The sequence below is a fragment of the Pseudomonas fluorescens genome (assembly GCF_018614655.1).
GTDB classification, from domain to species: domain Bacteria; phylum Pseudomonadota; class Gammaproteobacteria; order Pseudomonadales; family Pseudomonadaceae; genus Aquipseudomonas; species Aquipseudomonas fluorescens_BX.
Map to the genome: position 1 here is coordinate 172,266 of NZ_JAGGOG010000004.1, position 186,783 is coordinate 359,048.

Consider the following 186,783-nt stretch of genomic DNA (forward strand, 5'->3'; position numbering starts at 1 on the left):
CAGCAAGCCGTCGGCTACCAGTTCCAGCAGCGCTGGCAGGGCGTGCTGCACCAGCGGCAAGCCTGATGGCGCCTCGCGGTACGGCCGCTGTTTTTGCGCCCAGGTGTGCGGCGCGTGATCGCTACCAATCACATCCAGACGATCACTCAACAAGGCCAGGCGCAGCGCATTGCGATCAGCGCGGGTCTTGATCGCCGGGTTGCATTTGATCTGGTGGCCGAGGCGCGTGTAGTCGCGGTCATCGAACAGCAAATGGTGCAAGCAGACTTCGGCGGTGATGCGTTTTTCCGCCAGGGGTTTGTCCTCGAACAGCGCCAACTCCCGAGCGCTGGTGATGTGCAATACGTGCAAGCGCGTGCCGTGTCGACGGGCCAGCTCCACGGCGAGGGACGAGGAGCGATAGCACGCTTCGGCATCGCGAATCAGTGGGTGTGCCACCGCAGGAATATTGTCGCCGAACCGATCCCTTAGACGTTGTTCATTGGCCAGGATGCTCGGCGTGTGTTCGCAGTGCGCCAAGAGAATGGTCGGCACCTCGGCGAACAGCCGCTCCAGAATCCGCGGATCATCCACCAGCATATTGCCGGTAGAGGCGCCCATGAACACTTTGACCCCGGCCACTTCGCGCGGATCGAGGGCGGCGACAGTGTCCAGGTTGTCCTTGCTCACACCAAAGTGAAAACCATAATTGGCCACCGAATGCAGGGCGGCGCGGTGTTTTTTATCGGCCAGGGCTTGCAGCGTCAAGGTCGCCGGTTGGGTGTTGGGCATGTCCATGAAACTGGTGATGCCGCCCGCCACGGCGGCACGGGATTCGCTGTAGAAACTGCCCTTGTCCGGCGCGCCGGGCTCACGGAAATGCACTTGGTCGTCGATCATCCCCGGCAGCAGCCATTGGCCTTGGGCGTCGATTTCCACGGGTGCGTTTTCGCCATCGATGCTGCTGGCGATCTTTTCGATGCGGCCGTTGGCGACGAGTAGGTCTGCGTCGAATTCCTGGCCTTCATTCACCAGGCGGGCGTTGCGGATCAGCAGGCGGCTCATGGTCAGAACTCGTTTTGCAGGGCTTTGTAACCGCGCACCAAGTCGACGTTGGTGCGTGCCACGTCCTCGGAAAACTCCGAGGCGCTGACGCTTACCGGTGGGAACTGCGACAGGTCGGTGTTGGGGCCGATGCGGGTGGTGGAGGGCACGTAGAAGGCCGGTGGCAAGTCGCGCCCGTCCACCACCGAGTTGTGGCGCACCACGCAGCCATCGCCAACTGCACAGTTGAACAGCACGCTGTTGAAACCGATAAACACCCGGTCACCGACGGTGCAGGGGCCGTGGACGATAGAGCGGTGGGCGATGGAGGTGAATTCACCAATGGTGACGGCGGCGCCGGACTTGGAATGGATCACCACGCCGTCCTGGATATTGGAATTGGCGCCGATGGTGATCGGGTCCATGTCGCCGGTTGCATCGACTTCGTCGGCGCGGATCACGGCGTAGGGACCGACGAAGACGTTTTCGCCGATGATGACCTTGCCGCAGATAATAGCGGTCTTATCGACGTAGGCTGATTCGGCAATGACGGGCAGGTCGCCGGAAGGGTTCTTGCGGATCATGCGGCAGGTTCCTTGAGGGGCGCGGTGATGATGTGCACTTCGCTACCAACGATGGCGTTGTAGAAACAGGAGGGGCGGCCGGTATGACAGGCCGGGCCTTGCTGGTTGACGATCAGCAGTACCGCATCGCCGTCGCAGTCCAGGCGTGCCTCCACCAGTTGCTGGCGGTGACCGGAGGTTTCGCCCTTGCGCCACAGTTGCTGGCGCGAGCGCGACCAGTAGCAGACTTGCCCGGTGGCCAGTGTCTCGTTGAGGGCCTGGCGGTTCATCCAGGCCAGCATCAATACTTCGCCGCTGCCGTGTTGCTGGGCGATGGCGGCAATCAGGCCATCGCTGTTCCACGGCAAGGCATCGAGCACCGGATCAAGTGGAAAGCGGCTGCCCAAGGCAGCCTCTTCCAGATCGCGCAGGCTCAGGGTCATGGCGTGCTCAGGGCGGCGTACAAGGTGTTGAGGTTGTATTCGAACAGCCCGGTAAAGGTGCTGGCCGGACCATCCGCCGCCAATGCATCGGAGTACAGCGTGCCGCCGATATGGGCACCGCTTTCGTCCGCGATCTGCTTGAGCAGGCGCGAATCCTTGATGTTTTCCATGAATACGGCTTTGACGTGGTCGTTGCGAATCTGAGTGATCAGCCCTGCGACTTCGGCAGCCGACGGCTCACGTTCGGTGGACAGGCCTTGGGGAGCCAGGAAGTCGATGCCATAGGCTTGGCCCAGGTAACCGAAGGCGTCATGAGAGGTCACGATGCGGCGGTTGCCTGGAGGTAGCGAACCCAACTTGGTCTTGGCTTCAGCCAGCAGACGGTAGATGTCTTTCAGGTACACCTGGCTGTTGTGCTGGTAGTCGGTCTTGTTGGCCGGGTCGGCCGCGATCAGCGCCTTGGTGATGTTGCTCACATAAATTTCGGCGTTGGCCAGATTGTGCCAGGCGTGAGGGTCGGGGATGGTGTCGCCGTCTTCCTCCATGGTGCGAGCGATCACGCCTTTGCTGGCGGCGACCACGGTGGCCTTGGTCTCGGTGCTGGTGATCAGACGATCCAGCCACGGTTCGAAACCGAGACCGTTTTTGATGATCACCCGGGCCTTGAGCAGGGCCTTGGCGTCATCGGGTGTTGGTTCATAGGTGTGGGCGTCTGCGTCGGGGCCGACCATATTGCTGATCTGGATATGATCGCCACCGATCTGGTGGGTCATGTCGTTGAGGATGCTGAAGCTGGTAACCACCTGAAGCTTGTCGGCCGCCTGGGCGGTCGCGAACGACAGCGGCAGCAAGACACTGAACAGCACGAGTAGAGCGCGCATCGGGAAACACCTCATTGGGATGTAAGCAAAGGCGGGCGGCGCAGCAAGCCATGCACCGGACCGAAGACCACGGACAGCAGGTACAAGCCGCCAGCCACCAGCACAATCGCCGGGCCGCTGGGCAGCGAGTAGTAGAACGACAGCAACAAACCAATCCACACCGACAGGCATCCCAGCACCGCCGATACCGCGATCAATACCGGCAGGCGCCGGCTCCAGAAGCGTGAAGCAATGGCTGGCAACATCATCAAACCGACCACCATCAAAGCGCCGATAGCCTGGAAACCGATCACCAGGTTCAGCACCACCAGGGTCAGGAACACGCCATGGGACAGTGGGCCGAGACGGCTGACGGTTTGCAGGAACAGTGGGTCGAGGGTGTCCAGCAACAGTGGTTTGTAGATCAGCGCCATGGCGATCAGGCTGAAGCCGGACACCCAGAGCATGCCAGTGAGGGTCGGGCCATCTACCGCCAGGGCCGAGCCGAACAGCAGGTGCAGCAGGTCGAGGCGTTTACCGGCGATGCCGAGGATCAGTACGCCGCTGGCCAGGGAGATTGGGTAGATGGCGGCGAGGCTGGCGTCTTCCTTCAGTCCTGTTCGACGGGTTATCCACGCCGCGAGGCCGGCCATGCTCAGGCCGGCACCCAGGCCACCGATGGTCAGCGCCGGCAGGCTCAGGCCGGCGAACCAGAAGCCCAGCGCCGCGCCGGGCAGGATGCCGTGTGCCACGGCGTCACCGATCAGGCTCATGCGGCGCAGGATCAGAAACACACCGAGCGGTGCCGTGCTGCAGGCCAGGACCAAGCCGCCAAGCAAGGCACGGCGCATGAACACAAAGTCGTGGAAGGGCAGCCACAGGTGGGCGGTGAAGTGCATCACGCCACCTGCGTTTGCGGTTGCTGGAGGATCAGTTCTTTACTGGGCGCCAGCGCGCAGCCGCTGCTTTTGATCAGCAGTGCCTGAGGGATATGTTGGCGCACGGCGGCCAGGTCATGGCACACCACGAGCAATGTGCGGCCCTCGGCATGCCAGGCGTGGATGTGTTTCCACAGCAGGATTTGACCTTGCTCGTCGAGGGCGGCGTGGGGTTCGTCGAGCAGCAGCACTGGCGCCTCGGCCAGACTCATGCGGGCGAGCAGGGCGCGTTGCAGTTCGCCGCCGGAAAGGGCCATCAACGGGCGGTGCTCCAGGCCGCTCAGGCACCAGTCTTCCAGCACGGCTTGCAGGCGTTGGCTGCGTTGTTGCGGTGTTTGTTTGCTGCCCCAGAAACCTGCGGCCACGAGTTCTTGCAGGCTGATGGGGAACTGGCGGTCCAGGTGTTGTTGCTGGGGCAGGAACGACAGGCTGCCGCGTCGTGGAACATCCAGGATGACTTTTCCTGCGAGAGGCTTTTGCAAGCCGGCGATGACTTTCAGCAGGCTGCTTTTGCCAGATCCGTTGGCGCCGATCACGCCAGTGAGGCTGCCTTGGGCCAGCGCGAAATCCACGGCAGGTGTCAGCGGTTGACCGGGAGCGCCCCAGCGCAGAGCTTTGCAGGTGATCATTTGGAGGGCCTTGTCCAGCGGCTTTCAGCCACGGCATCGTGCGCGTGCAGGCTTTCGGCGTGGATCACTTTCAGGTGGAAGGCTTTGACTGCATCCGAGCGTTTCAAGGCGAGGTTAAGGCGTCGGGCGGCGTCTTCGCAGAACATCAGGTTCTGGCCGTTGGCCAGAGCGAAGGCTTGTTCATCTGCACGTTTCACGGCGGTTTGCACCGCGGTGCCGAGGGCCGCTTCGGCGTTGTTGATCAGATCGGTCAGCGGCAGCGCCTGCTGGTTGTCTTGCAAATGGATCTGTAACTGCGCGCTGCTACGCTGGCTATGGGGCGTGGCGACGATACCCTTTGCGCTGCCGAGCCAGGTCAGGACGTGTTCATGCTGCAACGGCGTGTTGGCGAAATCCTCGATAAATTGCTGCTGAATCAACTGCCTGGCCAAGGCGGCGGAGCAGGGACAAGTTGAGGAGTAGGTAACGTCAATTTTTAGTTCCACGTGGAACATCTGGTTTTCCAGGCGTGCTTCGATACTCACCGGGTAGGTCTTCCAGCCGGCCAATGGGCTGACCAGGGCGGCCCGTTTGAGCAGCAAGTTCGCGTGAATTCGCAGGTAGGCGTTGTGGGATAAACCTTCATGGCTGTCGAGGAAGCGCTGTAGCACTTGGCGCAACAGGGCAGGTGTCAGGCTTTTTTGTTCAAGCATTTCCAGCGCCAGGTACAGCCGCGACATGTGAATACCGCGTGCTTCGCCGTCATCCAGGCTGACACCTGCATCGGCCTTGGCACTCAGGTGCTGGCCGTCAATCAGGATGGGAAGGGCAATGCCGCACATGCCCACCCATTCGAGCGGCAAGGCTTGGCGTGAAGCCTGCGCGGCGATATCCGGCAGAGTCAGCGCATTCATGGGCAGGTCCATCGTTTGAAATAAAAAGACATGTTATATTATAACGATTGAGTCGACGATTGTTTTTCTGCTCCAGTCTTTTATTCAGTCATGTCGAGTACGGACGCTCCTCCATTCGCGGTATATGTCATGCATAGACGTCAACTCCTCAACCTGCTGCTGGCCAGTGCAGTGTTCACCTTGCCCTTCGGCGTTTCGGCCACGCAGATTCGCAATGCCCGCCTTTGGCGATCGGATGACAAGTTGCGGTTGGTGTTCGATCTCAGCGGGCCGGTGCAGTACAAGACTTTTTCCCTGACCGCGCCGGAGCGGTTGATCATCGACCTCTCCGGCTCGAAGCTGAGTGGTGATTTCAGCCAGCTCGCCCTAGCCAACAGCGGTATTACCTCGATTCGCTCCGGGCATTTCGGCAAGGGTGATACACGGATCGTCCTGGATCTCGCCGCACCGATGCAACTCAACAGCTTTCTGTTGCCACCACAGGATGGTCAAGGTCATCGACTGGTGCTGGATTTGACCAACGTCACGAAGGCGCCCCTACAGATCGCCGCCGCTGTGGCGCCGTTGGCGGTGGTACCGGCGGACAAGGTTCACCCCAAGCGCGACATCATCGTGGTGGTCGATCCCGGCCACGGTGGCAAGGACCCAGGCGCTATTGGCTCCAAGGGCGAACGGGAAAAAGATGTGGTGTTGTCGATCGCCCAATTGCTGGCCAAACGCTTGAAGCGCGAGAAGGGCTTTGACGTGAAACTGGTGCGCAACGACGATTTCTTCGTGCCGCTGCGCAAGCGTGTGGACATTGCCCGCAAGCACAAGGCCGACATGTTCATCTCGGTACACGCCGATGCGGCGCCGCGGCTCACCGCCTCTGGTGCATCGGTTTACGCGTTGTCTGAAGGTGGCGCGACCTCCGCCACCGCACGTTTCATGGCACAACGGGAAAACGGTGCCGATCTGTTGGGGGCGACCAGCTTGCTCAATCTCAAAGACAAGGACCCGATGTTGGCCGGGGTGATTCTCGACATGTCGATGAACGCCACCATCGCCGCCAGCTTGCAATTGGGCAGTACGGTGCTCGGCAGTTTGGCGGGTATCACCACACTGCATCAGAAGCGCGTGGAACAAGCAGGGTTCGCGGTGCTCAAGTCACCGGACGTGCCGTCGATTCTTGTGGAAACCGGTTTTATTTCCAACGCCCGTGACAGTCAACGGTTGGTCACAGCGCGCCATCAACAAGCAGTGGCAGATGGTTTGTTTGAAGGTTTACAGCGTTACTTCCAGAAGAACCCGCCGGTGAACAGCTACATGGCCTGGGCTCAGGAACAGAAGAAAGGTCAGGTTTAACAGCCGGTAATACGACTGCAGGTAAATTTGGCGCTGGACCCTCCGGAACTGGAAAACCGGTTGATGGTGGTCCAGCCCACACGCCGCGTATAGCCGACCCATGCTTCGCCATCAGACGCCAACCCGGTAAAGAACGTCAGTTGCCCATAACGGCTATTGGTCTGCGCCCAATAGCGTTTGCCGATCACCTCGAAACCCCGCAAATACGTGGTGCTGCCGGCAGTGGCGACGCTATAGGCATTGCCTTGGGCATCCACGCACGACAGTAGGTTGGCGCTGCGAGTGCAGTTGGGCAGCAGGTTCGGCGCCTGGGCGCTTGCGTGGGTTGCAGCTACCAGCAACAGGCCGCACAGCAGGTATTTCATAAGCTTTCTCGGGGGGGTGATGAGCTCAAGCATTGCGCCCTTCGTCGCGGTGAGCAAGCGAGGATTGGCTTATTTGTATTGTTATACTATAACATCAAAGAAAGCCTGATCCGTGAACCCCGCCCATGACTGAACAAGACCTCCTCGCCCAATCGTCCAACGATTACATGAACGAAGCCCAGCAAGGTTTCTTCCGCGAGCTGTTGCTGGCCCAGCGCGATGATCTGCAAGCGCGCATCGATGCCGAATTCATGGTGCTGCGCGAGCAAGAACCCAACAGCGATCCTGCTGATGTCGGCAGCGCCGAAGAACAGCGTCAGTGGCAATTACGCCTGCTTGAGCGCGAGAAAAAGCTTCTGGACAAGATCGACGACGCCTTGGAATACCTGGCCCGCGGCGAGTATGGCTGGTGCCGTGAAACCGGCGAGCCCATTGGCCTGCAGCGCCTGTTGCTACGGCCTACGGCCACCCTGTGTATCGAAGCCAAAGAACGTGAAGAGCTGCGCGAACGCCATCGACGGGCGATTTGACCGGCCAACCCTGATGAGGATTACCTGATGCCCAATCGTCTCCCCGTTACTGTGCTGTCCGGCTTTCTCGGCGCCGGTAAAAGTACGCTGCTCAATTATGTCCTGCGCAACCGCGAAAACCTGCGGGTAGCGGTGATCGTCAATGATATGAGCGAAATCAACATTGATGGCAGCGAGGTTCAGCGCGACGTCACCCTCAACCGTTCCGAAGAAAAGCTGGTGGAGATGAGCAACGGCTGCATCTGCTGCACCTTGCGCGAAGACTTGCTCGAAGAAGTCGGAAAGCTCGCCAAGGAAGGTCGGTTCGATTACCTGCTGATCGAGTCCACCGGTATTTCCGAGCCACTGCCGGTGGCCGAAACCTTCACTTTTCGCGATGAAAACGACCAGAGCCTGGCGGACATCGCGCGCCTCGACACCATGGTCACCGTGGTTGATGGCATGAATTTCCTGCTCGACTATCAGGCTGCGGAAAGCCTGGCATCGCGCGGCGAAACCCTCGGTGAAGAGGACGAACGCTCCATCACCGACCTATTGATCGAGCAGATCGAATTCGCCGACGTGATCCTCATCAGCAAGATCGATCTGATCAGCAGCGCTGAGCGTCAGGAGTTGATGGCAATCCTCGAACGCCTCAATTCCCAGGCAGAAATCATCCCCATGGTCATGGGTGAAGTGCCGCTGGCCAAGATCATCAATACTGGCCGCTTCGACTTCGAACGCGCAGCCCAGGCACCGGGTTGGCTGCAGGAGTTGCGTGGCGAGCATGTGCCGGAAACCGAAGAATACGGTATCGCTTCTACCGCTTATCGCGCGCGCCGTCCGTTCCATCCCCAGCGCTTCTTCGACTTCATCGATCGGCCATGGGTCAACGGTAAATTGCTGCGCTCCAAAGGGTTTTTCTGGCTGGCCAGCAAGCACCAGGACGCTGGCAGTTGGTCACAGGCCGGCGGCTTGATGCGCCATGGCTTTGCCGGACGCTGGTGGCGTTTTGTGCCGAAGAGCCAGTGGCCGCAGGACGAAGAAAACGTCGCGGCGATCATGGGCAACTGGCAACCCAGCACCGGCGATTGCCGCCAGGAGCTGGTGTTTATCGGGCAGAACATCGACTTCGCCAGACTCACCGCCGAGCTCGATGATTGCCTGCTGACCGACGACGAAATGGCCGTGGGTGTCGAGGGTTGGCGCTTGTTGGCAGACCCCTTTGGCCCCTGGTTTGAGGAGGCAGCGGCCTGATGCTGGCACCGACTCTGAAACTGCGTCCGGTGATCCGCCAGACCCGCGGTGAAACTCCGGTGGTACTCGCCGATATCCTGAAAGACGGCGTGAACCTGGTTTTGTGGCAGCGCCAGCTGCCCCTGCACATTGCTGAGTTTGGTGAGCTGCTGATTTCGTTGAACGAGCCTTTGGCCGAGTCGCTGGTCATTGAGTTGAGCGGTGAGGATGCAGAGCCGAATTTACAGGGGCTGGCCTCCAGTTGCAGTGATCTTGAAGGCTACGAAGGGTTTATCGCTGATGTGTCGTGGCTGGTCAGTGCTTTCGCCTGCTTGCTCGGCGCCAAGCGCATTGGCGTGCGCCTGCGCCTGTTGGATAAGGCCATGTGCCCGCGTTTCCATGTGGATCATGTGCCGGTGCGGTTGATCACCACCTATGCGGGTATCGGTAGCCAATGGTTGCGCGAAGGTCTGATGGATCGTCGATACCTGAGCCAGGCCAACGCAGAACCCGAAGAGGGCGTCGAGCAAATCCATTGTGGTGAAGTGGCGCTGCTTAAGGGTGAAAAATGGCACGGCAATGAAGGCCTCGGCCTGATCCACCGGTCGCCGCAGCTGAACGCCAACGAGCGGCGGTTAATTCTGACGCTGGATTGGCTGGCATAACCGGGTAGGATCAAATCTCTCTACACGGCCTGAATGATTCCCTCCATGCTGCAGAACATACCCACCCATGTGATTGCTGGCCCCTTGGGCGCCGGCAAGACCAGCCTGATCAAACACCTGCTGGCCCAGCGCCCCGCCAACGAGCGGTGGGCGGTGTTGATCAACGAGTTCGGGCAGATTGGCCTGGACGCCGCACTGCTGGCGCGTGATGACGACGGCATCGCCTTGGGCGAAGTGGCGGGTGGCTGCCTGTGCTGTGTCAACGGTGCGCCGTTCCAGGTAGGACTGGGCCGTTTGTTGCGTAAGGCCAAGCCAGATCGGTTGTTTATCGAGCCCTCCGGACTGGGCCATCCGGCTCAGTTGCTCAAGCAATTGCGTGAAGCACCTTGGCAAGGGGTTCTGGCTGTTCAACCTTGTGTGCTGGTACTGGACGCCCAGGCGCTGGCGGCAGGTAAGCCACTGCCTGATGCGCAACGGGAAGCGCTGGCCAGTGCAGGGTTGCTGGTGTTGAACAAGGACGAGTCCCTGGATGACACGCAACGCCTGACGATTGAAGAGCAACTGCCGGCCTGTCCGACTTATTGGACGCGTCATGCACATCTCCCCTTGGGGCAGTTACCGGGGGTGGCCGCTCAGGCGGGCGGGGTTGCGGACAAGTTCGAGGTGCCCAAAGGCTTGGCGCAGATACCGGCGATCTGGAGTGACCCGACGTTGCCGATTTGTTTGAGTCAGGCGCAGGAGGGGGGCTGGAGTATTGGCTGGCGCTGGCACCCGAGTCAGCAATTCGATCCGCAACGCCTGCAACACTGGCTGCAATCCCTGAGCTGGCGGCGGGCCAAGCTGGTTATCCACAGCCCGCAAGGCTGGCGCTCGGCTAACGCTGTGGATAACACCACCTTCACTTGGCAACCCAGTGAGTGGCGTCGGGATTCACGCATTGAACTGATCTTCAGTGATGCTCAGGGCGTCGCCGAATTGCAGCGTGCCTTGGCTGATTGCCGTCAGTGACGACTTTTGCCGTGCTCCTGACGCCATTGGCTTAGCTCAATCACCTCGGCGCTGGGCTGCGGCGTCTTGATCTCGAACGGGTAGGGCGCCAGTTCGATTTGCGCGCTGTGGGCGCCAAACTGAGTGATAGTCCCTGGATGGCGCGCTTCGCCGGTCACGGTAAACTCGAAGTTATAAATCCGTGCCAACCGCTTGCGACCGCTGGCATCCTTCACAAAACCGATGCGTTTGAGTGCCACAGCACCGTCCAGCAGCTCGATGTCGAGCTTGGCGCAATGCTGCTTGACCCGTTCCAGCGCCCGCTCCCGCAAGCCATGGTTGTGCCACAGCCAAGCGGCGCCGGTCGCCAATAGCATCAGCACGAAGATATTTCCCAGGGTCAGCATTCGATGAACTCCAACAAAGTGCGACCAGCTTAACTGTGTCTTCGGTCTGTCGTACAGGCTGCGTTTAGTCGCATACTGCGCGGCCAGAATTTCAACGGCTTTACGGACATTTCCCGCATGAAACGTACTCCTCATCTGCTTGCGATCCAGTCCCATGTGGTCTTTGGCCACGCTGGAAACAGCGCCGCCGTGTTCCCCATGCAGCGGGTCGGGGTGAATGTCTGGCCGCTCAACACGGTGCAGTTCTCTAACCACACTCAGTATGGTCAGTGGGCGGGAGAAGTGTTGGCGCCGCAGCAAATTCCTGCGCTGGTGGAAGGCATCGCGGCCATTGGCGAGTTGGGCAACTGTGATGCGGTACTGTCGGGCTACCTGGGCAGCGCGGCTCAGGGCCGGGCAATCCTGAGCGGTGTGGCGCGAATCAAGGCGATCAACCCCAAGGCCTTGTACCTGTGCGACCCGGTGATGGGCCATGCGGAAAAAGGCTGCATTGTGCCCCAGGAAGTCAGTGATTTTCTGCTGGAAGAAGCGGCTGCCATGGCGGACTTCCTGTGCCCCAACCAGCTGGAGTTGGACAGCTTTGCCGGGCGCAAGCCGCAGTCACTGTTCGATTGCCTGGGCATGGCTCGCGCATTGCTGGCCCGTGGGCCGAAGGCGGTGCTGGTCAAACACTTGGATTACCCCGGCAAACTGCCGGACGGCTTCGAGATGCTGCTGGTAACCGCTGAAGGCAACTGGCACCTGCGCCGACCACTGCTGGCTTTCCCTCGCCAGCCAGTGGGCGTGGGTGACCTGACTTCAGGTCTGTTCCTGGCGCGGGTACTGTTGGGCGACAGCCTGTTGGCAGCATTCGAGTTCACCGCTGCGGCAGTGCATGAAGTGCTGCTGGAGACTCAGGCCTGTGCCAGCTACGAGTTGGAACTGGTGCGCGCTCAGGACCGGATCGCGCACCCGCGAGTCCGGTTCGAAGCAACGCCGATCGGCCTGTAGAAACGCAAGTCGAATGTGGGAGCGAGCAAGTCGAATCGTCGCACCGCCGCTCCCACATTTTAATTGGGTTCACAACTTGGAATCAGGGCGCGTCCGCTTTGATTTCCCGATACCGCGCCTCCAATTCCTGGCGAATTTGCCGGCGCTGCTGAGCCTGGACAAACCGGCGCTTGTCCTCACTGTTCTGCGGTTGCAACGGCGGGACGACAGCCGGTTTGCGCTGGTCGTCCACCGCCACCATGGTGAAGAAGCAGCTGTTGGTGTGGCGCACGGAGCGCTCGCGAATGTTCTCGGTGACCACCTTGATCCCCACTTCCATCGAGGTGTTGCCGGTGTAGTTGACCGAGGCCAGGAAGGTCACCAGCTCACCGACATGGATCGGCTCGCGAAAAATCACCTGGTCCACCGACAGGGTTACCACATAGCGCCCGGCGTAACGGCTGGCGCAGGCGTAGGCAACTTCGTCGAGGTACTTGAGCAGGGTGCCGCCGTGGACATTGCCTGAGAAGTTGGCCATGTCAGGGGTCATCAGTACCGTCATCGACAGCTGGGCGTTTCCGGGTTCCATAGCACACTCACGGTTGTAGGCATCGGTTGGGGTGGCACCTCTGCGGGTGCTGAAATCTTTGCAGAGCCATTCCTAACGGGACGCCGTCATGTGGCTTGCCGTCACGCCTGGAGCGATCTGTTTCCATATATTGCACCGGCTTTCTGCCGGAAGTCGTGGTGTTACCCTTCAAAAGCCTATTTCAAGGGTATTTCTTACGATCAAGGCAGACTTTTCCTTCAGCTTATTTCGATAAAGCGCCAGTACCCTCAAGGAGCCCCTCGCCATGCACGCCATCAGCTTTATCCAGGACCTGGCAGTGATCATGTTAGTGGCAGGGGTGGTCACCATTCTGTTTCACCGCCTCAAGCAGCCAGTGGTCCTGGGGTATATCGTCGCCGGCTTCATCATCGGCCCTCATACTCCGCCGTTCGGCCTGATCCACGACGAAGACACCATCAAGACCCTGGCCGAACTGGGGGTGATCTTCCTGATGTTCTGCCTGGGCCTGGAGTTCAGCCTGCGCAAATTGTTCAAGGTTGGCGCCACCGCTTTTATCGCCGCCTTTCTGGAAATCATCCTGATGATCTGGATCGGCTACGAAATCGGCCGCTGGTTCGACTGGAACACCATGGACTCACTGTTCCTGGGCGCGATCCTGGCGATCTCCTCGACCACCATCATCGTCAAGGCGCTCAATGACCTGAAGATGAAGAACCAGCGCTTTGCCCAGTTGATCTTCGGCGTGCTGATCGTCGAAGACATCCTCGGCATCGGCATCATCGCCTTGTTGTCGAGTATCGCCGTCAGCGGTACGGTCAGCTCCGGCGAGGTGTTCTCTACCGTCGGCAAGCTCTCGTTGTTCATGATCGTCGCGTTGGTCATCGGCATTTTGCTGGTGCCACGGCTGTTGGAATACGTCGCTAAGTTTGAAAGCAACGAGATGCTGTTGATTACGGTGTTGGGCCTGTGTTTCGGCTTCTGCCTGCTGGTGGTGAAGCTGGAATACAGCATGGTGCTGGGGGCGTTCCTGATCGGTGCGATCATGGCAGAGTCCCGGCAACTGCTGAAGATTGAACGCTTGATCGAGCCTGTTCGCGACATGTTCAGCGCGATCTTCTTCGTTGCCATCGGCTTGATGATCGACCCGCAGATCCTGCTGCAATACGCCTGGCCGATCGCGGTGATTACCGTGGCCGTGGTGCTGGGCAAGATGTTGTCCTGCGGCCTGGGGGCGTTTATCGCGGGTAACGATGGCCGTACGTCGTTGCGGGTGGGGATGGGGCTTTCACAGATTGGCGAATTTTCGTTCATCATCGCCGCGCTCGGGATGACGTTGCAGGTGACCAGCGACTTCCTGTATCCGGTGGCGGTGGCTGTATCGGCCATTACCACACTGCTCACGCCTTACCTGATTCGTGGCGCCGACCCGCTGTCGTTGAAGATTGCGGCGGTGATGCCCAAACGTATGAGCCGGGTATTCGGCATGTATGGCGAGTGGCTGCGCAGCATCCAGCCTCAAGGCGAGGGCGCGATGCTGGCGTCGATGATCCGCAAGATCATTCTGCAGGTCGGGGTGAATCTGGCGCTGGTGATCGCGATCTTCTTTGCCGGCAGCTTCTTCGCGGGGCGTATTGGCGGTTATCTGGAGGGTTGGATCAGCGATCCGAGCTGGCAAAAGGCATTGATCTGGGGCGGGGCGCTGTTGTTGTCGCTGCCGTTTTTGATTGCGGCGTACCGCAAGCTCAAGGCGCTGTCGATGTTGCTGGCAGAGATGAGCGTCAAGCCGGAAATGGCCGGGCGCCATACCCAGCGCGTGCGTCGGGTGATCGCCGAAGTGATCCCGCTGCTCTCGTTGCTGGTGATCTTCCTGCTATTGGCAGCCTTGTCGGCCAGCATTTTGCCAACCAACAAGTTGCTCGTGCTGATCGCCGTAGTGACGGCCGCGGTGGCCGCCGTGCTCTGGCGCTGGTTCATCCGCGTGCATACGCGGATGCAGGTGGCCTTGCTGGAAACCCTGGATAACCATAAAGACACCTTGTAGGAGCGAGCGTGCTCGCGAAAAACGTCAACGATGACGCTGCCCTCCTGAGAGAACGCAGCGCTCTCAGGTTTTTCGCGAGCACGCTCGCTCCTACAAGGTGGTGCGGGTCTCAGCTTTCCAGCCAGACGTCCCGCGCCCAGTGCCACACGGATTCCCAGGTTTCTTCGGTGACGAGTTCTTCTTCGCCGGACCACAGCACCACAGTGCCGTCTTCTTCGACGCAGTAGTAGTCGTCGCCGTTCTGGCAGATCGGGATCATGCTGCGGTCAACACCGGCATCCCAGGCGTTGGCGGCAACGTCTGGCAGGTAGGTGTGGGATTGTGGGTCGGTGACGGTCACCGGCTCCAGGCTGCCGTAGACCACGTCGCTGACCGTCAGCAGAAATTCCCGGAAGACGAATGGAATATCGATGAACAGTTGTTCTTCGATTTCCACAATCTGGTCTTCATCAGGCAGTTCCAGAGGAACCGGAACCGGTTCGTTGGCTTCACGCAATTGTTCGATGACTTCTTCCACGGCCGGGATCCTCTTGCTAGATGGCGCGGTTTATAGGGGCGCTTTATACAGTAGCTTGCTATAAGTGCAACCGTGAAATAGAAAACCCCGGACAAGTCCGGGGTTTTTGTTACTGGGTGCTCAAAGCGCGTAGGGCTTAGCCGTTCTGGCGGATACCGGCCACCAGCCAAGGCTGGTTCTCGCCCTGCGGACGTTCCATGTTCCAGCTTTCGCTGAACACTTCACCCTGGTCGAAACGCGAGGTTTTCGACACGCCGCTGAAAGTCAGGGTGGCGATGGTCTTGTCGGCGCGGTCATCCACACCTTCAAGTTGTACGCGCAGGTCGTCGATGTAGGTCGACTGGAAGCCTTCGCCCAGGTCGGCGCGTTCGCGCTTGAGGAACTCCAGCAGTTGCGGAGTCACGAACTCGGCGATCTTGTCCATTTCGTTGGCGTCCCAGTGTTGCTGCAGGGACTGGAAGTGGTTGCGTGCCGCTTCAACGAAACGCTCTTCGTTGAACCAAGCGGGCGCATTGATGACCGGACGAGCGGCGGCAGGTGCGGCCGAACCACCGAAGATCGAACCCATGGCAGGCTTTTGCTCGAACACTTCACGCTGCATTGGCGCGCCAGCCGGAGCCATGTGCTCCTGCTGCTTGCGGCGACGGGCGGCGATAAAGCGGAAGATCAAGAAGGCGATGACCGCCATGATCAGGATGTCGAAGATCTGCATGCCCTGGAAGCCGCCGCCCATGAACATGGAAGCGAGCAGGCCACCGGCAGCGATACCGGCCAGAGGACCTAACCAGCGCGAAGCACCGCCAGCCTTGGCAGCAGCGCCAGCGGCACCGGCAGCACCTGCGGTGGCAGCGGCACCGCCGACACCGGCGGAAGGCGCCATTTGGCTGGTCTGGTGGCTCGGCGCCGAACCCATGCTTTTGCCGCCACCGAAGCGCTTGGCGTTGGCGTCGAGGCTCATCGTCAGGCCGATGCACAACGCCATGGCGATGCTAAGAAAACGTTTCATAAAGGGAATTCCCATTTGTGGATTGCACGCGCGCCATGTTGCACAGGTGTCGTGACAGTGGCTAGCGACATAATGTTTCGGGCTTTTGCGTAAGACCGAATCAGAATGGTCTGTAGGACGTATTACAGATATTGGCCCGTCTCCCGTAAAAACAAGGGCGGGCCATATACCTTCATGTGCGGCGGGGCTTTAAATCGCTTCCAACTTGGCATAACCCATCATCAGCCACTTGCTGCCTTCGGCGAAGTTCACCTGCACCCGGGCCTGAGCGCCCGCGCCTTCGAAGTTGAGGATCACGCCTTCGCCGAAGATCGCATGCTTGACCTGTTGGCCAAGGCTGAACGGCGTCTCGGGAATTTCAGAGCCGGCAAACATGCTGCTGGAGTTCTGCTGCTGGCCACCGCCGAATGGCCGACTGACGCTGTTGGACAGCCGTACCTCCTGTATCAACCCTTTCGGTACTTCACGTACGAAGCGCGACACCTTGTTGTAGGTCTCGCTGCCGTACAGGCGTCGGGTTTCCGCGTAAGTCATCACCAGGTTGTGCATGGCCCGGGTGATGCCGACGTAGGCCAAGCGGCGTTCTTCTTCCAGGCGGCCCGGTTCTTCCAGGCTCATCTTGTGAGGGAACAGGCCTTCTTCCATGCCCACCAGGAACACGTAGGGGAACTCCAGGCCCTTGGCGCTGTGCAGGGTCATCAGTTGGACGCTGTCTTCGTGCTCGTCGGCCTGGGTATCACCGGCCTCCAGCGACGCGTGCCCCAGGAAGGCGGCCAGCGGCGATAGCTCAGCATCTTCTTCGCTGTTTTCAAACGCCCGGGCGGCGCTGACCAGTTCCTCAAGGTTTTCTACCCGAGCCTGACCTTTCTCACCCTTTTCCGCTTCGTGGTAAGCGATCAGGCCGGATTGTTCGATCACGGTCTGAGTCATCAAGTGCAGGGGCATTTCCATGCACTTGGCGGCCAGGTTCTCGATCAACTCGACAAACACCCCCAAGGCACCGGCAGCACGGCCGGTCAGGCCTTTGTTGGCGATCAGCAGGCGCATGGCTTCCCACATCGACACGTCGCTGTGGCGCGCGTGGTCGCGGATGGCCTCGACGGTTTTCTCGCCGATGCCACGGGCCGGGATATTGATCACCCGCTCCAGTGCCGCATCGTTGCCACGGCCTTCCAGCAAGCGCAGATAGGCCATGGCGTTCTTGATTTCCGCCCGCTCGAAGAAGCGCTGACCACCATAGATGCGGTAAGGAATGCGCTCGCGCAGCAAGGCCTCCTCCAGCACTCGGGACTGGGCGTTGGAGCGGTACAGAATGGCGATATCGCTGCGGGCCAGGCCGGTTTTCAGGGCGCTTTCGATGGTTTCCACCACGTAGCGCGCTTCGTCGTGCTCGTTGAAGGCCGCGTACAGATTGATCGCTTCACCTTCGCCGCCGTCAGTCCACAGCTCTTTACCCATGCGCCCGGTATTGTTGGCGATCAAGGCGTTGGCGGCCTTGAGAATCCCGGCGGTGGAGCGATAGTTCTGCTCCAGGCGAATGGTTTCGGCGTCCGGGAAGTCGTCGGAATACTGGTAGATGTTCTCGATTTTCGCGCCGCGCCAGCCATAGATTGACTGATCGTCGTCGCCCACCACCATCAGGCTGTCCCCACCCTTGGCCAGCAGGCGCAACCAGGCGTACTGCACGGCGTTGGTGTCCTGGAATTCGTCCACCAGGATATGGCGGAAGCGCTTCTGGTAGTGCGCCAGCAAGCCCGGGTTGTCGCGCCACAGGTCGAGGGCACGCAGCAGCAGTTCGGAGAAGTCGATGACGCCGGCACGCTGGCAGGCTGCTTCGTAGGCTTCATAGATACTGCGCATGGTGGCCAGGAACAGGTCGCCGCTGGCCTGGATGTGTTGTGGGCGCAGGCCTTCATCTTTCTGGCCGTTGATGAACCACTGGGCCTGACGGGCGGGCCAACGCTGTTCGTCCAGACCCAGCTCGCGGATCACCCGCTTGACCAGGCGTTGCTGGTCGTCGCTGTCGAGAATCTGGAACGTCTGGCTCAGCCCGGCTTCCTGCCAATGGGCCCGCAGCAGGCGGTGCGCCAGGCCGTGGAAGGTACCGACCCACATGCCGGCCGGGCTGATGCCCATCAACTGCTCGATGCGATGACGCATCTCGGCAGCGGCCTTGTTGGTGAAGGTCACCGACAGGATTGAATGCGGTGAGGCGTTTTCAACCTGGATCAACCAGGCGATACGGTGCACCAGCACTCGGGTTTTACCGGAGCCAGCACCGGCCAGGACCAACTGACGGCCGACGGAGGCTGCTACGGCCTGGCGTTGGGCATCGTTGAGGGAGTTCAGCAAAAGAGAGAGATCATCGCGCATCGGCGCATTCTAGGGTGCCGGGGGAAGGGGGGCAAATCCCAATGCCCGGTGGTCGAAGGAAAACCAACAATCTGCTCCCAATGATGACCGGCTGGTCATCCCCCACAACCCGCGCCCCGTCTCGCTCAGCCCCTCTGGCTCCAAGGTTTGCGCCCATTTGGCGACCCATTTTTATGATCCGCAGCTGTTTGGTCTGCACGTTTGCTTGTGTATGCTCCGTCCACGTTTCGGGCTCACCATTATAAGAACACTGCCTATGACCCTTAGCTCTGACCTGTCTGGGCCCGCTGTGGTGCCGGCACAGGTTATTCGCAAACATTACGCCATGGAGATGGCGGTCGAGCGCACGCGCCAGCTGTACCAAGGCTCGCTGTTGCCTACCTTATTGATGTTGCTCAACGGTCTGGTCTGCGCCTGGTTGCTCTGGAGCCCGCAGCGCTATCTGCTGGTCAGCGTTTGGCTGGTGTGGCTGCTGGCGCTGGTGGCCTTGCGGGTGATTCAGGTGGCTGCGTTCGACTCCGCGATGCCGAGTCGCCAGGCGCAGCCGATCTGGCGGCGCATGTTCATGTTGGGGTCGGCGGTGAGCGGCTTGACGCTGGCCAGTGCGGCCATTGTCCTGGTGCCCGTAGACAGTTTCGCTCAACAGGTCTGGGTGTTCGGCTTGATCGGCGTGGCGACGCTGTCCGCCAGTGTCGCCTATGCCGTGAGCCTCTTGGCGTTCCTGTCGTTTGCCTTGCCCTGTTTGGTGCCTGCCATTGTTTATCTGTTCTGGAGCGGTGACCCGCAGCTGCAAGGTTGGGGCTGCTTGTGCCTGATTCTGCTGGCGTCCCTGAGCGTGGTGGCGTGGCAGGTCAACCGTCTGATTCAGCGTGGACTGTTGCGGCGTTTCCAGAACCAGGCATTGATCGAGCACCTGCAGCAAGCCCGCCAGCGCAGCGAACAATTGAATCAGGAGCTGGTTCGCGAAGTGGAGCAGCGGCGTCTGGTCGAACAGGAGTTACGAGAGGCGCAGGTCGGCCTGCAACAGCGCGTCGAACAGCGCAGCCAGGAACTGGACGCTACCAGCCTGGCCCTACGCAAAAGCGAAGCCCGTCTGGCCATGGCGTTACAGGCCAGCGAACTGGGCCTGTGGGACTGGAACCTGCAAACCGATGAGGTCCACCACACCCAGCTCAAGGAGCTGTTCGGCCTGGAGCCGGAATACGTCACGGCGATGCTCAGCCACCTCAAGCCGCGCCTGCATCCGGATGATCTGCCTTTGCTCAAGCATGCCCTGGTGGAGCACCTGAAAGGCCGTAGCGAGGACTATCGGGTGGAATACCGGATACGCCATGGCGACGGGCATTGGGTCTGGATCCAGGACCGGGGCCGTGCCGTCGAGCATTCGGCCAACGGACGGGTCACGCGGATGCTGGGTACCCGGCGTGACATCAGCGCCGGCAAGGCCATAGAAGAGCAGCAACGGCTGGCATCCACGGTGTTCGAGGCCGCCAGCGAAGGGATCGTGATTCTTGATCCGGACTACGCGCTGATTGCCGTCAACCAGGCGTTCAGCCGTGTGACGGGTTTCGATATCGACGACATGCTGGGGCGCAACGTCGTGGAGCTGCCCAGCAGCCGCGACGCCCGGCGCCACTTCCCGGTGATCCGCCAAGCCCTGCAAACCCACGGCACCTGGCAAGGTGAGCTGGTGGAAGCGCGTAAAAACGGCGAGCTCTATCCGCAATGGCTGCAACTGAATGTGGTGCGTGATGTGCGGGGAAATGTCAGCCATATCGTGGGCTTTTTCGCCGATCTTTCAGCGCGGCGCGAATCGGAAGAACGCATGCGCTACCTCACCCATTACGACGAATTGACCGGCCTGGCCAACCGTTCGCTATTCCGCGAGCGGTTGCGCGAAGCCCATCAGCGCGTACGTCAGGGCGGCCGTAGCCTGGCCTTGCTGCACATCAACCTGGACCGCTTCAAGCTGCTCAATGACAGCCTCGGTCATGAAGTGGCCGACCAACTGTTGCAGAAAATGGCCCGGCGACTGATCAACGCCTTGCCGGAAGCCGACACCATTGCCCGTCTCTCGGGGGATGAGTTCGCCGTGCTGTTTGATGCCTATGGCAGTTTGTCGAGCCTGGCGAGGGTGGCGACCCGTCTGTTGGCCAAGTTGCGGGTGCCGGTGACGGTAGAAGGGCATGAGCTGGTGGTTAGCGCCTCAATCGGCGTCAGTTTGTTGCCGGACAATGCGCGGGAAATTTCTGCGCTGGTCAGTCAATCGAACATGGCCATGCAACACGCCAAGCACTTGGGCGGCAATAACTTCCAGTTCTATACCGACAGTCTGCAGGCCAGTACCCTGGAGCGTTTGCAGCTGGAGAACCAGTTACGCAAGGCCATTGAGGAGCGTCAGCTCAACGTCTATTACCAGCCCAAATTGTGCCTGGCCACGGGCAAGATGAACGCCGCCGAAGCGCTGGTGCGCTGGGATCACCCGCAATGGGGCAGGGTGCCGCCCGGTGATTTCATCGGCCTGGCGGAAGAAACCGGGTTGATCGTGCCGCTGGGTGAGTTTGTCCTGCGTCAGGCGTGTTGGCAGGCATGCGAGTGGCAGCGCCAGGGGCTGGCGCCGATTCGGGTGTCGGTAAACCTGTCGGTGCACCAGTTGCGCCAGGGCAAGCTGGTCAGCCTGGTGCGGCAAGTACTGGAAGAAACCGGCCTGGCGCCGCAATACCTGGAACTGGAACTGACGGAAAGCCAGTTGCTCGACAGCGTTGAACACATCATCTCCACCTTCCAGCAGTTGCGGGACCTGGGGGTGAAATTGGCCATCGATGACTTTGGCACCGGCTTCTCGTCCCTCAGTTACCTCAAACGCATCCCGGTGGATTACGTGAAGATCGACCAAACCTTCATCCGTGGCCTGGGTCAGGGCCGTGAAGACGCGGCGATTACCCGAGCGATCATCGCCATGGCTCATGGCTTGGCGCTCAAGGTGGTGGCCGAGGGTGTGGAGGATCAGCAGCAGCTGGATTTCCTGCGGGCCGAGCAATGTGATGAGGTGCAGGGTTATTTGATCAGTCGGCCGATGGAGGCCGACGACTTGGCGGATTTGTTACGAAAAAATAGTCAGTTCCTGTAGATACCGCCTTGCGCGTCACCAGGCAAGAGCCCTGTCAGGTCATACATTTGGCCCGTTGTAGCCGCTGCCGAGGCACGAGGCTGCGATAAGGGCCGAAGGGCCTTCAGCGGTTTCAAGATCCTGACGACTGCTGCGCGGCCGATCGCAGGCTGCGCCAGCGGCTACATACAGCGTGTCCGCCAAAATAGGGGGCAGCAGGGCGATTAAGTGATGCATCGAACGGGCAAACCGGCAATTCTTGTAGTATAACTACAAGCTTGCTACATCCCTGGCGTCAGCCAATAACAAGAGTCCAGCCCTTTGAACCTGTTGCAACATATCGCCCAGTCGCGCCACCTGTTACGCAAATCGGAACTCAAGGTTGCCGATCACGTGCTGCTTGATCCTGCGGCTGTGATGCACAGTTCCATGGCTGACCTGGCCCACAGCGTGGGTATCAGTGAGCCCACCATCGTGCGCTTCTGCCGTGCCATCGGTTGCTCCGGGTTCCAGGACTTGAAGCTCAAGCTGGCCCAGAGCCTGGCGGCCGGTGCGAGTTTTGGGCAGTTCGCCATTCACGAAGACGACTCCGTCGCTGACTACAGCCTGAAAATCTTCGACACCACCCTGCACACCCTCATGGAAGTGCGAGAAAAGCTCGACCCAGTGGAGTTGCAGAAAGCCGTGACGGCGATGTCCCAAGCCCAGCGCGTGGAGTTTTATGGCTTTGGTGCCTCGGGCGCGGTGGCGGCGGATGCCCAGCACAAGTTTTTCCGCTTGCTGCTGACGGCGGCAGCCTACAGCGACCCGCACATGCAGGCGATGTCGGCGGTGACCTTGAAACCCACCGACGTGGCGATCTGTATTTCCCAGTCCGGTCGTTCAAAAGACCTGCTGATTACCGCCAACCTGGTGCGTGAAAGCGGCGCGTCGTTGATTACCTTGTGCCCGAGCCAGACGCCATTGGCTGAGCTGTCGACCGTCAACCTGGCGATCGATGTGCATGAAGACACCGAAATCTACACTCCGCTGACCTCGCGTATCGCCCATCTGGTGGTGATCGATGTGTTGGCGATGGGCGTGGCGATGGCCCGTGGCCCGAGCCTGGTCAACCACCTCAAGAGCGTCAAGCGCAGCCTGCGTAGCCTTCGGTTGTCGCCCAAGTCCGTCAAAGCCCTGGACGACTAAGGGTCATGCGCGGTCAAAAAATGTGGGGGCGGGCTTGCTCGCGAAAGCGGAGTGTCAGGCACTGAGGTGTTTACTGATAGACCGCTTTCGCGAGCAAGCCCGCTCTCACATTTTGAATTGCGTCATATCCAGAAGATTCATCAGCTTGTCATCCCCGCGCCGCTAAACGGTAATCCCCTGTGCCTATCCTGACCTCCCCGTACTCGCATTGGGAGACTCGAAATGGCCCGGCAATACGAAGACAGCACCAGCACCGTCAAGACTCGTCGCCAACAGGAAGACCAGCGCCGCATGGCGTTCCGTCGCGCAATTGAAGACCGCTGTGAACAGCGTCAATTGCTCCAGAACATCACCGACTACCCGGAATTACAGCTCGTCACACACTGGCAGGCGCCAGTGGCCGCCCAGCGAAACGCTCAGCCAGGGCGCTGATCTGCACCCGTTCGCTGCGGATAAAGCCCAGGAACGCATGGGCCACCGGTGACAGGCGCTTGGCCTTGGCCTGCACCAGGCACCAACTGCGGTACAGCGGCAGTTCTTCCACCGGCAGCTCTTTGAGCCCGCCGGTGGCCAGTTCCAGGTTCAAGGCGTGGCGCGTCAACAGGGCCACGCCCAACCCGGCGACCACGCATTCACGCTGAGCCTCGGCGGAGGCCACTTCCACCGTCTGGGTGAAGTGCACGCGTTTCTCCTTGAAGTACTCCTCGCAGGCCATCCGGGTTCCGGAGCCTGGCTCGCGCAACAGCAGCGTGTAAGGTTCAAGGTCCTGCAGGCGCAACGGCCCTTGATGATTCAGTGGGTGGTCGGGCGGCGCTACGGCGACAATCGGATTGTTGAGAAACGGCAGGAACTCCAGGCCCATGTCCTGGGGCACCATGGACATGATCACCAGGTCGTCGCGGTTGTCGGAAAGCCGGCGAATCACTTGGGCACGGTTGACCACCGTCAGGTGCAGATTGACCTCCGGGTGCTGGCGCTTGAAGGCGGCAAACAGGTGAGGCACGAAATACTTGGCGCTGGACTCCACCGCCAGCTTCAGTTGCCCCTGCAACGAGCCTTGCATGTCCGAGAGCTGCATATCGAGGTTTTCCAGGCGCCCGAAAATGTCTCGGCTGGCTTTTTGCAGCGCTTCAGCCGCTTCCGTCATGTAGAGCTTTTTGCCGACGTAATCGAACAGCGGTTGGCCGATCAGCTCTTCCAGTTGGCGAATTTGTAGGCTGACGGCCGGTTGCGTGAGTGACATTTCCTCGGCCGCACGGCTGTAGGAACGTAAATCACAGACTTCATTGAAAATCTGCAATTGACGCAATGTCATACGCATCAATGATTTACGCATTATCCAATCACCCCTGACCACCGCCGTTGCGCCAACTATAAGTCTTTACTTATACACGACCCAATTATTATTGATTTTTGTTAATCCTCCGCGGGGCATAGTGTGTGTCACGCGACTGGCTTGAAACATTTTGTTGCCCGCGCCGACCCAGGTCTAGCGGGTCGAAGAACGCAGCAATCGGCTCAAGGGAATTTCCAAGTGATAAAAAAGATCCTGATCGCCAACCGTGGTGAGATTGCCGTACGAATCGTGCGTGCGTGCGCCGAGATGGGCATTCGTTCGGTCGCGGTCTATTCCGACGCCGACCGCCATGCCTTGCACGTCAAGCGTGCCGACGAGGCCCACAGCATCGGCGCCGAGCCGCTGGCCGGCTACCTGAACCCACGCAAGCTGGTGAACCTGGCGGTGGAAACCGGTTGCGACGCGTTGCACCCAGGCTACGGCTTCCTCTCGGAAAACGCCGAGCTGGCGGATATTTGCGTCGAACGCGGGATCAAGTTCATTGGCCCGTCGGCAGAAGTGATTCGCCGCATGGGCGACAAGACCGAAGCCCGCCGCAGCATGATCAAGGCTGGCGTACCGGTCACCCCCGGCACCGAAGGCAACGTCGCAGACATCGCCGAAGCCCTGACCGAAGGCGACCGCATTGGTTACCCGGTGATGCTCAAGGCAACCTCCGGTGGCGGCGGGCGTGGCATTCGTCGTTGCAACAGCCGTGAAGAACTTGAACAAGCCTTCCCTCGGGTGATTTCCGAAGCCACCAAGGCCTTCGGTTCGGCGGAAGTGTTCCTGGAAAAGTGCATCGTCAATCCCAAGCACATCGAGGCGCAGATTCTCGGTGACAGCTTTGGCAACGTGGTGCACTTGTTCGAACGCGACTGCTCGATCCAGCGCCGCAACCAGAAGCTCATCGAGATCGCTCCCAGCCCGCAACTGACGCCGGAACAGCGCGCCTACATCGGCGATCTGTCGGTGCGTGCCGCCAAGGCCGTGGGCTACGAGAACGCCGGCACCGTGGAGTTCCTGCTCGCCGAGGGCGAGGTGTACTTCATGGAGATGAACACCCGGGTGCAGGTGGAACACACCATCACCGAAGAAATCACCGGCATCGACATCGTCCGTGAACAGATCCGCATCGCATCGGGCCTGCCACTGTCGGTCAAGCAGGAAGACATCCAGCACCGTGGTTTCGCGTTGCAGTTCCGTATCAACGCCGAAGACCCGAAGAACAACTTCCTGCCGAGCTTCGGCAAGATCACCCGTTACTACGCGCCCGGCGGTCCCGGTGTGCGCACCGACACGGCGATCTACACCGGCTACACCATTCCGCCTTACTACGACTCCATGTGCCTGAAGCTGGTGGTGTGGGCGTTGACCTGGGAAGAGGCCATGGACCGTGGCCTGCGCGCGCTGGACGACATGCGCCTGCAAGGCGTGAAGACTACCGCCGCGTACTACCAGGAAATCCTGCGCAACCCGGAATTCCGTAGCGGCCAGTTCAACACCAGTTTCGTGGAAAGCCACCCTGAGCTGACCAACTACTCGATCAAGCGCAAACCCGAAGAGCTGGCCCTGGCCATCGCCGCCGCCATCGCCGCCCACGCAGGCCTGTGAGGAACATTCCAATGTCTAAGAAAATCTTCGTAACTGACACCATCCTGCGCGACGCTCACCAATCGTTGCTGGCGACCCGCATGCGCACCGACGACATGCTGCCGATCTGCGACAAGCTCGACAAAGTCGGCTACTGGTCCCTGGAAGTCTGGGGCGGCGCGACCTTCGACGCCTGCGTACGTTTCCTGAAAGAAGACCCGTGGGAGCGTCTGCGCAAACTGCGCGCCGCGTTGCCCAACACGCGCCTGCAAATGCTCCTGCGCGGCCAGAACCTGCTGGGCTATCGTCACTACAGCGACGACGTGGTCAAGGCCTTCGTCGCCAAGGCTGCGGTTAACGGTATCGATGTGTTCCGCATCTTCGATGCGATGAACGACGTACGTAACCTGCGCGTGGCCATCGAAGCGGTGAAAGCCGCCGGTAAACACGCCCAGGGCACCATCGCCTACACCACCAGCCCGGTGCACACCATCGAGGCGTTTGTGGCCCAGGCCAAGCAAATGGAAGCCATGGGTTGCGACTCGGTGGCGATCAAGGACATGGCCGGCCTGTTGACCCCGTACGCCACTGGCGAGCTGGTCAAGGCGCTGAAAGCCGAGCAGACCCTGCCGGTGTTCATCCATTCCCACGACACGGCTGGTTTGGCCGCGATGTGCCAACTCAAGGCCATTGAAAACGGCGCCGATCATATCGATACCGCCATCTCCAGCTTCGCCTGGGGCACCAGCCACCCAGGCACCGAGTCGATGGTCGCAGCCCTTAAAGGCAGTGAGTTCGACACCGGTTTGAACCTGGAACTGCTGCAGGAAATCGGCCTGTACTTCTACGCCGTGCGCAAGAAGTACCACCAGTTCGAAAGCGAATTCACCGCCGTCGATACCCGCGTGCAAGTCAACCAGGTACCGGGAGGGATGATTTCCAACCTGGCCAACCAGTTGAAAGAGCAGGGCGCGCTGAACCGTATGAGCGAAGTGCTGGCAGAGATTCCGCGTGTGCGTGAAGACCTCGGCTTTCCACCGCTGGTGACGCCGACTTCGCAGATCGTCGGCACCCAGGCGTTTTTCAACGTATTGGCTGGCGAGCGCTACAAGACCATCACCAACGAAGTGAAGCTGTACCTGCAAGGCGGCTATGGCAAGGCGCCGGGCGTGGTGAATGAAAAACTGCGGCGTCAGGCCATCGGCAGCGAAGAGGTGATCGACGTCCGCCCAGCCGATTTGCTCAAGCCGGAAATGACCAAGCTGCGTGGCGAAATCGGTGCGTTGGCCAAGTCTGAAGAAGACGTGCTGACCTACGCGATGTTCCCGGACATCGGGCGCAAGTTCCTCGAAGAGCGCGACGCCGGCACCCTGACGCCGGAAGTGCTGTTGCCGATCCCGGAAGCCGGCGGTGTGACGCGTGCCGGTGGGGAAGGTGTGCCGACCGAATTTGTTATCGACGTGCACGGCGAAAGCTACCGCGTCGATATTACCGGTGTGGGCGTCAAGGCCGAAGGCAAGCGTCATTTCTACCTGTCCATCGACGGCATGCCGGAAGAAGTGGTGTTCGAGCCGCTCAACGAGTTTGTCAGCAGCGGCGGCAGCAAGCGCAAGCACGCCAGTGAGCCGGGGCATGTCAGCACCGCAATGCCGGGCAATATCGTCGATGTGCTGGTCAAGGAAGGCGATGTGGTGAAAGCCGGCCAGGCCGTGTTGATCACTGAAGCCATGAAGATGGAGACCGAAGTCCAGGCAGCTATCGCCGGCAAGGTTACCGCTGTTCATGTGGCCAAGGGCGACCGGGTTAACCCTGGCGAAATCCTGATCGAAATCGAAGGCTGAAAAACAGCCTTCGAGACTACCGTTTAATCCTCGGGGGGGCATGTGCCCCCTTTTTTTCGCCCGGAATAAGAGGCCGTATTAGAAGGCCATTGCCCATTGCCCATTGCCCATTGCCCCATGATGCCCTGATTACGGCTGTTGCTGCCAAACTCACCGGTATAGGTCAGGCCTATGGTCTGGTGGGCGGAAAGGCCTATATCCAGGCCCGCCTGAAGCGCGAGGCTGTCGCGATCCAGGGCGGTACCGTTGATAGTGAAGTCGCTGTTGAAGTCTTTTTTATCCGCCAGAATGGACGACTGCCGAACCTGGCTGTCGACGTTACCGTAGAGGTGTTTCCAGCTCGTGCTCAGGTGTGGCTTGAGGGTCATCTGGTTATCCAGCGAGTGAAGGCTGGCCAGCCGAACGCCGAAGGTGCTGCTGAGGTTTTCCTGCTTCTGTTCGCCAACGTTCAGCGCCACAAGGCCGCCCTTTTCCTTGAAGCGGTCCCGGTGGTAACGCTGGTAGCCAATGCCAGCAAAGGGTTCGACGTTCAAATTGCCTTTGTCCAGCTGATAGCCCAACTCGGCGAAGGCGTTCTGACTTTGGGCGTCGTACTTGCCTGTGACCTGTTCCTTGTAATTAACAAAATCGAAGTCGACGCCGCGTTTATTCTGACCGTTGTGGTCGCTATAGATCGCACCCAGGCGTAAGGCCAAAGGACCGTCCTGGCGCACGGCGTAACCACCTAGATGCCAGCTGTCCAACTCGCCCTTGAAGCGTTTGGCGCTTAGGTCGCTGCCGGTTTTAGCGCCCATCACGCCGACTCGCCACGCGTGGTCTACCGCCCAGTCCGCGCCTAGCAGCAGGCCTTGGGTACGTTGCTGCAAACCCGCACTGCCATGCTGGCTGTCAAGCCGGCCTGTGTTGCCCAGGCCCTGGAACCAGAACCGGCCATTGCTGTTTTCGGCGCTGTTGTCGCTCAACTGGCGCAGGGTCGTGAGCAGGCTGGTGTTCAGTTGTTTCATACTGTTCTGGGTGGCGGTGCCCAGGTTGGCATTCTGAGTGGCGGCCAGTTGCTCAAGGACGGCACCCACCCGGCCCGGTTCCAGGCCGCCCAGGTACGCCCCGATATTCTCGAGTTCGTATCGATCCCACTCGGTCAACTCGTCCGACTCCAGCAGGGTATCTACGGCAGTGTCCATTACATGGGCCGCGCGCAGGCCGTTGCGGGAGGTCGCGTGGTCGGCGAAGTAGAAGTCGGTGGTGGGCTCGGGTAGCGCGGGGTAGTGGTACTCCTTTGTGCCGTCAACGGGGTTTTGGATGAGCCGTTCGCTGTCCGGCTCCATGTCTCCCCGTGCCTGGGCGTATTGAATGCCGGTAGCGCCCAGCGCGAGGGTAATAGCGAGTACGAGTCGCTGTGATGTGAAAGGCATGCTGTCCCAACCTCTGATGTATGAGGTCGGGGAATTTAGCGAGGCGCGGCGGCAATAACTGTCAGGGCTTTTACTCCTCGCTTGCGGGAGGCGTCTCTAGTCTGGCGCGATTAAAAACTCATCTGCCATTGCCCGATCAGGCCATGATTACGACTGTTACTGCCGATTTCACCGCTGTAGCCGACACCGAGGGTATGGCGTGCCGACAGGCCGACATCCAGCCCCGCTTCCAGCAGCAGGCTGTCGCGATCCAAGGCACTGCCTTCGACATTGAAGGCAGTGCCCCCCATCAGGAAAGCCTGGCGGGTGCTGCTGTCGACGTCGCCGTAGGTATGTTTCCAGCCGGCGCTGACTCGTGGCGTGAGGCTGATGCCGCTTTCCAGTTGGCTCAAATGCGCCAGGCGCAGGCCGAACGTACTGCTGAAATTATCCTGGGTTTGCCCCTCGACCCGCAGCGCCGCGGCGCCACCTTTTTCGCGATAGCTGTCACGGTGGTAGCGCTGATAACCCAGGTTGGCAAACGGCTCGGCGCTCAGGCGCCCGCTACCCATGGCGTAGCCCACTTCGGCGAAGGCTTGCTGGCTGTTGGCGTCGTAGTCACCCTTGGGCCGATCGTTGAAACCATTGAAGGCCACGGTGCGTTTGCTGTCTCCTTGATGCCCGCTGTAAGCCGCCCCCAGGCGCAAGGCCAGCGGCCCGCTCTGGCGCATGGCATAGGCCCCGGCGTGCCAGCTGTCGACGCTGCCGTCGACGCCGGTGGTGTCCAGGTCGGTCTTCGAATAGCCGCCCAGCACACCCACACGCCACTCAGGGGTGAGCGCCCAATCGGCACCGAGCACGCTGCCCTTGGTGCGCTGGGTCAGGCCGTTGCTGCCGTGGTCGCCGTCGAGCTTGCCGTAGCTGCCGATGCCTTGCAGCCACAGGCGGCCACGGGCATTCGGATCATTGAGGTTGCGCGCCTCGGCCGGTACGCCAGTGGCCGCGAGAACAGGTGCATCGCCCTGATCAACCCCGACCAGCAATCCCGCGCCGCCGCCCAGTTGATGCATGGCCGTCAGCATGCTGTTGCCGACCTGGGCACTGGCACCGAGGGTGGCGCTGGTCAGGTTGGCGGTGCTGCTGCCCGCCAATTGTTCGATGGCTGCGCCTGCGGTGCCGGTGGTGGTGTTGAGCAAGGCGTTATACAGCGCGTTGTTTTTGCCCAGGGTCGCCAGGCTGTTGGCGGCGTTGCTGCCGTTGCCGGTGCTGGCGAACTGATTGAACGCTACATCGTTACGGGCGTAGGTCAGGCCGACCTGAGTCGGGCTGTAATCCAGGGTCGGGGTCAGGAAGGCGTAGTCGCTGGTGACCGTGCCGAATGTGCCATTGATGCTGCCTGCTTGCAGCACCGTGTAGTGGCTCTGCCACGGGAAAGTGCCGCTGCCGGGATTCACGGCCAGGGTTGCACCGTTGAGGTAGGCGGTGCCGCCGACATTGACCGGTGCGCTGCTGCCATCGGCGTTGACGCCATAGGCTAGCGTCGAACCGCTGGTCATGGTCAGGTCGCGAGTGATGCTGGCGGTGCCCAGCGCCGTATTGGTTTGCAGTGTGCCTTTGATCAACAGGCTGCCCACATTGCCGCCACCGGCATAAATCCCGCCTTCGTCGACCGTCAGGTTGCCGGCGATCCCTCCCTGGTTGATCAACTTGGCACCGCTGTAGATCTCGCCGCCGTCGCTGAAGTCGCCGTTGCCGGTGAGGGTCCAGGTGCCTTGTTTGACGTTCAGCCATTCGAAATTGCGACTGTCACCAAAGCTGCCACCCGCGGCGTCGTCCATGGTCAGGCGGTCGTAACCGCTGCCGCCGTCGACCGCGCCGATAAAGCGGCTGCCATGACGCAGGATCAGGTTGTCATCGCCTGCGCCCAGATCCAGGGCCAGGCCGTTACTGCCGCTGATCAAGCCTGCGTTGATTACCGTGTCGGCAAACTCGCCGATGAACTTCACACCAAAGCCATTCTGGCCTTCGATAGTGCCGTGGTTTTCCAATGTAGTCGCGGCCAGTCCCGGGCCATCGCTGCCGTCGTCCACCAGGATCGCGTTGTTGGCACCACTCACCCGTGCACCAATGCCGTTGAATACATAGCCACCGCCCAGGGCTATGCCTTCGCTGCCGTTGGCAAAGCCGTTCTTGTCGACGCCACCGGCACCTGTGCCCTGGATGACACCGTAGTTTTCGATATGGGCGATCTTGTCGATGTCTACGCCATCACCGTCGCCATCCGGTTGCAGCCCGGAGTACGCGCCGGTGATGGTGCCGTGGTTGATTACCGTGCCGTCGCCATCAGAACCAAAGCCCGAGCCGTTGCGACCGATCACTGTGCCGTAGTTGGTCAGCGTCGCACCCAGGTCGGTGGTGATGCCGTGACGGCCACCGGAAATGGTCCCGTAGTTGGTCACGGTCACGCCGGTGGCCGAGTCGATATCCACGCCATCGAACTTGTCATCCCGGGAGAAGGTGTCCCCGGTGGAGATCTCGCCATAGTTCGTGATGGTGGCGTTGGCGCCGGTCTTCATGCCGTCGCTGGTATCGCCCCGGATCAACCCGTCTGCGCGGTTGATGAGGGTGGTGGTGACGTTGTTGCTGCGGATCGCATCCAGGTCCAGGCCTTGGCCGGTGGCAGAGCGAATGGTGCCGCTGTTGTCGATCAACAGGCTGCCGCTGGCGAAATTGCTGTCGATGCGCAGCGCGTCGTTGGCACCCTGGATTACCCCGCCTGCGCGGTTGTAAATGCTGTAGTTGCGCGTTTTGGAGAGGTCGCCACTGCTATCGATGGCCCGGCCGCCGGTGGAAGCGAGGTTGCCCGCGTTATCAATCACCACGCCTTTGCCGCTGGTGCCATCCTTGAGTGTGACGGCTACCTTGGCGGTGGTGATACTGCCGGGCGCCGAGGTCGTCAACGTGTCACTGCCGCCGAGGGTTTGTGCGGTGGTGGTTGGCGTGTCGATCTGCACCGTCTTGGCCTGCGCCAGTTCAACGAAACCGCCGCCGGTCAGCAGGGCGAGTGTGAGCGCAAGACGGTGAGGCGAGGAGGGCATGGCGGTCGACCTTGTTTTAGGAAACGAGGCGACCTGTATAGCGGAGGGTGTTTACAGGAATATGTCGGAAAGATGACGAAGGAGCAGGGCCGAGCAAAGGGTACGAAAACGATAACGATCTAATGTGGGCTGGCTTGTCGAATCGTTGCACCGCCGCGATTACACATTTCTTGAGTCCCCTGAAAGCCCTGTAGCCGCTGCCGAGGCACGAGGCTGCGATAAGGGCCGAAGGACCTTCGGTGGTTTCAAGATCCTGGCGACTGCTACGCAGCCGATCGCAGGCTGCGCCAGCGGTTACAGAGGGCGACGTTTATCTGAGTAGCCGAGGCAGAAAGCCAAGTCCTCGAAGTTGTGTAGATACCTATGCCCATCGCGACGGTGTGACGATGCAACAAGCCAGCCCAGCCCACATTTGATCGGTGGTGTTTGGAGTCTTTAGCTACGGCACTCCACCAGCGTCTTCACCTGCCCGTCAACCGTCTGGTTTTCATCCGAAAGCCAGTGCTCAAACCCCGCCCCAATCGCCGGCCATTCCGAATCCAGAATCGAAAACCATGCCGTATCGCGGTTCTGCCCCTTGACCACCATGTGCTGGCGGAACACCCCTTCAAAACTGAAGCCCAGGCGCTCGGCCGCATATTTGGAGCGGGCGTTACCGTTGTTGCACTTCCATTCCAGGCGACGGTAGCCTTGTTCGAATGAGTGCTTGGCCAGCAGGAACACCGCTTCGGTGCTCTTCGGCGAGCGCTGCATCGGTGCGCCAAAGGTGACGTGGCCGATTTCGATACGGCCCTGTGCCGGGACGATGGACATCAGGCTGAGGATGCCTTGCACCTCGCCGCTGGCGCGGTCGATGACGCTGAAGAAGTACGGGTCGCTATGGGCCGCGTGGTTGTCCAGCCAAGCATCGAACGCACTGCGCTCGAAGGGGCCGTAGGGTAAATAGTCCCATAGCTTGGGGTCGGCGCCCGGGCCCGCGAGGGCTTGCCACAGCCCATCGCCGTGGCGGGCCGGGTCAAGTTTTTCCAGGCGGATAAAGCGCCCTTCGATCAGTTGGACCGTCGGTGCGGGAACGCCTTTCCAGTCTGCCAGTGATGTCGACATGCGGTGCTCCTTAAAGGCCTTTGCGAAACTGGATAAAACCAGGGCGTTCGGCGATGCGTTCATAAAGTTGAATAGCGGTGGCGTTGGTCTCGTGGGTCAGCCAGTGGACCTTGCAGCAACCATCCGCCTTGGCGGTGGTGTAGACGAACTCGATCAGTTTGCGGCCCACACCGGTACCCCGTTGAGCCGGGTCTACCAGCAGATCCTGCAGGTAGCAGGAGTTCTCGATGCTCCAGTTGGAGCGGTGGTAGATGAAGTTGACCATGCCCACAGCCTTGCCGTCCTGCCAGGCAAGGGCCGAGTGAGTCGGCTCGCTGGGGTCGATCAGGCGTTGCCAGGTGCTGGTACTGACCGCGTCTGGCAGTTCGGTGTTGTAGAAGCGCAAGTACGCTTGCCACAGGGGTAACCAGGCGGCGTGGTCGGCGGCTTCTACGCGGCGGATTTCGATCTGGCTCATGTTGGCTCCTTGGGGATAAATCGGGCGAGGGTCTGGTCGCGCAGGTCAGCGTTTGCGGCCAGCCCTTCACGGACACCGGCGATGTCTGCCGCGCTGCGGTTCTGGCTGAGTTTGCGTTTGCCCTCCAGGCGCTGGACCGGCAGGGCGAAGCCGACGATGGCCTTGAGCATGCCGTCAATGTAGTCCGCCGGGGCATCGCTGACTTTCCAGGGCTGGACCCGAGCGGATTCGTGACGATCGGTCAGGGCGCTGACCAGCTTGAGTAGACGCTCGGCATCGGTGAACACCTCGGCCTGGCCGTAAGCATGGACTGCGAGGTAATTCCACGTGGGCACCACTTTGCCGTGTTCAGCCTTGGCCGGGTAAAACGATGGGCTGATGTACGCATCGGCACCGGCAAAAATCACCAGGGCCTCCGTGCCGTTTTGCAGATCTTGCCACTGTGGGTTGGCCTTGGCCATGTGCCCGTAGAGGGTGCCGTTGGGGCCTTCATCGGGGTTGAGCAGCAGCGGCAAGTGGCTGGCTTGCAGGCCTTGCTCGCCAAAGGTCACCACCTGCGCCAGGCGCGTGTGCTGGATCAGTTGCTGGAGTTCGGGCAAATCATCGAGGGCAAAGGCGCGGGGTGTGTACATGAATATTTTCCTTGGCGAATGGCTACATCCTAGGCAGGCTAATGGTTCGTTGTAAGAGCCATCTTTGGTCCATTTCATAGGTCCAATTTGCGGAGCGTTTGCCATGCCCTCATTAGAGCCACCGCTGTCGTTCAACCCTGCCGGAATCGAACTGGATCGACGGCAGGGGTTGACGCGTCAGCTGTACCAGGCCTTGCGCCAGCGAGTCCTGGATGGGCGACTGGTCGGTGGCACGCGGCTGCCAGCCAGCCGAGATCTGGCGGCGGCGTTGTCGATTTCCCGTAACAGCGTGGTGCGGGCCTACGATCAGCTTTACGCAGAAGGCTTTATCGAAGGGCGGGTTGGCGACGGGACTTATGTGGCACAACTGCCTGCAACTGGTGAGCCGGCAAAAAAACTATCCACAAAACTATCCACAGGGTTTTCAACAGGCTTATCCCCAACCTTATCCACAAAATCATCAAATTCCACTGGGATTTCGTCCAGTAAAGTTATCCACAGCCCCGCTTTGGCACGGCTGGAAAACAACCATTTACCTCAGCCTCCCACTGGCCCGCCGCGAGCTTTTCGCGTGGGCGTACCGGCCTTCGACCTGTTCCCGTTTGACGTCTGGGCCAAGCTGAATGCGGCTTTCTGGCGCAAACCCGACCTGCAGCAACTGTGTTATGGCGACCCGGCGGGAGATGAGCGACTGCGTGGGCTGATCGCAGCCTATTTGCGCAGTTCTCGAGGCATGCAGTGCACGGCTGAGCAAATAGTGATCACCAGCGGCGCGCAGCAGGGAATAAGCCTTTGTGCACAGCTGCTGGTGGAGCCTGGGGACATGGTGGCGATTGAAAATCCCGGCTATCGGGCAGCGGGGCATGCGTTCGCGATTGCCGGTGCGAAGCTCCACGGCGTGGCGGTGGACGCTGAAGGCATCGACTGCACAGCGCTGAACGTGCTCAAGGATTGCCGCCTGGCCTACGTCACCCCGTCCCACCAGTACCCGATGGGCGTGGTCATGAGCCTGGCTCGCCGCCTGGAGTTGCTGGCCTGGGCCGAGCGCAGCGGTGGCTGGATCATTGAGGACGACTACGACGGTGAGTATCGCTACAGCGGCGCGCCTTTGGCGCCGTTGGCAGCGTTGGATCGCAGCGGGCGAGTGCTCTACGTTGGCACCTTCGGCAAAGTTGCTTTTCCGGCATTGCGTCTGGGTTACCTCGTGTTGCCGCCAGGCCTGGTGGACGCCTTCTCCCAGCGCCGCGCCGTGGATGTGCGGCACTCGGAGATCAGCACCCAGGCGGTGATGGCCGAGTTTATGGCGGCGGGGCATTTCCAGCGGCATATTCGCCGCATGCGTCGCGCGGCCTTGAGTCGGCGCAATGCCTTGCTGGCCGGCTGGCCCGCCGACGTGCCAGGCATGGGCAACCTGCCCAGTGTTGCGGCAGGTCTGCACCTTACAGTGAGGGTGAACAGCCTGGCCCGAGAGGGTGAATTGCTGGGCCAGGCCCGCGAGGCAGATGTCGAGGTCAACGGTTTGAGCGGCTACTGGCTGCCGAACTCCGACACTCCAGCGGATCAGCGTGCCGGCTTGGTGCTCGGGTTTGCCGCCGTGCCCGAGGCCGCTATCACTGATGCGCTGGCGCGGTTGCGCAAGGTGTGGCAGCCCCGGTAAACGCACCGGCGGTTAAGGCTGAGGGCGTTCGAGCTTCAGAAACACCGCCTGCATCAACGGATCGCTGAGCTTGCGCACTTGGTTATCCAGGGGGGTACGGTGAGTCAACTCATCCTGCATAGCGGGGGTGAACTGCTGCAAATGCGTGTCGGAAATCTTGAGATGAGCCGCAGTAAATGCGTAGGCGGGGGTCTTGAGGCTCGGGTAATGAAAGTGGGCGAGCCACAGGGGCTGATCCTTGTTGGCCGTGTCGAGAATCACGTACTCTTGGAAGTAATCATGCTGCTGGGTCTTGATTCTGCCGGCGTCGTTGCGGGTGACCCGTACCTGATTGTTGTCGAGCAGCCACTCAAAATAGGCCTGGCGAGGTTTGCGGGTCTTGAGGATTTTTGCCCGGGTATTGATGCCTTCACGGCGTAGCCGGGCGGCCCCTGCACGCAGCTCCAAGTGCAGGCTGGCCACAGGCGCAAGTTTTCCGATGTTGGATGGATCGGCATTAAGCGTTTCGACAGCCGTGGCCGCCTGCTCTAGCTTGAGAGCGTGCTGGTCGAAAATATCCTGCATGTCCGCAGGTACCCGCTTGGGCCTGAGGGCGTCCTTTTGCGTGCGCTTGATGAAGTCATTGATGTCTATGTTCAGGTCCATCGCGTCGCTGATCGTTTGGGCATAGTCGCCGTGGCCGGTTGAAGGATGAGCGGCCCACGGCTGAATAAGCTTTAGGGGTTCTTGTTTGCGGGTATCGACTGGTTTTTTGGGTTGGTCCCGGGGGCGCGTTTTGGTGATTTTTATTTTGGGACGCAACCTGGAGGGACCGGCAGTTGCTGTGACTGTCGCGGAAGCAGTCTGTTGTGAAGTCAGGCTATCGAGTGTTCTCTGCGCCAAGTGCTGAAACTCCTCAACCAGTACGTTCAGGCGTGTCAGTTGAGTGGGTTCAACCAGGTCGGGGTAATCCCCCGGCAACTCATCAATGCGCTGGCTGACACTGCTGTAATCATCAATGATTCTGAGCAGGTGCTCGATTTGATCTGCTCCCGCAGGGCTGTCCTCTACGCCCCGCATCATGTGCACGAGCGCTTTGCTGGCCAACCCGGCACGGTGTACGACGTAGGCGACCATTGTTCGCGCTTCCTCCATGTCCTGGGCGGCTTGTTCACGGATGCACAGCTCGTAGGCGGTAGCGATCTCATTGGTTTTCAAGTCCCATTTGGTGAACTTGGGTGCCAATGCTTTCAACCGTATGACCTCCATGACGCCGGGTGCACCGAGGTCCGCAAGCTCATCCTGCACCTCGTTCAGGTGGGCGAGTTTGGCTTGCATTTCGTGACTCAGTTGAACGCCCAGGTTGATATCGTCCAGAAGCGGCTGTCGAGAAAGGCCAGGCTCAGACTTCAGGGCGCTCTCGATACGTGACATGACGCTGGAATAGCCAATTTGCTTGATTGATATCCACAGGCTGAGATGCTTGTGGTGTTCAATGCTCAGCCTGAGCAATTCCTGTGTGTACCCCTCAGTGCCTCCTGCCTCTCGCCACTTTTTGAACAGAGCCAGTGTTTCTTGATAATGCGTGGTGAGCTCCTCGGTCTTGACCAGGCTGCGCTGGAGCTTCAACTGATACTGCGTCGATTCTTCTTCCAGCATGAAGTCTCGATACAGTGTTCTCAGCTCTGTCTTCAATGGGGTTTCCTTTGCCCTGCGTTCTGCCAATTGTTGCTCCAGCGCCAGTCGCTGCTGCGCTTTAACCGCTCGCTTGGCTTTTAGTTGGCTTTTCAGGCTTGCGCCGCTGCCGAGCAAGCGCAAGCTGGTATCGATACGCCATGAGCCACTTGGCTCATGGGCGAGGCGAGGGCCCTCCCGGGAAGGATGCAGGGGGTCGAGCACCAGGATGTTTTCATCTTCATCAGTCACCACTTCGAACCAGCGTTGGCCAACCTGCGCGTAATGGCTGTCCTGTAACTGGTGCAATGGCGAAGCTGGCGCGGCAGGTGAGGCTGTGAGCGTTGTTGTCTTGCCCTGCAGGTTTGGCGCCGCCACCTTGAAACTGTCCAGGTAAGTATTCAATTGTTCAGGTGTCCGACGCTGCACCGAACCACCGATCGCGATGGTTGCGTATTGGCTGTGGGGCAATGAGCTGTGGGCGACCGCCGTGGGCCGGATTTGCATCGCTGTCGACGTTTCACTCCCTGTGAATGCCGGTCTGAAATGAGAGGGCCGTCTGAGGCCTGTTTGGCGGTGGTGATGAGCTTGATGGGCAACCATGATCGCCAGCGCCATCAATACATCGCCCAAGCTCGTCCATTGGATCAAGTCATTTCCTTGGTTGTGGGCGTCCACTGTTTGTTGGATATCGCTAATGGCTTGCCAGGCCCATACGGCTACTCCGGCGGACCCGTTCAGAAAGTTCGAGGCGGCGTTGAAAATGGCCCAGCCACTGTCTTCGAGCAGGGCCCATCGTCTCTGGGCGTTGGAGAGCGATTGGCGGTCTGCCAGTTCGATCATGGCCTTTGCATTGGCATCAAACAGGGCTCCGAAAATATCGCCCGTCAGTTCAGTGCTGGTGAAAATGACGGGCCCTGTCCACTCGTGCAGGCTCAAGGGCTCAGACAACGATTGAACCGTCAGCCAGGGCGAAGGCAGGCCAATGGGGAAGATGTATTGGGAGTAGTTGAAGCTCAGCGCTCGGTCAGGCAGCCAGGCCAGTATTGAATCTCGAAGTTCGCCCGGTTGATGCATGGCGTAGAACATGTTCTGGAATGACTGGAACTGCAGCAACGGGTTATCCATCAAGGGACGATAGAGCAGGCAGGGGCCATCTTCCGGGTTGCGTGGACCAATAATAAACATGTTGAGGATGTTATCGCTGGTGCTGCTAAGCCGCCCCTGTGGGCGAATCGACAGGGGCCTGATGACGATAGGCTGTCGGTTATCGGGCGTCGGCTGAACCAGTTCGACGATGTAGCGATAGCCTTGGGCATTCACATTGCCCTGTTGTTTGACTTTGCATTCCAGTGCCAGCAGCGGCAGTGTCGAACGCAGTTGGCGGCTCTGGAATCGCTTTTGTCGGGGCGCTTCGCGCGTGTCATCGACCAATTTGCTTTTGATCAACTCGGGGTAAATCTTGCCGATGTCGACGTGTTCTGCGATGCCAGTCAGATAACTGATGGTGAGCCAGTCAGGAACGGTTTGCCCATGTTTGAAGTTCACGCTGGCCAGGTAGGGTGGCGCGTTGGTGAGGCCATATTCGCCAAGGGTCTGGACATGCCGTTCAAACGGATTGGGCAGGGTAAATGCACCCGCCGTGAAGCTTTCCGTCCGGGTGATTTGCAGTTCATCGAGCGGCAGTTTACCGGCGCCCTCCTTGGCCTTGTCGGCAATGATGGCTTCACGCATCGTCTTCTGGGCGAAGGCTGTGATCGGGGGGATGCAGAACAGGTCATCCGGTGTCTGATTACGCAGCGTGCTCAGTTCAATCAGGTATTGGCTGTAGTCGCTCAGTTCATGTGTCGATGCGTCGAGTAGCCAGTCGGGTATCGACTCTTCAAGTTGCGTCAGCCGGGTGGTTTCCCGATCACTGAACTCAGTGGCTGGAGGCGTTGTAACGACATTTTCCTGAGCGGCGGGCGCCGGCGGGTCGATGATATTGAGTGATTCGATTTCCTTGAGTTGAGTGCTGATCAAGGCCCAGGCCATATGGTCGAAAAAGTTGCCTTCGGGCTCCACCAGCCGCCAGGAAAACGGCTCTGAAGCGCTCAGCGGTTCGAACAGTGGGCGTAATGCGGCACCTAGCGCGCTCAGAGAGCTGAATGTTTCATAGCCGAATTCGACGGTGTACATCAGCAGGATGTCGCGCTGTTTGTAGCGGCCTTGTAGAACTGCGATACCTGCCAGTGATAGATGTTTAAGGGTATTCCCGTTTGGGATGTCGATGTCGACCAGGCAGGCTTGGATGTCTGCCATCTCTGGTCGTTGGGTTATACGCTCCTGCTTGTCGGGGAATGCCGATACCGCTTGGGCAATGGCGCAGTGATCGGCATTCCACCCCCCGACTTCCTGCACATTCAGTGCTTTTCGAAGGCCGTCGGAAAGCTCTTGCCAGCGAGGCAGTTTGGTACCGGTGGCGTTCCAGAAGGCCAGTTGCTGCTCCTTGAACGCGAAGAAAAACACGGGAGCTAAATCATTGAGCAGTTGTGCGATCTTCTCGATGCTGACTTCCAGGTGTACCGGGTTGTCGGAGAAAGGTTGTCGCGTCAGAAAATGCTCTCCTTCCAGGAAGTTGGCGATTGTTTCGTCCAGGCTCTGGCCGACCAGGGCCCGGCTCAAGGAGGTGTACTGGATGTGACTGCAGATCAATTCGTTATCGATGAAGTCCCAGGCTGGGGTCGCGATCATCGTGTCGTCGGGATCGATGTCCAGATCGGGGTAGAAGGCTTTCAACTCTATGCGCAGCAGGTTCGAGGCAACTTCGTGGAGGGTTGGCCCTTCGTAGCTCAGACGGGTGAGGAGGGCTTTTTCCAGCAGTGGGTGTGTGAGTGGGGCGGTGTGCGAGGTTGGAGGGGTTGTGCTCATAGCTTTTTCCTTGTCCAAATCGGTACCGGTGAGCGGTACCGTTATGACGCGAAAGCTAGCGAGCTGTGGGGTATGGCAGGTGTTAGTTAGATAGCCCGGGCGGGTTGGCCTGCCCGGGCCAATGTGTGGCTCAAGTTCCGGACTTGATCTTGGTCCAGGCGCGAGTCCGGGCGCGTTCAGCTTTGCTGTCCAATGGTTTCAAGGTGTACAGCGTAGCCATCGCCGCTTCGGTCGGGTACAGGTTGGGGTTATTGCGGATTGCCGGGTCGACCAACTCGGTGGCGTCCTTGTTTGGGTTTGGATAGCCGACAAAATCGCTCACGGGTGCAATCACTTTGGGTTGCAGCAGGTAGTTGATGAAGGTGTAGGCGTCCTGCGGATTCTTCGCGCCCTTGGGAATGGCGAGCATGTCGAACCAGACCGGCGCGCCCTCTTTGGGCAGGCGCATGTCCACGGTCACGCCGTTCTTGGCTTCCTTGGCGCGGTTGGCGGCCTGGGAGAAACTGCCGGAGTAACCGACGGCGACGCAGATGTCACCGTTGGCGATATCGGCCATGTATTTGGAGGAGTGGAAGTAGGTGATGTAGGGGCGAATCTTCATCAGCAGCGCTTCGGCTTTTTCATAGTCCTTGGGGTTGCTGCTGTTGGGGTCCAGGCCTAGGTGCTGCAGTGCCAGCGGCAGGATTTCCGACGGCGAATCCAGTAGCGCCACCCCGCATTGCTTGAGCTTGCTGATGTTCGCTTCGTTGAAGATCAGGTCCCAGCTAGCCACGGGTGCATTGGCGCCCAGCGCCGCCTTGACCTTGTCTGGATTGAAGCCGATGAGGATGGTGCCGTACATGTAAGGCACGGCGAATTTGTTGCCCGGGTCGTTGGCCTCGATCAACTTCATCAGCTTGGGATCAAGGTGATTCCAGTTCGGCAACTGGCTGCGGTCCAGAGGCTGGAACACACCAGCCTCGATCTGCTTGGCCAGGAACACATTGGACGGCACCACCACGTCGTACCCGGAGTTGCCGGTTAGCAGCTTGGCTTCCAGGGCTTCGTTGGTATCGAAGATGTCGTAGACCAGTTTGATCGCGGGGTTCTGGGCTTTGAAGTCTTCCAGGGCCTTGGGGGTGATGTAGTCGAACCAGTTGTAGACCCGCAGGGTTTTTTCTTCGGCGTGGGCGACGCCGCCGATGAGCGCAGTGCACAGGACCAGAGACTTGAGCATGTTCATTGTGGCGACCCCTCGTGTTCAAAGCCTTCCAGTACGTTCACGGCGTTGATGCCGATTTCTTCCACGGCATAGCCGCCTTCCATCACGAACAGCGTCGGCTTGCCCAAGCGCGCGATACGTTGGCCCATGGCCAGGTAGTCCGGGCTGTCGAGCTTGAACTGTGAGATCGGATCGTCCTTGAAGGTGTCCACGCCCAGGGAGACAACGATGATGTCGGCGCCGTAGCGCTCGATTTCCGTGCAGGCTTCTTCCAGTGCAGCACTCCAGCTGTCCCAGCCGGAGCCGGCGGGAAGCGGGTAGTTAAAGTTGAAGCCTTCGCCTGCGCCGTCACCGAGCTCATCGGCATACCCCAGAAAAAACGGAAACTCTGCTTCCGGGTGCCCGTGGATCGAGGTGAAGAGCACGTCACTGCGCTCATAAAAAATCGACTGGGTGCCGTTACCGTGGTGGTAATCGACATCGAGGATCGCGACCTTTGTGTGGCCCTGATCGAGAAAGGCCTGGGCGGCGATGGCGGCGTTGTTGAGGTAGCAATAACCGCCCATCAAGTCGCTAGCGGCATGGTGTCCCGGCGGCCGGCACAAGGCGAAGGCACTTTGGGCGCCTTGCTGGATCGCGCGTTGAGCGGTCAGCGCTACCTGGGCCGCGCTGTAGGCCGCTTGCCAGGTGCCGGCGGTAATCGGCGCGCCGCCGTCGAAGCTGTAATAGCCCAACTGACCATGCAGGCTGGTGGGCAATACGCGACGCAAGGTCCGGGCGGGCCAGGTGTAGGGCAGCAGGTCGCCGTCCTGGCCAAACTCGGTCCAGCGTTGCCAGGCGCCTTTGAAAAAGTCCAGGTAGTCGCGGCTGTGGATGCGTTGCAGCGGCGCCAGGCCAAAGTCCTGCGGAGCTTGCACGGGGCCCAGCTCGCGATCCTTGACCCGTTGCAAGACATGGTCGGCGCGGGAGGGCATTTCGAAACAAGGCATCAACTGCCCGTCCATCAATTCGCAACGGCCGTGGTGCAGATGATGATCGTCCGAGTAGATCGTCAGCATATTGTTGTTCTCCGCTGGCTGATTGGGATGCCTTGCAGTGTTGCGGTGCGCGGGGTTTTGGAGAACGGCAGGAGCGGCCAAAAGGGGATAAATATGGCCAAAGTGTATGTCCGTTATTCGCCCCTCAATGAAGCAGCGGTGCCCAGTGATGGCGCATCACGGCCTGAACTGGCTCGGTGCCACACCACTCCAGCGCACGAAGGCATGCCTGAAGCTCGCGGTTTCGCTGAAGCCCAACTGCTCGGCTATGCGATAGATCGGCAGTTCATCCTCCCCCAGTAACTGCTTGGCCCGTTCGAAGCGTAGTTCGTCCAGCAGTTCCTGGTAGCTGCAACCCAGGTCATGCAGATGCCGGCGCAAGGTGCGCGGTGAACAGTTCATCTGCTCGGCCAATCCATCTATGCCCGGTGCGACGCTCAAATGAGCCTCCAGCAACAGGCGTACTCGGCCCAGCCAGGCCTGGCGCCCGGTGAATTCGGTGTTCTGTTTGCGGCAGCGCTCGGCCATGGCGCGGTGGGTGATGGCGTCAGCCAACGGCAAGGGTTGGTCAAGCCAGCGCCGGTCAAAGGCGAAGGCATTGGCGGTGGCCTCAAACTGCAACGAACAGTCGAAACGCTCGGCATAACGCACGCGGTAGTCGGGGGCCGAGTGCTCAAAACGGGCACCGAGTAATGGCAGGGAATGCCCCAGCAAATCGTCACAGATGACTTTCAGCGAGACCAGGCAGAACTCGACATTGAATTCGGTCAGCGCCGGGTTTTCCCGGTAATCGCTGGCGGTGAACCAGATTCGCTGGCTGTCTTCTTCCAGGCTCAGCTCAAAAAGTGTTCCCAACAGCGCCGGGTAGCGCAGGGCCAGGCGCAAAGCGTCACCGAAGGTGGCACTGGTCAGCAGCGCATAGCCGAGCATGCCGTAGGACGACACATGCATGCGTTGGCCCAGTTCCAGGCCGATGTCTCGGCGCAAGGCCACGGCATTGGTGCATACGCGCATTTCCTGATTGGTGGTGATGCGCGTGTCGGCACGGCTCAGGTCGGCGCCGCAGATGCCGCTGCCGGCCAGTAGCACCTCGCTGGCGACGCCTTCGGCCTTGAAGGTGTCGAGTATCAGGGAGACGGCGTTGAGGGTGGTGAGGTGCGAGTGAAGCATGGGGGCTTCCAGCCAAGGGTTGGCTGGAAGCGAGCAAGTTATATGCCGTCGATCAGCTAAGCTCGCCGCACAGGTCAAGCTCGACCAGTCGATGAATCTCTTGAGTCGCGAGCCCGGCACCGATCAGCGCATTAAGTTTGCCGAACACTGCTTCGCGGGTCATGCCGCCACCCGACAACACGCCAACATCCCGCAAGCGGCTGCCGGCTTCATACACGTCCAGCTCCACGCCGCCTTCATGGCATTGGGTAATTGCCACGACCACGATGCCCAGCTCTTGAGCCCGCTTGAGGCTGGCGAGAAACTCCGGGTTATCGCTCGGCCCGGTACCGCTGCCGAAGCATTCCAGCACCAGCGCCTGAATGCCGCTGTTGATCAGGCCGTCGAGTTGCGTAGCGACGATGCCCGGAACCAGCGGCAGTACGCCGACGCTGGCGAGCTCTTTGTCATGACGATAATTCAGCGCCGCAGGCACCGAGTCAGCCTTGGCCACGCCGCCATTGCGCTGCAACGCGGCAAACGGATGGCGGCCAAAGCTGCGAATCTTCGCGCAACGGGTCGGCGCCATCAGCTCGCCATGGAAATACAGTTGCACACCCGGCGCCAAGCCTTTGCCCAGTGCTGCCAGGGCACCGCTGACGTTTTCCCAGGCATCGCTGTCGGGCACGCCCGCAGGCAGCATGGAGCCGGTGAACAGCACCGGCGTCGGCAGGCCGAGCAGTTGGAAGCTCATGGCGGCTGCGCTGTAGGCCAGGGTGTCGGTACCGTGCAGGATCAGTACGGCGTCGCAGCCGGCATCCACCGCTTCGATCACGGCAATGCGCAAACGCTGCCAGTAGGCGGGGGTCATGTTGGCACTGTCGATCAACGGCGCCATCTCGCGAAAACGCCAGGCGGGTACGGTGAGCTGTGGCTGGCTGGCGAGGTGATCGCTCATCCGTGCTTCAAAACCTGAAGCGGGGGCCAGGCCGTTGGCGCTGGCCTGCATGCCGATGGTGCCACCGGTGTAGAGCACCATGACGTTGTTAGCTGGGGACATCGAGAATTCTCCTGAACGAAAAACACCGCGCGGCCCAGAGCATGCCCAAGGCCGGGCGGTGTGTCACGGGGTATCCGGTCTCAGCGATACAGTTCCGCTTTTGGCGAGACCGGATACGCTCTTAGCGTTGCGCTTGAGCGTTCAGTTCAGCCGTAGCTGTTGCAACAGGCGCAGGCTTCACCGGATTGGCGGGCCAGGCTTTGCGATCCAGGTCCAGGTCCGGGAACTGGCTGGAATCGAACACCGGGGTCTTGATACCCGCAGCACGCTGGTTGTCGTAGTCGTTGAGGATGCGCATGGCGATCTTGAACAGGAACGCCAGGGCGAACAGGTTGACGAACGCGAGCATGGTCATGGTGATGTCGGCGAAGGCAAACACGGTGCCGAGGTTCTCGATGGAACCCCAGAAGATCAGCACCAGCACCAGTGCGCGATAACCCATCAGCACCTTGCGATTGTTGCCCACCAGGAAGCGCAGATTGCTCTCGCCGAGGTAGTAGTTGTACATGATCGAGGTGAACACGAACAACGCCAGGGCCACCGAGATGAACATCCGGCCCCAGTCACCGACGACCGCCGCCAGGGAGTTCTGGGTCAGTGCGATACCGTCGCCTTCAAAGCCTGGAGTGTAGAAACCCGAGAGCAGGATCAGCAACGCGGTGCAGGTGCAGATGATGAACGTGTCGAGGAATACGCTGAACGCTTGCACCACGCCTTGGGCGATCGGGTGTTCCACCGAGGCCACGGCCGCCACGTTAGGCGCACTGCCAAGACCGGCTTCGTTGGCGAACACGCCACGTTTCACGCCCATGATGATGGCGCTGCCCACCAGGCCACCGAAGGCTTGGTCGAGGCCGAAGGCGCTCTTGACGATGGTCATCAGCATGGCCGGCACGTGGTCGAATTGCAGCACGATCACGTACAGGGTCACGGCGATGTAGACCAGGGTCTTGACCGGCACCAGCAGGTCGGCGATCGAGGCGATACGCTTGATCCCGCCGATAAACACCAGGCCCAGCAATACCGCCAGGGCCAGGCCGGTGTAGGTGGTGTCCAGGCCAAAGGCGTTGTTCAGCGAGTGGGTCACAGCGTGGGCTTGCAGACCGTTGAAGGCGAAGCCGAAGGTCACCAGCAGTAGGAACGCCATCACCATCCCCAGCCAGCGTTTGTGCAAGCCGTGCTGGATGTAATAGGCCGGGCCGCCACGGTACGTACCTTCAGCGTCGGTACGCTTGTAGAGTTGGCCGAGGGAGCATTCGATAAAGCTCGAAGACATGCCCACCAGAGCGGTCACCCACATCCAGAACACGGCGCCCGGGCCACCCAGGGTCACGGCAATGCCGACACCTGCGATGTTACCGGCACCGACGCGGCCGGCCAGGCTGAGCATCAGCGCCTGGAACGAGCTGAGTTGACCGGCGCTGCTTTTCAGGCTGTCGCGGAACACCGCGAACATGTGGAAAAAGTGGCGCAACTGAACGAAACGCGAGCGGATCGTGAAGTAACCACCGAGCCCGACAATGAGCACGATCAATACTTTCCCTGAGAGGAAGTCGTTGATGACTTCTAGCATGGAGTGTTCCTCGCTGATTTTTCTAATGGCAAACGCAGGACGGTCCGATACGCCGCAAAGCACCAGGCAGTGCGCGACGGTCGACACCCAATCCTTTTGCGGGTGTTGTTATTCATGCTGTTTCGCGCTTCCAGGGTCTCGTTATCGACGACCGCTGACGCGAAGAGGGGCGGCACTATACCTAGGAGTGTGTGATCCGTCTGCACGAGGCGATTAAAGGTTTCAGCCAAGGCGTTACGGACAAGGCGGATTTACTGGGCGATCTTGGAGTTTTTATTGGCGTCATTTCACAACCTTGAGGCAAAAAAAAGGGCCTGAAGAACGAGCCTTCAGGCCCTCAAAAGGTGAGAGGTGTCTAGTCCCTCAACCTGGTGAGCGGTGCAACAAACGCTTAGGCCTTCAAAGGCACCAAGCGTGGGGCAATCATGTTTTCCGGGCGCAGGATGTCGTCGAGCATGGCGTCGTCGAGCAAGCCTTCTTCGCGCACCAGTTCCAGCACGCCGCGGCCGCTTTCAAGGGCAATACGGGCGATACGGGTGGCGTTTTCATAGCCGATGTACGGGTTCAGCGCGGTAACCAGGCCGATGGAGTGTTCCACCAACTCGCGGCAGCGGGCTTCGTTGGCGGTAATGCCGACGATGCAGTGCTCGCGCAGCATGTCCATGGCCCGTTGCAGCAGGCGGATCGAGTCGAAGATCTTGAAAGCGATCAGCGGCTCCATCACGTTCAGTTGCAATTGACCGCCTTCGGCAGCAATGGTCAGTGCCAGGTCGTTACCGATGATCTGGAACGCGACTTGGTTAACGGCTTCCGGGATCACCGGGTTGACCTTGCCGGGCATGATTGAGCTGCCTGGCTGGCGAGCCGGCAAGTTGATCTCGTTGATGCCGGTACGTGGGCCGCTGGACAGCAGGCGCAGGTCGTTGCAGATCTTCGACAGCTTCACCGCAGTACGCTTGAGCATGCCGGAGAACAGCACGAAGGCGCCCATGTCGGAAGTGGCTTCGATCAGGTCGGCAGCCGGTACCAGCGGCTGGCCGCTGATGGTGGCCAGGCGCGAAACGGCCAGGGCCTGATAACGCGGGTCGGCGTTGATGCCGGTACCGATGGCGGTGCCGCCCAGGTTGACTTCGGTCAGCAGCTCCGGCGCCAGGGTTTTCAGGCGTGCCAGGTCTTCACCCAGGGTGGTGGCGAAGGCGCGGAATTCCTGGCCGAGGGTCATCGGCACGGCGTCTTGCAGCTGGGTACGGCCCATTTTCAGGACGTGGTTGAATTCTTCACCCTTGGCGGCGAACGACTGGATCAGGCTGTCGAGGCTGGCCAGCAACGCGTCGTGACCCAGCAGCAGACCCAGGCGGATCGCAGTCGGGTAGGCGTCGTTGGTCGACTGCGCCATGTTCACGTCGTTGTTGGGGTGCAGGTACTGGTATTCGCCTTTGTTGTGGCCCATGGCCTCCAACGCGATATTGGCGATGACTTCGTTGGCATTCATGTTGGTTGAAGTGCCCGCGCCGCCTTGAATCATGTCCACCACGAACTCTTCGTGGAAATCGCCGCGGATCAGACGGGCACAGGCTTCGCTGATGGCAGCGTGCTTGGCTTCGCTGAGCTGGCCCAACTCACGGTTGGCGTCAGCGGCGGCTTGTTTGACCATTGCCAGGCCGACCACCAATTTCGGGTAATGCGAAATCGGAACGCCCGAGAGGCGGAAGTTATTCACCGCTCGCAGGGTCTGGATGCCGTAATACGCTTGAGCGGGTACTTCAAGTACGCCAAGCAGGTCTTTTTCTGTGCGGAATGATGCAGCGGAGGACATGACGGAAATCATCTCGATATGGACCCGGAACTGGCCGGAACGCTGCGAATGCTAGGCTTGCAGAAGTTTTAGGGCCAATGCTGTTAAGCACTGGCCTATGCAGAAACGGCATAATGTTGGTGTGACCCGATTACCATGGCGGGCGTGTGTGCCAAAATGGTGCATACCCTGGGAGGACCTGATGAACCTTGAAAGCAAATGGCTGGAAGACTTTAGCGCCTTGGCTGCCACCCGCAGTTTCTCCCAGGCGGCGGAGCGGCGCTTCGTTACCCAGCCAGCGTTCAGCCGCAGAATCCGCAGCCTCGAAGCCGCGCTGGGGCTGACACTGGTCAACCGCTCGCGTACGCCTGTCGAACTGACGGCGGCGGGGCAGTTGTTCCTGGTGACGGCGCGCACCGTGGTCGAGCAACTCGGTGAAGTGCTGCGCCACTTGCACCATCTGGAAGGCGGGCAGGGGGAAGTCATGCAAGTGGCGGCTGCGCACTCCTTGGCATTGGGGTTTTTCCCGCGTTGGATCGCCCAGTTGCGAAACGAAGGTCTGAACATCGCCACGCGGCTGGTCGCCACCAATGTCGGTGACGCCGTGCATGCACTGCGTGAAGGCGGGTGTGACCTGATGTTGGCATTCTACGATCCGGATGCCGCGATGCAGATGGACCCGGAGATCTTCCCGTCGTTGCACCTGGGCAATACCGAAATGCTCCCGGTGTGCGCCGCTGATGCGGACGGCAAGCCGTTGTTCGACCTGGAAGGTGAGGGCAGCGTGCCGCTGTTGGCTTATAGCGCCGGGGCGTTTCTTGGGCGTTCGGTCAACCTGTTGCTGCGCCAGCGGGCCCTGCGTTTCACCACGGTTTATGAAACGGCGATGGCCGACAGCCTGAAAAGCATGGCCCTGGAAGGCTTGGGGATTGCCTGGGTGCCACAGTTGAGCGTGCGTGCCGAACTGGCCCGAGGTGAGTTGGTGGTGTGCGGTGGTCCGCAATGGCATGTGCCGCTGGAGATTCGACTGTACCGCTGCGCGTTGGTGCGCAAGGCGAATGTGCGGTTGTTGTGGCGCAAGTTGGAAGGCGGTGCGGCGCAAAATACCTGAACCAACACAGATCAAATGTGGGAGGGGGCTTGCTCCCGAAAGCGGTGTTTCAGGCACTTATCTGTCACTGACACACCACTTTCGGGAACAAGCCCCCTCCCACAGGGTTCAGTGATGTCTGGGACTGACCTGGAAGTCAATAAAACCGCTGGTTTACGCCGCTAGACAGATGGTCATCCCAGGGGCTGTTTATCTGGATTATTACGGTATACTGCGCGGCCTTCGGCCGGTCCAACCGGCCTTAATTCGTACAACAAGCCACGCCGGATTTCCCGCGTGGCTTGTTGTTTTTTGACGCGCCTGCGGGCGCCCAGAGAGAAGAGGCACGACGATGAGTGCATTGGTTGGCGTGATCATGGGCTCCAAGTCCGATTGGTCCACCCTTAGCCACACCGCCGATATGCTGGAAAAGCTCGGCATTCCGTATGAAGTGAAAGTGGTCTCTGCCCACCGCACGCCGGATTTGCTGTTCCAGTATGCCGATGAAGCAGAATCGCGTGGCATCGAGGTGATCATCGCCGGTGCCGGTGGCGCGGCGCACCTGCCGGGCATGTGTGCGGCCAAGACCCACCTGCCGGTACTCGGCGTGCCGGTGCAGTCGTCGATGCTCTCGGGTGTGGATTCGCTGTTGTCCATCGTGCAGATGCCCGCCGGTATTCCGGTGGCGACCCTGGCGATTGGCAAGGCCGGCGCGATCAACGCAGCCTTGCTGTCCGCCAGCATCCTGGGCGCCAAGCACCCGCAGTTCCACGCGGTGCTGAAAAAATTCCGTGCTGAACAGACAGACAGCGTCCTGGACAATCCAGACCCACGCATCGCCTGAGGTTGTTGATTGATGAAAATCGGTGTAATCGGTGGCGGCCAACTGGGTCGCATGCTGGCTCTGGCGGGCACCCCGCTGGGGATGAACTTCGCTTTCCTGGACCCGGCGCCGGACGCCTGTGCTGCGGCGTTGGGTGAACACCTGCGGGCTGACTACAGCGACCCGGATCACCTGCGCCAACTGGCCGATGAAGTCGACCTGGTGACGTTCGAGTTCGAAAGCGTTCCGGCCGAAACCGTGGCCTTCCTGTCGCAATTCGTCCCGGTGTACCCGAGCGCCGAAGCCCTGCGCATCGCGCGCGACCGCTGGTTCGAAAAGAGCATGTTCAAGGACCTGGGCATTCCAACGCCGGCGTTCGCGGACATCCAGTCCCAGGCGGACCTGGATGCTGCAGTCGCGGCCATCGGCCTGCCGGCCGTGTTGAAGACCCGCACGTTGGGTTATGACGGCAAGGGCCAGAAAGTCCTGCGCACCGCCGCCGATGTGGTCGGCACTTTCGCCGAGCTGGGTAGCGTTGCTTGCCTGCTGGAAGGCTTCGTGCCGTTCACCGGTGAAGTTTCGTTGATCGCCGTACGCGCTCGTGATGGCGAGACCCGTTTCTACCCGTTGGTGCACAACACTCACGACAGCGGCATCCTCAAGCTGTCCGTGGCCAGCACCGACCACCCGCTGCAAGCCCTGGCCGAAGATTATTCCAGCCGGGTGTTGAAGCAGCTGGATTACGTCGGCGTGATGGCGTTCGAGTTCTTTGAAGTCGACGGCGGCCTCAAGGCCAACGAAATCGCCCCACGTGTGCACAATTCGGGGCACTGGACCACCGAAGGCGCCGAGTGCAGCCAGTTCGAAAACCACCTGCGGGCGGTAGCGGGCTTGCCGTTGGGGTCGACGGCCAAGGTTGGCGAGAGCGCCATGCTCAACTTCATCGGGGTGGTCCCGCCGGTGGAAAAGGTCGTCGCTATCGATGACTGCCACCTGCACCACTACGGCAAGGCGTTCAAGGTCGGGCGCAAAGTCGGCCATGCCAACCTGCGCAGCAAGGATCGAGTGACCCTGGAGCAACAGATCCTCAAGGTCCAAGCGCTGATCGCCGAACAATAACCCAAACGCTGGCGGGAACCATTGGTAACCGTCATCCTCTGATTGCAGGATGCCAAAGTCTGACTAGGCTCTAGCTAAATTCATTCAGAGGGAAATGCCATGGGTATTATTGGAACCATCTTTATCGGCTTGATCGTCGGCCTGCTGGCACGTTTCCTGAAGCCGGGCGACGACAGCATGGGCTGGATCATGACCATCCTGCTGGGTATTGCCGGTTCTTTGGCCGCCACCTACGGCGGTCAGGCACTGGGTATCTACCAGGCAGGCCAGGGCGCAGGTTTTATCGGTGCGCTGGTGGGTGCCGTGGTTCTGTTGGTGATCTACAGTCTGCTGAAAAAGAAGTAATTCAGCGCTGAGCCCTCTGCGCTATGCAGGCGCAGAGGGCTAGAATGCTCGGCATTGTTTCCTTGCCGAGCTCTTTCATGCGCCGTTTCTTGTTGACTCTCCTCTTGCTGGGCACTGGCCTGGCCCATGCCGGCGAATTGCCGGAAACCGACTGGCTTGAATTGATGCCCAAGTCGGACCAGAAAGCCCTCGAGCAAATGCCGGAAATCGACCACAACTCTCCGGAAGCCCAAGGCACCTTTACTGCAAAGGGTGGTTTGAAGCAGAGCAAGGGTTTGCCTGCGGTGATGTATTCCACCAAGACCGTGGCGGCCATGAACGGCAAGCACATCCGCATTGGTGGCTATCCGGTGCCATTGGAGACCGACGCCAAGGGCCGCAGCACGCTGTTCTTCCTGGTGCCTTACCCAGGTGCCTGCATTCACGTGCCGCCACCGCCGCCTAACCAGTTGGTGCTGGTGCGTTATCCCAAAGGCTTGAAGCTGGATGACATCTACACACCGCTGTGGGTGACGGGGACGTTGAAGGTGGAGACGGTCAACAATGACCTGGCTGACGCGGCGTATGCGCTGGAGGCGGGGACAGTGCGGGCGGTGAAGGAGTTCGACCTGTAGCCGCTGCCGAGGTATGAGGCAGCGATGGGTTGCGATGCAGTCCCTGAGGGCTGTCCTGCGGCTCGCATCGTAGCCTCGTGCCTCGGCAGCGGTTACAGCGGGTTTACAGCGCGATGCCAGTGATGCTCACACCCAAGGTATGGCTTTCACCCGGCGCCAAGCTCACTACATCGCCCAGCACATTCGCCGTCTCGACGCACAGCATACCCTGCCAGCCATCGTCAGCCATGTCGCTGAAGGCCTTGGCCCGTTCGGTCCAGGGGTTCCAGATCACCGTCGAATGGGAGCCAGTGCTGGTGAGCTGGATGCGGCGCTGCCAGTCTTTATCGACAATGTTCAACTGCGTCGGCGTGTCGAGGTAGATGCGGTCGGTTTCGCCGGTAAAGTGCAGAGGGCCGGACTGTTTGGCGGTCTTCCAGTCGTCTGCGGTATTGATGTACTCCAGCCCATCCAGCCCTTCGACCTGCACATTGCGCACGTCACTGACGGCGAAATAGCTGTGCAACGCCTGGCTGATGGTCACGGTGTCGGTACTGCGGTTATGGCTGCTCAGGCGGATATGTAACTGATCATCCAGCAGCACGCTCATCTTCAGGTCGACCTGATGGGGCCACTGCGCAAAACCGCCCTGCGGCACCGTCAGTGCAAAATCCAACTGCAAGGCATTGGCACTCGTGGTGGTCTTTTCCAGCGTCCAGTCAGCGGTGCGCACGAAGCCGTGGGCCCCGGCCGGCGTGTCACTGTGACGCATGGCCTTGACGCTTTGCGGGTTACGGTCGAAAACCCCAAACCACGGCCAGCAGATCGGCACGCCCGTGCGGATGCCTTTGCCTGTCTTGAATACCACGTTGTCGTTGGGCCAGATCAGCGGCTTTTCGCCGGCACGCTGGTAGCTGACGAGGTGGGCGCCTTGTTGGGCGATCACCAATTCGGCTCCTTCGTGGCGGATGCGCCAGCAGGTCAGCTCATCCAGTTTCACGATTTCAACGTCAGGCGTAGACATAGGTGTTCTCTCAATGACAGACAATTCGGTGCAATGGACCGTCAAACCGCAGCGAGGTTTAACGCGCTCGCGACGGAACCGATCGGGTGCGGCCACTGCCATCAATGGCGACGAACACAAACACCGCCTCGGTGACCTTGCGCCATTCACTGGACAGGGGATCGTCGCTCCATACTTCGACCATCATCTGGATCGAGCTGCGGCCGATTTCCAGGGCTTGGGTATAGAAGGACAGCTGTGCGCCTACTGCCACCGGCACCAGGAACGCCATGCGATCGATCGCGACGGTCGCGACGCGGCCACCCGCAACTTTGCTGGCCATTGCCGTGCCCGCCAGGTCCATCTGGGCTACCAGCCAGCCGCCGAAGATATCGCCGAAACCATTGGTTTCACGCGGGAGCGCGGTGATTTGCAGGGCGAGATCGCCTTGCGGGATAGGATCTTCTTGTTCGAGTTCGATCATGCCGGGGGTGCCTCTGACCCGTGACTCTTGGAGTATGTAGCCGGTGAATAGCCGTCTTGGAAAAACGATTCAGCCCCGAACATACTACGTTCGTCACGTTTTTCGAAAGGCGCCTGAAGGGAAACTCTGCGAAAGCGGCTGAACAATGCCAACGACGTTTTCGCGCAGTAACCCCAGATATAAGCAGGTGCAGGGTTTGCAGTATATCGGTCGATAGACGCTGAGACGACCTTCCGGTTCTGTTTTTGATCGTCTATCTGAATGACTGCGTTGAGGGTGCAGGATCCGGCCGGTTTGGCGTCAAAAAACTGGCCAAAGCAGTCAGGGAAGTTGAGGGGTTTGACCATTGTGCCTTTTCAGCGTTGGCCCCCAGTATTTGCTGGCGTTTCTGGTCCCCAACAATAATTCAAAGAAGGAATACCCATCCCGGCAAGATATTGGCTGGCGGGGCGCGAGTTGGCTCAATAACCGTTTAGGTGTTGAGGCTATGCTTTTTCGAGCAATTTGCTATCGTGCCGGACCTGCCAGACCACAACCGACGCCGTTGCGATTCCTGATCTGACCAATAAGAGAAGCCTTGCCATGACCACAGTGCCTTCAAGCATTGCGCAGCCCGCACGACCGCTGACCCGCAACGACTACAAAACCCTGTCGCTGTCTGCTTTGGGCGGGGCACTGGAATTTTACGATTTCATCATCTTCGTATTTTTCGCCACTGTGGTCGGAAAGCTGTTCTTCCCGGCTGATATGCCCGAATGGCTGCGCCTGATGCAGACTTTCGGCATTTTCGCCGCTGGTTACTTGGCTCGGCCCCTGGGTGGCATCATCATGGCCCACTTCGGCGACCTGCTGGGCCGCAAGAAGATGTTCACCCTGAGCATCTTCATGATGGCCGTACCGACTCTGATCATGGGCCTGCTGCCCACCTACGCACAGATCGGGCTGTGGGCGCCGATCCTGTTGCTGCTGATGCGAGTGATCCAGGGCGCGGCAATTGGCGGTGAGGTGCCTGGTGCCTGGGTATTCGTCTCCGAGCATGTGCCGCCACGGCACATCGGCTACGCCTGCGGCACCCTGACCAGCGGGTTGACCGCCGGGATCTTGCTCGGGTCGCTGGTGGCCACCGCGATCAACTCGGTCTACACCCCGGAGCAGGTCTCGGATTACGCCTGGCGGATCCCTTTCCTGCTGGGTGGCGTCTTCGGTCTGTTCTCGGTGTACCTGCGTCGCTGGCTGCATGAAACGCCGATTTTCGCCGAGATGCAGCAACGCAAGACACTGGCCGCCGAGTTGCCGCTGCGTGCCGTGTTGCGCGACCACCGTGGCGCCATCGTGCTGTCGATGCTGCTGACCTGGCTGCTCTCCGCCGGCATCGTGGTGGTCATTCTGATGACCCCGACGGTGCTGCAGACCGTCTACCACTTCAGCCCTACCGTGTCATTGCAAGCCAACAGCCTGGCGATCGTCACCCTGAGCCTCGGTTGCATCGCGTCCGGCGCCCTGGCGGACCGCTTCGGCGCAGGTCGGGTGTTGATCGCCGGCTGTGCGCTGCTGCTGGCGACCTCCTGGACGCTCTACCACAGCTTGCTTGATCACCCTGACTGGCTGTTCCCGCTGTACACCCTGACGGGCCTGTTTGTGGGTGTGGTTGGCGTGGTGCCCTACGTGATGGTCAAGGCCTTTCCAGCAGTAGTCCGGTTTAGCGGATTATCGTTTTCCTACAACGTTGCTTACGCGGTGTTTGGCGGCCTGACGCCATTGGCGGTGTCGTTGCTGATGAAGGAAAGCCCGATGGGGCCGGCTTACTATGTGGCAGTGATCTGCACGATGGGGATGCTGGTGGGCGGGTATTTGTGGAAGCGTGGTCGCTAACGACTCGTTGTAGGGCTGTGTCGCCAGGCGCAGCCCATTAACCATTGCAGAGTGTTTCCCAGTCCCCGTATCAACGCCCTCGTTTCCTGTTTTGCCCCGTATTTTCAGGTATTTCCCCCAAAGGCCAGTGTTCTTCTCGAATACTGGCCTTTCATCTAATTGTCACATTCCAGACATAGAGTGTTCACACGGCCTACCGATACTTGGCCCCGATCCAACTATCCCTATCTGCTAGGAGTAAGGCATGAAACTGAAGCGTTTGATGGCGGCAATGACTTTTGTCGCTGCTGGCGTTGCGACTGCCCACGCGGTGGCCGCTGGTGTTGACCCGGCAATTCCGGCTTACGTGAAGACCACGGGTGTGTCGGGCAACTTGTCCAGCGTTGGTTCCGATACCCTGGCAAACCTGATGACCTTGTGGGCTGAGGGTTACAAAAAGGAATACCCGAACGTCAACATCCAGATTCAGGCCGCCGGCTCCGCCACTGCGCCACCTGCGCTGACTGAAGGCACCTCCAACCTGGGCCCGATGAGCCGCAAGATGAAGGACACCGAACTGGCTGCCTTCGAGCAGAAGTACGGCTACAAGCCAACCGCTATCCCGGTTGCCGTGGATGCCCTGGCCGTGTTCGTGCACAAGGACAACCCGATCCAGCACCTGACCATGGAACAAGTCGACGCGATCTTCTCCTCGACTCGTCTGTGCGGCGCCAAAGCCGACGTGAAAACCTGGGGCGACCTGGGCGTGACCGGTGACCTGGCCAACAAGCCAGTACAACTGTTCGGTCGCAACTCGGTATCCGGCACCTACGGCTACTTCAAAGAAGAAGCCCTGTGCAAAGGCGACTACAAGCCTAACGTGAACGAACAACCAGGCTCGGCTTCGGTCGTGCAGTCCATCAGCTCCTCGCTGAACGGCATTGGTTATTCGGGCATCGGCTACAAGACCGCCAGCGTGAAGACCGTGGCCCTGGCCAAGAAAGGCAGCACTGACTTCATCGAAGACAGCGAAGAAAACGCCCTGAACGGCAAATACCCGCTGTCGCGCTTCCTCTACGTTTACGTCAACAAAGCCCCGAACAAGCCTCTGGCTCCGCTGGAAGCTGAGTTCGTGAAACTGGTTCTGTCCAAACAGGGCCAGGAAGTTGTAGTGAAAGACGGCTACATCCCACTGCCAGCCAAAGTTGCCGCCAAGGCACTGGCTGACCTGGGTTTGAAAGAAGGCGGCAAGTAAGCCCGCACCACCTGGTGTAGGAGTGTGCTCTTCTGTGGGAGCGGGCAAGCCCGCTCCCACACTAGACCTCCCATACCCCTAATTTTTCAGTCCGCTGCCAGCTTTGCTACGCGGCGGATTTTTTGCGTCACTGCATTGTCATCTTTCTGTCATACAGGATCGCTAGGGTGTGCGCATGAATGATCTGGCCAATTCCACCATGACGACGACTTCTCCCCCCAAGCGCATTGATTTCAATACGCCTGAGCTGCAACGCAAGCGCCGCATTCGCGCGCTCAAGGATCGCCTGACCCGTTGGTATGTCCTGATTGGCGGTCTCGCCGTCTTGGGCGCGATCACCTTGATCTTCTTCTTCCTCGCCTACGTGGTTGCGCCGCTGTTCCAGGGTGCCAGCCTGACCAAGGAAGAGGCCCTGACGCCTGCCTGGGTACAGGACGCCGGCAAGCCACTGATGATCTCCCTGGAAGAACAGAACCAGGTTGCCATGCGGGTTTCCGACAAGGGCCAGGCGCTGTTCTTTGATATCGACACCGGGGCTGAACTCAAGCGCGTCAACCTGCCACTCCCGGCCGGTACCAGCGTCGCTTCCATCGGTGAGGACCAGCCAGGCAGCCCGCTGGTGATCCTCGGCCTGTCCAACGGCGAGTCCCTGGTGTTCCGCCATACCTACAAAGTGTCCTACCCGGACGGCAAGAAGACCATTACACCTGCGGTCGAATACCCTTACGGCGAAACGCCTATCGTGCTCGACGAGCAAGGTCGCCCGCTTGAGCACGTTGCGCTCAACGCCACGGATTCGTCTCTGGTGGTGGCCGGTTCCGCCGGGTCGCACTTGAACGTGCTGTCCGTGAGTCGCGAAGAAAACATGATGACCGGTGAAGTCACCAGCGAGCAGAAGCGCATCGAGCTGCCGCAAATGACTGAGCCGGTCAAAGCCATCTTCGTCGACCCGCGTCAGCAATGGCTGTACGTGATCAACGGTCGCGCCTTGGCCGATGTATTCAGCCTGCGGGACAACAGCCTCAACGGTCGCTACAAACTGCTGGAAGACGCCGGTGCCGACGTGACTGCCAGTACCCAACTGGTGGGTGGTATCTCGTTGATCGTCGGCGATTCCAAGGGCGGCCTGGCTCAGTGGTTCATGGCCCGTGATCCGGATGGCGAACAACGCCTGAAGCAGATCCGCACCTTCCAGATGGGCACCGCGCCTGTCATCGAAATCACCGCCGAAGAACGTCGCAAAGGTTTTGTCGCCCTCGACGCTTCCGGCAAGCTCGGCGTGTTCCACAGCACCGCCCACCGCACCTTGCTGGTGGACCCGGTGGTCGATGGTCAAGGCGTGTTCGGCCTGTCGCCACGGGCCAACCGTGTGATCGTCGAAGCCGGCGGCAAGCTGCAACCGTTGCTGCTGGACAACCCGCACCCGGAAGTGTCCTGGAGCGCGCTGTGGAGCAAGGTCTGGTACGAAAACTACGACGAGCCTAAATATGTCTGGCAATCGACCGCCGCCAACACCGACTTCGAACCCAAGATGAGCCTGGCGCCGTTGACCTTCGGTACGCTCAAGGCTGCGTTCTACGCCATGCTGCTGGCCGCACCACTGGCCGTCGCTGCTGCCATCTACACCGCCTACTTCATGGCCCCGAGCCTGCGCCGCAAGGTCAAGCCGGTGATCGAACTGATGGAAGCGATGCCGACGGTGATCCTCGGCTTCTTCGCCGGGCTGTTCCTGGCGCCGTATGTCGAAGGGCATCTACCGGGGATATTCAGTCTGCTGATGCTGTTGCCGATTGGCATTCTGGTGGCCGGCTTCGTCTTCAGCCGTCTGCCTGAGTCTATCCGCCTGCGAGTACCGGACGGCTGGGAAAGTGCGATCCTGATCCCGGTGATCCTGTTTGTGGGCTGGCTCTCTCTGTACATGAGCCCGTACCTGGAAACCTGGTTCTTCGGCGGCGACATGCGTATGTGGATCTCTCACGATCTGGGCATCACCTACGACCAGCGCAACGCCCTGGTAGTCGGCCTGGCCATGGGTTTTGCGGTGATCCCGAACATCTACTCCATTGCTGAAGACGCCGTGTTCAGCGTACCTCGCGGCCTGACCCTGGGTTCCCTGGCCCTCGGTGCTACGCCGTGGCAGACCATGACTCGTGTCGTCATCCTGACCGCCAGCCCGGGGATTTTCTCGGCGCTGATGATCGGTATGGGCCGTGCGGTCGGCGAAACCATGATTGTGCTGATGGCCACCGGCAATACCCCCGTAATGGAAATGAACCTGTTCGAAGGCCTGCGTACCCTCGCGGCTAACGTCGCAGTGGAAATGCCCGAGTCGGAAGTCGGTGGTAGCCACTACCGCGTGCTGTTCCTCTCGGCGCTGGTGCTGCTGTTGTTCACCTTCATCATGAACACCCTCGCCGAGCTGATTCGTCAGCGTCTGCGCAAGAAATACTCGTCGCTTTAAGAAAGGTAGAAGTCTGTGAAACAGAACTCCCTGAATGGATGGTTCAAGAGCGGCGCTCCCGGCGTCTGGATCAGCGGTGGTGCGGTGTCCATCGCGGTCATCATGACCATTGGTTTGTTGGCCGTGATTGCTGTGCGTGGCCTGGGCCACTTCTGGCCGGCTGACCTGATCCAGGCCAACTATGACGTACCGGGCCAGGCCAACCATATGGTCATCGGCGAGGTGGTACAGAAAGAAGAAGTGCCTCGTGAGCGCCTGAAAAGCGCTGGCTTGCCGGTACCGGATCAAGGTCCGGAATTCATGACCCGCGAGCTGATCAAGGTCGGTAACCGCGACTTGAACGGCAATGACTTCACCTGGATCGTCGGCGAGTGGCTGACCAACCAGACCAAGCCCGCAGAGCTGATGACCATCGAGCGCCGTGAGTGGGGTAACTTCTACGGCACCCTGGTCAACGTCAAACAGGACGGCAAGGTTATCGCTGAAGGCCCTGCCGCGTGGCCGGAACTGCAAGCCCGTGTGGACCGCGTCAACAAGCTCGCGGCTCAGCTCAAGACCCTTGAAAAGTCCGATATCGGCGCGATCAACGCAGGTTTGGAACGTATCCGCCTGCATGGTCGCAAGCTGGAGCTGGAAGGCAAGCTGGACGCCACCGCTCAAGCCGACATGGACAGTGGCCGCGCCGAGCTGAACAATCGCTACAAGGACATCGAAGCGCGCCTGTCTGACCTGCATACCCAGTTCAACCGCGACAGCCTGACCGCCCGCGACGCCAACGGCAAAGAACTGGAAATCAGCATCGGCAAGGTGGTGCATGCCTACCAGCCCAATGCCATGGGTTACATGACCAAGGTCGGCTTCTACTTCAGTAAGGTCTGGGAATTCCTCAGCGACGACCCACGGGAAGCCAACACCGAAGGCGGGATCTTCCCGGCGATCTTCGGCACCGTGATGATGACGCTGATCATGGCCATGATCGTGACCCCGTTCGGCGTGTTGGCGGCGGTGTACCTGCGTGAGTACGCCAAGCAGAACACCCTGACCCGAATTATCCGCATCGCCGTGAACAACCTGGCGGGCGTTCCGGCCATTGTCTACGGCGTGTTCGGCCTGGGCTTCTTCGTCTACGTACTGGGCGGTTCGGTGGACCGGTTGTTCTTCTCGGAAGCGTTGCCCGCACCGACCTTCGGTACCCCGGGTTTGCTCTGGGCGTCCCTGACCCTGGCGCTGCTGGCAGTCCCCGTGGTGATCGTGGCCACCGAAGAAGGCCTGGCGCGGATTCCTCGTACCGTGCGTGAAGGCTCCCTGGCATTGGGCGCGACCAAGGCGGAAACGCTGTGGAAGATCGTCCTGCCGATGGCCAGCCCGGCGATGATGACCGGCATGATCCTCGCCGTGGCCCGTGCCGCCGGTGAAGTGGCGCCGCTGATGCTGGTGGGTGTGGTGAAACTGGCGCCGTCGCTGCCGGTGGACGGCAACTACCCGTACCTGCACCTGGACCAGAAGATCATGCACCTGGGCTTCCATATTTATGACGTCGGCTTCCAGAGCCCTAACGTTGAAGCCGCACGGCCGCTGGTGTACGCCACAGCGCTGTTGCTGGTGCTGGTGATCGCCACGCTCAACCTGTCGGCGGTGTGGATTCGTAACCACCTGCGCGAGAAGTACAAGGCGCTGGATAGCTGATTGAAGTGAACGCGGACTAAATGTGGGAGCGGGCTTGCTCGCGAATGCGGTGTTTCAGTAACACTTAGGTCGACTGACCTGACGCTTTCGCGAGCAAGCCCGCTCCCCCCGAATTGGTAGCACAGGGAGCATCCCATGCAACACGAAACCCATTCCCACGGCATTAACATGTCTGCCCTGGGTCGCGACAAGCAGAGCCTGAGCCTGGCCCAGGAAACCGTGGCCATCGAAGTCCCGGGCCTGAGCCTGTTCTACGGTGACAAGCAGGCGCTGTACGACGTCAGCATGAACATCCCCAAGCAGCGCGTGACGGCCTTCATCGGGCCGTCCGGCTGTGGTAAATCCACGCTGCTGCGCACCTTCAACCGGATGAATGATCTGGTGGACGGCTGCCGTGTGGAAGGCGCGATCAACCTCTACGGCACCAACATCTACCGCAAGGGTGAAGACGTGGCCGAGCTGCGTCGCCGGGTCGGCATGGTGTTCCAGAAGCCCAACCCGTTTCCCAAGACCATCTACGAAAACGTGGTCTATGGCTTGCGCATCCAGGGCATCAACAAGAAACGTATCCTCGACGAGGCCGTGGAGTGGGCGCTCAAGGGCGCGGCATTGTGGGATGAGGTCAAGGACCGTCTGCACGAATCGGCCCTGGGTCTGTCCGGCGGTCAGCAGCAACGTCTGGTGATCGCTCGCACCATTGCTGTGGAGCCGGAAGTGCTGCTGCTCGATGAGCCATGCTCGGCACTCGACCCGATTTCCACCCTGAAAGTCGAAGAGCTGATCTACGAGCTGAAATCCAAATTCACCATCGTCATCGTGACCCACAACATGCAACAGGCAGCACGGGTGTCCGACTACACCGCGTTCATGTACATGGGCAAACTGGTGGAGTTCGGCGATACCGATACCCTGTTCACCAATCCGGCGAAGAAGCAGACCGAAGACTACATCACCGGTCGTTACGGCTAGCAAGCGGCTGCTTTCACTGAACTGATGCTGCGGTCGACCGCACCTTACCGGACGCTCCAAGGACGCCAACATGATTAGCAAAGAAGGCCTTACCCATCACATCTCCGCGCAGTTCAACGCTGAACTTGAGGAAGTGCGCAGCCACCTCCTGGCCATGGGCGGGCTGGTGGAGAAGCAAGTCAACGACGCCGTTACCGCGCTGATCGAGGCTGATTCCGGCCTGGCCCAGCAGGTGCGCGAGATCGATGACCAGATCAATCAGATGGAGCGCAATATCGACGAGGAATGCCTGCGCATCCTCGCTCGTCGGCAACCGGCCGCGTCTGACCTGCGTTTGATCATCAGCATCTCCAAGTCGGTGATCGATCTGGAGCGCATTGGCGATGAAGCCACCAAGATTGCCCGTCGCGCCATCCTGCTGTGCGAAGAAGGCGAAGCGCCGCGCGGTTATGTTGAAGTGCGCCACATCGGTGACCAGGTGCGCAACATGGTCCGCGATGCCCTGGACGCGTTTGCCCGCTTTGACGCCGAACTGGCGTTGTCGGTGGCCCAGTACGACAAGATCATCGACCGCGAGTACAAGACCGCCCTGCGTGAACTGGCGACCTACATGATGGAAGACCCGCGCTCGATCTCGCGGGTGTTGAACATCATCTGGGTCCTGCGTTCCCTGGAGCGCATCGGCGACCATGCTCGCAACATCTCGGAGTTGGTGATCTACCTGGTGCGCGGCACCGATGTACGCCACATGGGCCTCAAGCGCATGAAGGCCGAAGTTGAAGGCACCGTTGATCAAATCTCTAATGTTCCGGACATTGCTGACGATAAGTAAGATTGCCCGAGAAATAAACGCCCGGCCTTTGGTCGGGCGTTTTCGTTTGTGGCGTATGAATTTTGCGCTGCGGACACCAGTAAAGTCCCGGCGTGACTGAAGAGTTTTGGCGAAATGCCATCAGCGAAGCGTTATGCTTGCCGGGGTTTTTAAAGGATGAAGGGTCGATGAGTAAAGTCAGTGTGTTGGTGGTGGATGACGCCTCGTTTATTCGCGATCTGGTGAAGAAGTGCCTGCGCAATTACTTCCCGGGCATCAAGATCGAAGATGCGGTGAACGGCAAAAAGGCCCAGGCCATCCTGATGCGCGAAACCTTCGACATGGTGCTGTGTGACTGGGAAATGCCGGAAATGTCCGGCCTGGAACTGTTGACCTGGTGCCGTGAGCAACCTCATCTCAAGGCCATGCCGTTTGTCATGGTCACCAGCCGTGGCGACAAGGAAAACGTGGTCCAGGCGATCCAGGCCGGGGTTTCCGGCTATGTCAGCAAACCCTTCACCAACGAGCAGTTGCTGAACAAGGTCAAGCAGGCCCTGCACAAGATCGGCCGCCTGGACGCGCTGATCGCCAGCGCCCCGACCAAGATGAACTCGGCTTTCGGCAACGACTCCCTGAGCGCCTTGACCGGCGGCAAACCGGAGGCGGTCAAGCCGGCCCCTGCCGCCACACCCAGCAAAGGCCTGCTCAGCAGTCCGCCGGTACAGGCGCCTGCAGCCGCATCGCCAGCCAGCGGGCGGGGGCAAGGCCAGTTGCGCTTGTCCAGCGGCACCCAGCAGTGTGTGATCAAGGCCCTGAGCATCAAGGAAGCGCTGCTGGTGGTGCGCCGCGGCGACGTCCTGCCCCAGGTGCTGGAAAGCGCCGTGCTCGACCTTGAGCAAGGCGAGAACGCCGAAACCGCGCGCCTCAACGGCTACCTGCACGCCATCGTCGCCTATGAACCCAAGCCTGACAGCGATTGGCTGCAACTGACCTTCCGTTTTATCGATCAGGATGCGCAGAAGCTGGATTACATCTCGCGGCTGATTGCACGCGGGACGGCCCAGAAGCATTTTGTGCCGGGCGCCTGAACTCCCCGCCACTACCGTGAATCGACCAACTGTCTGATTCTAGGCGTTCGGTTTGATTTATATCTGTTTTGATATAGTCTTTCGATAGCGCGCTGTCGCTATCGAGTGTTCGCTACGCCTTGAAACACACCGCCACCGCCTTTTTGCTGATCGTCAATTACGCTTTTCCTTTCCAGAAAAGGAGAAGTGGATGCCAAGGCACAAGGACGTGGTGTTTGTGGGAAGCTCGCTCAAGGATCTCAAGTCGTTCCCGCTCGATGCGCGAAGAGCCGCTGGTTTTCAATTGGATCTTTTACAGCAGGGCGAGCAGCCTTTTGACTGTAAGCCGATGAAGACCATCGGGCGGGGCGTCAATGAGATCAGGATTTTCGACGAGTCAGGAGCGTTTCGGGTGTTTTATGTGGTCAACCGGCCTGAGGCCATTTACGTGCTGCATGCGTTGCGCAAAACCACACAGAAAACCGAAATGCGGGATATCGAACTGGCTCGCGCCAGACTGCAGGAATTAGGGTAGGCCCATGACAGACCAAAAGTTTCAAACCGAGCGTTTCAGTAGCGTCTGGGATGCCTTGGAAGACACTCCCCAGCAAGCGGCGAACATGCGTTTGCGCGCCAAGCTGCTTTTGGAGCTCTGCAAAACCATCCGCGGTTGGGAGCTCTCCCAGAGAGACGCCGCCCAGCGGCTTCATATCAGTCAGCCGCGCCTTAATGACGTGCTGAGCGGCAAGATCGACAAGTTCTCACTGGATGCTCTGGTCAACCTTTCTGCGGCGGCCCATCTGGATGTGGACATTTGTTTCGCGCCGTTGCCTGCCTGAGTCCACACAGCATTGTCATGATCCCTTGCTAGCCTGCCATCCAGTCGTTCCTGGCAGGCTCAGTTCATGTTCGCACGCGCGCTACTTTTCTGTGGAGTATTCACGGTTGCCGCCTCGGCAGCGGCCATGACCCTCTACAAATCCGTCGATGCTGACGGTGTCGTTGTCTTCAGCGACCGGCACACCCCGGGGGCGCAGGCGTTTGTGTTTCAGGATCGGGTCGTCAAACCCTTGAAGCGTCAGGTGCGGGATATCCAGCAGCCCAAAGCCCCTGTTGGCGTCATCCAAACCTATCGCTATCCCTTTCCCTTTCCCTGGCGCGGCGGACCGTTCCGTCTGACCCAGGGACCGAACGGCACCTTCAGCCACACCGACCTCAAAAGCCGCTTCGCCATGGATATCGCGATGCCTGAGGGCACGCCGATCATCGCGGCGCGTGGTGGGGTGGTGGTGAAAACCGAGAATAACCAGGCCGGGCGCGGTAGCGACCCGTCGGGCAATTTCGTGCGGGTGCAACACGATGACGGCACCCAGGGCGTGTACCTGCACCTCAAGCAAGGTTCAGTCAGCGTCAGGCAAGGGCAACGAGTGGCAGTGGGCAGCCCGCTGGCGTTGTCGGGCAATACCGGCAACAGCAGCGGGCCGCATCTGCATTTTGTGGTACAGCGCACCACGGAGTTGGGGCTGGCGTCGATTCCCTACGAGTTTGATCAACCGGTAGGGGTGTTGCCCAACTTTGCGTTGGGCACGCCATGAGGCTGTAGGAGCAAGCTTGCCCCTACAAGGGCACGCCCTAGTCGAGCATCATCACCTTGGCCAGCACGATTTTCGGGCCCTTCATCTTCTTGATGATGATGCGCAGCCCCTCAACCTCCAGCACTTCTTCCTCTTCCGGCACCCGCTTCAGGGTGTCGTAGATCAGCCCGGCCAGGGTTTCGGCTTCGATGTGGTCCAGGTCGATACCCAGCAACCGTTCGACCTTGAACAGAGGCGTGTCGCCGCGCACCAGCAGTTTGCCCGGCTGATAGGCGAGGATGCCGCGCTCGGCCTTGCGGTGTTCGTCCTGGATATCACCCACCAGCACTTCCAGCACGTCTTCCATGGTCAGGTAGCCGATGACCTTGCCGTCGGCTTCCTCCACCAGGGCGAAATGCGCGCCACCTTTGCGGAACTGTTCCAGCAGTTGCGACAGCGGCATGTGCCGGGATACGCGCTCCAGTGGGCGGGTCAGTTCGGCCAGGTTGAACGACTCGGGAATGTGGTCCAGAGCCGCCAGTTCCAGCAGCAGATCCTTGATGTGCAGCAGGCCGACAAACTCGTTGCGCACCGCGTCATACACCGGGTAACGGCTGAATTTGTGGCGGCGGAACAGTGCGAGGATTTCCTTGAGCGGGGCGTTGAAGTCCAGGGTCACCAGGTCTTCCCGGGAGTTGGCCCAGTCCACCACTTCCAGCTCGCCCATTTCCACAGCGGAGGCGAGCACGCGCATGCCTTGGTCACTCGGGTCCTGGCCACGGCTGGAGTGCAGGATCAGTTTGAGTTCTTCACGGCTGTAGTGGTGCTCGTGGTGCGGACCAGGCTCGCCTTGGCCGGCGATACGCAAAATGGCGTTGGCGCTGGCGTTGAGCAGGTAGATCGCCGGGTACATCGCCCAGTAGAACAGGTACAGCGGCACTGCGGTCCACAGCGACAGCAGCTCGGGTTTGCGAATGGCCCAGGATTTGGGCGCCAGTTCACCGACCACAATGTGCAGGTAGGAGATCACGAAAAAGGCGGCAAAGAACGACACTCCCTTGATCACTTCGGGCGATTGCACGCCGATGGCGCCCAGCAGCGGCTCCAGGATGTGCGCGAAGGCCGGTTCACCCACCCAGCCCAGGCCCAGGGAGGCCAGGGTGATACCCAGTTGGCAGGCCGACAGGTAGGCGTCGAGCTGGCTGTGCACGGTGCGCAGGATCTGCCCGCGCCAGCCGTTCTTGTGAGCGATGCTCTCGACCCGGGTGGCGCGCAGTTTGACCATGGCAAATTCCGCCGCAACGAAGAAACCGTTGAGCAGTACCAGGATCAGTGCAAAAAGAATCATGCCGAAATCGGCGAAGAGTGTCGCGAGGGTGATACCAGGGGAAGGGTCCATGATGGGGTTTTGCGGGTTCCGTGTATTCAAAAAGGGTTAGCAGGTGGACCTGAAGGGCAGGCACAAGTCAGCCAATGTAGCGGCTGATGGGGCGCTTGCCTAGTAGCGGCTGCCGGGCGGGGCAGCCTACAGGTCCTGATTCACCCGCGAGCGTGTCATCTGCGCCGGTGGAAAATGGCAGGTAAAGGTACTGCCATGTCCCAGCACACTGCTGATTTCCAGGCGAGCGCGATGGCGAAGCAGCACATGTTTGACGATCGCCAGGCCCAGGCCGGTACCGCCGGTGTTGGAGTTGCGGCTGGAGTCCACCCGGTAGAAGCGTTCGGTCAGGCGTGGCAGGTGCTTGCTGTCGATACCGATGCCGGAGTCCTGAACACTCAGGTGCGCACCCTGATCGTCAGCCCACCAACGGATGCGGATGGTGCCTTTGTCCTGGGTGTACTTCACCGCGTTGAACACCAGGTTGGAAAACGCGCTGCGCAATTCGCCCTCGCTGCCCTTGAGCAGGATCGATGGGTCGGCCTCCAGGGAAATGCTTTGCTCACGTTGCCCGGACAGGGCCTGGGCGTCGTTCTTGATGGTCTGCAGCAGGCTTTGCACTGATACGGGCTGGTTGTCCGAGGGGTAATCGGTGGCTTCCAGCTTGGCCAGCAACAGCAGATCGTTGAGCAGCGTTTGCATGCGCCCCCCTTGCTGCTGCATTTGCTGCAGGGCACGGGTCCAGCGCGGGTTCACCTCTTCGACGTTATCCAGCAGCGTCTCCAGATACCCGCAAATCACCGTCAGTGGCGTGCGTAACTCGTGGGAGACGTTGGCCACAAAGTCTTTGCGCATCTGTTCCAGCTGATGGATGCGGGTGACGTCGCGCACCAACATCAAATGCTCGTTGTTGCCGTAGCGCGTCAGGTACAGCTGAATGCGCACCCGATCGTTGGTCGGCGACGGGATTTCCAGGGCTTCTTCGAAGCTGTCCTGCTCGAAGTACTCCTTGAAGCGCGGATGGCGCACCAGGTTCGTCACGGGCTGGCCGCTGTCCTGAGGTGTCTTGAGGCCCAGCAGGGTTTCGGCGGCGCGGTTCCACCATTCCAGGTTGCCATCGCTGTCGAGCATGATCACTGCGTCTTTCAGCGCTGCGGTCGATTCCTGGACCCGGTCGATCACCGCTTGCAGGCGCCCGCGTACGCGTTGGTCGCGGCGTTGCAGGTGATAGATGCTGTCGAACACCTCGCCCCACAGGCCGTAGCCGTCGGGTGGTGCTTCGTCGGGTTGGTGCTTGCGTAGCCATTCGTGCAAGCGCAGCAGTTGCTTGAGGGTCCAACCCAGATAGACGCCCAGGCCAATGGCCAGGCTCCAGCCGTAGTAACCGCTGATCAGGCCCACCAGCAGGCAGCCGGTGATCAGCAGAAGCATGTGGCGGATCAGGGTGCCATGCCAGTTTTGATTCACTTAAACACGCGTCCTTGTCAGCTGTTCGGGCAGGGGAAGGCTGGCTCAGCCTTTGGTGGAAAACCGATAACCGGTGCCGCGCACGGTTTGTACCAGACTCTCGTAGGCATCGCCCAGGGCTTTACGCAGGCGACGGATATGCACGTCAACGGTACGCTCTTCGACATACACGTTGCCGCCCCACACCTGATCCAGCAACTGGCCGCGGGTGTAGGCGCGTTCTTGGTGGGTCATGAAGAACTGCAGCAGGCGATATTCGGTGGGGCCCATCTCGGCGGGCTTGCCGTCGATGGTCACGCGGTGGCTGATAGGGTCCAGCAGCAAGCCACCGACTTCGATAGGCGCTTCGCCATCAGTCGGTCCGGCACGGCGCAGCACGGCTTTCAGACGGGCTACCAGCTCCCGTGGGGAAAATGGCTTAGTGATGTAGTCATCGGCGCCGACTTCCAGGCCCTGGATCTTGTTGTCCTCTTCGCCTTTGGCGGTAAGCATGATGATCGGGATGTCCCCGGTCAGTTCATCGCGTTTGAGACGGCGGGCCAATTCGATGCCGGAGGTACCGGGCAGCATCCAGTCCAGCAGGATCAGGTCCGGCTTGCGGTCGACGATAATGGCATGGGCCTGCTGGGAGTTCTCCGCCTCCAGGCAGTCATAGCCGGCCATTTCCAACGCAACGGCGATCATTTCGCGAATAGGCGCTTCGTCGTCAACGATCAGAATGCTCCTGCCAACCATGCTAAGTCCTCTTGTCATTTAACTGTCTTGCGCCGCATTAGATAACGGAATTATTGCAGTCGTGTGACAGTATTTTAGTGCCTCGGGCAATCGGCGCCTTCCTGGACTACGCTTTGGGTCCGAATCCTGACAACCACAAAAGGAAGGTTCCGATGACTTACAGTACTTTTTCCTGGAAAGCCCTGCTGGTAACGGCCGCATTGACGCTGCCGACCCTGGCCTTTGCGGCGGATCCTGCGATGACCAAGGACGGGATGCTGGTGGATCACAAGGGCATGACGCTCTACACCTTTGCCAAGGATGCTGACGGCAAGTCTGTGTGCAACGACAAGTGCGCTGCCAACTGGCCACCGCTGAAAGCGGAATCCACGGATACGCCAGCCGGCAAATGGACCGTCATCACGCGTGATGACCAGACCAGCCAATGGGCCTACGGTGGCAAACCGCTCTATACCTTCGTCATGGACAAAAAAGCCGGTGACATGACCGGCGAAGACAAAATGGACGGGGCGTGGAAGGTCGCCAAACCGTAAACCAACCCTGTAGCCGCTGCCGCCAGGCTGCGATAAGGCCGAAGGCCTTCAACGATCTTGGATTTTGCGCGCCGACCGTGTCGGCGATCGCAGTCTGGCGGCAGCGGCTACAGAAGGGAATTACCGAAACCCGTAGTCCGCCACAATCCCGACAAAAATCGCCAACCCTGCCCAGTGGTTGTGCAAAAACGCCTTGAAGCACTTCATCCGATCTCTGTCCCGTGTATACCAGAACTCCCAGGCGAAACACCCGGCCGCCGCCAGCAGCCCAAGGTGGAACCAACCTCCCAGTTCAAAACGCGTGCCTGCCAGCAGCAGGCAAACCAGCGCCAAGCCCTGCAAGGTCAGAATGATCACCCGGTCGGCGTCACCGAACAGAATCGCGGTGGATTTCACGCCGATTTTCAAGTCGTCGTCACGATCGGTCATCGCGTAGTAGGTGTCGTAGGCCACCGTCCACAGCAGGTTGGCGATGTACAGCAGCCAGGCGGTGGCCGGCAGGCTGCCGGTCTCGGCGGTGAACGCCATTGGCATGCCCCAGGAAAACGCAGCGCCCAATACCACCTGCGGGTAGTAGGTGTAGCGCTTCATGAACGGGTAGCTGACCGCCAGTGCCAGACCGCCCAGCGACAGCCAGATGGTCATGGAATTAGTCAGCAGCACCAGCAGGAAACTGATCAGCATCAGTACCGCAAAGAACACCAGGGCTTCTTTTGAACTGATCTTGCCGCTGGCCAACGGGCGTTGCGCGGTACGCTTCACATGCCCGTCGACCTTGCGGTCGGCCCAGTCATTAATGACGCAACCGGCAGCGCGGGTCAGCGTGACGCCCAGGACAAAAATCACAATGTTGGCCAGGGACGGCGAACCCTTGCCGGCAATCCACAGTGCCCAGAGTGTCGGCCACAGCAGCAGATAGATGCCGATGGGTTTGTCCATGCGGGTCAGCTGGATGAAGTCCCAGGCCCGAGGATTCAGGTGATTCAGGGATTTGAGCAGACGCTGATACATCAACCATTCTCCGGATGTTCGTGCACGGCGTGCCACAGGTTCGGCAGGAAAACTTCGGCCACCAGCACGCTCAATGATCCGCGATCAAAGCGTGAGCGGCGCGCCCACAGTTCATCGGCTTGCGCGGCTGTTGGCAGCCATTCCCGTGGGTAATGGCAAACCTCAATGGCCCGGCGTGCAAACGCTTGGTCGCAGAACAACAGTTCGCCCAGCGAGCGGCTGCCCAGCTCATCCATATGCAAGCCGTCACCCTGCAAGGCATTGCGGGCCGCCACGCTGCGGGCAAACACCCAGGCCTGGCCGTGGCCGCGCAAATACACCTCGCGAACCCAGCCAATGCTGGCCGGCGGCAAGTCCAGGGCGGCGCACTCATCGTCCCGCAGCGGCTGCCAGCCTTCCACCAACGGCGTCACGCTGAAGCCGTCATTGGACAGGCGCGTCAGGCGTCGTGTCAGCGAGCCGTCATCGAACAGCCAGTTGAGGATCAGCGGCGCGGGCAGGGGGCTCAGGAGGCTCTGGGTCAGCCATCGGCAAGCAACGGAAGCGGCGTTTGAGTGCGGCACGGTGGGTCATTATTGGCAGCAAAAGAGGCGGCGAGCTTACCATGGTGACCCGGGCTTTTGCCGGGACATACTGCTCCAGGCGTCGATCATGCTTGCATCTGCGAGCCCCGATCAGTACAAAACGCCCTGAGCCGTACGGCAACGCTGGATCTATCGACTGTCGGCCAGTAAAGCCTGGACCCTGAGGAAGCAAGTAATGAAGAAGTGGCAATGTGTAGTCTGTGGCCTGATCTATGACGAGAAGGACGGCTGGCCGGATGACGGAATCGCTCCGGGCACCCTGTGGCAGGACGTCCCGGAAGACTGGCTGTGCCCGGACTGCGGCGTCGGCAAAATGGATTTCGAAATGATCGAGATCGGTTAATTCTTTGAATTAAAGAAATGACTTTAAGAAACGCACTACAAGGAGAAAGGAATGAACGCACCTGTCGTGATCGTCGGCACCGGACTGGCCGGTTACAACCTGGCCCGGGAGTTTCGCAAACTCGATAGCGAAACCCCGCTGCTGCTGATCACCGCAGATGACGGGCGCTCCTACTCAAAGCCCATGCTCTCCACCGGTTTTGGCAAGAACAAGGAAGCCGATGGCCTGAGCATGGCTGAACCTGGCGCCATGGCCGAGCAACTCAAGGCCGAAGTGCGCACCCACACGCGCATCAGCGGCATCGACCCGGGCCACAAGCGCCTGTGGATCGGTGAAGAAGCCGTGGCCTATCGCGACCTGATTCTCGCCTGGGGCGCGGAAACTGTGCGGGTGCCGGTGCAGGGCGACGCCTCGGAGCTGATTTTTCCGATCAACGACCTGGAAGACTACGCGCGCTTTCGTGTGGCAGCGGCCGGCAAACGTCGGGTCCTGTTGCTGGGTGCCGGGTTGATTGGCTGTGAGTTTGCCAACGACTTGATCCTGGGCGGCTACGAAATCGACCTGGTGGCACCGTGTGAGCAAGTCATGCCGACCCTGCTGCACCCGGCCGCCGCCGCTGCGGTCCAGGCTGGGCTGGAAAGCCTCGGCGCGCGTTTCCACCTGGGGCCGGTGCTCAACCGCCTGCAACGTACCGCTGACGGTCTGGAGGCGCACCTGTCTGATGGCGAAGTGATTCAGTGTGACCTGGTGGTCTCGGCCATTGGTTTGCGTCCTCGCGTGGACCTGGCCGCTGCCGCCGGCTTGCAGACCAACCGCGGGATCATGGTCGACCGTCACCTCAAGACCTCTCACGCCAATATCTACGCCCTGGGCGACTGCGCCGAGGTCGATGGCCTGAATTTGTTGTACGTCATGCCGCTGATGAGCTGCGCGCGCGCCCTGGCCCAGACCCTGGCGGGCAACGCCACGGCAGTCAGCTACGGGCCTATGCCGGTCACCGTGAAAACCCCGGTCTGCCCGTTGGTGGTCTCACCGCCGCCACGGGGCACCGAAGGGGTCTGGAGCGTCGAAGGCCAGGGCACCGACATCAAGGCATTGTGCCGCGACGCCAGCGGTCGCCTGCTGGGTTATGCGCTGACCGGCACGGCCGTCATGGAGAAACTGGCCCTGAACAAAGAACTTCCGCCGTTGCTGGCGTAAATACCGGTCGTTCTGTCGGAATAGCCCCTGTTTTGAGCGCAGAAAGGTCGCCACGAGACTGGCGCAGTGTCCGATGGCATGCCATCCTCACTCCCGTCTGCCGCAGAGTAGAGCCTGCGGCGCCTTGGGCGCTGCTCCACCAGAGAGCAGCACGGACATAACAACAAAAAACCGTCAAAGAGGCTTCATTTATGCGTAAACCAGAACTCGCAGCCGCTATTGCTGAAAAAGCAGACCTGACCAAAGAACAGGCCAACCGCGTACTCAACGCCGTTCTCGAAGAAATCACCGGCGCCCTGCATCGCAAAGACAGCGTCACCCTGGTTGGCTTCGGCACCTTCCTGCAACGCCACCGCGGCGCCCGTACCGGCAAGAACCCACAAACCGGCGAGCCGGTAAAAATCAAGGCCAGCAACACCGTTGCGTTCAAGCCGGGCAAGTCGCTCAAAGACAGCGTCAACCCGTAACAGGCAGCACCGTCTCGAAGGGAGGCGTAGCAGGATAAAAAATGGGCACGCCGACTGGGTCGGGTGCCCATTTTTGTTGAGTGGTGCGAACGCAATGGTTGCCTGGGATTCTTCAGGGCGGGGACCGGCTTTACATGACTCTGTTTTCACTCAAAGTTAAACGTCGTTACGACTTTGCGTGAAATATGTATCAGCACGCTTGGGTGATGGTATGAAAGGTCTTTTTCCCTTCATCAAAAAACAAGTACGCCTGAGCGAGATCATGGCTCAGTTCGCTGATGTCAAGCTGCCCCAAGAAAACCATCGGCTTTCCACCCTCTATCGGCCATTCGGGGCTCTGAAGCCATTTTGGCGGCGTTTTCAGGTACCGGAAGTCAGATTTTATTTTTTCCTTCAGCCATGACTGTAATTCTTTGGGGCTGAGATTTTTTTGCTCTTCGATGAGCATAGAAAGATAGTCCGACGGTAGCGATAGCCATTTTGGCTGCACTTTTAGTGTCAGGTTAAACAGGTCTTCGTATTTTTTTTCCACCGTGTGAGCGATACCCTTCTTGTTCAAGACACCCGATAAAAGTGTCTGAATGTTGTAGATGCACTCCAGATTCAGATAGTTCTGACTGATTGCGTAGGTGTAGAGGTCAGGCTCAATAATATAGGCCGGTAGGTTGTTCTCACCTTTTAGCAACGCTTCGACAGCTGAGTCTGCATAGACTTTTTCTTCAAATGCTTTGGGTGAAATAGACCCTTCGACGAATTGCTTGATGATTTCTATAGCGGTCATTATTTGGTTCCTAAATGTCTGAATTCATCAAGCGCTGCGTGCTGTTCTCGGGTGACTTCACGTAGATTCCGTGGGTTGTTCACGCTGGTTCCACCGTTACGTTGAGGGTTGTGATGGTGCAACTCCATCGAGTTTCCGTTCGCGTCCAGCGGTGCGGAGCCACGTTTCATGCGACTCATGTTGGCCGGGCTGAATTCACCTGAGCCTTTTGAGGCTTCGTGCCGATTTTTCCAGTACCTATTCCTCACGACATCCCATGCAGGCGCTTTGCCGTTAGGTAAAGGCTTATCGATGGCCTGGCCTCGCTTCCAACGTTTGAACTGGACACAACTCCAGCCCCAAGGGTCGATCCATCCAAGGGGGTTAGGCCCATATTGATAGAGGTTTATTCCCCCCGACAACCCAATCGGATCCGGCGTCGTAAACCTTCCCACGTCCGGATCATAAAACCTGAACGTATTGAAATGCAGCCCTGTCTCCCGGTCCAGATACTGCCCCTGAAACCGCAGGTTCTGCTCTTCGATGTAGTAGGACTCGCGCACCTCTTCCAGCGTGTTGCCCCACACCCGATAAGTCGCCCTCCAGACGTCGTGCCCGTCGGCTTCGGTCAGTTGTTCCGGCAGGCCGTTGAGGTCGTTGTGGTAGTAGCGGATTTTTTGCAGCGGCCCGCAGCCATCGACGCGGGCGAGGGGGTCGTAGCCTTCGTCTTCGTAAACATACAGGCTGGTCTGACTGTGTTTGTGTTCCTGCAACAGGCGCAGGCCGTCCCAGGTGAATCGGGTTTCGCCCAACGGATAGCCATCGCTGCCGTGTTCGTTTTTTTCGATACGTCGGCCGAGCGGGTCATAGGTCATCCTGACTACGCTGCCGTTTTCACTGTGTACTTCAACCAGTCGGCTTTCAGCATCGTAGGCAAAGCGTTGTAGGCCACGTGCAGCGCTGCGTTTTTCAATCGTGCGGCCAAAGGCGTCGTAGCGGTAACGCTTGTCCTGATAGGTCAGCAGTTTGTTGTGCACCACCAGCCCGGCCCCGGGCTGTGGGCCGTCTAGCAAGTTGGCGGCGGCGTCGTAGGCAAAGGTTTCGCGCTGGCCGTGCAGGTTGTCCTGGCTGGCGATGATGCGGCCAGTGGCATCGTAGTGCAGGAGTTGACGGTGCTGAGCGGCGGGTTGCTGGTCGAGTTTGCCGATCAGGTTGTCGGCCGGATCGTACTCGAACTGTTTTTGCACTGTCGCCGGCATCAGCGACGGCTGGTTGGTGTGCCGGCGTTGGCGTGAGCGCAAGCGGCCGCTGCGGTCGTATTCGCTGCGGGTACTGATCTGACCCTGGGTGCGCAGCACTTCACGGTGCAGGCGGTCGCGCTCGAAGTCGCTGATGACGTGGCCGTCGAGGTTGATCTGGTGCAGGTGGCCACTGCCGTAGTAGAGGCGATTGAGCCAGCGGCCGTCGGGCAATTGAGTCTGAACCAGATTGCCGAGTTCATCGTAGTGGTGTTGCAGGTGGCCGGTTGAACTCCCTTCGGCGATCAATTGGCCGAGGGCGTCATAGGCGAAGCTCAGGGCCTGCGCATTGCCCTGCAGATCGGTGAAGGTGACGGCGGTCAGTTGGTCCAATGGGTCGTAGGTGTAGTCGGTGCGTCCATCGTCGGTGGTTTTGGCAATCAATCGGCCAACCGCATCGCGTTCCAGTCGATGAATGATGGGGGCGACCGGCGTCTCGGGAACCACAGCCAGGCCATTGCCGTAAGGCGCCGGTACGGCGGTCACCGTCGCGACGTTGTCCAGCAGGTCGTAGGTGTACTGCTTGGCACTTGCGTCGAGGTCTTGCTGTTCTGTCAGACGATCCGCGGCATCCCACGCAAATCGATAGCGTTCACCGTTTTCATTGACCAGCGCTTGTAGCCGCCCGTAGCTGTCATACGCGAACTGCACCTGCCGACCATGGGCATCGGTGCGCTGGCGCACCTGGCCGCGACGATTGTGCTGATAGAGCGTGGTGTGCCCGGCCGGGTCGGTGTAACCCACCAATTGGCCGCTGACATCGCGCTGATACTGCTCGGTGCGCCCGTCCGGCAGTTGGCTGCTGAGCAGGCGTCCCTGGGCGTCGTAGCGAAATTGAGTGCGTTCGCCGAGGGCATCGATGATGACCTGCAAATAGCCCCGCTCGTCGTAGCTGAAGCGTGTCGGGTAACCGGAACAATCAATGTGCTCGACCAGTTGCCCGAACGGGTTCCAGCGCAGCTTTTTGCTTTTGCCGGTGGCGTCGATGATTTCCACGACCTGGCCGTGCGCGTCGTAGCGGTAGCGGGTGGCATAACCCAGAGGGTCGGTTTCGGCGATGCAGTTGCCGCGCTGATCGTAGCGATACTGCCAACTGTTGTCGGCCGCGTCGGTTTCCACCAGCGGCAAGGCCCAGTGCTCCAGCCACAACGTCGAATCGCTGCGACCCAGCGGGTCGGTTTCGCCGATCTGGTTGCCGGCCTCATCGTAACTGTACTCATAGCGCCCGCCCTGCGGATCGGTAGCGCTGAGCAATTGGCGTTCGTCGTTCCAGTCAAACAGCCAGGTCTGGCCGAGGTTGTCGCTGTATTGAGTGATCTGGTGCTGAGTGTTCCAGTGCCGCGTGCTGACGCGCTGCAAACCGTCGCTGATGCGTGTGGTACCGGCTTGCAGGTCATAATCGAATTGGTAGGTGTCGCCTTCATCGGTCCAGTGCCGGACCACGCGCCATTCCAAGTCTTCAATCAAGGCCCACTCATAGAAACACCGCAACCCGGTGGGCAACTGATGTTCCACCATGCGGCGACCGGCATCGTAAGCGAAGCGCCGCTGCACCTGGCCGGTGGCATCGCGCACCTCGGCCAGATTACCGATGGCGTCGTAGCCATAGCTGACGAGTACTTCACGGCGTTGATCGGGATAAAGACGTTCGATGCGAGTGACGTGCTCAGGGGCGCGGATCAGTTCGACCTGCACCAGATCGAAGGTATCGCGCAGACGTATCAGGCGTCCGGCTTCGTCGTAATCGATATGGATGCGGTTGTCGTTGCGGTCACCGAGCTGATTCAGGCGCAGCAAGGTTGCATTGGCCGGAGTGGGTTCGAACAGGCGATAAAGGCCGTCATCACTTTCGATCAGCAACTGCCCGTTGAGGTGCCGCCGCACGGAGAGTCCTTCGCCGGCGCTGAATACCGCGCCGCCCAACGGAATCGAACCCATGTCGATCGGCCGGCCCTGCTCGTCGGTGTAGACCAGCGTTTCGCCGCCCTCGGGATGAGGCAGGATTTCGACGCACACTTCGTAGGCGACGCTCCAACCGGCGCCGAACACCCCGCCGCGGCGTTCGTCGCGGCTGTTGTAGAAGCGTTGCCAGTCAATCGGCAAGATGCCAGGCAGCACGAAATCCAACTCGTCGTCGCCGCCGAGCACCTTGGCCCCGGTCGCTGCGTGCACCGGGTTCGACGAGCCTATGGCGGCGTTGGCCAAGGCACCCATCGCACTGCTGACAGCCATCGAGGTTGCGCCGCCGATCAGCATGCACGGCAGTTTGCTGAAGAACTTGCCCTTGCCGCCCTTGAGCATCAATAGCGCCGTGACCGCCAGCCCGACGCCCGGTGTCTTGCCGCTGCGAATTTCACGCACCACGACCGAGCCGCCGCCAATGGTCACATTCGATGAGATCAGCCCGGACGACACCACCGTCGCATCACAGGTGCTGCGGTCGCCGCTACGCACGGCGGGTTGGCCGTTGATCGTGACCTTTTCCGAACCCTCGGCGAGAAACTGCGGCGGCATCGGCGGATGCTTCATGCAGACGATCAAGTCCAACGGCTTGGGCACGGCGCCTGGAGCAGGAGTCGCGACGGTGGGGCGCCACATCTGCGAGAAGAAACTCTCGGCCATGTCCAGATAGCTGGGGTCCGCTTCAGGCTTGGCTTCTTCCAGCTCGGTGCCGGCGGGTGCGACGTGCGAGGTAATTGCCCCGGCAGCACGGGCGGCCGGCAGGTTGTTGGTGAGGGTGTCGGTGGCACCGGTGAGAATGTTCGCCTGCACCGTGGGCGGAAACAGGGCGTTGCTGAAGCTATCGCATAACTGGGTGAGGCCTTTGTCGGCCCCGCTCTTGCTCATGAGGAGGCCGACAATCGTGCCCACCACCGCGCCAAGCAGGAAACACCCGAGCCCACCGGTGACAACGGTAATGCCGGTGGCGGCGACTACGGCGAAGGTCGCCACGGCAGTAATCGCGATATTGGCGGCTACCTCCAGTACACCGCCGAGGATATCCGCCATCATCGAGGTATGGGATAACGCATCGCCCATGCGGGCGGCCCAGAGAGTGTCAGACATGCGCTGTGCTCATCAGGAAATAGCGTCGAACAACAGCGAACCTTTTATCGTCGCCCAGTGCGCCGCTTCGGCATCCCCCAATTTGTCCGCCTTCACGTAACTCAAGGCGAGCATCTTGCGGGTGCCTGGCAACACCAACGCAAGCTGGAACTGGAACACCTTGTCGTTGCCCTTGTTGAACTGGCTGCGTAACTCAATGCCTTCCACCTCTTGCGCAGCCCCCAGGCGCACTGAGACACCGGGTTGGAAGCGCAAGTCCTGCACCTGTTTTTCCAGGCGCTTGAGCTGGTCGTCGAAGTTGCTCTGTAAGGTTTCACCCTCGGCCAGCAAGCTGCGGCTAACGATCAAGGAAGTACCCAGCTCTGGGAACTTGAGGATATTGATCGTTGCATCCTGCAGCTCGCCGGCGGGCAGTTGGAACTGAAATTCGTTGATTCGGTACGTCATGGCAAACAGGTCTCGTCAGGAGCTTTTGGGCGCTGGGAACGCGGCTTTCACGTTGGCATCGATGCTGGCTTTGGAGCCCTGGCCATCGGGTGTGGCGCCAGGGCCGCCGCCATTGTTCAGGTGCAGTACGCCGCCGGTGTTGAACTCGGCGTCGCCGCTGGCGTAGAAGCTGATTTGCACGCCGGTGAGGTTGATCTGTCCGCTGGCGTTCAGCTCCAGGATGCTTTTACCGCACACCAAGCGCAGGTTTTCACCCACCTCAATGACGTAGCTTTGACTGATGCTGTCGGTCTTCCTCTGACCCACTGAGAGGATGTCTTCGTGTTTGACGATACGCAGGCGGTTATTACCAATGGTCACCGTCTCGTTATGCCCAATACTTTTGTTACGGTCATGCCCCACCGAGTGGCTCTCATCCACCTCAACCACGATGTCTTGATTGCGCTCGGCATGGATGTACAACTGCTCCAGGCCCTTCTTGTCCTCCATGCGGATTTCATTGAAGTTGGCCGGCGTGCCGCCTTTGCTGGAGCGGCTTTTCATGCCGCTCTGGGTCGCGTTTTCCGGCAGGTCATAAGGCACCGTCTGCTCGGCGTTGTACACCCGGCCGGTGATGATCGGCCGGTCCGGATCCCCTTCAAGGAAGCTGACAATTACTTCCTGGCCGATTCGTGGGATCTGCATCGAGCCCCAGTTCTTCCCTGCCCAGGATTGCGACACACGAATCCAGCACGAGCTGTTCTCGTTGGACTGGTCGTGACGGTCCCAATAGAAATGCACCTTCACCCGACCATACTGATCGGTCCAGATTTCCTCGCCTTTTGGCCCCACGACCAACGCCGTTTGTGGGCCTTTGACGATGGGGCGGTGGGTGTTGGCCAAAGGACGGAAGCTTTGCTGGGCATCGATGCAGGTCAGGCTGCTTTCGAATTGTGCTGAGGGCGCGCCGCCTCCGCTTTCCAGGCTTTCCTGGACGATGTAGTAGCGGGCGCCGACGATCAGGTATTCGCGGTTCTGATCCCGGCGGCTGAAGCCGGTGAGGCTGAACAGGTTGCCGGAACCCAGGCCTCGGGCGTTGCCGCTGAACTCCACTTGTTCATGCAGGGTTTGCAGGGCTTCGATGCGGGTGCGGGCGTAGTGTTCGCCGTCTTCACTTTTAACGTAGGTGCCGGGGTAGTCATACAGCGGGTAGTCACCGGCGGTGTGCGGGCGCGGCATGGCCGAGCGCACGTCGATGCTGGCGCTGGGGCGCTGGAAGTCGTAGTCGTTGAGCTCCAGCGAGCCGGGCTGCACTTCGTGCGCCAGGTGCCAGTTGTGCATATGGTCCCGTTCGCGCTGCTGCTCGTCCTTGGGGTAGTAGGGCACGGAGCCGTAGCCGACCACGCCGGTATGGGCGCCATAGGCATCGGCCAGCACCAGTACATGGCGGTCTTGTTCGTGACGGAAGAAGTAGTAGATGCCTTCCTGTTCCATCAACCGGCTGACGAACTCGAAGCTGGTTTCGCGGTACTGCACGCAGTATTCCCACTCGCGGTACGGACGGCTCAGCGCGTCCTCGAAGTCGGAAAACCCCAGATCGCGAAACACCTGCTTGATGATCTGCGGGATGGTCAGGTTCTGGAAAATCCGGCAGTCGGAGGTGCGACTCAGCAGCCACAGCCACGGGCGCAACGTGACCTGGTAACTGGCGAACTGACCCTGGTCGATGTTCTGGCTGCAACGGGCCACGAGGCCATGGAAAAAGCGCTCGCCACCGTCCGCCAGTTGCAGGTTCAGGCACATGGGCTTGCCCAGCAACTGGTTGAGGTCGATGGCGGCGTTGAGTGAGGTCAGTTGCAACTCGAAGTTGAACAGCCTTCCCAACTCTTCGCCTCCGCCCATTTCATTGAGCATCAGCACATCCGGCCCCAGGGGGCTGGTGATCTTGGCCAGGCGTGAGGCTTGGTTGAATAACATCGAGTGTCCCGTAAGTGTCGTAATCACTGAAGAAACCGGCCCAAATGTGGGAGTGGCGGTGCGACGATTCGACTTGCTCGCGAAAGCGGCGTGTCAGGCAGCATCAATGCTGAATGTTAAATCGCCTTCGCGAGCAAGCCCGCTCCCACATTTGGATTGCATTTCGTCAGGTCAATCGGTGTCGCTGAATGTGTAGTGCAATTCGTTATCCTGCGTGCTGATTCGTACTCCCGCCAAGGCCTTGCCTTCCAGCATGCGGGTGAGGAACTCGCGGCTCATGTCCGGCAGCAGGCTGTTGGTGAGGATGGTGTCGATCATCCGTCCGCCGCTTTCGGTTTCGGTGCAGCGGGACACGATCAGGTCGACCACGTCGTCGTCGTAATCGAAGGCCACTTTGTGGGTGTTCTCCACGCGCTTCTTGATGCGGTTGAGTTGCAGGCGGGTGATCGCCTTGAGCATCTCGTCGCTCAGCGGGTAGTACGGGATAGTCACCAGGCGCCCCAGCAACGCTGGCGGGAAAATTTCCAGCAGTGGCTGGCGCAGGGCCTTGGCGATTTCCTCGGGTTCCGGGATATTCGCCGGGTCTTTGCAGACCCGGGAAATCAGCTCGGTACCGGCGTTGGTGGTGAGCAGAATCAAGGTGTTCTTGAAGTCGATCACCCGGCCTTCACCGTCTTCCATCACGCCTTTGTCGAACACCTGGAAGAAGATCTCGTGCACGTCCGGGTGGGCTTTTTCCACCTCGTCCAGCAGTACCACGCTATACGGTTTGCGCCGCACGGCTTCGGTCAGTACGCCGCCTTCGCCATAGCCGATGTAGCCCGGTGGTGCGCCCTTGAGGGTCGACACGGTGTGGGCTTCCTGGAACTCGCTCATGTTGATGGTGATGACGTTCTGCTCGCCGCCGTACATGGCCTCGGCCAGGGCCAGGGCGGTTTCGGTCTTGCCCACACCAGAGGTGCCGGCCAGCATGAACACGCCGATGGGCTTGCTCGGGTTGTCGAGGCCGGCGCGAGAGGTCTGGATGCGCTTGGCGATCATCTGCAGGGCGTGGTCCTGGCCGATGATGCGTTTTTTCAGGTGCTGGTCGAGATTGAGCACCGTCTCCAGTTCGTTGCGGGCCATACGGCCCACCGGGATGCCGGTCCAGTCGGCGACCACCGAGGCCACCGCCTGGTAATCCACGGTCGGCAGGATCAGCGGGGTTTCACCTTGCAAAGCCGTCAGGCGTTGTTGCAGGTCCACCAGCTTTTCGCGCAGGGCCTGGCTGTCGTCGGTACCGGCATCGCTGTCCACCACGCCGACCTTTTCCCGCAGGGTCGCGCGGGTGGCGAGCAGTTCGTCTACCAGGGTTTTCTCTTCGGCCCAGCGGCTTTCCAAGGTTGCCAGGCGCTCACGCTCGGCCGTCAGCAAGGCTTCGCTGTTGGTTTGACGAGTACCGATGGCGATACCGATCGCGTGTTCGCGGGCGATGATTTGCAGCTCGGTTTCCAGCGCTTCGATGCGGCGGCGGCTGTCGTCGACTTCCGCCGGTACCGCGTGCAGGCTGATGGCGACGCGGGCGCAGGCGGTGTCCAGCAGGCTCACGGATTTGTCCGGCAACTGGCGTGCGGGAATGTAGCGGTGGGACAGTTTCACCGAGGCTTCCAGGGCTTCATCGAGAATCTGCACCTGATGGTGTTTTTCCATGGTCGAGGCCACGCCGCGCATCATCAGCAGGGCTTTGTCTTCCGATGGCTCGGCAACTTGTACCACCTGGAAACGGCGGGTCAGGGCCGGGTCTTTTTCAATGTGCTTCTTGTACTCGGCCCAGGTGGTAGCGGCCACGGTACGCAAGGTGCCACGGGCCAGTGCAGGCTTGAGCAGGTTGGCCGCATCACCGGTCCCGGCCGCACCGCCGGCACCCACTAAGGTGTGGGCTTCGTCGATAAACAGAATGATCGGTTTCGGTGAGGCCTGGACGTCTTCGATGACCTGGCGCAGGCGCTGTTCAAACTCGCCTTTCATGCTCGCACCCGCTTGCAGCAGGCCGACATCAAGGCTGCGCAGTTCCACGTCTTTCAACGCCGGCGGTACGTCGCCAGCGACAATGCGCAGGGCAAAACCTTCGACCACGGCGGTTTTGCCCACCCCGGCTTCACCGGTGAGGATCGGGTTGTTCTGGCGGCGACGCATGAGGATATCCACCAGTTGGCGGATCTCTTCATCACGGCCGACGATAGGGTCGAGCTTGCCGCTGCGGGCTTGCTCCGTCAGGTCGACGGTAAAGCGCTTGAGGGCTTCCTGCTTGCCCATCGCGCTCGGTGCCATCGCGCCACTGGCTTCACCCGGTACGGCGCCAGCATTGAAACCGTCGCTGGCGGTGAGGGCGTTTTCTGGCGAATCGCCAACGTACTCGTCAAAGCGCTCGCTCAAGGCTTCGGGCTTGATCTTGTCGAATTCCGACGACAAACCCAGCAGCGCATGGCGCAGGCTCGGGGTCTTGAGAATGCCCAGCACCAGGTAACCGGTGCGCACCTGGCTTTCGCCAAACATCAGGCTGCCGTAGACCCAGCCGCGCTCCACGGCTTCTTCCACATGGGATGACAGGTCGGTGATTGACGTCGAGCCGCGCGGCAGACGGTCCAGGGCCTCGGTCAGATCGCGGGCCAGCCGTGCCGGCTCGAGGTTGAACTGGCGGATGATGCGGTGCAGGTCCGAGTCCTGCAGTTGCAGCAACTGGTGAAACCAGTGAGCCAGTTCCACATACGGATTGCCCCGCAGCTTGCAGAATACGGTGGCGGCTTCGATGGCCTTGTAGGCCACGCTGTTGAGTTTGCCGAACAAGGCGGCGCGACTGATTTCACCCATGCTCTGGATTCCTTGAGGTGTTGGCTAGCTCGGCGTAATGCCGGGCCAGGATTAGGTCGTTGGCGTCGTGCCCGGGCTGGCCGAGCCAGGTATTGAAACCCAGGCGGAACTGGCCGTTGAGCTGCAACGCCGGGACTTCCGGTTGTTGAAGAATCAGATTCAAATCCCAGTCCAGTTCATGGCCCAGGTACTCGGCCACCCAGGCCACCAGTTCGTTGAACGGCTGGCTACCGGGCAACATGCCCATGTAGTCGTCGAGCTTGAGCGGCCCCAGGCGGATACGGAATTTATGCTGGCGATCCCACACGTGGCTGCCCAGGCAAAAGTCCACGCCCAACTGGTTGGCGCTGACACCGATGCGGCTGCGTTCGGGCAGTTCCAGCCATTGGCCGACGTACTCTTCGATATCCACCGGCAGGCCGAAATACTCGCTGAGGATCGCTTTCAAACCATCCGGGTAGCGGGTCTGCGCCGACAGGTGGCCGCTGTAATGCAGCTTCGCGGTGTCGGGAATCAGCCCCTGTTCCAGCAGGCTCGGCATGCCCCGTCCGCTCAACGCCGCCAGGCGTGCCGACCAGTAATCGTCGTCCGGCCGGTCATGACTGACCGTCGGCCGTGCCTCGGCCCAGGCCCGGTAAAACAGGCTCAGGAGGCGGTGGTGGAACACATCCAGGAAGCGCTTGCTGGTGCTGTCGGCATTGTTGCGCTGGCGTTCGCGCACGTATTCGGTGATGTGCAGCGGCAGCGGGCCATTGGGGCCGCCAAGGCCGAAAAAGAACTGTTCCAGCCGCGCCGGCTTGCCGTCGAAACCGGGCTCCACCGACGCCAATGTGGCCGGGGCGAACGTGCAGTCGGCCTGTTGCCCCAGACGCAGCGGGTCATCCGCCAGGCGCAGGGAATGGCCCAGGCGCGGCAGGTTCGGCGATTCGCACTCGATACGACGCAGCGCCTGGAAGAAATCATATTCCCAGGGCTCCTGATGCATCGCCGACAGCGTGTTTACAGGGTCGGACGGCGTCCGGGCTTGGCTTTCCATCGCATGATCTCGCCGCGTTCGGTGGTACGGATCACCGTCTCGGTAAAACTGTTGATCGACACGTAGCGTGCCAGGAACCGTTCAAACACCGCACCGAGCAGAAACACACCGGTACCGCGGAACGCGTTTTCATCAAATTCCAGAGTGATTTCCAACCCGCGCCCAAACACGATCGGCCCGGGCATCGGCAGACGCCGAGTCACGGCTTTGCTGCTGACCTCGCGCAAGCCTTCGATCTGCAATTGCAGCGCGGCGTCGTTGCTGTCGCCATACAGGCGCAGCAATTCGCGCAGCGCGGCGGCGCCCTGGCCTTGTTCACTGAGGGACAGGTAGTTGAGCGACAACTGGCTGATCAGGCGCCAGGCCTTGGCGTCATGGGCATGGCTGGCGCGCGGGCGACTGGGCCCGGCAACGCAGCGCACCGCCAACACCGGAGCGCTGTCGGCCAGGGTGAAGTCGGTCTTGCCATTGCCCACGCTCATGAACAGCGGCAGATCGCGGTTGGTGCACAGTGCGCTGACGCCCAGTTGGCGCAGGTCATGGCCGTAGGGTGCCTGCCGGCTGTCTACCAGGCTGACGAAGGTTTCGCTGCCCACATACGTGGAGCGCGGACCATTGCGACGCTGGTCGCTGGACAGCACGCGTGGCTCACGGCGTACGGTGTAGTAAGCCTGGTCGCGGCCATAACGTGACGGATCGCGCACGGCGTAGAACGGTAAGAACGGCTGTTCTGGCCCGGTGCCGTGGCCGGTGATGGCGCTCAGGGAATGAATCTCGAAATCCATCGGCCGTGTGCGGTCGGCGATCACATGGTGTTCGTTGACTCGCTCGGACAGATGAATCCGGTCCACGCGCTTGGGAAACAGGTTGATCGCCGGGGTGCAGAACGGCACGAATTGCGCGGCGCCGACACTGCCTTCCAGGCTCGGATCATGCCGGTCGAACAGCACGATCAATTCCAGCTCCTGGCCGTCGCAGCGCTTGACGGCGCGGCTCAGTTCAGCGAACTCAACGAACAGGAAACGATGGGGCAGGGCGAAGTATTCCTGCAGCAGCCGATAGCCCTGGAAGGCACGTGGCACCACCGGCATCGCCGCATCGACGTCGTCGAACCCCCGGGAGCGCAGGGCATCCGACGGCAGGCGTTCGACCCAGTCGCCGCCCGGCTTGCGCGCAAACACCGCACAGGCGTTGCCCAGCAATTGCTCGTAGAGGCGGAACGGCTGCTCGTCGGCACCGCTGAGGTACAGCGGCAGATTGTCCAGGGCCAGGCTGTTGAACGGCAGCTCGGCACCAGTGCGCAACGTCAGGCGCAAGCCGGCCTTGGCTTTGGGCTCACTGGCGGCCAAGCGCCCAAGCACGGCCGAAGGGTTGCCGAAGTACTCGGCCTGGCTGACCTGCAACGGCCACAACGTCACCGGATGCGCGGTGCGGTACTCGCAGCACGTCTGGGTTTCACGGCCCAGGGCGGCGCGCAATACGGTGTCTCGGGGCAGCGCAAAACCGCTGGCCAGGGAGCCTTCGTCGGGATCGGCCTGCAATTGCACTACGGTCATCGACGGCGTCGGTGCCAGGTAGTGTGGGTAGGCGATTTCCAACAGGTTATGGGTGAAGGTCGGGTACTCGGCGTCGAGTTTGAGCTGCACCCGCGCAGTGAGGTAGGCGAAGCCTTCCAGCAAACGTTCGACGTACGGGTCGGCGCAGTCCATGCCGGACAGGGTCAGCCGACTGGCGATCTTCGGGTATTCCTTGGCGAACTCCGCGGCGCTTTCGCGCACGTGGTGCAGTTCCTGGTTGTACAGCTCCAGCAGGCGCGGATTCATGGGCGCCTCCGCTGGTCGGCATTGACCACGCGCACGTGGCCGGATTCCAGGTCCAGGTCGGTTTGCAGCAACAGGCGTAACGGCACCGGCTGCGCCCACAGGTCGCCTTCGATCTCGAAGCTCAAGGCGTTGTGGTTCATCTCGCCATGAGCCACCCGCGCGCGTACCCGCAACGTATTTCGCAGGATGCGCGGCTCAAAGGTAGCGATGGCCTGGTAAATCAAGGTTTCCAGGGCGCTGACATCGATGCTGGACGCGCTGTTACCTGCGAGCGCCGGCAGGCCGTAATTGACCACCGAGGTGCCGGCGGGGGTGTGCAACGTCGCATCGGCATCGAGCAATGAGGTGGTGTTGAGCAGCCACGCCAGGTCACGCAGCACCGAGGCTTTTAATTGGGTCAGGGACAGCACGCGTTTATCGGCGCTTTCCTTTGGATTGGTCGGGTCGTCGTCGGTCAACCGGTCCAGCAGGGACGGTTGCAGACGGTCGCGGGAAGCGATTTCAGTTACCACTAAAGCAGCTCCACGGACAGGTTGCAGGAAGAACAGCCCCGTAGCAGCTGTCGAGCGGAGCGAGGCTGCGTTCGAGGACGAAGCCCTCGCAAACCGAACACCTGGATCTATCTGATAAATCTCGGTGTCTGTTTTACGACTGCTTCGCAGTCGAACGCAGCCTCGTTTCACTCGACAGCTGCTACGGAGTAAAGGGGTATAGGGCAGGGCAGATCAGCGTTTGGTGTTGGAACGGATGTTCCAGCCAAACTTGATCGCGCCGCCGTCCTTGGTACCGTCAGCTTTCTGCGGCTGGTAATCCACCATCACCTGGGCGAAGTTCAGCGTGACGTTTTCAGTCAGGCGATCATCGCTACCCGAACCGCCGGTGCTCAGGGAAGTGACCAACACTTCTTCCAGGTTGATGATCATGTACTCGACCTGGCTTTCACCGCCGGCCTTACGCACGGTCAGGGTCACCTTGTCGATGTGCTTGCCGCTGGCACAGTGCATCATCAGGTTAGGCGAGGCCTTGTCGACGTACTTGGTCAGCGACAGGTCCTGGATATTCACCTTGCCCGCGCCACCGCCACCGCCCACATGCATGTTGCCGGATTGGGACATGCCCCAGCTCCAGTTCAGAACGTCGATTTCGTCCTTGTGGGCCTTGTCCTGGGACTCGCCCTTGATGTCACCGATCTTGATGAAAATATCAACAGCCATGTTTGCTCCCTGTGTGGTCTCTACCACGGTATTTGTCTGACACCATTCCCGTAGCCGCTGTCGAGGTACGAGGCTGCGATGGGCTGCGAAGCGGCCCTTGAGGGCGGTCCTGCGGACCGCATCGCAGCCTCGTACCTCGACAGCGGCTACAGCATCGTTTTTGTTACGCGCCTTTGGCCGAAGGCAGTTTCGATACCAGCCGCAGCGACACAGTCAGCCCTTCGAGCTGATAGTGCGGACGCAGGTAGAACTTGGAGTTGTAATACCCCGGGTTGCCTTCGACGTCTTCCACGATCACTTCGGCGGCAGCCAACGGGTGCTGAGCCTTGGTGGTTTCGGTGGAGTGCGCCGGGTCACCGTCGACGTAGTTGAGGATCCAGTCCTGCAACCAACGCTGCATTTCGTCCTTCTCTTTGAAGGAACCGATCTTGTCGCGCACGATGCACTTCAAGTAGTGAGCGAAACGGCAGGTGGCGAACAGGTACGGCAGGCGCGCGGCCAGGTTGGCGTTGGCGGTGGCGTCCGGATCGTCGTATTCGGCCGGTTTCTGCAACGACTGGGCGCCGATGAACGCGGCGAAGTCGGTATTTTTCTTGTGCAGCAATGGCATGAAACCGTTCTTCGCCAGTTCTGCTTCACGGCGGTCGCTGATGGCGATTTCGGTCGGGCACTTCATGTCCACACCACCGTCATCGGTAGGGAACGTGTGGGCTGGCAGGTTTTCCACTTCACCGCCGGACTCCACACCGCGGATGCGCGAGCACCAGCCGTAGTGTTTGAACGAACGGTTGATGTTCACCGCCATCGCGTATGCGGCGTTGGCCCAGGTGTACTTGGAGCTGTCGGCACCGTCGGTGTTTTCTTCGAAGGCGAAGGCTTCCACCGGGTCGGTTTTGGCGCCGTAGGGCAGACGTGCCAGGAAGCGCGGCATGGTCAGGCCGATGTAGCGCGAATCTTCCGATTCACGCAGCGAGCGCCAGCCGGCGTATTCCGGGGTGGTGAAGATCTTGGTCAGGTCGCGCGGGTTCGACAGTTCCTGCCACGAGCCCATGCCCATTACGGTCGGCGAAGCGGCAGCAATGAACGGCGAGTGCATGGCGGCGCAGACTTTCGACAGTTCACCCAACAGCTCTACGTCGGGAGGCGACTGGTCGAAGTAGTAGTCGCCCACCAGGCAACCGTAAGGTTCGCCACCGAACTGGCCGTATTCTTCTTCGTACATCTTCTTGAAGATCGGGCTCTGGTCCCACGCGGTGCCCTTGAATTTCTTCAGGGTCTTGTGCAGTTCGGGCTTGGAGATGTTGAGCACGCGAATCTTCAGCTGCTCATCGCTCTCGGTGTTGTTGACCAGGTAGTGCAGGCCACGCCAGGCGCTTTCCAGCTGCTGGAAGTCCGGGTGGTGAATGACCTGATTGACCTGGGCGGTGAGCTTGGCGTCGATGGCGGCGATGATCGATTCGATCGACTTGATGGCGTCGTTGGACACCAGGTCAGTCTGCGCCAGGGCCTGCTCGGCCAGGGTGCGCACGGCGGTTTCTACCGCTTCGCGGGCACGCTCGGTCTTGGGTTTGAATTCTTGCAGCAGCAGCGAAGCGAACTCGCTGGTTTCTTCGGTGGCGCCCAGGTTCTGTGCGCCTTCGCGGGCTGTATCGGTCATGATCATTCGTCCTGATTAAGCCTTGGGCTCGGCGGGCTTCGGTGCACTGGCAAGTGCCTGGAGCAATGCCGGGTCCTTGATCGCCTTCATGATGATTTCTTCGGCGCCGGTCTTGCCGTCCATGTAGGTCAGCAGGTTGGCCAGTTGGGTGCGAGCTTCGAGCAGCTTGTTCAGCGAGTCGACCTTGCGGGCCACGGCGGCCGGGCTGAAGTCGTCCATGCTTTCAAAGGTGATGTCCAGGCTCAGGTTACCTTCGCCGGTCAGCTCGTTGGGCACGTGGAACGCGACGCGGGGCTGCATGGCCTTGAGGCGGGAGTCGAAGTTGTCGACGTCCACTTCAAGGAACTTGCGGTCGGCGACGGCTGCCAGCGGCTCGGCCGGCTTGCCGGCGAGATCGGCCATGACACCCATGACGAAGGGCAGCTGGACCTTTTTCTCGGCGCCGTAGAGCTCGACGTCGTACTCGATCTGCACCCGAGGCGCACGGTTGCGCGCGATGAACTTCTGAGAACTTTGCTTCGCCACGTTGCTGCTCCTGGTCGCTTGAGCGACGGTGTTGTTACTGCGCGGTACAGACGTTTATTCGCCGTCCGGTCCACGCAGGTTTTCAAATTGGGACATGCCATCAGGTATCAGGTTGCGCACGATGGCCGCGAAGTCGGCGTGCACCAGATTCTTGGCTCGGTTCAACAGTACCGGCAGCGGGCTGGAAGGCTCGTGGCGGGTGTAGTACGCGAGAATGCGGTCCAGGCTGCGCAGGACTTCATCGCGGTTGGCGATGTCGCCGTTGTTGCGCGGTGCGGCGGGGGTAGCGGCGTATTCGACCGGGGCGGCGCTGTCGTCACTGACGGCTTCGGGATCGCTGCTGCCTTCGCCGTGCGGCGCGTATTGCGCCAGGACCTGCAAGGCTTGTTTGAGGGGGGACTTCAACGGGCCGAGGTCCACGCCCTGAGCGGAACCGACCTGATCGCTGACGTGCTGTTCGATGGCTTCGCAGGCGGCGCGGGCTTCGTTCAACGCGGTACGGGTGGCGTTCAACTGCTCGGCATCGCTGTCGAGAAAGGCGCCGGCCAACTGTTCGGCACCGAGGCTTTCACCCGGGAAGCTTTGCAAACCGCTGGCATTGAGGGCGGCGCGCAGGCTGACGGGGCCGAAAGCCCGTGAGCGGGTCAGCATACTTTCGCGCAGCAGACGGATGGTGTCATCGGACGTCAAACCCGCGAGGGCGTTGATGCGCACGGTGGGATCGTTGTCGTCATCGGCATCCAGGCGTGGATGCAGTTCGGCCCAGTACTGACGCAGCAGTTCGTTGATCAGCGTGAGGACGGTGGCCAATCCCGTAACACCTTGCAGGGCCAGGGAGCTTTGCAGGAGGAAATGGGTGATGCGCAGGTCTTTGCTGCGTTGGAGCAGGTCCAGGCTTTGCTGCTGGATGCTGCGCCATTGTGGCGGTTCAGCGGGCAGGATCGAGTCGCCCATACTGCGCTCAGGCTGGCCTTGAGCGTCACGCTCAAGTTGCAAATAAGCCGCGTCATATTCCAGGTCTTCGCCACATGGCGAAGTCGCGGAAACGGCGGCGAGCAGCAAAGGCACATCCACTGAGTTCGATCTCCCTATCAGCCTGCTTGCGTGCGGGCAGTTCATGCCTTAGTTGCGAAAGTAATACTTGCGCGTCATCGGCATGCTTTCTTGGTCTATAAACACTTTGATTCTAAAGTGCCATCATTGGTATTCAAGAAGTTATGCATTTTTGGTGTAGTACTTATGCCTTGTCAAGGTAAGCTATTCACCCTGTGTGACAGATGTGCAGTGCTTAACAACCCCCACGACCGTAAGGCCTGCGCAGGCACTGACACCGGGTTTTTGTCACAAGAGCCGAGTAAGATCAGTGATCATGCTGATAAAACAGGCTTTGGATGGTTGTTAGCACCATCTGTCGGGGAGCTCGAGGGGTTACCTTCCCTTGCGTCAACCGTGCGCGAAGTATCAGCAAGGAGGCATGATGTCGCTGTGTTTGACTATCACTAGTTATCACAAGATTACCCCTGGCCAATGCCCTGAAAAGTCCATGGATCAGGGCGTGATGGCAATTGGCCGCAGTCCTGAGAATGACTGGGTATTGCCCGACCCTGAGCGTCTGGTTTCCGCGCAACACTGCGTTATTCAATACAAAGACGGCCGTTACTACTTAACCGACAACAGCACCAATGGTGTTGAGTTGGTCAAGTCCGGTATTCGTTTGCGCCGGGGTAGCAGTGAGCTGTTGGAAGATGGCGAACTGATCCGTATCGGTGATTACGAAATTCAGGCGCGCATCGACTTCAATCTGCAAGTCACTGAAAGCCAGCCTTTTGCTGGCGATTCGTCGAACAGCTTCGAGGCTCTGATGGGGCGTCAGGGTGCCGTCGTGAACACGCCGATATCAGCCCCGACGCCAACCCCGGTGATCGCGCCGCAGTTCCAGGGTGCGTCGTCGATGGACACCCTCCCGGACCTGTTCGACTTCCTGACGCCCACCACCGTCCCGCCTGCCACTCAGCCCGACCATGTACCGGCGCAGCAGCATGACTTCCGCCCGCCAACGCCGCTGCCGGTGGCTGAACCGCCTGCGCCGCCTGTCGCCTCGGGTTCGACGATTCCCGACGACTGGGATCTGTTTGGTGACGCGCCAGCGCCTGTGGTCAGTGCGCCCGCGCCGGTATCGATTCCGACGCCTGAGCCGCCACCGCTACCAACACCGCCAACACCGGTCGTCGAACCGCCCGTCGTCGAGCGCCTGCAACCAGTGGCCGGCAGCAACCAGCCTGACCTGCTGCAAGCCTTCTTGCGTGGCGCAGGGATTGATCAATTGCGCTTGGACAAGGCCCAGGCCGAAGCGCAGATGGAAAGCATCGGTCGCAGCTACCGGCTGATGGTCGAGGGCCTGATCGACGTGTTGCGCGCCCGAAGCAGCCTCAAGGGCGAGTTCCGCATGCAACAGACGATGATTCAACCGGTGGAAAACAATCCGTTGAAATTCGCGCCCAATGCCGACGAAGCGTTACTGCTGTTGCTGCGTCACGGTAACCAGGCGTTTATGGCGCCGGACCTGGCGGTGCGCGACAGTTTCAATGACCTGCGCGCTCACCAACTGGCGGTAATGGCCGGCGTCGAGGCGGCCATCAAGCATCTGCTCACGCGCTTTGAACCCACCCAACTGGAAGAGCGCATGGGCAAGCCCGGCGGTCTCTCGAGTATTTTCAACGGTTCGCGCCAGGCCCAGTATTGGCAGCAGTTCACCGAGCTCTACAGCAATATTTCCCGTGAGGCCCAGGAGGATTTCCAGGACTTGTTCGGGCGTGAATTCAGCCGTGCCTACGAAGAGCACAGCGCACGACAGCGTCGCCCTTGAGTGGCGTTATCGAATAACAAAAAATGAAACAACGGACAGCTAAATAGTCATTGAGGACACAGGATGATTCCCAGGTTTTTACTCGTAGCCGCCACCGCGCTGCTGCTGACGGCGTGTGCCAAGGATGCCGTCAAACCCGAAGCAGTCGAGGCTGAAGCGGACACCGCTGCCATTGAGCTGCACTTCCATGCCATTGCCGGCCTCAACCCCGGTGCCAACGGCCAGCCGGCACCGGTGCGGGTGCGGATTTTCGAGCTGAAAAACGCCGCGACGTTCAGCCGCTCCGACTATTTCGCCCTGGCCGACCGCGCCCAGTCGACCCTCGGCCTGGACCTGCTCGACCAGGACGAAGTCATGATCCAGCCCGACCAGCAACTGAGCATCAAACGGGACCTGGACCCGGACACCCGTCAGGTCGGCCTGCTGGTGGGCTATCGCGAGCTGGACCGCGCGCAGTGGCGCACGGTGCTCACTGTCCCGGCGCGCCAGTACACCGAATATCAGATCAGCCTTGATGTTCGTGCCGTGCGCGCCGACGTCGTGGTTCCCCCATCCAGCCCTGCCCAATAAGCAATCGGAGCCCCCATGTCCTGGAACAATCGAGTGGTCTGGTCGGAAGGCATGTTCATCGGAACGCAGCACTTCCAGCAGCATGACCGTTACCTGGAAAACCTGATTGACGCCCGCAGCCGCCCGTTGTCGGCGGGTGCCTGGGGCTTCTCCGAATTGCTGATCGACCAGGGCCTGTTGGCCCAAGGCAAGCTGGCTATCGTTTCGGCCCGCGGCCTGTTGCCGGATGGCACACCGTTCAATATCCCCCAGGATGACGTGGCGCCGAGCCCGTTGAACATCGACGACAACCTGCGCGACGGCCTGATCTACCTGGCCTTGCCCCTCAAACGCGCGGGCGCCCGCGACACCGTTGATGAAGGCGAAACCCCGGGTGCTGCTCGCTACGTCAGCCAGGTACGGGAAGTGCGGGACGACAACGCCCCATTCGAAAACCGTGCGCCGGTGGCCGTCGGCTCCCGTGCCTTGCGCTTGCTGACCGCGCAAGAGGGCATCAGTGACTACGCCGCCATCGGCCTGGTGCGGGTCAAGGAAAAGCGCGCCGACCGTGCCCTGGTACTCGACGACAGCTACATCCCGCCGGTCTTGGACGTGGTCGCCAGCAAACCGCTGACGGCGTTTCGCAGCGAACTGCTGGGCCTGCTGCACCAGCGTGGCGAAGCTCTCGCCGGCCGCGTGGTGGCGTCGGGCGCCGGTGGTGCTTCGGAGATTGCCGATTTCATGCTGCTGCAACTGGTCAACCGCGCCCAGCCGCTGATCCAGCACCTGAGCCAGTTGAGCCCACTGCACCCGGAGCGTTTCTTCAGCGAACTGGTAAGCCTGGCCGGTGAGTTCTCAACGTTCTCCACCTCCGGCCGCCGTCCTCAGGAATACCCGCAATACCAGCACGACGACCTGGCCCTGAGCTTCATCCCGGTGATGCAGGCCCTGCGTGAAGCGCTGTCGATGTTGATCGACAGTAAGGCCACGCCGATCCCGATTGTCGAGAAAGCCTATGGCGTACACGTGGCAATGCTGGCCGACAAGACCCTGATCGATACCGCCAGCTTCATCCTGGTGGTACGCGCCGACGTCCCCGGCGAAACCCTGCGTGGGCGTTTCGCCCAGCAGAGCAAAGTCGGTTCGGTGGAGCACATCCGCGACCTGGTCAACCTGCAGTTGCCAGGCATTGGCCTGCTGCCGCTTCCGGTGGCGCCACGGCAGATTCCGTACCACGCAGGCTCCACCTATTACGAACTGGACCGGGGCAGCGAGCACTGGCAGCAGTTGAGCAATTCCGGTGGTTTTGCCTTCCATATTGCCGGTCAGTTCCCGGGGTTGAACCTGGCGTTCTGGGCCATCCGAGGATAATCCGCGATGCATCCCAATGATGATGACCGCACCCAGTTTATGCCGCGTCCGGGTGGCCGTGCGCCAGAGTCGAATCGCTCAGAGCCGGCGGCTGCCATGCCGCTGTCGATGCCGGCCGCGCCTGCCCTGACGGGTAAAGCAGAAGGCCTCAATCCGTTGGAGAGCGCCGCCGGCCCGCTGCTGGCCTTGCTGACGCGACTGCGCAACACCATTTCCCATCCGGCGCCGTCGAGCCTGCGGGCGCAATTGCTGGCCTACCTGCGCCAGTTCGAAGAGCGCGCCGAAGCTGCAGGCGTGGCCCGCAATGAAGTACTGCTGGCCCGTTACGCGCTGTGTACCGCCCTCGATGAAGCGGTGCTGAGCACGCCATGGGGCAGTGCCAGTGACTGGGGCAAGCAAAGCCTGCTGATCACCGTGCACAACGAAGCCTGGGGCGGGGAGAAAGTTTTCCAGTTGCTGGACCACTGCCTGCAAAGTCCACGGGAGCGCCTGTACCTGTTGGAGCTGCTGTACCTGTGCATGTGCCTGGGTTTCGAAGGGCGCTACCGGGTGATGAATGACGGTCGCAGCCAGTTGGAAGCACTGCGCGAGCGCACCGCTGCGACGATCCGCAGCGTGCGTGGCGAACATGAGCGCGAGTTGTCGCCCCATTGGCGTGGCGTCACCGTGGCGCGAGACCGTCTGGCGCAATTCATGCCGCCATGGATCGCCGTGGCCATCGGCGTGGCGCTGTTGTTGGCGCTGCTGTTCGGCTTGCGGATGAAGCTGGCGTCGGATGCCGAGCCAGTGTTCAAGAACATTCATGCCCTGGGTGAGATTCCGGTGCAGGCCATCGACCGGCCAGTGGTACAGCCGAAAATTGTCGAGCGACCACGCCTGGCGGGCTTCCTCGTTGAAGACATCAGGGCCGGTCGCGTGGCGGTGGAAGATGCAGTCGACCGTTCGGTGGTGACCATCCGTGGCGATGAGCTGTTCGCCTCGGCCAGCTCCAGCATCGTCGACGATTTCCAGCCGCTGATGCTGCGTATCGCTGACGCTATCCGCAAGGTCAAAGGCCAGGTGCGGGTCACCGGCCACAGCGATAACCGTCCGATTGCCACCCTGCGTTTCCCGTCCAACTGGGCCCTGTCGGAAGCTCGGGCCAAGTCGGTGTTGCAGATTCTGGCCGCCAAGACCGGCCAGCCGGATCGCTTCAGTGCCGAGGGCCGCAGCGATACCGAGCCGGTGGCGACCAACGCCACAGCCGAAGGCCGTGCCCGCAATCGTCGGGTTGAAATCACCGTATTGGCGGAGGGCGTCGAGTGAAGGCGTTTTTCAGTTTTGTAATTCGCTGGGTGATCCCGTTGCTGGGCCTGATCGCCCTGAGCCTGATCATCTGGTTTGTCGGGCCGTTGCTCGAGTTTCTGGTGCCGGAAGGGCGGCGTTGGGCGCTGATCATTCTGGTGTTCGCGGTATGGATCGCCTACCGGGTGTTCCGCATTATCCAGGCGCGCCGTCAGGCCGCCGAAGTGATGCGCAGCCTAGCCGCGCAAGCCCCGCCGGATCCGGCCAGCGTCGCCACCGCCGAAGAGTTGGCGACCCTGAGCCAGCGCATGGACGAAGCACTGGTCCTGTTGAAAAAGGCCAAGCTGGGCGGTGACGAACGCCGCAATCTGTATGAGCTGCCGTGGTACGTGATCATCGGCCCACCGGGTTCGGGCAAGACCACCGCGTTGGTCAACTCGGGCCTGCATTTCCCGTTGGCCGCGCAGTTGGGCGCCGGTGCCGTGCGTGGCGTTGGAGGTACCCGCAACTGCGATTGGTGGTTCACCGATCAGGCCGTGTTGCTCGATACCGCTGGCCGCTACACCACCCAGGACAGCAATTCCACGGTGGATAAAGCTGCCTGGCTGGGCTTTCTCGACCTGCTGAAAAAGCAGCGTTCGCGGCGCCCGATTGACGGCGCGTTCATCGCCATCAGCCTCTCTGACTTGCTGCTGGGCAGCGACGCCGAGCGCGCCGCCCATGCGGCGGCAATCCGTCTGCGCATTCAGGAGCTGTACACCCAGTTGGGCGTGCGTTTCCCGATCTACCTGATGCTGACCAAGCTCGACCTGGTGCCGGGCTTCATGGAGTTCTTCGACAACCTGAGCAAGGAAGAGCGCGCTCAGGTCTGGGGCATGACGTTTGCCCTGGACGACGGCAAAAACAGCGACAGCCCCCTGGCCCATCTGCACAGCGAATTCGCCGGCCTGGAGCAGCGTTTGAACGAGCGCTTGGTGGAACGCCTGCAACAGGAACGAGACCCGGCGCGCCGCGATCTGATCTACGGTTTCCCGCAGCAGTTCGGCGCCTTGAAAGACTGCCTGCAAAGCTTCCTCGAAGGTGTGTTCAAGCCCAATGCCTTTGAAGAGCGCGTATTGCTGCGCGGCGTGTATTTCACCAGCGGCACCCAGGAAGGCAGCCCGATTGATCGCTTGATCGGGGCCATGGCCCAGAGCATGAACCTGGACCGCCAGCACCTGGCGCGCCAGAGCGGCACCGGGCGCAGTTACTTCATCGAGAAGCTGTTCAACGCCGTGGCGTTTGCCGAACGTGGCCTGGTGGGGGTCAACCCCAAGGTCGAGCGTCGACGCAAGTGGATTGCGCGCGGTGTCCTGGCCGCCACCGTGGCCGTGGTGTTGGTGGTGGGCACGTTGTGGTGGGTGAGTTATCGCGCCAACCAGGCGTACATCGCCCAGGTGGATCAGAAGGTTGCGCCTCTGGGGCAGACCGTGCAGAACCTGAGTCCGGCGCAACGGGAAGTCCTCGCCGTGTTGCCGCTGCTCAATGCCGTGAAAAACCTCGCCGGTGATTCACCGAGCTGGTCCGAAGGCCTGGGTCTGTATCAGGGCGACATGCTCGAAGCAGAGTCCGGTAGCGTCTACCGCAAGCTGTTGATCGCGGTGTTCGCGCCACGGTTGGTCACGCGCATCGAAGAGCAACTGCACGGCGGTGGTAATTCCGACTTCCTCTACGAGGGTTTGAAGGCTTACCTGATGCTCGCCGATAACGAGCATTACGACCCGGACTTCATCAAGGCCTGGATTGCCCTGGACTGGGACCGCAACCTGCCGCGCGACCTGCCGGCCGATCAGCGCCTGGCACTGACCGGGCATTTGCAGTCGCTGTTCGAACGCCATCCGCCAAGCGCACGCCTGGACCCGCGCCTGATTGACGACTTGCGTCGGCAACTGCAACAACTGCCCGTAGCTCAGCGTGTGTACGACCGGGTCAAGCGTCAGAAGCTGCCGGACGGTATCCCGGACTTTCGCATCAACGAAGCCGCTGGCCGCGATGCTGCGCTGGTGTTCAGCCGCAAGAGTGGCAAGCCGCTGGGCGAGCCATTGAGCGGTTTCTTCACCGCCAAAGGCTATCGCCAAGCCTTCCTGCTCAGCAGCCTGAACCAGACCGGTACCCTGGCCGAAGAGCAATGGGTGCTGGGCCAGGAGCAGGCCGATCAGCAGAACGTCGTCAGCCTGGCTGCCGATGTGCGCCGCCTGTACTTCCAGGACTATCAGCGCCAGTGGGATGCCTTGCTGGCGGATATCGACTTTGTGCCGATCACCAGCGTGGCCCAGGCGGCCGACGTGCTGCGGGTGATTTCCGGTCCCACCTCGCCGCTGAAAAAACTGTTGGTGGCGGTGGCCAAGGAAACCGACCTGCAACAGGAAGAACGCTTGCTGGCCGCCAAGGGCGCGCCGGTGGAAGGTGGCGTCGACAAGCTCAAGACGCGTCTGGGCAACCTGCTGGGTCAGGATGAGTCGCCCGCGACCAACGCACCGGCTGCCAGCGATGATCCGGTGACCGCGCACTTTGCCGAGCTCAATAGCATCGTTGCCAAGAACGAAGGTGAGCCGGCGGCCATCGACGGGCTGCTGGCTGACATGAATGCGCTGTATGTGCAGGTCAGCGCGATGGTTGGTGCCAGTGGTGATGCCTTGCTCGGTGAAGCCAAGAACCAGGCGTCTGCTGCTGCCACCCGCGTCAGCCTGAATGCCGAACGCCAGCCGCCGCTGGTGCAGGGCATGGTCAAGTCGGTGGTCAACTCCACCACCAACAGCATGATGGGCGGGGTGCGCAATCAACTGAACGCAGCCTGGGTCAGTGAAGTGGTCAACGTCTATCGCCAGTCTCTGGCCGGACGTTACCCGATGTCGCCCGGCAGCGCCCGAGACGCAACGCTGGATGACTTCGGGCAGTTCTTCGGCGTGGGCGGGGTGATGGATAACTACTTCCGTAAATACCTGCAGCCTTATGTCGACACCTCGGCACAAACCTGGCGCTGGCAGCCGGGCGCCGCGCAGAAACTGGGGATCTCGCCAGGGATACTGCAAACCTTTCAGCGTGCGGCGACCATTCGTGATGCATTTTTCCGCTCCGGCGGCACCCAGCCGATGGTGCGTTTCGAGCTCAAGCCGGTGGCGATGGACGCGACCATCACCCAGTTCCTGCTGGACCTGGACGGCCAGCAACTGAGCTACGACCACGGCCCGGCGCGACCGGTCGCGATGCAGTGGCCCAACACCGGCAGTATTGGTGTGGTGCGGCTTTCCATCATGCCGCCGTCGGCCAGCGGCCGCTCCGGCATTACTCTGGACGGGCCGTGGGCCTGGTTCCGTCTGCTGGAGCAATCGGACCTGACCGCCGGTAACTCGCCGGACCGTTTCAACCTGCGGCTGCGGGTCGATGGCGCGAGCATCTCCTACGAGTTGCGGGCCAACAGTGCCTTTAACCCGTTCAGGAGCCGCGTGCTCAGCGGTTTCAGCCTGCCGGAGCGGCTATGACGACGGTGGGTTTCTACGGCAAGTTGGCCAGTCGCGGGGACTTTGTCAGCCGCGCCTTGCCACAAAGCTTTATCGGCCCGTGGGACAGTTGGCTGGCCTCGGGTTTGCTCGCCAGCCAGACCAGCCTCGGTGCCGAATGGTTGAACGTGTACCTGGTCAGCCCGTTGTGGCGCTTTGTGCTGGCGCCGGGCGTGTGCGGGCCGGACGCGGCCGTTGGCGTGGTGATGCCGAGTATCGACCGGGTAGGGCGCTATTTTCCGCTGACGGTCGCCGCGCTGTTGGATCACGACACCGACCCTGCGTCGGTCATCGGCGGCCCGGATACCTGGTTTGAACAGGTAGAAGAGTTGCTGTTGAGCACCCTGGATGTCGAGGCGAGCTTCGAAGGTTTCAGTGACGGGCTCGAAGCCCTCGGCGCTCCGGCGTGCCAGCCGCGCACCTTGGGCAGTCGCTTCGCCGGTTTGCAACGTTTTACCGCCACCGACCCGCAAGCGCGCATGACCGTGTTGGCGGAACAGGCCTGCGAAGGCGCAAGCCTGTGGTGGGGCCGTGGTTCGGAACGGATTTCTCCTGGTTTATTGCGGTGTCAGGGCCTGCCTGCCGCCGGCGATTTTGCGCAATTTTTGCTCGGACAAGAAGGTGTTGTGTAGATGCGGTCCACCCAAGGCGTCACCTTTAAATCCGCGAGCAAGAGCCACGTCGGCATGGTCCGCCAGGTCAACGAAGACGCTTGCCTGGACCTGCCGGAAAACGGCTTGTGGGTAGTCGCTGACGGCATGGGCGGGCACGCGGCGGGCGATTACGTCAGCAGCCTGATTGTCGACAGCCTGCGGGGCATTGCGGCGGGCCGCTCACTGGATGAATACACGGCGACGCTGCGCACGGACCTGATCCGGGTCAATGGCGCGGTGCGCGAAGAAACCGCCAATCGTGGTGTGACCATGATGGGCAGCACCGTGGTGCTTCTCGCCACCCGGGGCTTGCGTGGCGTGTGCCTGTGGGCGGGCGACAGTCGCCTGTATCGCTTGCGCGATGGTGTGTTGGAAAGCATCTCCCGCGACCACAGCTACGTGCAAGACCTGCAAGACAGCGGCCTGCTCAGCGAAGCCGACGCACGCGTGCATCCACGCGCCAATATCGTCACCCGCGCGGTTGGCGTGGAGGCGCAGTTGGAGTTGTCGTCGGTCGACCTGCTGATCGCTCCCGGCGACAGTTACTTGCTGTGCAGCGATGGTCTGAACAAGACCGTCGAGGACCATGAGATTCGCGAAGTGCTGAGCCATGACGAGCCGGACGAGATCGTGCGCAGCCTGGTGCACCTGGGGCTTAACCGTGGGGCGCCGGACAACATCACGGCGATCGTCGTGAAGGTGTCGTCATGAACATCGTCATTCCCGGCTTCGACATCGAGGGCGAGATCGGCGAAGGCGCCATGGCCAGCGTTTACCTGGCCACCCAGCGTTCCCTGGAACGCAAGGTGGCGCTGAAAATCATGGCGGCCGCGCTGGCCGCTGACCCGAGTTTTTGCGAACGCTTCCTGCGCGAGGGCAAGACCCTGGCGCGGCTGTCTCATCCACACACCGTGACCATTCATGACATCGGCAACGTCGGTGAGCTGTATTACATGGCCATGGAGTACCTGCCCAACGGTACCCTCAAGGAGCGCATCGCCTCTGGCCTGACGCCGGAACCGGGGTTGGTCTATATCCGCCAGATCGCCTCAGCACTGGGCTATGCCCACGCCCAGGGCCTGGTACACCGTGACGTCAAACCGGCCAACATCCTTTTTCGCGCCGATGGCACCGCTGTGCTGTCGGACTTCGGTATTGCCAAGTCCCTGGACGATCGCACCCAGTTCACTCAGGCCGGTTTTGCCGTTGGTACCCCAAGCTACATGAGCCCGGAACAGGCGCGGGGCCAGGACATTGATGGCCGTGCCGACCTGTACGCGTTGGGCGTGGTGCTTTACGAAATTCTGGTGGGCAAGCTGCCCTATACCGGGACGGACGCACTTTCCACCGCTTTGGCGCACCTCACCGAGCCGCTGCCGGAACTGCCGGTGCACCATGGCCGCTATCAGGGCGTGTTGCGCAAGCTGTTGGCCAAGGACCCGGCGGAGCGTTTTCCGGATGCGGCAGCCCTGCTGCTGGCGTTGGATCAATTGCCCAAGGACGCGGTAGAAGCCACGCTGATTCGGCCGGCGGTCATGCCCATTCCGGTGAGCAGCGACCTGGCGGGCCTGACTCCGGTGTCCATCGAGATTCCTACCGATAGGCCTCAAGCCCCACCTCAGCCGGTGCGTAAACCGGTGGTCACCGCGACGCAGCATTCTGCAGTCTCCACGCAAAACCGTGGGCCCGTGCTGGCCCTGGCCGCCGTTGCGGTGGCGGTGGCGCTTGCCATCGGTGGTGCGAGTTACTGGTGGTTGAGCGGCGATGCGCCAGACACGCCACCAGCAGTTTCGGTACCCAAGACGCCTGCGGTCAATACACCTGCGGTCAAGACGCCGCCTGCCGTGGCTCAGCCGGTAGTGGCCGATGCGGATGGCGGTCAGCGTCCGTTGCTGATGGCCGGCAAGAAGACCCTGTTCCAGCGGGTGCTCAGCAAGCCTGGCGCAAAATTGTCCGATGACGCGGGCGGTGCGGCGGGCAAGGCGTTGCCGGCGTTTTCCGTGCTCTACGTTTACCAGCGCAAGGACGTCAACGGCAGCCCATGGCTACGTATCGGCGCCGCCACCGACGGGCGCAGTGACGGCTGGTTGCCGGCCTCGCAAGTCAGTGACTGGAAGCAGAGCCTGGTGCTCAAGTTCACCGAGCGGTCGGGCCGGGCGCCGGTAATGTTCCTGCGCCAATCCAGCGAAGTGGAAAAGCTCCTGGCTAACCCTGCGGCCGCGAAAAACCTGCTGCTCAAGGCGCAGAAAAACAGCGAGGACAATCAGCAGGTGTTGGCCCTGGAACCTGCTGCCAGCGCCGTTCCGCAAAACCAGTTCTACCTGCTGCCGATCTTCGACTCCAAGGAGAGCCTCGACGAGAACGGCCAGCCGGTGCAGTTGCTCAACGTCGCCTCCATCGACCCTGGCAGCACGCCGCAAACCGTGGCCAGGGCCGCGACACCGGTGCTGAGTACCAACGCTGATTCCTTCCGGACCGCCGTGGTGTTGGTGGTGGACACGACCGTATCGATGCAACCCTACATCGACCAGATTCGCGACGTGGTGCACGAGTTGCAAACCCGCATTGCCGAGCGTGGCGAGCTGGATAGCGTGAGCTTCGGCATGGTCGGCTTTCGCAATAGCACCCAGAAAACCCCGGGCCTGGAATATGTGGCCAAGACCCTGATCACCCTCGACCAGGGCCGCGACCCGCAACGTTTCCTCGACATGGCGCGGCAGGTCAAGGCGTCGACCGTGTCCAGCCACTCGTTCAACGAGGATGCGTTTGCCGGGGTGATGCAAGCGGTAGAGGGCATGGACTGGTCAGGTTATGGCGGGCGTCTGATCCTGCTGGTGACCGACGCCGGTGCGCTGCGCAAGAACGACCCGTTCGCCACCACCCAAATGAACGAAGCTGAGGTGCGTCAGGTGGCCTTGGGCAAACAGATCAAGATCTATGCGCTGCACCTGCGCACCGATGCCGGCAAGAAAACCCATAGCGGTGCAGAAACTCAATACCGCACCCTGACCGCCGACGCCAACCCGCAGATTGGCGATCTCTACACGGCGGTGCCCGGTGGCGATGTACACAAGCTGGGTGAGCGCGTCGACGAAATCGGCACCGTGTTCGCCAACCTTGTGCATCAGGTGCGGAGCAACACGCCACAATCGGTGCCGCTGCTGAGTGCCGCGCCTAGCCTGGCGGACAAGTCGGCAGCGGTCGGCTACGCCATGCACATGGACTTCCTCGGCCGCAAAACCGCGAGTCAGGCGCCGCAACTGGTCAGCGCCTGGACCGCCGACCGCGACCTGACCAACCCGGCGCTGCCAGCGTTCCAGGTGTGCGTGATGCTGACCAAGTTGCAGCTCAACGACTTGCAGCAGTCGCTGAAACTGATCGTCGATGCGGCGCGTAAAACCCAGACCTCACCGAAGAACTTCTTCCAGGAAATCGCCAGCGCCAGCGCTTACATGAGCCGCGACCCGTCTGCCTTGCGCAAGGGTGGCAACCTGGCCGACGGCGGCATTCTCGGCGAATACCTGGAAGGCCTGCCGTACCGCAGCAAGTCGCTGAACATGACCCAGGACTTGTGGTTGTCGTTGAGCGTGGCTGAGCAGGAAGACTTTATCGACGAGCTGGATTCGAAAATCCGCCTCTACGAAACCTTCCACAACGATGTGTCCAACTGGGTTCGTTTCGGTGATGCCGAACCGGGCGATGCGTTGTACCGCGTGCCTTTGTCGACGCTGCCGTAATGCTGAACCTGAGCGGGGTGCACAAAAGCCGGGGTGTCGGTAGCCAGCGCTATAGCCTGGTGATTCCGGCGCTGCGCCTGAACGCCGGTGAGCAACTGGCGATTGTCGGCCCCAGTGGCTGCGGCAAAAGCACCTTGCTCGATTTGCTGGCGCTGGTATTGGCGCCGGATCAGGTGGGCCAGTTTGCCTTCAATAACGTCGACATCGCCGGGCTTTGGCGTGCCGGCCAGCAAAGTGCCCTGGCGGATTTGCGCAGCCGGCACTTGGGCTATGTGCTGCAAACCGGTGGTTTGCTGGGCTTTCTGGATGTGCGCAGCAACATTGCGCTGTCCCGCAAACTGCTGGGCTTGAAGGATGACGGCAGCGTGACGCGTTTGGCCGAGCAGTTGGAGATCACTGATCAATTGGCCAAGAAGCCAGCGGCCTTGTCCGTCGGTCAGCGCCAGCGCGTGAGTTGCGCGCGTGCCTTGGCCCATGGTCCGCAGTTGTTGTTGGCTGATGAACCCACCGCCGCCCTCGATCCATTGAACGCCGAGCGGGTGATGCAGGCGCTACTGGCTCAGGCCCGGGGAAACGCCACGTGTTGCGTGATCGCCACCCATGATGAACCGTTGGCCCGGGCCAGTGGCTTGCCGGTGCGGCGCATCAGTTGTCGGCGTGACACCGACGGTGGCGTCACCGCCACGCTAGGGGAGGCCTACTGATGCGCGGCGCGCTGGTGGCTTCCCTGGCCTGGCAGGATTACCGCAACGATGCCTGGCTGTCGACGTGTTCGGTGCTGGCGTTGGTGGCGGTGATCGCACCGTTGCTGGTGTTATTTGGGCTGAAGTTTGGACTGGTCAGCAGTTTGACCGAACGCTTGGAGCATGATCCGGCCACTCGTGAAATCATTCCCCTGGGCGGTGGTCGATTCAGTGGCGCATTTGTCGAGCAGCTCAGTCAGCGTGGCGATGTGGCGTTTGCCTTGCCGCGTACGCGGCAGATTGCGGCGACCGCGGATCTGTCTGTCGACGGCTCGGCGCTGGTGACGGTGGAAATGTTGCCGACCGCCGCCAAGGATCCGCTGCTGGCCGGTTTGCCGATACCCCACGGCCTGGACCAGGTGGTGCTCAGCCGCACCGCTGCCGAGAAGCTCGGGGCCAAGGCCGGTGACTGGTTGCAAGCCAGTTTTGGCCGCCAGGTGGCAGGCCGCGTCGAGGCGCAACGCACCCGGGTTCAGGTGTTGAATGTGTTGCCGCTGGAAGCGTTCGCCCGGGACGGCTTGTTTGCGCCCCTGGGGTTGCTGGAAGCGGCGGAAGATTACCGGGATGGCCGCGCAGTACCGGCGTTGGGCTGGGAAGGGGATGCGGTAGGCGTGACTGAGCAACGGGTGTACCCGGCGTTCCGTCTGTACGCCAGAAGCCTCATGGACGTCGAACCGTTGCGGGTACTTTTTGCCGGGCAAAACCTACTGGTCTCGACCCAGGCCCAGACCATCGCCCAGGTGCAGTCCCTGAGCCGCAACCTGTCGATCGTGTTCTGGATCATTGCCGGGCTGGCGCTGGCCGGGGCGTTTGCGGCGATCTTCGCCGGCGCGTTGGCGTCGGTAGCGCGTAAGCGTCGGGAATTGTCAGTGCTGCGACTGTTGGGGTTTTCCACTGCCGGGCTGTTGCTGTTTGTGGTGTTGCAGGCGCTTTACAGTGCGAGTTTCGCGGCCGTGATCAGTGCCGGGCTGTACGGTTTGGCCGAGACGGGCTTGAATCAATTATTCGTGCAGGTGCCGGGCGAGTACGCCAGTCACCTGCTGGCGCAGCATTACGGTGTGGCGCTGGTGGCTATCCTTGGCATCAGCGCCGTGGCAGCGATGTGTGGCGGTTGGCGAGTGGCGCGTATCCAGGCGTCGGAAGGAATCAGAGATGTATAAGTTACTGGGCGCCGCCGTGGCGCTGAGCCTGGCTTCGATGGCCTGGGCCGATGAAGCGAGCGATAAGCTGGATAACCCCAAGCCGTTGGCGGATGACGTCAGCTTGCCGCTGCCCTGCGAAGGCAACATGGTGTTCCGCTACGTCTACGTGCTGGCCCAGGGCACCCTGGATGACCGCGAAATCAGCCTCGGCTACCCGTTCAGCGAGGGCGAGGCAGGCTATCAACAGTCGTTCATCTCTGGTTATCGCCGCGACTTCATCAACGGCCAGTTCACCCTCAAGGACCTGCCCACGGACTGGAACAAGGTCATTGCGCCGCTGATGCCCAAGACCGACGCCAAGACCCCGCTCAAGCCGATGCTGTATTTCATCGGCAAGTACGAAGTCACCGCTCGCCAATACGCCCAGGTCATGTCCCAGGCTCAGTCCCTGGCCAGCGGTGAGCCGGCCCCGACCTGCGATGCGCCCACCGGCCTGGCCGGACGTTTGCCCAAGGTCAAGCTGTCGCGGTTTGAGGCCGAGCGCTTCTCGGCGGTGTACAGCGCCTGGCTAATGAAATATCACCGTGAGCTGTTGCCGGTCAGTGGTCGTGGTTCGTCGGCGGAAGACGGCGGGTTGGGCTTTGTCCGGTTGCCCACCGAAGTGGAATGGGAGTTTGCCGCGCGGGGCGGCCAGGCCGTGAGCCGTCAGGATTTGGAAGGTCGACTCTTCCCACGCCGTATCGAGGGCAGCGAAAGCGACGGCCCGCTGGCGGATTGGGCAGTGTTCAACCAGGTCGCCGGTGGCACTGGCCAGGCAGCGCGGCTGATGCCCATCGGCACCAAGCTGGCGAACCCGATCGGTATGTTCGATGTGATCGGTAACGCCGCCGAGATGGTTCAGGAGTCGTTCCAACTGGTCCACGCTGGACGCCGCCAGGGGACCTATGGCGGTTTTGTGGTCAAGGGCGGCAATTACCTGGAAGGTGAGGGCACGCTGTTCACCGGCATGCGTCGCGAGTATCCGTTGTTTGCGGCGGATGGCACCGAACAAAGCAACGAGACCACCGGTTTTCGCGTCTCGATTGGCGCGCTGTCGGCGCCCCGTTCGCGCTACAAGGAGCTGTTCGCCCAGTGGCAGAAAGAAGGTCGGCTAGCTTCGCTGACCGACGCCATCGACGATGCCCAGGACCCGACCAAGCGTCTGGACAGCATCATCGCCGCCAGCGTCGATCCGCGCCTGCAAGCCGAGTTGGGGCTGGTCAACGAGGAGCTCAAGCGCAACGTCTCGCTGATCGCGCAGCAGCGCGAGGAAGCCGCCGGCAACCTGATTCAATCCGCCGCCCTGGTGGCCGAGACCATCAACAACTACAACATCCGCCTGACCAATCTGCAGAAAAGCCGTCAGCAGGCCGTGGACGCCAAGGACGAGGCCAGCGCGAAGCTGTTCACCATGGCCATCGACAATGGACGCAGTGCGCTGGACGGCGCGGTGACGATCTATATTGATAACCTGGCGACGGGTACGCGCTACACCGATGCAGTGATTCAGGCGCAGTTTCAAAGGATCAAGGAAGAGTTGGATCGCAAGCCAGTGCTGGGTAAGAGCTTGGTGACGCGCGCAACACTATTCGTTCGTCATGTCGGCAACTATCGCAAACAACAGCGAGCCGACCCGGCGACGATATTGAAGGAATTGCTCGCAGCGAGCGGTCAGCGGTCTTGACCGTTGGTTGTACAGCGAGCTTGGAAGGGACTCAGGCGGCGGTGGGCCGTGCTGGGCTGGTCAAACTTAAAAGAGTACACAACTATGCTTTTCTCCCGTAAAGCTTCTGCTTCGGTTTCCAAGCGTCATCTGCTGCTGATCGCCGCCGGCTTCAGTACGGTATTGACCGGTTGCGCCACGTCCCCTGCCTCCAAGGTGGCCTCGACCACCAAGGTCGAGTACTACCCTAACTGCTACGAGCCGGTGCAGCACTTGCGTGCCACTGATTCGGACATGACCAAGTCGGTCGTGACCGGTGCAGCCATTGGCGCTGCGGGTGGCGCATTGCTGGGTGCCTTGACCGGCAACTCCGACAATCGCGGCCGTAACGCCGCCATCGGTGCTGCGGGCGGCGCCCTGGCCGGTGGTGCCGCGGGTTACTACACCGAGCGCCAGAAGCAGATCACCGATGACAACCAGCGTATTGCTTCCTACGCCACTGACGTCAACAAAAGCGCTTCGGACATCGACCGCAGCACCGCGTACGCCAAGGCATCTCAGCAGTGCTACCAGAGCGCGTTCACCAAGCTGGTGGCTGACCGCAAGGCCAAGACCGTCAACGACACCGAAGGCCGCAAGCGCCTGGCGGAAATCGTCTCCGGCCTGAAAGAGTCCAATGATTTGATCGTTGCGGTCAACGGCAAGGCCAGTGAAGACCTGAACAACTACACCCAGGCTTACGAGAAAGACCTGCAACAGGTCGGCGTGCAGCGTGCCGATGTGGTGACCGTGGCGACTGCCGACACCAAGCCGGCAGTCACTCCAGCCAAAGGCAAGAAAGCGGTCAAGCCGGCGAAGAAGCCTGTGTTGCCAACCGTGCCTAGCGAAGCGGTGACTACCGAGAAAACTATCCAGACCGCCAAGACCAAGCAGGCTGAAAGCAAGCAGGTGGCCAGCGCCGGTACCACGCAGGTCAACAGCATGTGCAAAAACCCTGACCTGGGTGATTGGGCACCGGTTCCTTGCCCTAACGTCTAAGGGTAAGTTGTTGCTATAAGCGGTAAACGCCAGCCGATCTTCTGCTAATGCGCAAGATCGGTGGCGTTCTGTTTGCAAATCGTTAAACTGCTGCGGCCACTCAATAATTACACCGAGGCCGTGTGCATGAAATTTCGTCTTCTCCTCTGGGTGCTGGGCCTGATGATGGGCAAAGCCAGCCGCAGCAATCCTGCCTTCCAGCAACAGTTGGGTGACAAGGACCTGGCGTTCCAGCTGCAGACCCTCGACGGCAAGGTTGCCCGTCACTTCATCGTCAAAGACCAGCGCATTACCAGCCGCTCGGGTGTTCACCCGGAGCCTGCGTTCGCCATCGCCTTTAAAGATGCCGCCTACGGCTTCGCCACGATGCAGGCGAAGAACAAGCAACTGGCGTTCATGACGGGGATTCAGGACAAGTCGATCCAGATCAAGGGCAACCCGGCGCTGGTGATCTGGTTCCAGGGGCTGACCAAGTATTTGAAGCCGAAGAAAAAGCCGAAGGCTTGAAAGGCTGACCGATAACTCTGTGGCGAGGGGGCTTGCCCCCGTTGGATTGCGAAGCAACCCCAAAGCCAGTCACTGATTTCTGTCTGAAAGAATGCGATGGCCTTATAGGGCTGCTGCGCAGCCCAACGCGGGCAAGCCCGCTCGCCACAAAAGAGCCAGGCAGATCAGCCTTGGCTGAACTGCGACGCCAATTCGCGCAACAACACTTCCGCGTCCAGCACCTTGCTCACCACATCCTCAGCCTTGTCCCGGGTCAGGCCCAGGCGTTCCAGCAGTTCGTCGGGGATCTCGGCGTCCGGCCCGGAGCCAATGCCACGGTTGCGCAACAGGCGCACGGCCAGGCACACCAGATTCGGGTATTCGGCATAGTCGCCGTCATAGCTGGGGTCGTGCTGGAAGCGCAACGCGGTGGACAGTTCTTCCGGCATGTCCCAGTAGCGCATCAACCAGGCGCCAATCTGCTCGCGGCTGATGCCCAGCAAGTGCTGCTCAACGTAGCTGTGGCACAGGTGCGGGTTGACCTCCAGGTGCCGGCAGATCAGTGAAAAATGCGGCGGGAAGACGTGGGCCAGCAACAAGTAGCCGAAGTTGTGCAGCAAGCCCGCCAGGTAGGTCAGACCGGCTTCCGGGCGCTGGGCACGAGGCATGGCGCGGGTCAGTCCTTCGATCACCGCAGCCGTGTAGATCGACTGTTGCCAGTACGGTGTGGCTTGTTGCGGGTGGTCCTTGGGCAGGCTCAAGGTCTTGCCCAGGGCCAGACCCAATGCCAGGTTGATCACCAGATCAAAGCCCAGCACGCGAACAATGGCGTCTTCCACCGAGCGGATCTTGCCGGGGGAGGCGTAGTAGGGCGAAGCTGCCCAGCTCACCACTTGCGCGGCCAGGGCCGGGTCGGTTTCCACCACGCCGGTGATGTCGTCGATGGTGGCGTTGGGGTCGACCCGCAGTTTGATAATCTTCTGCGCGGTGTCGGCCAGGGGCGGAATCTCGATGGTCGCTTCCAGGCGTTGCTGGATGCGGCGGGCGGTAAACACCTGCACCGCCTGGGTGATTTCCTCGCGGTCGTCATTCGGGCGGTTGAAGTTGGGCCGGATGCTGCTCAGTGCTTCGCCAAAGTGGGCGGCGCTGGCCTTGGTCAGCATGCGCTTGAAGTCTTCGCTGGCAATCTCCAGCAGTACACCGGCCTCACCCGAATGGACCAACACGGTGGGCTCGCGCAGCAGGCTTTCTTCGTACAGGCAGGGCGAACTGGTCAGCGGTGGCAGGCCAGGCAACAGGCTCAGGCTGTGCTTGCCGAGCATGCGCTCAAGGCGTTCCGGCGACACGGCAGTGAGGCGGCGCCCGGTGAGTTCGGTGAGGCGATTGAGGTCCAGCAACTGGCTCTGGGGAAACAACACCATGAGGGTGCCCACCGCGTCATCCAGCAGCACCGCTTGCACCTTCTGCGCTGGGTTCAAGCCAGGCTGTTCGGCGACTTCCGTATAGCTGATGGCGAGCTTTGCGAGCAGCGTCCGAATGACCGAGGGAGCGGTCGGGGGCGCTGTAGCGAGGGCAACTTCTGTCATGGCTGGATCCAATTTCCTACAGTCGTTGGAGTATAACCAGCTTGATACAGGTGAGGGTTCACTAAGTGTGGTTTGTGACGCCCGTCTTGTTGTTCCCGTTGTTCCCGTTGTAGCCGCTGTCGAGGTACGAGGCAGCAGACCCCGAGGGCGGTCCTGCGGCCCACATCGCAGCCTCGTACCTCGGCAGCGGCTACAGGGTTTGTCACACTTGGCCGTATTGCTGCCCATGCCGTAGCCAGCGATCCAGCAAGGGGCTGACGTGTTGTGGCCAGCGCTCCAGCAACGCTTGAGCGGCGTCACGCACCGCCGGCAGCAAGTCCGCGTCGCGCATCAGGTCCGCGACCTTGAATTGCAACAGGCCGGTCTGACGGGTGCCGAGCATTTCGCCGGGGCCGCGCAGTTCGAGGTCCTTTTCGGCAATCACGAAACCATCGTTGGTTTCGCGCATGATCCCCAAGCGCTGGCGTCCGATCTGCGACAGCGGCGGATGGTAAAGCAATACGCAATGGCTGGCCGCGCTGCCCCTGCCAACACGACCGCGTAACTGGTGCAGTTGCGCCAGGCCCAGGCGCTCGGGGTTTTCGATGATCATCAAGCTGGCGTTGGGCACGTCGACGCCTACTTCAATCACGGTGGTGGCGACTAACAGTTGCAGGTTGCCGGCCTTGAATTCGGCCATCACTGCGGCTTTTTCGATGGGCTTCATGCGGCCATGGATCAGCCCGACCTTGAGTTCGCCCAAGGCGCTGGTCAGGTCTTCGTAAGTGGTCTCGGCGGCCTGGCAGGTCAGCTCTTCCGACTCTTCAATCAACGTGCAAACCCAATAGGCTTGGCGCCCTTCGGCGCAGGCGCCGCGCACCCGTTCGATCACTTCGACACGGCGGGTGTCGGTCACCAGCACGGTGTTGACCGGGGTCCGGCCGGGCGGCAGTTCGTCGAGGATCGAGGTATCGAGGTCGGCATAGGCACTCATGGCCAGCGTGCGAGGGATCGGCGTGGCGGTCATGATCAACTGGTGCGGACACATGCGTCCGCCCACACCTTTCTGGCGCAGAGCCAGGCGCTGTTGCACGCCGAAGCGGTGCTGTTCGTCGATGATCACCAGGGCTAGGTTCTTGAACTGCACTTCGTCCTGGAACAGCGCGTGAGTGCCGACCACCATCGGCGCGCCGCCAGCAATCTGCTCCAGCGCCGCTGCGCGGTTCTTGCCCTTGAGCTTGCCGGCCAGCCACGCCACTTCCAGGCCCAACGGTTCGAGCCAGCGCTTGAAGGTGATGAAGTGCTGCTCGGCGAGAATCTCGGTGGGCGCCATCAGCGCCACTTGGTACCCGGCTTCCAGGGCCTGCAATGCGGCGAGGGCGGCGACCACGGTTTTACCCGCGCCCACGTCACCCTGAATCAGGCGCAGCATGGGTTCTTTCTGGCTGAGGTCGTAGGCGATTTCATTGTCTACCCGTTGCTGCGCGCCTGTCGGTGCAAAACCCAGGTTGGCCAGGTATTGCGCAGGCAAACGCTTGGCCTTGGGCATCGCCGGTGCGCGCAGGGAACGCATGCTTTCCCGCAGGCGCTGTTGCGACAGTTGGTGGGTCAGCAGTTCTTCGAACGCCAGGCGATGTTGGGCCCAGTGATGACCGAGGGCCAGCTCATCCACATCGGCGTCGGCCGGAGGGTGGTGCAGGTAACGAATCGCGTCGTCCAGCGGCGCCAACTGGTAATCCCGCGCCAGTTCCTGGGGCAGCCAGTCGGGCAGGCTTTTCGGGCCGAGCATCGTCAGGGTCTGCATGCACAGCTGGCGCAGGCGTTGTTGGGTCAAGCCTTCGGTGAGCGGGTAGATCGGCGTGAGGGTGGTGTCTACCGGCGGTGGTTCGTCGCCGGTAATGGCGCGGTACTCCGGGTGGTAGATTTCCAGCCCCGACGCGCCGGGCCGAGCTTCGCCGTAGCAGCGCACGCGGGTGCCGCGCTTGAGGCCTTCCTTTTGTGCGTTGCTGAAATGGTAGAAGCGCAGGCTCAGGCCGCCGGTGCCGTCCTGCAGGCGCACCAGCAAGCTGCGGCGCTTGCCCATCACCACGTCGGCGCCGCTGACGGTGCCCTCGATCACCGCATCCTGCCCAGGGCGCAATTGGCCGATGGGTACCACGCGGGTACGATCCTGGTAGCGCAGGGGCAAGTGGAACAGCACATCCTGGAGATTCTCCAGGCCAACCTTGGCCAATTTCTCGGCCATGGCTTCACCGACACCCTTGAGTGCCGTCACCGACACCTGCGACAACTCGGTCATACGGTTGCTCAGCTCGCGGCAGGCGGCTTGGCCACCGAACACAGGCGGATCGAGTCGGCGAGGATTTCAATGGCTTTTGGCCGTGGGAAGCTGGCACGCCAGGCAATCGCCACGGTACGGAACGGTACCGGCGGCGTCAGTGGGCGCACGGCGATCACGCCAGGAGCATAGTGATGGCTGTCCACCGCCGACAACGGCAGTATCGAAATACCCAGGCCGGACGCCACCATATGGCGGATGGTTTCCAGGGAACTGGATTCCACGGTGGTGTGCTTGGCGCCGTCGTTGCCTTTGGTCAGGGTCGGGCAGGCTTCCAGTACCTGGTCGCGGAAGCAGTGACCTTCGCCGAGCAGCAGCAGGCTCTTGTCGTTGAGCAGGGCGGCGTCGATGGTGTCTTTTTGCGTCCAGGGGTGGGATGCCGGCATCAATACGTAGAACGGTTCATCGTAGAGCGGCAGGGTCAGCACATCCGCCTCGTTGAACGGCAGCGCGATGATGATCGCGTCCAGCTCGCCGTTGCGCAGTTTGTCGCGCAACACGTGAGTGAAATTTTCTTCGATATACAGCGGCATCTGCGGCGCGACGCGGTGCAGTTGCGGAATCAAGTGCGGGAACAGGTACGGGCCGACGGTGTAGATCGCACCGACTTTCAACGGTGCGGTCAGCTGGTTCTTGCCGGCCTGGGCCAGCTCGCGAATGCTTTGGGCTTGCTCCAGCACCTTCTGGGCCTGGGCGACGATGCCTTCGCCGACCGGCGTCAGACGCACGGCGCTTTTACTGCGCTCGAAAATCAGCACACCGAGTTCGTCTTCAAGCTTCTTCACACCCACCGACAAGGTCGGCTGGCTGACGTGGCAACGCTCGGCCGCATGGCCGAAGTGCTGCTCTTGGGCGAGGGTAACGATGTAGCGTAATTCTGTAAGAGTCATAGCGGGCGTCCATGAGGTTGCGGGCCAAGCATACCGGCTGCAATCGATAGACGCACGTTATCAGAACTTTGATGGGGATTGAGCGGGGAATACACAGGATTTTTAGCCGTGCGCAGTCAAATGTGGAAGGGAGCAAGCCCCCTCCCACATTGCCCGCGCATGCCTCTACCGGCGACGCTTCTCGATGTTGTAAACGAACGGCGCAACGATCTCGATGCTGCCGCCTTTCAACATCTCGGCCGGTGGCTTGGGCAGTGGCTGGGCACGACGGATCATGTCCAGGGTCGCGCGGTCCAGATCGGCGTTGCCGGAGCGGCCCACCAGTTCATAGGACAACACGTTGCCGTCAGCGTCGACCACGAAGCGCAAGCGGTTCAGGCCTTCCTTGCCACGCGCCTGGGCGCCCGGCGGGTACTTCTTGTACTTCTGCAGGTGCGCCAGCAGCGTGCCTTCCCAAGAAGCCTTGGCCGCCACCTGTTGTGGTGATGGGCCTGGGGTTGGCTGGGCGGATTTTTCCACCGGTGCGTTCTGCGGGGTTTCGCTCGGCGGCTCCTCGGAAGGTTTCTCCTTGGGCGGTTCGGGCTTTTTCTCCACAGGCTTGGGCGGCGCAGGTTTTGGCTTAGGCTTGACCGGCTTGGGCACCTGGATCGTCGGTTTCGGCGCTTCGGCCAGTTTCGGCAATGGAAGCTCTTCCACCGGAGCGGGCGGTTGCGGCGGCGTCACCACCTTCGGCGGTGCCGGAGGTGGAGGTGCCGGCATCGGTGCCAGGTCGATGACCATGGCTGCAGGTGGCAGTTGGACCGTGTGGGGTGCCGACCATTGGAGCGCGATGATGATCGCGACGGCGTGGACGCCCAGCACGACGGCGAGGCTGGTGCCATAACGCGTCAGTTTGTGGCGCGTCGTGATCATTTCTTGGCTGCCGTCTCAAGTCCGACCAGGCCTACCTTGAGGTAGCCGGCTGCCCGCAGGGCATCCATCACGCTCATCAGGTCGCCATAGTCCACGCCCTTGTCGGCCTGGAAGAAGATCGTCGTGTCTTTCTTGCCTTGGGTCTTGGCGTCGAGCACCGCGCCCAGGGTTTCGGCTTTGACTTCTTCTTCGCCCAGGAACAGGCGCTGGTCCATCTTGACGCTGAGGAATACCGGTTTCTCTGGCCGTGGCGCGGGTTTCGCGCTGGAGGCGGGCAGGTCGACCTTGATGTCCACGGTGGCCAGCGGTGCTGCCACCATGAAGATGATCAACAGCACCAGCATCACGTCGATAAACGGCGTGACGTTGATTTCGTGGTTCTCGACGAGCTCGTCGTCGCCTTGATTCAAATGCAGGCCCATGGCCGATTACCCCACTTTCACCATGTGCGGTTGCGAGCTGCGCTCGGTAGGCAGGTGATCGAGGTCACGGCTGACCAACAGCAGGACTTCAGCCGAGGCGTCTGACACCTGAGCCTTGTAGCCGGCGATCGAACGGGCGAAGACGTTGTAGATCACCACCGCAGGAATCGCAGCCACCAGGCCCAGGGCGGTTGCCAGCAGGGCTTCGGCAATGCCGGGGGCAACGACAGCGAGGTTGGTGGTCTGGGTTTTGGCGATGCCGATGAAGCTGTTCATGATGCCCCACACGGTACCGAACAGACCGACGAAGGGTGCGGTGGAACCGATGGTGGCGAGTACGCCGGTACCATTGCTCATGTTGCGACCGCAGGCCGCGACCAGGCGCTCGAGGCGGAAGCTGACGCGTTCCTTGATACCTTCTTTTTCACGGCTGTTGGCCGACAGGCGCATTTCTTCCAGTGCGTCGTGGACCAGCAGATGTGCCAGGGTGCCCTTCTTCGCCGCGCTTTCGCTGGCTTCTTTAAGGGTGGTGGCTTTTTTCAGGTTGGCGATTTCGGTGCGCAGACGGCGTTTGGCGCCCAGCAGTTCGAAGCCTTTGGCGATCCAGATAGTCCAGGTGATGACCGAAGCAATGGCCAGACCGATCATCACGATCTTCACGATGATGTCAGCGTTCTGGTACATGCCCCAAGGCGACAGGTCATGGGCCATGCCCAGGGTGTTGTCTTCTTCCAGCACCACGCTGGTGTCCTCGGCGGGGGCTGCGTTCACGGCCTGGGCCGGGTCGGTGGCAACCGGTGCGACGACTGGCGCGGCAGCGTTTTGCTCCGGTGCGGGAGCGGTAGCGGCGGGTTGCGCAACCGGAGCCGTGTTATCGGCGAACACTGCGGTCGGAGCCAGCAGAACGCTGAACAGCATCGCAGCAATCGCACGCCAGGCGCGGGATGGACTGTGAAGCTTGGTTGGCGAAGCGGGGAGTTTATTGCGTGTCATGCTGGCCGGACCTGAGAGGAAAAATACGGGATTGTCCTGCCAGACCGCATTGGGTCGAGGACAAATGGGCGGTTATTATTGCAAGTAATTCTTGTTAACAAAAGTAATACAGTTACTTTATTTGTCTATTTCCTGGCCGCCGGTCACCTGTGAAGGCTAATCTTGGCCTTTGAGAACGGAGTTTTGTGATGTCTGCGCCATCTGTTGTGATTGCCGGTTGTGGCGATGTCGGTAGCCGTCTGGCGACCCAATTGCTGGCCCTGGGCTGGGAAGTCCATGGCCTGAGGCGTGATGTCTCGCGCCTTCCCGAGGGTGTTATCGGGATTGCCGGCGATCTGTTCAACGAAGACTGCCCTGACACCTGGCCGGTGGGCGGCGTGGATTATCTGGTGTATTGCGCGACTGCCACCGATCACGACGAAGCTGGCTACCGCGCGGCCTATGTTCAAGGGTTGCAGCATGTGATCGGCTGGTTGAACGACTATGGTCAGGAGCCTGAGCATCTTCTGTTCGTTTCCAGTAGCAGTGTCTATGGGCAGCAGAACGGGGAGTGGGTTGATGAAACCTCGCAGACTCAGGCCAGTGGTTACTCCGGCAACGTCATGCTGGAAGCCGAGCAAGTTGCGCTCAACAGCGGTATTCCGGCGAGCGTAGTACGCCTCACGGGTATCTATGGCCCCGGTCGCGAGCGCTTGTCGACCCAGGTGCGGGAAGGCTATCGCGTTGCGATTGACCCGCCTTTATATGGCAACCGGATTCACGCGGATGATGCGGCGGGCTTGTTGGCCTTTCTGTTGCGGCATGTGCAACAGGGCGGTGCGCTGGATAACTGCTACATCGGCGTCGACGACGCGCCTGCGCCACTGGCTGAGGTGGTGGACTGGTTGCGTGAATACCTTGGCGTGACTGAATGGGCCGCAGATGCCAGCGTACGACGGGCCGGCAGCAAACGGTGCAGCAACGCCCGGGCCAAGGCGCTGGGCTGGACGCCGGTGTATCCGAGTTATCGGGAAGGGTACGCGGCGATTCTCAAAGGCTGAAATACAGCTAAAAGAATGAGTGCAATCAAAAATGTGGGAGCGGCGGTGCGACGACTCGACGTGCTCCCACATTTGATAGGCGTTGGTTCGGTTACTGTTTTTCCAGCAACCACTGCCGTGGCCCGGGGGTAAACGAGGGTACCTCGTCAGCCTGGGACGTGTTGATCGCCTGGAAGATTTCCAGCTGCTTGCCCTTGCGGGCAAAGATCCACGGATTGCCCTGGCCACCTTGTTGCAACCAGATGCTGTCGTAGCCACCGCTCATGGACGCGCAGTCACCAGCCAGGCACAGCGAGTACTGGTCGGCGCCTGGCAGGCCGGAGACCTGGCCGTTGGCCTGGAACTGCACGGTAGCGCCTTCACCGTTGCCGTTGACGATTTTCCAGCTGCCGCCCATATAGGCTGAGTACAAGGCCAGTTCAAAGTTGGCGCCCAGTGGCGCGCCATCGGGGGCTGGCTCCTTGGGGCGGCCAAAAAGCTGTTCCGGTTCGTTGTCGTTGGCGGCTTGCAGCAGTTGTTTGCCATCACGCTTGAGTTCGGTGGTCGAGCTGCCGTAGAAATTAACGCTCCAGGTACCGGACTTTTCGCCCACCAAGGTACCTTCTGGACGTTCAAAACCATTGAAGTAGCGCGCCTGGTTGGCCTTGGTATTGACCTCCCATTCGAGGTTCGGGCCATTGGCTTGCAGGGCTTCACGCAAAGGGCCACCCTTGGATGCCGCATCGATGGCGACCTGGTTGATCCAGGTGCCGCTGACGTCACGGTCGGCAGGGTTGCTGGCACAGCCGCTGAGCAACAGGGCGAGCAGCGAAGAAGCAACGAGCGCTTTGCGCATTACGAAATCCTTTTAAAACGAAGTCGGCGCACCCTTTGAAGAGAGGGTGCGCCGGGTGTTTTACTCGATGACCAGAATCGCGTCCATCTCAACCTGTGCGCCCTTTGGCAGGGCGGCAACGCCGATGGCGGCACGGGCTGGGTACGGCTGTTCGAAGTACTTGCCCATGATCTCGTTGACCTTGGCGAAGTGGCTCAGGTCGGTGAGGAAGATGTTCAGCTTGACGATGTCCTTGAACGAGCCGCCAGCGGCTTCGGCAACGGACTTGAGGTTTTCGAAGACCTGTACGGTCTGTGCTTCGAAGCCTTCAACCAATTCCATGGTTTTTGGGTCCAGTGGGATCTGGCCGGACATGTAGACGGTATTGCCTGCCTTGATCGCCTGGGAATAAGTACCGATTGCCGCAGGTGCCTTGTCGCTGGTGATAACGGTCTTGGTCATGAATGACTCCTTGTAATGGATGGGCTACGCACGCATGCGAGTGATGCGGATGACGCCGGTCAATGCGCGCAGTTTCTTGATCACGCGGGCCAGGTGTACACGGTCGTGCACGCTGACCACCAGTTGGACCACGCTGATGCGACCATCGCGTTCGTCCATGCTGATTTTCTCGATATTGCCGTCGGCCGCGTTGACACTGCTGGCCAGCAGGGCGATCAGGCCGCGCTGGTGTTCCAGTTCAACCCGCAGCTCGACGTTGAATTCGCCGGTGACATCCTTGGCCCAGGACAGCTGGATGCATTTTTCCGGGTTGTGGCGGATTTCGCTGATATTGCGGCAGTTGTCCAGGTGCACCACCATGCCTTTGCCCGCAGACAAGTGGCCGACAATCGGGTCGCCCGGGATCGGCGTGCAGCACTTGGCGTAGCTGAGCACCAGACCTTCGGTACCACGAATCGCCAGCGGGCCTTCCGGACTTGGCAGTTGTTCGCCTTCGCCCAGCAGGCGGCGGGCGACGACATAGGCCATGCGGTTGCCCAGGCCGATGTCTTCCAGCAAGTCTTCGATGGTTTCCTGGCGATACTCGTGGAGCATCGCCTGCACGCGCTCGGCCGGGATCTTGTCCAGGGCGCTGTCGAAGCCGTTGAGTACTTTATTCAGCAGGCGTTCGCCCAGGCTGATGGACTCGGAGCGGCGTTGCAGCTTCAGGGCGTGACGAATATGGGTGCGGGCCTTGCCGGTGACCACAAAGTTGAGCCAGGCCGGATTCGGGCGAGCGCCCGGTGCGCTGACGATCTCCACGGTGGAACCACTTTGCAGCGGCTCCGACAGCGGGGCCAGACGACGATTGATTCGGCAGGCGATGCAGCTATTGCCCACATCGGTATGCACGGCGTAGGCGAAATCGACCGCTGTTGAGCCTTTGGGCAGCTCCATGATCCGGCCTTTGGGCGTGAACACATAGACCTCGTCCGGGAACAGGTCGATCTTCACGCTTTCGATGAATTCCAGAGAGTTGCCGGCACGTTGCTGCATTTCCAGCACGCCCTTGACCCACTGGCGGGCGCGGGCATGGGTGCCTTTTGGCTGCTCGTCACCGCTGGATTTGTAGAGCCAATGGGCGGCGATGCCGTTGTTGGCCATCTCTTCCATTTCCCGAGTGCGGATCTGGATCTCGATCGGGACCCCATGCATACCGAACAGCGTTGTATGCAGCGACTGATAGCCGTTGGCCTTGGGAATGGCGATGTAATCCTTGAAACGTCCCGGCAAGGGTTTGTACAAATTATGTACAGCGCCGAGCACGCGGTAGCAGGTATCAACCTTGTCGACGATGATCCGGAACGCGTAGACGTCCATGATCTCGTTGAAGGCGCGGCGCTTGCCGCGCATCTTTTTATAGATGCCGTAGATGTGTTTCTGCCGGCCGCTGACCTCGCCTTCGATCTCATCGATCGCCAGGCAATGGCTCAGGGATTCTTCGATCTTGTTGACGATTTCCTTGCGATTGCCCCGGGCGCGCTTGACCGCCTGGTAGATACGCGCGGAACGCATCGGGTGCATGGCCTTGAAGCCGAGGTCTTCGAATTCGATACGAATGGCATGCATGCCCAGCCGATTGGCGATGGGCGCGTAGATTTCCAGGGTTTCCTTGGCAATGCGTCGGCGTTTTTCGCCGGACAGCACTTCCAGCGTGCGCATGTTGTGCAGCCGGTCGGCCAGCTTGACCAGAATCACCCGGATATCCCGGGCCATGGCCATGGCCATTTTCTGGAAGTTTTCCGCCTGGGCTTCGGCCTTGGTCTCGAAGTTCATCTGGGTCAGTTTGCTGACCCCGTCGACCAGTTCGGCCACGGTTTCGCCAAATTGCGCACTGAGCGCTTCCTTGGCAATGCCGGTGTCTTCGATCACGTCATGCAGCATCGCGGCCATCAGGCTCTGATGGTCCATGTGCATGTCGGCAAGAATATTGGCCACGGCAAGAGGATGCGTGACATACGCCTCGCCGCTTCGGCGGCGTTGGCCGTCGTGGGCTTGTTCGGCGTAGAAATACGCTCGGCGGACCAGGTTGACCTGGTCTGGGCCGAGGTAGGTCGATAAGCGATCGGCGAGGGCGTCTATGCTCGGCAAAGTATTAACTCCTGCCGTTCGCTGTGACCCCGCGCCGTGCTACGTCGACCAGGCATAGGCTTAGACGGCCTCGTTGGACTCGTCCTCGAACGCTGCAAACAGCGGTTCGTCTTCAACGATTTCAGCATTGGCGATGAACTCGTAGCTCATCAGGCCTTCGGCGATTTCACGCAGGGCGACAACGGTAGGCTTGTCGTTTTCCCACTGGACCAGGGGCTCTTTGCCACCGGTTGCCAGTTGACGGGCACGCTTGGTAGAGAGCATGACCAGCTCAAAGCGGTTTGCCACGTGGTCTAGGCAGTCTTCAACAGTTACGCGGGCCATGATATTCCTCGGAGCGAATGCAATATGCGCGCTGCCCGGTTGGGCGAGCGGACTGAACAGTTTAAAAAATCACCAGCGTTTAGGGAAGCGCTGATTTTCAAGGACCCGCCTCAAGCGCGCTACAAGTGCCAATGTAAAGCCCTTGCAGCGGTTTTGGGAAGAGCCTGTCAGCCGAGCAATTCGGCCAGTAATTTGCCAAAACGCTGTTGCTGGCGTTTCTGCTGGAGCTGATTGGCACGGAAAATCGCCTTCAGATCCTCCAGTGCCTGGGCAAAATCGTCATTGATGATCAGGTAGTCGTAGTCGACGTAATGGCTCATTTCACTGACGGCTTCACGCATGCGGCCTTCGATGACTTCGTTGCTGTCCTGGCCACGGTTGTTCAGGCGCTGGCGCAGGGCCTCAAGGGACGGCGGCAGAATGAAGACCGAGCGAGCCTTGGGCATCAGTTGACGCACTTGCTCGGCGCCCTGCCAGTCGATTTCCAGGATCAGGTCGTGGCCTTCGTCCAGGGTCTGTTGCAGGTGACTTTGGGAGGTGCCGTAGAGATTGCCGAACACCTCGGCGCGCTCGAGGAAATCCCCGTGCTCGATCATCTTCACGAACTCGTTGCGTTCGACGAAGTGGTAGTTCACGCCGTTCACTTCACCGGGGCGCATGGCGCGGGTGGTGTGGGAGACCGAGACGCGGATCTCCTGGTCGGCGTCGGTCAGGGCCTTGACCAGGCTGCTCTTGCCCGCGCCCGATGGGGCGGAAATGATGTACAGGGTGCCGGTGCTGTGGGTCATGGGGGTTGCCTTACTCAATATTCTGTACTTGTTCGCGCATCTGCTCGATCAACACTTTGAGGTTGACCGCTGCCGTGGTGCTGCGCGGATCGAAAGCCTTGGAGCCCAGTGTATTGGCTTCGCGGTTGAGTTCCTGCATCAGGAAGTCCAGGCGCCGACCGGCGGCACCGGCGGACTTGAGCACGCGACGCACTTCCAGAATGTGGGTGCTCAGGCGGTCGAGCTCTTCGGCGACATCGCTCTTTTGTGCCAGCAGGACCATTTCCTGTTCCAGGCGAACCGGATCCAGCTCGGCCTGCATGTCGGCGAAACGGTCGAGGACCTTCTGGCGTTGGGTCGCCAGCATCTGCGGTACCAGCTCGCGCAAGGTGATCACGTCTTCTTCGATAGACGTCAGGCGTTCGTTGATCAGGCGGGCCAGCTCGGCACCTTCGCGCTCACGGCCAGCCTTGAGTTCCTTCAAGCCTTGATTGAACAGCGCCAGGGCTTCGGCATTCAGGGCTTGCGGGTCAGTGGCATCGGCCACCAGCACGCCAGGCCAGGCCAGGACTTCGAGGGGGTTCAGCGCAGCGGGTTGCTTGATCAGGCTGGCGATGGTTTCGGCAGCGGCCACGAGTTGCGCGGCGCGGTCGCGGTCAATCTGCAACGGTTTGCCGGTGGTTTCCTCGGTAAAGCGCAGGGTGCATTCCAGCTTGCCACGGGACAAGCCCTGGCGCAGCGCTTCACGGACTGCGCCTTCGAGGTCGCGGAAGGACTCCGGCAAGCGCACGTGGGGTTCCAGATAGCGGCTGTTGACCGAGCGCAACTCCCAGCTCAGGGTGCCTTGGACGCCAGCTTTTTCGACGCGGGCGAAGGCGGTCATGCTGTGCACCATGGAGGTACCTCGCGATGCAGTCCCGCAAACGGGCGGGCTGATAGGTAGATTGAAGCCGACAGGCTGCGAAGGCGCAGGATTGTAGCGCAACGGGGCGTACGGCCCCAAACAGTGGCTGTGACAAAGGACGGCAGGTGCGGTTCAGCGTGCTGCTTCGTAACTGGATTTTTTTAGAAGTGCCCAGGCGCGGCTGGCAGCTCTATAATGCTCGGCAGTTTTTCGTCCTCAGTACAGGTGTTCCCTATGAAACGTCCAAGTGGTCGCGCTGCCGATCAGCTCCGCTCGATCCGCATCACCCGCAACTACACCAAACACGCCGAGGGATCTGTACTGGTCGAGTTTGGCGATACCAAGGTTATCTGCACCGTCAGCGTCGAGAATGGCGTGCCGCGTTTCCTCAAGGGTCAGGGCCAAGGCTGGTTGACCGCCGAATACGGCATGCTGCCGCGTGCCACCGGCGAGCGTAACCAGCGCGAAGCCAGCCGTGGCAAGCAAGGCGGCCGCACCCTGGAAATCCAGCGCCTGATCGGCCGTTCCCTGCGCGCAGCACTGGACATGTCCAAGCTGGGTGACGTGACCCTGTACGTCGACTGCGACGTGATCCAGGCCGATGGCGGCACCCGTACCGCGTCCATCACTGGCGCCATGGTTGCTCTGGCCGATGCCTTGAAAGTCATCAAGAAGCGCGGCGGCCTGAAAGCCGGTGATCCGCTCAAGCAGATGATCGCTGCTGTTTCGGTGGGCATGTATCAGGGTGAGCCGGTGCTGGATCTGGACTATCTTGAGGACTCGGCTGCCGAGACCGACCTGAACGTGGTGATGACCAGCTCCGGTGGTTTCATCGAAGTCCAGGGCACCGCCGAAGGCGCGCCGTTCCAGCCCCACGAGCTGAACGCCATGCTGGCCTTGGCCCAGAAAGGCATGACCGAACTGTTCGAATTGCAAACCGCTGCATTGGCTGACTAAGTCAGCCTCAAGGAGAAGCGCCATGAGTGACAGTCAACTTCCACAGCCGACGCCGAGCCAGGAAGTTCGCCAGTGGGCGATGCTCTGTCACTTCGCGGCGTTTCTCGGGATGTGGTTTCCGTTCGGCAACCTGTTGGGGCCGTTGATCCTGTGGCAGATCAAGCGTGAGATGGACCCGTTCATCGACGACCAGGGTAAGGAAGCGCTGAACTTCCAGATCACCGTGGCCATCGCTTCGGCGATTTGCTACCTGCTGATGTTCGTATTGATCGGCTTTGCGCTGCTGGCGTTTGTGTTGATCGCAGCGTTGGTGCTGACCATTATCGGTGGGCTCAAGGCCAATCAGGGCATACCTTACCGGTACCCGTTTACCTGGCGGCTGGTCAAATAGCGCCAACAGGCACCCACAAAAAAGCCGACAGCGATGTCGGCTTTTTTGTGTCCTGGAATCGACCTTAGATGGTCAAGGTCCAGTCGTAGTCCACGATCAGTGGAGCGTGTTGCGAAAACCGCGGCTGACGTGGCAGGCGTGCACTGCGTACGAACCGGCGCAAGCCAGGGGTCAGCAACTGGTAGTCGAAACGCCAACCCAGGTTGAGCATCTCAGCCTGTTCGTTGTCTGGCCACCAACTGTACTGGTCGCCTTCGCGGCTGACTTCGCGCAGGGCATCGACATAGCCCATGTTGCCGACAATCTCGTCCATCCAGGCGCGCTCTGGCGCCAGGAAGCCCGGGGATTGCTGGCTGTCGCGCCAGTTCTTGATATCCAGCTTCTGTTGCGCCACGTACAGCGAGCCACAATAAATGTACTCGCGACGTTTGCGTCGCTGTTTATCCAGATAACGGGCGAAATCGTCCATTAGCTTGAACTTCTGGTTCAAGTCTTCATCGCCGTTCTGCCCTGATGGAAGCAGCAAGGTCGCGATACTGACCTTGTCGAAATCGGCCTGCAGGTAGCGCCCGTAGCGGTCGGCTGTCTCGAAGCCGAGGCCGCTGATGACCGCCTTGGGTTGCAACCGCGAATACAAAGCCACGCCACCTTGGGCAGGGACTTCGGCATCACAGGCATAAAGGAAGTAGCCATCCAGTTGGAAGGCTGGGTCGTCCAGTTCAAAGGCGGAGGCGCGGGTGTCCTGCAGGCAGATGACGTCGGCATTCTGTGCTTGCAGCCAACTGAGCAAACCACGCTCGACTGCAGCCTGAATACCATTGACGTTCACACTGATGATCCGCATAAATGGCCCCAAAAATCGCGTGCGTGTATGATACACGCCGTCTACCTAATTAGCTAAATCCGTGGTATCTGAGGCTTTTTTCATGCAGGCGTATCAACGCGATTTCATTCGTTTTGCCATCGATCGCGGGGTTTTGCGCTTCGGTGAGTTCACTCTCAAGTCCGGGCGCACCAGCCCGTACTTCTTCAACGCGGGCCTGTTCAACTCGGGTTCTGCCCTGGCGCAACTGGGTCGTTTCTACGCAGCGGCCATCGTTGAAAGCGGTATTTCCTTCGACGTGCTGTTTGGCCCGGCCTACAAGGGTATTCCCTTGGCTGCCGCGACTGCCGTAGCGCTGGCTGAGCATCATGGTCAGGATCTGCCATGGTGCTTCAACCGCAAGGAAGCCAAGGCCCATGGTGAGGGCGGTAGCCTGGTGGGCGCGCCGCTCAAGGGTGATGTGCTGATCATCGACGACGTGATCACCGCCGGTACGGCGATTCGCGAGGTGATGCAGATCATCGCCTCCCAGGACGGCGCCAAGGCAGCCGGCGTGCTGATCGCGCTGAACCGCCAGGAGCGCGGCAACGGTGAGTTGTCGGCAATCCAGGAAGTGGAGCGTGACTTCGGGATTCCGGTGGTGAGCATCGTGTCGCTGAACCAGGTGTTGCAGTTCCTGGAGGATGATCCGCAGCTCAAGCAGCATTTGCCGGCGGTCAAGGCGTACCGCGAGCAATTCGGCGTCTAAAGGTTTCGCAAATCCCCTTGTGGGAGCGGGCTTGCTCGCGAAAGCGGTCGGTCATTCAGCCCATGTATTGACTGACCCACCGCATTCGCGAGCAAGTCGAGTCGTCGCACCGCCGCTCCCACATTAGATTGCGTTTCATCTTGAAGCCCTCATGAAAAAGCCCCGCTCAACCAGATAGTTGAGCGGGGCTTTTTTTGGTTTCTGGATCAGCGCTTGCGATTGCTGATCAAGGTACCCACACCGGTATCGGTGAAGATTTCCAGCAGGATCGCATTCGGAACCCGGCCATCCAGGATCAGCGAACTGCCGACTCCGCCTTGCACCGCTTCCAGCGCGCAACGGATCTTCGGCAGCATGCCGCCGTAGATGGTGCCATCGGCGATCAGGTCGTCCACCTGCTGGGTGGTCAGGCCGGTCAATACCTTGCCTTCCTTGTCCATCAAACCGGCGATGTTGGTCAGCAGCATCAGCTTCTCGGCCTTCAGTGCCTCGGCCACCTTGCCGGCCACCAGGTCGGCGTTGATGTTGTAGGACTCGCCGTTGGCGCCCACACCGATAGGCGCGATCACCGGAATGAAATCACCCTTGACCAGCAGGTTCAGCAAATCGGTGTTGATGCCGATCACTTCGCCAACCTGCCCGATGTCGATGATTTCCGGCTGGGTCATCTCCGGGGTCTTGCGGGTCACGGTGAGTTTCTTCGCCCGGATCAGCTCGGCGTCCTTGCCGGTCAGGCCGATGGCGCTGCCGCCGTGGCGGTTGATCAGGTTGACGATGTCTTTGTTCACCTGGCCGCCGAGGACCATTTCCACCACGTCCATGGTTTGCGCATCAGTGACACGCATGCCGTCGATGAAGTGACTCTCGATGGACAGGCGCTTGAGCAGATCACCGATTTGAGGACCGCCGCCGTGCACCACCACCGGATTGATCCCGACCGCTTTCATCAGCACGATGTCGCGGGCAAAGCCGGTTTTCAGCTCGTCGCTTTCCATGGCATTGCCGCCGTACTTGATCACCAGCGTCTTGCCGACGTAGCGTCGAATGTAAGGCAACGCTTCGGAAAGGACCTTGGCGGTATTGGCGGCGGCTTCGCGTTCGAGGGTCATTCAGGGCTCCGGTGCAAAAAATCAGAACGGTAATTGGAGATCAGGGGCAACACGTTTCAACTGGGCGTGGAACACGTCCTTGATGCGCTGCAACTCAGCCTCGGTATCCGCCTCGAAACGCAGTACCAGCACCGGTGTGGTGTTGGACGCGCGAACCAGGCCCCAGCCTTTGGCGTAATCGACTCGCACACCATCAATGGTGGTCAGGTTGGCGCCTTCGCCCCATTGCGCATCGTGCAGTGCGTCAATGATGCTGAATTTGCTCTCCTCGGTCACATGGATATTGATCTCTGGCGTAGAAATATCATCCGGGAAGGTTGCAAACAGTTCTTCGGCGGTGAATTTTTCCTTGCTGAGGATCTCCAGCAGGCGGGCGGCGCTGTAAATGCCGTCGTCAAAACCGTACCAGCGCTCCTTGAAGAACACGTGACCGCTCATTTCGCCAGCCAACAGGGCGCCGGTTTCCTTCATTTTCTTTTTGATCAACGAATGACCGGTCTTCCACATTAGCGGACGACCACCGTATTCCTTGATCAGCGGTGTCAGGCGACGGGTGCATTTAACGTCGAAGATGATTTCGGCGCCAGGGTTGCGAGCGACTACGTCACGGGCGAACAGCATCAGCAAGCGATCCGGGAACACGATATTGCCGGTGTTGGTCACCACGCCGACACGGTCGCCGTCACCGTCAAAGGCCAGGCCGAGATCGGCGCCGACTTCCTCGACCTTGGCGATCAGGTCCACTAGGTTCTCAGGCTTGCCCGGATCCGGGTGGTGGTTCGGGAAGTGGCCGTCGACGTCGCAGAACAGTGGGATCACTTCGCAGTTCAAGGCTTCGAGCAGTTGCGGGGCGATCACGCCGGCCGCGCCGTTGCCGCAGTCCACCACCACTTTCAGACGACGGGTGAGTTTGACGTCGCTGGTAATTTTGTCCGAGTAACGCTGAAGAATGTCGACTTTGGTGACGGTGCCTGCGCCGCTGGTCAGGTCGTTGGTCTTCAGGCGAGTGTGCAAGGCCTGAATCTGTTCGTTGGCCAGGGTGTCGCCGGCGATGACGATCTTGAAGCCGTTGTAGTCCGACGGGTTGTGACTGCCGGTGAGCATTACGCCCGACTTGCCGGCCAGCACGTTGGCGGCGTAGTACAGCGCAGGCGTTGGTACCAGGCCGACGTCGCTGACGTGGCAGCCGCTGTCGGCCAGGCCCTGGATCAGTTGCTCAACCAGTTCGGGACCCGACAGGCGGCCATCACGACCTACGGAAACATTGGGTTCGCCTTGGGCCAGACTCTGGGAACCGATGGCGCGGCCAATCCAGTAGGCGGTTTCGGCCGTCAGGGTCTTGGGGACGACACCACGGATGTCATAGGCGCGGAAAATGCTGTCGGGAAATGTCGGTGCGACTTTGGCTGCGTTGCTCATGGCGGGGGAAACTCCATCGATAAGGGGCTGGCCTTAGTGGTGACCGGCAGGCTCAAACTGAAGGGTAAGACGGCATTTTTGGCATAGAGTTCGTGGTGCAAAAGTGCCATCGGCGCCTGAACCCCATACTGTGCTCGTTCTAATACTTTGATTTCACTGAAGAAATCTTTCAGATCGGTTCTGCGTATTCTTCATCCTGAAAAGCCATGCGGCGGCGTCAGGCCGGACAAGGTGCTCGGCCTGATTCCACTTGGTCAGTGGCTGCCGGAATGCCCGAAACCACCAGCACCGCGCTGGGTTTCGTCGAACTCTTCGACCAGTTCGAAGTGCGCCTGTACCACAGGCACCAGCACCAACTGAGCAATACGCTCGCCGACGGCGATGTTGAACGCGGTCTGGCCACGGTTCCAGCAGGAGACCATCAGCTCGCCCTGGTAGTCGGAGTCGATCAGGCCAACGAGGTTGCCGAGGACGATGCCGTGTTTGTGGCCCAGGCCAGAGCGCGGCAGGATCAACGCGGCGAGGCCTGGGTCACCGATGTAGATCGACAGCCCGGTAGGGATCAGCAACGTCTGGCCTGGCTCGAGAGCGGTGTCCTGCTTGAGCATGGCCCGCAGGTCGAGACCGGCAGAGCCTGTCGTGGCGTAGGCCGGCAGCGGGAATTCGTTGCCGATGCGGGGGTCGAGGATCTTGGCTTGCAAAGCGTGCATGGAAATTAAACCTGGTTCAGCCGTTGGGCGATAAAAGAGATCAGTTGGCGGGCAATCTTGCCCTTGCTGGTCTGGGCGAAAAGGGTGGCGTGCAGGTCGCGGTCGATCACGCTGCAGGCGTTTTCCTCGCTGTTGAAGCCGATGCTCGGGTTGGCGACATCATTGGCAACGATCAGGTCGAGGTTTTTGTCTTTCAGTTTGCGTGCGGCGTAGTCCAGCAGGTGTTCGGTTTCTGCAGCGAAGCCGACGCTGAACGGACGATCCGGACGGGTAGCTATCGTCGCCAGGATGTCTGGGTTGCGAACCATTTGCAGGAGCAGGCCGTCGCCGCTTGTAGGGTCTTTCTTGAGCTTCTGCGGCGCAACGACTTCCGGGCGGTAGTCCGCTACCGCCGCGGAGGCGATAAACAGGTCGCAGGGAATTGCTGCTTCGCAGGCCGCGAGCATGTCGCGGGCGCTGACTACGTCGATGCGAGTGACTCGATCCGGTGTCGGCAGGTGTACCGGACCGGTGATCAGGGTTACACGGGCGCCTGCCTCCACCGCTGCTTCGGCCAGGGCAAAGCCCATTTTTCCTGAGCTATGGTTGGTGATGTAGCGCACCGGGTCGATGTTTTCCTGGGTCGGGCCGGCGGTGATCAATACGTGCTTGCCGGTCAGGGCCAGGTGCTGGAAGCACTCGGCGGCACACAGTGCAAGGTCGGTGGCTTCGAGCATGCGGCCCATGCCCACGTCGCCACAGGCCTGGCTGCCGGAGGCCGGGCCGAAGACCTTGAGGCCACGGCTTTGCAGGAGTTGGGTGTTGGCTTGGGTGGCCGGATCACGCCACATGGCCTGGTTCATGGCCGGCGCAATGGCGACGGTGGCGTCGGTGGCCAGCACCAGGGTGGTCAGCAGGTCATCGGCAATGCCCTGGGCCAGGCGAGCGATCAGGTCAGCGGTGGCCGGGGCGATGAGTACGAGGTCGGCCCATTTGGCCAGTTCGATATGGCCCATGGCAGCCTCGGCCGCCGGGTCCAGCAGGTCCAGATGAACCGGGTGACCGGACAGCGCTTGCATGGTCAGCGGGGTGATGAATTCGCTGCCGCCACGGGTCATGACCACGCGCACTTCCGCGCCTTGGTCCAGGAGCCGGCGAACCAGCTCTGCGCTCTTGTAGGCGGCAATACCGCCGCCGACGCCAAGAACGATGCGTTTCCGATACAGACGCTGCATTGGTTTGCCTTTCCAGTTCAGTGATGGCGCTGCGATGCCCCCTCCCCAGGTGAAATCGCACGCAAAAAGATGGCCTAAGATAACACAGCGCCTGCGCCGCAACAGCGGCGCGCGTGCACACGGAGGTGCTATGAGTATTCGCGATTGGCCTGTGGCGGAGCGTCCACGGGAGAAGCTTTTGGAGTTGGGTGCGGCGAGTCTTTCCGATGCCGAACTGTTGGCGATTTTCTTGCGGACCGGGGTGTCCGGTAAAAGTGCGGTGGATCTGGCGCGGCATCTGCTGGCGCAATTTGGCAGCTTGCGCTCGCTGCTGGAGGCCAAGCAGGTGGTTTTCAGCCAGCATCTGGGTTTAGGCCCGGCAAAGTTCGCCCAGCTCCAGGCTGTACTGGAAATGGGCCGGCGTCATTTGGCCGAACGCCTGCGCAACGATTCGGTGCTGGAAAACCCGGTCGCCGTGCGTGATTACCTCAAGGCGCTCTTGCGTCATGAGCCCCACGAGATCTTCGGCTGCCTGTTCCTCGACTCAAGGCATCGGGTGCTGGGCTTCGAGGCGTTGTTTCAAGGGACTATCGACAATGCCACGGTCTATCCCAGGCAAGTGGTCAAGCGGGCACTGGCTTATAACGCCGCCGCGCTGATCCTGTGCCACAACCATCCTTCCGGCAGCGCCGAGCCCAGCATAGCTGATCGAAAATTGACCAAACTGCTGCAAAAAGCCCTGGAAGTGGTGGATGTGCGGGTGCTGGATCACATCATCGTGGGTGACGGCGATCCCTTATCGATGGCGGAGTACGGATGGATATAGGGGCCGATGGGCCGGCCCCAGAAGGTGGTCACGGCTTGACGCTGACCTTCGAGTAATCCTGGCGCCCAAACGGACTGACCTGATACCCCTCGACACTCTTGTGAGTCAGGGCAAAGGCCGTCGGGTGTGCCAGTGGCAGCCACAGGGCCTGCTGCTGGATTTGCGCCTGGGCCTGCTGATACAGCTTGCTGCGCACACCCTGTTCACTGGTGGTCTTGCCGGCACCGATCAACTTGTCCAGGCCCGGGTCGCAATAGCGAGCGAAGTTAGTGCCCGATTTCACCGCTGCGCAGGAGAATTGCGGAGTCAGGAAGTTATCCGGGTCGCCGTTGTCTCCGGACCAGCCCATGAACAACAGGTCGTGCTCGCCGGCCTTGGCGCGGCGAATCAGTTCGCCCCATTCGATCACGCGGATTTGCGCCTGGATGCCGACCTGCGCCAGGTCTGCCTGTAACAACTGCGCGCCCAAGCTGGGGTTGGGGTTCAGCAGGCTGCCCGACGGGCGAGTCCAAATGGTGGTCTTGAAACCATCCTTGAACCCGGCTTGCGCCAGCAACGCCTTGGCCTTGGCGACGTCGTGAGGGTAGCCCGGCAACTCCTTGGCGTAACTCCAGGTGTTGGGCGGGTAAGGGCCATTGGCGGGTTCAGCGGTGTCTTCAAATACGGCTTTGACATAGCTCGCCTTGTCGAAGGCCAGGTTGATCGCTTGGCGCACCTGTGGTTTGTCCAAAGGCGGGTGCTGGCTATTGATAGCGACGAATGCGGTCATGAAGGCGGGCGTTCTTTCCACCTTGAGCGTGGCGTCCTGCTGGGCCGCCGTGATGTCCAGGGGCTTGGGTGACAGGGCGATCTGGCATTCGTCACGGCGCAGCTTCTGCAATCGCACGTTGGCGTCGGGGGTGATCGCAAAGATCAGGTTATCCACAGCGGGCTTGCCGGCGAAATAGTCCGGGTTGGCCTTGTAGCGAATGGATGCATCTTTCTGAAAGCGCCCGAAGATGAACGGCCCGGTGCCGATGGGCTGGCTATTGAGTTTTTCCGGGGTGCCGGCCTTGAGCAACTTATCGGCGTATTCGGCTGGATAGATCGATGCAAAACCCATGCTCAGCGTGGCCAGGAAGGTGGAGTCGGCATGGTCCAGGGTGAAGCGCACGGTCAGTGGGTCCGATGCGTCGATCTTCTTGATCAGCGCAGGTAATTGCAGGGATTGTGCGTGGGGGAAGCCGCTCTGGGCGACTTGATGCCATGGGTTGGCCGGGTCCAGCATGCGCTCGAAGCTGAAGCGCACGTCTTCTGCGGTCAGCGAACGGCTCGGGCTGAAATACCCGGTGCGATGGAATTTCACGTCCGGGTGCAGCTTGAAGGTGTACGTCAGGCCATCGGGCGATACTTCCCAGCTGTCTGCCAGGCTTGGGACCACCTTGCCGCTGGCGGCATCAAACTCCACCAAGCGGTTCATCAGCACGTCCGCTGAGGCGTTGGTAGTGGTCAGCGAGTTGTATTGCACCACATCGAACCCCTCGGGGCTGGCCTCGGTGCAGACACTCAGGGTGGTAGCCGCCAAGGCCTGGGAGGCGATAAAAAGAGGGGCTAGCAATAGCGGTAGGGCAGCGAGGCGCATATTCGGTTTCCTTTGCAGATCGAAGGCCCATCTGCGAGTGCAGTCTGGAAAACGCCTACCGTAGTAGGCTGATTGATAAATGACTACCCCATTTTTGCCTGTGCTTTTGGCTCAAATGCTGTTTTGATGGCGCTTCAGGTCGTTTTGCCCGGTACCTTGCGGTACGCGCAGGCGCTGTAAATCATTCTGTGCGACGAGCGGTCAGCTTCTACAGCAGCCCATCCTGGCAACGGCTCAGGCGTTCATGGGTAAGATTTACGTGGGTAAAAACACACGGCCTGTTGTTGCAGTGGGGTCTTTCTGGTATAAAGCAGCGCTCTTTTCTAGGGGCCCGGTTCCTTCGCTTGTAGGTGTAGCCGGTAAGACCCTAAAGAAACGCGGCGCCTGGCGCCAAATGACTGAGAGATTAAGCGGCCAACCCATGCCGGGTTGGGCATGTGGTTTTAGAGGGCTGAGGCATGTCGAGAGTCTGTCAAGTTACCGGTAAGGGTCCGGTGACTGGGAATAACATTTCCCACGCAAACAACAAAACCCGTCGTCGTTTCCTGCCGAACCTGCAGCATCATCGCTTTTGGGTTGAAGAAGAGAAACGTTTTGTCCGTCTGCGCGTATCTGCCAAAGGCATGCGCATCATCGACAAGCGTGGCATCACTGTCGTGCTCGCTGAAATGCGCCGCGCTGGCACAATCTAAGGAGCTATATCATGCGTGAATTGATTCGAATGATCTCTAGCGCCGGTACTGGTCACTTCTACACTACCGACAAGAACAAGCGTACTACCCCGGACAAGCTCGAAAAGAAAATGTTCGACCCGCGCGTTCGCAAGCACGTGATCTACAAAGAAGGCAAAATCAAGTAATTGGTTTTCTTTCTTGTGAAAAAAAGCCCGTATCTCACGATGCGGGCTTTTTTTTGTCTGGATAAAGGCAATCAGCCAAAGGTAATGCTTGTTATCGCGTCCTGATCATCCATCTCCAGGTTGATCCGCTCCGGGCAATAATCGGTGGTGCCGTAATGGCCAGCCCGCACAGGGCGACCACTTTCCTGCTGCACCTCGTGAAGAATGGCCTGTGAGCATTTTTGGCCGATGATGTGCTGAAAATCGTCGATTACCTGTTCATCGGTAAGCCGGTTCATGCTGCCTCCTGCTGTGTTGATCTGTTGCGCTGCCTTGGGTTCAAGGCGGCGCAACAGAGTCGCGCAAGGTGGGTGGGCCGGGGAGGTAGATAAATCAGGCCTTCTCTTCGAACACTACATAGATCTTGCGGCACGTCTCCAACACCTCCCAGGTGCCGCTAAAGCCTGCTGGAATCACAAAGCGGTCACCCGCGCGCAACGTCTTGGCGTTGCCGTCGACATCACGCAGAACCGAAACGCCCTGGACGATCTCGCAGTACTCATGCTCGCTGTAGTTGACCTTCCACTGTCCGACCTCACCTTCCCAGACCCCGGCACTCATTTGACCGCACGGACTGTTGTAGTGGTTGTAAATGGTTTGTTCGGGGTCGCCCTTGAGGATTTTTTCCGCAGCCGGGCGGTAGCGATCAGGCTCGGTCTTGGCCTGGCTGAAGTCGACGATATTCTGAATGTTCATGAGCGTGTCCCGTCTGGCGTGCGGTTGGAATGGCCAAAGTCTATGTTTATTAAAATGAACATCGCAAGGTCGTTTACGACACTTATGTCAAATATATTGAAACATCCCTGGCCGCTGGTTTAGGGTGGCGGGTGCCTTGAGCCAAACAGATGGCTGGCCGGGCAAGAATTCTTTGAAGGTACCTGAGTACTCATCAGGCCCTTTGTATTCAATAAGAGGAGGACACTCGCATGACCACCCTGACCCGTGCCGACTGGGAACAACGCGCCAAGGATCTGAAGATCGAAGGCCGCGCCTACATCAATGGCGAATACACCGCCGCCGTTTCCGGCGATACATTCGAATGCGTCAGCCCGGTCGATGGCCGGCTGCTGACCACCGTTGCCAGCTGCGACGTCGCCGACGCCCAGCGTGCTGTTGAAAATGCCCGCGCCACCTTCAACTCCGGCGTCTGGTCGCGCCTGGCACCGAGCAAGCGCAAATCCACCATGATCCGTTTCGCGGCACTGCTCAAGGCCAATGCCGAAGAGCTGGCGCTGCTGGAAACCCTGGACATGGGCAAGCCCATCAGTGACTCCCTGAACATCGACATCCCCGGCGCGGCGCAAGCCCTGAGCTGGAGCGGTGAGGCCATCGACAAGATCTACGACGAAGTCGCCGCCACTCCCCATGACCAATTGGGTCTGGTAACCCGCGAGCCGGTCGGTGTGGTCGGCGCGATCGTACCGTGGAACTTCCCGTTGATGATGGCCTGCTGGAAACTCGGGCCGGCGCTGTCCACCGGTAACTCGGTGATCCTCAAGCCGTCCGAAAAGTCGCCGCTGACGGCCATCCGCATCGCGGCGCTGGCCGTTGAAGCCGGCATTCCGAAAGGCGTACTCAACGTATTGCCGGGCTACGGCCACACCGTGGGCAATGCCTTGGCGGTGCATATGGACGTCGACACCCTGGTGTTCACCGGTTCCACCAAGATTGCCAAGCAACTGCTGATCCGCTCCGGCGAGTCGAACATGAAGCGCGTCTGGCTGGAAGCGGGCGGCAAGAGCCCGAACATCGTGTTTGCCGATGCCCCGGACCTGCAAGCTGCTGCCGAGTCCGCCGCCGGTGCCATTGCTTTCAACCAGGGCGAAGTCTGCACCGCCGGCTCGCGCTTGCTGGTGGAGCGTTCGATCAAGGATAAATTCCTGCCCCTGGTGATCGAGGCCCTCAAGGGCTGGAAGCCGGGCAACCCGCTGGACCCGGCCACTACCGTCGGTGCCCTGGTGGACACCCAGCAGATGAACACCGTGCTGTCGTACATCGAAGCGGGGCATGGCGATGGCGCCAAGTTGGTGGCCGGTGGCAAGCGGATATTGCAGGAAACAGGCGGTACCTACGTCGAGCCAACGATTTTCGATGGTGTGACCAACGCTATGCGGATCGCCCAGGAAGAAATCTTCGGCCCGGTACTGTCGGTGATTGCCTTTGACAGCGTGGAAGAAGCCATCGAGATTGCCAACGACACCCAATATGGCCTCGCCGCTGCGGTGTGGACGTCGAACATCTCCAAGGCTCACCTGACCGCCAAGGCGCTGCGCGCCGGTAGCGTGTGGATCAACCAATACGATGGCGGCGACATGACCGCACCGTTCGGTGGTTTCAAGCAGTCGGGCAACGGCCGCGACAAGTCACTGCACGCGTTCGACAAGTACACCGAGCTGAAGGCGACCTGGATCAAGTTGTAACTTTCCTGGAAGCACCGCAGGCCTAATGTGGGAGCGGGCTTGCTCGCGAAAGCGGAGTGTCAGTCGATACATTTTTGACTGGTACACCGCTTTCGCGAGCAAGCCCGCTCCCACACTGTTTTGTGTGATCTCTAAATAATCCACAGGAGCGTGGAAATGCGTTGGGCGACTTACTTCGCCGTTCTGGGCTCGGTACTGAGCGTCGGCCTCGCCTTGGGCGTGAGCATGCCGCTGGTGTCCCTGCGCCTGGAAAGCTGGGGCTATGGCAGCTTTGCCATTGGTGTGATGGCGGCCATGCCGGCGTTCGGCGTATTGCTGGGGGCCAAGGTCTCCAGTCGGCTGGCTTCACGCCTGGGAACGGCGAACTTGATGCGCCTGTGCCTGTGGGCCGGGGCCATCTCCATCGGCTTGCTCGCGGTGCTGCCCAGCTACCCGCTGTGGCTATTGCTTCGGTTGATGATCGGCGTGGTTCTCACCATCGTGTTTATCCTCGGTGAGAGCTGGATCAACCAGCTTGTAATAGAGCGATGGCGCGGTCGGCTGGTGGCGCTGTATGGCAGCAGTTATGCCTTGAGCCAGCTGTCGGGGCCGTTGCTGTTGGGTGCCCTGGGGACGGATAACGATGCGGGTATCTGGGTCGGCGTGGGATTGCTGACCCTTTCGCCGATCCTGCTGCTGGGCCGTTCGGGGGCGCCGACGGCTGAATCCTTCAGCGTAACCCTCGGTGACTTGCTGCGCTTCTGTCGCGGCTTGCCGGCGATCGCTTGGGCTGTCGCGTTGTTCGCCGCCTTTGAGGCGATGATTCTTACGCTGCTGCCGGTGTATTGCCTGCAACAAGGTTTCACCGCCGAGATTGCCCTGGCCATGGTCAGTACCGTGGTGGTGGGCGACGCACTGTTGCAATTGCCCATTGGTGCCCTGGCGGATTACCTCCCCCGGCGCACCCTGTTTCTAGGCTGTGCGCTGCTGTTGTTGGCGTCGAGCCTGGCGATTCCAGTGTTGATGGATACGCTGCTGATCTGGCCGGTATGGGTGCTGTTCGGTGCCAGTGCCGGTGGTTTGTTCACCTTGTCGTTGATCCTGATCGGCGAACGCTACCGTGACGATGCGCTGGTGCGCGCTAATGCGCACATTGCACAACTGTGGGGAATTGGTTGCTTGATCGGGCCATTGGCGGCCGGTGCCGGTAGTCAGTGGATCAGCGGGCATGCCTTGCCGTTGTTGATGGCGGCGGGGGCGTTGGGGTTGGTGGTGCTGTTGTTGCGCCAGGGAGCATTTGGCGCAACCCAGCCGGCCTAAAGCATGCGTTCCAGGCCTACGGTGGTGGCGAACCAGGCGTTGAACCGGCGCCACCACGTTCCCGGCTCCCGGGTCAGGGTGTGCAGTTGGCCATTATCTTCAGTGATCCACACCACTTGGCCATCCTGCAGTTTCGCCTGATAGCTCAACTCTGGCGCCATCCCTTCCAGCGCCAGGTTACGCACGTGTTCTGCCAATTCAGGGCTGTCCACCAGAACTCCAACCTCGGTGTTCCACAGCACTGAGCGTGGGTCGAAGTTGAACGAGCCGATAAACGACTTCTTTCGATCAAAGATCATCGCCTTGCTGTGCAGGCTGGAGTCCGAGCCCCGCAGCGAGCCGCTGCGAAACAGATGCGGGCCGCTGCCGCCACCGTCTCCCGGTTGGCGGCGCAACTCATAGAGTTTCACCCCGTGTTCCAGCAAGGCCTTGCGATAGGGGGCGTAGCCGCCGTGGACTGCGGGCACGTCGGTGGCTTCCAGGGAGTTGGTCAGCAAGCTTACCGAAACACCAGCGTCTGCGCGCCCGGTCAGGTACACCAGGCCAGGTTGCCCAGGCACGAAGTAAGACGAAATCATCATCAGCTCATGGCTGACGCCCTGCAGTTCTGGCGCCAATTGGGTGGTCAGCAGCAACTGTGGATCGGGGTCGGCCTTGGCCAGGACTTTGCTCGGCGCGTCCCACAACGCCTGGTTCCAGGCCCAGATCAGTTCCCGGCGCCAGATGTCCATGCGCGGTTGGGTTTTGTAGGTCCTCAAACGGTTGTAGAGGGCATGGTTTTGCTGGCGGGATTCGGCGAGGGAGCCTTCCAACTGCCCCCGAGCGCTGGCCAGATCGCCTTTGGATGGGGTGTTGCTGATGAAGTTACCGATCGGCTTGCTAAGTGCGCTGTTCCAGTATTGGTCGAAACTGTGCCCCAACTGTTCCGCCACTGGGCCCACGCTGAGCATGTCGATATCGGTGAAGTTCAGGTTGGGTTCGGCATCAAAATATTCATCCCCTAGATTGCGCCCGCCGACGATGGCCACGCTGTTATCTGCCAGCCATAGCTTGTTGTGCATGCGTCGATGTTGCAGCGACAGGTTGAACAGCCGGCCCACGGTGCGCGTCACCCCGGTACTGCGGCCCAGGTGCAGCGGGTTGAACAGGCGAATCTGGATCTGCGGGTGAGCGGCGAGGGTGGCAATGATCTGGTCCAGGCCGTCGCTGGTGGTGTCATCCAGCAAAATGCGCACGCGCACGCCACGGTCGGCGGCTTTGAGCAGTTCATCCACCAGCATCCGCGTGCTGATCCCGTCGTGGACGATGTAGTACTGCAAGTCGAGGCTGGCCTGGGCGTTGCGAATGAGTTCGGCGCGCGCCATGAACGCTTCGCTGCTGTTGGACAGCAGGCGAAAACCGGAGCGACCTTGATAAGGCGCTGCCTGAGCTTGGATCGAACGGCCGAAAGAGGAGTTCTTGGCCGGTATCGCATCGCTTGGGACGCGCGATATGTCTACCGTGGCGCAGCCGCCCAGGCCCAGGACCCCTAGCAGGAAAAACGGTAAAAGCCGTTGGGTCATCAAGAATGTCGGTTCCGAATCAGGGCGTTGTAAGCATATGACGGATATTCCCTGGGAAAGGTCAGTCTTGGCGCTGTTCGGTATCGGCCAGCAGTTTGATGGCGGCGGCGCCAACCTTGCGCACGGCCTCTTCAACCTGGGGCGTCGGTTTGGCTGCGTAGTTCATCCGCAGGCAGTTACGGTATTTGCCGGAGGCGGAAAAAATGCTGCCCACGGCAATCTGTACGCCTTGGTCGATCAGTACTCGATTGAGCTTCAGGGTGTCGAAGCCTTCCGGCAACTCCACCCACAGCATGAAGCTGCCTTGAGGGCGGCTGGCCCGGGTGCCGGCGGGGAAGTAGCGGCTGACCCAATCCAGCATCAAGTCGCGATTGCGCTGGTATTGAGTGCGCATTCGCCGCAAATGGGGCTCGAAATGACCGCTCTTGAGAAACTCGGCAATGGCGATCTGCGGCTGGGTGGCGGTGGCACCGGTGCTGATGTATTTCATATGCAGCACTCGCTCCAGGTAACGACCGGGCGCGACCCAGCCGATCCGCAGGCCGGGTGCCAGGGTTTTCGAGAACGAGCTGCAGAGCAGCACGCGGCCATCGTCGTCAAAGGATTTGATGGTGCGAGGTCGCGGGTAGCTGTAGGCCAATTCGCCATACACATCGTCTTCGATGATCGCTACGTCAAAGCGCTGGGCCAGGGTCAGCAGTGCGCGCTTGCGCGACTCCGGCATGATGTAGCCCAGCGGGTTGTTGCAGTTGGGGGTCAACTGGATGACCTTGATCGGCCACTGCTCCAGGGCCAGCTCCAGGGCTTCGAGGCTGATGCCGGTCAACGGGTCGGTAGGAATTTCCAGGGCTTTCATGCCCAGGCCCTTGAGGGTCTGCATGGCGCCGTGGAAGCTCGGTGAGTCGACGGCAACGATATCGCCGGGTTCGCAAATGGCGCGGACGCTGGCGGACAGCGCCTCATGGCAGCCGGTGGTGATCACCAATTCCTGGGGCCCCAACTGGCAGCCTGAATCCAGCATCAAGCGGGCGATCTGTTCGCGTAAATCGAGGTTGCCGAGGATGGTGTCGTAATACAGACCCGGCATGTCCTGGCGTCGGCTGATCCGGGCCAGGCTACGGAGCAGGGGTTTCATGGTCGGTGACAATACATCCGGCATGCCCCGGCCCAACTGTATGACGTCTTTGCATGGCACCGCGCGGATCAGTTCGAGCACTTGGTCCCACTGGGAAATTTCCACCGGCCGCTGAGCCGGACGGCCTACTGCTGGCAACGCCGGTAACTCACGCCCCACCGGTACAAAATAGCCGGATTTGGGCTTGGGCATTGCCAGGCCGTTATCTTCCAGCAACCGGTAAGCCTGTTGCACGGTGCTCAGGCTGACCCCATGTTCAACACTCAAGGCCCGCACCGAAGGCAGTCGGTCGCCGGGGCGATAGAAGCCTTGTTCGATACGGGTGCCCAACAGTTCGGCGAGGTTTACATAAAGAGTCATGGTGGTCGCTCCCGAGAGACCAGTACAGATAGACCGAAAATACAGGATTCAGTGACAGATAGGCACTATCTGTATGGATTTAATACCGGTCTGTTGAATCTGTCATGGTTTTTGCGACGGGCTCATCCTGTTCACTCATGGCAACAAGCAAATGAGGGGCAGGAAAATGAGCGGTTTGAGCGATGTACGGCTGGCCTTACACCGTCAGGAGCTGGAAGCAGGGCAGGGGCGGTTGATGTCGGCGCGCAACATGCCCTCCGGACTCAGCCGATGGGCTTTGTTCTGGCACCGCCGGCACACGCGCCAAGCCTTGCTGGAACTGACGCCGGAGCAGTTACGGGATATCGGCCTGAATGCTGAACAAGCACGCCAGGAAGGACTGAAACCCTTCTGGCGCGGTTGATTCAGACCAGCTCTTTCAACCGGTGCCAGAGCATCCCCAGCGCCAACAGCGGTGAGCGCAAATGCTTGCCGCCGGGGAAGGTGATGTGGGGCACCTTGGCAAACAGATCGAAGCGTCCAGCCTGCTGGCCGCTGATGACCTCGGCCAGCAGCTTGCCGGCCAGGTGGGTCGCATTGAGGCCATGGCCAGCATAGGCCTGGGCGAAATACACATTCGGTTGATCCGCCAGCCTGCCGATCTGGGGCAAGCGATTGGCACCGATGCCGATCATCCCGCCCCATTGGTAGTCGATTTTCGCATCGGCCAATTGCGGGAATACCTGCAACATCTTCGGGCGCATGTACGCGCCGATGTCCTTTGGGTCCCGTCCGGAATAATGACAAGCACCGCCGAACAGCAAGCGCCGATCTGCTGAAAGCCGGAAGTAATCCACCGTGACCCGCTGATCACACACCGCCATATTTTGCGGCAACAGGTCAGCGGCCAGTGCTTCGCTCAAGGGTTCGGTGGCGATGATGTAACTGCCGGCGGGCAACACCTTGCCGCTCAGGTGCGGGTTGAGGCCGTTCAAGTAGGCGTTGCAACCCAGCACCAGGGTTTTGGCACGCACGCGGCCCTGGGCAGTGTGGACTTTGACTTCGGGGCCGTAGTCGATGCGCAGCACCTCGGACTGCTCGAACAGCTTGACGCCCAGCTGTTGGGCGGCGGCGGCTTCACCCAGGGCCAGGTTCAGCGGGTGCAGGTGCCCCGAGCCCATGTCGATCATGCCGCCCACGTATCGGTCGGAACCGATCACGCTGCGCATGTCCGAGGCTTCCAGCAGGCGCAGCTCATGACGATAGCCCAGGCTGCGCAGTTCTTCGGCGTCGGCGGTGAGACCTTCGAGGTCACGGGGTTTGTTCGCCAGGTCGCAGTAGCCCCAGGTCAGGTCGCAAGCGATCTGCGAACGGTCGACTCGCTGGCGCACGATCTCTACCGCTTCGAGCCCCATCAGTTTCATCTGTCGTACGCCGTCGGTGCCGATGACATTGGCAAATTGATCAAGGCCGTGGCCGATACCACGAATCAACTGCCCGCCGTTGCGCCCACTGGCGCCCCAGCCGATCTTGCGCGCTTCCAGCAGCACGACGCTGAAACCGCGTTCGGCCAGCTCCAGCGCGGTGTTGAGCCCGGAAAAACCGCCGCCGACCACGCACACATCGGCCATTACTTCTCCTGTCAGCACCGGATAATCGGGTTGGGGCAGGCTGCTGGCAGCGTAGTAGGAGGTGGCGTGCCGGGCGCTGGCGGTCATGGAGAGCATCCGTGTTTGGAAAATTTGACGCAGGATACAGCGGTCGGACGGAGCTGTCTCGGCGGGGGCTTTTAGGGCAGAATCCACGCTTATTCGCGGTTTGGTATGTGTTTCGATGAGTTGCAACAGTCAGAAAGTCAACGCGCTGCGCCGCCAGATTCCCTCGTTTGAGTGTGTCCCTGGCTGCCATGACTGCTGTGGGCCGGTGACCACCTCGACCGAGGAAATGTCGCGCCTGCCCCGTAAGACCGCTGCCGAACAGGACGCGGCCATGGACGAACTCAACTGCGTACACCTGGGGCCTGACGGTTGCACCGTCTACGACGAGCGGCCGCTGATTTGCCGGCTGTTCGGGACCACGGCGACCCTGCCGTGCCCCAACGGCCGCCGCCCGGTGGAGTTGATCCACCCACGGGTCGAGAAACAGATTCATGAATACATGGCGAGCACGCGGCAAGTGCTGGTCTGAAGATCATCCTCGGCAGCGGCTACAGAAGACCACAGCAGCTTGTGCCCGCGGGTACAGGTTCAATCCGGGATGGGCAGGTTCAAGCTCTCCTTCACCTCTTCCATCACGATATAGCTCTTGGATTCCCGCACATGGGGCAGCTTGAGCAGGATGTCGCCCAGCAGTTTGCGGTACGAGGCCATCTCGGAAATCCGCGCCTTCACCAGGTAGTCGAAATCCCCCGATACCAAGTGGCACTCCAGCACATGGGGTAGCTTCAGCACGGCCCGTCGGAACTCTTCAAAGGTGTCGCCGGACTTGTAGTCGAGGCTGATCTCGACAAACACCAGCAGGCTACCCTTCAGGTGCTGCGGATTAAGCCGGGCGTTGTAGCCCATGATGATCCCTTCGCGCTCCAGGCGCCGGACCCGCTCGGTGCACGGCGTGGTCGACAGCCCGACCTTTTCCCCCAGCTCGGTGAAGGAAATTCGCCCGTCTGCTTGCAGGATGCGCAGGATGTTGCGGTCGATCTTGTCCAGCTCCCGCTTGGTCTGGGTGTTGGTACGCATAGGGGATGCGCCTCCGTGAAAAGGGTTTTTGCCGAGAATTCTCGCCAAATATAGGCAGTTATATAGTGAAATGCACTGGTGATTGCTTTTTATACTGCGCGTATCTGTGTACTGAACAACAAACGTCAGCGGCCAAGCCGTGATGAGGATATAAAATGCGCGTTCTGGTCTTGGGTAGCGGTGTCATTGGCGTGGCCAGTGCCTACTATTTGGCACGAGCTGGTTTTGAAGTGGTTGTGGTCGACCGTCAGCCGGCTGCTGCCATGGAGACCAGCTTCGCCAACGCCGGGCAAATCTCGCCCGGTTACGCCTCGCCATGGGCTGCGCCGGGCGTTCCGCTCAAAGCCATCAAATGGCTGCTGCAGCGCCACGCTCCGCTGGCGATCAAGGCCACTGCCGATATCGACCAATACCTGTGGATGGCGCAGATGCTGCGTAACTGCACCGCCAACCGCTACGCGGTGAACAAGGAGCGCATGGTCCGCCTGTCCGAGTACAGCCGTGACTGTCTCGACGAATTACGCGCCGAAACCGGCATTGCCTACGAAGGCCGTAGCCTGGGGACTACTCAACTGTTCCGCACCCAGGCCCAGCTCGATGGCGCGGCCAAGGACATTGCAGTGCTCAAAGAGTCCGGCGTGCCGTTCGAACTGTTGGACCGTGCCGGCATTGCCCGCGTCGAACCTGCCCTGGCCAGCGTCACTGATATCCTCGCTGGTGCCCTGCGCCTGCCGAACGACCAGACCGGCGACTGCCAGATGTTTACCACCCGTCTTGCCGAAATGTGCAAGCAACTGGGTGTCGAATTCCGCTTCGAGCAAGACATCCAGCGCCTGGACTACGCCGGTGATCGCATCAACGGTGTATGGGTCGACGGCAAGTTGGAAACCGCCGACCGCTACGTCCTGGCGCTGGGCAGTTACTCGCCGCAGTTGCTCAAGCCGCTGGGGATCAAGGCGCCGGTGTACCCGCTCAAGGGTTACTCGATGACCGTGCCGATCACCAACCCGGCGATGGCCCCGACCTCGACCATTCTCGATGAAACCTACAAGGTGGCGATCACCCGCTTCGACAACCGCATTCGTGTTGGCGGCATGGCTGAAATAGCCGGTTTTGACCTGTCGCTGAACCCGCGTCGGCGTGAAACCCTGGAGATGATCGTCAACGACCTTTATCCTCAGGGTGGTGACCTGAGCCAAGCCAGTTTCTGGACCGGCCTGCGTCCTACCACGCCGGATGGCACGCCGATCGTGGGTGCCACCCCGTTCAAAAACCTGTTCTTGAACACCGGCCACGGTACCCTTGGCTGGACCATGGCGTGTGGCTCTGGTCGTTTGCTGGCGGACCTGATGGCGAAAAAAACGCCGCAGATCAGTGCCGAAGGTCTCGATATTTCCCGTTACAGCAACCATCAGGAGTCTGCAAAACATGTCAATCCAGCGCCAGCTCACCAATGAGCGCATGAGCCAGATCGTTATCCACAGCGGTACCGTGTATCTGGCAGGGCAGGTCGGTGACGACATGAACGCCGGGATTGAACAGCAGACCCGTGAAACCCTCGGCAATATCGAGCGTTTGCTGGACCTGGCCGGTACCGACAAGAGCAAGCTGCTGTCGGTGACGATCTACTTGAAAGACATCGATGCCGATTTCGCCGGCATGAACGCGGTGTGGGACAAGTGGCTGCCCAAAGGCGTTGCCCCGGCCCGTGCCACGGTTGAAGCAAAACTCTGTGAACCGGAGATTCTGGTTGAGCTGTCGGTCGTGGCCGCTCTGCCGTAAGTAAAATCCCTCTCCCGGTGTCGGCGCTGTCGGTCGGTACCGGTTTTTCTTCCCCTTGTCGCCTAGAAGCCTGCCGCCATGCGTCCAGCCCGTGCCCTGATTGACCTTCAAGCCCTGCGCCACAACTACCAACTGGCTCGTGAAATCACGGGGGCCAAGGCCCTTGCGGTGATCAAGGCCGACGCCTACGGCCATGGTGCCGTGCGCGTTGCCCAGGCGCTGGAAGCCGAGGCCAATGGGTTTGCCGTGGCTTGCATCGAGGAAGCGCTGGAGCTGCGGGCCGCCGGTATTCGTGCTCCAGTCCTGTTGCTGGAGGGCTTTTTCGAAGCCGACGAGCTGCCGCTGATCATCGAGCATGATCTATGGTGCGTGGTGCATTCGCTGTGGCAATTGGAGGCGATTGAACAGGCCCGCCTGAGCAAGCCGTTGACCGTCTGGCTCAAGCTGGATTCGGGCATGCACCGGGTCGGCCTGCACCCCAAGGATTTCCAGGAGGCTTACCAGCGCCTGCTGGCCAGCGGTAAAGTGGCCAAGATCGTCTTGATGAGCCACTTCGCTCGCGCTGACGAACTCGACTGTGTTTGCAGCAATGAACAAGTGGCGGTATTTGAAGCTGCGCGCCAAGGCCTGTCGGCCGAGGTCAGCCTGCGCAACTCGCCGTCGGTAATGGGCTGGCCGAATGTCTCCAGTGACTGGGTTCGCCCAGGCATCATGCTCTACGGTGCCACGCCCTTTGGTGAAGACCAGGCGATCGCCGCACGTTTGCAGCCGGTGATGACCCTGGAATCGAAAGTTATCTGCGTACGCGAACTGCCGGCGGGAGAGCCGGTGGGTTACGGCGCCAGGTTCGTCACGCCGAAACCGATGCGCGTCGGTGTGGTCGCCATGGGTTATGCCGACGGCTACCCACGCCATGCGCCGACCGGTACGCCGGTGTTGGTGGCGGGTCAGCGCAGCCAATTGCTCGGTCGCGTGTCGATGGACATGCTGTGTGTCGACCTGACCGACGTCCACCAGGCCGGGCTTGGCTCCACCGTCGAGCTGTGGGGCAAAAACATCCTCGCCAGCGACGTGGCTACCGCTGCCGAGACCATCCCCTATCAGATTTTCTGCAACCTGCGGCGAGTGCCACGGCTCTATTCCGGCGCTTAATCACCGGCTACGAACAGAGCAGCTCAGGATTTAGGTCCAAGTGTTGTAAATACTGAACGCTGTCGCCATGATAACGCTCAATTTCTTTACGACCTGAATCCTAGGAGGCTCCTGCATTGGACGTCGGCGAACGACTGCAATCCATCCGTAAACTGAAAGGTCTTTCCCAGCGCGAGCTTGCCAAGCGTGCGGGTGTCACCAACAGCACCATCTCGATGATCGAGAAAAACAGTGTCAGCCCCTCCATCAGTTCCTTGCGAAAGGTGCTGGGTGGCATTCCCATGTCCATGGTCGAGTTCTTTTCCGAGGAGATCCTCCAGGAAAAACCGACTCAGATCGTCTATAAAGCCAATGAGCTGATCGACATCTCCGACGGCGCCGTCACCATGAAGCTGGTGGGCCGGGCGCATCCGAGCCGGGCGATTGCGTTTCTCAACGAGATCTACCCACCAGGTGCTGACACGGGTGAAGAAATGCTCACCCACGAAGGTGAGGAAACCGGGATCCTGGTGGAAGGTCGCCTGGAACTGGTGGTCGGTCTTGAAATTTTTGTGCTCGAAGCCGGCGATAGCTACTACTTTGAAAGCACCAAGCCGCACCGTTTTCGCAATCCGTTCGATGTGCCGGCGCGACTAATCAGCGCAGCGACACCCGCGAACTTTTAAGAAGAGAGGCGTCCTGCCTGCATGGCAGAGGTGCCCGACGCAGTATTCCGTCGTGATGAATCTCCCCTTGGATAATAGGGTTGTTTCAGCGGGGCGGGCTAACCGTTATACTTTCGCCGCCTGCGAAACCGTGGCCGCAGGCGTGAATAGCCACCATTGAGGGTGAACGCGTGAACCTAATTATGAAAATGCTGGCTGCACCAGCAACCGTACTGGCCCTATGGGCTGTCAGCGCTCAAGCTGCGACCAATGATGAAATTGCCAAGCGCCTGGAGCCTGTCGGCCAAGTCTGCGTCCAGGGCGAAGAGTGCAAGGGGATGGAAGTCGCTGTAGCCGTAGGCGGCGGTGGCGGTGCGAAAACGCCTGATGACGTGATCGCCAAACACTGCAACGCTTGCCACGGTACCGGCCTGTTGGGTGCACCGAAAATCGGTGACACGGCGGCTTGGAAAGACCGCGCTGACCACCAAGGCGGCCTCGACGGCCTGCTGGCCAAGGCCATTACCGGCCTGAACGCCATGCCGCCCAAAGGCACCTGTACCGATTGCTCGGATGACGAGCTCAAGGGCGCTATCGAGAAGATGTCTGGCTTGAAATAAGTCGATCTTCGCTAAAAAAGCCGCTGCCCAGCGGCTTTTTTGTGCCCGCGATTTATCGTTAGAGGCTGTTCTTTGCAGCCAAGACCCGGCAAGCTCGGTCCAACCCAATTCATGGAATGTTCGGGAGGGTCGGATGGTGCAGTTGTGTTCAATCGAGCAGGCGGTCGATGACGTACTGGCGCGGTTGCCGGCGCATATTCACATGGGCATGCCCCTGGGCCTGGGCAAGCCCAACCTGTTCGCCAATGCGTTGTACCGGCGCATCGCCAAACTGCCGGACCGGGCGCTGACGATCTATACCGCCTTGAGCCTGGGCCGCCCGACCATGGGTGATGGTTTGCAGAAACGCTTTCTCGGCCCCTTTATCGAGCGGGTTTTCGGCGACTATCCGGAGCTGGATTTTCTCGCCGACCTGCACAAGGGCAGCCTGCCGGCGAATATCCACGTCGAACAGTTCTTCATGCAACCTGGCAGTCTGCTCAACAGCGCCCCGGCGCAGCAGGACTATGTCAGCAGCAACTACAGCCATGCCGCCCGTGACATCAACGCCGCCGGTTTGAACCTGGTGGCACAATTGGTGGCCAGCAGCAGCGAACACCCGAATCGCCTGAGCCTGAGCTGTAATCCCGACATCACCCTCGACCTGTTGCCGATGATCGCCAAGCGCCGCGAAGCCGGGGAGACCATCCTGGTGGTGGGCCAGGTCCACGGCGACTTGCCGTACATGCCCGGTGACGCCGAGCTGGGTATGGATGAATTCGACTTCCTGATTGATGAGAAAGACAGCACCACGCTGTTCTCCACGCCGAACATGCCGGTGGGCTGCCAGGACCACTTTATCGGCCTGCATGCCAGCACACTGGTGCGCGACGGCGGGACCTTGCAGATTGGTATCGGCTCCATGGGTGACGCGCTGACGGCCGCATTGCTGGCGCGTCAGGCCGACAACGAGGCGTATCGCCTGTTGCTCAGCGATCTGGACGTATATCAGTGGGCGCCGCTGATCAGCCGGGAGGGCGGGGTCGAACCCTTTGCTCGTGGTCTCTACGGCTGCAGCGAAATGTTCGTCAACGGTTTGCTGGTGCTGGCGGATGCCGGGATTGTCCGGCGCAAGGTTTATCCGGATGTCGAGACCCAGGAGCGGGCCAACGCCGGGACCCTGGACGAGGCTGCGCAGCCCGATGGAATCTCGATACACGGCGGCTTCTTCCTGGGGCCACGCAGCTTTTATGAGCGGTTGCGGGACCTGCCGCAGAGCAAGCGCCTTGAATTCAACATGACCCGCATCAGCTACATCAACGAGCTGTATGGGCAGGAAGAGCTCAAGCGTTTGCAACGTCTGGATGCACGGTTTATCAACAGTGCCTTTACCGTGACGTTGCTGGGTGCGGGCGTGGCGGACCAATTGGAAGACGGTCGGGTGTTGAGTGGTGTGGGCGGGCAATACAACTTTGTCGCCCAGGGTCATGCCCTGGAGGGTGCGCGCTCGATTCTGATCCTGCGCAGTTGGCGTGAGTCGGCCGGGGAGGTCAGCTCCAATATTGTCTGGGAATACGGCCACTGCACCATTCCCCGGCACTTGCGGGACATCGTCATCACGGAATATGGCATTGCCGATTTGCGTGGTCAGACCGATGCCAAGGTGATCGAGGCGATGTTGAACATCACCGACTCACGATTCCAGGAAGCGCTGATTGAGCAGGCGCAAAAGACCGGCAAGCTGGCGAAGGATTTCCAGTTGGATCCGCGCTTTACCGACAACACACCGGAGCGCTTGCAGGCGATCCAGACGCGGCATCCACGGTTGTTCCCGGAGTATCCGTTGGGTTGTGATTTCACCGATGAAGAGCGGGATTTGTTGCGGGCGTTGAACTGGCTCAAGAGCAAATTCAAGCTGACGGAGATTTTCGAGCTGGGCAAGGCGGCGCTGGATGCTCCGGAGCCGGAGGCGTTTCCCGAGCATTTGCAGCGGATGGGGTTGGCGAAGCCTGAGGGCTTGAAAGAGGACCTATATCAGCGGCTGTTGTTGGCCGGCCTAAAGGCCACCACCCACTGACAAACACCGGAGATCAAATGTGGGAGCGAGCAAGTCCGCTCCCACATTTTTTACCGTGCCCGCTCAAGATTGCTGGGGTTATCGATTACTCGATAAAGGTCACAACCCCACCCGCCAGGGACTTCACCCGAGCCAGGGATTCAACCCGATAACCCTGGGAGTCCAACTCCGCACGCCCACCCTGGAACGACTTCTCGATCACGATCCCCAATCCGGCCACGGTCGCGCCGGCCTGCTTGATGATCGAGATCAGTGCCTGGGATGCCTTACCGTTGGCCAGGAAGTCATCGATGATCAGCACGCGGTCGCTGCTGGTCAGGTGGCGCGGGGAAATCGCCACGGTGCTTTCTGTTTGCTTGGTGAAGGAATACACCGTCGCCGACAGCAGGTTTTCGGTCAGGGTCAGGGACTGGTGCTTGCGGGCGAAGATCACCGGCACGCCCAGGTTCAGACCGGTCATGATCGCCGGGGCAATGCCCGAGGCTTCGATGGTGACGATCTTGGTGATGCCCGAATCCTTGAACAGCGCGGCGAATTCGTCGCCGATCAGCTTCATCAACGCCGGGTCGATCTGATGGTTCAGAAAGGCGTCGACCTTGAGTACGTGATCGGAAAGCACGATGCCTTCTTCGCGAATTTTCTTGTGCAGTGCTTCCACGAAAGCTTCCTCTGTTGGCGCCCCGGGCGCCGAAAGTAGATTAAAAAGTAGTCGATTCTAGCGCTTTAACATCGCGCGTATATCCGCCAAGGCGGTGTTGCCGCGAACGGCTTTGACTTCAGTCGGTGTGTCGTCGTTGCCTTCCCAAGCCAGGTCGTCCGGCGGCAGCTCATCAAGGAACCGGCTAGGGGCACAATCGATGATCTCGCCGTACTGCTTGCGCTTGGCGGCAAAGGTGAAGGCCAGGGTCTGACGAGCGCGGGTGATGCCCACGTAGGCCAGGCGCCGTTCCTCTTCGATGGTGTCGGCTTCGATACTGGAGCGGTGCGGAAGGATTTCCTCTTCCATACCCATGATGAACACGTAGGGAAACTCCAGCCCCTTGGACGCATGCAAGGTCATCATCTGCACACCTTCGGCGCCGTCTTCCTCTTCCTGCTGGCGCTCCAGCATGTCCCGCAGGACCAGCTTGCCGATGGCGTCCTCGACGGTCATCTCGCCTTCTTCGTCCTTCTCCAGCGTGTTTTTCAACGCCTCGATCAGGAGCCACACGTTACCCATGCGGTAATCGGCGGCTTTGTCGCTGGAGCTGTTGGTGCGCAGCCAGTTCTCGTAGTCGATGTCCATGACCATGCTGCGCAGGGCGCTGATCGGGTCCTCGCCGGAGCACTGCTCGCGGACTTTGTCCATGAAGCGCTTGAAGCGTGACAGGCGATCGGTGAAGCGTGTATCCAGATGCTCGCCCAGGCCTATTTCGTCGGTGGCGGCGTACATCGAGATTTTGCGTTCGGTGGCGTAGTTGCCGAGTTTTTCCAGGGTCGTCGAACCGATTTCCCGGCGTGGGACGTTGATCACCCGCAGGAAGGCGTTGTCGTCATCGGGGTTCACGATCAGCCGGAAGTAGGCCATTAGGTCTTTCACTTCCTGGCGTCCGAAAAAGCTGTTGCCACCCGACAGACGATACGGGATCTGGTGGTGTTGCAGCTTCAGCTCGATCAGCTTGGCCTGGTAGTTACCGCGGTACAGGATCGCAAAGTCGCTGTAGGGCCGGTCGGTGCGCAGGTGCAACGTCAGCAATTCGACGGCCACGCGCTCGGCTTCGGCGTCTTCGTTGCGGCAGCGGATCACACGGATCTCGTCGCCATGACCCATCTCGCTCCACAGTTGTTTTTCAAACTCGTGGGGGTTGTTGGAGATCAGCACGTTGGCGCAACGCAGGATACGGCTGGTGGAGCGGTAGTTCTGCTCCAGCATCACCACTTTCAGGGACGGGTAATCGTCCTTGAGCAACATCAGGTTTTCCGGACGGGCGCCGCGCCAGGCGTAGATCGACTGGTCATCGTCGCCTACCACAGTGAACTGGTTGCGGGTGCCGATCAGCAGCTTCACCAACAAATACTGGCTGGCGTTGGTGTCTTGATATTCGTCCACCAGCAGATAGCGGACCTTGTTCTGCCACTTTTCGAGGATGTCGGCGTGTTCCTGGAACAGCTTTACCGGCAGCAGGATCAGGTCGTCGAAGTCCACGGCGTTGAACGCTTTCAGCGTACGCTGATAGTGGGTGTAGACGATGGCGGCAGTCTGTTCCTTGGGGTTGCGCGCGTTTTCTAGGGCTTCAGGCGGCAGGATCAGGTCGTTTTTCCAGGCGCCGATCATGTTCTTGATCTCGTCGACGCCGTCGTCGCCCGCATATTCCTTTTGCATGATGTCGGTCATCAGGGCCTTGACGTCGGTCTCGTCGAAGATCGAGAAGCCCGGCTTGTAGCCCAGCCGCACATGCTCCTTGCGGATGATGTTCAGGCCCAGGTTGTGGAAGGTGCACACAGTGAGGCCGCGACCTTCGCCACCTTTGAGCAGGGTGCCGACGCGCTCTTTCATTTCCCGCGCCGCCTTGTTGGTAAAGGTCATGGCGACGATGTACTGGGCGCGGATGCCACAGCTCTGGATCAGGTGCGCGATCTTGCGGGTGATCACGCTGGTCTTGCCGGAGCCTGCACCGGCGAGCACCAATAGAGGGCCGCCGACGTAGTTCACGGCTTCTTGCTGCCGGGGATTGAGTCGGGACATACGAAATTTCAGGAGTCATTGATCAAAAGGGCGGGCATTTTAACAGGCTGGAAAGATTCTGCTGCCTCTGAACGACAGTGTGACGTACCACTCGATCTAAATTTGCCGGTTTTGTTACTTTGCCGCAGGATGTGCGGAGTATTTGGGTCTATTGTTCGATCTAGAGCCGCACTGCACGTACCTGATAACCAATATCATTGGTCATTGTCAGGCCGCACGTCATAATGCCCGCCGCCAACGAAATTTTGCAGAGTCTAGGGAGCTAGCTTGTCTACGCCTGTCGAACCCTTGCGTTTGCTGCTACTGGCCGATACGCCTACGTGGGCAGCATTATTGCGCGAGTGCCTGGTGCCGATGGGGGATGCTGCTGTCCTGATCAGCGCGCCAAACTGGGAGTCTGTGAGCAGTCTGTTCGACGACGACCACAGCGCGGTGTTGTTGACCATTCCCAGCCTTCAACCCGGCCCCGGCCGTTGCAGCCTGCCGACCGTCTTGCTGTTGGAGCAGGAGCCGTTGGTCGCGCCGCTGGGTGTCAGCGACTGGCTGATCCGTAATGCATTGGATATCGATACATTGCGCCGCTGCCTGCGCCATGTCCGCGAGCGTGGGTTGCTGGAAAACACCTTGCAGCGCCTGGCTGAACAAGACCCGTTGACCGGAATCGCCAATCGCCAGGGTTTCCAGACCCTGCTGGCCGCGCGCCTGGCTGAAAATGAGGGCCGGGGCCTGGCCCTCGGGCATCTGGACCTGGACAACTTCCGCCATGCCAACGACGCCCTCGGCCACCAGGCCGGCGACCGGCTGATCCTGCAAGTGGTCTCGCGGCTTAAAAGCCAGCTTGAGGCAGGGGACCAACTGGCGCGCCTGGGCAGTGACGAGTTCGCCTTGTTGATCGACACCCGCCGAGCCCCCCAGCGCGCCGAATGGATGGCCGAGCGCATCACGGAGGCCATGGCCGAGCCTTATTGGGTCGACGGTGAAAGCCTGCTGATCGGCTGTAGCCTTGGCGTGGCTCATGCCCGGGCCAAGGCGGGTGCCGACCCTCTGATGTGGCACGCTCATATCGCCATGCAGCAGGCCAAAAGTACCCAGGGCTGCACCTTTCATATTTTCAACGAACGCATCAACCGCAACGCCCGCAGCCTCGCCGACCTGGAAAGTGAGCTGCGCCGGGCGTTGCGCCGTGACGAACTGGAACTGCATTACCAACCACGGCTGGACCTGGACGACGGCCATATCGTCGGCCTGGAAGCCCTGGTGCGTTGGCGTCACGGCGAGCGCGGGCTGTTGCCTCCCAGTGAGTTCGTGCCGTTGGCCGAGCAGAGTGGCTTGATCGTGCCGCTGGGCTACTGGGTGATCTCCCGGGCCCTGCGGGATATGCAGGCCCTGCGCGAGCGTGGTCTGGCGCCGCTGCACATGGCGGTCAACCTGTCGTTTCGCCAGTTCCAGGACAGCCAGTTGCTCACCACCCTCAGCCGGCTGATTGCCGAGCGCGGTGTGGAAGCGCAATGGCTGGAGTTCGAACTGACGGAAACCGCCGTGATGCGTCGCAGCGACTTGGTCAAGCAGACCATGGATGCCCTCGGCCGCCTCGGTGTGCGCTTCTCCCTGGATGACTTCGGCACCGGCTTTTCGTCGTTCGTGCACCTGAACAGCCTGCCGATTGCCTTGCTGAAGATCGACAAGAGCTTCGTCGGCGGCATGGAAGAGCGCGAAGAGAACCGCAAGCTGGTGCACGCCATGATCAACCTGGCCCACAACCTCAACCTGGAAGTGGTGGCTGAAGGTGTGGAAACCCCGGAGCAATTGGCGCTGTTGAGATTGTTCGGCTGCGATCAGGCCCAGGGATATCTGATCAGCAAGCCGTTGCCGTTGGCGGAACTGGTGGAATACCTGACGTTTGGCGGCAGTCAGGAAGCGTTACTGGGGTAGCCGCTGCCGAGGTACGAGGCTGCGATCGGCTGCGAAGCAGGCGTAAAACCAGCCTACACAGCACAGCAGGTAAATCGCAGCGCCTGGATTGCGAGTGCTCCGCACTCGATCGCAGCCTCGTGCCTCGGCAGCGGCTACAGTCGCGCCCTAATCCGGCTGTGCCGCTTGAAATGAGCCTTGGGCGTCAGACTCGACGCCTTCGCGCTGAATCATCCGCTTCATCTTCACTTCAAACGCCCACGTCAGGCTCACCGCCGCACACGCCAGGCCCAGGGCCAGGCCCCACCACACGCCGGTCGGCCCCCAGCCCAGGGTGAAGGCCATCAACCAGGCCGACGGCGCGCCGATCAACCAGTAGCATCCCAATCCCACCAGGAACGTGGTCTTGGCGTCCTTGAGCCCGCGAATACAGCCCATGGCGATGGTTTGCACACCGTCGAACAGTTCGAACCAGGCCGCCACCGCCAACAGGCTGACCGCCAGGCTGATGACGTCGCGAAACGCCGGGTCGTTATGGTCCAGGAACAACCCGATCAATTCGTTCGACAGCAACCAGAGCGCCATGGCAAACCCCAGCATTACCACCGCGCCAAAGACGATCCCGACCCGCCCGGCCATGCGCGCAACGAGCAATTGCCCGGCGCCGTAATGCTGGCCGATCCGCATCGTGATCGCATACGACAACCCTGCCGGCACCATGAACGCCACCGAGACGATTTGCAGGGCGATCTGGTGCGCCGCCAACTGCGTGCTGCCCATGGTGCCCATGCACAGCGCGGCAAAAGCAAACAGCCCGACTTCCACCGCGTAGGTACCGCCGATTGGCAGACCCAGGCGCCACAGTTCCCGCAGGTACTGGCGGTTGGGGCGCGACAGGCCTTTGCGCAGTGGGTAAGCGTCATATGCACGGTTACGGCGGATGTACCACATCAGCGCCAGCGCCATGCCGTTGGCGACAATAGCGGTTACCAGGCCAATGCCCATCAGCCCCAGTTTTGGCAGGCCGAACATGCCTTCGATCAAGGCGTGGTTGAGCAGGTAGTTGAGTACGGTGCCGCCCAGGCTGATGACCATTACTGGCGTTGCCTTGCCGATGGCACTGGTGAAACCGCGCAAGGCCATGAACGTCAGATAGCCGGGCAGGGCGAACGGCAGGATCATCAGGAACTGGCCGGCCGACTGCACATTGGTTTCGGTCTGGCCGAACATCAGCAGCACCGGCTTGAGGTTCCACAGCAGCAAGCCGGCCACCAGCGCCATCAGCCAGGCAAGCCAGAGCCCGGCCTGGGTCAGCCGGGTGGCGCCTTCAATGTCGCCGGCACCTTGGCGGATGGCGACCAGCGTGCCGACGGCGGCAATCACGCCGATGCAGAAAATCGACACGAACGAATAGCTCGCCGCGCCAAGGCCGCCACCGGCCAGGGCTTCGGGGCTCAGGCGGGCCATCATCAGGGTGTCGGTCAGCACCATCAGCATGTGGGCCAACTGTGAGGCAATCAACGGCCCTGCCAGCCGCAGAATGGCCCAGAGTTCGCTACGTACCGGATGCTGCATGATCATCACGCTCAAAAGGTCAGGGAGTGGGGGAAGGGTTGATTCTCGGCGCTCTCAGTGCATTACACAAAGGGATAAAAGCGATCGTTTGCATGATTAAAACTCATGCGTCAGTGATTCTGGTAGGGTTTCGATATTGCGCCGTTGGAGCTTTCCTCATGTCTCGTCGTCTTCCTCCGCTTTACGCCTTGCGGGCGTTTGAAGCGGCTTCCAGGCATAACTCCTTCACCCGGGCGGCGGAGGAGTTGTCGATCACCCAAAGTGCGGTCAGCCGGCACATTCGCACCCTCGAAGAGCATTTTGCGTGTCGTCTGTTCCAGCGCAGTGGTCGTACCTTGCAACTCACGGAAGCGGCGCGGTTGCTGCTGCCCGGCGTGCGCGAAGGTTTCGCTGCCCTGGAGCGTGCCTGCCATACCTTGAACGCCGAAGATGACGTCCTGCGCATGAAAGCGCCGTCCACCCTGACCATGCGCTGGTTGCTGGCGCGGCTCAGTCGGTTCCGGCATTTGCAGCCAGGTAATGAAGTGCAGTTGACCAGCGCCTGGATGAGCATCGACGAGGTGGATTTCAATCAGGAACCTTTCGACTGTGCGGTGCTGCTGAGCAACGGCCATTTTCCGCCGGACTGGGAGGCCAGCTATCTGTTCCCGGAGCTGCTGATCCCGGTGGGCGCGCCGAATCTGCTGAATGACGGCCCCTGGGATGCTGCGCGGCTGGCGTCCGCCGAGCTGCTGCACCCGACACCTGACCGCCGCGACTGGCGCAACTGGTTGCAGCGCATGGGGCTGTCGTCCCAGGTATCACTCAAGGGCGGGCAAGTGTTCGACACCCTGGAGTTGGGCATGATCGCCGCCGCCAGGGGTTACGGCGTGTCCATGGGCGATCTGCTGATGGTGGCTGAAGATGTGGCTCAAGGCCGGTTGAGCCTACCGTGGCCGACTGCCGTGGCCAGCGGGGAGGACTATTACCTGGTATGGCCGAAAACCCGGCCCGGTGGCGAGCGCCTGCGCCGGCTGGCGGACTTCCTCCAGGGCGAGGTGCAGGCCATGGAACTGCCCCAGGTTGAGCGGCTCGACTGAATCGATGTAGTGCCCCCCAACAGTGCGTTTGAGTGATACCCCTGTGTATCGCTCAAGTATTCATTGTGGCCGCCGAAGTAGGTGTGTCGGAGCCGCCATTCTGGGACGGTTCAGCGTACCCACTATTAGAACATTCGCCGAGTCGCGCTTTGAGATCAGGATGATCCCGGCCTCGGCCAGGAGCTGTCATGTCTCAACCACGCGCCCGGATCGCCTCCCAATTGGGTCTCGCCTTGGCAGTCATATTGGCTGTCGTCATCAGCGGCAGTACCGTTTTTGCCTTGCGTTCGCTGGATTCCGCCAACCTCGACACCCGGGAAGAACACCTGGCCAGCGAGGCGCGGTTGCTGGCGGATCAACTCAATACGTTCCACAGCACCTTGCGCGAAAGTACCCAGCGGTTGAGCGGGCTGTTTGAAAAGCGTTTCGGCGCCGGGTTGAGCGTGCGTCCTGAGCAGCCGGTTACCGTCGCCGGCGTACAGACACCGAGCCTGTATTTGGGCAGCGAGGTGCTCAACAATAATTTCGACGAGGTCGACAACTTCAAGCAAATGTCCGGCGGCGTGGCGACGGTGTTCGTGCGCAGCGGCGAGGACTTTATTCGCGTCAGCACCTCCTTGACCAAACAGGATGGCAGTCGTGCCATTGGCACCGTGCTGGATCGCCAGGGCCCGGCCTATCAGCACTTGATCGCCGGACAGAGCTATGTGGGAAGGGCTGTGCTGTTTGAGCGCTCTTACATGACCCAGTACAGCCCGGTGCGTGATGCCGGCGGGAAGATTATTGCCGTGTTGTTTATCGGTTTCGACTACACCGATGCGCAGAACGCCCAGTTCGACAACCTCAAGCGCTTCCGTATCGGTCAGACCGGCTCCCTGGCGTTGCTCGATGAACAACAACGTTGGCTGGTGCCGCCGGCCGGCGTACAGGCGCTGGATCAATCGGTTCCGGTGATGCTCGACCTGGCCAGGACGCCGGGTAAAGGTCACTTCTGGAGCGACAAGGCCGAAGACTTCTACAGCGTTTCGGTACCGTTCGAAGGCGGCCCATGGTCGGTGGTGGCCAGTATGCCGAAGGCCGAAATCCGTGCGGTCACCTGGGCCGTGGGCATTCGCCTGGTGATCGGCAGCGTGCTGGCGATGTTGCTGGCGGTGGGCGCGACTGTCTGGCTGTTGCGCAGCAAATTGCAACCACTGGGGGATCTTGTGCGCCAAGCCGAAGCGTTGGGCGCTGGTGACTTGAGTGCGCGCCTGAATGTGTCGAGCCATGATGAAATCGGTCAGTTGGCTCGTAGCTTCAACCAAATGGGCGACGCGCTGTCGACCATGGTCTCGCACATCCGCAAGGCTGCCGAGGAGGTCAACAGTCGCGCCCAGGCGTTGTCGGGTCTGTCCGGCGGAGCCTATGAAGGCATGGAGCAACAATCCGGCGAGATCACCAGCATGGCCGGCGCAGTGGAAGAATTCAGCGCCACCTCGCTGAATATCGCCGACAACATGGGCAATACCGAACGCCTGGCCCAGGACAACGCCCAGCAAACCCGGATTGGGCGCACTTCGATGCAAGAGGCGTCGTCGTCTTTGGAGCACATCGCCACAGCGTTGAACAGTACGGCAGCGGTGATCAATACATTGGGGCAGCGCTCCCAGGAAATTGGCGGGATTGTCGGGGTGATCACCTCGATCGCCGATCAGACCAACTTGCTGGCGCTCAACGCTGCCATCGAAGCGGCTCGTGCCGGTGAGCAAGGCCGTGGTTTTGCGGTGGTGGCCGATGAGGTGCGTAACCTGGCGTCACGTACCCGCCAGGCCACAGACGAAATTTCCGGGATGATCCAGAGCATCCAGCAGGAAACCGGCAATGCCATCAGCACCATGGAGCAGGGCAATGTACTGATGCAGGAAGGCCTGTCGCGCAACGCTGACGTGGCCTCGGCGCTGGCGCGAATCGACGAGCAAAGCCGCTCGGCGGGCCAGCAGTTTGCGGCAATCACCACGGCGACCCAGGAACAAAGCAGCACGGCCACCTTGCTCAGCAGCAATCTGCAGAGCATTTCCCTGGCCAACAGTGAGCAGCGGGAAGTGGTGTCGAACCTGGCGATTACCGCCAAGGAGCTTGAGACCTTGGCGGCAGGCTTGCGCCAGGAAGTGGATCGGTTTCGCTGAGGCCTATTGATCCCCAAGCCCAGGATCTACCCGCTTGCCAATGTCCTTGAGACGCGCCAGTTGATCGACCATCCCTGGCGCTTCGTCCATGCTGGTGACGAAGGTCCACAGGTAGGTCATCACCGCATAGACGTGGCCGGCCTTGACCGCTGGCGACAGCGCCAGCTGGCTGATGGCAACCACAAACAACAGCGCCGCCAGCGTGCCGAGAAACAGGTACGCCGCAGCCTCGCGATCTGACAGCCAGATCCGCAGGCGTGACAGCACGTGGTAATGGCGCTGCAAGGTCGGTGCGCCCACCTTTTCCACCAGGCCGATTTCTTTCTCCAGGCGGTCATTCAGGCGCTCGTGCAACTCTTGGTTACGTTGGGCAAAGCGCGGCAATAACGCGATGCACAGCACCAGTGCAGCCAGGCACGCCAGGCCGACCCACGGCTCAATCACCATCAACATCACCGCTGCGCCAACAATCGACACCAGCGCCGTAGCCATGATCGGCACGTGTTTTTCAAAGAAGTCGACAAACTCCCGCGCCAACACCACCCGTGCTGCCGCCTTCGATGTGCTGTGGTTCTGCAGGCGCTGGTTGAGAATCACCGGCACCGCAAGGTCGGCATAGATCCGTGTGAAGGTGCGGGTATCCAGCGCCCGCCGCGCCGCTCCGACCACCCAGAACGCCATGACCACGACGGCGTAGAACAGCGCGCTGGTGGCGTCACCCCGGATAATTGAATCCACCGCGAACCCGGCAAACAGCGGGTAGGCCAGCAGCAATGCGTTCTCCAGCGCCACCAGCGACAAGGTGCAGAACAGCTTGCCGGGGTAGGCTTTGGCAATCGCCTTGAGTGTCTGGCTGGCGGATTGTTGGCCGATTTTCTTGCTTTCTTCGATCAGGGTTTGCGGTGTTGCGGATGGCATGGGGGTTCACCGAAGGAGTGATAAGCGCTAATATTGAGCGACTGCTCAAGTATCCTTGAGCGGTCGCTCAAAAAGCAAGCGCCGCTTATCTGCCGGTGCCGGAAGGAAAGCCTGATGTCGCGTATCGACCGTAAAGACCAGATCATCGCCGCCGCCCTGGAGCTGTTTCGCAGCAAGGGTTTCGCCGATGTTTCCACCCGCGACCTGGCTGACCACGCCGGGCTGTCCCGCAGCCATGTCTATCACTACTTCAGCGACTGGAAAGAGCTGCGCCGCGAAGCCTTTGTGCGGTTTGCCAATGAGCAATTGGATGAAGTACGCGCGCCCCTGGCGGATGCGTCGCCCCTCGATGCGCTGCTGGGGTTCTTGCACGATTGCCTGCCTTGCACGGCCGATGCCGGTTGGGCGTTGTGGCTGGATGCCTGGGACGAGGCGATGCACGACCCGGAATTGGCCCAGGCTTATCTGCAGATCAACGCCCAGTGGCAAGCCATGCTCGCCGAAGTGATCGAGCGCGGTGTTGCCGCCGGGGTGTTCCGTTGCGATTCGCCCATGCGCGCCGCCCGTCAGCTCTTTGCCGTCACGATGGGGTATGCCGATGACCTGCTGCTCAAACCTTCCACTGAATCAGCAGAAGCGGTGCTGGATGAGGTGATGGAAGTGGCAACGCTGCTTCTGGATTTGCCCAAGGACCTTTAGCCGGCTGCTGCTGGCCGGTACTGCAACGCTTCTGCCAAATGGTGGCGAGCGATGCCTTCTACTTGCTCCAGGTCCGCCAGGGTGCGCGCGACCTTGAGTAACCGATGAGCCGCGCGCAGCGACAAGGTCAATCGCTCGCAGGCGGTCTCCAGCCAGCCTTCATCAACCTTCGACAGCGAGCAGTGCTTGCGTAGCCCCGGCAGGTCGAGAAAGGCGTTGGCGCAACCCTGGCGCTGTTGCTGGCAATCTCTGGCCTGGGCGACGCGGGTAGAAGCGCTGGCGGTGTCGTCGCCGGTTTGTGGACTTGGGTTGAGCGCGGTGCTTTCTCGCGCAACGGTGACGTGCAGGTCAATCCGGTCCAGCAAGGGGCCCGAGAGTTTGTTGCGATAGCGCTGGATCTGTTCCGGTGTGCAACGACAGCGCCCGCTCGGCTCGCCCATGTAACCACAAGGGCAAGGGTTCATCGCCGCCACCAGTTGAAAGCGCGCCGGGAAACTCACCCGATCGCGGGCGCGGGCGATCACGATATGGCCCGACTCCAGCGGCTCGCGCAGTACCTCCAGCACCTTGCGATCAAACTCTGGCAGTTCGTCGAGAAACAACACGCCGTGATGGGCGAGGGTGATTTCTCCCGGTTGTGGTTTTGAGCCGCCACCTACCAATGCTGGTCCTGACGCCGAATGGTGCGGCTGGCGAAACGGCCGGTGCGGCCAATGACTCAGCGGCGCCAGGCTGACCACCGACTGAATCGCTGCCACCTCCAGCGCTTCCTGTTCACTCAAGGGGGGCAGCAATCCTGGCAGACGGCTGGCCAGCAAGGTTTTCCCGGTGCCAGGCGGTCCGCTGAACAGCAGGTTGTGGGCGCCTGCTGCGGCAATCAGCAGCGCTCGCTTGGCCGCCTGCTGTCCCTGTACTTCACTCAAGTCGGGGTAGGGTTTGTTGAGGTACATCAACCCACTGGAAACAAACGGCTCAATCGGCACCAGCCCGTTCAGGTGCGCCACCACTTGCAGCAGATGGTCCACCGCGATCACCTTCAGGCCAGAGGCGAGGCACGCTTCCTCGGCATTGGCGCTGGGCACTATCAAGGTGCGCCCGGCCTTGCGTGCGGCCAACGCTGCGGGCAGCACGCCTTTCACTGCGCGTACTTCGCCGGACAGCGCCAGTTCACCCAGGCATTCCACGTCATCGAGCATCAGCGCCGGGACCTGCACACTGGCCGCGAGAATCCCCAGGGCAATCGCCAAATCAAAACGCCCACCGTCCTTGGGCAGGTCGGCGGGCGCGAGGTTGAGGGTGATGCGGCGGGCGGGGTATTGCAGTGCGCAGTTGAGAATGGCACTGCGTACGCGGTCCTTGCTTTCCTTGACAGCTGTTTCCGGCAAACCCACCAGTGTCAGGGACGGCAAGCCGTTGGCCATATGCACCTCGACGGTGACGGCGGGCGCTTCGACGCCAATCTGGGCACGGCTGTGGACGATGGCGAGGGACATGCTCGTTCCTTGAGTGAAGGGCCGCTTCCTGCGGTTTTTCAAGGGTAGTCGAGTGATCGAACGTGCGAGTTATCAGACTTTTACAGGACGTATCACCGCGCAAATGCGCCGGGGTACTTATCCAGGTAGGCGTCGTTGAGCTGCGTATCTCTGGACCGCATGAACGTTCGGAAATCGGGGATCAGGAAAACCAGTAGCGACAACATCAACACCATGGCCCCCAGCCCAGTGATGGTCAGTGCGACCCCCAGGCCGGCGATCAGGCTGTTCATGGCGAAACTGCCCAGCGGGCTGGCCGCTGCAGACAGAAAGGAAACCGTGGCAAAGATTCGATTGCGGTGGCTCTTCGGTGTCGCCAGCAACCTCACGGCGGAGGTCGGAATGTTGATCAACATCAGGCCGATGCCACCGCAAAAAAAGGCTAGGGGCACGATGATCGTTGATGAAAATGTGCCGGCCACCAGCAAGTTTCCTCCCAGCAGCGCAAAACCCGCGGACACGCAGAGGTCACGGGGGACTCGGTCGGCTAACCAGCCGATGATCTTGTAACTGCCTGCCAGGATGCCCAGCCCGAAGCTCGAATCCAGAAGGCCGAGGTAAGTGATCGGATACTGGAGGACATTCTTCACGTACAGGGGCAGCAGAATGGTGAAGAACGGGAACAGGGCAAAGTTGACCAGCATTGCAATGATGGCCAGGTAAAACTCTACTTTCACGCCATAAATTGCCTTGAAGCCCGAGTAGATCATCCTGAAACCGCTGGCTGCCGGGACATTTTCGTTCGGCGCAGCGGCGCCGAGGCAGCTCGGAATAGTCGCGATCAACACCCCTGCGGCAAGCAACGCAAAAAAGTCAGCGATAAAGGCGAGTGTGGTTCCGAATCCATAGATCAAAGCACTGGCCAGCGCCGGCCCCAGCAGATTGGAAACGGACGACATCATGCTTTTGGTACGAAAGGCCAGGGAGACCTTATCGTCACCTGCGAACAAAGGAATGATCGACGACTGAAGAGGATCGCGCACCCCTGCGATGGCGCTGCTGACCATCATCAACGCACCAACGGCCCAAGGGTTGAACGATTGCGTGGTGGCCAGCAGCACCATCAACAGCGCCGTCAGCAGGCCGCCCAGTGAGGTCAGTTTGAGGATAAGGATCTTGTTGTACTTGTCCCCAAGCCATCCCAGCAGCGGTCTGGCCAACACTTCTGCCGCCATGGAGCAGGCAATCATGTTGGCGAAGTAGAGGGCAGAGCCGGTTTCCTGCAAGGCCCACCAGGCCACCGCGAGTTGGTTGCAACGGCCACCCAGCACTACCAGCAAAAAGCTGAATTGGACTTTCAGCAGGCGCCGGTCCATGGCGAGAACCCCCGGTACGGGTCGAGTCTTGCCCGTTATTCGTGGGTCGGCGTCAAGCGCGCTTCCAGCTCTGCCACTTTGGCTTCAAGGCTCTCCAGCCGCGCACGAGTTCGGGCAAGCACCACCATCTGGCTATCAAATTCTTCCCGGCTGACCAGGTCCAGCTTGCTGAAACCACTTTGCAGCAGCGCCTTGAACTGGCTTTCGATTTCGTTGCGGGGCAGCGGGGTGTCGCCGCTGAACAGGCGGGAAGCGTGGCCACTCAGGGCGTCGAGTAGGTCTTTGGGCGCGAGCATGGGAAATATTCCGGAAAAACGGTTGGCCGGCAGTGTATCACGCAGCGTCTATCGTCTTTTTCACGGCGGGCGGCGCACGCTTTTCGCGCATGCGGCCGGGCGTCTGCGCACTGTTTTCGTGCGTATCGCCGCAGCCGTTGAGCCCCGCAAGTGGGCGCGAGTGGGCAAAGGACTGATTTCAGTGATTTTTACGGAGCTGGCAAGGTTTCTGCTTAGACGATCATGACCCATGCACTGATGCAGTCGCTGTGACGAATGCAGTGCGCCTTTGGTCCGGAGTACAGGTTTCGTCACCAGTGGTTAGCTCGCGTCGCAATGGCAATTGCCAAGGCGACGAAGCGTTACAAAGCCAGGCACTGCGCTTAGACTTGAGACGGGTTTGTTTTCCTGGGGCAAGTCCACCAATTCGGGAGAGAGTTTTCATGAAGCTAGTCACTGCCATCATTAAGCCGTTCAAGTTGGACGATGTACGCGAGTCACTGTCCGAGATCGGCGTGCAGGGCATTACCGTTACTGAGGTCAAAGGCTTCGGTCGGCAGAAGGGTCATACCGAGCTGTATCGCGGCGCGGAATACGTGGTCGATTTTCTGCCAAAGGTGAAGATTGATGTCGCCATTGACGACAAGGATCTTGACCGGGTTATCGAAGCGATAACCAAGGCCGCCAACACCGGCAAGATCGGTGACGGCAAGATCTTCGTGGTCAATCTGGAACAGGCTATTCGCATCCGTACCGGCGAAACCGATACCGACGCAATCTAAGCCGCCAAACCCCCAACGCCCCAGGAGAAAACAATATGACTCTGCGCAAATTCGCAGGGCTAGGCGCCCTGTTGTCCATCGTAATGCCTAGCTTGGCTATGGCGGCAGACGAAGTGGCGGCTCCAGTCCTCAATTCCGGCGACACGGCGTGGATGCTGACATCCACCGCGCTGGTGCTGTTCATGACCATTCCGGGCCTGGCGCTGTTCTACGGCGGCATGGTTCGTTCGAAAAACATTCTTTCCGTGATGATGCAGTGCTTCGCCATCACCGGTCTGATCACCATCTTGTGGTTCGTCTACGGCTATAGCATGGCGTTCGATACCACCGGTATGGAAGCAGGCGTCGTCAACTTCAACTCCTTTGTCGGCGGCTTGTCCAAGCTGTTCCTCTCGGGTGTAACCCCGGCCAGCATCACCGGCCCGGCGGCGCTGTTCCCTGAGGCAGTGTTCGTCACCTTCCAGATGACCTTCGCCATCATCACTCCGGCGCTGATCGTCGGTGCCTTCGCCGAGCGGATGAAATTCTCCGCGATGCTGATTTTCATGGCTGTCTGGTTCACCCTGGTCTACGCGCCGATTGCCCACATGGTGTGGGGCGGTCCGGGCTCGTTGTTGGGCGACTGGGGCGTGCTGGACTTCGCTGGCGGCACCGTGGTGCACATCAACGCCGGTGTTGCCGGCCTGGTAGCGTGCATCGTGCTCGGCAAGCGTAAAGGCTTTCCGACCACGCCGATGGCTCCGCACAACCTGGGTTACACCCTGATCGGCGCGGCTATGTTGTGGGTCGGCTGGTTCGGCTTCAACGCCGGCTCCGCTGCCGCGGCCAACGGCACCGCTGGCATGGCGATGCTGGTCACTCAGATCGCTACCGCTGCTGCGGCGTTGGGCTGGATGTTCGCCGAGTGGATCACTCACGGTAAGCCAAGTGCCCTGGGGATTGCCTCGGGTGTGGTCGCCGGTCTGGTGGCGGTCACGCCAGCCGCCGGCACCGTTGGCCCGATGGGTGCCCTGGTGATCGGCCTGGTCGCCGGTGTGCTCTGCTTCTTCTGCGCCACCAGCCTCAAGCGCAAGCTGGGTTACGACGACTCCCTGGATGCCTTCGGCGTGCACGGTATCGGTGGCATTGTCGGTGCGATCCTTACCGGTGTGTTCGCAGCGCCGGCCCTGGGCGGCTTCGGCACCGTGACTGACGTCGCGGCGCAGGTCTGGATCCAGGCCAAAGGCGTTGGCTTTACAGTGATCTACACCGCGATTGTGACATTCGTCATCCTCAAGGTGCTGGACATGGTCATGGGCCTGCGTGTCACCGAAGAGGAAGAGGCTGTCGGCCTCGACCTGGCACAACACAACGAGCGCGGCTACAACTTGTAAGTACGCGAAAAAAAGATGCCCGGCTTGCCGGGCATTTTTTTGTCTGGCGTTTGTCTGGGGTTAAAGGTGTACGGGTTTTTATCCAGACTTTGTGATGGGATCCACAAGACACTTTTCAGTGTGCGAATGTCTTACAGCCATGTAGGCGTATTCGGCACTTTGTTTTTTCCCTGAGCGCGCTAGAATGCGCGCCGATGTGCGGAGAACTGTATGTGGCAACAGACCCTGATAACCCTGCGGGCCAAGCCCCGGGGCTTTCATCTGGTGACGGACGAGTTGCTCGCCGGCCTGCCTGAGTTGAAGGCTTGTCGGGTGGGCCTGTTGCATTTGTGGCTGCAGCACACCTCGGCCTCGTTGACCATCAACGAGAATGCCGATCCGGCGGTTCGCCGTGACTTCGAACGTTTTTTCAATGCGCTGGTGCCGCAAGGCACGGCGGGATATGAACACAACGACGAAGGTCCCGATGATCTGCCGGCGCACTTCAAGGCCAGTCTCCTGGGCTGCCAGCTGAGTTTGCCGGTCAGGGCCGGCCGCTTGGCGATGGGGACCTGGCAAGGTGTTTATCTGGGCGAGCACCGTGATCATGGCGGTGCTCGTAAAGTCCTCGCCACCTTGCACGGTGATGAGGCATAAGCCACTGGTTATCCGGTGGATGTTGATTTTTTCTCAGCGGCTGTCGACAGACGGCGTAGCTGGGCTATAACTAATCTGCTTTTCGCAAGTCATGAGGTAGAACATGAGCGACGATGATCTGGAAAACGACGACCTCGAAGTAGGCGACGAAGACGAAGCTGAAGAAGGTCTTGAGGCGGCTGCCGAAGACGTGGCTGACGACGACGGTGGCGATGATGCACCGGCCCCGGCTGCCAAGGGCAAGGCCAAGGCCGCTGTTTCGGTTGATGAACTGCCGAGCGTAGAAGCCAAGAACAAAGAGCGCGATGCGCTGGCCCGTGCGATGGAAGAATTCCTCGCTAAAGGCGGCAAAGTGCAGGAAGTCGAGGCCAACGTGGTGGCAGATCCACCGAAGAAGCCGGATAACAAGTACGGCAGCCGCCCTATCTGAGGTCGGTTACTTGCTTGCTGAAAAAGCCCGCCGTCGCTGCGGGCTTTTTCATGGGTGAAACAAAATGGACCTCGGCAGCGGCTACAGGTTATGGCAGGTTGTTCCAGCGGGCGAGCAGCCCCGGCAATTCAGTCAGGCTGCGAATTTCGGCATCCGGCAACTGCTCTGCCTCCCAAGCCTTGCCCGTCGGGTTGAACCACACTGCCCGAAGTCCTGCCTGCTGGGCCCCGGAGATGTCATCTCCTGGATGATCGCCAATGTGCACGGCTGCGCTGGCGTCTACCCCACCGCGCTGCAGCGCTTCCTGAAACAGCCGCGCATCCGGTTTGGCGATGCCGATGTCTTCGGCGCGCAGGGCAAAGTGGAAATAGTCCGCCAGGCCTACGCGCTGCACATCGGCATTGCCGTTGGTGATGACGCCCAGCAGGTAGTGGCGGCGCAGCGCTTGCAACATGGGTTCGGCTTCGGGAAAGACCGTGAGCTGGTGCCGGGCGTGGATAAAGGCTTCGAAGCACACATCGGCCATTTCCGTGGCTTCTGGCTGTGGGTAGCCTGCCTCTTCAAAGGCGTGCATCAGCACCCGGTGGCGCAACACGCTGATGCGGTGTTTGAGTTCGGGATGGCGTTGCAGCACTTGCTGGCGAAGACTGGCGAATTGCTCCAGGGGTAGATCGCCCACCTTGGTGGCGTGGGTGGCCAGCCATTCGCGCATCGACGCCTCGGCATTGATGATGACGGGCACGTTATCCCAGAGCGTATCGTCCAGGTCGAAGGTGATCAGCTTGATACTCATGAGTCGCTGCCTTTGATGCGTTTGGCCCGTGGATGGGCGCTGTCATACACCGTCGCCAGGTGCTGGAAGTCCAGGTGGGTGTAGATCTGGGTGGTCTTGATGTCGGAGTGGCCGAGCAATTCCTGCACCGCTCGCAAGTCCTGGGAGGACTCCAGCAAGTGGCTGGCAAAGGAGTGCCTGAGCATATGCGGATGCAGGTTTTGCCCCAGCTCACGCGCACCGGCGGCCTTGACCCGCAGTTGGATGGCCCGTGGCCCCAGGCGCCGGCCTTGCTGGCTGACAAACACGGCGTCATCCGCCGGATTGCTCAGGGCCCGCAGTGGCAGCCACACCTCCAGGGCCTCCCGGGCTTTTCTGCCGACCGGCAACACGCGGGTTTTGCTGCCCTTGCCGAGTACTTGTACCAGGCCGTCCGCCAGATCCAGCTGATCAAGATTGAGACTGGTCAGCTCCGACAGGCGCAACCCCGAGGAGTAGAACAGTTCAAGGATCGCCTGGTCGCGGTGGGCCAGGAAGTCGTCCTCCACCGCACCTTCCAGCAGTTGCAGGGCGCGATCGGTGTCCAGTGTCTTGGGCAGGCGTCGCTCGCCCTTGGGCGGGGCCAGGCCATTGGCTGGGTCGTGGTCGCACAGGCCTTCGCGGTTCAGGTAATGATAGAGGCCGCGTACCGCCGACAGCAGGCGTGCCAGGCTGCGGGAGGATTGGCCTTGCTGGTGCAGGCGGGCGATCAGGCTACGCAGGCCCTGAATATCCAGGGCTTTCCAGCTGCCGATCTGTTGCTTTTCACAAAACGCCAGGACCTTGTTCAGGTCCCGTCGATAGGCGTCCAGCGTATGAGGAGACACCTGGCGCTCGCTGCGCAGGTGAGCGCAGTAGGCGTCCAGTTGTCGTTCCATGGCTAGCGCACCGCGCGCAGAGCGGTGGTGAAGCGTGGCAAGACTCGGCCGAGGACTTCGGCGATGTAGCTCAAAAACAGCGTACCCACCGAACTCTTGTAATGCTGCGGATCACGGCTGGCGATGGCCAGGACACCGTGCAGGCCTTGATGGCTGAGGGCGACCACGGCCGTGGAGCCGATCTGTTTGCGTTGTTCTTCGCCAAACAGGAAGTCCAGCTCATGCTCACGCAAGGTCCCGCTGATGGTCTTGCCTTCGGACAACAGGCCGCCAATGGCGGTTTGTGCGTCGCTGCCGCTGACCCAGCGACCCACCGGCATCGGCTTGTCGCTGAACAGGATCAGGCTGACAAAGGGCACCTGGAAGTCCTGGCGCAAGCTGTCTTCGACGGCAATCACCGCATCTTCCAGAGTCACGGCATCCATCAGGCTCAAGACCAAGCGACGGGTCTTGTCGAACAGGCGATCGTTGTCGCGGGCGACGTCCATCAACTGCGAGAGCCGGTGGCGCATGTCGATATTACGTTCGCGCAGGATCTTCATCTGCCGCTCCACCAGGGACACGGTGTCGCCGCGCTGGTGGGGGATGCGCATGGCCGGCAGCAGTTCTTCATGCTCGACGAAGAAGTCCGGATTAGCCTCCAGGTAGGCGGCGACAGCCGCTGCCTCCAGGCTTTCGGAAGGGGACTCTTCGGGCGTTGGAGCGGGCACCTGAGGCTTATCGGTCATTGGATTGGCTCTCTCATAGACGGACCTGTCCTTCGTATACGCGCATGGCCGGGCCGGTCATCATCACCGGTTGGCCTGGGCCTGCCCACTCGATGGACAGGCGTCCACCGGGCAGGTCGATCAATAGCGGCGAATCCATCCACCCCTGGCTGATCGCGGCCACGGCAGCGGCGCAAGCACCGGTACCGCACGCCTGGGTTTCCCCGGCACCGCGTTCCCAGACGCGCAGTTGCGCACGAGAACGGTCGATGACCTGCAAGAACCCGACGTTGACCCGTGCCGGAAAGCGCGGGTGGTGTTCGATCTTAGGCCCCAAGTCATGGACCGGCGCGTTGTTGATGTCGTTGACCCGCAGCACGGCATGGGGGTTGCCCATGGACACGGCGGCCAGCTCGACAGTCTTGCCGTCCACCTCCAGCGGGTAGCTCAGCGCCTGCTCGTCAGCCTGGAACGGAATATCCGCCGGGACCAGCCGAGGCGCGCCCATATTGACACTGATCTGGCCGTCGCTGCGGATATCCAGCTCGATGATGCCGCTCTTGGTCTCGACGCGAATCTGCCGCTTGGCGGTCAGGCGCTTGTCCAGGACAAAGCGGGCGAAACAGCGGGCACCGTTGCCGCACTGTTCCACTTCGGAGCCGTCGGAGTTGAAGATCCGGTAACGGAAATCCACTTCCGGGTTGCTTGGGGCTTCGACCAGCAGCAATTGGTCGAAGCCGACACCGGTGTGACGATCGCCCCACAGCTTGGCGTGCTTGGGCAGGATGTGCGCGTGCTGGCTGACCAGGTCGAGGACCATGAAATCATTGCCCAGGCCGTGCATCTTGGTAAAACGCAGCAGCATGGTCTTACTCCGGCAGCAGGCTTTCGCCAGCATACAACTCGGCTACCGTCTCGCGGCGACGCACTTCAAACGCTTGATCACCGTCCACCAGCACCTCGGCGGTACGGCCGCGGGTGTTGTAGTTGGAACTCATGACAAACCCGTAGGCACCGGCCGAATGCACGGCCAGCAGATCGCCTTCTTCCAGGGCCAGCTGACGTTCCTTGGCCAGGAAGTCGCCGGTTTCGCAGATCGGCCCGACGATGTCGTAGTCGCGGCCTTCGCCAGCGCGCGGTTTGACGGCGGTGACGTTCATCCAGGCCTGGTACAGCGCCGGGCGGATCAGGTCGTTCATCGCCGCGTCGACGATGGCGAAATCCTTGTACTCGGTGTGCTTGAGGTACTCGACCTGGGTCAGCAATACACCGGCATTGGCGACGATGTAGCGGCCCGGCTCGAACATCAGCGTCAGCTCGCGGCCTTCGATACGCTCGCGCACGGCCTTGATGTAGTCGGCCACCAGTGGCGGCTCTTCATCGCGATAACGTACGCCAACACCACCACCGAGGTCGATGTGGTGCAGGTAGATGCCGCACTCGCCAAGACGGTCGACCAGCGCCAGCAGGCGGTCGAGGGCATCGAGGAATGGTGGCAGGGTGGTCAGTTGCGAGCCGATATGGCAGTCGACACCCAATACTTCCAGGTTCGGCAACTGGGCGGCGCGGATGTAGACGTCTTCGGCGTCGGCAATGGCGATGCCGAACTTGTTTTCTTTAAGGCCGGTGGAGATGTACGGGTGAGTGCCCGCGTCGACGTCCGGGTTGACCCGCAGGGAGATCGGCGCGCGAACACCCAGCTCGGCGGCGACCATTTGCAGGCGTTCCAGCTCGTCGGTGGACTCGACGTTGAAGCAATGCACGCCGACTTCCAGCGCGCGGCGCATGTCTTCGCGGGTCTTGCCGACGCCGGAGAACACGATCTTGTCTGCTTTACCGCCAGCCGCCAGCACACGTTCCAGTTCGCCTCGGGACACGATGTCGAAACCGGCGCCCAAACGCGCCAGGACATTGAGCACGCCCAGGTTGGAGTTGGCTTTTACTGCGTAGCACACCAGGTGTGGCGTGCCTTCCAGCGCATCGGCAAAGGAGCGGTATTGCGCTTCGATGTGGGCACGGGAATACACGTAGGTCGGGGTGCCAAAGCGCTCGGCAATGGCGGACAGCGCGACACCTTCCGCGAACAGCTCGCCGTCCCGGTAGTTAAAAGCGTCCATGGTGTTCCCTTAGAAGGTGTCGTTCTTGTGCGCTTTGGATTGCGACGATTGCGCCTGCTCGTTCGGATCTTTGCTGTCATCTGGCAGGTACAACGGGCCCTTTTGACCACAGGCACTAACGAGGCAAGCGACCGCGACGAGCGCAGCAAGGGAAGAGATCAGGCGCTTCATGGCGAAATCCTTGAATAAGCATTAATTGCGCCCGAGTATACCGACCACCCGCCAGATTGCCTATGCGCCGGGATACCCGTCCGGCGGGGCTTTGCCGAGATTGCCGCGATTAGGCTTACACCAATTGAGGATATTTCACGCGGCTGCGGGTAATGAAATCGGTATCCTTTGCAATCATGATGGTGCGTCCGTATTGTGCGGCGCTTGAGCGAGACCAGACACTTTTCGAGGTTCCCACAATGAATTTGACCGAAGCCCGTTTTCACGACCTGGTGGATTCGACCCAGCAAGCGCTGGAGGATGTTTTCGACGAGAGTGGCGAAGATCTGGATCAGGAGAACTCGGCTGGTGTGCTGACCGTCAAGTTCGAGAATGGCAGCCAGTTGATCTTCAGTCGTCAGGAACCGTTGCGTCAGTTGTGGCTGGCCGCCCGCTCCGGTGGTTTTCACTTCGACTATGACGAAGAAAGCGGCCAGTGGATGTGTGACAAGACCGAAGAGCAACTGGGTGAGATGCTGGTGCGTATCGTCAAGGAACAGGCCGGCGTCGAGCTGGACTTCGACGAGATTTGATCGTGACACAGCCCGCTCCTGTACGCCCGCCCAAGCCGCTGTTCAGTAATGTCAGCCCGGCGGTGCCGTCACCTTGTATCAGTTTATGTCGGCTGGATGAGCAGAAAGTCTGCCTCGGCTGCTTCCGCCATGTGGAAGACATCCGCGAATGGCGTTCTGCCGACGATCAGCGGCGGCGGGTGATCGTCGCCCAGGCTGAGCAGCGCAAGGCCGGCTCCTGACCCCGGCTTGTTTATTTATTGTGCTGTGGTAGTGTCCGGGTACACCTCAACTCATCGAGGTCCGTGAGAACCCCGCCTTTTCCTGGCGGGGTTTTGCTTTTTTGTGCAGAAAAAAGGAGTCTGCCTGAATCATGACCGCACCTTCCATCATCCTCACCCGTCTCGACGTGCAGCGTCTTGAGCAACTTATCGACCGTGTAGGCGAGTCCTCGCCGGGCGTTGAGGCCCTGCAACGCGAACTCGATCGCGCCGAAGAAGTGGTTGGCCACGATGAAGTGCCTGCAACTGTCGTGACCATGAACTCCAGTGTGCATTGCCGTGAAGAAAGTAGTGGCAAGGACTATCACCTGACCCTGGTTTACCCCAAGGACGCGAATGCCGATCAAGGCAAAATCTCGATCCTGGCCCCGGTCGGCAGCGCGTTGCTGGGCTTGCAAGTCGGGCAGCACATTGATTGGCCGGCGCCTGGCGGCAAGACCCTCAAGCTGGAGCTGCTCAGTGTCGAAGCCCAGCCCAAAGACGGCGGTCCCTTCACCCTCTAAATCTGGTGCAGCGCCTGATTGAGCGCCTGCTCCAGCTCGGCCTTGTAGCGCAGGTACAGATTGCTCGGGCTTTGAACATCACCGAGCAGGCCGGAGAGGTCCAGGTCGGTGATGTAGCAACGGTAACGTTCGGTCTCCCGGCGTTGCCCGATGATCTCTTGAGCGACCACTGCAAATAGCTGGTCGCCAAATTCCAACTCGCAAAACTCCCGCTGATTGCAGTACAGGGTGATGCCCACCTGGCCCGGTGCGCCTTTGCCGATGATCGCCTGCACGTCATAGAACGGTTTATTGGCCGGGGTCTGCGGTACGGAGCGCGGTTCGGCCCGGCGCGCGCGGCCGCTGCCCGATGGCAACAGCTGGTAGTACAGCGTTTGCACCGCACCCAACGGTTGTTGCGGGTCCAGAGGGGACAGCGCGTCGCGGCGGTAGATGATCGACTGCAGGAAGCGCTGCAGCGGTACCAGCAGGCTTTGCTCATCGTGAAACGGCAGGCGCTGTTGCCAGAGGGCGTTGAACTCGTCGAGCACGTACAGATCGGCGAAGGCGTCGTGGATCCGGTAGAACACCTGCACACAGTCGGGCAGGCCCATGGGCAGCAGCGACGCCAAGTCATGGTCTTCCAGGGCCATGGCGTCCAAGTGCAGCGGGCTGTAGCTGGCCAATTCCTCACTGAGGTAGCCGATCAATGCTTGTTGGCTGGCCAAGGACACATGGTTGACCTGCCCCGGCGCCAGCTCCATCACGTGATAGTGCTGTTGCACCTGAAGCAGGTAGCGATGATTGAGCTGGCTGAGCAGTAGGTTTTGCGCGGTATCGAAAATTTCCTCCACTCGCTGGGCAATAAATTGCGCGCGGTTATGACAGAAGCAACGCACCCGCAGCCTCGGTAGCTGATTGGACGGTAGTTGGTTCAGGTAGTCCCGCAGGCAATCGAGCAGCGCATGGGGGCCGCCATAGCGGCTGACCATCACCTCGTTCCAGCTGTTGACGGTGACCTGGTCCAGGGTCAACACCAGGTTTTCCCGCACGCCCGCGTAACTCAAGGAGTCGGTGCGTTCGGTGGTCATCAGGATATTCAGGTCGCGATGGTGCTTGAGCGGGTCGACGCCGACGTTGACCAGCAGCAGTACTTCGTTGGGTACCGCCGTGCGCAGCAGGTGCTCTTCGTCGACGCTCGCCAGGGGCAAGGCGATGGTCTGTTGCAGGCTGCCCAGCAGGTTGAACAGCTCGAACTCGGTCATGTCGCTGGTGCCGGGGTGCAAGGCCAGGCGGGTGCTGCTGTCGATCACGCCGTTACGGTGACACCAGGTGAGCATTTCCAGCAGGTCGCGGCTGCGTTTGATCGGCGCGAAGTGCTCCCATTCGAGGGCATTCAGGCTGCCGTTGTACAGGCCCCAATGATGTTGGCCAGGCTCCTTGCGATTGGGCGAGTGGACCAGCGTCAGGGTGTCTTCGGCCAGGTCCGGGGCAATCCCGGGGTTGATGAACTCGATCTTGCCGGCCTTGCGTTCGAAAGCGGCGTACAAGCGCCGACCGAGCACATTGAGGTCGCGTTTGTTGATCAGGCTGACGGTCTGTTCGGTGCGCGCAAACTGTGTCAGGAAGCGGTAGCTGTAGTTGAGTTCGTTGACCAGAGCGCGGCGTTCGGAGGCGACCTGGCGGACTTTCCACTGGCTGCGGCTGTCGAGCAGGGCCAGTTGCCGTTGATCCCAGCCCCACTCGGTGGCCAATCGCTCAAGCAGCAGGCGTTGCCAGCCTGATAAACGTTGGCCGGTGCTGAGTTTGCGGTTCACCTTCAGGTACAGGCTGCGCCGCACCAGTTCCAGGCGCTCAGGTTCGTTGCGGGCCTTGAGGTATTCCTCGATACGACGGTAGACCACGATGTAGGGGTCCAGCTCATCCAGGTCCACTTGGTTGGCGAACACCGCACGTTTGAAGCGCAGGCTCAGGCATTGCACGTTCGGGTGTTCGCTGGCGTAGACCTCGATCAGCAGCAGCTTGAGCACCGACTTGTACGGGGATTCGATGCCTTTGAACAACTGCCACAGACCGGCGCCGATAAATTCCCCGGGCGGGATGTGGGCCAGGTGGCCCAAGTCGAGGGTTTCATCGGCACGGATAAAGCGTTTGGAAATCAACGCATGAGTGAATTCGGCGTAACGGGTTTCTTCGTAGACCGGCACCAGCCACCAGATCGGCGTGCGTCCGGCCAGCCAGATGGCGGTGCGATAGAACTCGTCCAGCAGCAGGTAGTGCTGGGTCGTGCCGCAGTCGTCGGAGCTGAGTTGGGTGTCGCGCTCGCCCAGGACAAACCGGGTCGGCTCGATCAGGAAAAAGTGCGCCTCGGCACCCATGGTCAGGGCCCAGGCCTCCAGCAACTGGCATTTTTTGCGCAGTTCGGCCAGTTCACCCTCGCTCAAGTCGGCTGCATGGCAGACCCACACGTCCATATCGCTTTGATCCGCCTGGGCCAGGGTGCCCAGGCTGCCCATCAGAAACAGGCCATGAATCGGTTGTGGTGGGTTGCCGTGACGGGCTTTGTAGGAGAACGAACGGGTCAGGCGCTGGGCTTCGGCCAGCACTTGGGTATCGGGTTCGAAGTTCGACAGTCCAGCCGGTGTGCTGCCCGAAACATAGCCAGGCAACAACGGGTGGTTGACGTGGAAAAACAACGGCAGCAGCGTCAGCACGCTCTGTTGGCGTGGGGTCAGCCCCTCGATGGCCCGGGCGATACGCCCTTCATTCAGGGCTAGAAATCGTGCGCGCAGTTGGGCCAGCACCTTGCGGTCGATGCCTTCGTCCAGGTCGGGGCGGATTTCGTGGGTGCGGGTCATGTGGAACTCGGTGGCTCGCAGGGCCCGACGTGGGCAGCCGTGTAGGAGTTTACAGCCAGTAGCGTAGGACGTTTAAGCGGAATTTGTTTTTGACGTCAGGATTTTATCGCGGGCGCAGAAATGCCCGCGGAATCCGTGAAAAGAGGATCCCGTGGGCGATGCGTGGTGTCAGGCGGCTTCTTTGCGGGTAGTCAGAATAGTCAGCAGGTTTTGGGCATGCTCAGCGGCGTCCCGGCCAAGGCTGGTCAGATAGCCACCGTCTGGCTGGTCGATCAAGTCTTTATCATACAGGCGCCGCGCGGCGGCAATGGCAGTCGGAGCGGCGGTCTGATGAACTTTCAGACCTTCCTGGGAGCTGCCCAGGTTGAAGAGTGCAAGGATTTCCAGTTCGGCAACCAACTCAGGGGTATACGACATAAGGACTCCAGACTTTCTAGGAATTTTTAGGCGCTAGCAGCCATAAGGTGAACGCACTTGGGCGAGCTGTCCAGCAGGAAGTCGTGGAGTGTTGACATGATGCAGGGTGAACGCAAATGGTGCGGTCATGAGGATCTAGGGTGGGAGCTGGCTTGCCTGCGATAGCGGTGTGTCAGGCGACTGTAATATTGGCCGTGCCAACGTCATCGCAGGCAAGCCAGCTCCCACATGGATCGATGTTCGACCGCAATTATCAGTGCTACGATTTTTCTGGCGGTAGCTCTGGCAGTGCGCGCAGGGCGGTTTCGTACCATTCGGTATTGAAAGCGCGGTCTTCTTCAAGCAGGGCATCAATCTCGACGGCAAGCACATGGGCCATCATCTGCAGGATGTCTTCGCGTTCATAACCCACCAGGGTCAGTTTGTTGAACGTGGCCTTGGCAGCAGGCGGGTTGTCGCTTTCGATCTGGTTTTCGATCGCTTCAATCAAGGTGGTCTCGGCGAACTCTTCTTCGTCGTTGTCGATATCGGTTGGCTCGCTCATGGCAGGCTCCTGAAGGAAAGGGCGCCAGTCTACCCCCATTCAGTCGGGTGATGCTGCTGGTCAGGCACGGCCGGACGTTCTATAACAAGCGCAGCCAACCCCGTACACGGCCTGGAGGCTTTGTGATGCTCAAGCTTTATGGATTTTCGGTCAGCAACTACTACAACATGGTCAAGCTGGCGCTGCTGGAGAAAGGGCTGCCCTTCGAAGAGGTGCCTTTCTATGCTGGCCAAACCCTTGAAGCCCTGGCCATAAGTCCCCGTGGCAAGGTACCGGTGCTGGGTGTGGCGCAAGGCTTCATCAATGAAACCAGCGTGATTCTCGAGTACATCGAGCAGACTCAATCGGGCCCTGCGCTGTTGCCCGGCGACCCGTTCCAGCGTGCCCAGGTGTTGGCGTTGTGCCGAGAGATCGAGTTATACATCGAGTTGCCAGCCCGGGCTTGCTTCGCTGAGGCGTTCTTCGGCATGCCAGTACCGGAGGCGATCAAGGACAAATCCAAGGCTGAGTTGCTGCTGGGGATTGCTGCGTTGGGGCGCCATGGCAAGTTCTCACCTTATGTGGCGGGAGACAGCTTCACGATTGCGGATCTGTACTTCATGTACAGCGTGAACCTGGCCTGCGCCGTGGGCGAGAAGCTGTTTGGCCTGGATTTGCTGGCTGAGCTGCCAGCGCTCAAGGCACTGCTGGAGCGCCTGCATGCACTGCCCAATGCTCAGCGCGTGGCCGCGGACAGGGAAGCGGCGATGCCGGCTTTTATGGCGATGATTGCGGCCAAGAAGTAGAACGTGGGGTGTCTGTGATGACGCCTTCGCGAGCAAGTCGAATCGTCGCACCGCCGCTCCCACATTTTGAAATGCATTCCAAATGGGGGAGCTGGCTTGCTCGCGATGCTTTTAGCGGCTGGCGAGCAGTTCCTGACCGCGTACAACCGCGGCTTTCACCTGGGCCGGCGCGGTGCCGCCGATATGGTTACGGGCATTCACCGAACCTTCCAGGGTCAGCACCGCAAACACGTCCTGCTCGATCTGGTCACTGAACCGACGCAGCTCTTCCAGGCTCATTTCCGCCAGATCCTTGCCAGTGTCCACACCGTATTTCACGGCGTGGCCGACGATTTCGTGGCAGTCACGGAACGGCAGGCCACGGCGTACCAGGTAATCGGCCAGGTCTGTGGCAGTGGAGAAACCGCGCAGGGCCGCTTCACGCATGATGGCGTGCTTGGGCTTGATCGCCGGGATCATGTCGGCAAAGGCCCGTAGCGAGTCGCGCAGGGTATCGGCGGCGTCGAACAGCGGCTCCTTGTCTTCCTGGTTGTCCTTGTTGTAGGCCAGGGGTTGGCCTTTCATCAGGGTCAGCAGGCCCATCAGCGCGCCGAACACCCGGCCGCTTTTGCCGCGCACCAGCTCTGGCACGTCGGGGTTTTTCTTTTGCGGCATGATCGAGCTGCCGGTGCAGAAGCGGTCCGGCAGGTCGATGAACTGAAATTGCGCGCTGGTCCACAGCACCAGCTCTTCCGAGAACCGCGACAAGTGCATCATCGCGATGCTGGCCGCGGCGCAGAATTCGATGGCGAAGTCACGGTCCGACACGCCATCCAGCGAATTGCCGCCAACGGCGTCGAAACCCAGCAGTTGTGCGGTGTATTCGCGGTCGATCGGGTAGGTGGTGCCCGCCAGCGCGGCGCTGCCCAAAGGCATGCGGTTTGCGCGCTTGCGGCAGTCCACCAGGCGCTCGTAGTCGCGGCTGAGCATTTCGAACCAGGCCAGCAAGTGGTGGCCGAAGGTCACGGGCTGTGCAGTCTGCAAGTGAGTGAAGCCGGGCATGATGGTGTCCGACTCGCGCTCGGCCTGCTCCAGCAGGCCTTTCTGCAGGCGGGTGATTTCAGCGAGGATCAGGTCGATCTCATCCCGCAGCCACAGGCGAATATCGGTGGCCACTTGGTCGTTACGGCTGCGGCCGGTGTGTAACTTCTTGCCGGTCACGCCGATGCGGTCGGTGAGGCGGGCCTCAATGTTCATGTGCACGTCTTCCAGGTCGACGCGCCAATCGAAGGTACCGGCTTCGATCTCACCACGGATGGTGGTCAGGCCGTCGATGATGCTGTCGCGCTCGGCGTCGGTCAGCACGCCGACCTTGGCCAACATCGTGGCGTGGGCGATGGAGCCCATGATGTCGTGGCGATAGAGGCGCTGGTCGAAGGTGACGGAGGCGGTGAAGCGCGCGACGAAGGCGTCGACGGGCTCACTGAAGCGGCCGCCCCAGGACTGGTTGGTCTTGTCGGTGCTCATGGATTCGCTCGTGATCTGCTGAAAGAGGGTATGAAAGTGTGCCGCCGATAATAACAGGGTTGCCCTTGGAGGCGATGCTGCGGCGTGTCGGCATTTTTATTTGTTTGGAGGGTGGCTAAGTGCCTTGCCGTCGGCCTCGTCCGGGAAGAGACTGGAGCCAGGACTGAGCGGGGGGGTTAACGCGGTCGGTCCTTGGGGTAAACAAGAGATGTTTATTGAAACGATATTTGACGATTGAGCAATATCGTCTTCGCGAGCGTCTACAGTTGCACTGATAGGTCGTTGTACTGACAGAGGGTCTTCAACGCACCAATGTAAGGCGATGAGGTCGAACTCCAGGCTAACCATAAAGAGAGGGGGTGTTCATATTGTGTATCAGCAAACCCTACGACGGTGCCCGACGGCATCGGGCTCCAGGCGGCATTGAACAGGTCCGGGTAAATATTGGTGCCACTCTCGGGGCACTTTTTGCCGCTCACGCTAGTCTTAGCGTGGATCGCCGTGACGGAAGTCACCGCACCTGTCTACGCTATCCTTGTGCGAGACTCACGCAGGAATCCAGCGCAATATGAATGTCCTGATCGTTGATGACGAACCCCAAGCCCGTGAGCGACTGAGCCGTATGGTCAGCGAGCTCGAGGGATACAGTGTCCTGGAGCCGAGCGCCACCAGTGGCGACGAGGCATTGGCCTTGATTGACAGCCTGAAGCCGGATGTCGTGCTGCTCGATATCCGCATGCCAGGCCTTGACGGCTTGCAGGTTGCCGCACGCTTGAGTGAGCGCGAGTCGCCGCCGGCAGTGGTGCTGTGCGCCGCCGAGGATGAGTTTTCCTCGGATGCCCTGCAAAGCAGCGGTGTCGGCTACCTGGTCAAACCAGTCAGCGCCGACGCCCTGCTCAAGGCGCTGAAAAAGGCCGAGCGGCCCAACCGCATACAGCTCGCCGCCCTGACCCAGCCGGCGGCGCAAGGCGGTAACGGGCCGCGCAGCCATATCAGTGCCCGGACCCGCAAGGGTATCGAACTGATCCCCCTGAACCAGGTGGTCTACTTCATTGCCGATCACAAGTACGTGACGTTGCGTCACGAAGCTGGTGAAGTGTTGCTCGATGAGCCGCTCAAGGCCCTGGAAGACGAGTTTGGCGACCGCTTCGTGCGCATTCATCGCAATGCGCTGGTAGCCCGAGAGCGTATCGAGCGCCTGCAGCGCACGCCGCTTGGGCACTTTCAGTTGTTTTTGAAAGGGCTCAATGGCGACGCCTTGATCGTCAGTCGACGTCATGTCGCCGGTGTACGCAAGATGATGCAGCAGCTTTAGCCCAAGGGCTGCGACGGTTCCAACAGCCCAAATCCCGGTGCGATGCGGCCAGGGAGGCCCCGCACTTGCTGATTCAAATCAAAGCGCATTTGCCTGAGCTGTTATTATCTGCCGTATCTATTCAGTACGGATTGATCCATGTCCTCTCGCGAAATCCGCATCGCCACCCGTAAAAGCGCCTTGGCCTTATGGCAGGCCGAATACGTCAAAGCACGCCTTGAACAGGCCCATCCAGGCCTCAAGGTGTCCCTGGTGCCCATGGTCAGTCGCGGCGACAAGCTGCTGGACTCGCCGCTGTCGAAGATCGGTGGCAAGGGGCTGTTCGTCAAGGAACTGGAGACTGCGCTGCTGGAGAACGAGGCCGATATCGCTGTGCACTCGATGAAAGACGTGCCGATGGACTTCCCTGAAGGCCTGGGTCTGTTTTGCATCTGCGAGCGCGAAGACCCGCGCGATGCGTTCGTTTCCAATACCTATGCTTCCCTGGATGAATTGCCTTTGGGCAGCATCGTCGGCACCTCCAGTTTGCGTCGTCAGGCCCAGTTGCTGACCCGCCGCCCAGACCTGCAAATCCGCTTCCTGCGAGGCAACGTCAACACCCGTCTGGCCAAGCTGGATGCCGGTGAGTATGACGCGATCATCCTGGCTGCAGCCGGCTTGATCCGCCTGGGCTTCGAAGACCGCATTACCTCTGCCATTAGCGTCGAAGACAGCTTGCCCGCCGGAGGGCAGGGCGCCGTCGGGATTGAATGCCGCACGGCAGACAGCGAAATCCATGCACTGCTCAAACCCCTTGATCATGCGGACACTGAAATTCGCGTCACCGCCGAACGTGCGCTGAACAAACACCTTAACGGTGGTTGCCAGGTGCCGATCGCCTGCTACGCCGTGCTTGAAGGCGAGAACCTTTGGCTGCGTGGCCTGGTGGGAGATCCGAGCGGCGGGCTTCTGCTGACGGCAGAGATACGCGGCCCGCAAAGCGAGGCCACGAGCCTTGGCATCAAGGTGGCCGAGGCGCTGCTGGAGAAAGGTGCCGGCGCCATCCTGCAAGCGGTCTACGGCGAGGCGGGGCCGCAGTGACAGGTTGGCGAGTGTTGTTGACCCGGCCGACGGAAGAGTCCGCGGCCTTGGCGGCGACACTGTCCGAAAGCGCGATATTCAGCAGCAGCCTGCCGTTACTGGAAATCAAGGAGCTGCCTGCCACCGCTGAGCAGCAAGTGGTTTTCCGTCATTTGGATCGATACTGCGCTGTGATCGCGGTGAGCAAGCCGGCCGCGCGATTTGCGTTGCAGCGGCTTGATCAAGCGCCGTCTCAGCCATGGTTCACTGTGGGGGCGGCGACGGCGCAGGTGCTGGCCGATCACGGTCTTGATGTCAGCTGCCCCCTGGACGGCGACGACAGCGAAGCCTTGCTTGATTTACCCCAGTTGCGCGACGCTATCGCACGACCCAATGCACGGATATTGATCTTGCGCGGCGAAGGCGGGCGAGAGTTGCTGGCTGAGCGCTTGCGTGATCTAGGTGCTAGTGTCGACTATCTGGAGTTATATCGCCGTTGCCTGCCGGCCTACGACGCCGGTACGTTGATGCAGCGCATTCAGGTGGAACGCTTGAACGGCCTGGTGGTCAGCAGTGGGCAGGGTTTTTTGCATCTGCAAGCCCTGGCAGGCCCTGATTGGCCCCAGGTGGCGCAGTTGCCGTTGTTCGTGCCCAGCCCGCGAGTCGCCGAGATGGCGCGTGCTGCTGGTGCAAGTAAAGTTGTGGATTGTCGTGGCGCGAGTGCCGCGGCTTTGTTAGTGGCGCTACGCAGCTTTGCCGAGCCCACTCTCTGATACGCAAAGGATGGATACGTGAGCGAAACAGCCTTGCCCAAAGATGAAGCTCAGCCCGCGCTTGATGCGCCTGTTGAGACACCGGTCACTGCTCCACGCCGTGGCAATGGCCTGGCAATCGTGGCCTTGTTGCTCGGCGCTGCGGGGGTTGCGGCCGGTGGCTGGGGGATCTGGCAGGTCCGCGCCCTGCAAGCGAGCGCTCAGCAGCAGTCGGGACAGGTGCAAACCCTGGATGATCAATCCCAGGCCCTCAAGCAGAGTCAGCAGCAGTTGACCACACGCCTGGCACAGTTGCCGGGTGCTGATGAGCTGGAAGAACGTCGCCGTCTGGTGGCGCAATTGCAGGGTGATCAGCAGCGCTTGAACCAGCGTCTGGAAACCGTGCTGGGTGCCAGTCGCAAGGACTGGCGCCTGGCCGAAGCCGAGCATTTGTTGCGCCTGGCCAGTTTGCGACTGTCTGCCTTGCAGGACATCAACAGTGCCCAGGCGCTGGTCCAGGGAGCCGACGAAATCCTTCGTGAGCAAAGCGATCCGGGTTCCTATGCTGCCCGCGAGCAGTTGGCCAAGAGCCTCGCCGCGTTGCGCAGTGTCGAGCAACCGGATCGTACCGGGTTGTACCTGCAACTGGCCGCCTTGCGCGATCAGGTGGTGCAACTGGCAGCCGTCTCGCCTGAGTATCAGCTTCAGGATGCCCCTCAGTCAGGCCGTCCAACCACGGATACTGAAAACCGCTGGAACCAATGGTGGGAGCAGATTTCCCGCTACTTCCGCATCGACTTCAATCCGGACGACAACATTCGTCCGCTGCTGGCCGGCCAAGGCCTGAATCAGGTACGCCTGGCCCTGAGCCTTGCGCTGGAGCAGGCGCAATGGGCTGCCCTTAATGGCGAGCCGGCGGTGTATACCCGTTCCTTGGGTGAGGCCCGTAGTGTCTTGCAGGGTAACTTCAACCAGAACAACCCGCAAAGCCAAGCCATGTTGGCCCGGATAGCCGAGCTGGAACCCAAGGCTGTCTCGGTGGTGACACCGGACCTGGCTGCGAGCCTGGCAGCTGTGCAGGCTTACCTTGAACGTCGTCATCTGTCTGCCGATGAAGCCAAGGCTTCTGCTGGCGCGCCGGCGACCCAGGAGTAAAGCCGATGAAGCGTTTCTACGTGATCCTGGTGGTGGCGATAGCGATCGCCTTGGCATTGGGAGTGGGCATTTCAAAACACACCGGCTACGTGCTGATTACCTATCCCCATGTGCTGCATTACGAGTCCGGGCTATGGTCGACCCTGGTGGCGCTGTTTGTGCTGGGCCTGGTGATCTACCTGATCAGGGTGCTGCTGAGTCTGGTGACGACATCCGGTGGCGTGGTCAACCCATGGTCGCGGCGTAATCGTAGTCGTCGGGTCCAGATTGCCATCGAACAGGGCCAGATGGACCTTGCCGAAGGCCGCTGGGCCAGTGCCGAGCGCCATCTGCAGCGCGCCGCCGAAGCGGAACGTCAACCACTGTTGTACTACCTCGGTGCCGCCCGCGCGGCCAACGAACAGGGGCGTTATGAGGAGGCCGACGGCTTGCTGGAGCGTGCGCTTGAGCGTCAGCCTCAAGCCGAACTGGCAGTGGCCCTGAGCCACGCCCAGTTACAAATGGACCGTGGCGATACCGAATCGGCCTTGGTCACGCTGCAAGCCATGCATGGGCGCCACCCACACAACGTTCAGGTACTGCGCCAGTTGCAACGGCTGCATCAACAGCGTGGAGACTGGTCCTCGGTGATTCGGTTGTTGCCGGAACTGCGCAAGGACAAGGTGTTGCCAGCCGCCGAACTTGCGGATCTGGAGCGTCGGGCATGGGGTGAGAACCTGACCCTGGCCGCCCAGCGTGAGGAGCAAGGCGAGGCGGGTCAGCAGTCCCTTGAGCGGGCGTGGCAACAACTGACGTCTGCCCAGCGTCAGGAGCCTGCACTGGTATTGGCCTACGCCGAGCAATTGCGCCAGTTGGGTGCGGACACCACGGCCGAAGAAGTATTGCGCGGTGCGATCAAGCGCGGGTATGACAGCCATTTGATCAGGCTGTATGGCTTACTGAGGGGTAGTGATCCAGCGCGGCAATTGAAGTTTGCCGAAGGCTGGCTCAAGGACCATGCGGGGGATGCCAGCCTGTTGCTGACGTTGGGTCGTCTCAGCCTGCAAAATAGTTTGTGGGGCAAGGCGCGGGATTATCTGGAAAGCAGCTTGCAGGCTCAACGTAATCCCGAGGCCTGTGCCGAACTGGCACGCTTGCTGGCGCAGTTGGGAGATACCGAGCGCAGCAACCAATTGTTCCAGGAAGGCCTGGGACTTCTGGACAAGCGCTTGCTGGCTTCGCCGCTCCCAGTACCGACGCGGGTTTGAAGTAGGAAACCATGAAGAGGTTGGTTCAGAAAGGTCTGGTCCAACCCCTCAATATCGCCTGATAGGGGCGACTAAAGCGACCGGTCGATAAACTCCTACGCAGGCTCGTATTCAATCCTCTCGGTTCTGACGGGATATCCCTACGCTCTCGCAGAATTGTCTGCGCCGACGCGTATTGAAAGGGGTAAGGCCTTTCCTCTACCGTAACCACCTATCTCTTGCGTTGCGGATAAACAATGTCTTTGGCCCCCTCACGCTCCCTGTTCCTCCTGGCGTTTATGGCTGGTGCGCTGACTTTGGGCGCATCCCTGTACCTCGAATACGGAGCCCTGTTGCGTCCTTGCTTCCTGTGCCTGGTGCAGCGGATTCTTTTGACTGCCTTCACGTTGATCAACCTGGTGGCAGCGGTTCATGGGCCTAAGCGTTACGGCGTTTATTTGTATGGGGTGATGAGCATGGGGTGTGCGCTGCTCGGAGCCATCACCGCGGCGCGCCAGGTGTTGTTGCAGAACATCCCGGTGGATCAGTTGCCCGGCTGCTGGCCCAGCCTGCAACACATGATCGAAGACTTGTCATTCTGGGAGGCTTTGAAACGGGCATTTCAGGGCAGTGTCGACTGCGTTGAAATCAACTGGACGTTGTTTGATCTGAGCCTGCCGGAATGGAGCCTGCTGTTCTTTGTCGCGATGTTGATCCTGGGCACGGCACAGTTTTCGCGATTGTTGTTCAGCCAGCGTTTACGTCTGGCGAAGCATTGACTCGAGGTCGCAGGATGTAGGGTGGGATTAAACACTTGTATGAACTTTCTCTCCTGCGTACCTTGAAGCCATAGTCATGCGGGCATAATCTGGCCCGCATGTGTTATTGAAACCGCTTGTTCGATGCGGCTTTGTCCGGTCGCCGCTTTCATCCTTGAAGTGTTGCGCGGGCAGAGGGCGGCACCGCCCCTATAGGGAAGAGAGATCATCATGCTGGAAAGTTGTCAGAATGCTCAGGAACGCTGGGGTGGTGTGCACAAACTGATCGATGGTTGGTTGAAGGCGCGTCATGAACTGGTTCAGGCCTTTGATGCTCTCGGCGCCAAGCCTGAGGCGTTGGGCGAGAACCGCAAGCCATTGCAAGAGTTCTGCGGTGTGCTATTGGACTATGTGTCCGCGGGCCACTTCGGTGTCTATGAGCAACTGAGCGACGAAGCCAAGGCATTCAAGGACGAGCGCGGCCTTGAGTTGGCGGATACGATCTACCCACGTATTGATGAAATCACGAAAAAATTGGTGGAATTCAACGACCTTTGCGATAAGGGCGAGTGTGTCGCGGCGAAATTCAAGGAGCTGGGCGGCCTGCTCCATGAGCGTTTCGAGTTGGAAGATTGCTTGATCGAAGTGCTGCACAACGCCCACAAGGAAGAGTTGACGGCAAAAGCCTGAAACGCTGATTGGCGGCAAGATAAAAAACGGTGCGCATTGCGCACCGTTTTTCGTTTGGTTAGCTGCTCGCGCCGAGCAGTTCGATCTCGAATACCAGCGGCGTGTAGGGCGCGATCAACTCACCTGCACCGTCTGCGCCATAGGCCTGGGCCGATGGAATCACCAGGCGCCATTTCGCGCCGATCGGCATCTGCTGCAACGCGCTGCGCCAGCCACTGATCACGCTGTCCAGGCGAAACCATTGCGGTTGTTTGCTCTGGTCAAAGATCGTCCCATCGGGCAGCCGCCCAACATACGTCACCTGAACCCGATCATTGGCCGCCGGTTTTTTTCCATTACCGGAAGCCAGTTCGATCAGCAAGATCCCGTCTGCCAATTCGCGTACGCCGCTCTTGGCTTTCTCCCTGGATAAAAATTGTTGCTCGGCGGCGAGGGCCTTTTCACTTTGTGGAATTTTGTCGGCGGTGGCGGCCTGTGCTTCGTGCTGGGCCAGGATCTGTTCGATGCGTGCATCGTCCAGCGCCAGTGGCTTGCCTTGGTAGGCTTGCTTGAGGCCATCGATCAGCGCCTGGATTTGCAAGTCGGGGATTTCCTGGCGCAGGCGTTCGCCCAGGCTCGCACCCAGGCTGTAGGCCAGGTCGTGGCTGTCTTTGGCAGGGGATTGCTCGCCTGCGTTGGCCACGGAAAGTGACAAACCCAAGGCTAAAAAAAGGTAACGCGACATGGGTGTTCTCCAGCCGAAAGTGCGTTGGATTATGCCAGTGTGAATGCACAAAAACCGGAGTGGCTTTTCGTTATATCGATAAGAATTTCCATGCAGTGCAACGCAACGCATTCGATACTGTCAACATGCCCTAGCGGCGGTAAGAGCAGAGGGCTAGTATGAGCCGCACCCACGTCAGCCAGGAGGTAAACCATGTCGGCCAAACAGAAGCCTGTAAATACCCCATTGCACTTGCTCCAACAGCTATCGGGCAGCCTGCTCGAACATTTGGAAAGCGCTTGTTCCCAAGCCTTGGCTGATGCTGAGAAGCTGCTCGCCAAGCTGGAAAAACAACGCGGCAAGGCTCAAGAAAAACTGCACAAATCCCGCTCCAAACTGCAAGACGCAGCAAGCGCCGGCAAAGCCAAGGCACAAGCCAAGGCCAAGGGTGCAGTCAAAGAACTTGAGGGCTTGCTCGACGCCCTCAAGGATCGTCAATCCGAAACCCGCACCTACATTCTGCAACTCAAGCGCGATGCTCAAGAGAGTCTGAAACTGGCTCAGGGCGTTGGTCGTGTGAAAGAAGCCGTTGGCAAGGTACTAAGCACTCGTGCACCGGTTAAAGCCGCTGCTGCGAGCGCGGCGAAAAAACCAGCCAGCAAAGCAGTGGCTGCCAAGGCACCTGCAAAAGCTGCGGCCAAGCCTGCGACCAAAGCACCGGCGAAACCGGCTGCCAAACCCGTAGTGAAAAAGGCTGCTGCCAGCGCCGCCAAACCAGCCGCTAAACCTGCTGTGAAGCCGGCCGCAAAACCCGCCGCAAAACCCGCTGCTAAAACGGCTGCTGCGAAACCAGCCGCCAAGCCAGCCGCGGCAAAACCTGCAGCCAA

At 60.5% G+C, this 186,783-nt stretch carries 168 protein-coding genes and 1 pseudogene (1 of these 169 cut by a window edge); 82 read left to right on the forward strand and 87 right to left on the reverse strand.

Features of this window, described 5'->3' with window-relative positions:
- The 7 genes in view from J7E41_RS05670 to folE2 are tightly spaced (at most 11 nt apart) and all read right to left on the reverse strand, a layout consistent with a single transcriptional unit that may run on beyond the window.
- Positions 1-1,044 carry the 5' portion of a dihydroorotase gene (locus tag J7E41_RS05670; RefSeq protein ID WP_214990753.1) on the reverse strand. 294 nt of this gene lie to the left of the window's left edge, so 1,044 of the gene's 1,338 nt are visible here — the first part of the coding sequence; its start codon is at positions 1,042-1,044; its stop codon lies beyond the left edge, outside the window.
- A gap of 2 nt (positions 1,045-1,046) precedes the next feature.
- Positions 1,047-1,607 (reverse strand): DapH/DapD/GlmU-related protein, encoded by a 561-nt coding sequence (locus J7E41_RS05675; RefSeq protein ID WP_214990755.1) that lies wholly within the window; start codon positions 1,605-1,607, stop codon positions 1,047-1,049.
- Complete coding sequence (hisI, locus tag J7E41_RS05680) at positions 1,604-2,029, reverse strand: phosphoribosyl-AMP cyclohydrolase (protein WP_214990757.1); 426 nt, start codon at positions 2,027-2,029, stop codon at positions 1,604-1,606. The genes J7E41_RS05675 and hisI overlap by 4 nt, the downstream gene beginning before the upstream one ends.
- A complete protein-coding gene (locus J7E41_RS05685) occupies positions 2,026-2,910 on the reverse strand; it encodes a metal ABC transporter substrate-binding protein (protein ID WP_214990758.1) in 885 nt (294 codons plus the stop codon). The genes hisI and J7E41_RS05685 overlap by 4 nt, the downstream gene beginning before the upstream one ends.
- 11 nt (positions 2,911-2,921) lie before the next feature.
- Positions 2,922-3,788 carry a metal ABC transporter permease gene (locus J7E41_RS05690; RefSeq protein WP_214990760.1) on the reverse strand — a complete coding sequence of 289 codons (867 nt, stop codon included), beginning with the start codon at positions 3,786-3,788 and terminating at the stop codon, positions 2,922-2,924.
- Positions 3,788-4,456, reverse strand: a complete 669-nt coding sequence (locus J7E41_RS05695) for a metal ABC transporter ATP-binding protein (RefSeq protein WP_214990762.1) — start codon at positions 4,454-4,456, stop codon at positions 3,788-3,790. Before J7E41_RS05695 ends, J7E41_RS05690 begins: the two co-directional genes overlap by 1 nt.
- Positions 4,453-5,349: a GTP cyclohydrolase FolE2 gene (folE2, locus tag J7E41_RS05700; protein WP_214990764.1), complete on the reverse strand. Its 897-nt coding sequence runs from the start codon at positions 5,347-5,349 to the stop codon at positions 4,453-4,455. Before folE2 ends, J7E41_RS05695 begins: the two co-directional genes overlap by 4 nt.
- Positions 5,350-5,478: 129 nt before the next feature.
- On the opposite strand from folE2, the gene J7E41_RS05705 reads away from it, so the two are divergent.
- Complete coding sequence (locus J7E41_RS05705; RefSeq protein ID WP_214990766.1) at positions 5,479-6,693, forward strand: N-acetylmuramoyl-L-alanine amidase; 1,215 nt, start codon at positions 5,479-5,481, stop codon at positions 6,691-6,693.
- Here the strand turns inward: J7E41_RS05705 and J7E41_RS05710 are convergent.
- Positions 6,690-7,058 (reverse strand): glutamine synthetase, encoded by a 369-nt coding sequence (locus tag J7E41_RS05710; RefSeq protein WP_214990768.1) that lies wholly within the window; start codon positions 7,056-7,058, stop codon positions 6,690-6,692. The two genes, J7E41_RS05705 and J7E41_RS05710, sit on opposite strands and share 4 nt — an antisense overlap.
- A gap of 125 nt (positions 7,059-7,183) precedes the next feature.
- Between J7E41_RS05710 and dksA the strand changes: the two genes are divergently transcribed.
- The 4 genes from dksA to J7E41_RS05730 are packed head-to-tail and all read left to right on the forward strand — an operon-like array spanning position 7,184 to position 10,476.
- Positions 7,184-7,588 (forward strand): RNA polymerase-binding protein DksA, encoded by a 405-nt coding sequence (gene dksA / locus J7E41_RS05715; RefSeq protein WP_214990770.1) that lies wholly within the window; start codon positions 7,184-7,186, stop codon positions 7,586-7,588.
- 27 nt (positions 7,589-7,615) lie between these two features.
- A complete protein-coding gene (gene zigA, locus J7E41_RS05720; protein WP_214990773.1) occupies positions 7,616-8,824 on the forward strand; it encodes a zinc metallochaperone GTPase ZigA in 1,209 nt (402 codons plus the stop codon).
- On the forward strand, positions 8,824-9,468 hold the full coding sequence (locus J7E41_RS05725) for a DUF1826 domain-containing protein (RefSeq protein WP_214990775.1): 645 nt from the start codon (positions 8,824-8,826) through the stop codon (positions 9,466-9,468). Before zigA ends, J7E41_RS05725 begins: the two co-directional genes overlap by 1 nt.
- A gap of 45 nt (positions 9,469-9,513) precedes the next feature.
- Positions 9,514-10,476: a CobW family GTP-binding protein gene (locus J7E41_RS05730; protein WP_214990777.1), complete on the forward strand. Its 963-nt coding sequence runs from the start codon at positions 9,514-9,516 to the stop codon at positions 10,474-10,476.
- Here the strand turns inward: J7E41_RS05730 and J7E41_RS05735 are convergent.
- Complete coding sequence (locus tag J7E41_RS05735) at positions 10,470-10,862, reverse strand: DUF3301 domain-containing protein (RefSeq protein WP_214990779.1); 393 nt, start codon at positions 10,860-10,862, stop codon at positions 10,470-10,472. The two genes, J7E41_RS05730 and J7E41_RS05735, sit on opposite strands and share 7 nt — an antisense overlap.
- 117 nt (positions 10,863-10,979) lie before the next feature.
- On the opposite strand from J7E41_RS05735, the gene pdxY reads away from it, so the two are divergent.
- Positions 10,980-11,852 (forward strand): pyridoxal kinase PdxY, encoded by an 873-nt coding sequence (gene pdxY / locus J7E41_RS05740; RefSeq protein ID WP_214990781.1) that lies wholly within the window; start codon positions 10,980-10,982, stop codon positions 11,850-11,852.
- An 82-nt stretch (positions 11,853-11,934) separates the two neighbouring features.
- Here pdxY and J7E41_RS05745 read toward each other — a convergent pair whose 3' ends face one another.
- Positions 11,935-12,420 carry an acyl-CoA thioesterase gene (locus J7E41_RS05745; protein WP_214990783.1) on the reverse strand — a complete coding sequence of 162 codons (486 nt, stop codon included), beginning with the start codon at positions 12,418-12,420 and terminating at the stop codon, positions 11,935-11,937.
- Positions 12,421-12,685: 265 nt separating this feature from the next.
- On the opposite strand from J7E41_RS05745, the gene J7E41_RS05750 reads away from it, so the two are divergent.
- Positions 12,686-14,443, forward strand: a complete 1,758-nt coding sequence (locus J7E41_RS05750) for a cation:proton antiporter (protein ID WP_214990784.1) — start codon at positions 12,686-12,688, stop codon at positions 14,441-14,443.
- A gap of 109 nt (positions 14,444-14,552) precedes the next feature.
- On the opposite strand, the gene J7E41_RS05755 is transcribed toward J7E41_RS05750, so the two are convergent.
- The 3 genes from J7E41_RS05755 to uvrD form a co-directional block, all read right to left on the reverse strand.
- Positions 14,553-14,960, reverse strand: a complete 408-nt coding sequence (locus tag J7E41_RS05755) for an SMI1/KNR4 family protein (RefSeq protein ID WP_169357085.1) — start codon at positions 14,958-14,960, stop codon at positions 14,553-14,555.
- A 136-nt stretch (positions 14,961-15,096) separates the two neighbouring features.
- Complete coding sequence (locus J7E41_RS05760; RefSeq protein WP_214990786.1) at positions 15,097-15,966, reverse strand: Tim44 domain-containing protein; 870 nt, start codon at positions 15,964-15,966, stop codon at positions 15,097-15,099.
- A gap of 189 nt (positions 15,967-16,155) precedes the next feature.
- On the reverse strand, positions 16,156-18,339 hold the full coding sequence (gene uvrD, locus J7E41_RS05765) for a DNA helicase II (RefSeq protein WP_214990788.1): 2,184 nt from the start codon (positions 18,337-18,339) through the stop codon (positions 16,156-16,158).
- A 256-nt stretch (positions 18,340-18,595) separates the two neighbouring features.
- Between uvrD and J7E41_RS05770 the strand changes: the two genes are divergently transcribed.
- The 3 genes from J7E41_RS05770 (at position 18,596) to J7E41_RS05780 (ending at position 23,068) form a co-directional block, all read left to right on the forward strand.
- On the forward strand, positions 18,596-21,469 hold the full coding sequence (locus J7E41_RS05770; RefSeq protein WP_214990789.1) for a putative bifunctional diguanylate cyclase/phosphodiesterase: 2,874 nt from the start codon (positions 18,596-18,598) through the stop codon (positions 21,467-21,469).
- Between the two features lie 300 nt (positions 21,470-21,769).
- Positions 21,770-22,636 (forward strand): transcriptional regulator HexR, encoded by an 867-nt coding sequence (hexR, locus tag J7E41_RS05775; RefSeq protein WP_003177007.1) that lies wholly within the window; start codon positions 21,770-21,772, stop codon positions 22,634-22,636.
- A gap of 222 nt (positions 22,637-22,858) precedes the next feature.
- Positions 22,859-23,068, forward strand: a complete 210-nt coding sequence (locus J7E41_RS05780; RefSeq protein ID WP_214990791.1) for a PA3496 family putative envelope integrity protein — start codon at positions 22,859-22,861, stop codon at positions 23,066-23,068.
- On the opposite strand, the gene J7E41_RS05785 is transcribed toward J7E41_RS05780, so the two are convergent.
- Positions 23,013-23,972 (reverse strand): LysR family transcriptional regulator, encoded by a 960-nt coding sequence (locus tag J7E41_RS05785; RefSeq protein WP_214990792.1) that lies wholly within the window; start codon positions 23,970-23,972, stop codon positions 23,013-23,015. The two genes, J7E41_RS05780 and J7E41_RS05785, sit on opposite strands and share 56 nt — an antisense overlap.
- A 198-nt stretch (positions 23,973-24,170) precedes the next feature.
- Between J7E41_RS05785 and J7E41_RS05790 the strand changes: the two genes are divergently transcribed.
- Together J7E41_RS05790 and oadA are read left to right on the forward strand one after the other, a co-directional pair.
- Complete coding sequence (locus J7E41_RS05790) at positions 24,171-25,586, forward strand: acetyl-CoA carboxylase biotin carboxylase subunit (protein ID WP_169357078.1); 1,416 nt, start codon at positions 24,171-24,173, stop codon at positions 25,584-25,586.
- Positions 25,587-25,597: 11 nt separating this feature from the next.
- Entirely contained in the window at positions 25,598-27,406 is a 1,809-nt protein-coding gene (gene oadA, locus J7E41_RS05795) for a sodium-extruding oxaloacetate decarboxylase subunit alpha (protein WP_214990794.1), read from the forward strand.
- Between the two features lie 23 nt (positions 27,407-27,429).
- Here oadA and J7E41_RS05800 read toward each other — a convergent pair whose 3' ends face one another.
- The 5 genes from J7E41_RS05800 to J7E41_RS05820 form a co-directional block, all read right to left on the reverse strand.
- On the reverse strand, positions 27,430-28,818 hold the full coding sequence (locus J7E41_RS05800; protein WP_214990796.1) for an autotransporter outer membrane beta-barrel domain-containing protein: 1,389 nt from the start codon (positions 28,816-28,818) through the stop codon (positions 27,430-27,432).
- Positions 28,819-28,928: 110 nt separating this feature from the next.
- The gene (locus J7E41_RS05805) at positions 28,929-31,895 is read right to left on the reverse strand and encodes an autotransporter outer membrane beta-barrel domain-containing protein (protein WP_214990798.1); all 2,967 of its coding nucleotides are present in this window, start codon (positions 31,893-31,895) and stop codon (positions 28,929-28,931) included.
- Between the two features lie 435 nt (positions 31,896-32,330).
- The gene (locus J7E41_RS05810) at positions 32,331-32,999 is read right to left on the reverse strand and encodes a GNAT family N-acetyltransferase (protein ID WP_214990800.1); all 669 of its coding nucleotides are present in this window, start codon (positions 32,997-32,999) and stop codon (positions 32,331-32,333) included.
- Positions 33,000-33,009: 10 nt separating this feature from the next.
- On the reverse strand, positions 33,010-33,456 hold the full coding sequence (locus J7E41_RS05815) for a GNAT family N-acetyltransferase (RefSeq protein ID WP_214990801.1): 447 nt from the start codon (positions 33,454-33,456) through the stop codon (positions 33,010-33,012).
- The gene (locus J7E41_RS05820; protein ID WP_214990803.1) at positions 33,453-34,088 is read right to left on the reverse strand and encodes an FMN-binding negative transcriptional regulator; all 636 of its coding nucleotides are present in this window, start codon (positions 34,086-34,088) and stop codon (positions 33,453-33,455) included. Before J7E41_RS05820 ends, J7E41_RS05815 begins: the two co-directional genes overlap by 4 nt.
- A 103-nt stretch (positions 34,089-34,191) precedes the next feature.
- Between J7E41_RS05820 and J7E41_RS05825 the strand changes: the two genes are divergently transcribed.
- The gene (locus tag J7E41_RS05825) at positions 34,192-35,745 is read left to right on the forward strand and encodes a PLP-dependent aminotransferase family protein (protein WP_214990804.1); all 1,554 of its coding nucleotides are present in this window, start codon (positions 34,192-34,194) and stop codon (positions 35,743-35,745) included.
- A gap of 12 nt (positions 35,746-35,757) precedes the next feature.
- Here J7E41_RS05825 and J7E41_RS05830 read toward each other — a convergent pair whose 3' ends face one another.
- From J7E41_RS05830 to aspA, 7 genes are all read right to left on the reverse strand, one after another.
- Positions 35,758-40,308, reverse strand: a complete 4,551-nt coding sequence (locus tag J7E41_RS05830) for a dermonecrotic toxin domain-containing protein (protein WP_214990806.1) — start codon at positions 40,306-40,308, stop codon at positions 35,758-35,760.
- A gap of 130 nt (positions 40,309-40,438) precedes the next feature.
- On the reverse strand, positions 40,439-41,530 hold the full coding sequence (locus tag J7E41_RS05835) for a polyamine ABC transporter substrate-binding protein (protein WP_214990808.1): 1,092 nt from the start codon (positions 41,528-41,530) through the stop codon (positions 40,439-40,441).
- A complete protein-coding gene (locus tag J7E41_RS05840) occupies positions 41,527-42,567 on the reverse strand; it encodes a histone deacetylase family protein (RefSeq protein WP_214990810.1) in 1,041 nt (346 codons plus the stop codon). The genes J7E41_RS05835 and J7E41_RS05840 overlap by 4 nt, the downstream gene beginning before the upstream one ends.
- Before the next feature lie 156 nt (positions 42,568-42,723).
- Entirely contained in the window at positions 42,724-43,716 is a 993-nt protein-coding gene (locus tag J7E41_RS05845; protein WP_214990812.1) for an AraC family transcriptional regulator, read from the reverse strand.
- Positions 43,717-43,768: 52 nt separating this feature from the next.
- Positions 43,769-44,755 (reverse strand): asparaginase, encoded by a 987-nt coding sequence (locus J7E41_RS05850; protein WP_214990814.1) that lies wholly within the window; start codon positions 44,753-44,755, stop codon positions 43,769-43,771.
- A gap of 121 nt (positions 44,756-44,876) precedes the next feature.
- Positions 44,877-46,328, reverse strand: a complete 1,452-nt coding sequence (locus J7E41_RS05855; RefSeq protein WP_214990816.1) for an alanine/glycine:cation symporter family protein — start codon at positions 46,326-46,328, stop codon at positions 44,877-44,879.
- Between the two features lie 391 nt (positions 46,329-46,719).
- Positions 46,720-48,144, reverse strand: coding sequence for an aspartate ammonia-lyase (gene aspA, locus J7E41_RS05860; RefSeq protein WP_155582388.1), 1,425 nt, complete (start codon positions 48,142-48,144; stop codon positions 46,720-46,722).
- Positions 48,145-48,325: 181 nt separating this feature from the next.
- On the opposite strand from aspA, the gene J7E41_RS05865 reads away from it, so the two are divergent.
- The 5 genes from J7E41_RS05865 to J7E41_RS05885 all read left to right on the forward strand — a co-directional run bounded on the left by J7E41_RS05865 (position 48,326) and on the right by J7E41_RS05885 (position 52,114).
- Positions 48,326-49,234 (forward strand): LysR substrate-binding domain-containing protein, encoded by a 909-nt coding sequence (locus tag J7E41_RS05865; RefSeq protein ID WP_214990817.1) that lies wholly within the window; start codon positions 48,326-48,328, stop codon positions 49,232-49,234.
- 331 nt (positions 49,235-49,565) lie between these two features.
- Positions 49,566-50,057 (forward strand): 5-(carboxyamino)imidazole ribonucleotide mutase, encoded by a 492-nt coding sequence (gene purE / locus J7E41_RS05870; RefSeq protein ID WP_003195648.1) that lies wholly within the window; start codon positions 49,566-49,568, stop codon positions 50,055-50,057.
- A 12-nt stretch (positions 50,058-50,069) separates the two neighbouring features.
- The gene (locus J7E41_RS05875; protein ID WP_214990819.1) at positions 50,070-51,155 is read left to right on the forward strand and encodes a 5-(carboxyamino)imidazole ribonucleotide synthase; all 1,086 of its coding nucleotides are present in this window, start codon (positions 50,070-50,072) and stop codon (positions 51,153-51,155) included.
- Between the two features lie 99 nt (positions 51,156-51,254).
- The gene (locus J7E41_RS05880; protein WP_214990821.1) at positions 51,255-51,500 is read left to right on the forward strand and encodes a GlsB/YeaQ/YmgE family stress response membrane protein; all 246 of its coding nucleotides are present in this window, start codon (positions 51,255-51,257) and stop codon (positions 51,498-51,500) included.
- Positions 51,501-51,577: 77 nt separating this feature from the next.
- Positions 51,578-52,114 carry a DUF3299 domain-containing protein gene (locus J7E41_RS05885; protein WP_214990823.1) on the forward strand — a complete coding sequence of 179 codons (537 nt, stop codon included), beginning with the start codon at positions 51,578-51,580 and terminating at the stop codon, positions 52,112-52,114.
- 103 nt (positions 52,115-52,217) lie between these two features.
- Here J7E41_RS05885 and J7E41_RS05890 read toward each other — a convergent pair whose 3' ends face one another.
- Together J7E41_RS05890 and J7E41_RS05895 are read right to left on the reverse strand one after the other, a co-directional pair.
- Complete coding sequence (locus J7E41_RS05890) at positions 52,218-53,117, reverse strand: D-hexose-6-phosphate mutarotase (RefSeq protein ID WP_214990825.1); 900 nt, start codon at positions 53,115-53,117, stop codon at positions 52,218-52,220.
- A 58-nt stretch (positions 53,118-53,175) separates the two neighbouring features.
- Positions 53,176-53,580 carry an acyl-CoA thioesterase gene (locus J7E41_RS05895; protein WP_003176975.1) on the reverse strand — a complete coding sequence of 135 codons (405 nt, stop codon included), beginning with the start codon at positions 53,578-53,580 and terminating at the stop codon, positions 53,176-53,178.
- A gap of 591 nt (positions 53,581-54,171) precedes the next feature.
- Between J7E41_RS05895 and J7E41_RS05900 the strand changes: the two genes are divergently transcribed.
- The 10 genes from J7E41_RS05900 (at position 54,172) to J7E41_RS05945 (ending at position 65,275) form a co-directional block, all read left to right on the forward strand.
- Positions 54,172-55,452, forward strand: a complete 1,281-nt coding sequence (locus J7E41_RS05900) for an MFS transporter (protein WP_214991378.1) — start codon at positions 54,172-54,174, stop codon at positions 55,450-55,452.
- Positions 55,453-55,696: 244 nt separating this feature from the next.
- The gene (locus J7E41_RS05905; RefSeq protein ID WP_214990827.1) at positions 55,697-56,686 is read left to right on the forward strand and encodes a phosphate ABC transporter substrate-binding protein PstS; all 990 of its coding nucleotides are present in this window, start codon (positions 55,697-55,699) and stop codon (positions 56,684-56,686) included.
- A 175-nt stretch (positions 56,687-56,861) separates the two neighbouring features.
- The gene (locus J7E41_RS05910; RefSeq protein WP_214990829.1) at positions 56,862-59,147 is read left to right on the forward strand and encodes an ABC transporter permease subunit; all 2,286 of its coding nucleotides are present in this window, start codon (positions 56,862-56,864) and stop codon (positions 59,145-59,147) included.
- Positions 59,148-59,162: 15 nt separating this feature from the next.
- On the forward strand, positions 59,163-60,833 hold the full coding sequence (gene pstA / locus J7E41_RS05915; RefSeq protein WP_214990831.1) for a phosphate ABC transporter permease PstA: 1,671 nt from the start codon (positions 59,163-59,165) through the stop codon (positions 60,831-60,833).
- Between the two features lie 135 nt (positions 60,834-60,968).
- Entirely contained in the window at positions 60,969-61,802 is an 834-nt protein-coding gene (gene pstB / locus J7E41_RS05920; RefSeq protein ID WP_214990833.1) for a phosphate ABC transporter ATP-binding protein PstB, read from the forward strand.
- Positions 61,803-61,872: 70 nt separating this feature from the next.
- Positions 61,873-62,634, forward strand: coding sequence for a phosphate signaling complex protein PhoU (gene phoU / locus J7E41_RS05925; RefSeq protein WP_214990835.1), 762 nt, complete (start codon positions 61,873-61,875; stop codon positions 62,632-62,634).
- 167 nt (positions 62,635-62,801) lie between these two features.
- Complete coding sequence (locus J7E41_RS05930) at positions 62,802-63,701, forward strand: response regulator (protein ID WP_214990837.1); 900 nt, start codon at positions 62,802-62,804, stop codon at positions 63,699-63,701.
- Positions 63,702-63,891: 190 nt separating this feature from the next.
- Positions 63,892-64,215, forward strand: coding sequence for a type II toxin-antitoxin system RelE/ParE family toxin (locus tag J7E41_RS05935; RefSeq protein ID WP_214990839.1), 324 nt, complete (start codon positions 63,892-63,894; stop codon positions 64,213-64,215).
- A 4-nt stretch (positions 64,216-64,219) separates the two neighbouring features.
- Positions 64,220-64,519 carry a helix-turn-helix domain-containing protein gene (locus J7E41_RS05940; RefSeq protein WP_214990841.1) on the forward strand — a complete coding sequence of 100 codons (300 nt, stop codon included), beginning with the start codon at positions 64,220-64,222 and terminating at the stop codon, positions 64,517-64,519.
- Positions 64,520-64,585: 66 nt separating this feature from the next.
- Positions 64,586-65,275 (forward strand): M23 family metallopeptidase, encoded by a 690-nt coding sequence (locus J7E41_RS05945; protein WP_214990842.1) that lies wholly within the window; start codon positions 64,586-64,588, stop codon positions 65,273-65,275.
- A gap of 37 nt (positions 65,276-65,312) precedes the next feature.
- Here J7E41_RS05945 and J7E41_RS05950 read toward each other — a convergent pair whose 3' ends face one another.
- The 3 genes from J7E41_RS05950 to phoB form a co-directional block, all read right to left on the reverse strand.
- Positions 65,313-66,653: a hemolysin family protein gene (locus J7E41_RS05950; RefSeq protein WP_214990844.1), complete on the reverse strand. Its 1,341-nt coding sequence runs from the start codon at positions 66,651-66,653 to the stop codon at positions 65,313-65,315.
- A 126-nt stretch (positions 66,654-66,779) separates the two neighbouring features.
- A complete protein-coding gene (phoR, locus tag J7E41_RS05955; RefSeq protein WP_214990847.1) occupies positions 66,780-68,099 on the reverse strand; it encodes a phosphate regulon sensor histidine kinase PhoR in 1,320 nt (439 codons plus the stop codon).
- A 45-nt stretch (positions 68,100-68,144) separates the two neighbouring features.
- Entirely contained in the window at positions 68,145-68,834 is a 690-nt protein-coding gene (gene phoB, locus J7E41_RS05960; RefSeq protein WP_155582403.1) for a phosphate regulon transcriptional regulator PhoB, read from the reverse strand.
- Between the two features lie 152 nt (positions 68,835-68,986).
- Here phoB and J7E41_RS05965 point away from each other — a divergent pair, with 152 nt between their 5' ends.
- A complete protein-coding gene (locus tag J7E41_RS05965; RefSeq protein WP_214990849.1) occupies positions 68,987-69,367 on the forward strand; it encodes a COG4315 family predicted lipoprotein in 381 nt (126 codons plus the stop codon).
- A gap of 120 nt (positions 69,368-69,487) precedes the next feature.
- On the opposite strand, the gene ubiA is transcribed toward J7E41_RS05965, so the two are convergent.
- Both ubiA and J7E41_RS05975 read right to left on the reverse strand, forming a co-directional pair.
- Positions 69,488-70,378: a 4-hydroxybenzoate octaprenyltransferase gene (gene ubiA, locus J7E41_RS05970; RefSeq protein ID WP_214990851.1), complete on the reverse strand. Its 891-nt coding sequence runs from the start codon at positions 70,376-70,378 to the stop codon at positions 69,488-69,490.
- A complete protein-coding gene (locus J7E41_RS05975; RefSeq protein ID WP_214990853.1) occupies positions 70,378-70,941 on the reverse strand; it encodes a chorismate--pyruvate lyase family protein in 564 nt (187 codons plus the stop codon). Before J7E41_RS05975 ends, ubiA begins: the two co-directional genes overlap by 1 nt.
- Positions 70,942-71,137: 196 nt before the next feature.
- Between J7E41_RS05975 and J7E41_RS05980 the strand changes: the two genes are divergently transcribed.
- The 3 genes from J7E41_RS05980 (at position 71,138) to J7E41_RS05990 (ending at position 72,972) form a co-directional block, all read left to right on the forward strand.
- Entirely contained in the window at positions 71,138-71,305 is a 168-nt protein-coding gene (locus tag J7E41_RS05980; protein ID WP_003213373.1) for a rubredoxin, read from the forward strand.
- Between the two features lie 51 nt (positions 71,306-71,356).
- Positions 71,357-72,505 carry an NAD(P)/FAD-dependent oxidoreductase gene (locus J7E41_RS05985; protein WP_214990855.1) on the forward strand — a complete coding sequence of 383 codons (1,149 nt, stop codon included), beginning with the start codon at positions 71,357-71,359 and terminating at the stop codon, positions 72,503-72,505.
- 191 nt (positions 72,506-72,696) lie between these two features.
- Entirely contained in the window at positions 72,697-72,972 is a 276-nt protein-coding gene (locus tag J7E41_RS05990; RefSeq protein ID WP_003213368.1) for an HU family DNA-binding protein, read from the forward strand.
- Between the two features lie 190 nt (positions 72,973-73,162).
- Here the strand turns inward: J7E41_RS05990 and J7E41_RS05995 are convergent, their stop codons facing one another.
- The 12 genes from J7E41_RS05995 to tssA form a co-directional block, all read right to left on the reverse strand.
- Positions 73,163-73,753 carry a hypothetical protein gene (locus tag J7E41_RS05995; protein WP_214990857.1) on the reverse strand — a complete coding sequence of 197 codons (591 nt, stop codon included), beginning with the start codon at positions 73,751-73,753 and terminating at the stop codon, positions 73,163-73,165.
- On the reverse strand, positions 73,753-78,096 hold the full coding sequence (locus J7E41_RS06000; RefSeq protein WP_214990859.1) for an RHS repeat-associated core domain-containing protein: 4,344 nt from the start codon (positions 78,094-78,096) through the stop codon (positions 73,753-73,755). The genes J7E41_RS05995 and J7E41_RS06000 overlap by 1 nt, the downstream gene beginning before the upstream one ends.
- Before the next feature lie 12 nt (positions 78,097-78,108).
- Entirely contained in the window at positions 78,109-78,543 is a 435-nt protein-coding gene (locus J7E41_RS06005; protein ID WP_214990861.1) for a DcrB-related protein, read from the reverse strand.
- A gap of 15 nt (positions 78,544-78,558) precedes the next feature.
- A complete protein-coding gene (locus J7E41_RS06010; RefSeq protein ID WP_214990862.1) occupies positions 78,559-80,499 on the reverse strand; it encodes a type VI secretion system Vgr family protein in 1,941 nt (646 codons plus the stop codon).
- Between the two features lie 171 nt (positions 80,500-80,670).
- On the reverse strand, positions 80,671-83,349 hold the full coding sequence (gene tssH / locus J7E41_RS06015; protein ID WP_214990864.1) for a type VI secretion system ATPase TssH: 2,679 nt from the start codon (positions 83,347-83,349) through the stop codon (positions 80,671-80,673).
- Complete coding sequence (tssG, locus tag J7E41_RS06020; RefSeq protein WP_214990866.1) at positions 83,342-84,385, reverse strand: type VI secretion system baseplate subunit TssG; 1,044 nt, start codon at positions 84,383-84,385, stop codon at positions 83,342-83,344. Before tssG ends, tssH begins: the two co-directional genes overlap by 8 nt.
- On the reverse strand, positions 84,349-86,208 hold the full coding sequence (gene tssF / locus J7E41_RS06025; protein ID WP_214990868.1) for a type VI secretion system baseplate subunit TssF: 1,860 nt from the start codon (positions 86,206-86,208) through the stop codon (positions 84,349-84,351). The genes tssG and tssF overlap by 37 nt, the downstream gene beginning before the upstream one ends.
- Complete coding sequence (gene tssE, locus J7E41_RS06030) at positions 86,205-86,720, reverse strand: type VI secretion system baseplate subunit TssE (RefSeq protein ID WP_214990870.1); 516 nt, start codon at positions 86,718-86,720, stop codon at positions 86,205-86,207. Before tssE ends, tssF begins: the two co-directional genes overlap by 4 nt.
- A gap of 213 nt (positions 86,721-86,933) precedes the next feature.
- The gene (locus J7E41_RS06035; protein ID WP_169357019.1) at positions 86,934-87,422 is read right to left on the reverse strand and encodes an Hcp family type VI secretion system effector; all 489 of its coding nucleotides are present in this window, start codon (positions 87,420-87,422) and stop codon (positions 86,934-86,936) included.
- A gap of 163 nt (positions 87,423-87,585) precedes the next feature.
- Entirely contained in the window at positions 87,586-89,079 is a 1,494-nt protein-coding gene (gene tssC, locus J7E41_RS06040) for a type VI secretion system contractile sheath large subunit (RefSeq protein WP_155582418.1), read from the reverse strand.
- 15 nt (positions 89,080-89,094) lie between these two features.
- Positions 89,095-89,604 carry a type VI secretion system contractile sheath small subunit gene (gene tssB / locus J7E41_RS06045; protein WP_169357017.1) on the reverse strand — a complete coding sequence of 170 codons (510 nt, stop codon included), beginning with the start codon at positions 89,602-89,604 and terminating at the stop codon, positions 89,095-89,097.
- Positions 89,605-89,658: 54 nt separating this feature from the next.
- Complete coding sequence (gene tssA / locus J7E41_RS06050; RefSeq protein ID WP_214990872.1) at positions 89,659-90,678, reverse strand: type VI secretion system protein TssA; 1,020 nt, start codon at positions 90,676-90,678, stop codon at positions 89,659-89,661.
- A 403-nt stretch (positions 90,679-91,081) separates the two neighbouring features.
- Between tssA and tagH the strand changes: the two genes are divergently transcribed.
- From tagH to J7E41_RS06115, 13 genes are all read left to right on the forward strand, one after another.
- Positions 91,082-92,470 (forward strand): type VI secretion system-associated FHA domain protein TagH, encoded by a 1,389-nt coding sequence (tagH, locus tag J7E41_RS06055; protein WP_214990874.1) that lies wholly within the window; start codon positions 91,082-91,084, stop codon positions 92,468-92,470.
- 63 nt (positions 92,471-92,533) lie between these two features.
- Positions 92,534-93,040 (forward strand): type VI secretion system lipoprotein TssJ, encoded by a 507-nt coding sequence (gene tssJ, locus J7E41_RS06060; RefSeq protein ID WP_214990876.1) that lies wholly within the window; start codon positions 92,534-92,536, stop codon positions 93,038-93,040.
- A gap of 15 nt (positions 93,041-93,055) precedes the next feature.
- The gene (gene tssK / locus J7E41_RS06065; RefSeq protein WP_214990877.1) at positions 93,056-94,390 is read left to right on the forward strand and encodes a type VI secretion system baseplate subunit TssK; all 1,335 of its coding nucleotides are present in this window, start codon (positions 93,056-93,058) and stop codon (positions 94,388-94,390) included.
- A gap of 6 nt (positions 94,391-94,396) precedes the next feature.
- Positions 94,397-95,695 carry a DotU family type VI secretion system protein gene (locus J7E41_RS06070; RefSeq protein WP_214990879.1) on the forward strand — a complete coding sequence of 433 codons (1,299 nt, stop codon included), beginning with the start codon at positions 94,397-94,399 and terminating at the stop codon, positions 95,693-95,695.
- Positions 95,692-99,195 (forward strand): type VI secretion system membrane subunit TssM, encoded by a 3,504-nt coding sequence (gene tssM, locus J7E41_RS06075; protein WP_214990881.1) that lies wholly within the window; start codon positions 95,692-95,694, stop codon positions 99,193-99,195. The genes J7E41_RS06070 and tssM overlap by 4 nt, the downstream gene beginning before the upstream one ends.
- Positions 99,192-99,845 carry a type VI secretion system-associated protein TagF gene (tagF, locus tag J7E41_RS06080; protein ID WP_214990883.1) on the forward strand — a complete coding sequence of 218 codons (654 nt, stop codon included), beginning with the start codon at positions 99,192-99,194 and terminating at the stop codon, positions 99,843-99,845. Before tssM ends, tagF begins: the two co-directional genes overlap by 4 nt.
- Positions 99,846-100,577, forward strand: a complete 732-nt coding sequence (locus tag J7E41_RS06085) for a PP2C family protein-serine/threonine phosphatase (protein ID WP_214990885.1) — start codon at positions 99,846-99,848, stop codon at positions 100,575-100,577.
- Positions 100,574-103,603 carry a serine/threonine-protein kinase gene (locus J7E41_RS06090; RefSeq protein WP_214990887.1) on the forward strand — a complete coding sequence of 1,010 codons (3,030 nt, stop codon included), beginning with the start codon at positions 100,574-100,576 and terminating at the stop codon, positions 103,601-103,603. Before J7E41_RS06085 ends, J7E41_RS06090 begins: the two co-directional genes overlap by 4 nt.
- Positions 103,603-104,307, forward strand: coding sequence for an ABC transporter ATP-binding protein (locus J7E41_RS06095; protein WP_214990889.1), 705 nt, complete (start codon positions 103,603-103,605; stop codon positions 104,305-104,307). Before J7E41_RS06090 ends, J7E41_RS06095 begins: the two co-directional genes overlap by 1 nt.
- On the forward strand, positions 104,307-105,506 hold the full coding sequence (locus tag J7E41_RS06100) for an ABC transporter permease (protein WP_214990891.1): 1,200 nt from the start codon (positions 104,307-104,309) through the stop codon (positions 105,504-105,506). The genes J7E41_RS06095 and J7E41_RS06100 overlap by 1 nt, the downstream gene beginning before the upstream one ends.
- Entirely contained in the window at positions 105,499-107,211 is a 1,713-nt protein-coding gene (locus tag J7E41_RS06105; protein WP_214990894.1) for a formylglycine-generating enzyme family protein, read from the forward strand. Before J7E41_RS06100 ends, J7E41_RS06105 begins: the two co-directional genes overlap by 8 nt.
- 84 nt (positions 107,212-107,295) lie before the next feature.
- Positions 107,296-108,228 (forward strand): type VI secretion system-associated lipoprotein TagQ, encoded by a 933-nt coding sequence (tagQ, locus tag J7E41_RS06110; protein WP_214990896.1) that lies wholly within the window; start codon positions 107,296-107,298, stop codon positions 108,226-108,228.
- Between the two features lie 126 nt (positions 108,229-108,354).
- Positions 108,355-108,735, forward strand: coding sequence for a helicase (locus J7E41_RS06115; RefSeq protein WP_169357003.1), 381 nt, complete (start codon positions 108,355-108,357; stop codon positions 108,733-108,735).
- Between the two features lie 164 nt (positions 108,736-108,899).
- On the opposite strand, the gene J7E41_RS06120 is transcribed toward J7E41_RS06115, so the two are convergent.
- From J7E41_RS06120 to exbB, 6 genes are all read right to left on the reverse strand, one after another.
- A complete protein-coding gene (locus J7E41_RS06120) occupies positions 108,900-110,300 on the reverse strand; it encodes an aminoacyl-tRNA deacylase and HDOD domain-containing protein (protein ID WP_214990897.1) in 1,401 nt (466 codons plus the stop codon).
- Positions 110,301-110,502: 202 nt separating this feature from the next.
- Positions 110,503-112,578: an ATP-dependent DNA helicase RecG gene (recG, locus tag J7E41_RS06125; protein ID WP_214990899.1), complete on the reverse strand. Its 2,076-nt coding sequence runs from the start codon at positions 112,576-112,578 to the stop codon at positions 110,503-110,505.
- Positions 112,579-112,586: 8 nt separating this feature from the next.
- Entirely contained in the window at positions 112,587-113,507 is a 921-nt protein-coding gene (locus J7E41_RS06130) for a hydrogen peroxide-inducible genes activator (RefSeq protein WP_155582434.1), read from the reverse strand.
- 165 nt (positions 113,508-113,672) lie between these two features.
- Positions 113,673-114,419 carry an energy transducer TonB family protein gene (locus J7E41_RS06135; RefSeq protein ID WP_214990901.1) on the reverse strand — a complete coding sequence of 249 codons (747 nt, stop codon included), beginning with the start codon at positions 114,417-114,419 and terminating at the stop codon, positions 113,673-113,675.
- Positions 114,416-114,841, reverse strand: coding sequence for a TonB system transport protein ExbD (gene exbD / locus J7E41_RS06140; protein ID WP_155582439.1), 426 nt, complete (start codon positions 114,839-114,841; stop codon positions 114,416-114,418). Before exbD ends, J7E41_RS06135 begins: the two co-directional genes overlap by 4 nt.
- A 6-nt stretch (positions 114,842-114,847) precedes the next feature.
- Complete coding sequence (gene exbB / locus J7E41_RS06145; protein WP_214990903.1) at positions 114,848-115,834, reverse strand: tonB-system energizer ExbB; 987 nt, start codon at positions 115,832-115,834, stop codon at positions 114,848-114,850.
- A 188-nt stretch (positions 115,835-116,022) separates the two neighbouring features.
- On the opposite strand from exbB, the gene J7E41_RS06150 reads away from it, so the two are divergent.
- Positions 116,023-116,874: an SDR family oxidoreductase gene (locus J7E41_RS06150; protein WP_214990905.1), complete on the forward strand. Its 852-nt coding sequence runs from the start codon at positions 116,023-116,025 to the stop codon at positions 116,872-116,874.
- A 91-nt stretch (positions 116,875-116,965) separates the two neighbouring features.
- On the opposite strand, the gene J7E41_RS06155 is transcribed toward J7E41_RS06150, so the two are convergent.
- The 6 genes from J7E41_RS06155 to J7E41_RS06180 form a co-directional block, all read right to left on the reverse strand.
- Positions 116,966-117,709, reverse strand: coding sequence for a hypothetical protein (locus tag J7E41_RS06155; RefSeq protein WP_214990907.1), 744 nt, complete (start codon positions 117,707-117,709; stop codon positions 116,966-116,968).
- A gap of 60 nt (positions 117,710-117,769) precedes the next feature.
- Positions 117,770-118,150: a RidA family protein gene (locus J7E41_RS06160; protein WP_003176922.1), complete on the reverse strand. Its 381-nt coding sequence runs from the start codon at positions 118,148-118,150 to the stop codon at positions 117,770-117,772.
- A 24-nt stretch (positions 118,151-118,174) separates the two neighbouring features.
- On the reverse strand, positions 118,175-120,280 hold the full coding sequence (gene spoT, locus J7E41_RS06165; RefSeq protein WP_169356996.1) for a bifunctional GTP diphosphokinase/guanosine-3',5'-bis pyrophosphate 3'-pyrophosphohydrolase: 2,106 nt from the start codon (positions 120,278-120,280) through the stop codon (positions 118,175-118,177).
- Positions 120,281-120,340: 60 nt separating this feature from the next.
- Positions 120,341-120,604: a DNA-directed RNA polymerase subunit omega gene (rpoZ, locus tag J7E41_RS06170; protein ID WP_017735757.1), complete on the reverse strand. Its 264-nt coding sequence runs from the start codon at positions 120,602-120,604 to the stop codon at positions 120,341-120,343.
- A gap of 167 nt (positions 120,605-120,771) precedes the next feature.
- The gene (gene gmk, locus J7E41_RS06175) at positions 120,772-121,392 is read right to left on the reverse strand and encodes a guanylate kinase (protein WP_214990909.1); all 621 of its coding nucleotides are present in this window, start codon (positions 121,390-121,392) and stop codon (positions 120,772-120,774) included.
- A gap of 10 nt (positions 121,393-121,402) precedes the next feature.
- Entirely contained in the window at positions 121,403-122,266 is an 864-nt protein-coding gene (locus tag J7E41_RS06180) for a YicC/YloC family endoribonuclease (protein WP_214990911.1), read from the reverse strand.
- 243 nt (positions 122,267-122,509) lie between these two features.
- Here J7E41_RS06180 and rph point away from each other — a divergent pair, with 243 nt between their 5' ends.
- Positions 122,510-123,232 (forward strand): ribonuclease PH, encoded by a 723-nt coding sequence (gene rph / locus J7E41_RS06185; protein WP_155582446.1) that lies wholly within the window; start codon positions 122,510-122,512, stop codon positions 123,230-123,232.
- A gap of 22 nt (positions 123,233-123,254) precedes the next feature.
- A complete protein-coding gene (locus tag J7E41_RS06190) occupies positions 123,255-123,623 on the forward strand; it encodes a DUF4870 domain-containing protein (RefSeq protein ID WP_214990913.1) in 369 nt (122 codons plus the stop codon).
- Between the two features lie 64 nt (positions 123,624-123,687).
- Here the strand turns inward: J7E41_RS06190 and J7E41_RS06195 are convergent, their stop codons facing one another.
- A complete protein-coding gene (locus J7E41_RS06195; protein WP_003176915.1) occupies positions 123,688-124,467 on the reverse strand; it encodes an exodeoxyribonuclease III in 780 nt (259 codons plus the stop codon).
- Between the two features lie 82 nt (positions 124,468-124,549).
- Between J7E41_RS06195 and pyrE the strand changes: the two genes are divergently transcribed.
- Positions 124,550-125,194, forward strand: a complete 645-nt coding sequence (pyrE, locus tag J7E41_RS06200) for an orotate phosphoribosyltransferase (RefSeq protein ID WP_010168197.1) — start codon at positions 124,550-124,552, stop codon at positions 125,192-125,194.
- 206 nt (positions 125,195-125,400) lie between these two features.
- Here pyrE and argB read toward each other — a convergent pair whose 3' ends face one another.
- The 4 genes and pseudogenes from argB to coaBC form a co-directional block, all read right to left on the reverse strand.
- Positions 125,401-126,303 carry an acetylglutamate kinase gene (argB, locus tag J7E41_RS06205; protein WP_214990915.1) on the reverse strand — a complete coding sequence of 301 codons (903 nt, stop codon included), beginning with the start codon at positions 126,301-126,303 and terminating at the stop codon, positions 125,401-125,403.
- A 21-nt stretch (positions 126,304-126,324) separates the two neighbouring features.
- Positions 126,325-127,731, reverse strand: a pseudogene (locus J7E41_RS06210) (phosphomannomutase/phosphoglucomutase); the annotation flags it as partial.
- A gap of 245 nt (positions 127,732-127,976) precedes the next feature.
- Positions 127,977-128,432 carry a dUTP diphosphatase gene (dut, locus tag J7E41_RS06215; RefSeq protein WP_214990919.1) on the reverse strand — a complete coding sequence of 152 codons (456 nt, stop codon included), beginning with the start codon at positions 128,430-128,432 and terminating at the stop codon, positions 127,977-127,979.
- A 5-nt stretch (positions 128,433-128,437) separates the two neighbouring features.
- The gene (gene coaBC / locus J7E41_RS06220) at positions 128,438-129,646 is read right to left on the reverse strand and encodes a bifunctional phosphopantothenoylcysteine decarboxylase/phosphopantothenate--cysteine ligase CoaBC (RefSeq protein WP_016970585.1); all 1,209 of its coding nucleotides are present in this window, start codon (positions 129,644-129,646) and stop codon (positions 128,438-128,440) included.
- A 130-nt stretch (positions 129,647-129,776) separates the two neighbouring features.
- On the opposite strand from coaBC, the gene radC reads away from it, so the two are divergent.
- Positions 129,777-130,451, forward strand: a complete 675-nt coding sequence (gene radC / locus J7E41_RS06225; protein ID WP_214990921.1) for a RadC family protein — start codon at positions 129,777-129,779, stop codon at positions 130,449-130,451.
- A 28-nt stretch (positions 130,452-130,479) separates the two neighbouring features.
- Here the strand turns inward: radC and J7E41_RS06230 are convergent, their stop codons facing one another.
- On the reverse strand, positions 130,480-132,072 hold the full coding sequence (locus J7E41_RS06230; protein WP_214990922.1) for an ABC transporter substrate-binding protein: 1,593 nt from the start codon (positions 132,070-132,072) through the stop codon (positions 130,480-130,482).
- A 458-nt stretch (positions 132,073-132,530) separates the two neighbouring features.
- On the opposite strand from J7E41_RS06230, the gene rpmB reads away from it, so the two are divergent.
- Positions 132,531-132,764 (forward strand): 50S ribosomal protein L28, encoded by a 234-nt coding sequence (rpmB, locus tag J7E41_RS06235; protein ID WP_154741347.1) that lies wholly within the window; start codon positions 132,531-132,533, stop codon positions 132,762-132,764.
- An 11-nt stretch (positions 132,765-132,775) separates the two neighbouring features.
- Positions 132,776-132,931, forward strand: coding sequence for a 50S ribosomal protein L33 (gene rpmG / locus J7E41_RS06240; RefSeq protein ID WP_003176906.1), 156 nt, complete (start codon positions 132,776-132,778; stop codon positions 132,929-132,931).
- Positions 132,932-133,002: 71 nt separating this feature from the next.
- On the opposite strand, the gene J7E41_RS06245 is transcribed toward rpmG, so the two are convergent.
- Complete coding sequence (locus J7E41_RS06245) at positions 133,003-133,209, reverse strand: hypothetical protein (protein ID WP_214990924.1); 207 nt, start codon at positions 133,207-133,209, stop codon at positions 133,003-133,005.
- 94 nt (positions 133,210-133,303) lie between these two features.
- A complete protein-coding gene (locus tag J7E41_RS06250; protein WP_214990927.1) occupies positions 133,304-133,666 on the reverse strand; it encodes a cupin domain-containing protein in 363 nt (120 codons plus the stop codon).
- A 230-nt stretch (positions 133,667-133,896) separates the two neighbouring features.
- On the opposite strand from J7E41_RS06250, the gene J7E41_RS06255 reads away from it, so the two are divergent.
- Both J7E41_RS06255 and J7E41_RS06260 read left to right on the forward strand, forming a co-directional pair.
- Positions 133,897-135,390, forward strand: a complete 1,494-nt coding sequence (locus tag J7E41_RS06255; RefSeq protein WP_214990929.1) for an aldehyde dehydrogenase — start codon at positions 133,897-133,899, stop codon at positions 135,388-135,390.
- Between the two features lie 156 nt (positions 135,391-135,546).
- Positions 135,547-136,689 (forward strand): MFS transporter, encoded by a 1,143-nt coding sequence (locus J7E41_RS06260; protein WP_214990931.1) that lies wholly within the window; start codon positions 135,547-135,549, stop codon positions 136,687-136,689.
- Here the strand turns inward: J7E41_RS06260 and J7E41_RS06265 are convergent.
- Entirely contained in the window at positions 136,686-138,251 is a 1,566-nt protein-coding gene (locus tag J7E41_RS06265) for a phospholipase D family protein (protein WP_214990933.1), read from the reverse strand. The genes J7E41_RS06260 and J7E41_RS06265 overlap by 4 nt on opposite strands.
- 61 nt (positions 138,252-138,312) lie before the next feature.
- Positions 138,313-139,746 (reverse strand): PLP-dependent aminotransferase family protein, encoded by a 1,434-nt coding sequence (locus J7E41_RS06270; RefSeq protein WP_214990935.1) that lies wholly within the window; start codon positions 139,744-139,746, stop codon positions 138,313-138,315.
- Positions 139,747-139,912: 166 nt separating this feature from the next.
- On the opposite strand from J7E41_RS06270, the gene J7E41_RS06275 reads away from it, so the two are divergent.
- Positions 139,913-140,149 (forward strand): DUF1127 domain-containing protein, encoded by a 237-nt coding sequence (locus J7E41_RS06275; protein WP_214990936.1) that lies wholly within the window; start codon positions 139,913-139,915, stop codon positions 140,147-140,149.
- A gap of 1 nt (position 140,150) precedes the next feature.
- Here the strand turns inward: J7E41_RS06275 and J7E41_RS06280 are convergent, their stop codons facing one another.
- Positions 140,151-141,443 carry an NAD(P)/FAD-dependent oxidoreductase gene (locus J7E41_RS06280; protein WP_214990938.1) on the reverse strand — a complete coding sequence of 431 codons (1,293 nt, stop codon included), beginning with the start codon at positions 141,441-141,443 and terminating at the stop codon, positions 140,151-140,153.
- Positions 141,444-141,558: 115 nt separating this feature from the next.
- Between J7E41_RS06280 and J7E41_RS06285 the strand changes: the two genes are divergently transcribed.
- Positions 141,559-141,912, forward strand: a complete 354-nt coding sequence (locus J7E41_RS06285) for a YkgJ family cysteine cluster protein (protein WP_214990940.1) — start codon at positions 141,559-141,561, stop codon at positions 141,910-141,912.
- Between the two features lie 59 nt (positions 141,913-141,971).
- On the opposite strand, the gene J7E41_RS06290 is transcribed toward J7E41_RS06285, so the two are convergent.
- Entirely contained in the window at positions 141,972-142,460 is a 489-nt protein-coding gene (locus tag J7E41_RS06290) for an Lrp/AsnC ligand binding domain-containing protein (RefSeq protein ID WP_003206849.1), read from the reverse strand.
- Positions 142,461-142,615: 155 nt separating this feature from the next.
- On the opposite strand from J7E41_RS06290, the gene dadA reads away from it, so the two are divergent.
- From dadA to J7E41_RS06320, 6 genes are all read left to right on the forward strand, one after another.
- Entirely contained in the window at positions 142,616-143,917 is a 1,302-nt protein-coding gene (gene dadA, locus J7E41_RS06295; protein WP_214990942.1) for a D-amino acid dehydrogenase, read from the forward strand.
- Complete coding sequence (locus J7E41_RS06300) at positions 143,889-144,242, forward strand: RidA family protein (RefSeq protein WP_214990944.1); 354 nt, start codon at positions 143,889-143,891, stop codon at positions 144,240-144,242. Before dadA ends, J7E41_RS06300 begins: the two co-directional genes overlap by 29 nt.
- A 78-nt stretch (positions 144,243-144,320) precedes the next feature.
- Positions 144,321-145,394, forward strand: coding sequence for an alanine racemase (alr, locus tag J7E41_RS06305; protein ID WP_214990946.1), 1,074 nt, complete (start codon positions 144,321-144,323; stop codon positions 145,392-145,394).
- Positions 145,395-145,510: 116 nt separating this feature from the next.
- Positions 145,511-146,059: a cupin domain-containing protein gene (locus tag J7E41_RS06310; RefSeq protein WP_155582465.1), complete on the forward strand. Its 549-nt coding sequence runs from the start codon at positions 145,511-145,513 to the stop codon at positions 146,057-146,059.
- A gap of 182 nt (positions 146,060-146,241) precedes the next feature.
- The gene (locus J7E41_RS06315) at positions 146,242-146,658 is read left to right on the forward strand and encodes a c-type cytochrome (protein ID WP_214991380.1); all 417 of its coding nucleotides are present in this window, start codon (positions 146,242-146,244) and stop codon (positions 146,656-146,658) included.
- 133 nt (positions 146,659-146,791) lie between these two features.
- Positions 146,792-148,714, forward strand: a complete 1,923-nt coding sequence (locus J7E41_RS06320; RefSeq protein ID WP_214990948.1) for an acetyl-CoA hydrolase/transferase C-terminal domain-containing protein — start codon at positions 146,792-146,794, stop codon at positions 148,712-148,714.
- A gap of 85 nt (positions 148,715-148,799) precedes the next feature.
- On the opposite strand, the gene J7E41_RS06325 is transcribed toward J7E41_RS06320, so the two are convergent.
- Positions 148,800-149,372 (reverse strand): xanthine phosphoribosyltransferase, encoded by a 573-nt coding sequence (locus J7E41_RS06325; RefSeq protein WP_169356975.1) that lies wholly within the window; start codon positions 149,370-149,372, stop codon positions 148,800-148,802.
- Positions 149,373-149,429: 57 nt separating this feature from the next.
- Positions 149,430-151,439, reverse strand: coding sequence for a DNA helicase Rep (gene rep, locus J7E41_RS06330; RefSeq protein ID WP_214990950.1), 2,010 nt, complete (start codon positions 151,437-151,439; stop codon positions 149,430-149,432).
- A gap of 267 nt (positions 151,440-151,706) precedes the next feature.
- On the opposite strand from rep, the gene J7E41_RS06335 reads away from it, so the two are divergent.
- Positions 151,707-153,371 carry a putative bifunctional diguanylate cyclase/phosphodiesterase gene (locus J7E41_RS06335; protein ID WP_214990952.1) on the forward strand — a complete coding sequence of 555 codons (1,665 nt, stop codon included), beginning with the start codon at positions 151,707-151,709 and terminating at the stop codon, positions 153,369-153,371.
- A 147-nt stretch (positions 153,372-153,518) separates the two neighbouring features.
- Here J7E41_RS06335 and J7E41_RS06340 read toward each other — a convergent pair whose 3' ends face one another.
- On the reverse strand, positions 153,519-154,931 hold the full coding sequence (locus J7E41_RS06340) for a NorM family multidrug efflux MATE transporter (protein WP_214990954.1): 1,413 nt from the start codon (positions 154,929-154,931) through the stop codon (positions 153,519-153,521).
- A gap of 152 nt (positions 154,932-155,083) precedes the next feature.
- Between J7E41_RS06340 and J7E41_RS06345 the strand changes: the two genes are divergently transcribed.
- A complete protein-coding gene (locus tag J7E41_RS06345) occupies positions 155,084-156,004 on the forward strand; it encodes a LysR substrate-binding domain-containing protein (protein ID WP_214990956.1) in 921 nt (306 codons plus the stop codon).
- Positions 156,005-156,192: 188 nt separating this feature from the next.
- Entirely contained in the window at positions 156,193-158,169 is a 1,977-nt protein-coding gene (locus J7E41_RS06350; RefSeq protein WP_214990958.1) for a methyl-accepting chemotaxis protein, read from the forward strand.
- A 3-nt stretch (positions 158,170-158,172) separates the two neighbouring features.
- On the opposite strand, the gene J7E41_RS06355 is transcribed toward J7E41_RS06350, so the two are convergent.
- Positions 158,173-159,087, reverse strand: a complete 915-nt coding sequence (locus J7E41_RS06355; RefSeq protein WP_214990960.1) for an ABC transporter six-transmembrane domain-containing protein — start codon at positions 159,085-159,087, stop codon at positions 158,173-158,175.
- A 114-nt stretch (positions 159,088-159,201) separates the two neighbouring features.
- Here J7E41_RS06355 and J7E41_RS06360 point away from each other — a divergent pair, with 114 nt between their 5' ends.
- Positions 159,202-159,786 carry a TetR/AcrR family transcriptional regulator gene (locus tag J7E41_RS06360; RefSeq protein ID WP_214990962.1) on the forward strand — a complete coding sequence of 195 codons (585 nt, stop codon included), beginning with the start codon at positions 159,202-159,204 and terminating at the stop codon, positions 159,784-159,786.
- On the opposite strand, the gene J7E41_RS06365 is transcribed toward J7E41_RS06360, so the two are convergent.
- The 3 genes from J7E41_RS06365 to J7E41_RS06375 all read right to left on the reverse strand — a co-directional run bounded on the left by J7E41_RS06365 (position 159,783) and on the right by J7E41_RS06375 (position 162,930).
- Positions 159,783-161,279, reverse strand: coding sequence for a YifB family Mg chelatase-like AAA ATPase (locus J7E41_RS06365; RefSeq protein WP_214990964.1), 1,497 nt, complete (start codon positions 161,277-161,279; stop codon positions 159,783-159,785). The two genes, J7E41_RS06360 and J7E41_RS06365, sit on opposite strands and share 4 nt — an antisense overlap.
- A 92-nt stretch (positions 161,280-161,371) precedes the next feature.
- Complete coding sequence (locus tag J7E41_RS06370; RefSeq protein ID WP_214990966.1) at positions 161,372-162,634, reverse strand: MFS transporter; 1,263 nt, start codon at positions 162,632-162,634, stop codon at positions 161,372-161,374.
- A gap of 35 nt (positions 162,635-162,669) precedes the next feature.
- Complete coding sequence (locus J7E41_RS06375) at positions 162,670-162,930, reverse strand: accessory factor UbiK family protein (protein ID WP_214990968.1); 261 nt, start codon at positions 162,928-162,930, stop codon at positions 162,670-162,672.
- A gap of 422 nt (positions 162,931-163,352) precedes the next feature.
- Between J7E41_RS06375 and glnK the strand changes: the two genes are divergently transcribed.
- The 4 genes from glnK (at position 163,353) to sutA (ending at position 166,130) form a co-directional block, all read left to right on the forward strand.
- Entirely contained in the window at positions 163,353-163,691 is a 339-nt protein-coding gene (gene glnK, locus J7E41_RS06380) for a P-II family nitrogen regulator (RefSeq protein ID WP_002555808.1), read from the forward strand.
- Between the two features lie 35 nt (positions 163,692-163,726).
- Positions 163,727-165,064: an ammonium transporter gene (locus J7E41_RS06385; protein WP_214990970.1), complete on the forward strand. Its 1,338-nt coding sequence runs from the start codon at positions 163,727-163,729 to the stop codon at positions 165,062-165,064.
- 210 nt (positions 165,065-165,274) lie between these two features.
- The gene (locus J7E41_RS06390; protein WP_214990972.1) at positions 165,275-165,700 is read left to right on the forward strand and encodes a secondary thiamine-phosphate synthase enzyme YjbQ; all 426 of its coding nucleotides are present in this window, start codon (positions 165,275-165,277) and stop codon (positions 165,698-165,700) included.
- A gap of 103 nt (positions 165,701-165,803) precedes the next feature.
- The gene (gene sutA, locus J7E41_RS06395) at positions 165,804-166,130 is read left to right on the forward strand and encodes a transcriptional regulator SutA (protein WP_155582478.1); all 327 of its coding nucleotides are present in this window, start codon (positions 165,804-165,806) and stop codon (positions 166,128-166,130) included.
- 88 nt (positions 166,131-166,218) lie between these two features.
- Here the strand turns inward: sutA and J7E41_RS06400 are convergent, their stop codons facing one another.
- From J7E41_RS06400 to lptM, 6 genes are read right to left on the reverse strand one after another with little or no spacing between them, the layout of a single operon-like run.
- Complete coding sequence (locus J7E41_RS06400; protein ID WP_214990973.1) at positions 166,219-166,923, reverse strand: HAD family hydrolase; 705 nt, start codon at positions 166,921-166,923, stop codon at positions 166,219-166,221.
- Positions 166,920-167,819 (reverse strand): tyrosine recombinase XerC, encoded by a 900-nt coding sequence (xerC, locus tag J7E41_RS06405; protein ID WP_169356964.1) that lies wholly within the window; start codon positions 167,817-167,819, stop codon positions 166,920-166,922. Before xerC ends, J7E41_RS06400 begins: the two co-directional genes overlap by 4 nt.
- 2 nt (positions 167,820-167,821) lie before the next feature.
- Positions 167,822-168,547: a DUF484 family protein gene (locus tag J7E41_RS06410; protein ID WP_214990975.1), complete on the reverse strand. Its 726-nt coding sequence runs from the start codon at positions 168,545-168,547 to the stop codon at positions 167,822-167,824.
- Between the two features lie 13 nt (positions 168,548-168,560).
- Positions 168,561-169,391, reverse strand: coding sequence for a diaminopimelate epimerase (dapF, locus tag J7E41_RS06415; RefSeq protein ID WP_214990977.1), 831 nt, complete (start codon positions 169,389-169,391; stop codon positions 168,561-168,563).
- Between the two features lie 4 nt (positions 169,392-169,395).
- The gene (gene lysA, locus J7E41_RS06420; protein WP_214990978.1) at positions 169,396-170,643 is read right to left on the reverse strand and encodes a diaminopimelate decarboxylase; all 1,248 of its coding nucleotides are present in this window, start codon (positions 170,641-170,643) and stop codon (positions 169,396-169,398) included.
- Between the two features lie 9 nt (positions 170,644-170,652).
- Positions 170,653-170,814, reverse strand: coding sequence for an LPS translocon maturation chaperone LptM (gene lptM / locus J7E41_RS06425; RefSeq protein ID WP_169356960.1), 162 nt, complete (start codon positions 170,812-170,814; stop codon positions 170,653-170,655).
- A 239-nt stretch (positions 170,815-171,053) separates the two neighbouring features.
- Here lptM and cyaY point away from each other — a divergent pair, with 239 nt between their 5' ends.
- From cyaY to rnk, 3 genes are all read left to right on the forward strand, one after another.
- A complete protein-coding gene (gene cyaY / locus J7E41_RS06430) occupies positions 171,054-171,386 on the forward strand; it encodes an iron donor protein CyaY (RefSeq protein ID WP_214990980.1) in 333 nt (110 codons plus the stop codon).
- Between the two features lie 2 nt (positions 171,387-171,388).
- Positions 171,389-171,607, forward strand: a complete 219-nt coding sequence (locus J7E41_RS06435) for a DUF1289 domain-containing protein (protein WP_214990982.1) — start codon at positions 171,389-171,391, stop codon at positions 171,605-171,607.
- Positions 171,608-171,738: 131 nt separating this feature from the next.
- On the forward strand, positions 171,739-172,149 hold the full coding sequence (gene rnk, locus J7E41_RS06440) for a nucleoside diphosphate kinase regulator (RefSeq protein WP_214990984.1): 411 nt from the start codon (positions 171,739-171,741) through the stop codon (positions 172,147-172,149).
- On the opposite strand, the gene J7E41_RS06445 is transcribed toward rnk, so the two are convergent.
- The 3 genes from J7E41_RS06445 to J7E41_RS06455 form a co-directional block, all read right to left on the reverse strand.
- The gene (locus J7E41_RS06445; protein WP_214990986.1) at positions 172,146-174,986 is read right to left on the reverse strand and encodes a class I adenylate cyclase; all 2,841 of its coding nucleotides are present in this window, start codon (positions 174,984-174,986) and stop codon (positions 172,146-172,148) included. The genes rnk and J7E41_RS06445 overlap by 4 nt on opposite strands.
- A 168-nt stretch (positions 174,987-175,154) precedes the next feature.
- Positions 175,155-175,403 carry a TIGR02647 family protein gene (locus J7E41_RS06450; RefSeq protein ID WP_214990988.1) on the reverse strand — a complete coding sequence of 83 codons (249 nt, stop codon included), beginning with the start codon at positions 175,401-175,403 and terminating at the stop codon, positions 175,155-175,157.
- Between the two features lie 259 nt (positions 175,404-175,662).
- Positions 175,663-175,947, reverse strand: a complete 285-nt coding sequence (locus J7E41_RS06455) for a hypothetical protein (RefSeq protein ID WP_214990990.1) — start codon at positions 175,945-175,947, stop codon at positions 175,663-175,665.
- Between the two features lie 125 nt (positions 175,948-176,072).
- Between J7E41_RS06455 and J7E41_RS06460 the strand changes: the two genes are divergently transcribed.
- Complete coding sequence (locus tag J7E41_RS06460; RefSeq protein WP_214990992.1) at positions 176,073-176,732, forward strand: glutathione S-transferase family protein; 660 nt, start codon at positions 176,073-176,075, stop codon at positions 176,730-176,732.
- A 111-nt stretch (positions 176,733-176,843) separates the two neighbouring features.
- Here J7E41_RS06460 and argH read toward each other — a convergent pair whose 3' ends face one another.
- Complete coding sequence (argH, locus tag J7E41_RS06465) at positions 176,844-178,238, reverse strand: argininosuccinate lyase (protein ID WP_214990994.1); 1,395 nt, start codon at positions 178,236-178,238, stop codon at positions 176,844-176,846.
- Between the two features lie 568 nt (positions 178,239-178,806).
- Here argH and J7E41_RS06470 point away from each other — a divergent pair.
- The 7 genes from J7E41_RS06470 (at position 178,807) to rsd (ending at position 185,193) form a co-directional block, all read left to right on the forward strand.
- The gene (locus tag J7E41_RS06470; protein WP_214990996.1) at positions 178,807-179,553 is read left to right on the forward strand and encodes a LytR/AlgR family response regulator transcription factor; all 747 of its coding nucleotides are present in this window, start codon (positions 178,807-178,809) and stop codon (positions 179,551-179,553) included.
- A gap of 138 nt (positions 179,554-179,691) precedes the next feature.
- Positions 179,692-180,633, forward strand: a complete 942-nt coding sequence (gene hemC / locus J7E41_RS06475) for a hydroxymethylbilane synthase (RefSeq protein ID WP_214990998.1) — start codon at positions 179,692-179,694, stop codon at positions 180,631-180,633.
- A complete protein-coding gene (locus J7E41_RS06480; RefSeq protein ID WP_214991000.1) occupies positions 180,630-181,385 on the forward strand; it encodes a uroporphyrinogen-III synthase in 756 nt (251 codons plus the stop codon). Before hemC ends, J7E41_RS06480 begins: the two co-directional genes overlap by 4 nt.
- Before the next feature lie 18 nt (positions 181,386-181,403).
- A complete protein-coding gene (locus J7E41_RS06485; protein ID WP_214991002.1) occupies positions 181,404-182,519 on the forward strand; it encodes a uroporphyrinogen-III C-methyltransferase in 1,116 nt (371 codons plus the stop codon).
- Positions 182,520-182,524: 5 nt separating this feature from the next.
- On the forward strand, positions 182,525-183,766 hold the full coding sequence (locus J7E41_RS06490; RefSeq protein ID WP_214991004.1) for a heme biosynthesis protein HemY: 1,242 nt from the start codon (positions 182,525-182,527) through the stop codon (positions 183,764-183,766).
- Positions 183,767-184,002: 236 nt separating this feature from the next.
- Positions 184,003-184,524 carry a disulfide bond formation protein B gene (locus J7E41_RS06495; protein ID WP_214991006.1) on the forward strand — a complete coding sequence of 174 codons (522 nt, stop codon included), beginning with the start codon at positions 184,003-184,005 and terminating at the stop codon, positions 184,522-184,524.
- A 210-nt stretch (positions 184,525-184,734) separates the two neighbouring features.
- Positions 184,735-185,193 carry a sigma D regulator gene (gene rsd / locus J7E41_RS06500; protein WP_214991008.1) on the forward strand — a complete coding sequence of 153 codons (459 nt, stop codon included), beginning with the start codon at positions 184,735-184,737 and terminating at the stop codon, positions 185,191-185,193.
- Between the two features lie 58 nt (positions 185,194-185,251).
- Here rsd and J7E41_RS06505 read toward each other — a convergent pair whose 3' ends face one another.
- Positions 185,252-185,917, reverse strand: a complete 666-nt coding sequence (locus J7E41_RS06505; RefSeq protein WP_214991010.1) for an FKBP-type peptidyl-prolyl cis-trans isomerase — start codon at positions 185,915-185,917, stop codon at positions 185,252-185,254.
- Positions 185,918-186,109: 192 nt separating this feature from the next.
- Here J7E41_RS06505 and J7E41_RS06510 point away from each other — a divergent pair.
- Positions 186,110-186,783 (forward strand): AlgP family protein (locus J7E41_RS06510; protein WP_214991012.1); only part of this gene is annotated, 674 nt, incomplete at its 3' end.

Bases quoted from the DNA above. Each gene is read 5' to 3' on its own strand.
- J7E41_RS05685 (WP_214990758.1), bottom strand. From the start codon at position 2,910: ATGCGCGCTCTACTCGTGCTGTTCAGTGTCTTGCTGCCGCTGTCGTTC.
- J7E41_RS05695 (WP_214990762.1), bottom strand. From the start codon at position 4,456: ATGATCACCTGCAAAGCTCTGCGCTGGGGCGCTCCCGGTCAACCGCTG.
- J7E41_RS05735 (WP_214990779.1), bottom strand. From the start codon at position 10,862: ATGCTGACCCTGGGAAATATCTTCGTGCTGATGCTATTGGCGACCGGC.
- J7E41_RS06245 (WP_214990924.1), bottom strand. From the start codon at position 133,209: ATGAACCGGCTTACCGATGAACAGGTAATCGACGATTTTCAGCACATC.
- pstB (WP_214990833.1), top strand. From the start codon at position 60,969: ATGCAACACGAAACCCATTCCCACGGCATTAACATGTCTGCCCTGGGT.
- J7E41_RS06070 (WP_214990879.1), top strand. From the start codon at position 94,397: ATGCATCCCAATGATGATGACCGCACCCAGTTTATGCCGCGTCCGGGT.
- J7E41_RS06195 (WP_003176915.1), bottom strand. From the start codon at position 124,467: ATGCGGATCATCAGTGTGAACGTCAATGGTATTCAGGCTGCAGTCGAG.
- argB (WP_214990915.1), bottom strand. From the start codon at position 126,303: ATGACCCTCGAACGCGAAGCCGCCGCCAATACCGCCAAGGTCCTTTCC.
- J7E41_RS05805 (WP_214990798.1), bottom strand. From the start codon at position 31,895: ATGCCCTCCTCGCCTCACCGTCTTGCGCTCACACTCGCCCTGCTGACC.
- J7E41_RS05840 (WP_214990810.1), bottom strand. From the start codon at position 42,567: ATGCTGACGATCTACTCGGACGATCATCATCTGCACCACGGCCGTTGC.
- rph (WP_155582446.1), top strand. From the start codon at position 122,510: ATGAAACGTCCAAGTGGTCGCGCTGCCGATCAGCTCCGCTCGATCCGC.
- xerC (WP_169356964.1), bottom strand. From the start codon at position 167,819: ATGGAACGACAACTGGACGCCTACTGCGCTCACCTGCGCAGCGAGCGC.
- J7E41_RS06115 (WP_169357003.1), top strand. From the start codon at position 108,355: ATGAAATTTCGTCTTCTCCTCTGGGTGCTGGGCCTGATGATGGGCAAA.
- J7E41_RS06445 (WP_214990986.1), bottom strand. From the start codon at position 174,986: ATGACCCGCACCCACGAAATCCGCCCCGACCTGGACGAAGGCATCGAC.
- tagH (WP_214990874.1), top strand. From the start codon at position 91,082: ATGTCGCTGTGTTTGACTATCACTAGTTATCACAAGATTACCCCTGGC.
- J7E41_RS06150 (WP_214990905.1), top strand. From the start codon at position 116,023: ATGTCTGCGCCATCTGTTGTGATTGCCGGTTGTGGCGATGTCGGTAGC.
- J7E41_RS06315 (WP_214991380.1), top strand. From the start codon at position 146,242: ATGAAAATGCTGGCTGCACCAGCAACCGTACTGGCCCTATGGGCTGTC.
- tssC (WP_155582418.1), bottom strand. From the start codon at position 89,079: ATGACCGATACAGCCCGCGAAGGCGCACAGAACCTGGGCGCCACCGAA.
- J7E41_RS06355 (WP_214990960.1), bottom strand. From the start codon at position 159,087: ATGCCATCCGCAACACCGCAAACCCTGATCGAAGAAAGCAAGAAAATC.
- J7E41_RS05990 (WP_003213368.1), top strand. From the start codon at position 72,697: ATGCGTAAACCAGAACTCGCAGCCGCTATTGCTGAAAAAGCAGACCTG.
- alr (WP_214990946.1), top strand. From the start codon at position 144,321: ATGCGTCCAGCCCGTGCCCTGATTGACCTTCAAGCCCTGCGCCACAAC.
- J7E41_RS06160 (WP_003176922.1), bottom strand. From the start codon at position 118,150: ATGACCAAGACCGTTATCACCAGCGACAAGGCACCTGCGGCAATCGGT.
- J7E41_RS06460 (WP_214990992.1), top strand. From the start codon at position 176,073: ATGCTCAAGCTTTATGGATTTTCGGTCAGCAACTACTACAACATGGTC.
- rsd (WP_214991008.1), top strand. From the start codon at position 184,735: ATGCTGGAAAGTTGTCAGAATGCTCAGGAACGCTGGGGTGGTGTGCAC.
- J7E41_RS06410 (WP_214990975.1), bottom strand. From the start codon at position 168,547: ATGACCGATAAGCCTCAGGTGCCCGCTCCAACGCCCGAAGAGTCCCCT.
- radC (WP_214990921.1), top strand. From the start codon at position 129,777: ATGAGTATTCGCGATTGGCCTGTGGCGGAGCGTCCACGGGAGAAGCTT.
- hisI (WP_214990757.1), bottom strand. From the start codon at position 2,029: ATGACCCTGAGCCTGCGCGATCTGGAAGAGGCTGCCTTGGGCAGCCGC.
- J7E41_RS06100 (WP_214990891.1), top strand. From the start codon at position 104,307: ATGCGCGGCGCGCTGGTGGCTTCCCTGGCCTGGCAGGATTACCGCAAC.
- J7E41_RS06320 (WP_214990948.1), top strand. From the start codon at position 146,792: ATGGTGCAGTTGTGTTCAATCGAGCAGGCGGTCGATGACGTACTGGCG.
- sutA (WP_155582478.1), top strand. From the start codon at position 165,804: ATGAGCGACGATGATCTGGAAAACGACGACCTCGAAGTAGGCGACGAA.
- J7E41_RS06390 (WP_214990972.1), top strand. From the start codon at position 165,275: ATGTGGCAACAGACCCTGATAACCCTGCGGGCCAAGCCCCGGGGCTTT.
- rnk (WP_214990984.1), top strand. From the start codon at position 171,739: ATGACCGCACCTTCCATCATCCTCACCCGTCTCGACGTGCAGCGTCTT.
- J7E41_RS06285 (WP_214990940.1), top strand. From the start codon at position 141,559: ATGAGTTGCAACAGTCAGAAAGTCAACGCGCTGCGCCGCCAGATTCCC.
- J7E41_RS06280 (WP_214990938.1), bottom strand. From the start codon at position 141,443: ATGACCGCCAGCGCCCGGCACGCCACCTCCTACTACGCTGCCAGCAGC.
- J7E41_RS05825 (WP_214990804.1), top strand. From the start codon at position 34,192: ATGCCCTCATTAGAGCCACCGCTGTCGTTCAACCCTGCCGGAATCGAA.
- J7E41_RS05850 (WP_214990814.1), bottom strand. From the start codon at position 44,755: ATGTCCCCAGCTAACAACGTCATGGTGCTCTACACCGGTGGCACCATC.
- J7E41_RS06230 (WP_214990922.1), bottom strand. From the start codon at position 132,072: ATGCGCCTCGCTGCCCTACCGCTATTGCTAGCCCCTCTTTTTATCGCC.
- pyrE (WP_010168197.1), top strand. From the start codon at position 124,550: ATGCAGGCGTATCAACGCGATTTCATTCGTTTTGCCATCGATCGCGGG.
- J7E41_RS06105 (WP_214990894.1), top strand. From the start codon at position 105,499: ATGTATAAGTTACTGGGCGCCGCCGTGGCGCTGAGCCTGGCTTCGATG.
- J7E41_RS05770 (WP_214990789.1), top strand. From the start codon at position 18,596: ATGACCCTTAGCTCTGACCTGTCTGGGCCCGCTGTGGTGCCGGCACAG.
- J7E41_RS06400 (WP_214990973.1), bottom strand. From the start codon at position 166,923: ATGAGTATCAAGCTGATCACCTTCGACCTGGACGATACGCTCTGGGAT.
- hemC (WP_214990998.1), top strand. From the start codon at position 179,692: ATGTCCTCTCGCGAAATCCGCATCGCCACCCGTAAAAGCGCCTTGGCC.
- J7E41_RS05910 (WP_214990829.1), top strand. From the start codon at position 56,862: ATGAATGATCTGGCCAATTCCACCATGACGACGACTTCTCCCCCCAAG.
- J7E41_RS06275 (WP_214990936.1), top strand. From the start codon at position 139,913: ATGAGCGGTTTGAGCGATGTACGGCTGGCCTTACACCGTCAGGAGCTG.
- J7E41_RS05725 (WP_214990775.1), top strand. From the start codon at position 8,824: ATGCTGGCACCGACTCTGAAACTGCGTCCGGTGATCCGCCAGACCCGC.
- recG (WP_214990899.1), bottom strand. From the start codon at position 112,578: ATGACCGAGTTGTCGCAGGTGTCGGTGACGGCACTCAAGGGTGTCGGT.
- dksA (WP_214990770.1), top strand. From the start codon at position 7,184: ATGACTGAACAAGACCTCCTCGCCCAATCGTCCAACGATTACATGAAC.
- J7E41_RS06370 (WP_214990966.1), bottom strand. From the start codon at position 162,634: ATGGACCGGCGCCTGCTGAAAGTCCAATTCAGCTTTTTGCTGGTAGTG.
- aspA (WP_155582388.1), bottom strand. From the start codon at position 48,144: ATGTCCTCCGCTGCATCATTCCGCACAGAAAAAGACCTGCTTGGCGTA.
- J7E41_RS05875 (WP_214990819.1), top strand. From the start codon at position 50,070: ATGAAAATCGGTGTAATCGGTGGCGGCCAACTGGGTCGCATGCTGGCT.
- lysA (WP_214990978.1), bottom strand. From the start codon at position 170,643: ATGGACGCTTTTAACTACCGGGACGGCGAGCTGTTCGCGGAAGGTGTC.
- folE2 (WP_214990764.1), bottom strand. From the start codon at position 5,349: ATGAATGCGCTGACTCTGCCGGATATCGCCGCGCAGGCTTCACGCCAA.
- J7E41_RS06270 (WP_214990935.1), bottom strand. From the start codon at position 139,746: ATGACTCTTTATGTAAACCTCGCCGAACTGTTGGGCACCCGTATCGAA.
- J7E41_RS05880 (WP_214990821.1), top strand. From the start codon at position 51,255: ATGGGTATTATTGGAACCATCTTTATCGGCTTGATCGTCGGCCTGCTG.
- dut (WP_214990919.1), bottom strand. From the start codon at position 128,432: ATGCACGCTTTGCAAGCCAAGATCCTCGACCCCCGCATCGGCAACGAA.
- J7E41_RS05810 (WP_214990800.1), bottom strand. From the start codon at position 32,999: ATGTCGACATCACTGGCAGACTGGAAAGGCGTTCCCGCACCGACGGTC.
- J7E41_RS05855 (WP_214990816.1), bottom strand. From the start codon at position 46,328: ATGCTAGAAGTCATCAACGACTTCCTCTCAGGGAAAGTATTGATCGTG.
- J7E41_RS05780 (WP_214990791.1), top strand. From the start codon at position 22,859: ATGGCCCGGCAATACGAAGACAGCACCAGCACCGTCAAGACTCGTCGC.
- tssF (WP_214990868.1), bottom strand. From the start codon at position 86,208: ATGAATCCGCGCCTGCTGGAGCTGTACAACCAGGAACTGCACCACGTG.
- J7E41_RS05750 (WP_214990784.1), top strand. From the start codon at position 12,686: ATGCACGCCATCAGCTTTATCCAGGACCTGGCAGTGATCATGTTAGTG.
- tssG (WP_214990866.1), bottom strand. From the start codon at position 84,385: ATGGAAAGCCAAGCCCGGACGCCGTCCGACCCTGTAAACACGCTGTCG.
- J7E41_RS05950 (WP_214990844.1), bottom strand. From the start codon at position 66,653: ATGGACCCTTCCCCTGGTATCACCCTCGCGACACTCTTCGCCGATTTC.
- purE (WP_003195648.1), top strand. From the start codon at position 49,566: ATGAGTGCATTGGTTGGCGTGATCATGGGCTCCAAGTCCGATTGGTCC.
- argH (WP_214990994.1), bottom strand. From the start codon at position 178,238: ATGAGCACCGACAAGACCAACCAGTCCTGGGGCGGCCGCTTCAGTGAG.
- J7E41_RS06345 (WP_214990956.1), top strand. From the start codon at position 155,084: ATGTCTCGTCGTCTTCCTCCGCTTTACGCCTTGCGGGCGTTTGAAGCG.
- cyaY (WP_214990980.1), top strand. From the start codon at position 171,054: ATGAATTTGACCGAAGCCCGTTTTCACGACCTGGTGGATTCGACCCAG.
- pdxY (WP_214990781.1), top strand. From the start codon at position 10,980: ATGAAACGTACTCCTCATCTGCTTGCGATCCAGTCCCATGTGGTCTTT.
- J7E41_RS05705 (WP_214990766.1), top strand. From the start codon at position 5,479: ATGCATAGACGTCAACTCCTCAACCTGCTGCTGGCCAGTGCAGTGTTC.
- glnK (WP_002555808.1), top strand. From the start codon at position 163,353: ATGAAGCTAGTCACTGCCATCATTAAGCCGTTCAAGTTGGACGATGTA.
- gmk (WP_214990909.1), bottom strand. From the start codon at position 121,392: ATGACCCACAGCACCGGCACCCTGTACATCATTTCCGCCCCATCGGGC.
- tagQ (WP_214990896.1), top strand. From the start codon at position 107,296: ATGCTTTTCTCCCGTAAAGCTTCTGCTTCGGTTTCCAAGCGTCATCTG.
- J7E41_RS05940 (WP_214990841.1), top strand. From the start codon at position 64,220: ATGACAGACCAAAAGTTTCAAACCGAGCGTTTCAGTAGCGTCTGGGAT.
- dapF (WP_214990977.1), bottom strand. From the start codon at position 169,391: ATGCTGCTGCGTTTTACCAAGATGCACGGCCTGGGCAATGATTTCATG.
- rpmB (WP_154741347.1), top strand. From the start codon at position 132,531: ATGTCGAGAGTCTGTCAAGTTACCGGTAAGGGTCCGGTGACTGGGAAT.
- J7E41_RS05905 (WP_214990827.1), top strand. From the start codon at position 55,697: ATGAAACTGAAGCGTTTGATGGCGGCAATGACTTTTGTCGCTGCTGGC.
- J7E41_RS05675 (WP_214990755.1), bottom strand. From the start codon at position 1,607: ATGATCCGCAAGAACCCTTCCGGCGACCTGCCCGTCATTGCCGAATCA.
- J7E41_RS06255 (WP_214990929.1), top strand. From the start codon at position 133,897: ATGACCACCCTGACCCGTGCCGACTGGGAACAACGCGCCAAGGATCTG.
- J7E41_RS06505 (WP_214991010.1), bottom strand. From the start codon at position 185,917: ATGTCGCGTTACCTTTTTTTAGCCTTGGGTTTGTCACTTTCCGTGGCC.
- J7E41_RS06360 (WP_214990962.1), top strand. From the start codon at position 159,202: ATGTCGCGTATCGACCGTAAAGACCAGATCATCGCCGCCGCCCTGGAG.
- J7E41_RS06130 (WP_155582434.1), bottom strand. From the start codon at position 113,507: ATGACTCTTACAGAATTACGCTACATCGTTACCCTCGCCCAAGAGCAG.
- J7E41_RS05745 (WP_214990783.1), bottom strand. From the start codon at position 12,420: ATGGAACCCGGAAACGCCCAGCTGTCGATGACGGTACTGATGACCCCT.
- J7E41_RS06490 (WP_214991004.1), top strand. From the start codon at position 182,525: ATGAAGCGTTTCTACGTGATCCTGGTGGTGGCGATAGCGATCGCCTTG.
- exbD (WP_155582439.1), bottom strand. From the start codon at position 114,841: ATGGGCCTGCATTTGAATCAAGGCGACGACGAGCTCGTCGAGAACCAC.
- rpmG (WP_003176906.1), top strand. From the start codon at position 132,776: ATGCGTGAATTGATTCGAATGATCTCTAGCGCCGGTACTGGTCACTTC.
- exbB (WP_214990903.1), bottom strand. From the start codon at position 115,834: ATGACACGCAATAAACTCCCCGCTTCGCCAACCAAGCTTCACAGTCCA.
- J7E41_RS05690 (WP_214990760.1), bottom strand. From the start codon at position 3,788: ATGCACTTCACCGCCCACCTGTGGCTGCCCTTCCACGACTTTGTGTTC.
- J7E41_RS05710 (WP_214990768.1), bottom strand. From the start codon at position 7,058: ATGAAATACCTGCTGTGCGGCCTGTTGCTGGTAGCTGCAACCCACGCA.
- J7E41_RS05980 (WP_003213373.1), top strand. From the start codon at position 71,138: ATGAAGAAGTGGCAATGTGTAGTCTGTGGCCTGATCTATGACGAGAAG.
- J7E41_RS05835 (WP_214990808.1), bottom strand. From the start codon at position 41,530: ATGAACATGCTCAAGTCTCTGGTCCTGTGCACTGCGCTCATCGGCGGC.
- J7E41_RS06190 (WP_214990913.1), top strand. From the start codon at position 123,255: ATGAGTGACAGTCAACTTCCACAGCCGACGCCGAGCCAGGAAGTTCGC.
- J7E41_RS05985 (WP_214990855.1), top strand. From the start codon at position 71,357: ATGAACGCACCTGTCGTGATCGTCGGCACCGGACTGGCCGGTTACAAC.
- J7E41_RS06005 (WP_214990861.1), bottom strand. From the start codon at position 78,543: ATGACGTACCGAATCAACGAATTTCAGTTCCAACTGCCCGCCGGCGAG.
- J7E41_RS05815 (WP_214990801.1), bottom strand. From the start codon at position 33,456: ATGAGCCAGATCGAAATCCGCCGCGTAGAAGCCGCCGACCACGCCGCC.
- tssJ (WP_214990876.1), top strand. From the start codon at position 92,534: ATGATTCCCAGGTTTTTACTCGTAGCCGCCACCGCGCTGCTGCTGACG.
- J7E41_RS05935 (WP_214990839.1), top strand. From the start codon at position 63,892: ATGCCAAGGCACAAGGACGTGGTGTTTGTGGGAAGCTCGCTCAAGGAT.
- rep (WP_214990950.1), bottom strand. From the start codon at position 151,439: ATGTCCCGACTCAATCCCCGGCAGCAAGAAGCCGTGAACTACGTCGGC.
- J7E41_RS06035 (WP_169357019.1), bottom strand. From the start codon at position 87,422: ATGGCTGTTGATATTTTCATCAAGATCGGTGACATCAAGGGCGAGTCC.
- J7E41_RS06385 (WP_214990970.1), top strand. From the start codon at position 163,727: ATGACTCTGCGCAAATTCGCAGGGCTAGGCGCCCTGTTGTCCATCGTA.
- zigA (WP_214990773.1), top strand. From the start codon at position 7,616: ATGCCCAATCGTCTCCCCGTTACTGTGCTGTCCGGCTTTCTCGGCGCC.
- J7E41_RS05930 (WP_214990837.1), top strand. From the start codon at position 62,802: ATGAGTAAAGTCAGTGTGTTGGTGGTGGATGACGCCTCGTTTATTCGC.
- J7E41_RS05800 (WP_214990796.1), bottom strand. From the start codon at position 28,818: ATGCCTTTCACATCACAGCGACTCGTACTCGCTATTACCCTCGCGCTG.
- J7E41_RS06455 (WP_214990990.1), bottom strand. From the start codon at position 175,947: ATGAGCGAGCCAACCGATATCGACAACGACGAAGAAGAGTTCGCCGAG.
- uvrD (WP_214990788.1), bottom strand. From the start codon at position 18,339: ATGCGCGATGATCTCTCTCTTTTGCTGAACTCCCTCAACGATGCCCAA.
- dadA (WP_214990942.1), top strand. From the start codon at position 142,616: ATGCGCGTTCTGGTCTTGGGTAGCGGTGTCATTGGCGTGGCCAGTGCC.
- J7E41_RS06010 (WP_214990862.1), bottom strand. From the start codon at position 80,499: ATGTTATTCAACCAAGCCTCACGCCTGGCCAAGATCACCAGCCCCCTG.
- J7E41_RS06095 (WP_214990889.1), top strand. From the start codon at position 103,603: ATGCTGAACCTGAGCGGGGTGCACAAAAGCCGGGGTGTCGGTAGCCAG.
- J7E41_RS06265 (WP_214990933.1), bottom strand. From the start codon at position 138,251: ATGACCCAACGGCTTTTACCGTTTTTCCTGCTAGGGGTCCTGGGCCTG.
- J7E41_RS05760 (WP_214990786.1), bottom strand. From the start codon at position 15,966: ATGAAACGTTTTCTTAGCATCGCCATGGCGTTGTGCATCGGCCTGACG.
- J7E41_RS05865 (WP_214990817.1), top strand. From the start codon at position 48,326: ATGAACCTTGAAAGCAAATGGCTGGAAGACTTTAGCGCCTTGGCTGCC.
- J7E41_RS06340 (WP_214990954.1), bottom strand. From the start codon at position 154,931: ATGATCATGCAGCATCCGGTACGTAGCGAACTCTGGGCCATTCTGCGG.
- J7E41_RS05730 (WP_214990777.1), top strand. From the start codon at position 9,514: ATGCTGCAGAACATACCCACCCATGTGATTGCTGGCCCCTTGGGCGCC.
- phoU (WP_214990835.1), top strand. From the start codon at position 61,873: ATGATTAGCAAAGAAGGCCTTACCCATCACATCTCCGCGCAGTTCAAC.
- ubiA (WP_214990851.1), bottom strand. From the start codon at position 70,378: ATGTATCAGCGTCTGCTCAAATCCCTGAATCACCTGAATCCTCGGGCC.
- J7E41_RS05830 (WP_214990806.1), bottom strand. From the start codon at position 40,308: ATGAGCACAACCCCTCCAACCTCGCACACCGCCCCACTCACACACCCA.
- J7E41_RS05995 (WP_214990857.1), bottom strand. From the start codon at position 73,753: ATGACCGCTATAGAAATCATCAAGCAATTCGTCGAAGGGTCTATTTCA.
- oadA (WP_214990794.1), top strand. From the start codon at position 25,598: ATGTCTAAGAAAATCTTCGTAACTGACACCATCCTGCGCGACGCTCAC.
- J7E41_RS06250 (WP_214990927.1), bottom strand. From the start codon at position 133,666: ATGAACATTCAGAATATCGTCGACTTCAGCCAGGCCAAGACCGAGCCT.
- J7E41_RS06470 (WP_214990996.1), top strand. From the start codon at position 178,807: ATGAATGTCCTGATCGTTGATGACGAACCCCAAGCCCGTGAGCGACTG.
- J7E41_RS05965 (WP_214990849.1), top strand. From the start codon at position 68,987: ATGACTTACAGTACTTTTTCCTGGAAAGCCCTGCTGGTAACGGCCGCA.
- J7E41_RS06300 (WP_214990944.1), top strand. From the start codon at position 143,889: ATGTCAATCCAGCGCCAGCTCACCAATGAGCGCATGAGCCAGATCGTT.
- J7E41_RS06375 (WP_214990968.1), bottom strand. From the start codon at position 162,930: ATGCTCGCGCCCAAAGACCTACTCGACGCCCTGAGTGGCCACGCTTCC.
- lptM (WP_169356960.1), bottom strand. From the start codon at position 170,814: ATGAAGCGCCTGATCTCTTCCCTTGCTGCGCTCGTCGCGGTCGCTTGC.
- tssH (WP_214990864.1), bottom strand. From the start codon at position 83,349: ATGGGTGAAATCAGTCGCGCCGCCTTGTTCGGCAAACTCAACAGCGTG.
- J7E41_RS05845 (WP_214990812.1), bottom strand. From the start codon at position 43,716: ATGCTTCACTCGCACCTCACCACCCTCAACGCCGTCTCCCTGATACTC.
- tssK (WP_214990877.1), top strand. From the start codon at position 93,056: ATGTCCTGGAACAATCGAGTGGTCTGGTCGGAAGGCATGTTCATCGGA.
- J7E41_RS05820 (WP_214990803.1), bottom strand. From the start codon at position 34,088: ATGTACACACCCCGCGCCTTTGCCCTCGATGATTTGCCCGAACTCCAG.
- J7E41_RS05785 (WP_214990792.1), bottom strand. From the start codon at position 23,972: ATGCGTAAATCATTGATGCGTATGACATTGCGTCAATTGCAGATTTTC.
- J7E41_RS06290 (WP_003206849.1), bottom strand. From the start codon at position 142,460: ATGCGTACCAACACCCAGACCAAGCGGGAGCTGGACAAGATCGACCGC.
- J7E41_RS06120 (WP_214990897.1), bottom strand. From the start codon at position 110,300: ATGACAGAAGTTGCCCTCGCTACAGCGCCCCCGACCGCTCCCTCGGTC.
- J7E41_RS06365 (WP_214990964.1), bottom strand. From the start codon at position 161,279: ATGTCCCTCGCCATCGTCCACAGCCGTGCCCAGATTGGCGTCGAAGCG.
- J7E41_RS05885 (WP_214990823.1), top strand. From the start codon at position 51,578: ATGCGCCGTTTCTTGTTGACTCTCCTCTTGCTGGGCACTGGCCTGGCC.
- J7E41_RS06085 (WP_214990885.1), top strand. From the start codon at position 99,846: ATGCGGTCCACCCAAGGCGTCACCTTTAAATCCGCGAGCAAGAGCCAC.
- J7E41_RS06135 (WP_214990901.1), bottom strand. From the start codon at position 114,419: ATGATCACGACGCGCCACAAACTGACGCGTTATGGCACCAGCCTCGCC.
- J7E41_RS06090 (WP_214990887.1), top strand. From the start codon at position 100,574: ATGAACATCGTCATTCCCGGCTTCGACATCGAGGGCGAGATCGGCGAA.
- rpoZ (WP_017735757.1), bottom strand. From the start codon at position 120,604: ATGGCCCGCGTAACTGTTGAAGACTGCCTAGACCACGTGGCAAACCGC.
- J7E41_RS06000 (WP_214990859.1), bottom strand. From the start codon at position 78,096: ATGTCTGACACTCTCTGGGCCGCCCGCATGGGCGATGCGTTATCCCAT.
- J7E41_RS06350 (WP_214990958.1), top strand. From the start codon at position 156,193: ATGTCTCAACCACGCGCCCGGATCGCCTCCCAATTGGGTCTCGCCTTG.
- J7E41_RS05890 (WP_214990825.1), bottom strand. From the start codon at position 53,117: ATGTCTACGCCTGACGTTGAAATCGTGAAACTGGATGAGCTGACCTGC.
- J7E41_RS05945 (WP_214990842.1), top strand. From the start codon at position 64,586: ATGTTCGCACGCGCGCTACTTTTCTGTGGAGTATTCACGGTTGCCGCC.
- tagF (WP_214990883.1), top strand. From the start codon at position 99,192: ATGACGACGGTGGGTTTCTACGGCAAGTTGGCCAGTCGCGGGGACTTT.
- J7E41_RS06155 (WP_214990907.1), bottom strand. From the start codon at position 117,709: ATGCGCAAAGCGCTCGTTGCTTCTTCGCTGCTCGCCCTGTTGCTCAGC.
- J7E41_RS06450 (WP_214990988.1), bottom strand. From the start codon at position 175,403: ATGTCGTATACCCCTGAGTTGGTTGCCGAACTGGAAATCCTTGCACTC.
- J7E41_RS06180 (WP_214990911.1), bottom strand. From the start codon at position 122,266: ATGGTGCACAGCATGACCGCCTTCGCCCGCGTCGAAAAAGCTGGCGTC.
- J7E41_RS06495 (WP_214991006.1), top strand. From the start codon at position 184,003: ATGTCTTTGGCCCCCTCACGCTCCCTGTTCCTCCTGGCGTTTATGGCT.
- coaBC (WP_016970585.1), bottom strand. From the start codon at position 129,646: ATGCAGCGTCTGTATCGGAAACGCATCGTTCTTGGCGTCGGCGGCGGT.
- J7E41_RS05895 (WP_003176975.1), bottom strand. From the start codon at position 53,580: ATGATCGAACTCGAACAAGAAGATCCTATCCCGCAAGGCGATCTCGCC.
- J7E41_RS06260 (WP_214990931.1), top strand. From the start codon at position 135,547: ATGCGTTGGGCGACTTACTTCGCCGTTCTGGGCTCGGTACTGAGCGTC.
- phoB (WP_155582403.1), bottom strand. From the start codon at position 68,834: ATGGTTGGCAGGAGCATTCTGATCGTTGACGACGAAGCGCCTATTCGC.